Below are 227647 nucleotides of genomic sequence, written 5' to 3'. Positions count from 1 at the left end.
GCCGACCACCTGCAGCCCGGCGGCCTGTGCGGTCTTGACGCAAGCCGCGCCGAGCGCTTCGGCATCGAGCAGCCAGTGCATTTCGCAGCGGCAATCGTGGAGGTCGGCGGTCAGGTGCAGGCCATGCATGGGCGGGACTCTAGCAGTCCCGCGCGGCCCTCGGCCGGGGGCCGCGCCCCCGGCCGTTAAAATCCCGGGTTCCCCCTAACCTGCTCCCAGAGAAAGCCACAAATGGCCAACCAAGCCTTGATGGCCAACGCGATTCGCGCGCTGGCAATGGATGCCGTTCAACTCGCCAACTCAGGGCATCCTGGCGCACCGATGGGCATGGCCGACATGGCCGTGGCGCTGTGGAGCGAACACCTGCGCTACAACCCCGCCAATCCGCACTGGTTCGACCGCGATCGCTTCGTGCTGTCCAACGGCCATGCATCGATGATGCTGTACGCGGTGCTGCACCTCACCGGTTACGACCTGCCGATGGACGAGCTCAAGCGCTTTCGCCAGCTCGGCAGCAAGACCCCGGGGCACCCCGAAGTCGACCTCACGCCCGGCGTCGAAACCACCACCGGCCCGCTGGGCCAGGGCATCACCAACGCCGTCGGCTTCGCGCTGGCCGAGAAGCTGCTGGCGGCCGAGTTCAACCGCAAGGGCCACGAGATCGTCGACCATCACACCTACGCCTTCCTCGGCGACGGCTGCATGATGGAAGGCATCAGCCACGAGGCGGCCGCGCTGGCCGGTGCGTGGCGGCTGGGCAAGCTGATCGCGCTCTACGACAGCAACGGCATCAGCATCGACGGCCAGGTCAAGCCCTGGTTCATCGAAGACACCGAGAAGCGTTTCGAAGCCTACGGCTGGCACGTCATCGGCCCGATCGACGGCAACGACGAGAAGGACGTTTCCAAGGCCATCGAGAAGGCCAAGAAGCACACCGACAAGCCCTCGCTCATCATCTGCAAGACGACCATCGGCAAGGGCAGCCCGAACCGCGCCGGCACCGCCAAGGCGCACGGCGAGACGCTCGGCGTCGAAGAGGTCGCGCTCACGCGCGCCGCCATCGGCTGGCCCTACCCGCCATTCGAGATCCCGCAGGCCGTGTACGACGACTGGAACCACAAGGAAGCCGGCGCCAAGGTCGAGGCCGAATGGGACGGACGCTTCGCGGCCTACACCGCTGCCTATCCGGAACTCGCTGCCGAATTCACGCGCCGCATGAAGGGCGAGCTGCCGAAGGACTTCAACCAGGTCGCCTTCGACACCGTGGTTGCCGCCCACGCCAAGGCCGAGACGGTGGCCAGCCGCAAGGCGAGCCAGCTGGCGCTCGAAGCCTTCACCGCGGCCCTGCCCGAGATGCTCGGCGGCAGCGCCGACCTGACGGGCTCCAACCTCACCAACACCAAGAGCACGCCGCCGCTGCGCTTCGATCCGAAGACCGGTGCCGTGATCCTGGGCGCCATCGAACAGTCCAAGCCGGGCGCCGAAGACGAGGCCAAGCCGAGCAGCACCGCCGACAACGCCGAGCCGCCGCACATCATCGGCCGCCACATCAACTACGGTGTGCGCGAGTTCGGCATGGCGGCGATCATGAACGGCATCGCGCTGCATGGCGGCTACATCCCGTACGGCGGCACCTTCCTCACCTTCAGCGACTACAGCCGCAACGCGGTCCGCATGGCCGCGCTCATGAAGCACCGCGTGATCCACGTCTTCACGCACGACTCGATCGGCCTCGGCGAAGACGGCCCGACGCACCAGTCGATCGAGCATGCCTGGTCGCTGCGCCTGATCCCGAACCTCGACGTCTGGCGTCCGGGCGACACGGCCGAAACCGCGGTGGCCTGGGCCGTCGCGCTGCAGAACGCCAGGCATCCGACGGCGCTGCTGCTGTCGCGCCAGAACATCGCCTACGCACCGAAGAAGGACCTGAGCGACATCAGCAAGGGCGCCTACGTGCTGGCCGAACCGATCGGCGGCAAGAAGACGCGCGCGGTCCTCATCGCCACCGGCTCCGAGGTGCAGCTCGCGCTCAAGGCGCAGGAACTGCTGGCGGCGAAGAACATCGGCGTGCGCGTCGTGTCCATGCCCTCGACCACCACCTTCGACCGCCAGAGCATCGCCTACAAGAAGAGCGTGCTGCCCGCGGGCACGCCGCGCATTGCGGTCGAGATGGGCGTCACCGCCGGCTGGTGGAAATACGGTGTCGCCGCCGTCGTCGGCATCGACACCTATGGCGAATCGGCGCCCGCGCCCGCGCTCTTCAAGCATTTCGGTTTCACGGCAGAGAACGTCGCTGCCACCGTCGAAGCAGCGCTCGCGCGCTGAACTCGATCGACCCCGTTTTCAAACCATCCAGGAGCAGACACATGGCTATCAAACTCGGCATCAACGGCTTCGGTCGCATCGGTCGCAACGTCTTGCGCGCAGCGGTGCAGAACTTCAAGAACGACATCGAGATCGTCGCCATCAACGACCTGCTCGAGCCCGACTACCTGGCCTACATGCTGCAGTACGACTCGGTGCATGGCCGCTTCCAGGGCGAGATCACGGTCGACGGCAACACCCTCGTCGTCAACGGCAAGAAGATCCGCCTCACGCAGGAGCGCGATCCGGCCAACCTCAAGTGGAACGAGGTCGGCGCCGACATCGTGCTCGAATCCACCGGCCTGTTCCTCACCAAGGAAACCTGCCAGAAGCACGTCGATGCCGGCGCGAAGAAGGTCATCATGTCCGCGCCCAGCAAGGACGACACGCCCATGTTCGTCTATGGCGTGAACGACAAGACCTACGACGGCCAGGCCATCATCAGCAACGCCAGCTGCACCACCAACTGCCTCGCGCCGCTGGCCAAGGTGGTGAACGACAAGTGGGGCATCAAGCGCGGCCTGATGACCACCGTGCACGCCACCACCGCGACGCAGAAGACCGTCGACGGCCCGAGCAACAAGGACTGGCGCGGCGGCCGCGGCATCCTCGAGAACATCATCCCTTCGAGCACCGGCGCGGCCAAGGCCGTGGGCGTGGTCATCCCCGAGCTCAACAAGAAGCTCACCGGCATGAGCTTCCGCGTGCCGACCTCCGACGTGTCGGTGGTCGACCTCACCGTCGAGCTGGTCAAGGAAGCGAGCTACAAGGAGATCTGCGCCGAGATGAAGGCGCAGAGCGAAGGTGCGCTCAAGGGCGTGCTCGGCTACACCGAGGACAAGGTGGTCGCCACCGACTTCCGCGGCGACCCGCGCACCTCGATCTTCGATGCCGATGCCGGCATTGCCCTCGATGGCACGTTCGTCAAGCTCGTGAGCTGGTACGACAACGAATGGGGCTATTCGAACAAGTGCCTGGAGATGGTGCGCGTCGTCGCCAGGTAAGCGCCTCTTTCGCCGGCTGGGCCGATGGGAGGCTCAGACCGGCGACAGCACATGGATCACGCGGCCGGCAATGAAGTCCTTGTTCTTCGCGCCGTAGGCGACCATGTGCGGCGACACCGCATGCGCGTTGAGCGCATCCAGCGTTTCCCACTTCTCGATCACGACGAAGGTGTCCGCGCCGAAGGTGCCCGGCGACGTCGGCATGCCTTCGGCATCCAAGGTGGCGACGTACTCGATGCATCCCTGTTCGGCCAGCACGGCAGGCCGGTTGGCGTGGAAGGCTTCCAGGATCCGGGCGCGTTGACCGGGCTTGGCCGTGATGACGGCGACGACATGAATCATCTGCAGAATCTCCTTGGGCTGAGGCCGCGAATTTAAGCCGTATTGGTGTTTCGCGCGGGCCGGGCCGTGCGCCATCTGCGCGCAGGCATGCCATGCCCGTGATAAAGGCTCGCGCCGCGGGTGGCGAAGGTCAGCGCGCCGCGGCGCGCCAGCGCGTCCGCCACCACCCGTTCCGCGCCTTGCGGCGCATCGCGGCTCACCGAGACGAAGGCGGTCTTGGTGTAGCAGCGCTCCTCCTTCGCCACGCGCACCCCGACGATGCGGTCCAGCACCTCGGTCGACACGTTGCCGGGATGGCCATGGTTGGGCACCTGCAGGAAGCGCAGCCTCGACGGCAGATGGATGCCCAGGCGTTCGGCGTAGTGCGCCGCTGCCGAGAGCGCCCCGATCCCGGCCGTGCCGGTCAGCAGCACCCCGTTGCCGCCGAAGCTGGCATAGAGCACGGCACTGGCATCGTTCTTCGCGCTGGTGACCGCATCGTTCGGCAGCGCCTCGAAGCGCCAGGGGCCGCCGGCCCATTCCTTCATCTTCAGAAAGAACGCGCCGGGATCGGCAGGCCGGGAGGCCGCGGCGCGCCTCGGCGATTGACCGAAGCCCGGCAGCAGCCCATCGACGTAGTGCTGCTCGTTTGGCGACAGCACCACGAACGGACCGATGCGCGCGCCCTTGAACGGCTCATGGACCGGGATGTTGCCGCGGCCGGCCAGTTCTTCCAGGCGGAAGGCGCTGCGCAGCTTGTCGCGCAGCGCCGCCGAACGCGTCCAGGGCCGATGCATCCACAACGCGCCGACCTGCAGCCGGCGCAGCACCACCGCCAGCCCGGCCGTGTGCTCGCTGTCGGGATGGGAACTCACGACATAGTCCACCCGCGAGCTCAGATAGTTGGATTCGATGTGCGCGACCAGGCGCTCGCCCGATTCCGCCGTGCCGCCGTCGTAGACCAGCACCTTGTAATTTCCCGGCAGGCCCCATCGCACGCAAAGCGCGCCGCCGCCGCTTGCGGACGACAGCAGGTCCACTTCATAGCCCATCGCGAATCCTCCTTTTTTGTGCATCACATCGTTTGATGCTATTTATTCGCAATCTGAGTTTGCGTGAAGCGCTGCCACTTTGCAAGTTAGCATGTGCATCATGTTCGTTCATGCATTTGAAATTTCGCTGGGTGCGGCCGCGTTCGTGCATGCGGGCTACCCCTTCCGCGGGCCCATCGACGAAGTGCAGGACGGACCCGTGCGGGCCGTTCAGATGAAGGACATGGATCCGCTCGATGGCGTCCACTGGGACCGCGTCACCCGCACGCGGCTCGGCGGCCGCGGCAAGGCCGACTGGCTGCTGCCGGACGATGTGCTGTTCGTCTCGCGCGGCACGCGCTTCTATGCCATCTGCCTCGATGCGCCGCCGCAGGGCGCCGTCTGCGGACCGCACCTGTTCCACCTTCGCATGAAGCCGGGCAGCGCGCTGCTGGCGGGCTTTCTCGCCTGGCAGATCAACCGGGCGCCCTTCCAGCGCGCGCTCAGGCGCGCCGCGGAGGGTTCGAGCCAGCTGAGCGTGCGCCGGCCGGTGCTCGAGGCGCTGCGCGTCAGCGTGCCCCCGCTCGCCGACCAGGCGCGCGTCGTCGAGCTGGCCCGTCTCGCCCGGAGCGAACAGCGCCTCTACGAGCGCTTGATCCGCAACCGCGACAGCATGTTCGAATCCATGGCCGAAGCGCTGGTCAGCGCTTCGGGCCATTCATAAGACCTCAGGGAAATTCATGAATCAGACCCGCATCAGCCAGGAAAGCATCAACGCCGCCGTCTGGGCCGCCTGCGACACCTTCCGCGGCACCGTCGACTCGAGCATCTACAAGGACTACGTCCTCACCATGCTCTTCCTCAAGTACGTGTCGGACGTCTGGCAGGACCACTACGACAGCTACAAGAAGGAATACGCCCACGCCGAGCCCGGCCTCATCGAGGAACTGCTCAAGACCGAGCGCTTCGTGCTGCCGCCACGCGCCAGCTTCTATGCGCTGTACAAGGCGCGCTTCGAACCCGGCAGCGGCGAGCGCATCGACAAGGCCTTGCACGCCATCGAAGACGCCAACATCGCCAAGCTGCGCGACGTCTTCCAGGACATCAGCTTCAACGCCAACAAGCTCGGCGACGAACAACAGAAGAACGACATCCTGCGCCACCTGCTCGAGGACTTCGCCAAGCCCGAACTCGACCTCAGCCCGAGCCGCGTCGGCACGCTCGACGTCATCGGCAATGCCTACGAATACCTCATCAAGAACTTCGCGTCGACGAGCGGCAAGAAGGCCGGCGAGTTCTACACGCCGCCGGAAGTCTCGGAGCTGATGGCGCGGCTCATGGATCCGAAAGAGGGCGAAGAAATCTGCGACCCGACCTGCGGCTCCGGCTCCCTGCTGCTGAAATGCGGCCGCCTGATCCGCGAGCGTACCGGCTCGCGCCGCTATGCGCTCTACGGGCAGGAAGCCATCGGCAGCACCTGGGCGCTGGCCAAGATGAACATGTTCCTGCACGGCGAGGACAACCATCGCGTGGAGTGGGGCGACACCATCCGCAATCCCAAGCTGCTGGCGAGCGACACCAGCCTGCGGCACTTCGACATCGTGGTCGCGAATCCGCCGTTCAGTCTGGAGAAGTGGGGCCATGAAAGCGCGGAGACCGACAGGTTCAGCCGCTTCCGTCGCGGCGTGCCGCCGCGCACCAAAGGCGATTTCGCCTTCATCCTGCACATGATCGAGACCATGAAGGCGGGCAGCGGGCGCATGGCGGTCGTGGTGCCCCACGGCGTGTTGTTTCGCGGTGGCGCGGAAGGGCGGATTCGCCAGAAGCTCATTGAAGAAAACCTGGTCGATGCGGTCATCGGCATTCCCGAAAAGCTCTTCTACGGGACGAGCATTCCGGCCGCGGTGCTGGTCTTTCGCAAGAACAAGCCGGATGACAGCGTACTTTTCATCGATGCGAGTCGCAGCTTCCAGCCGGGCAAGAACCAGAACGCGCTGCGCGAGGAAGATTTGCAGCGAATGCTGACTACCTATGCTGCACGTCTGCCAGTAGAAAAGTACGCGACGCTGGTGGCGCTGGAGACGATCGCAGGACACGAGTTCAATCTCAATATCTCTCGCTATGTCGATAGTGCCGCGTCAGCAATGAGCGTCGACATGTCCGAAGTGCGGCGCGAGAGAGTGGAGCTCAAGAAAGAATGGGTCGGGATCGAGGAAGAGATGGCCGTCTACTTGAAGGAACTTGGCTATGAGTAGGAATCGATCGTCATGAAGGACCGCCGCTCGAACTCGAAGGGTCGCGATACCTTGCCAACGACGAAAGGCCAGGCGGCGCTTCCAGTTGGCTGGCAATGCAAGCCGTTGGGTGAATGCGCCGGCTTCATGTCGGGCAGCACGCCGAGCCTGAACAACGCAGCATTCTGGTCCGGCGAGTTTCCATGGGTGACCGCGCGAGACATGAAAGCGCTTCGAATCGACAGCACTGCGCGTCGCATCAGCGAACTGGGCAAGGCTGTCGCAGCCGTGGCGCCGGCACAATCCGTCCTGGTTCTGACGCGTGGGATGACCTTGTTCAAAGACCTGCCCGTTTGCATCGCAGAACGGGAGATGGCCTTCAACCAGGATGTCAAAGCGCTGATTCCCGCATCGGATCTGGACGCGTCGTTTCTTGCGTACCAATTGCTCGCGAACAAGCGCGAGATCCTGCAGATGGTCGACACGGCTGGCCATGGAACTGGACGCCTCGACACCCAGCTTCTGAAGGACCTTCCCTTTGCTTTTCCGCCGCTGCCCGAACAGCGCCGGATCGCAAGAATTCTTGCGACCTGGGATCGCGCACTCGTCAATACCGAGCGCTTGATCGACAAGCTTCATGCCGAGAAGAACGCACTGATGGCGGATCTGCTGACTGGAACGCGCCGCGTTTCCGTAAGACACAAAGAACCCATGGACGCAGCATGAGCGCAATGCCGCCCGCCCACGAGCAATGCAGCGCCCGGATTTCAGCGCTGCACATGCTCTGCAACCTGGGGTGGCGCTACCTGAGTGCGGCCGAGTGCCTCGCGATGCGAGACGGCACGCGCGAAGTGCTGATCAGGCCGCGCCTGGTCGAAGTCCTGCACACGCGCCGCTTCGACTACAAGGGCAAGTCGTATCCGCTGTCCCCGAGCGCCATCGAACAGATCCTGCGCGAGTTGTCCACGCTCGGCCTGGGCGATGGCTTGCTGGCGGCCAATGAGCGCCTCTACGCCAGGCTCGCGTTCGGCATCACGGTCACCGAGTTCATGCCCGACGGCAAGAAGCATCAGCCCACGGTGCCGATCATCGACTGGGCCGACGCCACGCGCAATCGCTTCGACATCACCGAAGAACTGCGCGTGCTGTCCAGCCAGGGCACGCACCATCGCGCGCCCGACATCGTCGGCTACGTCAACGGCATCCCGCTGGTGGTGATCGAGGCCAAGCAGCCCCACGGTCCGCGGCGCAGCGGCGATGCGATGATGCTCGAAGGCATCAGCCAGCATCTGCGCAACCAGCGCGACGACGAGGTGCCGCATCTGTTTGCCTATGCGCAACTGCTGCTGTCGATCAGCCAGACCGAGGGCCGCTACGGCACCACGCGCACGCCGGCCAAGTTCTGGGCGCGCTGGAACAAGGAAGAGGAATTCGACGACGCGCAGGTGCGTGCGCTCAAGAACGCGCCGCTGTCCGCGGCCACGCATGCCGCCCTGTTCGAAGGAAAGCCCGTGGCCTTGCGCGAGTGGTTCGAGTCGCTCTGGTCGCTGCCCATGCCGCCCAACGCGCAGGACCGATTGCTGGTGAGCCTGCTCACGCCGTCGCGGCTGCTCGAACTGTTGCGCGGCTTCATTCTGTTCGACCGCCACGTGGGCAAGATCGTCGCACGCCACCCGCAGTTCTTCGGCGTGCGTTCGCTGCTCGAGCGGCTCGCTTCCTTGCGGCCCGGCGGTGCGCGCGAAGGCGGCGTGATCTGGCACACCACGGGTTCGGGCAAGAGCTTCACCATGGTCTTTCTCTCCAAGGCGCTGTTGCTGCACGAAGAACTGAAGGCCTGCCGCGTGATCGTGGTCACCGACCGACTCGATCTCGAACAGCAGCTGGCGCGCAACTTCGTGACCAGCGGCGCCTTCGGTTCGACCGTCGCGACGCAGAAGGAAGGCGAGCGCAGCAAGGCCGTCACGGGACGCGACCTGGCGCGGCGCATCGGGCAGGGCACCGAGCGCATCAGCTTCGCGCTGGTCCAGAAGTTCAACACGGCGTCGAAGCTGGCCGAGTGCCGCAACGACGCTGCCGACATCATCGTGCTGGTGGACGAAGGCCATCGCAGCCATGGCGGCGAAACGCACGAGCGCATGAAGAAGGCATTGCCGCGCGCGGCCTGCGTGGCCTTCACCGGCACGCCGCTGCTGAAGGATGACAAGACCGCGAACAAGTTCGGTCCCATCGTGCACGCCTACACGATGCAGCGCGCGGTGGAGGACCAGTCGGTCGCGCCCTTGCTCTACGAGGAGCGCGTTCCCGAACTGGTCATCAACTCGGAAGCCGTCGACCGCTGGTTCGACAGGATCACGGCCGGGCTCACGGCGGCGCAGCGCGCCGACCTGAAGGGCAAATACGCGAGTCGCGGTGCCATCTATGGCGCAGCGAATCGCATCGAGTTGATCGCGTGGGACATCGCCACGCATTTCAACGCCAATTTCAAGAAGATCAAGCCGGGCCTGAAAGGTCAGGTCGCCACCGCGAGCAAGCGTGACGCCATCCGCTACAAGAAGGCGCTCGACGCCACCGGCCTCGTCAGCAGCAGGGTGGTGATTTCGCCACCCGACACGCGCGAAGGCAACACCGAAGTCGACGAAGACGCGATGCCCGAGGTGCAGAAGTGGTGGAAGCAGAATGTCTTGAACGGCGGCGAGGACGCAACCCAGTACGAGCGCCGTGCGCTGGAGGCATTCGCTTCGGCCGGTGACCCCGATCTGCTGATCGTGGTCGATCGCCTGCTCACGGGTTTCGACGAGCCGCGCAACGCGGTGCTCTACATCGACAAGCCGCTCAAAGGGCACAACCTGATCCAGGCGGTGGCGCGTGTGAACCGGCTGCACGATGCCAAGTGCCATGGCCTGTTGGTCGACTACCGGGGCATTCTGAAAGAACTGGACACGGCGATCCGCGCCTACCAGGATCTCGAGGCGCGTACCCAAGGCGGCTTCGACGCCGCCGACCTCGAAGGCCTTTATCGCGAGGTCAGCACCGAATACAAGCGATTGCCGGCACTGCACGAGGCCATGTGGGCCTTCTTCAAGGACGTGGCGAACCGCGACGACCCCGAGCAACTCCGGCAAGCATTGAGCCCGCGCATCGCAGCCGACGCGCCGGGCGGACCGTACGACGCGCGCCAGAAGCTGCGCGATGATTTCTCGGCGGCGGTCACGGCCTTCGGCCTGTGCCTGCAGACTGCGTTGTCATCGCACAGCTTCTTCGAAGACCGGAGTTTTTCGGAAGCGCTGATCGCGCGCTACAAGCAGGATCTGCGTTTTCTGGTCGACGTGCGGCAGACCGCGCGGCGCGATGCAATGGAGACGGTCGACTACAGCGCGTACGAAGCGCAGATCGCCAAGCTGGTCGACACGCAGGTGCTCGGCGTCGAGGTGCGCGAACCCCTCGGCGTGTTCGCGATCCACAGTCTCGGCGATGTACCGGCCGGTGATGGATGGTCCGACGAGAAGACGCGCAACGAGGCCGATCTCATCAAGACTCGCCTGCGCATGACCATCGAGCAGGATCTGGCCGACGACCCCTATGCGCAGAAGGTGTTCTCGGAGTTGCTGAGCGACGCGATCGCCCAGGCCGAGGCCATGTTCGACTGTCCGCGCAAGCAGTACGCGCTGTTCAGCGAGTTCGAGCGCCTGGTGGAGGAGCGCGCCACGCCGGGCCTGCCCGAGGCGCTGGCGACGAACCCGCAGGCGCGCGCCTATTTCGGCGCGATCCTGATGGCACTGGGCGACAGCGCATCGAACGGCTTGAGTGCCGCAGAGCGTGGCCTGTACGTCGACCATGCCTTGGCCATCGGCCAGGCCGTGCAGCGCGCGGTGGCCGAGCATTCGCTGAGCGCGCAGAGCATCGAGGCCGCCATTCGCAAGAGCTTGCTGACGCTGCTCTACGGCACGCTCGGGCTCGAGAAGGCGGGCGAGGTGGTGACGCAAGTGCTGCACATCACGCGGGTCGGCCTGAGCCGGCGCGGATGAACGCGCCGTCCTCGCGCAGCTTTCGCTACGGCGACGAGCTGATCCGCTTTCGCGTCCGCACGCAGCCCGCGCGCAAGGCGCGGCGCATCGCGATCCATGTCGAGCCCGATGGCAGCGTGGTCGTCGATGCGCCGCAGGATGCCGACGACACGGCCGTCATCGCCGCGGTGCGGCAGCGTGCGGCCTGGATCAGTCAGCGCGTGGCAGACATCCGGCAACGCCTGGACAGCGCCCCGGCGCGCGAGCATGTCAGCGGCGAATCCTTGCTCTACCTGGGCCGGCGCTATCAGCTCAAGGTCGTGGCCGATGCGCCGCGCCACGGCAGCGTGCGCATGCGCGGCGCCCACATCGAGGTCGCCGCGGCACGGCCCGATGCGGCGCAGGTGCATGCGATGCTCGATGCCTGGTATGCGCTGCGTGCCCGCGAGGTGATGGCCTCGCGCCTGGCGGCCGTCGCCGCGCCGTTGCGCTGGGTGCACGCACTGCCGGCGGTTCGTCTTCGGGCCATGCGGCGGCAGTGGGGCAATTGCTCGCCCGCCGGCCGCCTGACGCTGAATCCGCACCTGGTGAAGGCGCCGCGCGAATGCATCGACTACGTGATCCTTCACGAGCTGTGCCACTTGAAGGAGCACCACCACGGACCGCGTTTCCATCGGCTGCTCGATGCCTGCATGCCGGGCTGGCGCGAAGTGAAGAAGCGGCTGGACGGCCTGGTCGATCAGCTCATGCCCTTGCGCTGAGACCAGCGCGCGACCTGGTCGGCGAGCCAGGGTCCATCGTCGAGCGCGAGGTCATGACCGGCGGAGGGATGTTCGACGAAGTCGGCGTGCCACTGCCGCGCCAGCCGTTGCGAGCAGCGCGCATCGACCAGCGCATCGCGCCGGCTCGCGAGCACCAGCAGGGGCACGGCCGGCGCCCGCGCCGGCGCGCGATAGCGCATGGCCGCAAGCAGCTGGCGCAGCGCGTTGGCGCGCGACACGGGCCGCGCATCGCGCAACGCCGTCCACGCATCGACGACGGCCGCGCCGGTCTGCGCATCCAGGTGCCGGCTGGTCAGTCGCAGGATGGTTTGCTCGCGGGGGCGGCTCGCCTGGGGCACGAACGCGAGTCCGAGCAGCGCCGCATAGTTGGCCGGCCGCAGGCGCTGGTACCAGGGATTGAAGGGACGCAGGCTGGTGTTGATCAGCACGCAGCCGGCCAGCTCGCCGGGCCACCGCACGGCCCAGTCCGCCGCCGCCATCGCGCCCAGCGACATGGCCAGCAGATGGAAGGGCGGCTCGACCGCCAGCGCCGCCAGCTGCTGGCGGCAGTGCTGCGTCGTGGCCTCGATGTCCGCCGGGCTGCGCAGACGATGGAGCCCGCCGGCGCCGGGCAGGTCGAGCGTCAGCACGCGCGCGTCGGCGAGCCGCGCGCGCAGCGTCTCGGCAAAGGCGCCCCAATGGCCGCTCTCGCGCGTCAGGCCGCGCAGCAGGATCCAGGTGGTCATCGGTGCACCCCGCGGTACCACCGCGCCATCGCCAGTTCGCGCTGATGCGCGCGTTGCGCGTCCGCGGGCAGCCAGCGTTCGTGGCTGCCCGCGGCGCGCGTGATGAAGTCGAGCCAGCCGAGGTGCGTGCGCAGCACGCGCTGCTGCCGGTGCTGGATCATGGGGTTGAAGATGCCATGGCGCGAGAAGATCTGGCGCGGGTTCTTCTTGATCCACAGCCACGAGCCCATCTCCAGCGTGAGCGGCAGGAACACGCCCTGCGCCTCGCGGCAGGCGCGCAGGTACAGGTGGTCCCAGAGGTCGCCGTGCGCGAGGTACTGGCGGCTCTGCGGCTCTAGCACGTAGCGGTGGTGCAGCAGGGTCCCGTCGAGGATCTCGCACAGCGCGTGCATCTCGGGCAGATGCGCCATCGGCCGCGCCGTGTGGGCGAAGGGAAACCAGATCCGATCGCTGAGGCCGAAGCCGGAATGGCAGTCCACCGCGATGCCGAGCGGCCGGCCCAGCAGCTCGGCCTCGACGAAGGCGCACAGCGCGGCGCTCTCGGGTTCCATCGGCGCGCCATGGGCGCCGCGATACCACGGCAGCGCGGCGCTGATGCGCTGGCCGCCGACGAGGTACGGCACGCGTTCGCGCGATTCGACCGGTGCGTTGCGCATCAGGTCGACGCCGTTGGGATTGGCGCGCGTGCCCAGCCACAGACCGCCCGGGTTGACCAGCGGCATGAACACCAGCCGGATGGTCTCCAGCTGCCGGTGCAGCGTGTCGTCCCACTGCAGGCGCATCACCAGGCTGCGCAGGTAGGCAATGGTCACCTCGGCGCCGATGCGCTCCAGCCCGTGGACGCCGCCGAAGAAGCCGACCGCCGGCACGTCCGGCTTCGCGCTGCCGAGCAGGAACGCGAGCACCGGAAAGCGCTGTCCGCCGGCTTCGACTTCGCACAGCACGCGCTGCTCCATGAGGGGCCCTGCGAGTTGGGCGAGGCCCTGCAGTTCCAGCAGTTCGGGCAGGTCCGTGGCGGTCACTCGGCGATCATGGAGTCGGGTCGGCCAGCATAGCGGCAAGGACTGCCATCAAGCCGTCACACGCGGCGGCTAGCGTGGCCCCATGCCTTCCACTTTCCTGCCACCGACACGCCATCTCCTGCGCGGGCTCGGCAGCGCCTTGCTGTGGGGCGCGGTCGAATTCGTCGCGCTCACGCGTTCGCGCTGGGCCGCGCGCCTGCACGCGCGGCATTGAGGCGCGGCGCGCTCAGGGCTTGGCGGCGTCCGGCTCCGCCATCACCATCCACGACACGCCGAAGCGGTCGGCCACCATGCCGAAGGCCGGCGAGAAGAAGGTCTTGGTCATCGGCATCTGCACCTGCCCGCCGTCGCTGAGGCCGTCGTACAGGCGCTTCGCTTCGGCCTCGGTGGATGCGGACAGCGCCAGCGAGATGCCCTGGAACGACGGCTTGCCCGAGCAGCGGCCGTCCGAGGCCATCACTTGCGTGTTCCCGATGGTGAAAGAGCAATGCATGATCTTCTCCTCGGAGCCGGGCGGGCACATCTCGGGGTTCGGCGGCTCGGGGCTTTCCTTCATGCGCATCAGCATCACCTGCTGCGCGCCGAGCTTGGTGCGGTAGAAGTCGAGCGCTTCCTCGCAGCGGCCTTCGAAGAACAGATAGGGCTGAAGGTTCATGGAATCTCCTTGAGGGTTGAGTGAGGGCGCTGTATTGTGTACAACGTACACAAACCATAGCAGAGACAATGAACGCTGTCCACATGACAACGACAATGGCCACCCGCACCCGAACCCCTTCTGCCCGCAGCACCCATCCGCCCGTGCGCAGCACCTACCGCCACGGCGATCTGCGGCGCGCGCTGCTGGAGGCCGGCGTCGAGCTGGCGCGCAGCGGCGGGCCCGACGCGGTCGTGCTGCGCGAGGCCACGCGGCGCGCGGGCGTGGTGCCCAATGCCGCCTACCGCCACTTCGCGAGCCGGCAGGCGCTGCTGGGTGCCGTGCGCGCGGCGGCGCTGTGGGCAGTGGCCGCGGCGATGGAGACCGAGCTCGCGGCCTTGCGTCCCGGCCGCAGGCGCGCCGATTTCGCACGTGCCAGCGTGCGCGCGGTGGGCACCGGCTACCTGCATTTCGCGCAGGCCGAGACCGGGCTGTTCCGCACCGCGTTCGGCGCGCCGGTCGACGTCGAAGGCGCGCCCGAAGAGGCCAAGGGCGGCCAGAGCGGACTCAATCCCTTCGAGCTGCTCGGCGCGGCGCTCGACCGCCTCGTCGAGGCCGGCGTGATGCCGCCCGAGCGCCGCCCCGGCGCCGAGTACCTGGCCTGGTCGGCGGTGCACGGCCTCGCGCTGCTCGTCATCGACGGCCCCTTGCGCGGCATGCCGCGCGCGCAGACCGAGGCGCTCGGGCAGCGGCTGCTCGACATGGTCGAGAAGGGGCTGTAGCGCCGCGCCGTTCATCCACCTGACATGCGGTCGTCACAGCCGCTGCCTACAGTCCGTCCGGCCAAACAACCCACGTCCGGACACCATGCCAACAAATCCCAAGAACGTCCTTCTCACGTCGCTCACGGCCCTCGCTGCATCGATCCTCGCCGCCTGTGGCGGCGGTAGCGGCAACGGCGGCTTCATTCCGCCGGTCACCACGCCGAAGGTGACCCTCGGCGGCGTCGTCACCGCCACGCAGTTCACGCCCGGCAGCAGCACCGATCCGACCATCGCGCCGGCCTACTATGTCGGCGCCAAGGTGTGCGTCGATGCCAACAGCAACGGCCACTGCGAGTCGTCGGAGAACCCGGTCGTGACCGATGCCAAGGGCCACTTCACGCTGACCGTGCCCGCCAACGCGGCACTCACCGCCGACATCGGCACCGACGCGATCCAAAGCGTGAGCGGCGCGAAGGTCGCCAGCCGCGACCTGCTGCGCGTCTCGCTCGACCAGGTCAACGAGCAGGCGGCCGGCACCATCGTGATCAGCCCGCTGTCGTCCGAGATCCTGCGCCAGACCGAAGCCAACGGCACCGACTACGCCACCGAGAAGCAGAACCTCGCGGCACGCCTGGGCGTCACGGCCGCCAACCTGGTCGCCGACGTCAACACCGTGACCGGTGCCGACCAGACCGCGATGCTCGCCGAGTCCAAGCCGCTCGACAACCGCTTCACCTACGCCATCACCAAGTTCGACCGCGGCGACCTCTATCCCGACGCGCTCGCGCAGCCCGGCGGCGACCCGACGCTCGGCAAGCTCGCCGGCGTCACGCCGAACGCCGCGTCGACCGGCGCCGATCCGCGCAAGCCCATCACCTTCGCGCAGGCCCAGCAGGCCGCGTTCAACGTCGAAGGCATCCCGCGCTACGACAGCGTGTTCGTCGTGATGCTCGAGAACAAGGCGACCTCGTCGATCGTCAACTCGGCCTTCGCGCCCAAGATCAACGCGCTGCTGAAGGCCGGCAACCAGCTGACCGCCTACTACGCGACCGGCAACCCGAGCGAACCCAACTACACCGCGCTCGGTGGCGCCGACGACTTCGGCATCACCGACGACAGCCAGTGGAACTGCGACGCCACCGGCGCGAATGCGGTGCAGGATCTGCCGGTGCCCGACAAGAACGCGCCCGGCCTCGCCAGCTCGCCCTTCGCCACCACCTGCACGCAGGCGGCGGCGGTGAACCACAACATCGTCGGCAAGCCCAACCTCTTCAACGCGCTCGCCGCGGCCGGCCTGACCTGGCGCACCTACAACGAGTCGCTGAACCCGGGCCAGGACTTCCGCACCGACAGCGTGGCCGATCCGGCCGTGATCGCGCAGGACCACGTCTACGCACCCGGCACGCTGGCCGGCAACACCACCGCCATCGGCACCGTGGGCCTGAACCTGCCGCTGCCGGCCGGCCTCTACAAGACCAAGCACCATCCGGGCATGGCCTACCAGAACGTGCGCAGCGCACCGGAATGGAAGTACAGCAACCGCACCATGGGCGGCGGCCAGTGGGACGACGTGCTGAAGGTCAACTCGACCAAGTACGCGATCCCCGCGAGCTACGACATGGACCAGCTCGGCACCGACCTCGCGAGCGGCAAGGTCGGCACGCTGAACTTCGTCGTGCCCGACCAGTGCGACGACATGCACGGCATTACCCTCACCGGCACGGTGGGCGGCAACCCGGCCGCCGTCACCGCGAGCGACTGCAGCAGCGTGGCCAACAACGTGCCGGTCGCCACCGGCGGCGCGATCATCACGCGCGGCGACAACTACGTCGACGCGCTGGTGAAGAAGATCGAGGCCTCGCCGCTGTGGGCCAACCGCCAGAAGCGCGTAGCGATCGTGCTGATGTTCGACGAAGGCAATGCCACCGCCGGCTTCAACTCCTGCTGCGGCTGGAACGTCTCGAACAGCACCGTCGCCAAGCCGCTGGTGCAGAACGCCGACGGCAGCTTCTCGCCGGACGCGTCGGTCAACAACTACACCAAGGGCAACCGCGGCCACGGCCAGAGCATCTTCGGCATCCTGACCAACCAGCCCAATGCGCCCAAGGGCGTGGCCGACGGCGACGTCTACAGCCACTTCGCGCTGGTGCGCACCTTCCAGGACATGTTCCAGCTGGCCGATCCGGCGGTCGACGGCTCGTACATGAACCGCTCGAAGTACACCGAGCGCTTCATCGCGCAGAACATCCTGAACCTGCCCGAGTACGCCGGCAGCGCCGACACCCACTTCGACTCGGTGCGTCCGATCAACCACGCCTGGGTCGCAGCGGCGGGCTACACCCAGAAGCAATCGGCGGACGTGGCGGTGCCGCCGCAGGTCGGCCCGGATGCGAGCCAGACCAACGTCTGGGCGCTGAAGTAGCCAGCGTGCCGGCCGGCCGCGGTGCCACGCGCGCCGCCTTCTTCATTCCTGCCGTCGTCCTCTGCAGTGCGCTGACCGCCTGCGGCGGCGGCAGCGGCGGCGGCGCTTCGGTGCCCGTCGCCGCGCTGCCGCCTGCGGCCGGCAGCTCCGCATCGACCGGCACGCCCGCATCGCCGAGCACCCCGCTGAGCCTGGCCGCGCAGGTCGGTGCCCGGATGTTCGTCGACCAGACCCTGTCGGACTCCGGCAAGATGTCCTGCGCCACCTGCCACGATCCGAACTCGGCCTACGGCCCGCCGAACGATCTGTCGGTGCAGCTCGGCGGCACCCGGCTCAACCGCAGCGGCACACGCGCCGTGCCTTCGCTGCGCTACAAGGACGTGACACCGCCCTATGCCGATCTGCTCGACAACCCCGACGGCATCAGCGTGCCCGGCCCCGGCGGCGGCTTCACCTGGGACGGCCGCGCGCCGACGCTGGCCGCGCAGGCGCAGATCCCGTTGCTCGACCCCAACGAGATGGCGAACGCGAGCGCGGCCGACGTGGTCGCCAGGCTGCAGGCCGGGCCGTACGCGGGCCTCTTCAAGCAGGCCTTCGGCGCCGACGCCTTCGCCGACACGAATGCGGCATTCCAGAACGCGCGCAACGCGCTGCAGGCCTATCAGCTCGAAGACCCGAGCTTCCATCCCTACTCGAGCAAGTTCGATCTCTATGCCGGCAACAAGATCGGCGGCAACCTCACCGTGGCCGAGGCGCGCGGGCTCAAGGTGTTCGCCAATCCGAACACCGGCAACTGTGCCTCCTGCCATTACCAGGGCGCGGGACTGAACGGCAGCTCGGCGCTGTTCACCGACTTCTCCTACGAAGCCATCGGCGTGCCGCGCAACACGGCGATCCCCGCGAATGCCGACCCGAGCCACTTCGACATCGGCATCTGCGGTCCGCTGCGCACCGACCATCCGCCGGTGCCGGGCAACACCTTCTGCGGCATGTTCAAGGCGCCGACGCTGCGCAACGTGGCGCTGCGCCAGAGCTTCTTCCACAACGGCGTGATGCATTCGCTCGAGCAGGTGATCCGCTTCTACAACACGCGCGACACGATGCCCGAGCTCTGGTATCCCACCGTCGGCGGCACGCCCAAGGCCACGCCCGATGCGGGCTTCCCGGCCTATGGCCTGATCACCACGCAATACACCGGCGGCACGGTGAAGAAGTACGACGACCTGCCGCCGTCCTTCGTGGGCAACATCGACACGCAGCTGCCGATGGACGGCCGCGCGGCGCACAGCACGCCGCCGATGTCGGAACAGGACATCACCGACCTGATCTGCTTTCTCAAGACGCTGACCGATGGCTACAAGCCGCCGGCCACAGCACCGACTTCAGATGCATGCATCCAGTGACGAGCACCAGCTTTCCATTCCGAAGCACCATGACCCTCGAACCCTTTCGCATGCCGCCGATCCTCCGCGCCGTCCTCACGCTGGCCGGTGCTCTCGGCCTCGCCGCCTGCAGCAAGCCGACCGATGCCAGCGCCGAGAACTTCACCGCGGCGATGAACACCTACCTCGCGCAGCGCGGCGACCTCTGCCTCGGCAAGAGCCAGTGGCCGATCGACGTGACCGAGCGCGAGATCGAATCCGGCGCGCGCAACGCCGTGCAGATGCCGGTGCTCGAGAAGCTCGGGCTCGTCGCCGCCTCGGTGGCCGAGATCGATCTGAAGGACGACGACGGCATCTCGCACCACATGAAGGTGCGCCGCTACGCGCTCACCGATGCGGGGCACAAGTTCTACCGCGTGCGCGACACCGTGCAGGCCGACGGCAGGAAAGCACCGCAGGGCAATTTCTGCGCCGCGCGTCTGAGCCTCGACAAGGTGCTGCGCTGGAATGCCGCACCCGGCGCCCATCAGATGGTCGTGACCTACACCTACAAGGCCGAGCCCGCGTCCTGGATGCAGGACGCCGACGCGCAGAAGGTGTTCCCGGTGGTGGCCAACGTGGTGCGCGGCGCCGGCAGCGCCGAGCTCACCGAGACCTTCCGCCTGACCGATGCCGGCTGGGTGGCCGCGGACCTCTGAGGGCATGCGCAGCATCGTCCGCTTCACGCCCGAGCTGGGCCTGTGGATCCAGCAGCATCTGGATGCCGGCCATGCGCCGGCCGGCCTGCTGGAGGAAATGCAGCGCCAGCGCATGGCGCCCGAGGCAGCGCGCGCGATCGTCGATGCCTTCGTGCAGGCGCGTGCGCGAGGCCTGCCGGTGCCGCGCGACAGCGTCGAGCTGGCGACATCTGCCGACACGACACTGCCCGCTTACCGGCACGAGGCGCCGAGGCTGCGGCCCGGCACCGCGATCGCGACCTCGGACCGCATCGTGCGCGTCGCCGCGCGGGCCGCCCAGCCGATGCTCGCGGTGCTGAACAACGTGCTCGATGCCGACGAATGCGCCGAGCTGATCGAGATGGCGCGCCCGCGCCTGCAGCCCTCGACCCTGGTCGATCCGCAGACCGGGCACGACGTGGTGACCGGCCTGCGCAGCAGCCTCGGCATGTTCTTCCGGCCGCTCGAAAACGCGCTCGTCGCCCGGCTCGACCGCCGCATCGCCGAGCTGATGAACCTGCCGCCTGCGCATGGCGAGGGGCTGCAGATCCTGCATTACCCGCGCGGCGCGGGCAGCGCGCCGCACTACGACTTCCTGTTGCGCTCGAACCCCGCGAACCAGGCCTCCATCGCGCGCAGCGGCCAGCGCGTCAGCACCATGGTCTGCTACCTGAACGACGTGCCCGAAGGCGGCGAGACGGTGTTCCCCGAGGCCGGCTGGGCGGTCTCGCCGCAGCGCGGCCACGCGGTCTACTTCGAGTACTGCAACAGCCTCGATCAGCTCGATCATGCGTCGCTGCATGGCAGCAGCGCGGTCGTGCGCGGCGAGAAATGGGTGGCGACCAAGTGGATGCGGCAGCGTCCCTTCGTGTCGGCGGCGCAGGCGCAGGCCCGCGCGGCGACAGCCGGCGCGGCCTGAAGCGGCGACTTGCGGGACACTGCTTCGTCTTTGGACGAAGCCATCGGACCGCAGCCATGCATCGCAAGCCCCCAGTTCCCGCCGCGCTCGCGGGCGTCGATTTCAACGCGCCCTCGCAGGAGGTCGCTCGCCGACTGATCGGCGTCACGGTGCTGGTCGACGGCGTGGGCGGGCGCATCGTCGAGACCGAGGCCTACGACCGCGAGGATCCGGCCTCGCACACCTTCGGCGGTCCGACCGCGCGCAACGCGGCGATGTTCGGGCCGCCGGGGCACGTCTATGTCTATCGCTCCTACGGCATCCACTGGTGCCTCAACTTCGTCTGCCGCGAGGAGGGGCATGGCGCCGGCGTGCTGATCCGCGCGCTGATGCCGACCGCGGGCCTCGACCGCATGCGCGAGCGGCGCGGGGTCGAGGACATCCGGCTTTTGTGTTCGGGGCCGGGGCGCCTGGGGCAGGCGCTCGGCATCGATGCCGGCTTCTACGGATTGCCGCTCGACGCGCCGCCCTTCGAGCTGCAGGCAGCGCCCGGCGATCATCCGGCCGTGAGGGTCGAGGCCGGGCCGCGCATCGGCCTCACGAAGGCGATCGACGTGCCCTGGCGTTTCGGCGAGCAGGGCTCGCGCTTTCTCAGCCGGCCGTTTCGCGCCGCCGCGCTTCCAGGTTCTCCGCGTGCGCGATCTGCTGCAGGCTCTCGAAGATGAGCCGGTTCGGCGCCACCTTCCAGTCCAGCAGCGCCTCGATGGCCGTCACCGCGCGCATCGCCAGCAGCGAATGGCCGCCGAGGTCGAAGAAGTTGTCGTTGCGTCCCACCTGTTCGAGGCCCAGCAGTTCCGACCAGATGCCCGCGATCACCTGCTCGCTGTGCGTGACCGGTGCGAGGTAGCTGCGGCCGTCGGCCAGCAGGCTCTCGACGGCCGGCGCCGGCAGCGCGCTGCGGTCGACCTTGCCGTTGGGCAGCTGCGGCATCTCGGCCAGCACCACGAAGTGCTGCGGGATCATGTACTGCGGCAGCCGTGACCGCAGGTGCTCGCGCAGCGCCGCGGGACTCGGCGGCGCATCGCCGTGCGCGACCACGTAGGCGATCAGCCGCACGTCCTCCTCGCTCTGTGCGCGCGTCACGGCCACGCAATGCGCGATCTGCGGATGGTCGAGCAGTGCGGATTCGATCTCGCCCATCTCGATGCGGTAGCCGCGCAGCTTGACCTGATGGTCCGCGCGGCCGAGGTGTTCGAGCAGGCCGTCGTGCCGCCAGCGTCCGAGGTCGCCGGTGCGGTAGAGGCGGGCGCCGGTCTCGCCGCTGAAGGGATCGGCGATGAAGCGATCGGCCGTCAGCTCGTCGCGGCGGTAGTAGCCCGGCGTGACGCCCGCGCCGCCGATGCAGAGCTCGCCGGGCACGCCGATCGGGCAGGCATGGCCGTGTTCGTCGAGCACCCAGACCGTGGTGTTGTCGATCGGCCGTCCGATGGCGATGCCGTGGCGCGGCGACTCGACCTTCCAGGCGGTGGTCCAGACCGTGGTCTCGGTAGGACCGTAGATGTTCCAGAGCTCGACGCTGCGCTCCATCAGGCGCTCGGCCAGGATCGGCGGCAGCGCCTCGCCGCCGATCAGCGCGCGGAAGCTGGGCGTGCCGGTCCAGCCGGCATCGATCAAGAGCCGCCATGCGGAGGGCGTGGCCTGCAGCAGCGTTGCGCCATGGCGTTCGAGCAGCGCACGCAGCGCGGCCGGATCGTGCGCCTGCGCATGCGAGGCGATGACGACCTTCGCGCCCACGGCCAGCGGCAGCAGCAGGTCGAGCACCGAGGGGTCGAAGGAGGGGCTGGTGATCGCCATCACGCAATCCTCGGCCGCCAGGCCCGGCATCTTCACCATGCCGGCGAGGAAGTTGACCACGCCGCGGTGCGGCACGCGCACGCCCTTGGGCTGGCCGGTCGAGCCCGAGGTGTAGATCACATAGGCCTCGTCGTCCGGCGTCGCGTCCAGCGCCGGGTTCGGTGCGAGGGGCAGCGGCGACTGGCCGTGCACCAGCTGCGCGTCTTCCAGCGCCAGCATCGGCAGTTCGAGTCCTTCGAGGATCTCGCCCGCGCTGCGGTGCATCAGCACGGCCGAGAGGTCGGCATCGACGGCCATGTAGCGCAGGCGATCGCGCGGATAGCCCGGGTCCAGCGGCACATAGGCCGCGCCCGCCTTCATCACCGCGAGCTGCGCGATCAGCATGTCGGGGCTGCGCTGGATGCAGAGGCCGACGCGCTGCCCGCGCCCGATGCCGCGCGCGCGCAGCGCATGCGCGAGCCGGTTCGAGCGCGCCTCGATGTCGCCGTAGCTCGATGCTTCGCCCTCGGCGTCGATCACGGCCACGCGCGCCTGCCGCTCGGGCGCAGCGAGATCGAGATAGCGGTGCACCAGCGGCTGCGCGGGCAGCGGCGCGCGCGCGCCGTTCCAGCCGTGGCGCAGCAGGTTCATCTGCGCCGGCGACAGCATCTCGAACTCGGACAGCCGGCGCTCGGGTTGCGCGAGCAGCCGCTCGACCAGCGCGAGGTAGTTCTCCAGCATGCGCGCGGCCGTGACGGGCGCGTACAGGTCGGTCGCATATTCGAGGTGGATGCGCTGCGCGAACTCGGTGTCGATGTGGACCGAGAGATCGAACTGCGCGGCGCTGCGTTCGAAGTCGAACTCCTCGACTTCGAGCCCGAAGAAATCGAGCTGGCCGACCGGCGCGTTCAGCACGTTGAAGAGCACGCGCACCGGCCCTTGCGGGCGCAGCGTGCGGTCGTGGCCGAGCGCGTCGATCAGCTCGTCGAAAGGCGCATCCTGGTGCGCATGCGCCTCGAGCGCGTTGCGGCGCACGCGGTTCACCAGCTGCGCGAAGCTCGGGTCGCCCGACAGGTCGGTGCGCATCACCAGCGTGTTCACCAGCGTGCCGACGAGCTGCTCGGACGCGAAGCGATGCCGGTTCGCGATCGGCGTGCCGATGGGCACGTCCTCGCTCTTCGCCTCGCGCCCGAGCATCAGCGCGAGGGCCGAGAGGAAGACGACGAAAGGCGTCACCGCCTCGCGGCTGCCGAAGGCGTGCACGGCCTCGCGCAGCCGCGGCGGCAGATCGGCCGACGCGCGCGCGCCCTTGAAGCTGGCCTTCGCGGGGCGCGGGAAATCGGTCGGCAGGTCGAGATCGGGCAGCTCGCGCAGCCGTTCGGTCCAGTAGTGCAGATGGGGCCGCCGGGCCGCCGCGGCCTCGGGGCTGCGCTGCCAGGCCGCATAGTCGGCATAGCCGATGGCCGGCGGGGCCGACACCGGCGCGCGGCCCGCGGCCAGCGCACCATAGGCGGCCAGCGCCTCGCGCATCAGCAGCGCGCCGGCCCAGTTGTCGGTGATCGCGTGGTGCAGCAGCCAGAACAGCACATGCTCGCGCTCGCCGAGGCGCAGCAGCATCGGATGGTGCAGCGGCGCCTTCGACAGGTCGAAGGGCTGCGCGAGCCGCTGCGCAAGCAGGGTGCGCGCATGCGCGTTGCGCTCCGAGGCCGGCAGGTGGCGCAGGTCGACGTGCTCGATCGGCACCGGCAGATGCGGCTCGATCCATTGCATCGGCTCGTGCTCGCCCATCACGAAGCAGGTGCGCAGGCCTTCGTGGCGCCGCACCATCGCATCGAAGGCCCGCTGGCACAAGACAGGATCGAGCGCGCCGCGCAGGCGGATCGCGATCGGCACGTTGTAGGCGGTCGAGGCCGGATCGAAATGCTGGATCACCCACATGCGGCGCTGCGACAGCGAAGCCGGCAGCGCCACGCCGCGCGCGACGCGCACGATGCCGGCCTGCGGGACGGGCGTGCCGTTGCGATGCTGCGCGACCTGCGCCGCCATCGCGGCCACGCTCGCATGCTCGAAGAGTTCGATCAACGGCAACTCGATGTCGAAGCGGGCATTGATGCGCGACAGCACCTGCGTCATGCGCAGCGAACCGCCGCCGAGCTCGAAGAAGCTTTCGTGGATGCCGAAGGCGCGCGTGCCGAGCACCTCGCACCAGATCGCGTGGACCGCGCGCTCGTCGTCGTTGCGCGGCATCGTGCGGCGCGTGGCGGCTTCGGGGCCGGCGGCGGGCGCGTCTTCGTCGAGGCCGGCGATCCGCGGCGCGTCGTCGTCTGTCTCGTCGATGCTCGATGCGACCGCCGTCAGCTCGCCTGCGAGGAACGCGCTGCGGCAATGCTGGCGCCGGATCTTGCCGCTCGAGGTGCGCGGCAGGCTGCCCGGGCGCAGCAGCACGATCGCGTGCACGCCCAGGCCATGCTCCACCGCGATGGCGCGCCGCACCTCGCGAAAGATGGCCTCGGCATGGGGCGCGAAAGCACGCAGTTCGAGTTCGAGCGCCAGCACCAGCGCCTCGCCGCCGGGCGTGTCGACCGCGAAGGCGGCGGCATGGCCGCGGCGCAGGTCCGGGTGCGCGCGCTCGGCGCTCCATTCCAGATCCTGCGGGTAGTGGTTCTCGCCGTGGACGATGACGAGGTCCTTCAGGCGGCCGGTGACGAACAGTTCGCCCTGGTCCAGAAAGCCGAGGTCGCCGGTGCGCAGGAAGGGGCCGTCGCCGTGGGCGAGGTGGGCGCCGAAGGCCGCTTCGCTGGCCTCCGGCTGCATCCAGTAGCCGCTGCCGACGCCGGGCGAACGCACCCAGATCTCGCCGATGCCGCCGTCGGCGCGCGCGCGCAGCGTGTCGGTGTCGACGATCACGATCTCGGTGTGCGCCATCGCCGGGCCGCAGCCGACCAGGCGGCGCGCCTGCGGCGCATCGTGCGCGACCGGCTCGAAGCGATGGGCCAGCAAGGCGCCCGCATCCGCCGCGACGATGTGCGGCTCGGCATGGAGTGCGACCGATGTCACGCCGAGCACGGCCTCGGCGAGTCCGTACGATGGCTTGAACGCCTGCGGACGCAGCCCCGACGGCGCGAAGGCGGCGAGCATGTGTTCGACGGTATCGGCATGGATCGGCTCGGCGCCGCAGCTCATCGACACCAGGCTGTCGAGCCGGCCGTCGAAAGGTTTGCGCCCGAGCGCCAGCAGCGAGGCCGCGTAGGCGGAATTCGGCGCGCCGGTGTGCGTGATCCGCAAGGCCGAGATCGCTTCCAGCCACAGCAGCGGCTTGCGCAGGAAGCTGACGGGTGACATCAGGAAGCTGCTGGCACCGGTGATCACCGGCGTCAGCACGCCGCAGACCAGGCCGTAGTCGTGAAAGTGCGGCAGCCAGCTGAGGCCGCGGCTGCCCGCATCGCCGCCGCTGGCGTCGAGCACCGCGCGCGCGTTCGCGAGCACGCTCGCATGGCTCAGGCGCACGCCGCGCGGCGACGAGGTCGAGCCGGAGGTGTATTGCAGGTAGGCGAGGGTGGACGCTTCGAGCGGCGGCGGCGCGAAGGCCCGTGCGTCGGCCGCATCGCGCGCGAGATCGGGCAGCGCCAGCCAGCGCGTCATCGCGAAGGTGGCCGGGTCGAGCACGGCGGCCGCGGCATCGAGCAGCTTGCCGGTGGTCAGCATGACGGCCGCGCGCGAATCGGCGATCACGCTGCGCAGCCGCGGTGCCGCGTGGTGCATGCGGATCAGGTCGGGTGCCGGCACCGGCACGGCGACACGGCCGGTCAGCATGCAGGCCCAGAACGCACGCACGAAGTCCAGCCCCGGCGCGAAGGCGAGCAGCACGCGGTCGCCTGCCAGGGTGCAGGTCGTGAGCCATGATGCGAGGGCGTGGACGTCGCGGCGCAGCTGTGCGTAGCTCGTCTGTTCGGCGAGGCCCAGGTCGCTGGCGAGGAAGCCGTAGGCCAGCTTGTCCCCACGGGCCGCGCATTGCGCCTCGAACACCGAGGCGAGCGTCTGTGGCGAAGCGGCGAGGGGAGGTGCCTGTCGGGCAAGCTCGGACGAAGGGGGTTGGAACATGGACCAGGCAAGCCGCGTCGCGCTGGAAAGCCCGACGGGAGTTAAAGCGAAAGCGCTCTTGATTATGTTGTAGCTGAATGCCGGCTGACACATCCCTCGACCGAGGGAGATGTGACAAAAAATAAGATCTCGCAATCGGTTCAAGCTCGCTGCAGCCTTTCAGTGCAGGCCGAGCCGTCCGCGCTGCGGCCCAGCACGCCGAACAGATTCTTCGGATCGGCCATCTGCGGCACCAGCTGCAGGCGTTCGCCGATGCCGAATTCCTCGGCCGCGTCGCGCAGGAAGCACAGCGCCGAATAGTCCTCGAGCGCGAAGCCGACCGAGTCGAACACCGTCACCTGCGCTGCATCGGCGCGGCCCGGACGCTGGCCGCTCAGCACTCGCCACAGCTCGGTGACCGGGAAGTCGGCCGGCATCTGCTGCAGATCGCCTTCGATGCGCGTCTGCGGCGCGTACTCGACGAACACGGCCGCGCGCCGGAGCACCTCGGGGTGCAGCTCGGTCTTGCCGGGGCAGTCGCCGCCGACCGCGTTCAGGTGCATGCCCGGCTCGATCATGTCCGGCGTGAGGATGGTCGCGAGTGTCTTGTCGGCGGTGATCGTGGTCACGATGTCCGCGCCGCGCACCGCGTCGGCGGCGCTGGCGCAGGGCAGCAGCGCGAGTCCCTGGCCGTGCAGGTTGCGCATGAGCTTGTCGGTGGCGCGCGCATCGGTGTCGAACAGGCGCAGCGTGGTGATGCCCAGCAGGTCGCGGAAGGCGAGTGCCTGGAACTCGCTCTGCGCGCCGTTGCCGATCAGCGCCATGGTGCGGCTGTCCGGGCGCGCCAATGCGCGCGCGGCCACGGCCGACATGGCGGCGGTGCGGATGGCGGTCGCCAGCGTCAGCTCGGCCAGCAGCAGCGGCGCGCCGGTGGCGACCTCGGCCAGCACGCCGAAGGCCATCACGGTGGGCAGGCCGGCGATCGGGTTCTTCGGATGGCCGTTGACGTACTTGAAGGCGTACAACGCGTCATCGGCCACCGGCATCAGCTCGATGACGCCGTCCTTCGAATGGCTGGCGACGCGGGCCGACTTGTCGAAGGCCGGCCAGCGAAGAAAGTCCTGTCCGATGCGCGCGGCCACGCCGGCCAGACAGGCGGACAGTCCCTTGCGGGCGACGATGCGCGCCACGTCGGGTGCGCCGAGGTAAAGGGTGGAGATATCTTGCAGCTTGGACATGATGAGCCAGTCTCCCGCGTCCCGGCGGCAGAAAGAAGCGTCAAGATTGCACCATTCGCATGGCTGGCTGACGAAACGACAGGACGCATTGACCAAATGGACATCGACGAACTCGATCACCGACTGATCGCGCTGCTGCGCCACGATGCGCGCCTGCCCGTCGCCACGCTGGCCCACAGGCTCGGCGTCTCGCGCGGCACGGTGAACAACCGCCTGCGCAAGCTGGAGGACGGCGGCGTGATCGTCGGCTATGCGGTGCAGCTGCGGCCCGAGATGCGGTCCGACGAGATCCGCGCCTGGATGGGCATCCTGGTCGAGGGCAACCAGACGCGGCAGGTCATCGCCAGCCTGCTCGGCGAGCCCGGCGTGGCCGCGCTGCACGACACCAATGGCCGCTGGGATCTGCTGGCCGATCTGCGCGCCGCATCGATGGCGGAGCTGTCGCAGGTGCTGGAGCGCATCCGGCTGCTGAAGGGCATCCGCAGCACCGAAACCAGCATCCATCTCGCGACCTACCGCTAGGCAGGCCTCAGAAGCGCGCCTTCAAGGCGACCGTGGGCCCGTGCAGGCGCACGCGCAGCCGCTCGGCGAGGTAGCCGTTGCGCTGCAGATCGATGTTCGTCAGGTTGTACGACGCCACGACGCCCACGTTCTTCAGCGGGAACCACTCCACCCCCAGTGCGGCGTTGTAGATGTTGCCGCTGAACTTGCCGCCGAACTTGCGGATGCCCGAGGCGTCCGCGAACAGGCGCAGGTCGGGCGTGATGGCATGGCGCACGCCCGCTTCCAGCAGCGGGGCGATCGCGTCGTCGCTGTCTTGCTGGCTGAAGGCGGCCGTGAGTCCGTTCAGGCCGGCCACCGCATTGGTGCGCAGGGTGGCCTTGTAGTAAGCGGCGCCGGCGCCGAGGCCCAGCACCGTGTTGCCCGAGCCGATCCACCATCTGTAGGCCAGCTGGCCGAAGTCGAGCTTGAAGTCGACGTTGGCATTGCCGATGGTGGTCACCGTGCCCGGGCCGATCGCGAAGTTGCTGGCCAGCGCCCCCGTGTAGCCGCGGCTGTATTGGAAATAGTCAAGCGACAGGCCTTGCGAATCGCCGATCAGCAGGTCGGCCGAGATGCGCGGCATCGTCACGCGGCCGCGCTGGATGTCGCCGGAGTTCAGCGCGCCATACGGCGTGAGCACGGTGGCATTGATCGTCGGGTCCGCGCCATAGGCGCCGACCGAGAAGCTGAAGCGGTCGAGCGCCGGCGACGGGTCGGCCAATGCCGGTGTCGAGGCCAGAAGACCGGAACCCGCGAGCGCCGCAAGAGTGCACAAGCACGTGGCCCGGCGCGCGCGACGGGCGGAACGAATCGATGACATCCAAAACCTCCACACAAGATGGCAGGACACTGCGCGCGGCTTGGCCGGCACCGGCCTTGTTCCGTCTGTCGCCACGCTCCCTTGGGCGCTGCCACCCTAGACGCGGTGGCATGCGGGACCAAGGCGGCCCGGGCGACTGTGGCTGTAGGACTTCTTCCCGCGTGTCGGCCTCAGGCCTGGCTGCGCGGTGCCTCGGCATCGGCGACCTGCTTGCGCCGCCCCTCGCCCTGCCGCTCGAGCATCCAGCCGGGGTATTCCGAAGGCAGGCGGCTGGCCTGGTCGAGCTGCTGGAGCTCGGCCGCGCTCAATGCGACCTGGGTGGCCGCGATGTTGTCGGCGAGCTGCTCGGGCCGCTTGGCGCCGACGATCACGCTCGTGACCTGCGGCTGGTGCAGCAGCCAGGCGAGCGCGATCTGTGCCACCGACACGCCGTGTGCCGCGGCGATGGGGCGCATGGCGTCGATGCAGTCGTAGGCCCGCTCCTTGTCGACCGGCGGGAAGTCGAAGCTGACGCGCCGGCTGCCTTCCTCGCCCTGCTGGCCGCGTCCGTACTTGCCGCTCAAGAGGCCGCCGGCCAGCGGGCTCCACACCATCAGGCCGAGGCCTTCGCTCTTCAGCATCGGGATCAGCTCGCGTTCGAGATCGCGCCCGGCGACGGTGTAATAGGCCTGCAGCGACTCGAAGCGCGCAAGGCCCAGGCGCTCGGCCACGCCCAGGGCCTTGACGATCTGCCATGCCGCCCAGTTGGAGACGCCGACGTAGCGCACGTGGCCGTGCCGCACCAGTTGATCGAGCGCGCGCACGGTCTCTTCGATCGGCGTCGCCGGATCGAAGCCGTGGATCTGGTAGAGGTCGATGTGATCGAGCTGCAGCCGCTTCAGGCTGGCCTTGACGCCGTCCATGATGTGGCCGCGCGATGCGCCGCGCGCGTTCGGCCCGGGGCCGGTTTCGCCGAGCACCTTGGTCGCGACGATGACCTGGTCGCGCGCCACGCCGAGGTTCTTGAGCGCCTGCCCGGTGATCTGCTCGGACAGGCCGCCCGAGTAGACGTCGGCGGTGTCGATGAAGTTGATGCCGGCATCGAGCGCCTGGCCGATCAGCCGCTCGGCATCCGTCTGCTGCAGCGCGCCGATCTTGCCCCAGATGCCTTCGCCGCCGCCGAAGGTCATGGTGCCGAGGCACAGTTCCGATACGAAGAGGCCGGTGCGGCCGAGGGGGTGGTGACGCATGGTGAAGTACTCCGTGGGAATCGCCGAAAGGCCGGGCTCGCGGCCCGGAAAAAGCCGATCAGCATAGGCGCTCGCGGCGATTTCTGCAGGCGCGCCCGCGCGAAGTCAATGCCCGATGTCCAGCGCGACCAGGAAGCGCGACACCACCCTGTTGCAGGCCGCCACGATCATCAGGCAGCGACCGGCTGCGTGCCCGTCAACGGCACGGTCCACGCGTCATAGCCGTAGAGCCAGTCGGGATTGGTGCTGTTGCGCATCCAGGTGTTGGCACTGGAACCGGCCTGGACCTGTGACGTGCGCGGCTTGCGGCTCGCTTCGAAGACCGCGAAGACCTGGTCAGGCCTGGCAAGCCCGACCTCCTGCACGCAACGCGAGAGCACGGCCGCGTCCTCGAGCGCCATCGCCGCGCCCGATGCCATGTAGGGCGTCATCGGGTGGCAGGCATCGCCAAGCAGGGTCACGCGGCCGCGGTGCCAGATCGACATCGGATCCCGCTCGAAGATCCCCCACTTGTGGACCTTGGGCGCGGACGCGAGCACCGCCCGGACATCCGGATGGAAACGCGCGAACGACCCGCGCAGCTCGTCCACGTCGCCCTCGGCCGACCAGGATTCCTTCGTCATCCAGTCGGCCTTCTCGGGCTGGCTGGTCACGAAATACACCTCATCGCGCTGCGCGGTCACGTAGTAGATGACGATGTGCCGGTCCTCACCCCACCATTTGGTACGCGACTCTCCGATGTCCACGCCCTTGAGAAGCCGTGCCGGGAAGGTCGTCCGGTAAGCGACGCGGCCCGTGAAGCGCGGCGGCTGCGCATCGCGCGCGACATGCTCGCGCACCATCGAATGAACGCCGTCGGCTGCGATCACGGCATGCGCCTGGATCTGTTCCCCGTTGGCGAACCGAAGATGCACGGCCCGTTCGTCCTGATCGATGCCGACCAGTTTGTGCCCGAGCCGCACACAGTGCTCGGGCACGATGGATGCCAGTGCTGCGTGGAGATCGGCCCGGTGCAGCGCGAGGAAGGGCGCGCCATAGCGCGACTCGATCGGTTTTCCGAGCGGGTACTCGTTGGTGGTGTCGCCGCTGTAGGCATCGCGATTGAGCGAGGTCCGCGGGTTGAATGCGAGCTCGCGGATGTGCTGCTCGAGCCCGAGGCCGCGCAGCACCTTCATGGCATTGGGGCTTTGCTGGATGCCCGCGCCGACGCGCGCGAAGCGCGCCGCCTGTTCGTACACGATCACCTCGGTACCCACCCGGCGCAGGGCGGCGGCCGCGGCCAGGCCGCCGATGCCGGCACCGAGCACGACCACGGGAAGCTTGTTCATCGATCGGTCCTCATTCAAAAACGATGTGGGCGTCCACGACCACCTTGCGCCATTTGTCGGTGTCGGTGCGCACGAGATCCGCCATCGCCTGCGGCGACGAGGGCGTGATTTCGGCATCGCCGATCGATCTGACCAATGCCGGGTCTTTCAGCGCCTCCTGCAGCCCGCTCGCCAGCCTGGCGACCACGGCGGGCGGCGTGCCGGCCGGCGCGGCGAGGCCGAACCAGACGCTGGCATCGAAACCCGGCACGCCCGCTTCGGCGATCGTCGGAACCTCCGGTGCGCCGTGCGTGCGCTGGCGGCTGGCGACCGCCAGTGCGCGCAACTGCCCGTGCCGCGCGTGCTCGATGCCAGCGCCTTCGAACATCAGGTCGACCTCGCCGCCGATCACGCCGACGATCGCCGGACCGGCGCCCTTGTAGGGCACATGCAGCATCCGGATGCCCGTCTGCTGCATGAACAGCTCACCGGCCAGATGGTTGGTCGAGCCGCTGCCGCCGGACGCGAAGGTCAGCTTGCCGGGGTGGGCCTTGGCGTAGGCGATCAACTCCTTGACCGACTTCACGGGCAGGCGGGGGTTCACCAGCAGATAGAGCGGTGAGGTGAAGCAGACGCCGATCGGCGCGAAATCCTTTTGCGGGTCGTAGCCGAGCCGGGTCTGCGCGATGGTGTTGATCGCCATGTTGGTGGTGCTGGCCCACAGCAGCGTATAGCCGTCGTTCTCGGCGCGCGCCACGAACTGCGTCCCCATCATCTGGCTGGCCCCGGGCCGGTTCTCGACCAGCACGCGCTGGCCCAGACGCGGGCTCAGCACCACGCTGAGCGCTCTGGGCAGCGTGTCGCCCAGACCTCCGGCCGTATAGGGCGAGATGATCCGGATCGGCTTGTTCGGAAAGTCCTGCTGCGCACCGGCCGGGACGGCCGCGAGGGCGATCGCCGCCGTCAGGAAGCTGCGCCGATCGACGGCCGACATGCGTTTCGTCAACTTCTCCATTGCCATTGCTTGTCCATCGGATCCTTGGGGACGCAAGTGTCCGGGTTGCGCCGGTCCGGGACAAGTCACGCGCAAGCGCTGAACCGTGAGATTTCCTCACAGGGTCCTGCGTGCAAGAATCGCGGAATGCCGAGTCCTCCTGCAGCCGTGTCACTCAATGCGCTGCGAGCCTTCGCGGCGGTGGCGCGCGATCTGAGCGTGTCGCAGGCGGCCAGGGACCTCGGGGTGACGCACGGGGCCGTCAGTCGCCAGATCAGCGGGCTCGAGGACGAGCTCGGGGTCACGCTGTTCGACCGGCACCGCAACCGCCTCGCGCTCTCGGACGCGGGTCGCGCGCTGTTCGCGGACGTGGCACCTGCCATCGAGCGCCTGCAAACGGCCGTGCATCAGGTGCGCGGCCATGCCAGTCCCGCGACCTTGCTGATCAACGTGCCGCCGACTTTCGCGATGCGCTGGCTGATCCCGCGGCTGTCGTCGTTTCAGCGCCGCCGGCCCGAGGTGGAAATCCGGCTGACCACCGGCAAGTCGCCGCTCGGTGACCTGCCGCCCAGCGGCGTGGACATCATCATTCGCCGCCTGCAGCAGCGGTCGCCGAAGCACGCCGCGGTGCCGTTCCTGAGCGCGAGCCTCGTGCCGGTGTGCGCGCCCGAACTCCTCGAGCAGCAGCCGATTCGCTCTCCGTCAGACTTGCAAGGGCATGTGCTGCTGCATTCGAAGGCGGACGAGTGGTCCGACTGGTTCGCCAAGGCAGGCGTCACCGGTCTGCGGCCGCGTTCGGAGCTGGTCTTCGAGGAAATCTACTTCGCGATGCAGGCCGCGCTCGATGGCCTGGGCGTCGCGCTCGTGCCTTCGCCGCTGGTGACCGACGACGTGGCGGCCGGCCGCCTGTGCATGCCGCTCGATCTGCAGGATGTGGACACCAGGGACTATCACTACCTGGCCTCTCCCTTCTCGCGCCGCAAGGATCTCGTGCACGCGTTCTGCCAGTGGTTGAGCACCGAAGGCAAGGACTCGAATCGGCTCGCGGACGAGTTGATCACGACCCTTTTTCCGGCGTCGGCAACCGGCTGAACGCGTGGGGCGCGTGGCGTCTCGCAGCCAGCCCTCAGCCCCTCATTCCACCGTCGCGCCCGACCGCTTGACGACTTCGGACCACTTGACTCGTTCGGACTGGATGTACTTCGTGAGTTCCTCCGGCGTGGAGCCGATCGGCTTGACGCCGTCCGAGGCGAAGCGCTCGCGCAGATCCTTCGATTGAAGCGCGGCCACCGAGCCGTCATGCAGGCGCTTGACGATGTCAGGTGGCGTGCCGCGAGGGGCAAGCAGGGCATACCAGACTCCGGACTCATAGCCTGGGACGCCCGCCTCCGCGATCGTCGGAACATCCGGCAGTGCCGGCGAGCGCTGCGTCGACGACACGGCGAGAACGCGGATCTTGCCCGCCTTGATCTGCGCGCCGCCGGTCCCGTAGCTGACGAACATCGCCTGCACATTGCCCGAAAGAAGGTCGGTCAGTGCCGCGCCGCCGCCCTTGTAAGGCACGTGCACGAGATCGATGCCGGCCATCGACTTGAGCAACTCCATCGACAGGTGCAGGCCGCTGCCGTTGCCGGTCGATGCATAGGACATGGCCCCTGGCTTCTCCTTCGCGAGCTTGATGAACTCGGGCAGGGTCTTCACCGGCACAGACGCGTTGACCGCGAGGAAATACGGCGCCGAGCCGAGCAGCGTGATCGGCACGAAATCCTTCAGCGCGTCATAGGGCAGCTTGGGATACAGCGCCTGGTTGATGGCCAGTTGCGAGGTGAGGGCCAGCACGATCGAAGAGCCGTCCGCCGGCGACTTCGCCACGTTCTCCATGCCGATGTTGCCGCCTGCGCCGCCGCGGTTGTCGATGATGAACGAGCCGCCCAGCTGCTTGCCCAGTTCCTGCGAGAGCGGACGCCCGACCACGTCGCCGCCGCCGCCCGGCGAATAGGGAACGACGATGCGCACCGGCCGGTCGGGATAGGGCGCCGCCGTGGTCGACAAGGACAGCGCCAGGGCTGCCAGCAGCAAGAGAAGTTTTTTCATGAAGTTGTCTCGAAGGTCGAATGGAAGGTCGTTGAAGAGGTCATGCCGTTGGCCGCGATCTCCGTGATCGCGGCGTCCAGTTGCATGTCGGCATCGGACAGGCGAGCCCGCCGCGCCTGCGTCCACGCGCGATCGGTCTCGAGATCCGCGTGATGGCAAGCCAGCATGTGCTCCACCGCGGCAATCTGCGGACCCCCGGCGCCCTTGCGCCCGAAGACCATGTATTCAGGGCTCGATACCTCGGCGAAGTCGCTCTCGTCCAGCGGGAACGTCTGCGAGCTCATGGCCTCGTAGATCCGTGCCGCCTCGCGGTAGGGGATCTCGCGCATGGCGAGCTTCCGGGCGCGGCCGAAGTCCGTCAGTGCAGACGCGAATTGATGGCCGATCCGGAATGGCACGTCCGCGCGCTGCATCAGGGCATCCGCGATCTCGGTGGCCGTCGAATAGTCGGCCTGGACCTCGGCCAGCGCGCGCTCCTTGTCGACCACGAGGCCATCGAGAACTTTGCGCAGGAGCTCGAACACCGCCAGGGCGCGGGCACTCGGCACAGGGTCGTAGGACCGATAGTCGAACATGCCGGAGCGCACGTTGTGCGCCATCAGCGCCACGGCCTGCATGTCCCCGAGCAGCATGCTGCTTTGCACGCGCAACTGCTCCAGTGCGGCAGGGTTGCGCTTCTGCGGCATGATGCTGCTGACCCCCACGAGCTCGCCCTGCTGCAAGGTCATCCAGGCCGCCGGCGCTGCATATTGCGCATGAAGATCCTGGGCGAACTGGCCGATCTGGACGGCCGCGATGCCAAATGCCGCCGCAAGCTCCAGGCTGGTGTCGACCGGCGCGAAATGGTTGGCGTCGTACGCGTTCTCGACCAGGGCGTCGAACCCGAGGAGGGATGCGAGGCGGTGCCGGTCGAGCCCGAAGCTCGATGTCGTCAGGGCCGCCGAACCCAGGGGCCCCTGGTTGACGTGGGTGTATGCCGCCCGCAGGCGGGCCGCACTTCGCGCCAGCGCGCCCGCCATGCCCAGCAGGTAGTGCGCCAAGGTCGTCGGCTGTGCCTGGACGCCATGCGTGTAGGCGGGCACGATGGTGCGCTTGTGCTGCGCCGCAAGAGAGAGAAGGGCGTGTCGGGCACGGACCAGGGCCTCGAATCCGTCCAGCAGGCCGGCGCGAAGATTCATTCGCGCGATGGTCGCCGAGATGTCCTGTCGACTGCGTCCGCAATGAAGGCGAGAGCCGTCGGGACCCACGGCAGCGAGCAGCTTGGGTTCGTAGTCGAGGTAGTCCGCCGACCACTGCCGGGGCCGGCTTTGTTCGTCCCTGATCAGCGTCAGGATGCCGGCCGCGATGCGGCTGGCGACATCGGCCGACACCGTTCGCGCTTCGGCCAGCGCGACGATGGAGGCCTTGTTGATCTGATCGAGATATTCGACGGAGCGACCGCCGCCTCGAAAGCTCGCGTTGACGTCATGGGGCTGGGCGGACTCCTGCACGGATTTCATCTCGGGAATGGTGGGATCGACAGCGATTCTTCGCTTCGGCGACCATTGTGTGAAATGAATATTTAGGCCGCTATCATTCCTTCAGTCGAATATCCTGAAGGAACCGTGCCCATCACCTTTCAGCAGCTGCGGTGCGTGCGCCAGGTCGTCGCAAGCGGCTTCAACGTTTCGCGCGCGGCCGAATCGCTGCACACGACGCAGCCCGGCGTCAGCAAGATGGTTCGCGCGCTGGAAAAGGAAATCGGCATCGAGATCTTCGTGCGCTCAGGCAACCGGCTCACAGCATTGACCGAACCGGGCAAAGAAGCGCTCTCGCTGTGCGGGCGGGTGTTGCAGGACGCCCAGGCGCTGACGCGGCTGAAGCGGGAAGTGCCGGGCGACAGTGAAGGCACGTTGCGCGTGGGAACCACACATGTCCATGCGCGGTATTCGCTGATCGAAGTGACCAAGCGATTCGTTTCCGCCTATCCGCGGGTGAAGCTCGAGTTCACGGTGGGCCCGCCGGCGCAGGTCCTGGCGGGCGTGACCGCGGGAACGATCGATGTCGGCCTGTGCTCGTTGCCGGATCCGATGCCCAAAGGCGTCGTTTCGGTGAAGGCCTATGACATCGACCGCTGCCTGATCGTGCCGCCACGGCATCCCTTGCTGAGGATGGGGCGGCTGACGATGGAACACATCGCGCGATGGCCGCTGATCACCTACGACAACAGCTACACATCCGGCTCGGTCGTCCAGCACGAGTTTCAAAGGCATGGGATCACCCCGTGGGTCGTGATGCGCGCCATGGACGCCAGCATCATCAAGGCCTACGTCGCCGCCGGCGTCGGCGTCGCGGTACTCCAGAAGATGGCGTTCAACGTCGCGGTGGACAAGGACCTGCGCTGCGTGCCCGTCGGCCACCTGTTTCCTTCCTCGAGCGCCATGATCAGCCTGCGAAAGGATCACTTGCTGAAATCGTTCGCGTTCGACTTCATCCAGATGGTCGCTCCCGAATGGTCGCGTGAGGCCATGGCATCGAAACTTCGCTGATGAACGCGTCCTGGCTGCCGATCGCGAACGAGGCGCAGACGCCGCCTCAGGTCGCCGGCAGCATCGATCGCCGACGAAATTCCGTGCTGTAGAACAACAGCGCGGCGACCGCGAACGCGGCGCCCAGCAGGCTCAGGCCGCCCCAGCCATGGAAGGTGTAGATCGCCGCCGCGAGCCCCGAGGCCGCGGCCGCGCACAGGAAGATCAGCGTCATGAACAGGCCGTTGATGCGGCCCCGCAGTTCGGGCGCCAGCATGAAGAGAGTGCGCAGGCTCAGCACCTGGCACAGCTGCACCGCGCCGTCGAGCAGCACCGCGGCCAGCACCAGCCCGGCCAGCGAATGGAAGTTCACCGACACCGCGCCGACGATGAACGACAGCAGCGCAGCGAGCATGGCCGCGCCGGTGGCCGGCCGGGTCAGCCCGCGATCCGCGAGCCGGCCCGCCCAGGGCGCCGCCAGGGCGCCCGCCGCGCCGGCCAGCGCGAACAGCGCGATGCCGCCCTGGCCCATGCCGAATTCGCGCGCCAGCAGAAGCGGCACCGCCGTCCAGAAGGCCTGGAAGGCCGCGAACATCATGCCCTGGTAGAAAGCGCGGCGGCGCAGTTGCGGCGTGCGCCGGATGATGCCGGGCAGCGAGGCCATGGTGCGCGCATAGCCGCCGGCACCGTGCGGCCGGCGCTGGGGCAGGGCGCGCCACAGCACCAGCGCCACCAGGGCCATCAGCGCGGCCGAGATCCAGAACACGGCGCGCCAGCCGAAGGCCGCCGCGACCATGCTCGAGAAGGGCCGCGCCAGCATGATCCCGCCGAGCAGTCCGGCCATGATGTTGCCCACCACCTTGCCGCGCGTCGCTTCGGGCGCGAGGTGCGAGGCCAGCGGCACCAGCACCTGGGCCGCCACCGCGCAGCCGCCGACGATGAAGGACGCCGCCAGGAAGCTCGCCGCCGAGTCGGACAGCGCGATGCCGGCCAGCCCGATGACCGCGCCGCCCATGGCGAGCACGATGAGGCGCCGGTTCTCCATCACGTCCGCCAGCGGCACCAGCAACAGCAGGCCCGCGCCATAGCCGAGCTGGGTCAGCGTCATGATCAGGCCGGCCAGCCCGGCCGGCAGTTGCAGCGCGGCGGCGATCGGCCCGAGCAGCGGCTGGGCGAAGTAGATGTTGGCGACACACAGGCCGCAGGCCACGGCGAACAGCAGCATCTGGCCGCTCGACAGCCCGGGCGGCGCAGCGGCGGAGGAAGGCCCGGTGGGCACGGGGGCTTGTGGAAGAGGCACGTGGGGGATCTCTGGGAAGGTATCCGGGTAAACCCTGGCGGGCGCGCCACCTTAGCACGGGTGCCGGCGTGTTGCCGGCGGCGGCTGCAGTGTCCTTCGGGGCGCGAACGGCGGTGGCACGCCCAGCGTGCAGTAGGTCGCGGATCCGGCGACTTTCGCGCCCCGATGCTGTCCGACTCGACCTCCGTCGCATTTGCCGATGCCGAAGGCCGGTGCAAGCTGGCGCTGGTCCGCGCAGGGCGGCTTCGACACAACAGGAACAATCAATGGAACCAATGCATTGGCAATACATGGGAGCGCTCGGCGGCGTGATCGGGATCGGATGGCTTGTCGTGGTGCCGATGTACCGCGGATGGACCTCGCTGAACACGCGCATGATGGCGCGCGTCAGGGCTTCGAGCACGCTGCTGGCCGAGTGCGACGGCGCGCGGCCCGCGACGCACGGGCCGACCCTGCGCTGAGGGCATCGCGTAGGACGGCGCGACATCTTGTGTCTATGCGTGGCACCGAACAGACGCCGTGTGTCTGCGCCGATCAGAGTGGACTGCGTGGCCATCTTGGCTGCCTACCACTCAAAGGAAACGCCATGAAATATGCCATCCCCTCCCTCCTGCTGCTCGCGACATTCGGACTGGGCGCATGCACCGGCCCCATGGGCCCGCAGGGAAGCCAAGGCAACACGGGCTACACGGGCGCCAAGGGCGCAACGGGCAACCAGGGCAACACCGGCAACACCGGCTACACCGGCGCACAGGGCGAGACCGGCAATCAAGGAGACACGGGCGCGACGGGGAATCAGGGCAATACCGGCTACACCGGCGCACAGGGCGAGACCGGGAACCAGGGCAACACCGGCGCGACGGGTGCCAGGGGCAATACCGGCAGCACGGGCAACACCGGCCGCATGGGTTCGGGCGGCAGCACTGTGGTGGTCGTGCCGCCCACGCGCTGAGTCATCGATGTCGCATCCACCGTTCTTTCATGAAGCGTCGGGCTCCGTGCGTTTCTGGGTGCTGGTCGATGGACAGTTCCTGGGCGCGAGCATCGCCCAGGAAACCCTGCACCACTGCTTCCGGCCAGGCGTGGTCGGCGACCAGCCGCTGGAGACCTACACCAGCCACGCACCGGATATCGATGCCGCCGTGCGGCGGCGCGTTGCCCAGGGCTCGGCCGAGCCGGTGATGCTGCGCGAGTTCGACCTGCACGAGCCGATCGGCAAGGGCATCGAATAGCGCGTGCGCCTCATCCCATCAGTCGGGCGTAGGTGTCCAGATTGGCCCGATAGCAGCCGCAGGCCAGAGCCTCCAGCCCCGCGCGGTCGATGACCGTGATGACGCCGCGCCGATAGTCGATCAGGCGCCGCAACTGCAAGGCGGTCGCCGCATTGGTGATGCCGACCCTGCGCACGCCCAGCATGTGCGCCAGGAAGACATGCGTGAACGCCAGGTGCGGCGAGTGCGCGCAATCCTCGGCCGTCAGCAGCCAGCGCGCCAGGCGTTCCTCGACCCGGTGCAGGCGGCTGCAGGCACCGGAGCGGCCGGACTGCAGGAGAAGCACGCACACATAGCGGTTCAGCACGCGCTTCAACGCCGCGCTCTGCCTGAGCTCCTGCTGCAGCGACTTCGCCGTCAGGCGCCATGCCATGCCGGCGCCCTGCACCAGCGTTCGAAGCCGGGCCTGGCTCACGTCGAACGCCAACTCGTAGCCGAAGGCGCCTTCGTTGCCGATCATCTCGGTCTGAAGGCCCTCGTGACCGTCCACGGTGGCGACCTGCGACACGAAAGCGCTGGTCGGGAAGTGGATGTGACGCAGGGCATCGCCGGGTTCGCAGAGAACCTGCGACACGGCCAGCGAGACGTTCTCGCATCGGCCGAGCAGGCGCTCCCTGTCCCTGGCCGGCAATGCTTCGAGCAGGCGGTTGAAAGCGGGACCGATCGGTTCTGAAATCACCCAGTCGCCTTCTCGAGGATCAGGCGCGGGAATGCGCTTGCACGGCAGTCTTGCCCACTGCGCGGTCTGCGTCTGTGCGCGGGCGCACGAAGGTGCTCCTGGGCGTCAAAAGGAACCGGCTCAGGTGGCGGTTTCGGGCGGCAGCAGGCGATCGGTTTCGCGCTTCACCACTTCATAGCACTCGCAGACCTGCCGTTCGAGGCCCGGCCGATCGAGCACGGTAATGTGGCCGCGCGCGTACCGGATCAGGTCCAGCCGCTGCAGCTTGCCGGCTGCTTCCGTCACGCCTTCACGGCGCACGCCGAGCATGTTGGCGATGAGCTCCTGCGTCATGACCAGTTCATTGCCGGGCAGTCGGTCGAGGCTCAGCAGCAGCCAGCGGCAGAGTTGCTGCTCCAGCGAATGGTGACGGTTGCAGACGGCCGTCTGCGACATCTGCGTGATCAGCGTCTGCGTATAGCGCAGCAGCAGATGGAGCAACGGTCCTCCCCGTTCGACCAGCTCCTTGATCTGACCGGCGCTCAGGCGAAACGCGTGCCCCGCGCTTTGCACCACCGCACGGTTCGGCGTGCTGCCGCCGCCCATCAGCAGCGACACGCCGACCATTCCCTCGAAGCCCACGACCGCGATCTCGGCCGATTGGCCGTTCTCGAGCACGTACAACAGCGACACGATGCAATCGGTCGGGAAGAACACGTACTCCTGGATCACACCCGATTCGTAGAGCACCTCGCCCAACTTCAGCGGAACCAGCTCGAGCATCGGCGTCAGGCCGGTGCGCACTTCGGAAGGCATGACCGCCAGCAGGCCGTTGTGCCTCGAAGCGGAGCGCAGGGAAGAAGGGCGTGGAGTCGATGCCATGGGAGCAGGGAGTCGGGAAGTGCCGATTGTCGCCAGCGACTGTAGTCGCGTCTGTGCGTTGCCGTACCAACCGGCGCGCCGAAATTCGCCGCTGTCGGTGTGCTACCGCACGGTGAAAGCCGGGTGCGGGCGGTACCGTTGCAGTTCATCTTCAACCGAACGGAGTCGCACCATGACCCTCGCAATGACTCCATCCGAACTCGCCGCGGACGCGCTGGTCCGCGCCTACCTGGACGGACGCACCATGATGCCGATCCTGCATGGCGCGGTCGTGTCGGTGGTCGCAGCGCGGCTGGACAGCGGCAAGCTGCCGATGCTCGACGAGATCCTGCGCGCGGACATCGACCATCAGGCCTCCGCGTCGCGGAGCGAGTTCGCCCTCGGCATGACGGTTGCGGGCGCCGAGGCTTCGAGGGCGATCTGAGCGGACCGGCGCTGCGGCAGCGGTCCGTCCGCCCCTCAGCGTGCCGGATCTGCCAGCGGCTTTTCCTCGCGCCCGTCCGGATGCCGCGCGAAGCGCGCCGGGTCTCGGCCATGCACCGGTGCGTGGTCGGGCCACGGCCAGCCGCCGAACTCGGTGCGGCGGTAGTCGGCCATGGTCTGCGCGATCTCGGCCTGCGTGTTCATCACGAAGGGGCCGTACTGCGCCACCGGCTCGCCGATCGGCCGGCCCTGCAGCACCAGGAATTCGCTCGCCTCGTCGCCGTTGACCAGTTCGACCGCGGCATCCGCGCGCAACTCGATGGCGGCATGGCCGTCCACCGCCTGGCCGGCCACCGACACCGAGCGGCCCTTGAAGAAGTAGAGGCTGCGGCGCGTGCCCTCGCCGGTCGCGGGCGGCAGGGTCCAGCGCGCGCCGGCTTCCATCCGGATCGTCCAGATCGCGAGATCGGCGTCGGGCTGCGAGGCCCAGGAATCGGGCGGCGGCGCCAGCGGGCCGCCCTGGCCCGGCTCGCCGTCCACCGGCGCGATCCGCCCCGCGATGCTCGCGACCTCGGTGCGGCGGCCTTCGCCATCCGTCGCGGTGAAGCGCGGGATGTCCTCGGACCAGAACATGGTGAAGTGCGGCTCGGCCATCTTGCTGCGCGCCGGCAGGTTGAGCCAGATCTGGAACAGCTCCAGCGGATTCGGCGCCGCCGCATCGAGCAGCGGGAACATCTCCGAATGGACGATGCCCTTGCCGGCCGTCAGCCACTGCACGTCGCCGCCGCCGAAGCGGGCCGCCGCGCCGAGCGAATCCGAGTGGTCGATCAGGCCCTTGCGCACGATGGTCACGGTCTCGAAGCCGCGGTGCGGATGCCCCGGAAAGCCCGGCACCGGGTTGCCGTGGTACATGCTCCAGCCGTCCTTGCGGCTGAAGTCCTGCCCCAGGTCGCGTCCTGCCAGCGAGGCGTCGGGGCCCATTGCTGCATTGGCCTTCGGGTAGGCGTCGTCGTGGTAGACGCAGAAAAGGAACGGATCGATCGTTTCCCAGGGGAAGCCGAGGGCCTTGATCTGAAGGATGGGGCTGGTGGTGGTCATGGCTCGCAAATGGGGGTGAAAGCGCCGCCCGAAAGAGCGACAGCCGGGACGCACTGGCCTGCGAATGGAACGCTGAAGGCCGACATCGCCGCGGGCTGAGTGCATGCCGCCGCCGACGGGCTGGCATGCGAGTTGCATCATTCGTAGAACTACCGATTGTCGATTGTTCGACAATTCGTACACTCCCCGACTCATGACCGACGCCGATCCCGTCCTCCGCATCCAGGCCCTGCACAAGCGCTTCGGCGACCACCACGTGCTGCGCGGCATCGACCTCGATGTCCAGCGCGGCGACCGCATCGCCATCATCGGGTCGAGCGGCTCCGGCAAGAGCACGCTGCTGCGCTGCCTCAATTTCATGGAGATGCCGAGCGCGGGCCAGATCATCCTCAAGGGGCAGCCGATCGGCCGGCCGGCCGGGCGCGACGGCGAGATGCGCTATGGCCGTTCGGAACTGAGCGACGTGCGCAGGCAGGTCGGCATGGTGTTCCAGCAGTTCAACCTGTTCCCGCACATGACGGTGCTGCAGAACGTGATGGAAGGGCTCGTCACCGTCAAGCACATCGCCGCGCCACTGGCGCGCGAGCAGGCCCTCAGGCAGCTCGGCAAGGTCGGCCTCTCGGACAAGGCGGATGCCTACCCGGGCCATCTCTCCGGCGGCCAGCAGCAGCGGGTCGCGATCGCCCGCGCGCTCGCGATGGAACCCGAGATGCTGCTGTTCGACGAGCCGACTTCTTCGCTCGACCCCGAGCTGGTGGGCGAAGTGCTCGCCACCATCCGCGACCTCGCCGAGGAAGGGCGGACCATGCTGCTGGTCACGCACGAGCTCGGCTTCGCCTACCACTTCGCCAACAAGGTGGTGTTCCTCGCCGACGGCCTGCTGCACGAAAGCGGCACGCCCGACGAGGTGCTCAAGCACCCGAAAGAGGAGCGCACGCAGCGCTTCCTCGAGCGCTTCACCGCCTTCCGCTTCTGAATCCCGATCCGACCGATACAGCCCAGGAACCCCATGCAAGCCGCCAGCACCCCTTCGACCACCAGCTCCCAGGCCTACACGCCCGACGCGCGCAACGACGCGGTGCGGGTCTATCTCAACGGCGAGTTCGTGCCGCGCAACGAGGCCACCGTGTCGATCTTCGATGCCGGCTACGTGTGCGGCGACGGCGTCTGGGAAGGCGTGCGGCTGGTCGACGGCCGCGTCGTGTCCTTCGACGCCCACATCGAGCGCCTGTTCGACGGCGCGCGTTCCATCGCGCTCGACATCGGCAAGACCCGCGCCGAGGTCAAGCAGCTGGTGATCGACACCTTCGTCCGAAACGGCATGCGCGACGGCGCGCACGCGCGGCTCATGATCACGCGCGGCGTGAAGAAGACGCCCAACCAGGACCCGCGCTTCATCATCGGCGGCGCCACCATCGTCTGCGTGGCCGAGCACAAGGTGGTCACGGCCGAGGCCAAGCAGCGCGGGCTCCGGCTCTTCACCTCGACGATGCGCTGCAGCGCGCCCGACGTGTTCGACCTCAGGCTCAACTCGCACAGCCGGCTCAACCTGATCCAGGCGCTGATCCAGGCGATCCAGGCCGGGGCCGACGAGGCACTGATGCTGGATCCGCACGGCTTCGTGTCGAGCTGCAATTCCACCAACTTCTTCGTGGTGCGCCGCGGTGCGCTGTGGACCTCCTCGGGCCGCTACTGCTTCAACGGCATCACGCGCGCGACCCTGGTGCGCCTCGCGCGCGAAGCGGGCATCGAGGTGCACGAAGGCGACTTCACGCTGGCCGAGGTCTACGCGGCCGACGAGGCCTTCGTCACCGGCACGCTGGCCGGCCTCACGCCCGTGGCCTCGGTCGACGGGCGCGCACTGCCGCCGGGGCCCGTGATCCAGCGGCTCGATGCGCTGTATCGCCAATACATCGCGCGCGCCGACGACGTCCACTGGCCGCTGGACCGGCCCGCCTGAGCGCGCGAGCGTGTGCGCGCATTCTTTCAACCCGCTCCCTCCACCACAGGAAACCCCATGAACGCCAAGACCTCTTTCCAGCGCCAGCGTCGTGCCCTGACCCTTGCGCTCGGCGCATCGCTTTCTCTCGCGAGCCTCGGCGCCGCTGCGCAGACCGCCACGTTGCAGAAGGTCAAGCAGTCCGGCGAGCTGCGCATCGGCGTCGCGCCCGGCGATCCGTGGTACTACCGCGATCCCTCGTCCGGCCAGTGGACCGGTCTCGGCGTGCTGCTCGGCGAGCAGGTCGCCAAGGACATGGGCGTGAAGATGACGCCGGTCGAAACCACCTGGGGCAACTGCGTGGCCGCGCTGCAGGCGGGCCAGATCGATGCGATGTTCGTGCTCGACGCCACCGACGAGCGCAAGAAGGCGGTCGACTTTCCGAGCAACCCGCTGCTCTGGTACGCACAGGGCGTGCTCGCGAAGGACGGCCTCGTCGCCAGGAACTGGTCCGACCTCGACAAGCCCGAAGTCCGCATCGGCGTCGCACTCGGCACCGCGACCGACCGCGACCTCACCAAGCGCCTGCCGAACGCCAAGATCGAGCGCTTCACCAACACCGACGAAACGGTGGCCGCCTTCATGACCGGCCGCGTCGATGCCATCGGCTTCTATCACCCGGCGCTGGTGATCGCCTACTCGAAGATCCGCAAGGGCCGCGTCCAGGTGCCGCAGCCCGTGGTCGCACTGCCCACCAGCGTGGGCATTCGGCGCGAGGCCGACCCGGGCTTTCGCAACCAGCTCGACACCATCATCGGCAAGCTCTACGCGTCGGGCCAGACGCAGGCGCTCTATGGCCAGTACCTCAAGACCAAGGGCATCGACCCGGCGACCGTGCCGGGCGTGATGAAGGAAACCCTGGGCCAGTAGCGGCACGAGAGCGGGTGCGACGGCATGAACTACCAGTGGGATTTCAGCGGCGTCTGGTCGCACCGCGACATGCTGCTGGCCGGGTTCGCCGGCACGCTGAAGATCGCCGCGGTCGCGATCGTGCTCGGCGTGGTGTTCGGCGCGCTGCTCGCAGCGCTGCGCCTGTCGGGCCGGGCGTGGCTTGCGAAGCCGGCGCTGTGGATCATCGAGTTCTACCGCAACACGCCGCCGCTGGTGCATTTCTTCTGGGCCTTCTATGCGCTGCCGGTGCTCATCGGTGTGAGCCTCGATCCGTACGTCGCGGCCGTCATCGCGCTGTCGACCCAGTCGGGTGCCTTCTTCGCCGAAGTGTTCCGCGGCGGATTGGTGTCGATCGAGCGCGGCCAGTGGGAGGCTGCGCGCGCCATCGGCATGGCCTCGCACCAGGCGCTGCGGCGCGTGGTGCTACCGCAGGCCCTGGCGCGCATGCTGCCGCCTTTCATGGAGCGCTCGTTCGAGCTCATCAAGACCACCGCGCTCGCCTCGACGCTCGCCTATTCCGACCTGCTCTACCAGGCGATGCAGGTCAACTCGATCACCTTCCGCCCGCTGGAGGTCTACACCGTGGTGGCTGCGATCTTCTTCCTCACGCTGCTGGCGCTGAGCGTGGGCGCGCGCCTGCTCGAACACCGGCTCGCCGTCTCGACGCGGCCGATGGGGAGCTGAGGCATGGAATTCACCTGGGACTTCTCGGCCGTCCTGCAGAACTGGCCCGTGCTGCTCAAGGGCATCGGCGTCACCGCGGGGCTGTGGGTGGTGGCGTTTCCGTCGGCGATGCTCATCGGCCTGGTCGTCGCGCTCGGCGCGCTGTCGAAGAACCGCGCGCTGGGCGCGGCCACGCGCGGGTACATGGAGTTGTTCCGCAACGTCCCGGTGCTGATCCAGCTCGTGTGGTTCTTCTATGCGTTCCCGATCGTCACCGGCTGGCAGCTGAGCCCCTTCGTCGCGGCGCTGCTGGCGCTGATGCTCAATGCCTCGGCCTATTGTTCCGAGATCTTCCGCGGCGGCATTGCCTCGCTGCCGCGCGGCCAGTGGGAGGGCGCGCGCGCGATCGGCATGCAGCCGGCGCAGGTGCTGCGCCGCGTGGTGCTGCCGCAGGTGTTCAAGCGCATGCTGCCTGCCTTCACCAACCGCGGCATCGAGCTGGCGAAGAACACCTCGATCGCATCGGTGATCGCCGTGCACGAGCTGATGTACCAGGGCCGCGCGCTCAGCGCCGCCTTCTACCGGCCGCTCGAGATCCTCACGGCGGTAGCTGTGGTGTACTTCGTCCTCATCTATCCGGGTGCCTACCTTGCGAGCCGGATAGAAAAGCGCCTCGCCCTGCGCGGGAATTAGATGATTCATCCCCAGGCTTGCCCACTTCGTGTGGCCGCTCACCCCCTCTCCGGGGGCAACACCAGCGGCCCGGCAAAGCCGGTTCCGCGGTGTTCCAGGCTTGGGCCTCGCGTTTCACGTGTCGCGCGTCGTGCGAACCTGGTTGAACTCTCGATATGAAAACTCTCCCCGACTTCGCACCCGCGCCCTCTGCCACGCGGCGGGACTACGTGGCCCAGACGCTGCGCAGCGCCATCCTCACCGGCAAGATCGCGCCCGGCACGCAGCTGATCGAAAGCCACTTCGCGACCCAGTTCGGCGTCAGCCGCGGGCTGCTGCGCGAAGCCATCCGCGAGCTCATCGAAACCGGGCTGCTGGTCAACCGTCCCTATGCCGGCACCTATGTGACCGACATCGACGAACAGGCCATGAGCGATGTCTACGAAGTGCGCCGCATCATGGAAAAGCAGGCCTTCATCCGCCTCTGGCCGCAGCGCGACGACGCGTTCCGCAGCGAGATGGCCGCGCGCTATGAGGTACTGGCCGATGCAGCGAGAAGCAACGATCTGCAGCGCGAGAGCGCCGCCGAGGCGCACTTCCATGGCCTGGTCTACGAGCGCTGCGGCAACAAGCTGCTGCTCGACGTGTGGGGGCAGCTGACGCAGAAGATCCAGCTCGGCTTCACGATCTGCCAGCTCACGCACGCGCCCAAGCCCGACTTCGCGGAGAACCATCGTCTGTTCATGACCCTGGCCACGGGCGACGACCTCGATGCGATGCTCGAGGAACTGGACCGGCACCTGCTGCGCGGGCTGGCGACCATCCGTCACGCGCTGCGCGACCTGCCGCAGCGCGCCTGAGGCGCCGCCGCACCGGCCGGTCGGCCGGCGATCAGGCCTGCGTGTCGTCGTGTCTTCCGATGGCTATCGGCAGGCGCGGGAAAAATGAAGGGCGGCTCGCGCTGGATGGCGCGCAGGGTCAGTGATGGTGCCCGTGATCCCCATGCACATGCCGGTGCGCGATCTCCTCCTCGGTCGCGGCGCGCACGCCGGTCACCGTCATGCTGAACTTGAGCGCCTTGCCCGCGAGCGGGTGGTTGCCGTCGAGGATCACCTGCGGGCCCTTGATCTTCATCACGGTGAAGACCTGCGGCTCGCCTTGATCGTTGCGGCCCTCGAGCTGGCCGCCGACCTTCACGCCGGGCGGGAAGTCGGCCTTCGAGATGGTCCGCACCAGGGATTCGTCGCGCGGGCCGAAGGCGTCTTCGGGCTGCAGTGCGAGGGTGGCCTGGAAGCCGGGCTCCTGGCCTTCCAGTGCGGCCTCGATCTTCGGGAAGGTGTTGTCGTAGCCGCCGTGCAGATAGACCATGGGGTCGCTGCCCTGCTCGATGAGTTTGCCGGTGCCGAGGTCGGCGACCTTGTAGCGGAGGGTGACGGCGGTGTCTTTCAGGATTTTCATGGGCTGTTCGGGTGGAAGACGCAAAGGCCGCCATTTTCCGTCGAAGCGCGAACGCGCCCCGGCCATCGCCGCCTTCCGATGCCTGTAGGCGCGCATGACGAGCGCACGGCGGATGAAAGCGGACAGCGTCTGCGTCCAACGGACCACGCCGTTCCGGGCCAACGCCCGCTGGCCGCCGCGCGCATCCGCGCCTACAACTCAAGGCCATAGGAGAGCCGCATCATGGACAACATCAACTCGGTTCCTGCCGGCAACGTGCGTGGCTTCGAATGCTTCGGCCCCAACGGCAGCGTCGTTTTCTGCACCGCGCAGGGCGAAGCCCTCTTCTGGCATTCGCTGGGGTACGTGGTGCTGCACGTGTGCCACTCGGGCTTGTAGGCCGGTATGCGCATCCCGATCCGCACCGTGCCGCCGACGCAGGATCCCGGCATCGTCATCGAATGCATCCGCGCCTGCGTCTGGGCAACGGTCGAAGGCCGGCCCTTCTGCGCGCTGCGCGCCGGGCCTTCGACGGCGCCGCCGTTCCCGCGCATCGGTGACATGGTGCCCGTGCCTTAGCCCTGTTGGAGCCCGCGCGGCCGGGCAGACTCGACGAAGTCCCACAAGGCTGCGCGGTGCGCACCGATGGCCCGGGCCGGCCGCGCAGGCGAAGGTCCGTACGCGATTGAACGGAGTCTTCGTGAACCATCCGCCCCTGCCCGCGACGCCCGACATCGCGGTCCCCGCCGCCCGCCAACGCTGGTGGACCCAGCTCGGGCCGGGCCTGATCACCGGCGCGGCGGACGACGACCCGAGCGGCATCGCGACCTACTCGCAGGCCGGCGCGCAACTCGGCTACGGCGTCGGCTGGACGCTGCTGCTCGCCTATCCGCTGATGATGGGCATCCAGCTCGCCAGCGCGCGCATCGGCCGCGTGACCGGCAAGGGTCTCACCGAAACCTTCGCGCGCTTCTGTCCGCGCTGGCTGGTGGCCTCGCTGGTGATGCTGCTGCTGGTCGCCAACGTGATCAACCTTGGCGCCGACCTGAGCGCGATGGGCGACTCGGCCGCGATGGTGGCGTCCGGGCCGGCGGGCGCATACGCGCTGGGCTTCGGCGCGCTGTCGCTGGTGCTGCAGGTGTTCCTGCCCTACGAGCGCTATGTGCGCATCCTGAAGTGGCTGACGCTCTCGCTGTTCGCCTATGTGGGCGTGGTGTTCTCGGTGCACGTGGACTGGGCGGCCGCGATGAAGGGCACCTTCACGCCGTCCTTTCAATGGAACAGGGACTACGTCACCACCATCGTCGCCATCCTCGGCACCACCATCAGTCCCTACCTCTTCTTCTGGCAGGCCTCGCAGGAGGTGGAGGAGATCAACCGCGTGCCGGAAGACCATCCGCTGCGCATCGCGCCGGAGCAGGCGCGGCGCCAGTTCCGGCGCCTCAGGCTGGACACGGCGATCGGCATGGGCTTCTCGAACCTGATCGCCTTCTTCATGATCACCGCGACCGCCGCCACGCTGCACGCGCACGGCCTGACCCACATCGAGACCACGAAGCAGGCGGCCGAGGCGCTGCGCCCGATCGCCGGTGACGCCGCCTTCGTGCTGTTCGCGCTCGGCATCCTCGGCACCGGCATGCTGGCGCTGCCGGTGCTGGCCGGCTCGGCGGCGAATGCGGTGGCCAGCTACTTCCACTGGCGCAAGGGGCTCGACCTGCCGCTGGCGAAGGCGCGCAGCTTCTACGGCATCCTCGCGTTGGCGATGGTCGTCGGGCTCGCCATCAGTGTCTCGGGGTTGAATCCGATCTCGGCGCTCTACTGGGCGGCGGTGATCAACGCGGTGATCTCGGTGCCGGTGATGGTGGCGGTGATGATCGCCGCCACCAGCACCCAGGTCATGGGCAAGATGGTGCTGCCCGCCAAATGGCGGGTCGCGGGTTGGCTGGCCACGGCGGCGATGGCGGCCGCGTCGGTGTCGCTGTTGATCGTGTCGATCGCCTGAGGCGCGCGATGAACAGGGCATGGACCGGTTTCCCGCGACGCCATCCGGTCTGGACCGGCGTCGCGGTCGCGCTCGTGCTGCTCGTGCTGCTGTTCGACTGGAACTGGTTCCGGCATCCGCTGGAGCGCTACGTCTCGCAGAAGACCGAGCGCACCTTCCGCATCTCCGACCTGCACGTCACGCTTGGCTGGACGCTGACGCCGACCATCCGCATGCACGACGTCTACTTCGGCAACGCGGCCTGGTCGAAGGAGAAGGCGATGGCACGGATCGAGACGCTGGAGTTCTCGGTCTCGCTGCGCGACCTGCCCGGCAAGGTGCTGATCCCGCGCGTCGCGCTCACCCATCCCGAGCTCGTGTTCGAACGGCAGCCGGACGACCGCAAGAACTGGATCCTCTCCGACCCTTCCGACAAGTCGCCGAGCAAGCTGCGCATCAGCACGCTGTCGGTGGACCAGGGCCGTCTGCGCTACATCGACTACGGCATGCCCTTCTCGATCGACGTCCAGGTCGGCACCTTCGACCCGGCCAGCCAGGCGCGGGTGAAGGACGCCAAGGCCAAGCCGATCAACGACCGCTACACCACGCAATACGACTTCAAAGGCAAATACCACGACGCCGCCTTCTCGGGCACGGCGCTCACCGGCGAGGTGCTCAGCTTCCAGGAATCGGGCGTGCCCTTTCCGCTCAAGGGCAGCCTGGTCGCGGGCACGACGCGCGTCGATGTCGAAGGCACGATCGCCGACGCCGACAACATCTCGGCCATCGACACGCAGCTGCGCATCCGGGGCCGCACGCTGGCCAACCTCTATCCCTTCCTCTTGCTGCCGCTGCCGGCCTCGCCGCCGTACGAACTGCAGGGCCACCTGATCCTCAAGGGCAAGACCTACACCATGGACGACCTGGCCGGCAAGATCGGCGCGACCGACGTCACCGGCCATGGCACCTATGTCGACAAGACGCCGCGTCCGCTGCTCACGGCCGACCTGCACAGCAAGCTGCTCAAGCTCGCCGACCTCGGCCCGCTGATCGGCGTGCAGACCAGGGAGAGCGGCGGCAAGCCCGTCGCCTCGCAGGCCCAGACCCGCAATCGTCCCGCGGCCAAGGCGACCGAGCAGGCCACCGACCCCGATCACCTGCTGCCCGCGGGCAGCTTCGACGGCAGCCGGCTGCAGAAGATCGATGCCGACGTCGGTCTCGACGCGGCCCGGCTCGAGATGCCCAACGCGCTGCCGCTGGAAAGCATCCACGCCTCGCTGCATCTGCACGATTCGATCCTCAAGCTGACGCCGCTGGACTTCGGCTTCGCCGGCGGCACCATCGCCTCGCAGGTGCTGCTCGATGCGCGCGAGCCGACGCTCAAGTCCGAGCTGCAGGCGAACTTCCGCGGCATTCGCGTCGACCGGCTGGTGCCCGACAAGGAAGCCATCGCGCAGGGCGCAGGCACGGTCGGCGCGACGATCGAGCTCAAGGGCACGGGCAATTCGATCGCCGACGCGGCCGCGAAATCCAATGGCCGTATCGCCGCCGCGATCGCCGGCGGACGCATCTCCAACCTGCTCGACGCGGCGAGCTCGCTCAATGGCGGCAAGGTGCTCGAGCTGCTGGTCGGCGGCGACAAGACGATCGAGGTCAACTGCGGCGGCATGGCCTTCGACATCAAGGACGGCCAGGGCACGTCGTCGCTGTTCCTGATCGACACCGAGCAGACCCAGATCCTGGGCAGCGGCAACTTCGACCTGGCGCGCGAGCGCTTCGACTTCACCATCGCGCCGAAGCCCAAGCGCATGGGCATCCTCTCGCTGCGCACGCCGGTGCGGCTCTACGGCAGCTTCCGAAAGCCGGACTTCCAGATCGAGAAAGGCCCGCTGCTCGCGCGGGCCGGCGGGGCGCTCGCACTGGCGGCCGCGGCGCCCTTCGCCGCGCTGTTGCCGCTGATCGAGACCGGTCCCGGCGTCAACACCAACTGCGCCGCCGTCGAGCGGCAGGTCGGCGGCGCGCAGAAGCAGGCGAGGGCGCCCGTGAAGGAAAAGAAATAGCCGCCGCTATTCCTTGACCGAGCCGGTCAGTCCCGAGACGTAATATTCGACGAAGAAGGAATAGATGAAGGCCACCGGCAGCGAGCCCAGCAGCGCGCCGGCCATCAGCGGTCCCCACTGGTAGACGTCGCCCTGCACGAGCTCGGTCACCACGCCCACCGGCAGCGTCTTGATCTCCGAAGACGAGATGAAGGTCAGTGCATAGATGAACTCGTTCCACGACAGCGTGAAGGCGAAGATGCCGGCCGAGATCAGCCCCGGCACGGCCAGCGGCAGCACGATCTTCACCAGCACCTGCCAGCGGCTCGCGCCGTCGATCAGCGCGCACTCCTCGAGCTCGGCCGGGATCGAGCGGAAGTAGCCCATCAGGAGCCAGGTCGAGAACGGGATCAGGAAGGTCGGGTAGGTCAGGATCAGCGCCCAGCGCGTGTCGAACAGGCCGAGGTTGAACACCACGTTGGCCAGCGGAATGAACAGGATCGACGGCGGCACCAGATAGGCCAGGAAGATCGCAAGGCCCACCTGCCGCGAGCCGTTGAAGCGCAGCCGCTCGATCGCATAGGCCGCCAGCACCGAGGCCGCGAGCGAGAAGAAGGTCGACACCACCGACACCAGCACCGTGTTCCAGAGCCACTGCGGGTACTCGGTCTCGAACAGCAGCTTGTGGAAGTGCGCGAGCGTCGGGCCGATGACCCAGAACGGATTGCCTTCGCGCGAGAGCAGCTCCGCATCCGGCTTCACCGAGGTGATCGCCATCCAGTAGAACGGGAACAGCAGCACGATCAGGAACACCAGCAGGGGCAGGTAGACCGTCACCGCCTTGCGCGGCACCGAGTCGAGGTAGCTCATCCCGACGACATCGATCTGGCCGGGCTTGCTCATTTATCGGATCCCCCCTGTTGCCATGCGCGGCGCTGCAAGCCGAAGAAACTGAACATCACGCAGGCCAGCAGGAAGGGCACCATCGCGATCGCGATCGCCGCGCCTTCGCCGAGCGCGCCGCCCGAGATCGCGCGCTGGAAGGACAGCGTCGCCATCAGGTGCGTCGCATTGAGCGGGCCGCCGCGGGTGATGACGTAGATCAGCTGGAAGTCGGTGAAGGTGAACAGCACCGAGAAGGTCATCACCACCGCGATGATCGGCGTCAGCAATGGCAGCGTGACGTGGCGGAACTGCTGCCAGGGCGACGCGCCGTCGATGGCCGAGGCCTCGTAGTAGCTCGGCGAGATCGTCTGCAGCCCGGCCAGAAGCGTGATCGCGACGAAGGGCACGCCGCGCCACACGTTGGCCGCGATGACGGCGAAGCGCGCGTTCCACGGATTGCCGAGGAAGTCGATGTACTGGTCGATCAGGCCCATCTTCACCAGCGCCCAGCTGATGATCGAGAACTGCGAGTCGTAGATCCACCAGAAGGCGATCGCCGACAGCGCGGTCGGCACGATGTAGGGCAGCAGGATGACGGCGCGAAAGAAGGTCTTGAAGCGGATGTTCTTGTTCAGCAGCACCGCCAGCCAGAGGCCGAGCAGGAACTTGAACACGCTCGCCACCGCCGTGTAGAAGAGCGTGTTGAAGAGCGCCAGCCGCGTGACCGCATCGCCCCACAGGTACTCGTAGTTCTCGAGGCCGATCCACTCGCCGCTGCGCCCGACCTTGGTATCGGTGAAGCCGAGCCAGGTGCCCAGGCCGAGCGGATAGGTCAGGAACAGCAGCAGCAGCGCCGCGGCCGGCAGCATGAACAGGAAGCTGAGGCCGCCGCGGCTGTTCTGCAGCCGGGTGAGTCGCGTGGTCATCGATGCGGGGCTGCGGCCTCAGACCTTGTAGTAGCGCTCGGCGCGCTTCTGCGCGCGTTCCGCGGCTTCCTTCGGCGTCTTGGCGCCGCTCGCCGCCTCGGCCACCATGTTGGGAATGATGAAGTCCGCCGCCGCGCCGGCCGATGCGTAGCCGAGCTTGCCGTCGTAGCCGCCCGGGCGCAGGTTCTTGACCGAATCGCGGTACGGCGTGTTCTTCGGATCGGCGGTCCAGACCGGATTGGCCTCGTAGGCGCGCAGCGGCTGCGCGACGTAGCCGCCGCCGCCTTCGAGCCAGGCGTCGAACTGCGGCTTCTCCATCATGAAGCGCAGGAACTCCTTCGAGGCCTGCGGGTACTTGGTGTACTTCATGATCATCTGGTTGAAGAACAGATGCGATTCGGTCGGCACGCCCACCGGCCCGATCGGGAACACCGCGTGGTTGATGTCGGCGGCCATTTCCTTGAGCTTGGGGTCGGGCGAGTTCTTGGCCGCGTAGTAGATCGAGATGCCGTTGTTGGTCACGCTGATCTGGCCGTCGAGAAAAGCCTTGTTGTTGTTCGGATCGAGCCACGACAGCGTGCCCGGAATGAAGTTGGCATACAGCTCCTTGCCGTACTCCAGCGCCTTCAGCGTCTCGGGGCTGTCGATCACCACCTTGTTGCTCTTGTCCACCAGCTTGCCGCCGAAGGCCCAGATCAGCCAGTTGGTCCAGGTGCTGTCGCCGGTCGCGTTGCCGAGCGCCATGCCGCCCGGCGTGCCCTTGTCCTTCAATGCCTTGTAGAGCTTGAGGAAGTCGTCGGTGTTCTTCGGAAAGGTGTCGAAGCCCGCGGCCTTGACCATGCTTTCGCGGTACACGATCAGCGAGCCCGAGGCGCCGAGCGGCAGGCCGATCCACTTCTTGCCGTCGGGCCGCATGAAGGCTTCGCCGGCCGGGTACCAGCCGCCGTATTTCTTGCCGAGGTAGTCGGCCAGGTCGGTGACGTCGAGCAGCTTGTCGGGGTACAGGTCGGCGTCGTCGTTGGTCGACAGGATGATGTCGGGCCCGGCGCCGGTGTTGGCCGCCACGGCCGCCTTGGGCCGCACGTCTTCCCAGCCTTCGTTGTCGACGCGCACCTCGATGCCGGTGGTCTCGCTGAACTTCTTGACGTTCGCCATGTAGGCATCGATGTCGCCCTGCACGAAGCGGCTCCAGCGCAGTACGCGCAGCTTGGCGCCCTTCTCGGGTTTGAAGCTCATCGTCTGCGCGTTCGCGAGCGGCGAGAACACCATGCTGCCGACGCCGAGCGAGGCCGCCGCCGCGCCGGCCGTGGCCTTGAGGATGCTGCGGCGGTTGTTGCTGAAGTCACTCATTCATGTCTCCTTGTTGTTGACGGGACCAGGGTGAAACTCAAGCCACCAGAAGCTGACCAGTGCTGGCGTCGAAAAGATGCGCTCTCTGAAGATCGGGTTGCAGATGGATCGTGGTGCCGGGCGCGAAGTCGTGGCGTTCGCGGAACACGGCCGAGAGCTCGGTGCCTTCATGGCGGCAGGCGACGAAGGTGTCCATGCCGGTCGGCTCCATCACCACCACCTGCGACGCAATGCCGCCGCCGTCGGCGAGCGTCAGATGCTCGGGCCGCGTGCCGTAGACGACAGGCTGCCCATCGGCGCCGCCGGCCGCGAGCGGCGCATCGAGCTGCGTGCCGTCGGGCAGCTCCACGCGCGCCGCGCCCGCGCCGCGCCGCAGGATGCCGGGCAGGAAGTTCATCGCCGGCGAGCCGATGAAGCCGGCCACGAACTGGTTGGCCGGATGGTCGTAGAGCTCCAGCGGACTGCCGGTCTGCTCGATGCGGCCGTCGCGCATGACGACGATCTTGTCGCCCATGGTCATGGCCTCGATCTGGTCGTGCGTGACGTAGATCGAGGTGGTCTTCAGCCGCTGGTGCAGCTCCTTGATCTCGCTGCGCATCGCCACGCGCAGCTTGGCGTCGAGGTTGGACAGCGGCTCGTCGAACAGGAAGACCTGCGGATCGCGCACGATCGCGCGCCCCATCGCGACGCGCTGGCGCTGGCCGCCCGAGAGCTGGCGCGGATAGCGGTCGAGCAGCGGCATCAGCGCCAGGATCTCGGCCGCCTGCTTGACCTTGGCATCGATGGCCGTCTTGTCCATCTTCGCCAGCGCGAGCGCGAAGGCCATGTTGTCGCGCACGGTCATGTGCGGATAGAGCGCGTAGTTCTGGAACACCATCGCGATGTCGCGCTCCTTCGGCGGCAGGTCGTTGACGCGCTTGTCGCCGATGCGGATCTCGCCGCCGTTGATCTGCTCCAGCCCCGCGATCATGCGCAGCAGCGTCGACTTGCCGCAGCCCGACGGCCCAACCAGCACGGTGAAGGAGCCGTCGCGGATGTCGATGTCCACGCCATGGAGGATCGGGACATTACCGAAGTTCTTCTTGACTGCCTGGATCGTGACACTGGCCATGCACTGGAGTCCTGAAAGTTCGCGCGTCGGCGCCGCGGTGCGGAGGAACCCGCATCGCCAGCGCGCAGTATTGGCACGGCAATCCGAGCGCGCATCAGGGCAAACCGTTAGGGACCGGTCCCTGCAAATTGGTACGATAACCTGATAACCGCCCTCGCTTTTCCCCCCGCCGCGCCGAGAACCACCCCCTCCCAGCCCCTCAAGCTGATCGTCGATCGGCTGTCGGACCGGCTGGCAGCCCACTGGTGCGCGCAAATCGAATCGGGCGCGCTCGCGCCCGGCGACCGCCTGCCGACCGAGCGCGAGCTGGCGCTGGCGCACGGCGTCTCGCGCACCGTGGTGCGCGAGGCGGTGCACCAGCTCAAGTCGAAGGCGCTGGTGCAGTCGCGCCAGGGTTCGGGCGTGTTCGTGGCCGAGCCGCCGGCCCATCAGGCGCTGGCCTTCGATCCGGCGGTGCTGTCCTCGGTGCAGGCGGTGGTCCATGTGGTCGAGGTGCGCCGCGTGCTGGAAGGCGAGATCGCCGCGCTGGCGGCCGAGCGCGCGAGCCGCGTGCAGATCGCGGCACTGCGGCGCGCGCTCAAGGCCATCGATGCCGCCGCCGCGGCCGGCCAGGACGGCGTGGCCGAGGACCTGGCCTTCCACCGCGTGATCGGCGAGGCCACCGGCAATCCGCAGTTCCGGCTCTTGCTCGGCTTCCTGGAGCAGTACCTGCGCGAGGGCATGCGCATCACGCGCGGCAACGAAGCGCGGCGGCGCGACTTCATGGAAGCCGTGCAGTCCGAGCACCGCGCCATCTTCGAGGCCATCGCCGCGCGCGATCCGGCGGCCGCGCGGCGGCGCGCCACCGAACACCTGATCCGCGGCGAACAGCGGCTGGTCGAAGGCGGCATCATCGACGGCCGGCGCCGCAAGGCGGCGGTCCGGGCCCAGCGCGCTGGCGTGCCCTTGCCCTCTTTGCGAAAGACAACGAAAGCCACGAAGGAATCTCCATGAAACTGATGATCACGGGCGGCGGCGGTTTCCTCGGCGCGCGCCTCGCGCGCACGCTGCTGCGCCGCGGCACCCTGGACGGTCAGCGCATCGAGCGCATGGTGCTGACGGACATCGCGCCGCCGCCGGCCGATCTCGTGGCCGACGCCCGGGTCGAAGCCCGCACCGGTCCGCTGCTGATGCAGACGGATGCCCTGCGCGCCGAATCCTTCGACGGCGTGTTCCATCTCGCCGCCGCCGTCTCGGGCGAATGCGAGGCCGACTTCAATCTCGGCCTGCGCTCCAACCTGGACAGCACGCGCGCACTGCTCGACGCGCTGCGCGCCCACGTGAACGCCGGCGGCCCGGTGGCGCGGCTGGTGTTCTCGAGCTCGGTGGCGGTGTTCGGGCCCGACCCGGCCGTGCCGATGCCGGCGCTGGTGGCCGACGACACGCTGCCGGCACCGCAGACGTCCTACGGCGTGCAGAAGCTGATCTGCGAACACCTGATCGCCGACTACACGCGCAAGGGCTACATCGACGGCCGCGCCGCGCGGCTGATGACGGTCACGGTGCGGCCCGGCAAGCCGAACGGCGCGGCGTCCTCCTTCTTCAGCGGCATCATCCGCGAGCCGCTGGCCGGGGTCGAATCGATCTGCCCGGTATCGGCCGACGTCTCGCATCCGATGACTTCGCCCTCGCACACGGTCGATGGCCTGATCGCCGTCTACGAAGCCAGCCGCGAGGCCTTCGGCGGCCGGCTGGCGCTCAACCTGCCGGCGCTCAACGTGCGCATCAGCGACATGCTCGACGCGCTGGAGGAAGTGGCCGGCCCGGCCGTGCGCGCCCGCGTGCGCTTCGAGCGCGACGAGCGCATTGCCGGCATCGTCGCCAACTGGCCGCGCGGCGCCACCGCCGAGCGCGCCGCGCGCCTGGGTCTGCGGCCGCACGACAATTTCGCCGACATCGTGCGCCAGTACATCGACGACTGCGCCGCGCTGCCGAACGCGAACGAGACCCTCCAGGGCATGAACCGCTGAACACCATGAAATCCACCCCACCGACCCCATCGAAAAAGAAGAAGTTCGCGCTGCGCTCCCAAGCCTGGTTCGACAACCCGGCCAATGCCGACATGACGGCGCTCTACCTCGAGCGCACGATGAACTTCGGCCTCGGCTTCGACGAGCTGCAGTCCGGCCGGCCGATGATCGGCATTGCGCAGACGGGTTCGGACATCGCACCCTGCAACCGCCATCACCTGGTGCTGGCCGAGCGCGTGCGCGAAGGCATCCGCGATGCGGGCGGCATCGCCTTCGAGTTCCCGATCCATCCGATCCAGGAAACCTGCAAGCGGCCGACCGCCTCGCTCGATCGCAACCTGCAATACCTGTCGCTGGTCGAGGTGCTGTACGGCTATCCGATCGACGGCGTGGTGCTGACCACCGGCTGCGACAAGACCACGCCGGCCCAGCTGATGGCCGCGGCCACGGTCGACATCCCGGCCATCGCGCTCAATGCGGGGCCGATGCTCAATGGCTGGCACCAGGGCGAGCGCACCGGCTCCGGCACCATCGTCTGGAAGGCGCGCGAAATGATGGCGGCCGGCGAGATCGACGAGAAGGGCTTCCTCAAGCTGGTCGCCTCGTCCGCGCCGTCGACCGGGCATTGCAACACCATGGGCACGGCCTCGACCATGAACTCGCTGGCCGAGGCGCTGGGCATGACGCTGCCGGGCAGCGCCGCGATCCCGGCGCCCTACCGCGACCGCCAGGAGATGGCCTACATGACGGGCAGGCGCATTGTCGAAATGGTGCGCGAGAACCTCAAGCCCTCGGACATCCTCACGCGCGCCGCGTTCGAGAACGCGATCGTCGTCAACTCGGCGCTCGGCGGCTCGACCAATGCGCCGGTGCACCTGAACGCGATCGCGCGCCACATCGGCGTCGAACTCACGACCGCCGATTGGGAAAAGCACGGCTACAAGATCCCGCTGATCGTCAACCTGCAGCCGGCCGGCGAGTACCTCGGCGAGGACTACTACCGCGCCGGCGGCGTGCCCGCCGTGGTGGCCGAGCTGATCGCGCAGGGCAAGATCCAGCCCGCGCTGACCGCCAACGGCAAGACCCTGATCGAGAACTGCGAAGGCCGCTTCACCAGCGACCGCCAGGTGATCTTCCCCTACGCGAAGCCGATGAAGAAGAACGCGGGCTTCCTCAACCTCAAGGGCAACCTGTTCGACTCCGCGATCATGAAGACCAGCGTCATCACGCCGGAATTCCATGCGCGCTATCTCGAGAACCCGGCCGACCCGATGGCCTTCGAAGGCACGGCCATCGTGTTCGACGGCCCCGAGGACTACCACCGGCGCATCGACGATCCGAAGATGAAGATCGATGCCCACAGCATCCTGTGCATGCGCGGTGTCGGGCCGGTGGGCTATCCGGGCGCGGCCGAGGTGGTCAACATGCGCGCGCCCGACTACCTGCTCAAGAAGGGCATCACCGCGCTGCCCTGCATCGGCGACGGCCGGCAGTCGGGTACTTCGGGCTCGCCCTCGATCCTCAACGCCTCACCCGAAGCGGCGACCGGTGGCGGCCTGGCGTTGCTGCGCACCGGCGACCGCGTGCGCATCGACCTGAAGAAGCGCACGGCGAACATGCTGGTGTCCGACGAGGAACTTGCCAAGCGCCGTGCGAAGCTGGAGGCGGCGGGCGGTTATGCATATCCGCCGAGCCAGACGCCATGGCAGGAGATTCAGCGCGGGATCGTCGACGAGCTGTCGGGGGGGATGGTGCTCAAGCCGGCGGTGAAATACCAGAAGGTGCATGCGACCTTCGGCATTCCGCGCGACAACCACTAGGGCGCGCGCCGGCCTGCAAGGGCGGGCGCCTGTGCGGCGCGGCGTCCGCATCGCGCAGCGCGGCCGAGCGCTCGGCCTCGGCGATGAAGGCCGCGGCCACGCGCAAGCGCAACGCCGAGCGGGCGCGCTGAGCGCATGCCCGGCGGCGATCAGGCGATCAGGCGACCGCGGACTCGCTGGGTTCGGGGGTCGCGCCGGATCCGCTCTGGCGCTTGGCGAGACCGGCCATCTGCAGCTCGATGCGGAACAGGCGCTCGTTCAGGATCGCGGTCTGAAGCCGAAGCGCCTCGATGATTGCGCGCGTCTGTGGATCGGGCGCGTTGTTCGACAGTTCCTGCAACTCGTGCAGTTTGTTGCGCAGCTCATTGCTCATGGTGGCACTCCGGCAGGTCGTGAGATGCCATCCTAGGCCGAGCGGCCCGATCGGGCCAGTCATTGCGCGAAGACGGGCGGGCTGGTTCAGAATCGGTCTTCATGAACATCGCCGATTCCTTCGCGGACGTGAGCCGCTTCGTCGACATCCGTCGCGACATCCATGCGCATCCCGAACTGGGCTTCGAAGAACACCGAACCTCCGAGAAGGTCGCCAGGCTGCTGGCCGAGTGGGGCATCGAGGTGCACCGCGGCATCGCCGGCACCGGGGTGGTCGGCGTGCTGCGCCGCGGCACGGGCACGCGCAGCATCGGCCTGCGCGCCGACATGGACGCGCTGCCGCTGGACGAAGCCAACCAGTTCGCGCACCGGTCGACGAATGCCGGCCGCATGCATGCCTGCGGCCATGACGGCCACACCACCATGCTGCTGGCCGCGGCCTGGCACCTCGCGCAGAAGGGCGCGCGCTTCGACGGCACGGTCAATTTCATCTTCCAGCCGGCCGAGGAGATGGGCAAGGCCGGCGCGAAGAAGATGATCCAGGACGGCCTGTTCGACCGCTTCCCGTGCGACGCGGTGTTCGCGCTGCACAACTTCCCGGTCGGCGACGTCGGCCGCTTCGCGCTCAACGAAGGCGCGCTCATGGCCTCGAGCAACACCTACCGGATTACGCTGCGCGGCCGCGGCACGCACGCGTCGATGCCGCACACCGGCATCGATCCGGTGGCTGCCGTGATCGCGCTGGCGCAGGCGCTGCAGACCATCGTGCCGCGCACCATCGCGAGCACCGAGCGCGCGCTGCTCGCAGTGACGCAGCTGCAGGGCTCGGACGCGCCCAACGTGATCCCCGACACGGCGACGGTCGGCGGCACGGTGCGCACCTTCTCGATCGCGGCGCTGGACCGCATCGAGGAACGGCTGCGCATGCTGGCCCAGGGCATCGCCGACGCGCACGAATGCACGGCCGAGGTGAGCTTCGTGCGCGCCTCGCCGCCGGTGGTCAACCACGCGGCCGAGGCGCGTTTCGCGGCGGCTGTGATGCGTGAGGTCGTGGGCGAGGACATGGTCACCGACGACTTCCCGGCCGTGATGGGCGCGGAGGACTTCGCCCACATGCTGCTGGCGCGGCCGGGCTGCTATGCCTTCCTCGGCAACGGCGACGGCGATCACCGGCTGGACGGCCACGGACCCGGGCCGTGCATCATCCACAACACCTCCTTCGACTTCAACGACGAGATCATTCCGATCGGCGCCAGCTACTTCGTGAAGCTGGTCGAGCGCTGGCTGCCGGCCGGCGGCTGAGAGGTCGACGGGTTCCGCGCCGCGCCGCCGCGGCTTTCTTCTCCCCCCGACGTGAAAGCGATCCCGACGATGTCCTGCCTCCTCTCTCGACGTTCCCTGGCCCTCGGCGCGCTGTCCGGCATGGCGCTCGGCATGGCCGGCGCTGTGCATGCACAGCAACGCGTGATCCGCATCGTCGTGCCCTTCGGCACCGGCGCCGTGCAGGACACGGTGGCGCGCGCCTTCAACGGCGAACTCGGCGCGGCGCTGAATGCCTCGGTGATCGTCGAGAACCGGGCCGGCGCCGGCGGCACGGTGGGTGCGGCGCTGGTGGCCAAGGCGGCGCCCGATGGCAACACGCTGCTGCTGGCGGCGGCCAGCCATCACATCGCGGGCTACCTCTACAGCAAGCTCGCCTACGACCCGCTGAAGGATTTCGTCGGCGTCGCCAACCTCGGCAACGCGGGCTACGTGGTGGTGGCGTCGAGCGCACTCAACGTGTCCAACATCGCCGAGTTCATCCGCGAGGTGAAGGCGCATCCGGGCAAGTACAACTACGCATCGGCCGGCAACGGCAGCGCCACGCACCTGGCGATGGCCTCGTTCCTCGCCCAGGCCGGGCTCGAGATGACGCACATCCCGACCAAGTCGACCGGCGAGGCGATCACCGAATTGCTGGCCGGCCGCGTGCAGGCGGTGACCTCGTCGAGCATCGGCGTGATGGGTCTGCAGAACGATGCCCGCATCAAGCCGCTGGCCTCGACCGGCAAGCTGCGCAGCCCCTTTCTGCCGAACCTGCCGACGGTGGCCGAGAGCGGCCTGCCGGGCTACGAATTCGATTCGTGGATCGGCCTGCTCGCGCCCGCAGGCACACCGAAGGCGGAGGTCGATCGGCTCAACGCCGCGGTCGACAAGGTGCTGGCCGATCCGGCGATGAAGGACCGCTTCCTGCGCCTGGGCATCGAGCCGCGCAGCTCCGATGCGCCCGCGTTCCAGCAACTGCTGGCAGCCGACTGGCGCGCGATGGGCGCGGTGGTCAAGGCCTCGGGCGCGAAGATCGATTGAGGCCCGGCGCTCAGCCCGGCTTGCTCGGCGCGAGGCTCTTCAGGTAGAGGTGGAGCGCGCGCACGTCGGTGTCGTTCATCTCGCGCAGCGAGCCGAAGGGCATCACCTGCACCGCGCTGCCGTCCGGCCGCAGGCCGGTCTTGAAAAGACGCGCGAAGGTGTCGGCATCGGCGTAGCGCGCCATCACGCTGCCTTCGCCGGGCGAGAGCCTGGCGGCCGGCGGCCAGTCGGGCGGGCCGCCGGGGATCTTGCCGCCTTCGAGCCTGGGGCCATGGCAGCCGAGGCACATGTTGGCGACGTAGGCGCCATGGGCCACGCTGATGCCGTCGGCCACGGGCTGCTCGGGCGGGCGCGTGTGGTCGATCTTGGCGGCGGCGTCCTTGATCACGCCGAAGCCATAGAGGGCACGCACGGGCAGGGGCAGGTCGATCACCGCAGGGCCGCCCTCGGCCGGCGCGAGGTGGCGCAGGTAGGCGACCAGCGAAGCGAGGTCGTCATCGGTGAGGCGGTTGTAGTCCTCGCTCGGCATCACCATCAGCGCCCGGCCTTGCGGGGTCACGCCGTGGCGGATGGTGCGCTCCCAGTCCGCTGGGCCATAGGCGGCGACCGCGCTGCCGGGGCCGGGGCCGGGACTGATGTTGGGTCCCGCGATGCGCATGCCCTTGCCGTCGTCGAGAAACAGGCGGCCGTTGCCCTGCGCACCATGACAGTCGACGCAGCCGCGCGAGGCAAAGAGATAGTGGCCGCGTTCGAGCGCCGCGGCGTCGTCGCGGAAGGCGACCGCCGTCACCGGGACCTCGACCTTGCGCTGCATTCTGTGGCGCGCCAGCTGGTCGCCGGCGAAGAGGGCCAACGCTGCGAGCGCGATCAGCAGCGCGAGCCCGATCACGGTGCGCCGCAGCCAGCGGCGGGAACTTGTGGTTGTCATGCGGTCTCCTTCTCCGGCGAATTTGCCGCATTGAATCACTTTCGGGCCCGCGCGGGGAGTGCACGCGGCGGCGCCGGCGTCCGGCCGTGACTAGGGCGTGTCGGGCTCGGGGGAATCGCCGAGCAGCGGACAGTTCCAGTTCAGCAGCTCGGCCAGCCGCCGCACGATCCATTCGGCCTCGCCCGCCGGGACGCCCGCGTCGGGCATGCAGAGGCCGGCGTGGATGCGCCGCAGGATCTCGTCTTCCGAGGGCACCTCGACGTGATGCAGCAACTGCGCCTGCTGCACCAGGTGACTGGCAAGGTCCTCGCACACCTCGTAGCGCGCGCGCACGACGGCGATCGGTTCGGCGAGGCGCTGCCTCGCGTTGGTGTAGACCGCGAAGAACGAAGGCGGGATGTCGATCTGGTAGTCGTCGGACATGGGGTGGCGTGAGCTTCCAATGAAAAACGCGCCCGGGGGCGCGTTTTCGGAGTCGGCGGTGCGCCGCGAAAGGCGCAGTCCGCTCAACCGCCCTTCTTGGCCCGCTTGCCGGGGTTCTTCTTGCTGCGGGTCGCGGTGCCACGCTCCAGGCTGACCTTCTGGCCGCCGCCCGACTTGGGGACGTTGTAGCCAGGTTGCGGAACGGGCTTGGGGGTGGCCAGGCGATCGGCCTCGGTGCGGATTTTCTTGGGCATGGGACGCTCGGATAAAAAGAAATCGAAGGACGTGATTAGGCCACATCGTCGAGCAGCCGTACCTTCACGGTCTTGCCCTTGACGCGGCCGGTGGAAAGTTTGTGCGCGGCCTCGCGCGCGATGCGCCGGTCGACCGCCACGTAGGTGGAGAACTCGTTGACGTTGATCTTGCCGACCTGTTCCTTGGCGAAGCCGGCCTCGCCGGTGAGCGCGCCCAGCACGTCGCCGGCGCGGATCTTCTCCTTGCGGCCGCCAACGATCTGCAGCGTGGCCATCGGTGGCCGCAGCGGGCCTTGGGCATCGGCGGTGAGTTCGGCCAGCGGATGCCATTCGGACTCGCGGCCCTGCAGCTGCTCGATCTTTCCGACGCTGCCCATCTCGTCCATGCCGGCGAGGCTCAATGCCAGGCCTTCTGCATCGCCGCGTCCGGTGCGGCCGATGCGGTGGATGTGGATCTCGGCATCGGGCGTCACGTCGACGTTGATCACCGCTTCGAGCTGCGCGATGTCGAGGCCGCGCGCTGCGACGTCGGTGGCGACCAGCACCGAACAGCTGCGATTGGCGAACTGCACCAGCACCTGGTCGCGCTCGCGCTGCTCCAGTTCGCCGAACAGCGCCAGCGCGCTGAAGCCCTGGGCCTGCAGCACCTGGACCAGGTCGCGGCACTGCTGCTTGGTGTTGCAGAAGGCCAGCGTGCTGGCCGGGCGAAAGTGGTTGAGCAGCAGGCTCACGGCGTGCAGCCGTTCGCTGTCCTTCACCTCGTACCAGCGCTGGCGGATCTTGCCTTCCTCGTGCTGCACCTGCACCGTGATCTGCTGCGGGCTCTTCATGAACTGCGCGCTGAGCTTGGCGATGCCTTCGGGGTAGGTGGCCGAGAACAGCAGCGTCTGGCGTTCCTTCGGGCACTGGCGGGCGACCTTGGCGATGTCGTCGAAGAAGCCCATGTCGAGCATGCGGTCGGCTTCGTCGAGCACCAGCGTGTTGAGGGCTTCGAGTTTCAGGCTGCCGCGTTCGAGGTGGTCCATGATGCGGCCCGGCGTGCCGACCACGACATGGGCGCCGTGCTCGAGGCTCGCGAGCTGCCCGCGCAAGGCGACGCCGCCGCAAAGCGTGACCACCTTGATGTTTTCTTCGGCGCGGGCCAGGCGGCGGATTTCCGCCGTCACCTGGTCGGCCAGTTCGCGCGTCGGGCACAGCACCATCGACTGGATGGCGAAGCGGCGCGGGTTGAGGTTGGCGAGCAGCGCCAGCGCGAAAGCGGCGGTCTTGCCGCTGCCGGTCTTGGCCTGCGCGATCAGGTCACGGCCGAGCAGCGCCACCGGCAGGCTGGCCGCCTGGATCGGCGTCATCTGCAGATAGCCGAGCTGCGTCAGGTTCGCCAGCGTCTGCGGCGTGAGCGGCAGCGAAGCGAAGTCGGCGGCGGATCCTGTGGGGGTCACGCGGGCGTCGATCAGCGGCGCGGCGCGTTGTTGTTGGAGTTGACCGGCGGTGGGCCGCGGCGTTCCAGGTGACGGAAGGTGATGCGGCCCTTGGTCAGGTCATAGGGCGACAGCTCCAGCGACACCTTGTCGCCGGCCAGGATGCGGATGTGGTGCTTGCGCATCTTGCCGCCGCTGTAGGCGATGAGCTGGTGACCGTTGTCCAGGGTCACGCGGTAGCGGGAGTCGGGCAGCACTTCGGTCACTGCGCCGTTCATTTCGATCAGTTCTTCCTTGGGCATGTGGTCCTCTGAATGATGGTCGTGATGGGTTGAAACTGCGGGGCCGCTTCAGCAGGCCGCGCAGGGGATCGCCGTGCCGCGGGGCAGGGTGCGTTCGCGCACCCAGGCCAGTCCCTGGTCGAGGGCGTAGCGGATGGCGGCGGCCTGGTTGGCGAAGCGCGGCGTGAAGCGCATCACGCGATCGTGCGTGCCGCTGCCGTGCCCGGAGCGGATCGAGACCGAAGCCGCGAAGCGGCCGTCGTCCAGATCCTTGACGAGCGGCGAGACAAGGTACTTGCCCACCGCGATGCTGTGTTGAATGATGTCCATGAAAGCCTTGCGTGCCGCGACGCCGCGACAGCGCTGAAGATAATTGAAAAAACAAAAGCGCAGGCCGGCCGGAAATGGCGCCCACCGGAGCGGACAGCGCGCTGTTCGCTTCAACAAGTACGAAGGCAGTGGTGGCAATCATGGGCGCCCGGTCTGGCGCACCAACACACTGTGAGGGCCGGCTTGTGAGTGAAGGCCTGGAGATTCCAGGTCAGCCGGCGCGATGACGAAACGTGCTTCGTCGTGATATCGAAACGAACCCTGCATTCTAGCCGATCTGGCACGAGTGTTGCTGTTTATGGTGCGCGGCACGGGCTTGCGAGCCGCTCGCTCGCGGCGCACCATGGCGGCACCATCGTTCCCAGGAGCGCTGCCATGGAAATTCACGGATCGCCGGTTCGGTTCATGCCGCCGTCCGGGCCTGTGGCCCTGCGCGCCGCACGATGGGGGGCCCGGTTGCTGATCGCCGGCGTCCTGCTGTTCTTCGCCTTCCCGGGCCTGCTGGCCGCCACCCTCGTCTCCCGGTCCGATGGCCGACCCGGCAGCGCGCAAGTCCAGGCGCTCCAGCGCGCCGGCGATGCGGTCGTGGCGCTGCGCGTGGCCGCGATCGACGGCGCGAAGTCCGCCGACAGCCTGGGCCGGGAGCGCGTCGGATCGGGTGTGGTGATCGGGCCCGACGGACTGATCCTCACCATCGGCTACCTGCTGCTCGAGGCCGAGACGATCGAGATCGTCACGCAGGACGACCATGTCCTGCCGGCACGCGAGGTCGCCTACGACCTCGCCACCGGCTTCGGCCTCGTGCGGCCGCTGGTGCCGCTGCGCGGCATCGAGCCGGTGCCGTTCGCCGGCGTCGCCTCGGTGAAGGCCGGCGAGCCGCTCCTGGTCGCGACCGGCAGCAGCAGCGGCACCGAGGTCGCGTTCACGCGGCTGGTCGCGACGCGGCCCTTCTCCGGTTACTGGGAGTACTACATCGACACTGCGCTCTTCACCAGCCCGCCGGTGATCAACCACAGCGGCGCGGCGCTCTTCAATCGCAATGGCGAACTGCTCGGCATCGGCAGCCTGTTCGTGATGGAGACGGGCGGCCCCGATCATGGGCCGCCGGGCAACATGTTCGTGCCGGTGCAGTTGCTGCGTCCGGTGCTCGCCGAGCTGCAGGCCACGGGCACGACGCGCGCGAGCGTGCGGCCGTGGCTCGGCATCTCTTCATCGGAACACGACGGGCAGGTCGAGATCGTGCGTGTCGATCGCTCGGGCCCCGCGCTGGCGGCCGGCCTGCAGCCCGGTGACGTGGTGCTGGAGATCGACGGTGTCGAGGTCCGCACCCTCGAGGCCTTCTACAAGCAGCTGTGGAAGCGGGCGGCGCCCGAGAGCGAGGTGGTGCTCACGGTGCGCCAGGGCTCGGAGGTTCGCAAGGTCAAGGTCCACGCGATCGACCGCATGCAGACGCTGCGAAAGCCTGAAAGCATTTAGGGCTCGCCCCCAGGCTGCGCGCACTTCGTGTCGCTTCGCCAACCCCCTGCCGGGGGCAACACCGGCGGACCGGCGGAGCCGGATCCGCGGTGTTCCTGGCTCGCGCCGGGGTGGGGTTATCCGATGCCCAGCATCTTTCGATTGGCGGCGGCGTCGGCGTTGCCGCCCGCGAAGTCGTCGAAGGCGCGGTCGGCCACGCGGATGATGTGCCGCGCGATGAATTCGGCGCCCTCGCGCGCACCGTCCTCCGGATGCTTCAGGCAGCATTCCCACTCGAGCACCGCCCAGCCGGGAAAATCATAGGCGGCCAGCTTCGAGAAGATGGCGCCGAAGTCGACCTGCCCGTCGCCGAGCGAGCGGAAGCGCCCGGCCCGGTCGAGCCATGGCTGGAAGCCGCCGTACACGCCCTGCTTGCCGGTCGGATTGAACTCCGCGTCCTTCACGTGGAAGATCTTGATGCGCTCGTGGTAGTGGTCGATGTAGTCGAGGTAGTTGAGCTGCTGCAGCACGAAATGGCTCGGGTCATACAGCAGGCAAGCGCGCGGATGCTGGCCCACGCGCTCGAGGAACATCTCGTAGGTCACGCCGTCGTGCAGGTCTTCGCCCGGATGGATCTCGTAGCAGACGTCGACGCCGGCCTCGTCGAAGGCGTCGAGGATCGGTTTCCATCGGCGCGCGAGCTCGTCGAAGGCTTCCTCGATCAGGCCCGGCGGACGCGGCGGCCACGAATAGAGATAGGGCCAGGCCAGCGCACCCGAGAAGGTCGCGTGCGCCGTGAGGCCGAGATGCGCCGAAGCCTGCGCCGCGAAATGCAGCTGCTCGACCGCCCATTGCTGTCGCCGGACCGGATCGTTGCGGACCTCGGGCGCGGCAAAGCCGTCGAAGCCCGCGTCGTAGGCCGGATGCACGGCGACGAGCTGGCCCTGCAGATGGGTCGACAGCTCGGTGATCTCGAGCCCGTGCTGCGCCAGCGTGCCTTTCACTTCGTCGCAATAGGTCTTGCTCGCGGCGGCCTTCTTCAGGTCGAACAGGCGCGTGTCCCAGCTCGGTAGCTGCACGCCCTTGTAGCCGAGCTTCGAAGCCCATCCCGCGATCGCGTCGAGCGAATCGAAGGGTGCGGCGTCGCCCACGAACTGGGCCAGAAAGATGGCCGGACCCTGGATGGTCTTCATGTGTCGTCTCCTCGGTGAAAGCGTTGCCGGTACGGCGGCTTCCAAAATCATAGTCACGTACGGCACCGTCCGACGTGCCGTCGGGTGCCTCGGGGCCTGCGGGGGCTATCGGAACGCAGCACAATGATTGTTCCGTCAACCAAGGGCTGCGTGCCGCACGCGGCGCTGAATGCGATGTCACAAACCGTTTCCGGTCGTCTGAAGATCGGGCTGTCCGCCTGCTTCTCCCATGCCGACCCCGCGCGTTCGCTGTTCACCAACAAGACCTTGCAGTACGTCGAGCAGTCGATCACGCACTGGCTGATGTCGGCCGGCGCGATGGTGGTGATGGTGCCCTGCCCGACCGGCGAAACGGCGCGCGGCGACACCAAGCTGTCGCACTACGCGGAGTGGCTCGACGGCGTGGTGATGCACGGCGGCGCCGACGTCTGGCCCGGCAGCTACGGCGAGGTGCCGCTGAAGGACGCGTGGGTCGGCGACCGCATCCGCGACCTCTACGACCTCGCGCTGGTCGAGGCCTTCGAGCAGGCAGGCAAGCCCATCTTCGGCGTCTGCCGCGGGCTGCAGCTCATCAACGTGGCCTTCGGCGGCACGCTCTACCAGGACATCGAGGCACAGCATCCGGACGGGCTGCGGCACCGCGATCCGGTGACCTACGACCAGAACTTCCACGAAGTCGGCATCACGCCCGGCTCGCGCCTGTCCAAACTCTATCCCGGCATCGACACGGCGCGCGTCAACAGCATCCATCACCAGGGTGTGAAGGACCTGGCGCCCGGCTTCGAGGTCGAGGCCTGGAGCCTGCCCGACCGCGTGCCCGAGGCGATCCGCCGCAGGCCCGAGCGCGGCCGCAGCTACATCGCGGCGACGCAATGGCATCCGGAGTTCCACAAGTTCGGCAGCACCGACACCGTCGACGACACGGCGATCCTGCAGGATTTCCTGTGGGCCTGCGCGACCGCGAAGGTCAGTCCCAGGTCGACCTTGCGCAGCGCGCCCGGCCGCATCCGCAACCGCGCGGCGCGGATGCTCAAGCAGGCGCTGCTGATGCGCTGATCAGCGGTTGCGCGTCCCGCTGACCGCCGCATCCACCGTGCCGAACACGGTGATGCCGCTGCCACCGGTCGTCGTGGCGGCGCGGTCGCCGTCGCTGGCGCCGCGCGATGCGCAGCCGGCGAGCGCGCAAAGCGTCGTCGCGAACAACAGTGCAATGAGCGTCTTCATGGAATGTCCCTTGTTCAACCGAGATGCTTGCCCACGATACCCGCGAGCTCGAACATCGTCACCTGGTCCTTGCCGAAGACCGGCCTGAGCTTGGCGTCGGCATTGATGGCACGTTTGTTCACCTTATCCTGAAGTCCGTGGGTCTTGATGTAGTCCCACAGCTTCTTGATGACCTCGGTGCGCGCCACGGGTTCGGCGCCGATCACCGCGGCCAGTGCGTCGCTCGGCTTCAGGCCGGCGCCGGGCTTGCGGGGCGCCTTGGGCGCAGCGGCTTTCTTGGCCGCGGCCTTCTTCGCCGGTGCGGCTTTCGCAGCCTTGGCGGCGGGCGCTGCAGTCTTCTTCGCGGCAGCCGTGGGCGCTGCCTTGGTGAAGGTCTTGCGCGGCGGGAACTTGCTGGTGCGGGGCTCGAATTCGAAAGTCACCTTGCCCTCGTCCTTGTTCCAGGCGAGGAAGGCCTTGAACGCGCGGCGCGTGCGCATCGAGACGAACTTGTCGAGCAGGTCGGTCTTGCCGGTGGCGAGCAGCTTCTCGACCTGTGCGCGTTCCACCGGCTGCTGCAGGATGATCTTGCCGGTCTTGAAATCGCAGCTCGGCGTCGGCTGTTCGACCGTCGGCACCGACTTCTCGCAGACGTAGTTGCTGCCGTATTCGAAGACGCGCGCGCCGCACTTGGGGCACGGCCCCAGCGATTGCTGGCCGCTGAAGTCCACGATCTCGCCGGTCTCGGCATTCTTGTCGTCGCCGAAATCGAACTCGAGCTTCCAGTTCTTCGCCTCCTCGTCGAACTTGAGGATGATCTCGGACGTGAAGGGCCAGCCCGCCTTCGAGCGAAAGCCTTCGAGCGGGCCGATGTGCTTGTCGCGCAGCAACGCTTCGGCCTCGGCCACTTCGAAGGTGCGGCCGGCGGGCGACTTGCCGAAGGAAAAGCCGCACGGCTCCTGGCCTGGCTTGCCGGTGCAGGTGTAGCGGCGGTAGTTCTCCTTCACCACGCCGCCGCAGTTGGGGCAGGGCGTCGACAGCGTCGCGTAGTCGCCCGGCACGGTGTCGCGGTCGTACTCCTTGGCCTTCTTGACGATGTGCTGCGTCATCTCGGCGATCTCGCGCATGAAGGCGTCGCGGCTGAGCTTGCCGTGTTCCATCTGCGCCAGCTTGTATTCCCATTCGCCGGTGAGCTCGGCCTTGGAGAGCTCCTCGACGCCGAGGCCGCGCAGCAGGGTCATGAGCTGGAAGGCCTTGGCGGTCGGGATCAGCTCGCGGCCTTCGCGCAGCATGTATTTCTCGGCGATCAGCCCTTCGATCGTGGCGGCGCGCGTGGCTGGGGTGCCGAGGCCCTTCTCCTGCATCGCCTCGCGCAATTCGTCGTCGTCGATGGTCTTGCCTGCCCCTTCCATCGCGCCCAGCAGCGTGGCTTCGGAATAGCGCGCGGGCGGGCGGGTCTTCAGGCCCTTGGGCTCGACCGATTCGACCTTCACCATTTCGCCGGGCTTGACCGGTACCAGGCGCTTGCCGTCCTTGTCGTCTTCCTTCTCGTCGTCCTGGGCTTCCTTGCCGTAGATTGCGAGCCAGCCCGGCTTGACCAGCACCTTGCCGTCGGTGCGGAACGGGTACTTCCTGCCGGCATGCTCGACCGTGCTGATGCGCGTCGTGACCTGGTATTCGGCGCTCGGAAAGAACACCGACAGGAAGCGGCGCACCACGAAGTCGTAGAGCCGCTGCTCGGCATCCGAGAGGCCGCTCGGCGCCTGCAGCGTCGGGATGATCGCAAAGTGATCGCTGACCTTGGCGTTGTCGAAGATGCGCTTGGACGGCTTGACGTAGTTGCCGTCGATCGCCTGCTGCGCAAAGGGCGCGAGATGCTTCATGCCGCTGTGGGCCAGCATGCCCATCGTGTCCTTGACGACCGGCAGATAGTCCTCGGGCAGCGCGCGCGAGTCGGTGCGCGGATAGGTCAGCGCCTTGTGGCGTTCGTACAGGCTCTGCGTCAGCGCGAGCGTGGTCTTGGCGCTGAAGCCGAAGCGGCCGTTGGCTTCGCGCTGCAGCGAGGTCAGGTCGAACAGCAGCGGCGAGGCCTGCGTGGTGGGCTTGCTTTCCTCGGTGACGCTGGCCAGCTTGCCGCGCGCGGCCTCGGCGATCGCGAGCGCCTCGCGCTGGTTCCAGACGCGGTCGGCGCGCTGCTCGGGATCGGGCACGCCGTCGGGGCCGGGCGGCGGCTTCTTCCAGGCCGGATCGAACCATTTGCCGGGGTATTCGCCGGCCTCGGCCAGGAAGCTGCCATGTACTTCCCAGTAGTCGCGGCTGACGAACTTGCGGATCTTCTCCTCGCGCTCGACCACCACCGACAGCGTCGGCGTCTGGACGCGGCCGACGGTGGTGAGGAAAAAACCGCCGTCGCGCGAGTTGAACGCCGTCATGGCGCGCGTGCCGTTGATGCCGACCAGCCAGTCGGCCTCGGAACGCGAACGGGCGGCGTCGGCCAGACCCTGCATCTGCTGCTCGGTGCGCAGCTGGTCGAAGCCGTCGCGGATCGCCTGCGGCGTCATCGACTGCAGCCAGAGCCGCTTGACCGGCTTGCCCAGCGGCGCCTTGCCGCCGGCGTACTGCTCGATCAGGCGGAAGATCAGCTCACCCTCGCGGCCCGCGTCGCAGGCGTTGACGAGCTGGGTCACGTCCTTGCGCTTGGCCTGCTTCACCACCGCATTGAGGCGGGTCTTGGTCTTGTCGACCGGCTTCAGGTCGAAGCGCGGCGGAATCACCGGCAGGTTGGCAAAGCTCCACTTGCCGCGCTTGACGTCGAATTCCTCGGGCGCCTGGATCTCGACCAGGTGGCCGACCGCGCTCGTGACGACGTAGCGGTCGTTCTCGAAATGCTCCTCGTGCTTGTCGAACTTGCCGGCCACGGGCGTGAGCGCGCGGACGATGTCCTGGGCCACCGACGGCTTCTCTGCAATTACCAAAGTCTTCATCAACAAGTCATCCTTACAATCTGGCGCTTCTCGCGTGCGTGCGCGCACGCGCATGCGTACATATTCAAACTAACAGACTTCGGCGATGCCTTCCAAATCTCTCGTTTCCGGCGGTCGCCGCATCCAGACGCGGCGCTCGGCCGTCCACGGCAACGGCGTGTTCGCCGTGCAGGATATTGCGGAGGGCGAGACGCTGATCGAATACAAGGGCGAGATCATCACGTGGAAGGAGGCCTTGCGCCGCCATCCGCACGATCCTTCGCAGCCCAACCATACGTTCTACTTCCACATCGATGACGGGCGCGTGATCGATGCTGTCGTCAACGGCAATGCGGCGCGCTGGATCAATCATTCCTGCGAACCCAACTGCGAAGCCGACGAGACGGACGGCCGCGTCTTCATCAAGGCGCTGCGCAACATCCCGGCCGGCGAAGAGCTCAGCTACGACTACGGCCTGATCATCGACGAGCCCTACACCAAGAAGCTCAAGGCCGAATTCCCCTGCTGGTGCGGATCAAAGCTTTGCCGCGGCACGCTGCTGGCGCCCAAGTCCGACGACAAGAAGAAGAGCAAGAAGAAAAAGGACAAGGCCAAGGCCGGAAAGAACGGCAAGGGCGGCGACGCGAAGAAGAACAAGGGCGCGAAAGCCGGCAAGGACTGAACATGGCCGACGCCTGGTTCGAGGACGAGATCGCCGAAGCGCTGGCGCCGCTGCTGCCCGGCCTCGCAGTCGAGGTCGTTCCCGAGATCGATTCCACCAGCACCGAGCTGATGCGCCGCGTGCGCGCCGGGCGTTTTGCGCCGGTGCTGCTGGTGGCCGAGCGGCAGACCGCCGGCCGCGGCCGCCTGGGCCGTACCTGGCACAGCGCGCAGGACGCGCGCGCGCCCGCATCGCTGACCTTTTCCCTCGGGCTGCCGCTGGCACCGCGGGACTGGTCGGGACTTTCGCTGGCGGTCGGCGTCAGCGTCGCCGAAAGCCTCGATGCCTCCGATACGGCGGGCGTCAGGCTCAAGTGGCCGAACGACCTGTGGGTCGAGGACCGCAAGCTCGGCGGCATCCTGATCGAGACGGCGCTGCTGCAGCCCGACGCGGCCGAGCGCTATCTGGTGATCGGCATCGGCCTCAATGTCGGTGCGCGCGAAGCCGCGGGCCTGTCCACCGAGCCTGCCTGGATCCGGCAATGGCGTCCGCTCGCCACGGCGCCCGAGCTGCTGCGCGAAGTCGTGCTGCCGCTGGTGCGCAATGTGCAGCTGTTCGCGGCGCAGGGCTTCGCGGCCTTCGCCGAGCGCTTCGCCGCGCGCGACACCCTGCGTGGCCGCGAGGTGACGCTCAGCGACGGCACCGAGGGCCATTGCGAAGGCGTGGGCTGGGGCGGCGAGCTGCTGGTGCGCACCGCATCGGGCATGAAGACGGTCAGCAGCTCCGAAGTCAGCGTGCGGCCGCGCCGTACGCAGCCCTGACGATGCTGCGCGTCGTTGCCGTTCTTCTGCTGCTCGCGAACCTGGGGTACTACGCCTGGACCCACGGTGCGCTCGCCATGTTCGGGATGGAGCCGGCGCGCTTCAGCGAGCGGGAGCCGCAGCGCCTGCTGCAGCAGATCCGGCCGGAGGTGCTGCGAATCGACAAGGATGCACCTGCGGCGCCGGGGAGGCCCGCGTCGGCACCCGGGTCCTAGCTGGTGCCAATGCTGCGGCGATCGCCGGTGCCCGCATCGAAGCGCAGGCTGAAGCGCGTGCCGGGCGGCCGCTGGCCGGGATGCGCATCCTCCAGGCTCACCGTCGCGCCGTGCTGCCGCGCGATCTCGCGCACGATCGGCAGCCCCAGCCCCGAGCCATCGGCCTCGTTGCCGAGCACGCGGTAGAAGGGCTCGAACACCAGCTCGCGCTCGCTCTCGGAAATACCGGGACCGTTGTCCTCGACCTGCAGCACGATGATGCGGCCGAAGGGGTCGGCCAGCACCCGTGCGGTGATCACGCCGGGCCGCTCGGGCACGCAAGGCGTGTAGTTGAGCGCGTTGTCGACCAAGTTGCGCACCAGCTCCTTCAGCAGCGTCGGATTGCCTTCGAGCAGGACGCCGGGGGCGCCCGCTTCGGCACCGTCATAGCCGATGTCGATGCGCTTCTCGATCGCACGCGGCACCGCTTCGCGCACCACCTCGATCGTCAGGCGCGCAAGATCGCAAGGCTGCCGTCCGATGCTGGCGCCGCTGCCCTCCGCGCGCGCCAGCGACAGCAGCTGGTTCACCGTGTGCGTGGCGCGCACGCTGGCGCGGCCGATCTGTTTGAGCGACTGCTTGAGCTCGTCGGCATTCGCGCCTTCGCGCTGCGCGAGGTCGGCCTGCATGCGCAGCCCTGCGAGCGGGGTCTTGAGCTGGTGCGCCGCATCGGCCAGGAAGCGCTTCTGCGTGCCGATCGAGTCCTTGAGCTTGCCCAGCAGCTCGTTGACCGACAGCACCAACGGCACGACCTCGAGCGGCACGGACGATTCGTCGAGCGGGCTCAGGTCGTCGGGCCGGCGCTCGCGGATGCGAGCCTCGACCACCGACAGCGGCTTGATGCCGCGCACCAGCGCCAGCCAGATCAGCAGCACCGCCAGCGGCAGGATCGCGAACTGCGGCAGCAGCACGCCCTTGATGATTTCCATCGCCAGCACGGATTGCTTCTGCCGCGTTTCGGCCACCTGCAGCAGCACGGTCGGCGTGTCGGGCGAAGCGCCCACCACCCAGAGCGAGGCCACGCGCACCGGCTTGCCGCGCATCTCGCCATCCCGCAGGTACACCGTGCCCGGCACGGGCGGATCGTCGGAGTTGGGACGCGGGACATCGCGCTCGCCGCTGAGCAGCTGGCCTTGCTCGTCGAGCACCTGGTAGTACACGCGGTCGGTGCCGTCGGCCCGCAGGATCTCGCGCATCGGCTGCGGCAGCACGAAGTCCACGCCGTTCGGCCGTACCTTCACGAGGCGCGCCAGCGTCTGGGCGTTGTATTCCAGCGCCCGGTCGTACGGTGCGTTGGCGATGCCCTGCGCCACCAGCCAGGTGACCCCGATGCTGACCGGCACCAGCAGCAGGAGCGGCGTGAGCATCCAATCGAGGATCTCGCCGAAGAGCGAGCGCTGCGCGCGCTGGAAAAGCTTCAAGCGATTTTTTCGAGGCAGTAGCCGAGCCCGCGCACGGTGGCGATGCGCACCGGCCCTTTTTCGATCTTCTTGCGCAGGCGGTGGATGTAGACCTCGATCGCGTTCAGGCTCACTTCCTCGCCCCATTCGCACAGGCGCTCGACCAGCTGGTCCTTGCTCACCAGGCGGCCGGCGCGCTGCAGCAGGACTTCGAGCAGGCCGAGCTCGCGCGCCGACAGCTCGATCATCTTGCCGTCGATGGTCGCGACGCGGCCGGCCTGGTCGTACACCAGCGGCCCGTGCTTGATGGCGTTGCTGGTGGTGCCCATGCCGCGCCGTGTCAGGGCCCGCACGCGGGCCTCGAGCTCCTGCAGCGAGAAGGGCTTGGCCATGTAGTCGTCGGCGCCGTAGTCGAGGCCCTTGACGCGCTCCTCGACGCTGTCGGCGGCCGTCAGCACCAGCACCGGCAGCTGCGAGCCGCGGGCGCGCAGCCGCTTGAGGATTTCAAGGCCGTGCAGGTTGGGCAGGCCCAGGTCGAGGATCAGCAGATCGAATTCGCTGTTGGTCATCAGCGCGGCGTCGGCCTGCGAGCCGCTGGCCACGTGGTCGACCGCGGCGCCGGCATTGCGCAGGCTGCGCAGCAGCGCATCGGCCAGGACCTGGTCGTCTTCGGCAATCAGGATTCGCATGCGAGTCTCCACATGTCGCGGCCTTTGGAAGGCCGTCTGACCACATTCCCCGTCCGAATTCTAGGCCGCTGCATAGGCTTCGAGGCCGAGGGTGACCACGGTCGCGATCTCGTCGCCGACGCTGGCGCGAAACTCCTGTTCGGCTTGCGCCACCGCGTGGCGGAAGGCTTGGAGCCAGGCCAGGCCGTCGGCCGTGAACAGCACGCGCCGCGCCCGCGCATCGCGCGGATCGGGGCCGCGCGTCACCAGGCCCCAGGCCTCGCACTGGTCGACCAGTGCGCCCATGGCCTGCTTGGTCATGCCGGCGCGCTCGGCCAGCACGGTGAGCCGCGAGCCTTCGCGCGCGAGGTGGCGGGTGATGTGAACGTGCGCCGCGCTCACCTGCGCGCGTGCGGCGAGGTTCGACAGCGCGAGCGGCACATCGGCATCGTGCGCCATCAACGCCAGTACGCGCTCGTCGAAGCGGCGCATCGCATGGCCCAGCAAGCGGCCCAGATGTGTCTGGCGCCAGGTGTCGGGGTCGGCGGGAAAGGCAGGATCGGCCATTCGCAAATAGTAAAGCAAACTGACCAAAAAATCAGTTTTTCCCGATCTATCCACCCCTACACTACTGTTCAAGCATCCAGGCTGTAATTAAAAGCAGAAAGCGGATGCCCTCCACACAACCCATTGATATTCAAGGAGCTTTCCAATGGACGCAGTCGTCAAGGGCGCAAGCATCTCGGTCGCCAACAGCGAAAAGGCCAAGGCCCTCCAGGCCGCGCTGGCCCAGATCGAAAAGCAGTTCGGCAAGGGCACGATCATGCGGCTGGGCGAGGGCGAGGCGCTGGAAGACATCCAGGTGGTTTCCACCGGCTCCCTGGGCCTTGACATCGCGCTCGGCGTCGGCGGCCTGCCGCGCGGCCGCGTCATCGAGATCTACGGACCGGAATCCTCGGGCAAGACCACCCTCACGCTGCAGGTCATCGCCGAGATGCAGCGCCAGGCCGGTACCTGTGCCTTCGTCGATGCCGAACACGCGCTCGACGTGCAGTACGCGCAGAAGCTCGGCGTCAACCTGTCCGACCTGCTCATCAGCCAGCCCGACACGGGCGAGCAGGCCCTCGAGATCGTCGATTCGCTGGTGCGCTCCGGCGCGGTCGACCTGATCGTGATCGACTCGGTCGCCGCGCTCACGCCCAAGGCCGAAATCGAAGGCGAGATGGGCGACTCGCTGCCCGGCCTGCAGGCCCGCCTGATGAGCCAGGCGCTGCGCAAGCTCACGGCCACCATCAAGAAGACCAACTGCATGGTCATCTTCATCAACCAGATCCGCATGAAGATCGGCGTGATGTTCGGCTCGCCCGAAACCACCACCGGCGGCAACGCGCTGAAGTTCTACGCCTCGGTGCGGCTGGACATCCGCCGCATCGGCACCATCAAGAAGGGCGACGAGGCCATCGGCAACGAGACCAAGGTCAAGGTGGTGAAGAACAAGGTGTCGCCGCCCTTCAAGACGGCCGAGTTCGACATCCTGTTCGGCGAGGGCATCAGCCGCGAAGGCGAGATCATCGACATGGGCGTGACCGCCAAGATCGTCGACAAGTCGGGCGCCTGGTACGCCTACAACGGCGAGAAGATCGGCCAGGGCCGTGACAACGCGCGCGAGTTCCTGCGCGAGAACCCGTCGCTGTCGCGCGAGATCGAGAACAAGGTGCGCGAATCGCTGGGCATTCCGCTGCTGGCCGAAGCGGCCGACGGCACTGCGGACAAGCCCGAGAAATCCGAGAAATCAGAAAAGTAAGAGGCGCAGGTGGCATTCGCTGCGCCCTCGCTCAAGGGGCGTGCGTTGCGCCTCCTGAGCCAGCGCGAGTATTCGCGCGCCGAGCTCGAGCGCAAGCTCGCCAAATACGAGGAAGAACCCGGCACGCTGGCGCGCGCGCTCGACGAATTGGCGGCTAAGGATTTCATCAGCGAACCGCGTGTCGTCGCCTCGGTCATCCATCAGCGCGCACCGAAGCTCGGCGCGCTGCGGGTGCGGCAGGAACTGCAGGCCAAGGGCATCGCGCCCGAGGCCATCGTCGAGGCGGTGGCCGGTCTGCAGGCCAGCGAAGTGGAGCGGGCCACGGTGCTGTGGCGACGCCGCTTCGATGCGCCGCCGGCGGACGCGAAAGAGCGCGCCAGACAAACCCGCTTCCTGCTGGCGCGCGGCTTCTCGGGTTCGGTGGTGGCCAAGGTACTGAGAACGGACTTCGATGACTGACACACCGGATTCATTCGCGTCGCGCGTCATCACGCCGCGCGTGGCCTGCGCCTGGCAGCGTGCCTGTGCGCTCGCGGCCGACCCGCTGCGGCTGCCGGACTGGGCCAGCGGCCTGAGCGCGCCAGCGGCCAGGGCGAAGGCCCGGGTCAGAGGCCCAGCATCAGCTTGAGGTTCTGCACCGCGGCGCCGCTGGCACCCTTGCCCAGGTTGTCCAGCCGCGCGATCACCACCGCATGGCGATGGTCCTCGTTCGGGAACACGCGGATCTCGAGCTGGTTGGTGTCGTTGAGCGCCAGCGCATCGATCTTGCCGTCCGCACTTGGCGGCAGCACCTTCACGAACTGCTCCGGCGTGTTGCTCTTCGCATAGTGCGCAGCCAGCGCATCGTGCAGGTCGCTCGACTTCGGGCGGCCGGGCAGGTCGTCCAGATGCAGCGGCAACTGCACCAGCATCCCCTGCCTGAAGTTGCCCACCGAGGGAATGAAGACCGGCCGGCGGCTGAGGCCGGTGTATTTCATGATCTCGGGGATGTGCTTGTGCTTGAGCCCCAGCGCATAGGTCTCGAACAGCGGCGCCTCGCCCTTTTCGTAGGCTTCGATCATGGTGCGGCCGCCGCCGGAGTAGCCGCTGACCGAAGGCAGCGCGATCGGATGATCGGCCGGCAGCAGGCCGGCATCGACCAGCGGACGCACAATGGCGATCGCGCCGGTCGCGTAGCAGCCGGGGTTGGCCACCCGCTCGGCCTGGGCGACCGCCGCGCTCTGGCCGGCGACCAGTTCGGGAAAGCCGAACACCCAGCCGGACGCGGTGCGATGCGCGGTCGATGCGTCGATGATCTTGGGACGGCGGCCCTCAATGCGGTCGATCAGGGCCACCGATTCACGGGCCGCGTCGTCGTGCAGGCAGAGCACGACCAGATCGACGCCGGCCATTAGCGCGGCCTTGGCGCCTGCGTCCTTTCGCAGCTCGGGCGCGATGCTCGCGAGTTCGATCTGCGGCATCGTCTGGAGCCGCTCGCGAATCTGGAGGCCGGTGGTGCCGGCTTCGCCGTCGATGAAGACCTTGAGCATGGTGGGGGCCTTGGAATTGCCTCTGTGGAAACCGGATGTGACTGCTGGAACGGATCCGCACGTTGGTGCGGCGCACCATGATACAGTTCCTGGTTGTTCGCCGCCCCCGCCACCCGGGCGTCGTGGCCCGCGGACAACAGCCAACAACTCTCCCGTTCTCAACCTCGTTCCGAGAGACACCCTCATGAAGATTCACGAGTACCAAGGCAAGGAAATTCTTGCCAAGTTCGGCGTGCCTGTGCCGCGCGGCATTCCGGCGTACACGGTGCAGGAGGCGGTCGAAGCCGCCCAGAAACTCGGCGGCCCCGTGTGGGTGGTCAAGGCCCAGATCCACGCCGGCGGCCGCGGCAAGGGCGGCGGCGTGAAGCTCGCGCGCTCCATCGACGAGGTCAAGAAACTCGCCGGCGAAATCCTCGGCATGCAGCTCAAGACGCACCAGACCGGCTCCGAAGGCCAGAAGGTCCGTCGCCTGCTCATCGAGGACGGCGCCGACATCAAGAAAGAGTACTACGTCTCCGCCGTCACCGACCGCGCGACGCAGAAGGTCGCGTTCATCGTCTCCAGCGAAGGCGGCATGGACATCGAGGAAGTGGCCCACTCCACGCCCGAGAAGATCATCACCGACTACGTCGATCCGGCGGTCGGCCTGACCGACGCGCAAGGCCGCAAGCTCGCTGCCGGCATCGGCATCCCCGAGGCTTCGCAGGCCCAGGCGGTCGACGTGCTCCAGAAGCTCTACAAGATCTACATGGAGACCGATGCCTCCCTGGTCGAGATCAACCCGCTGATCCTCGAAGGCAACGGCAACATCAAGGCGCTCGACGCCAAGTTCAACTTCGACGCCAACGCGCTGTTCCGCCATCCCGAGATCGTGGCCTACCGCGACCTCGACGAAGAGGACGCGGCCGAAGTCGAAGCCAGCAAGTTCGACCTCGCCTACATCAGCCTCGACGGCAACATCGGCTGCCTGGTCAATGGCGCCGGCCTCGCGATGGCGACCATGGACACCATCAAGCTCTTCGGCGGCGAGCCGGCCAACTTCCTCGACGTGGGCGGCGGCGCCACCCCCGAGAAGGTGACCGAAGCCTTCAAGATCATGCTGAAGAACAAGAACGTGAAGGCCATCCTGGTCAACATCTTCGGCGGCATCATGAAGTGCGACACCATCGCCACCGGCGTGATCGCGGCCTGCAAGGCGGTCAACCTGCAAGTGCCGCTGGTGGTGCGCATGAAGGGCACCAACGAAGTCGAAGGCAAGAAGCTGCTGGCCGACTCCGGCCTGCCGATCATCAGCGCCGACACCATGGCGGAAGCGGCCCAGAAGGTCGTGGCAGCGGTCAAAGCCTAAGGAACAAGTCATGTCGATCTACATCAACAAAGACACCAAAGTCATCACCCAGGGCATCACCGGCAAGACCGGCCAGTTCCATACGGAAAAGTGCCAGGAATACGCGAACGGCAAGAACTGCTTCGTGGCCGGCGTGAACCCGAAGAAGGCCGGCGAGTCGATCTTCAATATCCCGATCTACGCCTCCGTCAAGGAAGCGGCCAAGCAGACCGGTGCCACCGTGTCGGTGATCTACGTGCCGCCGGCCGGCGCTGCCGCCGCGATCTGGGAAGCGGTCGAAGCCGACCTCGACATGACGATCTGCATCACCGAAGGCATCCCGGTGCGCGACATGCTCGAGGTGCGCAACAAGATGAAGGCCAAGGTCGCTGCCGGCGGCAAGGAAACGCTGCTGCTCGGCCCGAACTGCCCCGGCCTCATCACGCCCGACGAGATCAAGATCGGCATCATGCCCGGCCACATCCACCGCAAGGGCCGCATCGGCGTGGTCAGCCGCTCGGGCACGCTCACCTATGAAGCCGTGGCCCAGCTCACCGAAATCGGCCTCGGCCAGTCGAGCGCCGTGGGCATCGGCGGCGACCCGATCAACGGCCTCAAGCACATCGACGTGATGAAGGCCTTCAACGACGACCCCGACACCGATGCCGTCATCATGATCGGCGAGATCGGCGGCCCCGACGAAGCCGAAGCCGCGCGCTGGTGCAAGGCCCACATGAAGAAGCCGATCGTCGGCTTCATCGCCGGCGTCACCGCGCCTCCCGGCAAGCGCATGGGCCACGCCGGCGCGCTGATTTCCGGCGGCGCCGACACGGCGGACGCCAAGCTCGCCATCATGGAAGAATCGGGTTTCACCGTCACGCGCAACTTCTCGGAATTGGCCAAGCGCCTGAAGGCGCTGCTCTGAGATGCTGACCGTCTGATTCACCGAGGCAGGACAAAGCGCTCGCAATTCATGTTGCGGGCGCTTTTTCAATACATGGAGCGGTACCGAGGAGACACATGGACTATTTGCAAACCGCCGACTTCTGGATCGGTCTCGTCAAGATCATCTGGATCAACATCATTCTTTCGGGCGACAACGCGGTCGTGATCGCAATGGCCGCCCGCGCGCTGCCGCCGCATCAACAGCGCAAGGCGGTGTTGCTGGGCTCGGGCGCCGCGGTGGTGCTGCGGATCGTGCTCACCGTGGTGGCCGCCAAGCTGCTGGCCTTGCCGTACCTACAGATCGTCGGCGGCCTGCTGCTGCTGTGGATCGGCGTGCAGCTGCTCGGTGAAGAGGAAGAGGACGAGGGCGAGGAAAAGCGCTACGGCAGCATGCTGGCGGCCGTGCGCACCATCCTGCTGGCCGATCTGATCATGAGCCTGGACAACGTGATCGCCGTGGCCGCGGCGGCGCAGGGCAGCATGGTCCTTCTGGTCCTCGGCCTGGCGATCAGCATTCCGCTCGTGATCTTCGGCAGCACGCTGATGATCAAGCTCATGGAGCGCTTTCCCATCATCGTCATGCTGGGTGCCGCGCTCATCGGGTGGGTCGCGGGCGAGACGATCGTGAGCGACGTGTCGCTGCACGATTCGCTGGAAGACAATCCGTGGCTGCATTACGCTGCGGCCGCGGTGGGTGCGGTTTTCGTCGTGCTCACCGGTCGCTGGCTGCGCACACGCTCGAGCCATGCGGCGGCCGCCTGACCTGACTTTCTACCCGACTCCATCCATGGCGATCACTGGCGCTCCCGCTTCTCCCGGCACCGGCGCGCTGGCCTGGGACTTCGCCGCACTCACCGATCCGGGCCGGGTGCGCACCAACAACGAAGACACCATCGCCTTCGACGCCTCGCTGGGCCTGGTGCTGCTGGCCGACGGCATGGGCGGCTACAACGGCGGCGAAGTGGCCAGCGGCATGGCGATCGCGCTGCTGCAAGCCAGCTTCGGCCGCTGGCTGGCGCATGCCGGGCCGATGGTCCACGCCCGCGCCTTGCGCCGTGCCCTGCAGGCCGGCACCGACGAAGCCAATTCGGCCATCCTCGAGGCCGGCGTCGCCAATGTGCAGCTCCAGGGCATGGGCACCACGCTCGTGCTGGCCGCCTTCGGTCCGCAGCGTGCCATCGTCGGGCACATCGGCGACTCGCGCTGCTACCGGCTGCGCAATCGGAAGCTGGAGCTGCTCACCCGTGATCACTCGCTGCTGCAGGAGCAGCTCGACGCCGGCGCCATCACCCCCGAACAGGCCCTTCAGTCGCCGCACCGCAACCTGGTGACGCGCGCGCTCGGCATCGAGCGCCAGGTCAATCTCGAAATGCATGAACACGATGTGCAGGCCGGCGACCTTTTCCTGCTATGTTCAGATGGTTTGAGTGAGATGGTGTCCGACGCGCAGCTTTTCACACTTCTGTTACAAGATATCGGGCTGTCGGAGAAAGCAACACTTTTGGTTGCGACGGCAAACGAGAATGGCGGCAGGGACAATATTTCGGTTGTCCTCGCCCGAGCCGCCAGAAGCGAAGCGCCGGCATCCAGTTAGCAATTTCCAGGAGCTGCCTGCCGCAAGGGCCCTTGAAGTGAACAAGAAACCGAGATCCAGGAGTCGGCCATGCCGAAAATGATCGTTTCGATCGACGGCGTCGTCATCAAGGAGGTGACGCTCGCCAAGGACCGCACCACGCTGGGACGGCGGCCTTACAACGACATCGTGATCGACAATCTGGCGATCAGCGGTGAGCACGCCGTGCTGCACATGATCGGCGGCGATGTCTACCTGGAAGATCTCAACAGCACCAACGGCACCTACGTCAATGGACGCGCCGTCAAGAAGCAGGCCCTCGAGGACAACGACACCATCGAGGTCGGCAAGTACAAGATCCGCTACCTGGTCGGCGGCCCAGCCTCCGAAGGCGCTGCCGTGGGCCGCGCCAGCATCGCCACATCCTCCGGCCCGATGCCCCTTTCGTCCGCACCCACGGTCTCTGCGTCGCTCGGCGCGCCCGGCGTCGCGGTCATCCGCGTCCTCTCCGGCAGCGGCGCGGGGCGCGAGGTCAGCCTGCAGAAAGTCGTCACCACGATCGGCAAGCCCGGCGTCGCCGTCGCCGCGGTCACGCGGCGCCTGCACGGTTACGTCGTGGCCCCCATCGATGGCGGCACCGCGCTCAACGGCGAGCCGCTCGGCAACGAAGCCGTGGCCTTGCAGGACGGCGACGTGCTCGAACTCGGCGGCACCCGCATGCAGTTCGTCGCCGGCTGAGGCGCCAGCTGCAACAGTCTGTATCGGCCTCGCGCAGGTGGCGCGAGATGCCAAATAAGTCCTTTCCGGTGCTGCGCACTGCGTATAGCCTCGCTGTCGTTGCTGCCCGAAGGCTACGGCGGGAAATGGCGCAACCCGGTCCGTAACGAAGTCGCAGCCAGGCGCTGTCAGAAAACGAGGTTGTCGCAAGATGCAGGTGCGTGTGTTGGGGTGCTCGGGCGCCATCGCCAAGAACTGCCGCACGACCTCTTTCCTGGTCGACAGCGATCTGCTGGTCGACGCCGGCACCGGCGTCGGCGACCTCACCCTCGAGGAGATGGCGGCCATCGACGACGTGGTGCTCACCCACTCGCACCTCGACCACATTGCGGCCCTGCCCTTGATGCTCGACGCCGTGGCCAGCCGCCGCGAGAAGCCGCTGCGCGTGCATGCGCTGCGCGCCACCATCGAGGCGCTGCGCGCCTATGTCTTCAACAACGTCATCTGGCCCGACTTCGCGAGCATCCCGAGCCGCGAGGCGCCCTTCGTGAGCTTTCACGACATCGCGATCGGCCAGCAATTGCAACTGGGCACGCGCGACCTCAAGCAGGTCGAGGTGCTGCCGGCGGTCCACACGGTGCCGGCCTGCGGCTTTGCCGTTCGCCCGGCGCAGGGGGGGCCGAACTGGGTCTTCAGCGGCGACACCGAACGCAACGCGCCCTTCTGGGACCGCGTGAACGAACTCGACGTCGCCATGCTCGTGATCGAGACGGCCTTCAGCAACCGCGAGCAGGCCCTGGCCGAGCGCGCCCTGCATCTCTCGCCCGCCACCCTGGCGGACGAACTGAACCGAATCGCGCCCGGGAAGAGTTACCCCATCTACATCACCCACACCAAGCCGGCGGAGACGGAAGAGATCATGAGCCAGATCGACGCCTTCGCGACCGGATGGGAAATGCAGGGGCAGCAGGCACGGGACATTCGCTGGCTGCAGGCGGACGGCGTGCTGTTCATCTGACGCGATTGGTTGCGTGGCCCGACAAAATTGTCAGGCCCTGTGCGCGGCGTACAACAATTCCTGTCACGCGTTGTAACGCGTTCGTGAACAAATGCGCAGCCGGAGGCGGTTCGCAGGGTGTCCCAGGGCATGGCACAGATGCTGCGGATAGAAGGGCGCACCGGGGGCATCCTCGGGCCTCTGCTGTCAACCAACCTGGAGTTTGTGAATGAACCGTCGTTCCATCGCACGCAATGTGCAAAAGGGTTTCACCCTTATCGAGTTGATGATCGTTGTGGCGATCATTGGTATTTTGGCCGCTGTGGCGCTGCCGGCTTATCAGGACTACACCAAGCGGGCGAAGGTGACTGAAATTATTCTGGCGGCATCTTCTTGCCGTACCAGCATTTCCGAGGTCTATCAAACGGGCACGGCCTCGGTGATGACTGCCGACAACTGGGGCTGTGAATCGGCCAGCCAAACCTCCAAATATGTGATGGCCGTCCATACGGATCTGAATGGTGCTATCAAGGTCACCGCAGCAACTGGGATCGACACGAATGGTGTTGATGGCAAGTTCCTCACGCTTGTCCCCACGGATTCTAGTGGTGCGCCGCTGACCTACGGGGGTACCTCGCAACAGGTTGGTAGCTGGCGGTGTGGTTCTGCTGGTGATGGTACGACCATCGTGCAGAAGTACTTGCCTGGCTCTTGCCGCGGCTAAGTGATATTGGGGTAGCCTAAAAAGGCAGCTTCGGCTGCCTTTTCTTTTGCCCTTATGAGTCTTAGATTGACGGAGTTCCTTGTCGCCCTGACTGCCGCCGCATGGCTGGTACCCAATCACTACTTGCCGTGGCCCGCGGCGTGGGGCGATGCATTGGCGATCATCGGATTGCTGTTGACATTGCTGGTGGTTCGTCCGGCGGTTGGTTCAGTCGCTGGTAGCCGCATGTCCTGGCAACTGTCAGGTGTGGCAGTCGTCTGTGGCATGGTGATTTTTGTTCAGTTCATGACTGGCAAGCTGCTCTTTGCCGGTGACGCTGTAATGGCCGTGCTCTATGTCTGGCTATGGGTAGCCGCCGTGCTGGCCGGTGGCGCAATGGTCGCTTCTTCCAATCGAAGCGATGGGTTAATCACTCTGACAGGGGCTTGGCTTTTTGCGGCGTTGTTGTCCGTCGGCATTGCGCTTGTGCAGTGGACTGGTGCTTTGAACCTGGGCATTTATGCGGTCGATTTGCCGCCCGGCGGTCGGCCATTCGCCAACGTTGCTCAACCCAATCTCTTCTGTACTGTGTGCTTTCTGGGGCTGTGCGGCTTGCTCTGGCTGCACCAGCGTCAAAAAGTGCACGATGCCGGTTTCTGGCCGAGTGCCGTCTTTTTGTTGCTGGGCATGGTGATGTCTCAGTCGCGTACAGGCTGGCTGCAAATTGGCTTGCTTGTCATCTGGGGGCTCGTCCTTCGGGAACGCGCAGGCCTGCGCGCCACGCGCGCGCAATTGTTGGCGCTGGGTGCGCTGTTTGTTGCAGGTGCGCTGCTATGGCCGAAGGTCTGTGATGCACTGCTGTTGCCGGCCGGGCGTGCCCTGAACGATCAGATGCGAACTGGACAGCGGTTGCCATATTGGCACGCGATGCTTGATGCGATTGGGCGAGAACCGCTGTGGGGCTACGGCTGGCAGCAGGTGGGCGCGGCCCAACAGCGCGTGGCGCAGGATCACCCGATCATCGGCGAGTATTTCGAGCACAGCCACAATTTGATCCTGGATCTGTTGTTGTGGAACGGCGTACCTTTTGGCGGCCTCATCATCGGGGTGCTGGTCTGGTGGTTTGCCACCCGCATACGTGCCTGCCAAGATGCGCGGGCCGCGTGGTTGCTGGCAGCGGCGGGAGGAGTCATTACTCACGGGATGCTCGAATATCCGTTGGACTACGCCAGCTTCTTGATTCCGGTTGGATTGGCAATGGGAGCCGTCGACGGGCTATCGCCATCGAAGGGGGCATCGTTGTGGATACCCCTCCGGGCCAAGTTACTCTTCACGCTGATGGTCAGCGCTGTCTTTGTGGCGGTTTCTGTGGACTACTTGAAGGCCGAAGGCAACTATCGCATATTGCGGCTAGAGTCGGCACGCATTGGCACAGACCGCATCGTGACACCAGCAGTTCAATTACCTGTGCTTACCCAATTGGGAGCCTTCCTGAAATTTGCTCGCACGGAGGCCACGCCCGGCATGCAGGCCGACCAGTTGGAGCGGATGCGCAAGGTGGCCGAGCGATTCGGCTATCCACCTGTTCTGTTTCGTTATGCGTTGGCGCTGGCTTTGAACGGACAGCCAGTAGAAGCAGCGCACCAAATCCAGATATTGAGGCATATATGGGGCGATGAAATGTATGTGCAATTGAAGGAGCAGGTTGCGGGGCTCGCAGCCACCAAATACCCTGAGTTGAAGCGCCTAAGCTTGCCGTGAACGCTTGGATGAATGTGGTTTGGGATGGGCTTTTCCTAGAGACTGGTTCACAAATAAAGCGCTTCGTGCGTGACTACTCAAGTCTGTCATGGCCACGGATGCTCCATTGAAATCCAAACTCGTCGAGTCCATATTCTTCAACTACTTCGGAACCATCGCCGCCGCGCTGGGACCGCTGCTGGCGCTCCCTGTCTACCTGGGCGTGCTCGGCAAGGCCCAGTGGGGAATGATGAGCGTGGTGATGACCATCATGGCGCTCCTGATCATGGTGGATGGCGGTCTTAGTCAGGTCCTTGTGCGAGAGTTCGCACTCCGGTCGCGTGAGCATGGCCAGCAGTCGCAGCCGGTTCGATCCTTGTTGGCAAGCTGCCAGGCTCTGTACGGCGCGCTCGCCGTGGCATTGGCACTCGCATTGGCGATGTCCAGCGGTTGGATTGCCAGGCACTGGCTCAATCTGACTGCCGACGTGCATTCCCAGGAGGCCACGCAACTGCTGATGACGAGCGCACTGCTAGTCGGGACACAGCTCTTCGCCGCATTGCCTCGCAGTTTGCTTCTCGCTGTGGATCTGCATCGTCCTCTCAATGTCTCGATCGCAATTGGACATGTGTTTCGCTATGGCGTGGGCGCGGGGGTCGTCTGGTTGTGGCATTCGCTGCAATGGCTGTTGGTTTGGTATGTGATCGTCGCGGTGGCCGAGGGTGCGGTGCGCTATGCCATGGCATGGCGTGCTGTCGGCACGCACGGCTGGCGAGGCAGCGCTTCCTGGCCGGAGATCAGATACCTGCTGCCCGGCGCGGTGAAGATGTCGCTGGCGGTGGTCCTTTCGGGCCTCACGACGCAAATGGACAAGCTGATCCTCACCAAGATGGTGACCCTGGACCAGGTCGGCATCTACGCGATCGCATCAAGCGCGGCCCTGGGGCTGCTGTCTTTGACATACCCTATGATTCAGGCGATCTTTCCGACACTGCTTGCTGTCCATGGCAACAAATCACAGATACGCAAGATCTTTCTGACTTGGTTGACGCTGGGGGTGGCGGGCGCCGCATTGACGATGGCCCTCTACATTTGGCTGGGTCATGCAGTGCTGAATCTGTGGTTGCGCAACGACGAAATTGCAGTTGCCGTCTATCCTGTATTGCTGGTGTTGTTGATAGGAACTCTGCTCAATGTCATCTACCAGGTCGGCTATGTCGGATGGATGCTGGAGGCAAACTACAGGATGCCGTTGATCATCAGCATTTGCTCCGTGGTGCTCACTGCATTGCTGACCCCCGTGCTGGTGAGGCATGAGGGAATCATGGGAGCCGCCGCGGGATGGTTGTTGATCAACGCGCTCGGCTTGCTGTTGAGCCTGAGTTGGTTTCGCAAGATTGTTTGATCCCCATGTTCTTTCCGCAACGCATCTGCTCCATTCCGAACGGCGCCAAGGTTCTGGAGATTGGCCCGGGATCGACTCCGTTTGCCGGCGCCACCCACTACCTGGAGCTCAGCATGGCGACAGAGGAAGAGCGGGTGCGCCAGCGCGGTGATGTGGTCGCAGCGCCTGAATTCCGGGGCAAGCCAGTCTCGTTCTACGATGGTGGTCGATTCCCCTTTGCCGATGATGCGTTCGGCTACGTCATTGCCTCTCACGTGATCGAGCACGTGCCGTCGCCCGAGCTTTTCATGCAAGAGATTTTTCGCGTGGGCTCAGGGCGGGGCTATCTGGAGTTTCCCCAGATGACCTACGAGTACATGTTCGACTTCGATGTTCATCGCCATGTTGTCGGCTATGAACCCCGGACGCGGCTTCTTTCCTACATTCCGAAGGCCGATCTTCCGTTCAAGGCCTTCGAACCCGTGACAGCCAGGTTGCGCCCGATGCTGGAAAACAATTGGATGGATGTGATCAAGCTGAATCCGGACTACTTCTTTCAAGGATTCGAGTTCGATGCGCCATTCGAGGTACGACGGGCGAGTTCGGTCGACGCCTTGATGAGTCCTGAAGAAAAACTCTCGCGGCGATCCCGCTGGGCCGGCGCCATCAGCCAGATACTCACCAGGCTCATTTGAGATGCCCTTGTCCCCTTTGTCGAGCATCAGGTCGTACGTTCCATCCGGATTGAGAGCGTGGCTGGGTCAACTTCGCTTGTATGCGAAAGGCTGGATCCTGCGCGACCAGCAGGCACGAGACGTCGTGCGTTGGAGACGGGATCGAGGCGACCAGACCTTGCGACTGAGCTACCCGCTGGGGAGCGCGGACATGGTGTTCGATCTTGGCGGATTCGTCGGAGACTTCAGCGCGGCGATCCACGAGAAGTACAGTTGCACGGTCTATCTGTTCGAGCCTGTTCTAAGCTTCTTTGCCAAGTGCCAGGCGAGATTCGCAAGCGATGAAAAAATCCATTGCTTCAACTATGGCCTGTCTTCATCGCCGCAGACGCTGTGCATTTCGCTGGATGGTGATGCATCCTCGATTGCGCGCGACACCACGGGTCAACTGGAGACCATCCGCCTGGAGCAGTTCGACGAGTTTCTGGATCGATTCAATATTCAGGAAGTTGCGCTTCTGAAGCTCAACATCGAAGGCGGCGAGTTCGATGTACTGGAACACCTGATCGAAACAGGAAAGATCGCGCGGGTACGCCATCTGCAAGTCCAATTTCACGACTTTGCCCGGGATGCCATTGCGCGGCGTAATCGGATTCGGGCAGCATTGGCCCGTACGCACCGCCAAGACTGGTGCTATCACTTTGTGTGGGAATCATGGACGCGCTTGTGACGAATGCTCTCTGGAGTAGGCGAAGCGCATGATCATCAGTCGGCTCAACGGCGGACTGGGCAACCAGTTGTTCCAATACGCATGCGGCCGCGCCTTTTCCCTGGCATCGGGCGCAGAGCTGGTGCTCGATCTCTCGGCCCTGGAATCCACCAGCAGGCGAGTCACACGCCGACACTATGAGTTGAGCGCGTACGCTATTCACGCGCGTCCTGCGACACGGGCCGAAGCGCTGAAGTGCCGGCGTGCCATGCGTTGGGGCAGACCCGGCGCATGGATGACGCGGCTCGACGTATTGACCGAGTCCCCAGCGCTCTATCCGAACCTGCTTCGAGAGACGCGAGGCGACACCTTGCTCGCAGGCTTCTGGCAAAGCGAAACCTGCTTTGCCAGGTATGCGACGGAAATCAGTCAGGATCTGGTGCCACTGCGCGCGCTGTCTTCGCAAAGCCAGAAGCTGGGCGAAGCCGTAGCGTCCAGGCCTTCCGCGGCCATCCATGTGCGGCGCGGCGACTATGTCAATCTGCCATCTGCTGCGCGATTTCATGGCACCTTGCCGATGGCCTACTACCAGGAAGCTGCACGGCGCATCGAGGATCGCCACGGCCCGCCTCTGTGGGTCGTGTTCTCCGATGACATCGCATGGTGCCGTGGTGCGCTGAACTTCCTGCACGGCGAGATCGTGTTCGTCGACCACAACCAGGGCCTCGACGCCTGGCAGGATCTGCAGCTGATGTCGCTGTGCCGGCATCACATCATTGCGAACAGCTCGTTCAGCTGGTGGGGCGCATGGCTGTCCGAACGGCGCGGTCGGGCCGAGCAGATGATCTGCGCGCCGTCCGCCTGGTTCGTCCACGACGATCCCTATGCCCAATACCGGATTCCGAAGCGATGGACGAGAGTCTGATTCGCTCTGCTGCTCCATGACAGCCGCCGCCGGGTTCGATGTCCTCCTGTGCACGCACCAGTTGAATGCCGAGCTGCGACGCGCGCTGGCTTCCTGCTTCGACCAGACCCTGAAACCAGGCAGCCTCGTGCTGGTCGTGAACGGCCTGCAGATCGGCGACGCGGAGCAGGCCTATCTGGACGATCTCGTGCGCACATGGCCCGCATTGCGCGTGCTGACGACGCCGGTCCGCGGCCTGATCTTCAGTCTCAATCTGGGCCTTCATGCGTGCCGGGCGCCGCTGGTGGCGCGCATGGACGCCGACGATCTGGCACTGCCGCATCGCTTCGAGCGACAGGTCGCATGGATGCAATCGCACCCGGAAACCACGATCCTGGGGACCTGGTACGACCATGTCGATGCGCGCGGGCAAGTGACGCGAAGCCTGCAGCTGCCGATCGAAGACGCGCGGATTCGCCGCGCGCTGTTCTGGGGCAACCCGCTGTGCCATCCCAGCGTGATGTACCGCCGCCAGGCCATTCTGGATCTGGGCGGCTACCACGGAGGACTGCACGCCGAGGACTACGACCTGTGGCTGCGCGCCAGCCGCCGGCTCGATTGCGGCTTCGCCAATCTGCCGGAGGTCTGTTTGCACTACAACGCGGCTTCGACGGGCGACGCGCGCGGGTCTCGCCAGGCCTATGCCTCGGTGCTGGCCAGTCAGGCGCGACAGTTGGTCACGGGCGGTGGCTTGCTGTGGGCGCCGGCGCTTCTGTGGACCTTGGCGAAGCTGCTGTTTCGCTCAGCGTGACCCAAACCCCGTGAGCACGATCCTGGTGGTCTTGAAATAGATCAGCAGATCCATCGCCAACGAGTAATGCGTGACGTAGTAAAGGTCATAGCTGAGCTTGATCGCGGTCTCTTCCTCGTTGCCCGCATAGCCCTGTTGCACTTGCGCCCATCCCGTCAGGCCAGGCCGCACCAGGTGGCGATAGGGATAGCAGGGAATCCGCTGTGCGAATTCGCGCACGAAGCGCTCCTGTTCCGGGCGCGGGCCGATCAGGCTCATGTGGCCGCGCAGCACGTTCCACAGTTGCGGCAACTCGTCCAGGCGTGCGCGCCGGATGAAGCGACCCAGGCGCGTGATGCGCTCGTCATCGACCACGGCAAAACGAGCACTGGCGTCGAGCGCCTCGTGCCGCATGCTGCGAAGCTTCCAGATCCTGAATTGCCGCCCATGCAAGCCGACGCGCATCTGGCTGAACAGCGCAGCGCCCGGCGAATCGATCTTCACGGCCAATGCCACCAACGCGGTCAACGGCACCCACAGCGGAGCAAAAAGGAGGACCAGGGCGACGTCGATCGCGCGCTTGGCCACGTCGTAGGCCGGGTTGCCATCGATCTGCCACAGGTCGTCTTCCTCGCCCTCGGGCAGCATCTTCCGGCCGCTCAGGAGTTCGGCCACCGCCTCCACGCTGTAGAGCCGCACGTGATGGAGCTTGAGGCTGCTCAGCAGCTGGCTGCGTCCATCGCTGGGCGGCACATGGCGCTCGAGGACCACGCCGTCGCCGGCCGGCATCGGCCCGGATGCCGAGGCGTCGCTGGGCCACGGTTCCAGGCGAATGGACGGATTGCGCGAAAGCTCCTTGCCGATCAGACGCTGCAGTCGCGCGGGCACTCCGGCATCCAGGTAGAGCAGCCGTTGTGCGTGACGCCGCCGATGCAGCCAATCACCCAGCACGAACCAGGCCGTGGACAGCACATAGACCAGCATCACCGCACCGCGCGAATAAGGCCGCTGCAGCAGCGCGAAGCCGAGCGGCGTCAACAGGAAGGGGATGGCCGTGGTGACCACCAGCAGGCTGCTGCGCTCGGCGGCCGGCAGGCCGGAGCCGCGATAGAGCCAATGCGCGGCCAGCATGTAAGGCAGGGCGCACCACAGCACGGTCTGCGGGAACTGGTATGTGACCAGAGCGGCCTTGTGCAGCCCGACCGCGATCAGGTAGCTCAGCAGCAGCGTCGAGATGCCGGCGAGCGACCAGCCGAGCTGCGCACCTTGCCGCCGCGCCGTCGACGACGCGAGGGTGCCTTGTTGCTGCTCAACGCGCGGGGTCGCTGGCTGGCTCATGGCGGCCGATTTGACCATAGAGCGTTTCCACTGCGCGGGCCATGGGCGCGGGCGTGAAACGGGCTTCGTAGCGCTGGCGCGCCGCATGGCCGAGGCGGGCGCGCAGTGCGGGCGCGGCGGTCAGCGCAAGAAGTGCTTCGGCCAGCGCGCCGGCCTCGTTGGCCACCAGCAGCCCATGCGTGCCGTCGTCGATCAGTTCTCGCATGCCGGGGAGATCGCTGGCCACGATCGCAAGTCCGGCGCGCATGGCTTCAATGACCGAGATGGGCAGGCCTTCATGGTCGGACATCAGGACGAAGACACCGTGCTGCGCCAGCCGCTTCGGCACGTCGTCGGCATCGCCGGTGAAGTCCACCGCCTGCAGCTTCAGTTGCCGGGCCAGGGCGCGATGGGCCGCCATGTCCGGTCCGCTGCCGATCAGGCTTGCCGGCACCTCGTGGCCGAGCCGGGCGCGCAGCAAGGCCAGCGCGTGCAGCAGCAGGTCGGGCCGCTTGGGCCGCGCCAGGCGCGCGACCATCACGATGCATGCCGGCGCGTGGTCCGGTTGCGCACGCTCGGGCGTATCCGCCACGGCATTGGGAATGACGCTGAGACGGCCTCGCGCAATCGGCAGGCGGCGGGCCAGTTGCATCTCGTGGCTCGAGACACAGACCATGTGCGCTGTCAGTCGCGCCAAGGTCCATTCGGCCATCCAGGCAGCCCAGCGCTGCAGCCGCGGAATCTCGGGCTTGAAGCCGAAGCCGTGCACCGTATAGATGACCGGGATGCCGGCGATGCGCCCCGCGATGCGCGCCACCACGCCGGCCACCGAGCTGTGCGCGTGGAGGATGTCGGGCCGGTGCTCGCGCACCAGACACAGCAGCGCGCGCACCGCCGCCAGCGTGCGCAGCGGCGACAGCGAATTGCCGAGCTGCGGCACGGCGCATACCGGAATGCCCAGCGTCTGCAATTCATCGCCCAACATCGAGCGTGGTGACGCGCCGCCGATCGCGGCCACGAAGTGCACGCGCGGCGCCAGCGCCAGGCAGAGCGCGAGCAGGTGCGTCTGCGCGCCGCCGCTTTCGCCCTTGGTGATGACCTGCATCACCTTCAAAGGATGGGAGGCGCGTTCCAATTAGTTCGTGTAGCCCGTGGGATTCATCGACTGCCAGCGCCACGCGTCCTCGCACATGCGGGCGATGTCGTGCTCGGCCTGCCAGCCCAGCGTGGCGCGTGCCAGCGTGGTGTCCGCATAGCAGACCGCGACGTCGCCGGCACGGCGGGCGACATAGCGATGGGCAATGGGCCGCCCAGTCACCCGCGCAAAGGTCTCGACGAGCTGCTTGACGCTGATGCCGGCGCCGGTGCCCAGGTTCACGGTGATGGATTGCTGCCGCTTCGCCAACTGCTCCAGTGCGGCCAGATGGCCCCGCGCCAGATCCATCACATGGATGTAGTCGCGCACGCCGGTGCCGTCGGGCGTGGGGTAGTCGTCGCCGAAAATATTCAGGCAGTCGCGCTGGCCCACGGCGACCTGGGCGATGTAGGGCATCAGGTTGTTGGGCGCACCGCTGGGCGCTTCGCCGATGAGTCCGCTCGGATGTGCACCGACCGGATTGAAGTAGCGCAGCATCGCGATCTTCCAGCGCGGATCGGCGCGCTGCAGGTCGCGCAGCATGTCTTCGCAGACGAGCTTGGTCCGGCCGTAGGGGTTGGTGGCCTTCAGCGGTGCGGTTTCGGGAATCGGCACCTGCTCGGGGTCGCCGTAGACCGTGGCCGATGAGCTGAACACCATGTGCCGCACATCCGCGCGCTCCATCGCCTGCAGCAGGCTGAAGGTGCCGCCGACGTTGTTGTCGAAGTAGCGCAAGGGTTGGGCCACCGATTCGCCCACCGCCTTCAGGCCGGCGAAGTGGATGACGCTGTTCACCGCATGCCGCGCCAGGACACGGTCGAGCAGCGCGGCATCACGCACGTCGCCTTGTTCGAACTCGAAGGCGTTGCCGGCCAGCCGGCGCAACCGGTCGAGCACGCGCGCATCGCTGTTGCACAGGTTGTCGAGGATGACCACCTTGTGGCCGGCCTCCATGAGCGCCACCGCGGTGTGCGAGCCGATGTAGCCGGCGCCGCCGGTGATGAGGATGGAAGGTGTCATGACTCGCGCTTTCGAGCTCGAATTTATCTTGAATGGATCGCTCGATCCAAAAAATCGAAGTCAGCGCGGCTCAGGAACCGATCTTTTGCTCAAAAAGAGCGCGCATCTCACCGACCCGCCAGCGGCGTATTGTCGAACACCACCTCCACGCGCTGCCGCGACTTGACGGCCCGTCCATCGATCTGCCCCGGCGCAAACCGCGCAGCCATGAAGGCTTCTCGCGCAGCCTGCTCGAACGCGGCAGGCAGGTCGGGCTTGTCGGCGATGACGTCCTGCACCTTGCCTTGCTCGTCGATGAAGAGCGACAGGATGCCCACGTAGCGGGCGAGGGCCGTCTCGCCCGGCGGCGCCGCGAGGAGGACCGGCGTCATGGCAACGGGCGGAACCGACAACAACGGGCGCGGCACATAGTCGTCGTGGTCGGCGGTGGCCACGGCCGAGGAGGCGATGGCGATCGGCGCTGCGGCCTCCGCGCCCGCAGCCGGCGGCGTCGTTGCAACCGGTGGTGCGGGCGTCTCGGCGATGGGTACTGCTTCGACCCGCTGCGCTGGACGCGCGGCGGGCGTCGCTGCAACGGCCGGCTCTGCGACAGCCGGCCGCTGCGGCGCGATCGGGGTCACGGAAGGCGCGGCGGTCGGCGCAGGCTGCAGACGCACCTGGAGGGCCCGCGGACTGCCGCCCGCGCCGTGTGCCGCCTGCCTCGGCGCGACATGGACGGCAAGCAGCGACGCATGCAATGCCAGCGAGCAGATGGCGCAGACCGGCAGCACCCAGCGCCCGGCCTGGAGCCGCCTCGCCGCGAATCCCGGCCCTGGCAGCGTCGTCGATGCCAGGGCCGTCATCGGCGAATCAGTCCGACAACTCGCGCCATGAGGTCCGGTGCGCACTGCCGCTGCCCGTGATCGGGGGGATCGGCGGGGTGTCGGGTTTGAGGTCGCCGTTGCTGCCCTGCGTAATGATGCGTATGTTGCCGTTGCTGTCCTTGACCCAGGTCAAGCCGACGATCAGCGAGTTGCTGCTCCACTGCTCGCCCGTGGGGTTGGTGGTGATCACCCCGCCGTTGGTCACGTCGAGGTAGTAGCGCCAGGACGAGCCGCCCGACGCGCAGGCATCGCCGTTCGGGATGGCGGTCGCGATCGCCAGCGTGTTGAATTGCAGGGTCAGGTTGGTGTTCACGCGTTCCCCCGCGTGCGGCAGGTCGACCCACCAGCCGGCCTTGGTCGTCCAGTCGACCGTGAGATTCGTGACGGAAGCGGAAGGGGGGGTGGTCGTGTTGTCCACCGTGAAGGTCTGCTGGACGAAGTCGGCAGTATCCGCGCGCACGTCGCCCCAGCCGGTGGCTGTCAGCGGGTCCTTGATGGCGTAGATGCTCTGCTGCGTCATGTCCGTGATGTCGGAGACGCCCAGGTAGCGTCCCGTCGCGACCAGGACCACGGGCTTGCCGGAGACTTGCGCCAACTCGGGCTTGGTCGTGATCGGCTGCGGTGTCGTCGTGTTGATCTGGAACTTGGCGAGCTGCATCGCGGCCTGGTTCGGCGCCACCAGTTTGTCGACGTCGAAGCGCCAGAGGTTGCCCTTCAGGTCGCCGCCGTAGAAGCGCTTGCCGGTGTTGTCGGCCGGGTTGTCGATCCAGGTGTTGATCTTCGCCAGGCCGCTCGGGTCGGTGCTGCTGCCAACGCCGGTCGAGATGTCGAGCAGCTTGGTGCCGCTGTCGGCGTTCAGCACATACAGATGGCCTTGGCCGTCGCCCGAGGTGTTGTTGTAGCCCGAAGCGAACGCGACCACCCAGGTGCCGTCGGCGCGCTTGGTCACCACGGGATTGCCGAAGCTCAGGCCCAGGTTGGCATCGGTGAATTCCCAGAGCGCCTTCGGGTTCGACGGGTCGGTGATGTCGAGCGCGTAGTAGCTGCTCCCGCCTTCGTTGAGGCCGCCGACCAGAATGGTCTTCCAGGTGCCGCCGACCTGGATGTCGGCCATCACCGGCGCGCCGTCCACATAGTACTGGTGCTTCGATGCATAGCTTGCATCGGCCAGCTTGTAGAGATTGGGCATCACGGCGGTGGGCACGTAGGCCCAGAGTTCGGTGCCGCCGTCGGAAGGATCGGCCGAGAAGGCATGCAGCATGCCGTCGTTCGCGGCGACGTAGACCACGTTCTTGCGCAGGCTCTGCGCCGTCACGAAGTCGGCATAGCCGGCATCGCCGTAGGTGAAGGGCGGTTTGCCTACGTGGACCGGCGCGCCGTTGATGATGTCGCCCAGCACATGGTCGCGCGCGCGGTAGAGCGCGGAACTGGTGGTGCTGATGTCGGTGGATGCGGTCGCCACGGCCGTCTCGTAGCTGCGCACGCCGCTCAGGTAGTTGACGAGATTGGCGCCGGTGTTGGCGAGCGTCTTGTCGGCGGTCGTGAGCGTCGCGCACTGCGTGGCCACCGAGGCCTGGGAGCAGAAATTGTTGAAGTACGCCTGCTGCGCGGTGCTCAGGTTGCCGTAGGTGAAGGTCTGCAGCCCGCTCGTGCCATTGAAATAGATCTTGCGGCTCGTGGCTGGCGTGGTGTCGAGGATCGTCTGTGCGGACCAGCTCGGTGTCGCGGCGATGCTGGCATCCGCCGCATTGAGCGTGAAGGCCTGCAGGTCGCCGGTCCAGGTCCCGGTGGTGTAGCTGGCCCGGTAGACCTGGTTGTTGTTGCCCGCCACCAGTTCGAGCGAACTGGTCGATGCCGCCGAGGCCGAGCCCGCGACCTGCTGGACGGAAGAGACGACGCCGTTGATGGCTTCGGCCAGCAAGCCGGCGTTGAGCGCCGAATAGTATTGGCCGCGGCCATTGACGGCGGCATGCCAGAGATCGTCGACGTTGGTGGCATTGCCGCCACTGTCTGTCTCCGCCGGGGTCGGCCAGTTCAGGGTGCCATTGGTGAGGCTCACATAGGTGCCCGCGGTCTGGGTCAGGTAGTTCTTGTCGTAGGGCAGCGTGCCGCTCACCCCGAGGCCGATGGTGAAGGTGTTCATGTGCTGCTTGACGTTCGGGTCGCCGCCCACCGGCCGCACGATGTCGGCGCAGACGTCCTGGCTGCTGCCGGAACTGGACGACGTGCAATTGTTGAGCGAGCTGTTGCGCAGGTCGTTCACGTAGTAGAAGTCCGCGACGTCGGCCAGCGTGTTGGGCGAGCCGCCTGTTGTGGAAGGCGTCAGGGTCGCGGTGCCGGCAACGTATGTACCCACTGTGCCATTGGCGGACGGCGTATAGGTGGTGACGATCGATGACCAACTGCTCCAGGCGGCGGAGCTTGTCGAGGTTGAGTTGCTGCCGGCACTCCCTTGGCAATTCGAGTTGGTGTTGCCACCCGAGAAAGTGGGGGTGCCGCTGTCGGTGCTGAAGGGGACTGCCACGCCGCTGTTGACCCACGTGGAATAGGTGGTCGCGCTATTGGTCGGGCCCGAGGTCTGAACACCATCGGTGGTGACAACGGTCTGGTTGAACGAAGCCGTGCTGGTTTGCGGCGTCGAGAATCCCTGGGTTCGCGTTTCGTTGGCGGTCTGCGTCGTCGTGGTGACGAGAAACTTGCTGGTGCTGCAGCCGTTCCCGTTCCTGCCAGTTCCTGTCCCGGGGGTCGAGGTACTGATGATATTGGTCCACTTCTGAGTGCTTGTCTGCGTCGTGACCAATGTTCGGCTCGCCGGTGCGCTGTAGGGCGTCACGGTGGTCACCACAGCGTGCGTATCGTCCTTCATCGGTCGTGGTTCAATGCCGTCCGGGTTGCCGACCTTGGTTGATCTGTCGAATTGGAACGGGCCGAAACTGCTGGTTTCCAGTCCTGTATTCCAGTAGCCGTCGGTCGACAACAGCGCGTAGTTGCGCTGGCAGGCGTACTGCATCGGGTCGTAGGTCTGGCGCGAGGCCTTGTTGGCAAAGTACTGTCCGGCCTTGGCCAGGGCGCCGCGAAGCGGTGTGTTGCCGCTGGGTGACGCGGCATAGAGGCTGCTGTAGAAGTTGGCCTTCTGCGTGGCGTCGAAGTCCTTGACGTCGCGGAAGTTGTTGGTGCCATCGATAGCCGTTGTGTCGCTGATCGTGCTGAAGCCGACCCGGTAGCTGGCATCGAGGGTGGAGATGGCCAGGCCCATGGCCGTGCGCATCAGCAGATAGCGCTTGCGGTAGTACGAATACCAGTTGGCGTAGTTCTGCGCGTCGGCCGATGCGCTGGTCATCGTGACCTTGCCGGAAGAGGGGAAGACGCTGCTGCTGCTCCCGGTGCTGGTCATGCACTCGTTGTAGAAGGTGTTCTGGACGACGCCGCTGCTGGTGTAAGTCCAGCCCATCTTCGGCTGACTGCCGGCGTACTTGTAGTAGACGTTGTAGCCGTTGGATGCGCTGAAGATGTTCGTCTTGCTGCCCGAGGTGTTGTAGCCGTCGTCCAGCGTGTTGGTGAGGGAGGCGTTGCCGTAGGACGTGCCGGTGGAGCTGATGGGCGGCGTGTAGGTCAGCGTCGGGTCGTAGGCCAGGCCATTGCATTGCGTCGACCAATAGCCGTACTTGCCGGAGTTGCTCATGTCATCGGGCATGTAGGCCGAACCCATGCTCCCGGAGTTGTCCAGAATGAACAGCAGATTCGGCTTGGCCTGGACGGTCGGGCGCGTGGCCAGGGGCTGGTCCGAGAGGTCGGTCGTGCCGGCCCTGGCCGGCGGCGCGAGCGCCGCGATCGTCAGGGCGCAGACCAGCAGCGACAAGCGCGCGCAGCGGGCGGCGCGCCCATGAGGCTCCAGGGCGAAGGCGGCAATGGCTTTGTTCTTCATGGCGTTGGATTCCTCTGCTGGCGCCGATGGCGCCCCCTCATCAGAAATGCACGATGGTCTCGGTGAAACTGGCGGTATTGCGCGCGCCGAGCACGCGCACGACGATGCGGTAGTAGGTGCTGGACGTGGCGCAGGGGAGCGGGGCTCCGCCGCCGTAGTCAAGCGCGCCCTTGGACCCGCACGCGGGGGCGCTGGTCGCAAGCTGGGCGCAAGTGATGCTTGTGTCGGTCGTGAAGTCGCCGGGTTTGGAGCAGAGCCTGAATACGATATAGCTCGCCTGGTTGCCGTTGATGGCGGCGGCGATGCTCGCCGGCAGCAGGGTGCAACCGGTGTACGAGCCGCTGGCTGCGGCCTTGCAATTGTTGGCGTCCCAGTCGACCAGCTGGCGATTGGCCGTGCCGGCCAGCATCTGGCCGGTGACATCGACCGGCGGCTTGATGGTGACGCCGTCCGCCGCGAGTTCCTGCGTGCTCGCGTAATAGCCGCTCGTGGCGAGGTCGGTGTTGAGGCTGGCGTTGTTGAGCGTGAGCCAGTCGATGGCCTGGCGCGCAGCCTGGTCGGCCGCCGCGGTGGCATCCTGCTTGAAGCCGATGTTGCCCAGCAGCAGGCTGCCGGTGTCGACAGATCGAACCAGCGCCAGCGTTCCGAGCGACAACGCGACCAGCGCGAGAAGAGCGAACAGGAGCGAGATCCCGCGCTGGGCGGACCCGCGCGAACGAGCGATGGATGCGTGCATGTGCATGGTGGTGACTCAGGAATTCCAGAGCACGTTGCGCAGCGGCACGATCGTGTCGTAGACCTTGTAGCGGTAGTGCTTCCATTGGTCCAGCCCGTCGACCTTGAGCGTGATGCACTTGCTGGTGCCGTTGCACGTGGTCGTGGCGGGACCGGTGATGGTGGCCGAGGTGCCGACGTCCCACAGCGGGTTGGCCTGCGTGACCTCATCCTTCTCGAACTGGTTGCTGCGCGCCACCAAGGCAATCCGGATGGCGACCACGCGCTGCCAGTCTGCGTTGGTGAGCGGCGTGATGTTGTCGTAGGTATCGACCGCGATGTTGCCGCTGGCATCCAGCGTGCCTTTGCCGTACAGCGCCTGCAGGTTGATGATCTGCGGATAGAGATCCTGCGAAGCGTTGACGCCGGTGACGGGCGAAAGCTCGCTGACCTGGAGGTTGTTCGCGTTGTTGACCGTGTTGATGGAGTAGGTGCGAAGAACCATCGAGCCCATGTTCAGCAGATAGTCGTCCTTGACGTAGCCGCTCGGCGGAAAGACGCTGTTCTGGTTCCATTTGCCGCTGGCGCCGGCGACATGCGGCACGACCGTCGGCGACAGGGTGGTCGCGGGGGAGGCGGTGTCCGAGGTCACGTTGAACAGGCTGCACCAGTTGTTGGCGCCCTGCAGCTTCGGCACGGCGATCATCATGTTGTTGACCACCGCGCCGAACGACGAGACCACCGTGAAATGGTTGTCCGTCGCGGTATGGGCGCCCGACAGGGCCATGGGTGCCGAGAAGCCCGAGGTTCGCCCGCGCAGGACGGTGATCGAGTCGGGCGCATCGCCGCCGCCGTCGTTGATGACGACCGGCGCCAGCGTGAAGGTGAACGGCGAGCCGATCGCGTCGAACTTCGCCTTCACCGGGCAGCCCAGCGCGTCCAGGCTCGAGGTTGCGCCGTAGCCCGACATCTCGATGTCGCGCTGAAGGGTGTAGAGCGACATCGCGCCGTTGACCTGCGCGTCGCTGCCCATCGCGACCGATCGCTTCTTGCCTTCGGCCAGTGCGAGGACCTGCGAGATCACCAGCACGGTCAGCATGCCCAGCAGCAGGCCGATCATGAGTTCGATCAGCGTGAACCCGCCTTGCCTGGCTCGTTGGGTGATTTTCATCCTAGCTCCCGGATTTCGCGACCGTCGTGTGCGTGACGTACTGATGGGCGTCGCCGTTCGGCATGGTCCAGTTGATGGTGATCGCCACGTCGCCGGTGGTCGCGGTGACCGCCACAGTGCCGGTCCCTCTCGGCAGATCGTTGGCCACCTTGGTCTGCCACTCCTTGCATCGCGCCTGCGAGGCACAGCCGGTGCCGTCGTAGCTCGCCATGTTGGCGAGGTCGGACCACATGCGGCCGACCACGTCGCTGGCCAGGAAGGCCGCGTCGGCACGCACCTTGGAATCGGTCTGTGCGCGCGTCATCGCGCCCTGCAGGCCGACCAGGCCGAGCACGCCGAGCATGAACAGCAGCATCGCCACCATCACTTCGATCAGGACAACACCCCGGACGCGGCGGGGCGCGGCGGCCCGCGGTCGTTGGAGGAATTTCTTTGGTGCTTGCATTTCCGTTACGGGCTTGGGGGGACGCAGAGGCGCGGGTCTTTGGTGTCGGTCACGCGCGGATCGCACATGCGCACCAGCCCTCCCGGCGAGACCACGATGCTCAGGTTGACGCTGCCGGTCGCACCGGTCACGTTGATAAACCCGATCGTGCCCGCGCCCGCGGTCGGAGCGATCCGTCCGAAACCATCGAAGGTGACGGCCATGCCGGCGGTAGCGTTGTCGGCCTGAAAGGCAGCGACCGTGATGCCGCCACCGGATGCCCGGCCCGTGACGAGCATCGGCGAGGAAGTGGTCGAAGGGGCGTCGGCACAATGGCCCACCGGCGAGTTGATGCTCACCACCCAGGAGCCGCTGGTGCTGGAGAGGGTGCAATCGTTGCTCAGGGTCGTGGGATCACCGACCGCGACCAGCCAGAAGGACATGCGCTGGTTGCGCCGGACCGCCTCGGCGCGTGCGATCTGCAGGCCGTTCTGAAGCGAATCGGCGACGTTCCGGATGCGTGTGTTGCCGGTCCAGTTGGCGACGGTGGGCATGGCCATCGCGAGGATCATCGCCAGCACCGTGATGGTGACGATCAGCTCGACGAGCGTGAAGCCGCGTTGACGCATGGTTCTGCTCCGCGGGTCAGCAGGTGGGATCTTTCGAGAGCCAGCAGGTCACGTTGACGGTAGCGCCCTTGAACATCGTCGTGCCGCGATCGCCGCTCTGGTTGATCGTGTAGACATGGCCGATCGCCCGACCTGCGCTGCCCGTGGCGGTGATGATGTAGCTCTGCTGCGTGGAGTCGCCGGCAGCGGTGTCGGCTTTGCATCCGAAGGTGAAATACTTGGCGCTGCTCGGCGCGAAGTTGTTCCAGCCGTTGGCGGTCGGGTCCGATGCGCAAGCCGTGGCGGCGGTGCCGTAGTTGCGGTTGTCCTGGTAGTACTGCTCCATCTTCGTCCGGAAATCGGAGAGGAAGCCGAAGGCCTCCTGGATCTGACCGCGGCGGATGTAGTCGATGTAGGAGGGAACGGCGATCGAAGCCAGGATCGCTACGATCGCGATCGTGATCATCACTTCGATCAGCGTGAACCCCGATGCCCGAAGGCGGCGAGGTGCTGCGCCACGGTTGAAAGGGCCAGGGGCCATCGATGGTGAGTGGCAGGCAGTTTGCACTGTGGTGACTTTCAATCGAATGTCTTAATGGCGGTCACCAATTGTCACAAACGAGGCTTTCATGGCGTTGCCGTCCATCTGCCGGCAAGCGCCTTTTGTCAATTCATGGTGTTGAAAGCGTGAACTTTTGAATGAACTAGAGCCCAGCTTCGAATTGCCGAACGGCATGGCAGACACCGCGCAGGCAGCACATCCCATGGCCGGACACACCGCTGCCGAAAGGACAGGAACATCGCGACCCTGATCGATCCGAAGCCGCCGGGCCAGGCGCTCCTCATGCCACAGCAGTTGGCCAGAGCATGGATCTGCGCACTGCTCATCGCGCTGCCCTTTCTTTGTCCATGGGCCGCAGGCCCATCGGTCAACACGTGGCAATTGCTGGCGGCCTGGAGTTGCTCGGCGCTGCTCGTGATCGTGGGACCGGCCGCAGCGCTCGCGCCTCGTCTGGCCGCCTGGCTGGCATTCGGCGCAGCGTGGGTGCTGTTCGGGCGAGGACCCGGTACGGTTCCCGGTCTGTCAGCCGCCGCGGCAGTCGGCGTCGTGGGCCTCGCCGCGTGCGTCGGCGCGGGGCTGGCGCGCTCGCCGAAGTGGCTGGCCGGGGCCTTCGGCTGGGGCCTGCTCATCGCAGGCCTCGTCAGCGCCATCCTCGGCCTGCTGCAGTATTACGGGATGGCCGATGCGCTGGCGCCCTGGACCACGGCACCCAAGCTCGGCGAGGCCTACGGCAACCTGCGCCAGCGCAACCAGTTCGCCACGCTGATCAGCATGGCGCTGATCGCGGCGCTGTGGCTGTACGCGATCCATGGGCGCGGCGTGCGCGCGGCGCTGTGGCCGGCGGGGATTCTGCTCATTGCAGCGGCTGCCGCATCGACATCGCGCACCGGGCTGATCCAGGTCGTGTCGATCAGCATCATCTCGGCCTTTTTGGCATGGCGCGAGCGCCAGCCTTTGCGTACGGGCAAGAGCGATTTTCGGCTGCCGTCGCCCTGGCTTCTGCTGACGATCATCGCCGTGTACTTCTTCTTCGCGTGGCTGCTGCCGACGCTGGCCGGCCCGGAAGTCGAAGGCATCTTCGGCCGCCTGCGCGAGGGCGAATCCGATGCTCACGGCCGCGCCGTGCTGTGGCACAACGTGCTGGCGCTGATCGCCCGGCATCCGTGGCGCGGCTGGGGCTGGGGCGAGCTGAGTTACGCGCACTACGCGACCTTCTACAGCGGCCCGCGCTTCATGCTGATCCTGGACAACGCGCACAACCTGCCGCTGCACCTCGCGGTCGAGCTCGGCGTGCCGGCTGCCGTGCTGATCTGCGGCAGCTTCGGCTGGATGATGTTCGCCGCGCGTCCGTGGCGCGAAACCGATCCGACGCGGCTCATGGCCTGGGGCATGCTCGCGGCGATCCTGCTGCACAGCATGCTGGAATATCCGCTCTGGTACGGACCGTTCCAGCTGGTGTTCGGGCTTTGTCTCGGGCTGCTGTGGCCGGCGGCGGAAAAGCCGAGACCGGCATGGCGTGCGATCCCTGTGTTGTCGAGGAGCGCCGCGGTCCTCCTGCTGGCGGTCGTCGGCTACGCGGGCTGGGACTACAACCGCATCAGTCAGATCTATCTCGCGCGCGACGAACGCCTGCCCGCCTACCGCGACGACACGCTGGCCAAGCTGCAGGGCTCGCGGCTCTTTGCGAGGCAGGTGCAATTCGCCGAGCTGACGCTGACTCCGGTGGACAAGGCCAACGCCGCCAGGATGCATGCGCTGGCGTTGCAGATGCTTCATTTCTCGCCCGAGCCGCGCGTCATCACCAAGCTGATCGAAAGCGCCACGCTGCTCGGACGGGACGACGAGGCCTTCGCGCAGGCAGCGCGCTTCAAGGACGCGTTTCCGAACGACTACGCGCGCTGGCTCGCCGGCAAGCCGCTGGAAGAACCGCCCGATTGATCGGCAGCGACGTAGCTCCCCGACTTGCCCCCATGCTTCTCGAGCACATGCACATCGGTGATGCGCATGCCGCGATCCACCGCCTTGCACATGTCGTAGATGGTGAGCAGCGCGACCTGCACCGCGGTCAGGGCTTCCATCTCGACGCCGGTCGGCCCGACCGTCTCGACGGTGGCGGTACAAGCCACCTGCGGAACCTCGCCGCCCGCCACCGCGAAGGCCACTGCCACGCGCGTCAGCGCCAGCGGATGGCACAGAGGAATCAGGTCGCTGGTCTTCTTGGCGGCCTGGATGCCCGCGATGCGCGCGACACCCAGCACGTCGCCCTTCTTCGCGCTGCCCGATTCGATCAGTGCCAGCGTCGAGGCCTGCATCTCGATGCGGCCCGTCGCCACGGCCACGCGATGGGTTGCGGGCTTGGCGGCCACGTCGACCATATGGGCCTGGCCCTGGGCGTCAAAATGGGTGAGAGAACTCATGTGAACGTTCGGCAGAGTGCCGCATCATACGAGGCCGAGCCATAGACGAGGAATGCCACGCGTGACTCCTTTTCCCCTTGATTTCTTCCGCACCCTGTGCGCGATGCTGTTGATCGCCTCGCAGCTCGCGCTGCCTGCGCCGGCCCGCGCCCAGTTACTGCCGGGCCTGGGCGACGGCGGCGAGATGACCGCCAGCGCCGAGCGCCATCTCGGCGACCAGATCGCCCGCGAGATCTACCGCGATCCCGACTACCTCGACGACCCCGTCCTGCTCGAGTACGTGGACGGCATCTGGCAGCGGCTGCTCGCAGCGGCACGCACCCGCGGCGAGCTCACGCCCGAACTCGACGAGCGATTCGCCTGGACCATCCTGCTGGACCGTGACCGCGACATCAATGCGTTCGCACTGCCGGGCGGCTACATGGGCCTCAACCTCGGCCTGATCGCGGTGGTCGGCAGCCCGGACGAACTCGCGACCGTGCTCGGCCACGAGATGTCGCACATCACGCAGCGCCACATCTCGCGCATCATGGCGCGGCAGAGCAAGCAGACGCCGCTGGTGCTGGCCGGCATGGTGCTCGGCATGATCGCTGCGGCCAAGAGCCGCAATCCGGATGCCGGCCAGGCCGTGCTGGTCGGCAGCCAGGCGCTGTTCGCGCAGAACCAGCTTGCGTTCTCGCGTGACATGGAACGCGAGGCCGACCGCATCGGCTTCGGCGTGATGACGCAGGCCGGCTTCGCGCCGCAGGGCGCGGCCGCGATGTTCGAGAAGCTGCAATACGCCGCGCGCCTCAACGACAACGGCTCCTATCCGTACCTGCGCAGCCATCCGCTCACCAGCGAGCGGATGGCGGACATGCAGGCGCGCTTCCAGTTCAAGGCCGGCAACGCCGCCGCCGCGATCCCGCTGACGATGGACCACGCGATGATCTCGGCCCGGGCGCGCGTGCTGGCGCGGCCCGGCGTCGACATGCTGCGGCTCTGGGTCGACACGGCATCGAGCGGCGAGTTCGCGCGCAGCGCGCCCGCCCAACAGGCCGGCATGCTCTACGCGGCGGCGCTGTCGGCCAACGCGCTGCGCGATTTCAGGGCGGCGCGCGCGCAGGCACAGCGGCTCGTCACGCTGACGGCCGGTGATGCGGCGGGCTCGCGCCTGGCCCGCCTGCTGTCCGCCGAAATCGAACTCGCGGCGGGCGCGGCGCCCAAGGCAGCGGCGCTGCTCGATCCCAAGGCCAAAGACCGGCCCGAGATGCTGCTGGCCGCTCAGGCTGCGGTCGCCACGCACAACCCGACGCCGATGGTGGCGCCGCTGCGCGACTGGGTGGCGGTTCATCCGCGCGACGCGACCACTTGGCGCACGCTGTCCAGTCTCTACAACGCGCAGAACGACACGCTGCGCGCGGTGCGCGCCGACGCCGAGGCCAACGTGGCGATCCTCGATTACCCGGGCGCGCGCGACCGTCTCAAGGCCGCCCAGGAACTGGTGCGCAAGAGCGAGGAAAAACCGGGCGGCACGCCGATCGACCACTACGAGGCGTCGATCATCGACACCCGCGAGCGCGCGGTCGAAGCGCTGGTGAAGGAGCAGGCGGCCGAACCCCCGCTCAAATAGGGCGCTGCCGCATGGAAATCCTGGTCGTCGTCGGCACGCTGTCCGGCCTTGGTGGCATCGAGACCTGCGTGCGAATGCTCGCCGAGGAAGCCGAAGCCGTCGGCGACCGAGTGCGCATTCTTGCGCTCAGCCCGAGCGTTCTGGATGCGCACTGGCACGATGGGCTGCTCTATACCGAGGTCGCGAACGGACCGAGGTCGCTCAAGTGGCAGATGATCCCCGGCCTGCCCGCGATCGTCGGCGCCTGCAGGACCCGTCGGCCCGACGTCGTGATCGCGATCTATGGCTCCAGCATTCCGCTGCTGAGGTTGAGCCTGTTCCTGGCGCGCCTGCGGCGGCCGGTCATGGCGTGGCTGCATTTTTCGACGGCGCACAAACAGCGCACCAGCCTTCTTCGCTTTGCCCATGGCCACCTCTGCATCAGCTCGCAGATCGCCACGGCGGTGAAGGAGACCGCCGGCGTCGATGCCGACAGGGTGCACCTCGTCTACAACGGTGTGCGCATCGATTCAGCGGCACGGCTTGCCCGCTCGACCGGCGGGCCGCTGCGGCTGCTGCATGCAGGGCGTCTCATGGTCGGAAGACAGAAGCGCACCGACGATCTCCTGCGCGCGCTTGCACGCGTGACGGGCGATTGGCAATTGGTTCTCGTCGGCAAGGGAGAGTCCGAAGACGATGTCTTCCAGCTGCAGGCCTTGGCCGAGCGGCTCGGCATCGCCGATCGCCTGCACTGGCTGGGATGGCAGTCCGATCCCTGGCATGCGGTCGGGACGGCGGACCTGCTTGTCATGTGTTCTGCCTTCGAGGGTTTTCCGATGGTGTTGATCGAAGCCATGGCGCACGGCATTCCTTGCCTCAGCAGCGACTGTCCCTCGGGCCCGACCGAAATCATCCAGCCGGATTGCAACGGTTGGCTTTATCCGGTCGGCGACGAGGATGCGCTCGCGCGCCGTATCCAGGCCCTGGTCGATGATCGTTCCCTGCTTCCCGTCGCCGACGCGGTTCGTGCATCGGTGGCCAGATTCAGCAGCCGCAAGATGTATGAACGGATACGGCAGGCGATCGACATCACGATCGAGCGTCAGGGGCGTGGCCGTGCCGCCTGAGGTCGGGCCGCGCGGCGGCCCGTGCCATGCCGGATGGCCGGCCAGCGATCAACGCTTCGAGAACAGCCCGCCGAGTGCGGCCTCGATGATGAGGCCGATCACCGAATAGAGCAGCGAGCCGATCAAGGCCGAGACGAAGCCGTTGACATGGAAGCCAGCGAGCAGGCCCGACGCGGCCCAGAACAGCAGCGCGTTGATGACGAACAGGAACAGGCCCAGCGTGACGATGGTGACCGGCAGCGTGAGCACCACCAGCACCGGCCGCAGGACCATGTTGAGCAGCCCGATCACTGCCGCGGCGATCAGCGCCGAACTGAAGTTCGTCACCTGCACGCCGCTGTAGACGTACGTCACCGCGAGCAGCGCCAATGCGCTGAGCAGCCATTTGATGAGAAGTCGCATAGCGGCGCAGGATACACCGGGCATGGCGCCGCAAACCTGACGCCCCGTGCACCGGATGCAGCAGCCTATTCCGCGAGCTCGTTGGCCAGCACCAGCAGCGCGCCCATGCCCAGCATCGCGCCCGGCAGCACCCAGCCCGAATGGCTCGCGGGCGGCTGACCCGGCGCGACCGGTTCGAGCTCGGCCCCGATCTTCGGGCGGCGCGCATCGACCACCCGCGCGGCGCCGTGTTCCTGCTTCAGCCGCTGCGTGAGCTCGGTGAGCGGGCCCTTGGCCACGAGCGCGGTGACCTGGTCGCCTTCGCATTGCAGCAGCGGCACCAACTGGTCCTGCACCTTGGCGAACCACTTGGCGCGCCAGTTTTCTCGCGCGCTGTGGCTTACCCACTTGCTGATGCGATGCGTCATGCGCGGCGCGCAGGCCACCAGCACCCAGTGGTGCGGGCCTCTGGCATGGGCCGCCTGGGTCGCATCGGCCGCCAGGCCGGCGATGAACTCGCGCGCGTAGGCCGCGTCGTCGACGTAGAGGATGATCTTTTCCATGGGTGCTCCTTCTTTCGTGGCTGAGAGTGAGAGAGGCATCGGCCGCGGATCAGGCGGTGACCGTGTTCGCCGACTTCGGGTTGCGCGCGGCGATCCATTTGCCGATCGCCAGCACGAGCAGCGCACCGGCCGTGCCGGCCAGGTACTTCGCGGCGTCGGTCGGCGGCACCTTGGGCACCCAGGTCCATTGCGCCGTGTCGACCAGCGCGGGATCGGACACCGCCATGGTGCCGGCGATCCAGCCGAGCAGCATGCCGCCGAGCGTGATGATCACGGGGAAGCGGTCCATCAGCCTGATGACCAGCTGGCTGCCCCAGACGATGATCGGGATGCTGACCAGCAGGCCGAAGATCACCAATGGCATCTGGTGGCCGTCGCTCGCGCCCTGCGCGGCGCCGGCGATGGCGATCACGTTGTCCACGCTCATCACCAGGTCGGCCACGATCACGGTCTTGACCGCCGCCCACACCTTGTCGCTGGCGGTGATGCTGCCGTGCGGATCGTCGGCGTCGGGTACCAGCAGCTTGATGCCGATCCATACCAGCAGGATGGCGCCGGCCAGTTTCAGGAACGGGATTGCCAGCAGCGTGAGCGCAAAGAAGATCAGTACCACGCGCAGCACGATGGCGCCCGCGGTGCCCCACAGGATGCCCTGCGTGCGTTGTGCCGGCGGCAGCTTGCGGCAAGCCAGCGCGATCACCACCGCGTTGTCGCCGCCCAGCAGGATGTCGATCATGATGATCTGGCCGACGGCGACCCAGAATTCGGGGGTCAGAAACTGTTCCATGAAGTCCTCTGTTCGTTCGATCCATTCCGGGCAGATCGGATGAAGCGGCTGAAATGAGGACCGGGGGCTCCGGGACTTGCAATCGCTTCGATCAAACCTGCGCAGGTTCAAATCGAAGGTCTTGCTCGGCAGCGTGGGCTGCCCGACAGGCCGGAAGTTTTTGATGCTTCGTATTGACGACCTGGCGATACCCGCTCTGGTGAAAAGCGGACGGGAGCTACTCCCCTTCGTGTGCCGGAATTAGAGCAGCCGGGCGTCCGCGTGGCAACGCATTTTTTCGAGGGCTTAAGAAAAATGAATCTACAAGGCGCGTCCACTGGGCGTTTGTTGCTATTGTTTTGGTAGCATCCATAACCTTCGGTGGTCGCGGGCCTTTGCCGGTCTATGATGCCCGCTCGCCTTTCCAGACCGTCCATGGCCGCCATTCATATCACCGACATCGAGGCCGCCATCAACCACTGGCGCGAGCTCAAGCCATCGCCCGATGGCATCACTCTGGCGCCTGAATTGCGCGCGCTGGCGGAGGTCTACGCGCTCATGGTGTTCCACCATGAAGATGAGGTCGACGAGGTCGGCTTCCCGTCCGAAGCCTGGGCCGCGTGGCTGGCCTGGTACCAGACCACGCCCGACACGCCCTGCATTGCCATCTGCTCCACCAGTCAGGGCGACGACGAATGCAAGGGTTGCGGGCGCAGCTTCGACGAAGTCCAGCACTGGCCCGCCATGACGCCGGGCGAGAAGCGCGCCACCTGGCGCCGCATCACCATGCAGGACACGGCCTGGCGCTTCAACAAGTACGCCGAGCGGGCGCGCGAGGCCGAGCACGTGTGGCCCGATGACGCGATCGCCGAAGCGCCGCCCGAGGGCGCGGGCTGAGTCCTCATGCGCCGCCTCGCCCAAGCTCCCAATCTGGCGATCGCGACGCTCTGGGCGCATGCGCTGCGCGAGGATGGCGTCGCCGTGTCGGTCCAGCGCGAATACCTCGGCGGCGCAGCGGGCCAGCTGCCGCCCGATCAGTGCCTGCCGGAAATCTGGGTCGAGGACGAGGCCCAGTTCGCTCTTGCCGAACGTCTTCTGCGTGAGTTGCAACACCGTCCGCAGCGGCGCTGGCAATGCAGCTGCGGCGAGCTGGTCGAGGGCGGCTTCGAGCAGTGCTGGCGTTGCGGGAAAATGATGTAATCCCCAGTCTCCGCGCACTTCGTGTCGCTTCGCCAACCCCTTGCAGGGGGCAACACCAGCGGCCCGGCAAAGCCGGATCCGCAGCGTTTCTGGAAGGGGCGGGAACGGGGACGCGCCGGCGGCGTTACTTCAGTCGCACGAGCTCGATATCGATGCTGTGCGTGCCATCACCCAGCATCAGCGCGCCTTCCTGCACCGTGGCCTGCAATTGCATCGAGCGCTGCGCGAGCGCGGCGAGGGATTGCGATGCGAGCGTGGGTACGCGGAACACGCTCAGGTTCTGCGGCCGGGTGAGCTTGTTCTCGATGCCGCGCCACCAGATCTCGGCCGCATGATTGAAGCAATAGACGATGACCTCGTCGGCCCTGCCGCAGGCCTTGATGATGGGCTTGTCCTCGGGCTGGCCGACCTCGATCCACAGCTTGATCTCGCCGGTGAAGTCGCGCAGCCAGAGGTCGGGCTCGTCGGGATTCGACAGGCCGGCGCCGAAGGCCAGCGTGCCGTCGCCGTGGCAGACGTCCTGCAGCTTGTACGCATTGAGGGCCAGCGCGACGAGGCGGATCATCATCCGCTCGTCGGTCTCGCTGGGATGCCGCGCCAGGGTCAGCGCGTGGTCCGCGTAGTAATTGTGGTCGATGTCGGCGACGGCGAGGTTCGCCTTGAAGATCGTGGACTTGAGGGCCATCAGGCCCGCCGCGCGAGCTCGGCCGCCTTGCCCGTGTAGCTGGCCGGCGTCATCGCCAGCAGCCGCTCTTTCTCGACCTCGGGGATCTCGAGCGATCGGATCAACCCATGCAGTGCCTCGGCCGTGACGCTCTTGCCGCGCGTGACTTCCTTCAGCCGCTCGTAGGCGCCCTGCACGCCGAAGCGCCGCATCACGGTCTGGATCGGCTCGGCCAGCACTTCCCACGAAGCGTCGAGGTCGGCGGCCAGCGCCTCCTCGTTGAGCTCGAGCTTGCCGAGGCCGGTCGCGAGGCTCGCGTAGGCCAGCACGGCATAGCCGAAGGCGACGCCGACGTTGCGCAGCACGGTGCTGTCGGACAGGTCGCGCTGCCAGCGGCTGATCGGCAGCTTCTCGCTCAGATGCCGCAGCAAGGCGTTCGCGAGGCCGAGATTGCCCTCGGCATTCTCGAAATCGATCGGGTTGACCTTGTGCGGCATCGTCGACGAACCGATCTCGCCCTGCTTCAGTCGCTGCTTGAAATAGCCCAGGCCCACGTAGCCCCAGACGTCGCGCGAGAAATCGATCAGGATCGTGTTGGCGCGCGCCACTGCATCGAACAGCTCGGCCATGTAGTCGTGCGGCTCGATCTGGATGCTGTAGGGCTGGAAGCTGAGGCCGAGGCCGAGCGGCGCCGGCGTCTCGACGACCTTGCGGCTGAACGCCTCCCAGTCGAATTCGGGCCAGGCCGCGAGGTGCGCGTTGTAGTTGCCGACCGCACCGTTCATCTTGCCCAGCAACTGCACCGACGCGATCTGCGCGCGCGCCTTCGCCAGGCGCACGGCGACGTTGGCGAGTTCCTTGCCGACGGTGGTCGGGCTGGCCGTCTGGCCGTGCGTGCGCGAGAGCATCGGCACGGCGGCGAACTTGCCGGCCATCTCGCGCAGCGTCGCGATCAGGCCGTCGATCGCCGGCAGCATGACCTTCTCGCGCGCGGCCTGGATCTGCAGCGCGTGGCTGGTGTTGTTGATGTCCTCGCTGGTACAGGCGAAGTGCACGAACTCGGAGGCCGAGAGCAGTTCGGGCCGCGCCTCGAACTTCGACTTGATCCAGTATTCGACGGCCTTCACGTCGTGGTTGGTGGTCTTCTCGATCTGCTTGATCGCGACCGCATCGGCCTCGGAGAAATTCGTGACCAGGCCGAGCAGGTACTTGCGTGCGCCGCCGGTGAGCGGCTTGAATTCGGGAAAGCCGCAGTCCGACAGCGCGATGAACCAGGCGACTTCGACCTGCACCCGCCGGTGCATGTAGCCCTGTTCGCTCATCAGCGGCCGCAATGCCGAGAGCTTGGCCGCATAGCGACCGTCGAGGGGGGAAAGGGCGGAGACAGTGGAGAAGCTCATGGCCGAATTTTAGGTGGCGTCCCGGGGGAAGCAATTTCGTCCCTCGCGGCGGCGCCGGCCCTCGGCAAAGGCACGATTCCGCGGCGTGCGCCTTCACCTAGAATCGAAATGCCACAACGACGACCCCCGAGGGGGAGAGAGCCCGCATGAAACTGATCGGATCCGCAGCCAGCCCCTACGTGCGCAAGGTGCGCGTGGTCATGGCCGAGAAGCGGCTCGACTACCAGTTCGTGATCGAAGACGTCTGGTCCGAGGACACCTCGATCGCGAGTTCCAATCCGCTGGGCAAGGTTCCCTGCCTGATCATGGACGGCAGCGAGGCCATGTTCGATTCACGCGTGATCGTCGAATACCTCGATACCCTGTCGCCGGTCGGCAAGCTGATCCCGCAGCAAGGCCGCGAGCGCGCCGAGGTCAAGACCTGGGAAGCGCTGGCCGACGGCGTGGTCGATGCCGGTGTGCTCTGGCGCCTCGAGGCGACCTGGGCGAAACGCAGTGATGGCGAGCGCAGCCAGGCCTGGATCGATCGCCAGCGCGCGAAGGTCGAAAGCGGGATCGCCGCGATGGCCAAGGGATTGGCCGAGAAGCCTTTTTGCAGCGGCATTCACCTGAGTCTGTCGGACATCGCGGTCGGCTGCGCGCTCGGCTGGATCGGGTTTCGCTTTCCGGAAGTCGACTGGCGTGCCGACCATCCCAACCTCGTGCGTCTCTATGACAAGCTGATGCTGCGACCCAGCTTCGCCGACACCCAGCCCTGATGATGAAGAAGGCGCCGCAAGGCGCCTTCTTTTTTGAACTCCGGCGGAATACAAAAATGTTGCGAGGCGCCCCGACGCGAAAGAGGGAGGGAGGGAGGAGGAGGAGAATCGCCCCGGGATTTCGACCGGGCGGCAGGCGCCCGGAAGACCTCGCAACATGAAAAAAGTCCGGGCCAGGAAGACCCGGAACCGTTATGAGCGAAGCCCCCCGGTGGGGTTCCCGCGGCATTGGTAAGCATTTGTGACAAACTGCCCCATGACGGCGAAACCGTTCCGTGTCAGTTCGGGCCGAGTTGCTTTTCCAGCTCGCTGACGAAGCGGCGGTCTTCCGGCGAAGTCAGGCTCGAATAGGAATCGACGACCTTGCCGTCACGATCGATCAGGTATTTGTAGAAATTCCATTTGGGCGTGGTCCCGGAGATCTGCGCCAATTGCTTGAACAGGGGATTGGCGTCCGCGCCGCGCACGGAGGACTTGGCGAACATCGGAAATTTCACGCCGAAGGTGTTCTCGCAGAAGTCGGCAATTTCCTTGTTGGAGCCGGATTCCTGCGCAAAATCGTTGGACGGAAAGCCGAGCACCACGAAGCCGCGCGCGCGGTATTTGCTGTCGAGCGCTTCCAGCCCCTTGTATTGCGGCGTGAAACTGCAGAAGCTCGCCGTATTGACGACCAGCACGACCTTGCCGGCGTACTGGCACAGCGCCTGGGGCTTTTCGTCCTGCAAGCGCAAAAAGGTGTGCTGCAGGATGGCCGGACAGCTCGCCGCTGCCTGTGTCTGGGCGCTGGCGCCGGTCGGAAGCAGGCAAGCCGCACACAGGGCTGCCGCAGAAAGAGTCATTGACGGCCGGAGGGAGATTCGCATGGCGGGTTTCCTCGGTGAAAGGAGCATGGATCCGCGCCCACCCCGGCGCGCGTATTCGCATCATCGCGCGCTTGTCACCGACGCGCCAAACCCCCCGACTAAAATCCGTCGGCCAAAGAAAGACATTGATGCTCTACCCGGAACTCTTCAGACAACTCGAATCCGTCCGATGGGACATGGACAAGGATATTCCGTGGCAGTCTTTCGATGCAGGCAAGCTCTCCGACGAGCAGGCCACCACCATCAAGATGAATGCCATCACCGAATGGGCGGCATTGCCGGCCACCGAGATGTTCCTGCGCGACAACCGGCACGACAGCGACTTCTCGGCCTTCATGTCGATCTGGTTCTTCGAGGAGCAGAAGCATTCGCTGGTACTGATGGAATATCTCAAGCGCTTCAGCCCGAAGCACGCGCCGACCGAACAGGAGCTGCACGATGTGCGCTTCGACTTCGACCCCGCGCCGCCGCTCGAGACGCTCATGCTGCATTTCTGCGGCGAGATCCGCCTCAACCACTGGTATCGCCGCGCGGCCGAGTGGCATACCGAGCCGGTCATCAAGCACATCTACACCACGCTGAGCCAGGACGAAGCGCGCCATGGCGGCGCCTATCTGCGCTACATGAGGCGCGCGCTGGAAAAGTTCGGTGACGAGGCGCGTTCGGCCTTCACCAAGGTCGGCGTCCTGATGGCCAGCGCGCGCCGGACCGCGCAGGCGCTGCACCCGACCAACCTGCACGTCAACCGGGCGCTGTTCCCCAACGACACCATTCAGAGCCGCGTGCCCGATCCGGACTGGCTCGAGCACTGGCTCGACAAGCAGATCAAGTTCGATGCCGTGTGGGAAAACAAGGTCGGCGAACGCATCCTGCACAACCTGAGCCTGCTCATGAACCGCAGCTTCAAGACCGTGCAGGAACTCAATCGCTACCGCAAGGAGCTCGCGGCTTCGCTGGGTCCGAGGCCCGAATACCAAGGCGCTTGAAGATCGCCCCCGGCCTGAGCGCCGCGGCGGCGGGCCTCGATGGTCAGCGGTGCTCGACGATCATCGGTGCGAGCTGCAGGCCGTTGCGCACCTGCTCCGCCGTATCGCGCGCCAGCTCGCGCGAGGCATAGGGCCCGGCCTGCAGCCGGTGCGTGCCGCGTTCGCTGAAGATGTTGAGCGAGGCCGCCAGCGACGGCAGGCCGTGGGCCACCTGCGCCTGCAAGCGCAGGGCGCCGTCATTCTGGCTGAACGCGCCCAGTTGCACCCAGAAGCCCGGCGGCGCCGAGGCGGGAGCCGCCCGCGGCGATGACGAGGATGGCGGGGGCGGCGCTGCGGCCGGCATCGCCTCCGGCGCCAGCGGCGGCAGGGCCGCGAGCGCCGTCGGCTCGGCCTGCGGCGGCGCGACCACCGGGCTCGTGAACACCGCGGGCACGGCGACGCTGTCCGGTGCGGGTACGGACGAAGACGACAGCGAAGGCGGCGTGGCGGCCGGCGCGCGCTGCGCCAGTGCCGCCGCGTCCGTGTTGTCGCGCCGCCAGGCGCCGGTGCGGATGTCCTCGTTCGTGATGCGCTCGATCTCCACCGGCGCCACGCCGCGCAGCAGGTCGAGCTTGAGCGCCGCGGTATAGCTCAGGTCGATGATCCGGTCCTCGTGAAAAGGGCCGCGGTCGTTCACCCGCACGATCACCTCGCGCCCGTTGGCCGGATTGCGCACGCGCACATAGCTCGGCAGCGGCAGCGTCTTGTGCGCGGCCGTCATCGCATACATGTCGTAGGGCTCGCCGCTGGCGGTGGACTGGCTGTGGAACTTGCGGCCATACCACGAGGCGAGGCCGGTCTCGTGGAACGGCCGGTCGTCGACGATCGGCACATAGGTCTGGCCGAGCACGGCATAGGGCTTGCTGGTGCTGCCGCTGGCACGGATGGGCTCGATGCGCGGCTCGGCGTCGGGCACCTGTGTCAGACCCGCCGGCGGATGGGCGTCGGCACCGTCGCGGCCGATGCTCGAGCCGCCGCGCGGCCCGCTCGCGCAGCCTGCGAGCAACGCGAGCGTGGCGGCGGCGATCCACGCCCCCGCGGAGGGTCGCCGCAAGCCCTTAGCCAAACACCACCTTCCACAAGGCCAGCATGGCCCCGCGTTCGGTCGCGAGCGAGTCCATCGGCACCTGCGTCGGCTCTTCGTTGAGCCGCGCCCGGTGCTGCACGCGCCGCAGTTCGCGGTAGGCGGCGGCCGCGTTGCGGCCGATGCCTTCGGGCAGCAGCCCGGCGTTCTCGGCGCGCAGCAAGAGCGCGATGTTGCCGAGGTTGGGCACCAGTTCGGGATGCTCGCGCGCGGCGGACAGCACGAGGAACTGCACCGCGAATTCCGCATCGACCATGCCGCCCGCGCTGTGCTTGACGTCGAAGCGATCGGCCTTGACCGGCCGCCCCGCGCGCACCTTGTCGCGCATCGCGACGATCTCGGCCTTGAGCGCCTCGCGGTCGCGCGGTGCGGTGATGACGGCCTCGCGCACGCGGTCGAAACGCGCGCCGAAGGCCATGCCGTCCTCGCCGTCCTGCGCGGCGGTCATGGGAATGCAGCGCGCGCGCGTCATGGCCTGATGCTCCCAGGTCCATGCGGTGTTGCTGCCGCGGCCCAGCTGGTATTTCTCGTAGGCCTCGAAGCTCGTCGTCAAGAGGCCCGAGTTGCCGTTGGGGCGCAGCGCGGTGTCGATCTCGAACAGGTCGCCCTCGCGGGTCTGCACCGTGAGCCAGTTGATCAGCTTGCGCACATAGGCCGGGTAGACCTCGCTGGCGCGCTCGTCGTCGTCGTCGTAGACGAACACGATGTCGAGGTCGCTGCCGTAGCCGAGTTCCTTGCCGCCCAGCTTGCCGTAGCCGATGATCGCGAACTGCGGCGTCGCGCGGTGCGGGTTGCGCACATGCGGCCAGCACCAGCGCGCGGTGGTGCGCAGCACCGTGTCGGCCAGCGCGCTCAGATCGTCGGCCACCTGCTCGACGGTGATGCGGCCATCGACGTCGCGCGCCAGCGTACGGAACAGCTCCGCATGGTGCGCATGGCGCAGCAGGTTGAGCAGGCGCTCCTCGTCGGCCTCGCCGGTCCGGGTCAGCGCCTGGTGGCGGTCTTCCAGCTCGCGCTCGAATTCGGCGGCCACGAAGCGCCCGGCCAGCATCTCGTCGCTGGCGAGTTCGTCGATCACGCCGGGATGCTGCATCAGGTAGCGCGCCGGCCACCTGGCGGAGCCCAGCAGGCGCAACAGCCGCTCCTGCACCGCGGGCCGCTCCACCAGCAGCGCGATGTAGCTCTCGCGCCGCATCAGCGGCTCGATCCAGTCGGCCCAGCGCAGCGCCGCGTCCACATGGTGGCTGATGTGTCCCGCGGCCTCGCTGTCGGGCTCGCGCAGCCATTGCGCGGTGCGCTGGATCAGCTGACGCAGGCGCGCGCGCGTGTCGTCGCGCAGCGCCAGCACGCGCGGGTTGTCGCGCCAGGCCTGGATGCGTTCGGCGAAGGCCGGCGGCAGCTGCTCGATCAGGTCGGTCAGGTCGGCCGGCGTCGTGGTCGAATTGCCGCCGTTGCAGCGCGTGCAGGGCTTCTTCTCGCCCAGCAGCTTGTCGAATTCCTGGGCGACGAACTCGCGGTGCGTGTCGAGCTGCGCGAGGAAGGGGCCGCAGTCGGCATAGCCCATCGATTGCGCGATCCAGCGCAGATCGTCGTCGTTCACCGGCAGCGCATGCGTCTGCTGGTCGTCGAGGTACTGGATTCGGTGCTCGACCCGGCGCAGGAACTCGTAGGCCGCGGCGAGCGCATCGGCGGTTTCCTGCGGCATCAGGTTGGCGCGCGCCACGCGCTGCAGCGCATCGAGCGTGGGCCGTGTGCGCAGTTCGGGGAACTGGCCGCCGCGCACCACCTGCAGCAGCTGAACCGTGAACTCGATCTCGCGAATGCCGCCGCGCGAGAGCTTGACGTCGTTCGCCCGTTCGGGCCGGCCGGCGCTGCGGCGCGCGGCCTGTTCGCGGATCTGCCGGTGCAGCGTGCGCAAGGCATCGAACACGCTGTAATCGAGGTAGCGGCGGAATACGAAGGGCAGCACCACGCCGCGCAGCGCCTGGGCCGAACCGTCCACCACCACCGAACGCGGCGCGACCACGCGGCTCTTCATCCAGGCGAAGCGCTCCCATTCGCGGCCCTGTACCTGGAAATATTCCTCGAGCGCGTCGAGCGACACCACGCTGGGGCCGGAGTTGCCGTTGGGTCGCAGCGCGAGGTCGACGCGGAACACGAAGCCATGCTCGGTGATGTCGCCGACCAGCGCGTAGATGCGCTTGACCGCGCGCGCGAAGTACTCCTGGTTCGACAGCCGCGCGCGGCCTTCTGCATTGCCCGCGGTTTCGCCGTCGTGGTCGTAGAGATAGATCAGGTCGATGTCGCTCGACACGTTGAGCTCGCGCGCGCCGAGCTTGCCCATGCCCACGACCCAGAGCTGCGCCCGCCGCCCCTCGGGGCCGAGGGGCGCGCCATGCACCGCGTCGAGTTCGGCGCAGGCCTCGCGGCAGGCGACGTCCAGTGCGAACTCGGCCAGTTGCGTGACCGCGGCGGTGACCACCGCGAGTGGCGCCTGCGCGTCGCAGTCCAGCGTGACGAGCCGCTCCATCACCAGCTGCCGCACGGTGCGCAGCGCATCGGCGGTGCTGTCGCCGCGCTCTCGCAAGGCATCGAAGGCCGCGGCCATGTGCGCGTGCACCGGCTCGCCCGGCGGCAGCAGCGCGAGCTCGCCGGCATAGCGGCGCCGCAACCGCTGCACGAAGCGCGAGTAGTCGGACAGCGTCGGTGAATTCGGCCGACGCGCGGTGGCGTCGGTTTCGGTGGAACCGGGCTTGGAACTGGCGGTCATAATTCCTGGCACAGCGCGATCCTCAATGAACGACACGACGTCTTCCCCTTCACGTCTGCTCAAGATCACCGCTGTCACGGCGCGCTGGCTTCTGGGTTTGCTGATCGGTGCATGGCTGCTGCTTGCGCTGTCAGTCGTTGTCCTACACAGCTGGATTGTGCCGCGAATCGGCGATTACCGTGGTGCGCTGGAGGCGCAAGCCAGCCGGGCCATCGGGGTACCCGTGCGCATCGGGTCGATCAGCGCCAGTTCGAGCGGCCTGTTTCCTTCCTTCGAGTTGCGCGACGTGGTATTGCAGGATGCGCAGCACCGCGATGCGCTGCGCCTCGCGCGGGTGGTCGCGAGCGTGTCGCCGCGCTCTCTGTGGCGGCTGAATTTCGAGCAGCTCTACATCGAGCAGCCGCAGCTGGACGTGCGCCGCGACGCCGCAGGCCGGCTCCACGTGGCGGGGCTGGACATGTCGACCGAGACGAACAGCGGCAACGGCGACGCCGCCGACTGGTTCTTCGCACAGCGCGAGTTCGTCATCCGGGGCGGCATCGTGCGCTGGACCGACGAACGGCGCGGCGCCGATCCGATCCTGCTGACCGACGTGCAGTTCATCGCCCGCAACGGCAGCCGGCGTCATGCGTTGCGGCTCGACGCCACGCCGCCCGCCGGCTGGGGCGATCGCTTCACCTTTCGCGGCCAGTTCCGCCAGCCCCTGCTGTCCATGCGCAGCGGCAATTGGCAGAGCTGGAGCGGCGAAGCCTACGCGGAGCTTCCGCATTTCAATGTCACGCGTCTCGGCAGTTACGTCGATCTCGATGCGCGGATCCACGAAGGCGAGGGCGCGGTGCGCCTGTGGGCCGACATCCGCGACGGCGAGATCGCGGGCGGCGCCGTCGACCTGGCGCTGGCGCGCATCGACACCTCGCTCGGCAAGGGTCTGCAGCCGCTGGTGCTGCGCGACGTCAGCGGCCGTCTTGCGGGCCGGCTGACCGACGACACGCTCGAGTTCTCCACCACCGACCTGCAGTTCGACACCGCCGACGGCATGCGCTGGCCCGGCGGCAATCTCTGGTTCCAGCACACGCCCGCGAAGGGCCATGCCGCGGAACGCGGCGCGCTGCGCGCCGACCGGCTCGACCTCGCGGCGCTGGCCATGATCGCCGACCGGCTGCCGCTCGGCGAAGCCACGCGCAAGCTGATCGAGGACTACGGCCCGCGCGGACTGGTCGAGCGCATCGACGCCAGCTGGCAGGGCTCGCTCGGCGCGCCCGACAAGTACCAGGCGCGCGGCCGGATGAGCGCGTTCAGCATCGCGTCCCAGCCTGCCGCGGCCGCGACGCCCGCAGTGCCGGCGGCCAGCGCCGCGTCGGCGACGGCGGACGCCTCACCGCAGGCCGGCACGCCCGGTGTGCGCGGCGCGACGATCGAATTCGACGCCACCCAGGCCGGCGGCAGCGCCACGGTCTCGATCGCCAACGGTGCGCTCGACCTGCCCGGCGTGTTCGAGGAGCCGATGGTCCCGGTCGACCAGCTCTCCACCCAGCTGCAGTGGAAGTTCGATCGCGGCAACGCGCAACTCCAGGTTGCCGGCCTGCGCTTCGCCAATGCCGATGCCGAGGGCGAGGCCCAGGCCACTTGGCGCACCAGCGATCCGGCGCAGTCGCGCGGCGGCTCGCGCTTTCCCGGCGTGCTCGACCTGCAGGGCAAGCTGACACGCGCCGACGGCACCCGCGTGTTCCGCTACTTGCCGCTGCACATCCCGAAGCACACGCGCGACTACGTGCGCGACGCGGTCGTCAAGGGCACGGCCAGCAGCGTCGACTTCAAGGTCAAGGGCGACCTGCACGACATGCCCTTCATGGATCCGCGGCAAGGCGAGTTCCGCATCGCCGCGCGCGTGGCGGACGTGACCTATGCCTACGTGCCACCGGCGCCGGGCTCGGCCAAGTCCTGGCCCGCGCTCAACGGCCTCGCCGGCGAGCTGGTCTTCGAACGCGCCGGCATGCAGGTGCGCAATGCGCACGGACGCATCGCCGGCGCGCCCGGCATCGAGGTCGCCAAGGCCGACGCGCAGATCGCCGACATGTCGCACCGCGCGCCCTTGCTGCGCCTCGATGCGCAGGCCAAGGGCCCGCTCGCCGAGCTGCTGCGCGTGGGCACGCCGCTGGCCGGCGAGACCGGCGCCGCGCTGGCGCGCGCCCGCGCCACCGGCAGCGCCGACTACCGGCTGCATCTCGAACTGCCGCTCGCCAGCCTCGACAAGCCGAAGGTCCAGGCCAGCATCACCCTGGCCGACAACGATCTCCAGCTGGTGCCCGAGGCGCCGGCCTTCAGCCAGGTGCGCGGCACGCTGAACTTCACCGAGAGCGGCTTCTCGCTGGCGGACGTGCGGGCCCGGGCCGTGGGCGGCGCGGTGCGCGTGGATGGCGGCGGCCGCTACGGCGCCACCCAGGAACTGAACCTGCGCGCGCAAGGCACCGCGAGTGCTGAGGGCCTGCGCGCGGCCGGCGAGGTCGACTGGCTGGCACGTCTGGCCAAGCATGCCGGCGGCAGCACGGCCTACGCTGCGGCTTTCTCGGCGCGCGACGGCGCCTCCGAGTTCTCGCTGACCAGCAACCTGCAGGGGCTGTCGCTGCAATTGCCCGCGCCGCTGGTCAAGGCGGCCGACGAGCAGATGTCACTTCGCATCGAGAAGAAGATCGTGCAGCGCGACGCCCGCGCCGCTGGCGCTTCGGCGCCGGTGCGCGACCAGATCAGCGTCGAACTCGGCCGCGTCGGATCGGCCTCCTATGTGCGCGACATCTCGGGCAGCCAGGCTCGCGTGCTGCGCGGCAGCATCGCCGTCGGCCTCGCGTCCGACGAATCCGCCGCCCTGCCGGAGCGCGGCGTGGCCGCCAACATCCAGCTCGCGCGGCTCGACGTGCCGGCGTGGCAGGCGCTCTTCGGCGAGGCCACCGGCAAGGCGCCCGAGGCGGCCGAGAACACGGGCGCGGCCGACGATGCCTCGTCCTACGTGCCGAACACGCTCGCCGTGCGCGCGCGGGAACTCGTGGTCGGCGGACGCACGCTGCACGACGTGGTGCTCGGCGCCACGCGCGACGGCGCGCTCTGGCGCGGCAACATCGATGCCACCGAACTCAGCGGCTATGCGGAATACCGCCCGGCGCAGGCCGGACGCCTCTACGCCCGGCTCGCGCGGCTCAAGATCGCGCCGAGCGAGGCCACCGCGGTCGAGTCGCTGCTCGACGAGCAGCCCAGCACGCTGCCCGCCCTCGACATCGTGGTCGACGATTTCGAACTGCTCGGCCGGCGCCTCGGCCGCGCCGAGATCGACGCCGTCAACCGCGGCGGCGCAGACCGCGAATGGCGGCTCAACAAGCTGGCCTTCACCACGCCCGATGCCACCTTCTCCGCACAGGGCAGCTGGGTGGCGCCACCGGGCGCGGCGCCTGTCGGCGGCCACATCGAGCCGCGCCGCACCACCATGGACTTCAAGCTCGAGATCAGCGATGCCGGTGCGCTGCTCAACCGCTTCGGCATGAAGGACGTGGTGCGGCGCGGCCGCGGCCGGCTCGACGGCCAGCTGCAATGGGTCGGCTCGCCCTTCTCGCTCGACTATCCGAGCCTGGGCGGGCAGTTGCAGGTCAACGTCGAGTCCGGCCAGTTCCTCAAGGCCGAGCCCGGCATCGCCAAGCTGCTCGGCGTGCTCAGCCTGCAGGCCTTGCCGCGCCGCTTGACGCTCGACTTCCGCGACATCTTCAGCCAGGGCTTCGCCTTCGATTTCCTGCGCGGCGATGCCAAGGTCGCGCGCGGCGTCGCCACCACCAACAACCTGCAGATGAAGGGCGTCAATGCCGCCGTGCTGATGGACGGCTCGGCCGACATCGCGCACGAGACACAGGAGCTGCGCGTGGTCGTGGTGCCCGAGATCAATGCCGGCACCGCGGCGCTGGTGGCGACCGCGATCAATCCCGCCATCGGTCTGGGCACCTTCCTCGCGCAGATGGTGCTGAGCAAGCCGCTGATCGCGGCGACGACGCAGGAATTCCATATCGACGGCACCTGGACCGACCCCAAAATCACGAAGGTGCCGCGCCGCCTGCTGCCCGAAGCCCTGAGCGCGCCGCCCGCCCGATAGAAGAACCACGAACGGAGACACGAGCCATGAAAGTCGCAGCGATTCAGATGGTGTCCGCCATCGCCCGCGAGGCCAACCTGGCCCGTGCGCACGGCCTGCTCGGCGAGGCCGCTGCCGCCGGCGCCGAACTCGCCGTGCTGCCCGAGTATTTCTGCATGATGGGTGCGCGCGACACCGACAAGCTCGACCTGCGCGAGACCGCCGGCGCCGGCACCGTGCAGGGCTTCCTGGCGGATGCCGCGCGCGAGTTCGGCCTGTGGATCGTCGGCGGCACGCTGCCGCTGGAATCCAGCGACCGCAACCATGTCTTCAACAGCTCGCTGGCCTATGCGCCGGACGGCAGCTGCGTGGCGCGCTACGACAAGATCCATCTGTTCTTCTTCGACAACGGCCGCGAGCGCTACGACGAGCGCCGCGTGATCGCGCCCGGCACCCAGCCCGTGACCTTCGAGCTGCCTTCGCGCGACGGCCACGGCTGGCGGGTGGGCCTGAGCGTGTGCTACGACCTGCGTTTTCCGGAGCTCTACCGCGAGCTCGCGCGCCAGGGGGCCGATCTGCTGCTGGTGCCCAGCGCGTTCACCCACACCACCGGCGCCGCGCACTGGGAGGTGCTGCTGCGCGCCCGCGCGATCGAGAACCTCGCCTGGGTGGTCGCGCCCGCGCAGGGCGGGACGCACGAGAACGGCCGCCGGACCTGGGGCCAGTCGATGGTGGTCGATCCGTGGGGCATGGTGACGGCTCAGCAGGCCAGCGGCGAGGGCGTGGTCCTGTTCGATATCGACGCCGGGCGCGTGGACAGCGCGCGCGTGCAACTGCCTGTGCTCTCGCACCGGGTGCTCTGACGCCGTGTCCTCGCTCGCGCTGCCCGCCGCCGCCCGCACGCTCGGCCTCGCCTTCTCGGGCCTGCGGTCGCTGTGGCAGCGATGGTTCCTGTGGGCGCTGCTGGCCGTGCTCGTGTTCGCGCTGCTGGTCACCGTCGTGTGGCTGGCCGGCCGCCATGAAGTCAGCCAGGTCCAGGCGACGCTCGACCGCGACACGGCCGACGCGGTGGCGGACCTGCGCAGCGGACTGCAGCGCAATGCGCAGAACCTGCGCGCCACCCAGGCCGGCGCACCCAGCCGCGAGCATTGGCTGGACCAGGCGGCGGCCCTGCTGCGCGAGCATCGCGAATGGCTGCGCATCGAGTGGCGCGATGCGGCGCTGGCGCCGGTCGGCGCGGCCGACACGCCCTATCGCCGCAGCATGTTCGACCCGCCGAGCCGCGGGGCGGACCAGTCCGACATCGCACTCGCCTGCACCGCCGCACGCAAGCTCGGTTCGCTGGCCTATTCGCCGAGCCACTACGTCTCGCTCGCGCAGGGCAATGGCCTCGAGGTGATGGAGCTGTGCCTGCCGATCGACGCCGGCGGCTACCTGGTGGCCACCTACTCGCTGCGCGACCTGCTGGTCGAACTGGTCGCGCCGACGCTCAGCCGCGGGCAGGAAGTCGCGTTCACCGAGGCCGACGGCACCCGGCTGGTGGCCATCGGCGTGCCGCGTCGCGTCGGCACGCGCGTGTTCACCTCGCAGCAGCTGGTCGACCTGCCCGGCGCCACCCTGATGCTGCGCGTCGACGGCTGGCGCGCCGCGCCCGATCTGTTCCCGAACCTGCTGACCGCGCTGGTGACGGCCATCTCGATCGCGCTGGTGTCGGTGTTGGTGCTGCTCGCACGCGACACGCGCATGCGCCTGCGCGCCGAAGGCCACCTGGCCGATGCGCTCGCGTTCCGCAAAGCGATGGAAGACTCGGTCATCACCGGCCTGCGCGCGCGCGACCTGATGGGGCGCATCACCTACGTCAATCCGGCCTTCTGCGAGATGGTCGGCTTCAGCGTCGACGAACTGATGCGAAGCGGCGGCGAGGCACCCTACTGGCCCACCGAGCTGGCGCACGAATACCAGCAGCGCCAGGCGATGCGGCTGGCCGGCGGCGTGCCGCCGCGCGAAGGCTTCGAATCGGTCTTCATGCGCAAGGACGGCAGCCGTTTCCCGGTGCTGATCTTCGAGGCACCACTGCGCAACGCGCAGCGCGCGCAGACCGGCTGGATGAGCGCCTTCATCGACATCAGCGAACAGCGCCGCATCGAGGAGCTCTCGCGCGCCAGCCAGGAGCGGCTACAGGCCAGCGCGCGCCTGGCCACCGTCGGCGAGATGGCCTCGCTGCTGAGCCACGAACTCACGCAGCCGCTGGCCGCCATCGCCAGCTATGCGAGCGGCTCGCTCAACCTGCTGGAAGGCAGCGGCCACGACGAGGTGGCGATGGCGGTGCGCCGCATCGCCGAGCAGGCCGACCGTGCCGGCCAGGTGATCCGCAGCGTGCACGACTTCGTGCGCCGGCGCGACCGCACGCGTGAGGCGGTCGCGCCGCAGGTGCTGCTCGATGCGGTGCTGCCGCTGGTCGGCCTGCAGGCGCGCAAGCTGGGGGTCGCCATCGAGGTCGTGCTCGACGATGGGTTGCCGCGGGTGGTGTGCGACCGCACGCTGGTCGAGCAGGTGCTGCTGAACCTGGCGCGCAACGCGATGCAGGCGATGGACATGCCCGAACTCGTCGACCGCGTGCTGCGGCTGCGCGTGGCGCGCGCGCGCGCCATCGGCACCGCGGCCGCGGCACCCGATGCGCGCCGCTGGCTCGAGTTCTCGGTGGCCGATCTCGGCAGCGGCATCAGCGACGAGGTGGCGGCGCGCCTTTTCACCCCGTTCTTCACCACGCGCTCCGATGGCATGGGCCTGGGCTTGAGCCTGTGCCGCACCGTGGTCGAGCAGCACGGCGGCGCGCTGATGTTCGAGCCGAATCGCCCGCGCGGCACCGTTTTTCGCTTTACCTTGCCGATAGCATGAGCGCGCACCCGGCCGAATCCACGTACATCACTTCATGCAACCTCTGATCGATGCCCTGATCTTCATCGTCGACGACGACGCCAGCGTGCGCGAGGCGCTGGCCTGGCTGCTGCGCTCGCGCCGGCTGTCCAGCGAGCATTTCGCGAGCGCGGAGGAATTCGAAGCGCGCCTGGCCGGCGAGCCGCTGTCCGATCAGCCGCACTGCCTGCTGCTGGACGTGCGCATGCCGGGGACCAGCGGGCTCGTGCTGTTCGACCGGCTCGCGGAGCGCGGGCTGCTGGACATCATGCCGGTGATCTTCCTGACGGGGCATGCCGACGTGCCGACCGCCGTCGATGCGGTCAAGCGCGGCGCCTTCGATTTCTGCGAGAAGCCGTTCTCGGACAACGCATTGGTCGATCGCATCGAAGGTGCGCTCGGCACCTCGCTGCGCGCCGTCGAGGCGCAACGCGCCCGGCGCCGGCTGATGCACCGCGTCGAAGAGCTGACCGACCGCGAGCGCGACGTGATGCGGCTGGTGGTCGAGGGCCTGCCCAACAAGCTGATCGCCGATCAGCTCTCGATCAGCGTGCGCACGGTGGAAGTCCACCGCGCGCGCGTGTTCGAGAAGATGGAAGTCAAGTCGGCGGTGGAACTCGCGAACGTACTCCGCGGCCTTCAGCCCTGAGGGCGTTCGCCGACGTAGATCTCGACGCGGCGGTTCTGGGCGCGGCCGGCATCGGTGCCGTTGTCGGCGATCGGCTCGCGCGAGCCGCGACCCTCGATGCGGAACGTGGTGGCCGGCACGCCGCGTGCAACCAGGTAGTCGCGCGTGCTGGCAGCGCGCTCGACCGACAGCGGGTTGTTGATCGCGTCGGTGCCGGTGCTGTCGGTGTGGCCGATGATGCGCACCTCGGCGTTCGGATTGCCGCGCAGGCCGCTCGCGAACTGGTCGAGCACCGGCGCGAAGTTGGGCTTGATCGCGGCGCGGCCGACGTCGAACGAGACATCGCTCGGGATCGCCAGCTTGAGCTCGTTGTTGGCGGTCTGCGTCACCGTCACGCCGGTGCCCTGCGTGGCCGCTTCCATCTGGCGCTTCTGCGCTTCCATGCGCTGCGACCACAGGTAGCCGCCGGCCGCGCCGGCCAGCGCGCCCACCACCGCGCCGGTGCCGATCGCGCCGCGATTGCCGCCGGTCGCGGATCCGATGGCTGCGCCCGCGAGCGCACCGGCGCCGGCGCCGATGCCGGTGTTGCGCTGCGTGTCGCTCATGCCGGCGCAGCCCGACAGCACGAGTGCCGCGGCGGTCGTGGCGAGTACGAATTTTTTCATCTCGGTCCCTTTCGATGGTTTGGATTCTGGGTCGCAATGATTATTGCGAGTGAATTGGCAGCGATCGCGGCGGACGGTGGTTTCCGCATGTAACGCCATGTGGATCGCGCTCAGTCGCGCGGCGGTGGTGATGGTGGTGCGTCGTCATCGTCGTCGTGCAGTTCACCGCGCTTGCGGCCCGAGAACATGGTCCACCACACGATGAGAATGAACACGACGCCGGCTGCAAGCGCCTCAAGCAAAATCAGACCCATGAAAAATGGACTCCAGTGGCTGGTTGGGCTCGCGATCGTAGCAATGCTGGCCGGCTGTTCCTTCAGCACGCGGCCGCCCGCGCCCTTTCCGGAGCCGGCACCCGGCGTCAGCCCGCCGCGCGAACTGGGGCCGCTCACCGGCTCGCTCGCACATCCCAAGAGCCGCTGGGTGCCGGTTCCCTGGTCCGAGCTGCCCGGCTTCAACGATGACGCGCTGTACGAAGGCTGGGTCGCGATGGTCGCCAACTGCGGACGTCCGAACGCCGCCTTCGCGCCGCTGTGCCGCGACGTGCGGCAGCTCGCGCTGGCCGGCGCCGACGAGCAGCGCGACTGGATGATGCAGAAGCTGCAGCCCTACCGCATCGAATCGCTCGGCGGCCAGAGCGAAGGCAAGCTCACCAGCTACTACGAGCCGCTGTTCGAGGCTTCGCGGCGCCAGACTGCCAAGTACAACGTGCCGCTCTACCAGGCGCCGGCCGGCCTGGTCGCGCGCCGGCCCTGGTACACGCGGCAGGAGATCGACACGCTGCCCGAGGCGCAGGCAGCGCTGCGCGGTCGCGAAATCGCGTGGCTGGCCGATCCCATCGATGTGCTGATGCTGCACATCCAGGGCTCGGGGCGGCTGCGCATCACCGAGGTCGATGGCTCGCAGCACACGGTGCGCGTGGCTTTCGCCGCCACCAACGAGCAGCCCTACCGCAGCGTGCAGCAGTGGCTCACGAGCCAGGGCGCGGGCAAGGTCAGCCTGTGGCCCGACGACACCAAGCAATGGGTCGCGCAGAACCCGCAGCGCCTGTCGCAGCTGCTGTGGAGCAATCCGCGCTATGTGTTCTTTCGCGAGGAGGCGCTGAACGAGGTCGATGCGTCGTCCGGGCCGGTGGGCGCACAGGGCGTGCCGCTCACGCCGGGCCGCTCGATCGCGGTCGACCGCGACAGCATTCCCTACGGCACGCCGGTCTGGCTCGCCTCGCCCGGGCCGGCCGTGCCCTTGGCGAAGCTGGTGGTGGCGCAGGACACGGGCACCGCGATCGTCGGTGCGGTACGGGCCGACTACTTTGCCGGCACCGGTGCCGAGGCCGGGCGGCTCGCGGCGCGGATGAACCAGCCCTTGCGTCTCTGGGCCCTGTGGCCGAAGTAGCCGCGCCTTCTTTTCTTTCCTTCCTGCTGTTTCTCGACCCGGGCGCGCGCTAGGCAGCGCCCGCAGGCGGGGCGCCTTGGCGTTCTCGGCCGCCCAGATGGTCGTGCCTTTTTAGGCCCGGTCCGTTCGGGTCGGGCATCGAGAGCGCGAAGTCACGCCGCTGTCATCGACATTCCACGCCGGCGTCACGGAGGGCCTCTAAGTTTGGCTTCCTGACCAGAAGCTGACTTTTGGTCGAAACCCTCTCTTCCTTCCCCGACCTGAAAATCCCCATGCCCGATTCCAAAGCCCCCCACGCCTCCCGCCGCCAGGCGCTGAAGCTCCTGAGCGCCGCACCCATGCTCCCGCTGGGCGGCATCGCCTTCCTGACCGCCTGTGGCGGTGGTGGCGGCGGCAGCGCCGGCTTTCCGCCCATTGCGCCGGCACCTGTTCCGGCGCCCGCGCCGGCTCCCGGCTACGTCTCGGCCGAATTCACCGGCATGGCGGCGCCGTCGCTGAGCAAGCCCGAGGCGATAGCCACCACGACCGTGGGGTCGACGCTGAAGATCGCCTTCGACGACGGCAGCGCGCAGGAATTCAGGCTCGCCTACCAGCCCTTCTTCATCACCGGCGATGCCGTGCCGACGGCAAGGGCGGCACGATCCTGAGCGGCGGCTACTACGACATCCAGAACCAGCCGATCATCGACCGCTCGGTGGCGGGCAAGGAGCGGCAGTTCTTTTCCGATGCGCCGGACGGCACCTCGCTGCTCGTGCTGCCCGACGCCAAGGTCCCGGGCGTCAAGGGCAACACCGTGTTCGCGGTGGTCCAGTTCGAATACACGACGCGCGACCAGAGCGGCGCCAGCACCTACGGCGTGCTGCCCTCGCCGATCGCCGTGCTCACGCTCGACCAGGACCCGGCCACCGGCAAGCTCAGCCTCGTGAAGTACCACAACGTCGACATGTCGGGCGCACACGGCCTGTGGATCACCTGCGGCGCCAGCCTGTCGCCGTGGGGCACGCACCTGTCGAGCGAAGAGTACGAGCCCGACGCGACCACCATCGCCGCCAACGCCCAGTTCAAGGCCTACAGCACGAACGTGTTCGGCGACCCGACGAAGGCCAACCCCTACCACTACGGCCATCTGCCCGAGGTCACCGTGAACCCCGATGGCACCGGCAGCGTCAAGAAGCACTATTGCCTCGGCCGCATCTCGCACGAGCTGATCCAGGTCATGCCGGACATGCGCACCACGATCATGGGCGACGACTTCACCAACGGCGGCTTCTTCATGTTCGTCGCCGACAAGGCGATGGACCTGTCGGCCGGCACGCTGTACGTCGCGCGCTACGACGCCGGCTACTCGATCGACCCGGCGGCCGCGGCCACCAAGCTCTCGTGGATCAAGCTCGGCCACGCCACCAGCGCCGAAGTCGAGGCCCTGGCCGACTCGCTCACGGCCGCCGACATCGTGGACTCGGTGTTCGCGGTGCAGGATGCCAGCAAGAACGACGTCATTCCGCTGGCCCCGGTCACGCCGGTCGACGGCAGCTACACGCTGGTCTTCATGGACGGCAAGGCCAACTGGATCAAGCTCAAGCCCGGCATGGAGAAGGCCGCCGCCTTCCTGGAGACGCACCGCTACGCCAACCTGAAAGGCGCCAGCATGGCCTTCACCAAGATGGGGGGCACGACGGTCAACATCAAGGACAAGGTCGCCTACTCGGCGCTGCAGAACATCCAGGACTCGATGGTCAAGAACGGCAAGGGCTGGACGGTCGATACCAACGTGGCGCTGGCCAAGAAGCTTTCGGCGGGCGGCGTGATGGCGCACGACCTGGCCGGCGGCCAGAAGGACAGCGATGGCGCGGCGATCGACAGCGACTGGGTCCCGACGCAGACGCGCGCGCTGATCGTCGGCGAGGACATCACGGCCGACGCGCTCGGCAACACCTCCAACCCCGACAGGATCGGCAACCCGGACAACCTCAAGTTCTCCGAGAAGATGCGCACGCTGTTCATCGGCGAGGACAGCGGCAGCCACATCAACAACTTCCTCTGGGCCTACAACATCGACACGAAGAAGCTCTCGCGCCTGCTGTCGGTCCCCGCCGGCGGCGAGTCGACCGGCCTGCATGCGGTCGACGAGCTCAACGGCTGGACCTACATCATGAGCAACTTCCAGCACGCGGGCGACTGGAGCGCCCTCCACGCGAAGGTGCAGCCCACGCTCGATCCGCTGGTGCGCGCGAACTACAAGGACCGCTTCGGCGCCGCGGTCGGCTACCTCACGGCCGATCCGATGCAGCCGCGCCTGTCGAAGAAGGCCTGACCTGCGGCTTCAGGATGGCGTGGCCGGCAAGGGCAGCGCGGTCTTGTAGCGCACCTGCTTGAGCGCGAAGCTGGAGCGGATCTTCTCGATGCCGGCAATCGGGGTGAGCTGCTCGAGGATGAATTTCTCAAGCGCCGCGATGTCGGCGACGGCGACGCGGATCAGGTAGTCGCTGTCGCCGGTCATGAGGTAGCACTCCATCACCTCGTCGTGCTCCGCGATGCGCTGCTCGAACTCGGCCAGCGACTGCTTGCTCTGGGTCTTCAGGCTGATCGAGATGAACACGTTGAGCCCGAGCCCGAGCGCGGCCGCGCTCGCGAGCGCCACGTAGCGCTGGATCACGCCCGCGGTCTCGAGCGCCTTCACGCGCGCCAGACACGGCGAGGGCGAGAGGTGGACGCGGCGCGCGAGCGCGACGTTGGAGAGCGCGCCGTCGCGCTGCAGTTCATCCAGAATGCGGATGTCGATCGCGTCGAGCTGCATGGGATGCTTGGGTACCTTCACTCTGCGGAATTTTATGCTGCGCAAAGGTGCATGATGCCGGGTGAACAGCAGCTCATTCCATCGGCCGCGGCTTAAATTGCGGGAATGAACGCCCCGATCTCCTCCGACCAACTGCGCGCCCTGCTCGAGATGCCACCGCACGACTCCGATCCGCAAGAAACCGCCGAGTGGCGCGATGCTTTCGTCGCGCTGGCCGAGGCGCAAGGCCCGCAGCGCGCGCGCCGGATGCTCGACGAGCTCGCGCAGCTGGCCCGCGCCCGGCGCATCGGCTGGCAGCCCGAGCTGTCCACGCCCTATGTCAACACCATCGCGGTCGAGGCGCAGCCTGCCTTCCCGGGCGACCTCGCGATCGAGGAGCGCCTGGCTTCGCTGATGCGCTGGAATGCGCTTGCGATGGTGGTGCGTGCCAACCATTCGTACGGCGAGCTGGGCGGCCACATCGCCAGCTACGCCAGCGCGGCGGACCTCTTCGAGGCCGGCTTCAATCACTTCTTTCACGCACGAAGCGAGAGTCACCGCGGCGACCTCGTGTTCTTCCAGCCGCACAGCGCGCCGGGCGTGTATGCGCGCGCCTTCCTCGAAGGGCGGCTCAGCGAGGACGATCTGCTGCACTACCGCCAGGAACTCAGCGCGCCCGCCTTCACGCAGGGCGAGGGCGCGCGCGGCCTCTCCAGCTATCCGCATCCCTACCTGATGCCCGACTTCTGGCAGTTCCCGACCGGCTCGATGGGCATCGGTCCGATCAGCTCGATCTACCACGCGCGCTTCATGCGCTACCTCACGCACCGGCAACTGCTCGATGGCGAAGGCCGAAAAGTGTGGGGCGTGTTCGGCGACGGCGAGATGGACGAGCCCGAATCGATGAGCGCCTTGACGCTCGCCGCGCGCGAGAGGCTCGACAACCTCGTGTGGGTCGTCAACTGCAACCTGCAGCGCCTCGACGGCCCGGTGCGCGGCAACGGCCGCATCATCGACGAGCTCGAGAAGCTCTTCGCGGGCGCGGGATGGAACGTGATCAAGCTCGTGTGGGGCAGCGACTGGGACGGCCTGTTCGCGCGCGATGCGCAGGGTGCCCTGGCGCGCGCCTTCGCCGACACCGTCGACGGCCAGATGCAGACCTTCGCCGCCAAGGACGGCCGCTACAACCGCGACACCTTCTTCGGCCAGAACGAGGAACTCGCGCGCCTCGCGCAAGGCATGACCGACGAGCAGATCGACCGTCTCAAGCGCGGCGGCCACGACCTCGTGAAGATCCACGCCGCCTACGCCGCGGCCGCCGCGCACCGCGGCCAGCCGACCGTCATCCTGGCCCACACCAAGAAGGGCTACGGCATGGGTGCCGGCCAGGGCCGCATGACCACCCATTCGCACAAGAAGTTCGAGAGCGCCGACCTGATCGGATTCCGCAACCGCTTCGACCTGCCGCTGACCGACGAACAGGCGACCTCGCTGTCTTTCTACAAGCCGGCCGAGGACAGCGTCGAGATGCGCTACCTGAAGGCGCACCGCGCGGCGCTCGGCGGCTCGATGCCGCGGCGCGAGACCGCGTGCGAGATCGTGCCCAAGCCCGAACTCGCGGCCTATGCGAAGTTCGCGATCGAGGCCGCGGGCAAGGACATGAGCACCACCATGGCCTTCGTGCGCATGCTCGGCGCGCTGCTCAAGGACAAGGCGCTCGGCCCGCGCGTGGTGCCCATCGTGGCCGACGAGGCGCGCACCTTCGGCATGGCCAACCTGTTCAAGCAGGTCGGCATCTACTCGAGCGTGGGCCAGCGCTATGCGCCCGAAGACATCGACTCGATCCTGAGCTACCGCGAAGCGACCGACGGCCAGATCCTCGAGGAAGGCATCAGCGAGGCCGGCGCCATCGCGAGCTGGACCGCGGCGGCCACCAGCTACAGCGTGCACGGCCTCGCGATGCTGCCCTTCTACATCTACTACTCGATGTTCGGCTTCCAGCGCGTGGGTGACCAGATCTGGGCCGCGGCCGACCAGCGCGCGCGCGGCTTCCTGCTCGGCGCGACCTCGGGCCGCACCACGCTCGGCGGCGAAGGGCTGCAGCACCAGGACGGCACCAGCCACCTCATGGCCGCGACCATTCCGAACTGCAAGGCCTACGACCCGGCCTTCGCCGGCGAGATGGCCGTCATCGTCGATGCCGGCATCCGCGAGATGATGGTCGAGCAGAAGGACGTGTTCTATTACGTCACGCTGATGAACGAGAACTACGCGCAGCCCAGCCTGCCGGCCGAGGCGCATGCCGACGTGCTGCGCGGCTGCCATCGCTTCGGCCGCTATCCGGCGGACAGCGCGACGCCCCGGGTCACGCTGCTCGGGTCGGGCGCGATCCTCACCGAGGTCATCAAGGCCGCCGAGGCGCTGGCCGCGGAGGGCATCGCCTGCGAGGTGTTCAGCGTCACCAGCTGGAGCGAGCTCGCACGCGACGGCCGCGCCTGCGAGGAACGCGCCTTGGGCGGCGAGGCCGCAGCGGGCACGCCCTTCATCGCGCAGCAGCTGGGCCAGGCCAGCGGCCCGGTCATCGCCGCGACCGACTACGTGCGCGCCGTGCCCGAGAGCGTGCGCGCCTTCCTGCCCGCAGGCCGGCGCTACCTCACGCTCGGCACCGATGGGTTCGGGCGCAGCGACACGCGCGCGGCGCTGCGCAGCTTCTTCGGCGTCGATGCACAGAGCATCGCGCACGCGGCACGCCACGCGCTCGCGGCCGGCTGAGCGCGCGCCGCGCCCTCCGCGGGCAACTCCTCTTGCCGGGCGGGACGGTGCTTTTCTATGATGCCCGTCCCTTCCTCGAGGAAATCCAGATGGCAAGAGCAGGACTCATCGGCCTTGGTGCCATGGGCGCAGGCATCGCTTCGACCTTGCGCGGCAAAGACTACGAGGTGCACGTGTGCGACGCGCGCCCCGGCGCGGCCGTCGTCTTCGCCGAACAGGGCGGTGTCGCCTGGGCCACGCCGGCGCAGGTGGCCGCCCACTGCGACGTCGTCGTCTCGGTCGTGGTCAATGCAGCGCAGACCGAGGCCGTGCTGTTCGGCGAGGGCGGCGCGGCCGCCGCGATGAAACCCGGCAGCGTGTTCGTGATGTGCTCGACAGTCGATCCGCAGGCATCGATCGCGTTCGAGCAACGCCTGAACGCCGCCGGCATCCACTATGTCGATGCGCCGATCTCCGGCGGCGCGGCCAAGGCGGCGAGCGGCCAGATGACCGTCATGAGCGCGGCGCGGCCCGAGGCCTATGCCAAGGCCGATGCTGTGCTCGATGCGATGGCCGGCAAGGTCTATCGCCTGGGCGATCGCGCCGGCGCGGGCAGCAAGGTGAAGATCATCAACCAATTGCTGGCCGGCGTGCACATCGCGGCCGCGGCCGAGGCCATGGCGCTGGGCCTGCGCGAAGGCGTCGATGCGCACGCGCTCTACGAAGTCATCACGCACAGCGCGGGCAACAGCTGGATGTTCGAGAACCGCATGGCCCATGTGCTGGCGGGCGACTACAGGCCGCTGTCGGCGGTCGACATCTTCGTCAAGGACCTCGGCCTCGTGCTGGACACCGCGCGCGCGAGCAAGTTTCCGCTGCCGCTCGCTTCCACCGCGCACCAGATGTTCATGCAGGCCTCGAGCGCCGGCTTCGCGAAGGAGGACGACAGCGCGGTGATCAAGATCTTCCCGGGCATCACGTTGCCGTCGTCCTCTGCGTCCTCGACAGAATCCTCGACCTCTTCATGAAGCTTCTTCTCGGCTGCATCGCCGACGACTTCACCGGCGCCACCGACCTCGCCAACAACCTCGTGCGCGCCGGCATGCGCGTGGTGCAGACCGTCGGCGTGCCGGCCGCGCCGCCGGCTGCCGAGGTCGATGCGGTGGTGGTCGCGCTCAAGTCGCGCACCATCGCGCCGGCCGATGCGGTGGCGCAGTCGCTGGCCGCGCTGCACTGGCTTCGCGCACAGGGCGCGCGGCAGATCTACTTCAAGTACTGCTCCACCTTCGACAGCACCGCCCGGGGCAACATCGGCCCGGTGGCCGAGGCACTGATGGATGCGCTCGGCTGCGACTTCACCATTGCCGCGCCCGCCTTCCCGGACAACCAGCGCACCGTGTTCAAGGGCTATCTGTTCGTCGGTGACGTGCTGCTCGACGAGAGCGGCATGCAGAACCATCCGCTCACGCCCATGACCGACCCCAACCTCGTGCGCGTGCTGCAGGCGCAGACGCGGCGCAAGGTCGGTCTGATCGACCACCGCAGCGTGGCGCAGGGCGCCGCCGCGGTGCGCGAGCGCATCGCGCACTTGCGCAACGAAGGCGTGGGCATCGCGATCGTCGATGCGGTCTCCAACGACGACCTGCTGCGGCTCGGCCCGGCGCTGGCCGACATGCCGCTGGTCACGGCCGGCTCGGGCGTGGCGATCGGCCTTGCTGCCAACTTCGGACTCGCGCCCTCGTCCACCGCGGGCACGCTGCCGCCGGCGGCTGGGCAGCGTGCGGTGGTCTCGGGCAGCTGCTCGCTCGCCACCCACCGGCAGGTGCAGCACTTCATTGCAGCGGGCGGTGCGGCGTTCGCGGTCGATCCGCTGCAGATCGCGGCCGGCGTCGACGTCGTCGCGCAGGCGCTGGCGTGGGCCGCGCCGCGGCTCGACCGAGGGCCGGTGCTGGTCTACTCGACCGCCGATCCCGTCGCGGTGAAAACGGTGCAGGCCCGGCTCGGCGTGGAAGAAGCCGGCGCGATGGTGGAGCACGCCATCGCCGCCATCGCGCGCGGACTGGTCGAGCGCGGCGTGCGCCAGCTCATCGTGGCGGGCGGCGAGACCTCGGGCGCCTGCGTGCAGTCGCTCGGCATCGCGCAGCTGCAGATCGGCGCCCAGATCGATCCCGGCGTGCCGTGGTGCCACGCGCGCGCCGAGGCTGCGAGCGGCGTGGATCTCCACGTTGCGCTCAAGTCCGGAAACTTCGGCGCCGACGACTTCTTCTCGAAAGCCTTTAAAGTCCTGGGATGAGGTCGGGCAGGCAGGCCGACCCCCTGGGCCCCGCCCGGAGTCGATGAACTGCGCCGTCTTGCCGGCGCTCGCTGGTCAGAGAGAGATTGCCGTCATGCCCCGTTTCGCCGCCAACCTGTCGATGCTCTATGCGGAGCTGGATTTCCTCGACCGCTTCGAGGCCGCCGCCAGGGATGGCTTCCATGCCGTCGAATACCTGTTCCCCTATGCCCACGACCCGCGCGAGCTTGCTGCGCGCCTGGCGGCCAATGGCCTGCGGCAAGTGCTCTTCAACGGACCGCCGGGTGATTGGGAGCGCGATGATCGCGGCCTCGCCTGCCTGCCCGGGCGCGAGGCCGAATTCCGCGAGGGCGTGCACAAGGCGTTGGACTATGCCGCGGCGCTCGACTGCCCGCGCATTCACTTCATGGCCGGCCTGGTTCCGCAGGGCACCGAGCGCGAGACAGTGCAGCCGGTCTACATCGAGAACCTGCGCTGGGCCGCGGCCGAAGCGGCCAAGGCAGGGCGCGAGGTGCTGATCGAGCCGATCAACACGCGCGACATCCCGCGCTTCTTTCTCAACCGGCAGGACCATGCGCACGAGATCATCGAGCGGGTCGGCGCGCCCAACCTCAAGGTGCAGATGGACCTCTATCACTGCCAGATCGTCGAGGGCGACGTGGCGATGAAGATCCGCAAGTACCTGCCGACCGGCCGCGTCTCGCACTTCCAGATCGCCGGCGTGCCCGAGCGGCACGAGCCCGATCTCGGCGAGCTGAACCATCCCTATCTCTTTGACGTCATCGACGAGGTCTCGGCGCAATGCGGCTGGGACGGCTGGATCGGCTGCGAATACCGGCCGCGCCGCGGCGCGGTCGCGAACGGCACCTCCGACGGCCTGGCATGGATGCGCGCGCTGCCCCGCACGCCGCGCCCATGAAGCTCGAAGCCGTGCGCATCCCGCCGCGCCTGCGCGGCTTCACGGCGGGCGATGCGAATGTGTTCGACGTCACGCTGGCCGGCGCGCAGGTCGCCAGCATCGTGCCGAGCCCGCATCCGGCGCGCGGCACATTGCTCAGCGCCACGGTCGATGCCCATGCGCACATCGACAAGAACTTCACGGTGCAGGAGACCGGTGCGGCCGAGGGCCATCTGTTCACGGCCATCGAGCGCATGGCCGCCCATCGCGTGCACTGGACCGCCGATGCGCTGCGCTCGCGCATGCTGCGCGCTTTGCACGAAGCCTGGGCCGCCGGCACGCGCGCGCTGCGCACCCACCTCGACTGGCAGGGCGCCGAACCGCCGGTGTCGCTCGCGGTCTTCGAGCAGTTGCGCGAGCAATGGCATGGCCGCGTCGAGCTGCAGTTCGTCGCGCTCACGCCGCTCGACGTGTTCGCCGATGCCGAGGTGGGCCGGCGCATCGCGCAGTCGGTGCAGCGCGCCGGCGGCGTGCTCGGCGCCTTCGTCTACCGCAACCCGGGCATCGTGCACAAGCTCGGCCGCGTGTTCGACCTGGCGCAGGAGCACCAGCTCGCGCTCGACTTCCATGTCGACGAAGGGCTCGACCCCGAGGCCACGGGGCTGCGCACCATCGCCCACCTGGTGATCGCACGCGGACTGCACGGCCACGTGGTGTGCGGCCATGCCTGTTCGCTGTCCGCGCAGGACGACGCGGCGGCCACCGACACGCTGCGCCTGTGCGCCGAGGCCGGCATCCACCTGATCGCGCTGCCGACCACCAACCTCTACCTGCAGGGCGCGTGGGACCGCACGCCCGTGCCGCGCGGCATCACCCGCATCCGCGAGGCCGCGGCGCAGGGCGTGCGCGCGAGCCTCGCGACCGACAACGTGCAGGATGCCTTCTATCCCTATGGCGGCTACGATCTGCTGGAGACCTTCGGCCTCGGCGTGCAGATGGCGCATCTCGCGCCGGCCGCCGACTGGCTCGATGCGATCACCGTGAGCCCCGCGCGCGCGATGCGGCTGGCCTGGGACGGCCGCATCGCGCAGGGCTGCCCCGCCGACCTCGTGCTGCTGGCCGCGAGCGACGAGCACGAGCTGCTGGACCCGCACGGCCGGCGGCGCACCGTCATCCGCGCGGGGCGGGCTCTCGAGCACACCGAATAGGCGTCGCAGCTTTTTGGCGGCGATGCTGCGGCGACCTCAACGACACGACCATGCGCATCGCCTGCCTTCACACCGCCGACAGCAACATCGCGATCTTCGAGACCGCCGCGGCCGAGTTCGGCCTGGCACAGGACGCGCTTCGCCATGTCGTGCGGCCCGAACTCCTGCTCGATGCCGAGAAGGCCGGCGGTCTGACGCCGGCGATCGCCGAGGCCACCGGTGCGCTGCTTCTTTCGCTGGGCGAGGACGCGGATGCCGTGCTGCTCACCTGCTCCACACTGGGGCCTTCGATCGACGCTGCGATGGCACGTTCGCGCGTACCGATGCTGCGCGCGGATGCGGCGCTGGCCGATGCCGCGGTCGACGCGGGCGGCAAGGTCGTCGTGCTGTGCGCGGCCGGGACGACCGTGGCGCCGACGACGGCGCTGTTCGAGCAAGCGGCGCAGCGCACCGGCGCGAGGGTGGACGTGCGGCTCGTCGCGGGCGCGTGGGCGCTCTTCGGGCAGGGCGACGCGCAGCGCTACGCCACATCGATCGCCGACGCGGCGACGGCCGCCTATGCCGCGGGTGCGGACAGCGTGGCGCTGGCCCAGGCGTCCATGGCGCCTGCGGCCCGGCTGGGCGCGGGCCGCCGCCCGTTCACCAGCCCCGTGGCCGGGCTGCGTGCCGCACTGGCCGCGATGTCCGGCCGCGCGAACGTGCTGCGGTAACGCGGCGGGCGCGCGTGGCCTGATGCAGGCCATCCGCCCGCCTCAGGATCCCGGCGCGCTCGCTGCCAGGCGAAAGCCGTTGCCGCCTTCCCGCTTGGCGCGGTACATCGCTTCGTCGGCATGGCGGATCAGGCGCGTCGGATCGTCGCCGTGCTCGGGCCACAGCGCGACGCCGATGCTCGGCGAGACCGACACCACCTCGCCGCCGAGGTCGAAGGGCCGGCCGAGCGCGGCAAGGATGCGCTCGGCCATCTCGAGCGCCTGCTGCGGTGCGGCCGGCGAATCGAGCAGCACCAGGAACTCGTCGCCGCCGACCCGCCCGACGGTGTCGGATCCGCGCATGCAGGCTTCGAGGCGGCGCGCGGTCTGCTGCAGCAGCAGGTCGCCCGCCGCATGGCCCAGGCGGTCGTTGACCTGCTTGAACATGTCGAGGTCGAGGTAGAGCAGCGCGAACGGCGCGGCGTGTCCGCGCGGGCCGTCCAGCGCCGCGCGCATCCGCTCCTGCAGCCGCTCCCGGTTGGGCAGACCGGTCAGCGCGTCGTGCTGGGAGGCGTGCAGCAGCCAGGCCTCGATCTGCTTGCGCTCGATCGCCGCGGCGACCTGGGCGCAGACGAACTCGAGCAGTTCCACGTCGCGCTCGGCGTAGTGCACCTCGGGCGAATAGCTCTGCACGACCAGCGCGCCGATGACGCCCTTCTTCTGCGTCTTGAGCGGCACGCCGAGCCAGGCGAGCGAGTCCGGTCCGACGTCGAGCTGCACGCGCGCCGGCAGCGCGGCCTCGGCGTCGGAGGTGCGAAGCAGGGCGCGCCCGGTGCGGATCACCTCGGCGCTGAGCGTGTCCGAGTCCAGCGGGCGCGGCGCCAGCACCTTGAAGCCGTCGTCGGCGTGGTAGGGGAAACTCAGCTCGGCCGTCGTTTCGTCATAGAGCGCGACGAAGAAATTCGCGGCCGGCAGCAGCTCGCCGATGATGTGGTGCACGCGCTGGAACAAGGCCACCAGGTCCCTGGCGGCGAAGGCGGCCTCGGAGACCGCGTGCAGCGCCGCCCGCATCGACTCGGCGCGCTTGCGCTCGGTCACGTCGCGCGCGACGGCGACCCGCATCTGGCGCACCGGGGACCATTGGGCCGACCACATGATGTGCACGATCTGCCCGTCCTTGCGCAGATAGCGGTTCTCGAAATGGGGCTTGTGTGTGCCGGCGACGATCTCGTCGACCGCGTTCAGCGTGCGGGGGCGGTCGGCGGGGAACACGAAGTCGATCATCGGCTGGCCGATCATCTCGTCGGCCGCGTAGCCGAACACGCGCTCGCAGGCGCCGCTGACGAAGACGAAGCGTCCCGCGGTGTTGACGACGCAGACGACGTCGAGCAGCAGGTCGAGGACGTCGGTGAGAAACGCGCTGTCGTTCGTATTCATGCAGGAGGACGAGGGGGATGGTAACGGATGCGTGCGCTTCGTCCGGGGCTTGTGCTCAGCGCCGCGATCGCCATTGCCGGAACAGCGCGATCACCAGCGTGATCACCAGCGCGGCCAGGATGATCTGATGCTCATACGGACGCAGGCGTCCGACCGAGGCATGGATCCAGCCCGTGAGCGTGACGCCGAACAGGCTCACCACCGTGGCCCAGACCACCGACGCGATGGCGGTGAGCGCCGCATAGGTGGGCGCGCGCATGCGGCCCATGCCGAGCGCGGCCGGCAGCACGACGCGAAAGCCCCAGGCGAAGCGCATCAGGAAGATCGTCGCCACCGGATGGCGGGCGACGAAGCCGTTGACGCGCTCGATGTGGGCGCGCAGCTTCGGGCGGCGCACCAGCAGCTCCGCGCCCTTGCGGCGGCCGAGATGGAAGTAGAACTGGTCGATCAGGAAGGCTGCCGCCGCGCCGCACGCGACCAGCGGCCACAGCGACAGATAGCCTTCGTGGACGGCGTAGGCGCCGAGCATCAGCATGGTCTCGCCCTCGAACAGGCCGGCGATGAAGACGGCGAGGTAGCCGTAGTGCTCGAGCAGATGGGACAGATGCAGGTCCATACGCCCGATCATGCCGTCAAGCAAGCTCGTTGCCCAACGCCCGGCGTGCGCTGTCTCATTCCGGCGCCGCGCCGCATGCGCGGCGCGTTTGCTCTGTAAACTTTGCCCGTGCCGTGAAGAACAACACTTTCAAGGAAATCAGCACATGTGGATCCTGCTCCTGCTGCCCTTCGTCGGCTTGCTGTGGCTGCCTTTCTACAACAGTGAGCTGCCGGCGCTCCTCGGCTTTCCCTTCTTCTACTGGTACCAGCTGCTGTGGGTGCCGATCACGGCCCTGCTGATCTGGATCGTGTACCGCCATCACTACGAACAGGGAGACGAGTGATGGACGGCCAGATCAACTGGACCGCGCTGGTGGTCTTCGTCTTCTTCTTCGTGCTGGTCACCGTGATGGGCTTCGCGGCCTCGCGCTGGCAGACCGGCGGCACCGCGTCCAAGGGCGCGCACCTCGACGAGTGGGGCCTGGGCGGGCGCAACTTCGGCACCTGGATCACCTGGTTCCTGGTCGGCGGCGATTTCTACACCGCCTACACGGTGATCGCCGTGCCGGCGCTGGTCTATGCGGTCGGCGCCTACGGCTTCTTCGCGCTGCCCTACACGATCCTCGTCTACCCGATCGTCTTCGTGATCATGCCGAAGCTCTGGCATGCGGCGCACCGCGCCGGCCACGTGACGGCGGCCGACGTGGTCTATGGCCGCTACGGTTCGCGCGCGCTCGAACTCGCGATCGCGATCACCGGCGTCGTTGCGACCATGCCCTACATCGCGCTGCAACTCGTCGGCATGGAGGTCGTCATCAAGGCGCTCGGCCTCACCGGCGAGCTGCCGCTGGCGGCGGCCTTCGTGATCCTCGCGCTCTACACCTATTCGGCGGGGCTGCGCGCGCCGGCACTGATCGCCTTCGTCAAGGACCTGATGATCTACATCGTGGTGCTGGTGGCGGTGGTGCTGGTGCCGATCAAGCTCGGCGGCTACGCGAGCGTGTTCCATGCGGCCGGCGATGCCTTCGCGGCCAAGGGCGGCGCGACCGGCCTCACGCTCAAGCCGGCGCAGTACCTGCCCTTCGCGAGCCTGGCGCTGGGCTCGGCGCTGGCGGCCTTCATGTACCCGCACACGCTGACCGGCATCTTCGCCGCGAAGAGCGCCAACACGATCCGCAAGAACGCGGTCTTCCTGCCGGCCTACACGGTGCTGCTGGGCCTGATCGCGCTGCTGGGCTACATGGCCTATGCGGCCAAGCTCAGTGTGAAGAGCAACAACGACGTGGTGCCGGCGCTCTTCAACGCGCTCTTCCCGTCGTGGTTCAGCGGCTTCGCGTTCGCGGCCATCGCGATCGGCGCGCTGGTGCCGGCGGCGGTGATGTCGATCGGCGCGGCCAACCTGTTCACGCGCAATTTCTGGAAGGCCTATGTGCAGCCCGACGTGACGCCGGCCGGCGAGGCGAAGGTCGCGAAGATCGTCTCGCTGGTGGTCAAGCTCGGCGCGCTGGTGTTCATCCTGCTCCTGCCGACGCAGTTCGCGCTCGATCTCCAGTTGCTCGGCGGCGTCTGGATTCTGCAGACCTTTCCGGCGGTGGTGTTCGGCCTGTTCTTCGGCTGGTTCCGCGCGCCGGCGCTGCTGGCCGGCTGGGTGGTCGGCCTTGTCGGCGGCAGCTGGCTCGCGTTCACGGACGGCATCAAGCCGGTCCATACCTTCGTGGTCGGCGGCGGCAGCTTCGCGCTCTACACCGGGTTGAGCGCGCTGGTGCTCAACATCGTGGTGGCGGCGGCGGTGCAGCTGGTGATCAAGGGCGGCCCGTTGCGCGAGACGGCGCCGGTGCCGGCCCGGTAGGGCGAGGCTGCGAATGAAGCACGCGTTCGACGCCATCGTGATCGGCGCCGGACAGGCCGGCCCTTCGCTGGCCGGCCGCTTCGTCGCGGCGGGAATGACGGTGGCGATCGTCGAGCGCAAGCTGTTCGGCGGCACCTGCGTCAACACCGGCTGCATGCCGACCAAGGCGCTGGTCGCGAGCGCGTACGCCGCGCACCTGGCGCGCCGCGCGCGCGACTTCGGCGTGACCATCGACGCGCCGGTGGGTATCGACATGCCAGCCGTCAAGGCGCGCAAGGACAAGGTGTCGAGCGACGCGCGCCACGGCGTCGAAAAGTGGCTCCGGCAGATGAAGGGCTGCACCGTCTTCGAAGGCCACGCGCGCTTCGTGTCGGCGACCGAGCTGCGCGTCGGCGACGACACGCTGGGCGCGCCGCGCGTCTTCATCAACGTGGGCGGGCGCGCGGCCGTGCCGCCGCTGCCGGGTGTCGAGGACGTGGCCTTCCTCACCAACACCTCTATCCTCGAACTCGATCGCGTGCCGCGCCATCTGGTGGTGATCGGCGGCAGCTACATCGGCCTCGAGTTCGCGCAGATGTACCGCCGCTTCGGCGCCGAAGTGACGATCGTCGAGAAGGGCCCGCGCCTCGTCGCGCGCGAGGACGCGGATGTCTCGCGTGCGATCCGCGAGATCCTCGAAGGCGAAGGCATCGCGGTGCGGCTCGATGCCGAGTGCATCCGCTTGCGGCCCGACGGCGAGGCCATCGCGGTCGGCGTCGATTGCCAGTCCGGCGAACCCGAGGTGAGCGGTTCCCATGTGCTGCTGGCCGTCGGCCGGCGGCCGAACACCGACGACCTCGGCCTCGAACACGCGGGCGTCGAGACCGATGCGCACGGCTACATCCGCGTCGACGACGAACTCAGGACCTCCACGCCCGGCATCTGGGCGCTGGGCGACTGCAACGGGCGCGGCGCCTTCACGCACACCGCCTACAACGACTTCGAGATCGTCGCCGCCAATCTGCTGGACAAAGACAGGCGCCGCGTGAGCGACCGCATCCCGGCCTACGCGCTGTACATCGATCCGCCGCTCGGCCGCGTCGGCCTCACCGAGGCCCAGGCGCGTGCCTCGGGCCGGCGCATCGAGGTCGGGCAGCGCCCGATGACCCGCGTCGGCCGTGCCGTGGAAAAGGGCGAGACGGCCGGCTTCATGAAGGTGGTGGTCGATGCCGACACGCGCGCCATCCTCGGCGCGGCGATCCTGGGCGTCGGCGGCGACGAAGCCATCCACGGCATCCTCGACACCATGGCGGCCGGCGCGACGGGCGATGCGCTGCGGCGCACGATGCACATCCATCCGACGGTGTCGGAACTCATCCCGACGGTCCTCGGCGAATTGAAGCCCTGAGCGAGGCGCGCCGGCCGAGGGATCAGCTCCGGGTCTGCAAGCGCAGGCGCCGTGCGGCCTCCTCGGCACGCGCATCGCCGACCTCGCGCAGGACGCCTTCGAGGTCGACCGCGCCGGCCTGGCGCGCGAACACGCCGGTCAGCGCCGAGCCCGGGCGCAGGGCGCCCTGCTCGTACAGTTGCCAGATCTCCTCGCCGTAGTGGGTGGCCAGCAGCTCGGGCGCGAACTGGCCGAAGAAGCCGCGCAGGTTGGCGACGTCGCGCAGCAGCATGCGTCTGGCGTGGTTGTTGCCTGCGGCGTCCACGGCCTGCGGCAGGTCGATGATGACCGGGCCGTCGGCCGCCAGCAGCACGTTGAACTCCGACAGGTCGCCGTGCACGACACCGGCACACAGCATGCGCACCACCTCCGTCAGCAGGGTTGCGTGGTGCGTGCGCGCCTGCTCGGGCGCGAAGGCGACGTCGTTGAGCCGCGGCGCCGCATCGCCCTCGGCATCGGTCACGAGCTCCATCAGCAGCACGCCGTCCCAGAAGTTGTGCGGCACCGGCACGCGCACGCCGGCGGAGGCCAGCCGATAGAGTGCGTCGACCTCGGCGCTCTGCCACGCCGCCTCGGTGACCTCGCGTCCGAACTTCGTGCCCTTGGCCATCGCGCGCGCCTGCCGCGTATTCTTGACCTTGCGGTTCTCGGTGTAGTCGACGGCCTGCCGGAAGCTGCGCTGCGTCGCTTCCTTGTAGATCTTCGCGCACAGCGTCTCGTCGCCGCGGCGCACGACGTAGACCATCGCCTCCTTGCCGCTCATCAGCTGCCGCACCACGGTGTCGATGAGGCCTTCGTCGATCAACGACTGCAGCCGTGCGGGCGTCTTCATCGGCGCATGCGCGTCGGCCGCCCTGCTGCAGGGACCTGGCGCCATACCTTCTTCAACATGCGGAATTCCTGAACGAACCCGAAAGCGGGATGGACGCATCATGCCTTCCCGTCGCGCAGTGCCGACAGCAGCGTGGCTGAATGGTGACGCACTTCTTCCTGACGCCGCCCGCCATGCCGGACAATCGCCGCATGGATGCACAGCAATCTTCGGAGCCCTCGGCGTCCGCACCGCTCGACGAAGCGCGGCGGTTGCTCGAGGGCGGCGAGGTCGAGGCGGCGCGCAGCCTTGCGGTGTCGGTGCTGAAGACGGCCGAGGATCTGGGCGACCGGTCGATGCAGGCGCGGGCGCTGATGGCGCTGGCGCAGTACGACCGCGTGCTCGGGCAGTTTCGCCGTGCCATCGCGACGGCGCAGCGGGCCGTGCAGCTGTCGCAGCTCGATGGCGACATCTCCAGCGAGGCCTCGGCGCTGTCCCTGTTCGCGCATGCCAGCAGCATCCTGGGGCGCGATGCCGAGGCGGTCGAGGCGGCGCTGCTCAGCGTGAAGCTGGGCGAACTGCTGTCGCCGGGGCCGCACCAGGTCAACCTGCACAACTACCTCGGCGTCACCTACCTCTGGAGCAAGAGCTTCACGAAGGCCGAGGCCTCGCTGCGCGAGTCCGAGCGCCTTGCGCTGCTCTACGCGCCCGTGAGCAATGTATTGCTGCCGCGCACCAACCTGGCCTGGCTGGAAGTCATGCGGCTGTCCAGCGAGCGCTACTTCACCGGCGTGATGCCCAGCACCGCCACCCTGCGCCAGCGCCTGGCCGATTGCAGCGATCTGTTCGAGGAGGGCTCGCCGTTTCCGATGCTGCCCGGCGTGCGTTCCGTCCTGCAGCGCTTCGCGCGCTCCAGCCTGGCGCTGTGCCTGTGCTGGGAAGGCCGCCTCGATGCCGCGGAGCAGGAATGGATCGCCGCCGAGGACCGCGCCCAGCCGGCCAAGTACGCGCAGGTGGCCAACGTCATCAGCCACTGGGTGCGCGCCGAGCTGCACTGGGGCCGGCAGGACATGGAAGGCGCCCAGCGCGAGGCCGCCGTCCTGATCGAGCTGGCGGGCGATGCCGAATTCGAGCAGATGGCCAATGTGGGCCACCTGCTGCTGACCCAGATCTTCAAGGCGCAGGGCCAGTACGCCCGTGCGCTCGAGGAAGAGGGCGCGCACCGCCGGCGCGAGTTGCGCGTGCGCAGCGAGATCCTCGACAGCCGCCACGGCGTCGTGCAGACCCATCTGGACATCCGCACCAGCGAGCAGCACCTGCGCCTGCTGGCCCAGCATTCGCAGGAGCTGGAGCGGCTGTCCTTCGAGGATTCGCTGACCGGGATTCCGAATCGCCGCAGCTTCGACGTTGCGCTGGCCCAGGCGCTGAAGAACGAATCGAATTCGAAGCAGCCGCTGTGCCTGGCGCTGATCGATCTCAACGACTTCAAGTGCGTCAACGACACCTACTCCCATGCGGCGGGCGACGACGTGCTCAAGACCGTCGCCGATGCCATCCGGGCTTCGGTGCGGCAGACCGACCTGCCCGCCCGGCTGGGCGGCGACGAATTCGTCGTGCTGTTCCCGCACACGACCGTGGAGGCGGCGCAGTCGCTGTGCCGGCAGATCCATTCGAAGATGGCCGCCCTGCGCTGGGACCATTGGTCGCCCGAACTCCGGGTCACCGTGAGCATCGGCGTCGCGCTGGCCGAAGCCGAGGACACCCCGGAGATGCTGTTCCGCCGCAGCGACCGCAAGATGTTCGAGGCCAAGGCGGCGCTCGAAGCCTGAGCCCGCCGTGCGGCCTGGGACTCGCCGCGCAGCTCTTCCCGTCCCACAAGCCCCGGCGCCTGCGGGCCGCACACTGGCAGCGCAGCAGCGCCGTCCTGGCGTTGCGAAAAGGAGCGCCTCTCATGAAATCCGCCGTTCATTCCACCCTGGCTCTCGTCCTTGCGGCGGGCGGTCTTCTTCTCGCCGGCGCCGCCTCGGCCGCGGACCCCGCGGGGGGCGGCACGACGCTGCAGCGCGAGCGCGCCACCTGCGATGGCGTCCAGCAGGACCGCGCCGCCTGCCTGCGCGAAGCGGGCGCAGCGCGTCAGGAAGCCGCGCGCAACGGACTCACCAGCCCGCCGCCGAGGGTGGAAGAACAGAACGCGACGGCACGCTGCAGCGAGCAGCCGGCTTCCGCGCGCGCCGAGTGCGAGGCCCGCATGCGCGGCACCGGCCGGACCACGGTGGAAGGCAGCGTGATGGGCGGCGGCATCATCCGCGAAACCGTGACGCCGATTCCCGCGAAGCCCTGAGCGCCTGCGCCCTTGAGCGCCCGGCCCCGTGGAGGCCGATACTGCGCGCATGAATCCGACCGAACTCGTCGCGCTGAGCGCGACCGCGCTGTCCACTGCGATCCACGCGCGCAGCGTGTCGTGCCGCGAGGTGATGCGGGCCTACCTCGCGCAGATCGCGCGCTTCAATCCGCAGGTCAATGCGCTGGTGTCGCTGCAGGATCCCGAGCGTCTGTTGGCAGAGGCCGATCGGTACGACGAGGCGTTGCGGCGCGGCGAGTCGATGGGCTGGATGCATGGCTTTCCGCAGGCGCCCAAGGACCTCGCGGCGACCGCGGGCATCCCGACCACGATGGGCTTTCGCGCGCTCGCGCAGCACGTGCCGCCGCACGACGCGTGGGTGGTGGAGCGGATGCGCCGCGCCGGCGCGATCTTCGTCGGCAAGAGCAACACGCCCGAGTTCGGCCTGGGCTCGCACACCTACAACGGCGTCTTCGGCGCCACGCGCAATGCCTGGGACCCGGCGCGCTCGGCCGGCGGCAGCAGTGGCGGCGCCGCGGCGGCGCTGGCGCTGCGGATGCTGCCGGTCGCCGACGGCAGCGACATGATGGGGTCGCTGCGCAACCCGGCCGGCTGGCAGCACATCTACGGCATGCGGCCCTCGATGGGCCTCGTTCCGCACGGGCCGGCGGACGAGCTGTTCTTCCAGCAGCTGGGCACCGAGGGCCCGATGGGCCGCACGCCGCAGGACGTGGCGATGCTGCTGTCGGTCCAGGCCGGCCCCGACCCGCGTGCGCCGCTGTCGCAGAACGGCGATCCGGCGCGCTTCGCCGCACCGCTGGCACGCGACTTCGCCGGCACGCGCATCGGCTGGCTCGGCGACTATGGCGGCCGGCTGCCGATGGAGGCGGGCGTGCTGTCGCTGTGCCAAGCATCGCTGCGCCACTTCGAGGACATCGGCTGCACGGTCGAGGACGCCCGCCCGGACTTCGACATGGAACGCCTGTGGCGCAGCTGGCTCACGCTGCGCAGCTTCCTGGTGGCCGGCCGGCTGCGGCCGGTGCACGCGGATGCGCGCCAGCGCGCGCTGCTCAAGCCGGAGGCGATCTGGGAAATCGAGCAGGGCCGGCATCTCGATGCGCAGGCGGTCTACCGCGCCACCTGCGATCGTTCGGCCTGGTACGGCGCACTCGGCCGGCTGTTCGAGCGCTACGACTACCTGGTGCTGCCGAGTGCGCAGGTCTTCCCCTTCGACGTCGGCATCGCATGGCCGAAGGACGTCGGCGGGTGCGCGATGGACACTTACCACCGCTGGATGGAGGTGGTCATCGGCGGCACGCTGGCCGGCTTGCCGGTGATCGCAGTGCCGGCCGGCTTCAATGCCGAGGGCCTGCCGATGGGGCTGCAGATCATGGGCCGGCCGCGTGCCGATCTGGAGGTGCTGCAGATCGCCGATGCGTGGCATCGGGCCGTGCCGTTCGCCGACCGGCGCCCGCCGATGCTGGACGCGCACGGCATGCATACTGGCGGCTCCAAGGACCCTGCATGACCGATCTCACTGCCTTCCCCATCACCCGCAAATGGCCCGCGCGCCATCCCGATCGCATCCAGCTCTATTCGCTGCCGACGCCCAACGGCGTCAAGGTCTCGATCATGCTGGAGGAGACCGGCCTGCCCTACGAGCCGCATCTGGTGGCCTTCGACCACCACGACCAGCTGTCGCCGGAGTTCCGCTCGCTCAACCCCAACAACAAGATCCCGGCGATCCTCGATCCGAACGGTCCGGACGGGCAGCCGCTGGGGCTGTTCGAATCGGGCGCGATCCTGGTCTACCTGGCCGGCAAGTCGGGCCAGCTCATGCCGAAGGACGACGCGGGCCGCTACCAGACCCTGCAGTGGCTGATGTTCCAGATGGGCGGCATCGGTCCGATGTTCGGCCAGGTCGGTTTCTTCAACAAGTTCGCCGGCAAGGCCTACGAGGACAAGCGCCCGCGCGATCGCTATGTCGCGGAGGCCAGGCGCCTGCTCGGCGTGCTCGAAGAGCGGCTCGCGGGCCGGGCCTGGATCATGGGCGATGCGTACACCATCGCCGACATCGCGACCTTCCCCTGGGTGCGCAACCTGATCGGCTTCTACGAGGCTGGCGAGCTGGTGGGGATCCAGGACTATCCGCAGGTCACGCGGGTGCTCGAAGCCTTCGTTGCGCGGCCCGCGGTGGTCCGCGGCCTGGGCATCCCCGCGCAGGGCTGAGCCGGGCCGCTACGTCTTCGCGCCGCGGCGGGCGGCCTTCACGGGCCGGGCCGGCTTCGGCGCCAGATGGCCCAGCGGGAGCGCATGGCTGGCCTTGACCTCGCCGAGCGAGAAGCTGGTGTGCAGGTCTTTCACGTTGGGCAGGTGCATCAAGCTGTTGAGCGCGAAGCGCGAGAAGCCGTCAAGGTCCTCGGCCACCACCTGCAATTCGAACATGCCCGAGCCGCTGATGTAGTGGCAGGTAATCACCTCCGGCAGCTTGCGGATCGCGTCCTCGAGCTTGCGCGTCACGTCGCCGGTCGCGCGGTCGGTGTCCAGGCGCACGAAGGCCAGCACGCCCAGCCCGATCTTCTGGCGGTTGATCTCGGCGTGGTAGCCGCGGATATAGCCGGCCTTCTCGAGTGCGCGCACCCGGCGCCAGCAGGGCGCGGCCGAGAGGCCCACGCGCTGGGCGAGTTCGGCGTTGGTGAGGCGGGCGTCGGCCTGCAGTTCTTGCAGGATCGCGAGGTCGAACTTGTCAATGCTTTCCATGGAACGGCATCTTAAGCAAGATCCTTTCAAGACAGCGGCTTGGCGAGGCAAAGAACGCAAACACCTATCACAGCCGCAGGCATACACTTTGCGTCGAATGGAGACACCACGATGAACGCACCGCTGCCCGAGCACATCCGCCGCGCCCTCGAAACCGTCACGCTCGACGACAAGTATTCGCTGGACTACGGCCGCGCCTTCATGTCCGGCGTCCAGGCGCTGGTCAAGCTGCCGATGCTGCAGCGCCTGCGCGACCAGCAGGCCGGCAAGAACACGGCCGGCTTCATCAGCGGCTACCGCGGCTCGCCGCTCGGCGGCTACGACCAGGCACTCTGGAAGGCCAGCAAGTTCCTGAAGGAACAGAACATCGTCTTCCAGCCGGGCGTGAACGAAGAGCTCGCTGCGACCGCGCTCTGGGGCACCCAGCAGCTCGGCTTCTCGCCGGCCGGCACCAACCGCTTCGACGGCGTGTTCGGCATCTGGTACGGCAAGGGCCCCGGCGTGGACCGCTGCTCGGACGTCTTCAAGCATGCCAACATGGCCGGCACCACGGAGTTCGGCGGCGTGATCGCGGTGGCCGGCGACGACCACATCTCCAAGAGCTCGACCGCCGCGCACCAGAGCGACCACATCTTCAAGGCCTGCGGCACGCCGGTGTTCTTTCCGGCCAACGTGCAGGAGATCCTCGACCTCGGCATCCATGCCTTCGCGCTGAGCCGCTTCGCCGGCATCTGGTCGGGCATGAAGACGATCCAGGAGATCGTCGAATCGAGCGCCACCGCGATGATCGATCCGGAGCGCGTGCAGATCGTGCTGCCGACCGATTTCCAGATGCCGCCCGGCGGGCTGCACATCCGCTGGCCCGACCATGCGCTGGAGCAGGAAGCGCGGCTGATGCACTACAAGTGGTACGCCGCGCTGGCCTACATCCGCGCCAACCGCCTCAACCACAACGTCATCGAAGGCCCGCACGACCGCTTCGGCATCATGGCCAGCGGCAAGGCCTTCAACGACACGCGCCAGGCGCTGATCGATCTCGGCCTGGACGATGCGGCCTGCCGGCAGCTCGGCATCCGGCTGCACAAGGTGGGCGTGGTGTGGCCGCTCGAAGCGCAGCTGACGCGCGCGTTCGCGACCGGCCTGCAGGAAATCCTGGTGGTGGAGGAAAAGCGTCAGGTCATCGAGTACCAGCTCAAGGAAGAGCTCTACAACTGGCGTGCCGACGTGCGGCCCAACGTGGTCGGCAAGTTCGACGAAGGCGAGGTGCACCAGGCCGAGGGCTACGCCGGCGGCGAATGGTCGATGCCCAATCCGACCGCGCACACGCTGCTGCGCGCCAATGCCGATCTGAATCCCGCGCTGATCGCCAAGGCGATCGCGCAGCGCCTGCGCAAGACCGGCCTCCTGGCCGCGGCCGGCGCCGACATGGCGGCGCGCATCGATGCCCAGCTGGCGATTCTCGAAGCCAAGGAGCGGGCGATGGCGGCGCCATCGGCCAGCGGCGTGTCGGACGCCGGCCGCCAGCCCTGGTTCTGCTCGGGCTGCCCGCACAACACCAGCACCGTCGTGCCCGAGGGCTCGCGTGCGCTGGCCGGCATCGGCTGCCACTTCATGGCGACCTGGATGGACCGTTCGACCATCGGCTTCACGCAGATGGGCGGCGAGGGCGTGCCATGGGTCGGCCAGCAGCCCTTCACCACCGACCAGCACATCTTCGCCAACCTGGGCGACGGCACGTATTTCCACAGCGGCCTGCTCGCGATCCGCCAGAGCATCGCGGCCGGCGTGAACATCACCTACAAGATCCTCTACAACGATGCGGTCGCGATGACCGGCGGCCAGCCGGTCGGCGAGCGGCCCGAAGGCCACTCGGTGCTGCAGATCGCCGAGAGCCTGCATGCGGAAGGCGCCATCAAGGTCGTGGTCGTGACCGACGAGCCCGAGAAATACGAGGGCGTGCGCGTGCCCGGCGACAACGTCAGGGTGCGGCATCGCGACGAGCTCGACGAGGTCCAGCGCGAGTTCCGCCAGATCGCCGGCACCACCGCCATCATCTACGACCAGACCTGCGCGACCGAGAAGCGCCGCCGCCGCAAGCGCGGCACGGCCGTCGATCCGGCCAAGCGGGTGGTCATCAACGAACTGGTGTGCGAGGGCTGCGGCGACTGCAGCGTGCAGAGCAACTGCCTGTCGGTCGAGCCGCTGGAGACCGAGTTCGGCCGCAAGCGCACCATCAACCAGAGCAGCTGCAACAAGGACATGAGTTGCCTCAAGGGTTTCTGCCCGAGCTTCGTCACGGTGGAGGGCGGCCAGCTGAAGAAGAAGGCGAAGGACAAGGCGTCGATGCCGGCCGAACTCGGCGCGCTCGACGAACCCGTGCTGCCGGTGCTCGAAGGCGGCAAGGTCTGGGGCGTGGTGGTGGCGGGCGTCGGCGGCACCGGCGTCATCACCATCGGCCAGCTGCTGGGCATGGCGGCGCACATCGAGGGCAAGGGCATCGTCACGCAGGACGCGGCGGGCCTGGCGCAGAAGGGCGGCGCCACCTGGAGCCATGTGCTGATCGGCCCCACGCAGGACGACATCCGCACCACGCGCGTCGGCACCGCCGCGGCCGACCTGATCCTGGCCTGCGATCCGCTGGTCAGCGTCAACGCCGAGACGATGGCGCGCATGCGCGAAGGGCGCACGCACGTGGCGCTCAACAGCCACAGCGCGCCGACGGCCGCCTTCGTGCGCAACATCGCCTGGCAGAACCCGCAGGACGCCTGCGCGGCGGAAATCGCCCGCGCGGTCGGCGTGGATGGCGTCGGTGCCTTCGATGCCGATGCGGCCGCAACTTCGCTGATGGGCGACAGCCTCTACGTCAACCCGATGCTGCTGGGCTATGCGTGGCAGAAGGGCTGGATTCCGCTCGAACATGCCTCGCTGATCCGCGCGATCGAGCTCAACGGGGTGGCGGTCGAGAACAACAAGACGGCCTTCGCGTGGGGCCGGCAGGCGGCGCAGCGCCCCGACGAACTGCAAAAGCGCGTGCAGCCGGGCCAGATCATCGCGTTCAAGAAGCGCGAAACGGCCGAGGCCCTGGTGGCGCGTCGCGCGGAATTCCTCACGGGCTACCAGAACGCGGCCTATGCCGCGCAGTACACGGCCTTCGTCGGCCGGGTGCAGCAGGCCGAAGCGGCGCTCGGCAAGACCGGCCTGACCGAGACCGTCGCGCGTTACCTGTTCAAGCTGATGGCCTACAAGGACGAGTACGAAGTCGCGCGGCTGCACACCGACCGCAGCTTCCTCGACCGCGTCGCAGGCATGTTCGAGGGCGACTTCAAGCTCCACTACCACCTCGCGCCGCCGATCATCGCGAAGAAGAACGCCAAGGGCGAGTTGCAGAAGCAGAAGTTCGGCCCCGCCATGCTGACCGGATTCAAGGCATTGGCCCGGCTCAAGGGACTGCGCGGCACGGCATTCGACATCTTCGGCCGCACCGAGGAACGCAAGACCGAGCGCGCCCTGATCGGTGAATACCGCGCCAGCATCGAGGAAGTCCTGGCCGGCCTCAACGCCGCCAACCACGCGACCGCCCTCGAAATCGCAAGCCTGCCCGAGCAGATCCGCGGCTACGGCCACGTCAAGGAGCGCAACCTCGCCGCGGCGCGCGTGCGCTGGGCCGAGCTGATGGCGCGCTGGCGCAATCCCCCAGCGACCCGCGCCGCGGCCTAGTGCCGACGCCGATCACGACCACTGGGTGCCCAAGCAGCATGTGGGCGGCGCGATGGACCTGTGCATTGAATACTGGAATCTTCTCAGCGCAATTGGCGATCCTTCTGATTTTGTTGCTCGATCTGTTCGCGCGCATTCCGCCAATCAGCATCTGACCATTCGCGCAATTCGAAGAAATTGCCGCCGTTGGCCAGGGCGCCAGCGCCGTCGAGCATGATGCTCTGACCGGTGAGCCAGTCGCATCGGCCAGGGGCCATCAGAAAGGTCGCGAGGTTCTGCAGTTCGTCCATGTCGCCGACGCGCGCCATGGGATTGCTGGCGCGTGTGCGCGCGCCAGGTTCTTCTCCCGGATACAGGCGCTTGCTCATGCCCTCGGTCGGAATTTCGCCGGGGCCGACGGCATTGAGCCGGATTCCGTAGCGCGCCCATTCGACCGCCAGCGACTTGGTCATCACCTCGATACCGGCCTTGCTCATCGCGGAAGGCACCACGTACGGGCTGCCGTTGTCGACCCAGGTGGTGATGACGCTCATGATGTTGCGGCAGGGCTGACCGGGCTGCCAGGCGCCGGATCTGGCTTTCGAGACCCAGCGCTTGCCGACAGCGTGCGTCACGTAGAAGGTGCCATGGAAGACGATGTTGGCGATGGCATCGAAGGCGCGCGGCGACAGGCTCTCGGTCGGAGCGACGAAGTTGCCGGCTGCATTGTTCACCAGGCCCGTCAGGCCGCCGTCGTCGAACAGGCGCTCGACCATCTCGTCGACCGCCTGCGCGTCGCGCAGGTCGACGCCGAAGGCATCGATGCGCCGTCCGGGGAACCGGGTCCGCCAGGCCGCGGCGGTTTCGTCGCACACGGCCTTGCGCCGGCCGCAGATGACGATGTCGGCCTCGAGCGCGAGAAAGCGCTCGGCCATGGCGCGGCCGAGGCCGGTGCCGCCGCCGGTCACGAGAATCCGCTGGCCGGACATGAGGGAGGTCTGGAACATGGGTTGCGTCTCCGATGGCGCCATCTGCAAGCGGACGGCGATGCCGCGATGGTAGGCAGTGCGGCTTTGCAATCGAATCGTCCGTTTCGACGATGCCCGCGGCCACGCACGAATTTAGTCTCCCCCTTGCTCGCAGGCGTCTGCGGGCTATCGATCACCCAAGAGACATTGGAGTACCCGATGAACGCTCCCGACAAGTCCATCCTCCGACCGGACGCGAAAGCCCTTTCGCTGGAGCGGTCCAAGGCGATCAACGTGCTTCCGATGAAGCCGCCGGTGTTCTCGACGATCCGTGAGGAAAGGCTGCATCGCAAGCAGCGCCTGGCCGCGACCTTCCGCCTGTTCTCCAAATTCGGCTTCGACAACGGGGTCGCCGGCCACGTGACGGCGCGCGATCCTCAGTATCCGGAAACCTTCTGGGTCAACCCCTTCGGCGTCCACTACAGCCAGGTCAAGGTGTCCAACCTGATCCGGGTCGATCACCACGGCGACGTGGTCGAGGGCGACCTGGACGTCAATCGCGCGGCCTTCGTGATTCACGCACGCGTCCATCAGGCGCGTCCGGACGTCATCGCGGCGGCGCACACGCATTCAACCTGGGGCCTGATCTGGTCGGCGCTGGGCCGCAAGCTCGACCCCATCACCATCGACTCGTGCGCTTTCTACAAAGACCACGTGGTCTACGAGGATTTCGGCGGCGTCGTGCTGGAACTCGACGAAGGTCAGCGGATCGCCGAGGCGCTCGGCCCCCACAAGGCTGCGATCCTCCAGAACCACGGCCTGATGACGGTCGGCGGCACGGTGGACGAATGCGCCTGGTGGTACATCGCGATGGACCGTGCCTGCCAGGTCCAGACCCATGCCGAGGCGGCCTCCGCGCGAACGGGCGGCCCCAGGCTGGTCGGACCTGAGATTGCCGAGCACACGGCAGGCCTGGCGGGCGCGCCCGAGGCGGGCTACTTCCAGTTCCAGCCGTTGTACGCGCGGATCGTGGCCGAGCAGCCCGACCTGCTCGACTGATTGCGACGGGCGGCGCGCTGCCACGGCGGCGGACGCGACCGCTCACCCCGACGGGCCGAAGAAAAACCTGAGGAGACAAGCCTTGCAAAATCAAATCACGCGGCCCGACGGTCGTATCGACCGACGTTCGCTGCTCGGCCTGGCCGGCGGCCTGGCGATGGGCACCGGCCTGGGTGCCGCGGGACTGGCGCGCGCGGCCGACCCGTTCAAGATCGGTTGGGTGCGCCCGACCACGGGCCGCTTCGCATCGAGCTTTGCGCCGCTCTACGTGCCGGGGCTGATGGCGATCGACGAGATCAACGCGGCCGGCGGCATCCTCGGCCGCGCCATCGAGCGCATCGAGGTCGACGACGAAGCGGCGCCCGCCAAGCAGCCGGGCGTGATGAAAAAGATCCAGGGCGACGGCGTTCAGTACGTGGTCGGCCCGACCGGCGATGCGCAGTGCCTTGCCTCCCTGCCGACTTCGACGGCGGCGAACACGGTGCAGGCCTGCTTCACCAACGGCACCAAGCCGATGGATGGCGTGACCTTTCCTTACAGCTACGTGCTGTTCCACTCGGTGCAGATGATCGCGGACCTGTGCATCGATCACTTCCACGCCAAGGGCGCGCGCAAGTTCGGCGTGTTGGTCGAGAACACCAGCGCCGGAGAAGCCGCCATCGCGGCCTGCAAGCCCTCGCTGGCCCGTTACCAGCTGGAGCCGACGACGGTCCAGGTCTTTCCGCTGAACTCCGGCACGGTCGGGCCGTACATCGCGAATCTGCGCAAGGCCGGGACGGAAGTCATCGTCAGCTTCATCGGCAGCACGCCGCCCGCGGCATTGGTGCTCAACGCGATGGCCGAGCAGCAGTGGTTCCCGCCGATCACCGGCCATGCGGGCCTGATGTACGAGGCACTCTTCGACCTCGTGCCCAAGGAGGCGCTGCAGAATGCGAGCGCGGTGATCTTCAAGGGCCTGTCGTGGACCGCATCCGAGCCGCCGGGCAAGCGCCAGCAGGACTTCGCGAAGAAGATGCTGACCTATCCCGACGTCAACGCGCCGTACAACGTCGCCTCGGGTCCGTTCTACGACTTCATCTACCTGCTCAAGAGCGTCATCGAGCAGGAGAAGACCTTCGACACGCGCAAGGTCAAGGCGGCGCTCGATCGGGTCAAGGGCTTCCAAGGCGTGCGCTGCAAGCTCAGCTTCACGCCCGACAATCACTGTGGCGTCACATCCGACGAGATCGTCCTGGCCAGCGTCATGTCGGCCAAGGATCCGCGCTCCGGCAACAGCGTGTTCCGCGAGCGCCTGGTCTGAGATCATCCTCCGCTTCCTCCTGAAAGAGTCTTGATGGATCCCAGTTACGTCATCCAGGGGCTCACGATCGGCAGCATCTACGCGCTCGTGGGCGTGAGCATCAATATCGTCTACCGGCCCACCAACACCTTCAACGTGGCGCAGGGCAACCTCGTGATGGTGGGCGCGGTGCTCTGCGCGACGCTCCTGGCCAAGTTCGGCGTGGCCTGGTATCTGGCAGCGGGCATTTCCCTGGCCGTGATTGCGCTGGTGTCCTGGGTCATCCACTGGCAGGCGGTGGCGCCGGTCCTGCGGCAGCGCGGCGGCGGGGCGCACGGGTGGATCGTCAGCACGCTCGCCGCGTCGATGATCATCGAGGACATCGTCGGCAAGCTGGTCGGTCCCGATCCGCGGCCGCTGCCGGCACCGCCGCTGCTGTCGACCGCCTCCATGCTGAAGAACGGCGTGCTGGTCAGCAGCTACCAGGTGGCACTGATCATTCTCGTGCTGATCCTGGTGATCGCGGCGGAGCAGTTCTATCGCACGCGAACCGGCAAGGCGATCCTCGCGATCGCCGAAGACCGCGACGCCAGCCTCTTGCGCGGCATCGACCCGGGCCGGCTGGCCGCGGTGTCCTTCGCGCTGAGCGGGCTGGTCGCTGCGGCGGCCGGCGTGCTCGCGGGCCCGATCGTCTTCGCATCGGTCTCGATCGGCGCCGTGATGCTGATCAAGGGATTCGAGGCCGCTGCGCTCGGCGGCATCGGCAACAACTACGGTTCCGTGGTCGGCGGCTACATGCTCGGCATGGTCGAGGTGTTCGCCTCGGCCGCGCTGTCGCCCGGCTACCAGGATGCCGCCAGCCTCGCCATGTTTCTGCTGGTGCTCCTGATCAGGCCGCAAGGGCTGTTCGGCAGGCAGGTGCTCAGGACGGTGTGACCATGGGACGTTCTCCGCTTTCCGGCACAAGGCTCGAGTCCCGGCTCGTCGGTGCGTTCTTCATCGCGCTGGCGTTGATGCCGATCTTCGTGCGCGACGACTACGTGCTCTTCATCGGAACGCAGCTGTGGGTCTATTTCGCGGTCGCGCTGGGGCTCAATTTCCTCACCGGCTTCGGCGGCCAGACCTCGATCGGCCACGGCGCACTGGTGGCGATCGGCGCCTACATCACGGCGCTCGGCATGGTGGACTATCACTTGTCGTTCTGGACGGTCCTGCCGCTGGCCGTGGTCGGCACCGCGCTCGGCGGTGCGCTGATGGCGATTCCGGCCTTCCGCGTGTCGACCTGGTACTTCGCGCTGATCACCCTGGCATTCGCGACCGTGCTGCAGGGCCTGCTGGTCGAGTGGCAAGGCTTGACCCACGGCTTTGCGGGCGTCACCGGCATCCCGATGCCCAGGATCGGCGCTTACGAATTCACTTCCCGCGATCTGTACTGGCTGGTGCTCGGGTTCTGCGCGCTCGGCCTGTTCCTCATGCACAACCTCGTGCACTCGCGCTACGGCCGGGCCTTGCAGGCCTTGCGCGACAACCCGCTGGCCGCGTTGGGCAATGGCGTGTCGCTCGTGCGGCTGAAGCTCTTCGCCTTCGTCTGGAGCGCGCTGATGGCCGGCGCGGCGGGCGCGTTCTTCGCGGTGCAGAAGACGGTCATCACGCCCGAGGATTTCTCCGGCGACATGTCGATGTTCTTCCTGCTCGTGATCGTTCTCGGTGGGCTTGGCCGCCTGCACGGCGCGCTGCTGGGCACGATCGCCTTCTTCCTGCTGCCGGAACTGCTCCAGAGCCTGCAGAGCTGGCGCATGCTGATCTACGGCGCGGCGCTGCTCGTGCTGATCCGCTTCATGCCGGAGGGCATCGCGGGTGGTCTCGCGCGCTTCTGGAAAAAGGCATCCGCGGTGACCTTGCCTGTGGTGGCGCAAGAGCCGATCCCACGGTTGAAGGGCGCGCATCTCCAGGTGCGGAACGTCAAGAAGCGTTTCGGCGGCGTCTTCGCCTTGCGCGACGTGTCGATCGACGTGCCTGCGGGTCACATCCATGCCATCGTGGGTCCGAACGGCTCCGGCAAGACGACGCTCCTGAATGTCATCACGCGCTTCTATCCGGCCGACGGCGGATCGGTGCGGGTCGATGGCGCCGATGTCGGCCGCCTCGCGCCGGAACGGCTGGCGCGCAGCGGCATCCGCAGGACCTTCCAGACGCCCAAGCTGGTGCCGGGCCTGTCGGTGATCGAGAACGTCATGCTCGGCGCCTACGCCAGCCAGTCCACCAATCTCGCGCAGGTGGCACTGGACCTGCCTTCGGCCCGCAGGGAGCGCGAGCAACTGACGGCCGAGGCGCTGCGCTACCTGAGCTTCGTCGGCCTGCGCGATGTCGCCGGCACCGAGGCCGGCGAGGTGCCGCACGGCCAGCAGCGCCTGGCCGAAATCGCGCGGGCGCTGGTCGGCCGGCCACAGCTGCTTTTGCTCGACGAGCCCGCGGCGGGCCTGTCGATGACCGAACTCGATGGCCTGTGCCGCCTGATCGAGGCGATCTCGAAGTCGGGCACCACGGTGCTCATCGTCGAACACCATCTCGATCTGGTCGCCAAGCTGGCGACGGCCGTGACGGTGCTCGACCAAGGCGCCGTCCTGGCGGAGGGACCGCCGGACGTCGTCTTCAAGAACAAGCAGGTCCTGTCGGCGTACATGGGTGGGCGCGCGGTCGATGTCGAACCGGAGAAGAAGATTGCCTGAAGTCCGAACCCTGAACAAGGCGGCCGGCGAGCCGGCGACGCTGCTGTCGGTGTCGGGCATCGACGTCGGCTACGGGCGTGTCGGCGTGCTGCAGGATGTGTCGCTCGACGTCGTCGAAGGCCAGATCTGCGCCATCGTCGGCAGCAACGGCGCCGGCAAGAGCACCTTGCTCAAGGCGATATCGGGCCTGCTTGCGCCCACCAAGGGCGAGATCGGCTACCAGGGCGAATCGATCGGCGGCCTGTCTCCCGCACGCATCGTGCAGAAGGGCCTGCTGCACGTGGCCGAGGGCAGGCGCCTGTTTCGCCACCAGTCGGTGCGCAGCAACCTCGACCTCGGCCTCTACGGTGCCGGGCTGACGCGCGAGGACGAGCGCGCCCGGCTGACGGAAGTGCTCGGGATGTTTCCGGTGCTGTCCGAAAAGCTCGACCTCGCGGCCGGCGGCCTGTCGGGCGGGCAGCAGCAAATGCTCGCGATCGGCCAGGCGCTGATGCGATCGCCGCGGCTCCTGATGCTCGACGAGCCCTCGCTGGGACTCGCGCCCGTGGTGGTGGATCAGGTGCTCGAGACCTTGCAGAAGCTGCGCTCCCAAGGCTGCACCGTGATCCTCGTCGAGCAGCTGGTCGAACGCGCGCTCGAGATCTGCGATGCCTGCGTCGTGATGCAGCATGGCCGCGTCATCGGCCGTGGCACGGCCGATGAGGTCACGGCGAGCGGCCTGATCGAACATGCCTACGGCGCCGTCTGACATCCGCGAACGCGCCGCCTGAAGGTCGAACGATGCCCGCATGGTCCGGCTGGTCGCCCCCCACGCAGCGGCGTCTGTCGACTTGCACGGTGTCCGACCTTCGCAGCGTCGCGCGCCGGCGCCTGCCGCGTTTCGCCTTCGACTATCTCGATGGCGCAGCTGGCGAAGAGCTGACCGACGCGGACAACCGCCACGCGCTGGCACGGCTCAAGTTCAAGCCCCGCGTGATGACCGATGTCAGCCGCGTCGATGCGTCGGTGATCGTGCTCGGCGAGCGCCTGTCGCTGCCTTGCGTGATCGGTCCGACCGGCATGAACGGCGTGTACTGGCCGCGCGCGGAAGAGCATCTCGCGGCCGCCGCCAGCCGGGCCGGGGTGCCGTTCGCGTTGTCGACGGCCTCCACCTCGCTGATAGAGGACGTGCGGGCGGCAAGCGCCGGACCGCTCTGGATGCAACTCTACGTCCAGCAGGACCGCCGCATCAGCGAAGACATCATGCGGCGGGCGCGCGACGCCGGATTCAAGGTGCTGGTGCTGACGGTCGATGTGCCGGTCACCGGCCATCGCGAGCGCGACCGGCGCAACGGATTGAGCTTGCCGATACGCATCACGCCATCGCTCCTGGGCGATGTCTTCCTGCGGCCGGCATGGGCCTGGCGCATGGCGATGCACGGCAGGCCGGCGCTGGTCAACATGGTGGCGCGCCAGGGCGCGGCGGGCTTCGGATCCGCGGCCATCGGCGCGCCGGCAATCCCGGCGATCGATCCGTCCGTGGTCTGGTCCGACCTGGCCTGGCTGCGCAAGCACTGGCACGGCCCGATCGTGCTGAAGGGCATCCAGTGCGTCGAGGATGCGCGCCTGGCGGTTGCGCATGGCGTGGATGGCATCGTGGTCTCCAACCACGGCGGCCGCCAGCTCGACGGCGTGCCCGCGACCGCGACGCTGCTCGAAGCCATCGTGCAGGCGGTGGGCGGCACGACGGAGGTGCTGGTCGATGGCGGGTTCCGCACCGGGGCCGACATCGCCAGGGCATTGGCGCTCGGCGCGCGCGCCGTGCTGCTCGGCCGCGCGCCGCTGTACGGGCTCGGCGCGGCGGGGCCGGCCGGCGTCGTGCATGTCATGCGGCTGCTGCAGGCGCAGTTCGAGACGACGCTGCGCCTCCTGGGCTGCACCAGCGCGGCGTCGCTCGGAAGACGGCACCTGGTCGAAGGCTGAACCCTCATGCGCATCGCCGTGTCGTCCCCCGTCGCCCGATCGAGCCTGGAATCGGGCATCGGCCGGCTCGGCGTCGAGCTCGTCTGGGCCGATGACGACGAACTGCCCGCGCTGAGCGCCGAGGTCGACGGCATCGTCATGCTCGGCTCGAGCTATGGACCTCGCATGGCCGAAGCACTGCGCGCGCAGGGCAACCGGTGCACCTGGCTGCAGTTGCTTTCGACCGGCTACGAGCAATTGCTGCTGCACGGCGTGCCGCCCGGCATCGAGGTCAGCAATGCCGGCGCGGCGTGGTCGCCGATCGTCGCCGAACATGCGATGGCCTTGCTGATGGCCTGGGTGCGCCGCGTGCCGCAGCTGGTGGCGTCACAGGCGCAAGGGCGATGGGACGAGTCGGTCCGCGCCGGTATGGGCATGCTGTTCGGCGGCCGCATGACGATCGTCGGCATGGGCCGCATCGGGGCCGAATTGTCGACGCGCGCCAGGGCATTCGGAATGACGGTGGTCGGCGTGACGCGCAGCGGAAAGCCGCACCCGGCCGCGGACGAGATGTTCCCCGTCGCGCGGCTGCACGAGGCACTTGCCGGGGCGGATGTCGTGATCGTCGTGGTGCCCTTGTCGGACGCGACGCGGCAGCTCATCGACGCGGCCGCGCTGGCGGCGTGTTCGCGCAGCGCGGTGATCGTCAACATCGCGCGCGGACCGGTCGTCGATCAGGCGGCACTCGTTCGCGCCTTGTCTTTGGGCGCCATCGCCGGCGCGGTGCTCGACGTGACCGATCCGGAGCCCTTGCCGGCGGATCACCCTCTGTGGCGCATGCCGAACGTCATCGTGTCGCCGCACATCGGCGGCGCGGCGCCGGCGCGCTACAACCAGCGGATCGCCGACCTGGTGATCGCCAACGTGGGCGCGCGCCTGCGAGGCGAGCCGGTGTCGGACCGGGTCGATGTGCACGGCCCCGCCGTCGCGGACGCCGCGCGATGAAGCGTGACGGCCTATCGGCGCGGTGGCTTCGACGCCTTCGGGGTCGATGGCCGCGGCGTCTCCTCGGCGAGCAGATGCAGCACGTCGCGCAGGTAGGTGGCATGGGTCTTCGATTCCGCCTTGCCGACGGCAACGACATTCACCGACAGGAGGATGCGGGCCCGGAGCAGGGCATCGGCCTCGGCGAAGCCCATCTCGCAGAAGGCCTGGCGAAGAAAGGCGAGCACGAGGGTTTCGGCCTTGCGCAGTGTCTTCTCGGCGCGCGGGTCGATGGTCGCCCACACGCGCATCGCGCGGTCGAGTTCGAAGGTGCCCAGCTGGTTGCTGACGGTGCGCAGGCGCTGGATGCGGTCGAGCGGCGAAAGATCGCCCGCGCTGGCCAGTTCGAGTTCGTGGCGCACGCGCTCGACGCTGTAGTTGTCGGCCAGCTCGCCCAGATAGTGCTCGAAGCTCGTGAAGTGGTGATAGAAGCTGCCGATCGACACGCCGAGCCGCTCGGTCAGGGTCGCGAGCTTGACGCCGGTGATGCCGGACTCGCACAGCACCGCTTCGCCCGCGTCGATCCAGTGCGCTCGGCTGAGTCTGCCGCCCGCATTGCTTTCCGGCGATTCGGCCGACCGCCGCGCCGTGGCGGACTTGGCCGGCACGGCGCGCTGGGCCGCGGGCTTCCTCGGCGAAACCGGCTGGAGGGATTGGTCTTTCCGGACGACGCCGCGCATAGGCCCTTTGGTCTGATGAGAGAAGTGAAGCGGATCAAAGCATAACTCAACTTATGTTCGATCCGGCATTGCGCTGTTCCATAACATACCTTATGCTATTCCCACAAAACATCGAAAGGACGGAGACATGCAACCCAGCAACCTTCCCACCCATCTGCAGAGCCGGCGTCGCGTGTTGCGCGCGGCCGGCGGTGCCGCGGTGGCCATCGCGGCGTCATCGCTGGCGCCCTTGCGCGCGTTCGCGCAGGCGGATGAATTCCGCATCGGCTGGATTCGCCCGACCACCGGCAAGCTCGCCAGCTCGTTCGCGCCGCTCTATGCCGGCGGCCTGATCGCCATCGACGAGATCAACGCGGCCGGCGGCATCATGGGCCGCAAGCTCACCATCGTCGAGGAAGACGACGAGGCCTCGCCGGCGAAGGAGCCGGCCGTCATGCGCAAGCTCAAGTCGGCGGGCATCGACTATGTCGTGGGGCCGACGGGCTCGGCGCAGTCGCTCTCGGCGCTGGCCACCGGCACCCAGTCCAGGATGATCCAGACCTGCATCTCGAACGGCGAGGACATGGCCAACGGCACCAAGTATCCCTATCACTTCCTGTGCGTCTACACCACGGCGCAGGAAGGGCAGGTCGCGGCGCAGTACATGGTCAACCAGCTCAAGATCCGCAAGATCGGTATCCTGAGCGAGGTGACGCCCTTCGGCGAATCGGCCGCGGCCGCGTCGCAGCGCAAGATCAAGGAACTCACGGGCGTCGATGCGGTGTCCGCGCAGACCTACCTGATGAGCGCGACCGACCTCACGACGCAGGTGCAGGCGCTGCAGAAGGCGGGCTGCGAAGGCGTGATCGTCTGGATGTCCAGCAACGTGCACATCAGCATGGCCTTCTCGGCGATGGCGAAGATGAGCTGGATCCCGCCGATCCTCGGCCACGTCAACCTGTTCAACGACTCGCTGTTCGACCTGGTGCCGGAACAGAGCCTGCGCTCGGTCTACGGCGTCTACTACCGCAACTGGACCTACAGCGACAGCGCGCCCGCCTCGGACAGGAACATCGCGCTGGCCAAGAAGCTGCAGGCGGCGTCCGGCGTGAAGGGCATCGAGGCCTACGTGGCTGGCACGCCGCACTACGACTTCCTGCATCTGCTCAAGCAGGTGATCGAGCAGGAAAAGAGTTTCGACGTCGACGTGGTGCGCAAGGCCTTCAACGCGACGCGCGGCTACAAGGGCGCGATCGGCACGCTGAGTTTCTCCGAGACCGAGCATGGCGGCCTGTCGCTGAACGACATCACCGTCTCCAGCGTGGCCTCGAGCCGCGACCCGCGATCGAAGGAGCTGGGCGCGCTGCGGCTGCGTGCGCCGGGCGCCTGAGCGTCGCCACATCCAACCGGAGCAAGGGCATGGTCAGGAAACCGTACATCGTCGGCATCGGCGGCACCGGCCGGGACAACTCGTCGACCGAACTCGCGCTGCGCGCCAGCCTGGCGCACGCCCGTCGGCTCGGCGCCCGCACGGAACTGTTCGCAGGTGCCGACCTCGACCTGCCCATGTACACCGGCCAGCCGCCCGGCGAAAAGGCCGGGCGGCTGATCGAGGCGATCCGGCGCAGCGACGGCGTGCTGCTGGCGTCGCCCGGCTATCACGGCTCGATCTCGGGGATGGTGAAGAACGCGCTCGACTACGTCGAGGAACTGCGCGGCGACGAGCGGCCCTATCTGGAGGGCCGTGCCGTCGGCAGCATCGTCTGCGCCTACGGCTCGCAGGCGATCGGCACCACCATCGTCGCGGTGCGCTGCATCGTGCACGCCCTGCGCGGCTGGCCGACGCCCGCCGCGGCCGGCATCAACTCGGTCGACCTCGCGTTCGACGAAGAAGGCCGCTGCACCAACGCCGCCGTTCAGCAGCAGCTCGAACTGGTCGCGCGCCAGGTCTGCGAGTTCGGCGCGATGTACGTCCGCATGGAGCCTTGTGCCGAGATGCTCGGCTAGCTTTCACAAAAAAAGATGGAGACAGGAAGATGGTTGCGAGTGCATCGGAATCGGGGGCGCGTGCCTTCAGTTTCACGCAGGCCTTCCGGCGGGCCTGCCAGACGGTGGGGGACAAGGTCGCCGTCGTCGACGCGTCGGCTTCGCTGACCTGGAACCAGCTCGGCGACCGCAGCCGCCGCCTGGGCGCTGCGCTCCAGTCGCTCGGCATGCGACCGGGCGACCGCGTGGCCATGCTGGCCAACAACTGCCACCAGTACATCGAGTTCTACTTCGGCGTGCCCTGCGCGGGCGGCATCTTCGTGCCGCTGAATTTCCGGCTGGCGCCGACCGAGCTGGCCGCCATCCTGGCCGATTCGGACACCCGCATCCTGATCGTCGACGCCGAGAACCTCCAGCTCGCCAAGCAGGTGCTCGAACTCCGCCCGATGCAGCACGTGCTCTTCATCGGGCCGTCGCCGACGCCGTCCGGCATGCGCGACTACGAGGACGCGATCGCCCGTGCGACGCCGCTCGATCCGGCGCACGATCCGGTCGCCGACAGCGAGGACGTGGTGTGCCTCTTCTACACGAGCGGCAGCACGGGCCGGCCCAAGGGCGTCATGCACACGCATTCCAACCTGCTGTGCAGCTCGCTGGCCTTCGCCGCGCAGATCGGCCTGACCGACCAGTCGATCGCGATGATCATGTCGCCGCTCTTCCACGTGGGTGCCGCCGGGCTGTGCCTGCCGGTGCTGCATGCGCTGGGCTGCATCGTCATGGTGCCGCGCTTCGAGCCGGCCAAGGTGCTGGAATCGATCGAGACCCACGGCATCACGGTCATGACCTGCGTGCCCACCATGCTGCGGATGATGATCGACCATCCCGACATGCGGCGCCGGAAGCTGTCGACCATGAAGACCATCCTCTACGGTTCCTCGCCGATGCCCGAGGCGCTGGTGCTCGAGGCACGCGAATACCTCGCGGATGCGCGCTTCACGCCGTGCTACGGCATGACCGAATCGACCGCCAGCGTCTCGTCGCTGCCGCCTTACTACACGCGGCCGGAGAACTGGGCGCTCGGCAAGGCCAACTCGATCGGCCGTTCGCTCATCGCCTGCGAGATGGCCGTGGTCGACGCCGAAGAGAACAAGCTGCCGCCGGGGCGCACCGGCGAGATCGTGGTCCGCGGACCGCTGGTGATGAAGGGCTACTGGAACAACCCCGAGCTGACCGCGCAGACGCTGCGCAACGGCTGGCTGCACACCGGCGATCTCGGCTACATGGACGAGCTGGGCATCTTCCACATCGTCGACCGCCTGAAGGACATGATCATCGCGGGCGGCGAGAACGTCTACTCGGCCGAGGTCGAAGCCACCATCTACGCCTATCCGGGCATCGCCCAATGCAGCGTGATCGGCGTGCCCGACGAGAAATGGGGCGAGGCGGTGCATGCGGTGATCTGCCCGTCGCCGGGCATCGTGATCGAGGAGGCGGCGCTGCTGGCGCATTGCCAGACGCGCATCGCCAAGTACAAGTGCCCGCGCTCCTTCGACATCCGTACCGAATCGCTGCCGCTTTCCGGCGCCGGAAAAATCGACAAGCCCGCGCTGCGCAAGCCCCACTGGGAAGGGCGCAGCAGCAAGCTGATCTGAAGCCCGGGCCTCGAAGCGCGAGGCCCTGCCAGTCAACCTTCGAAAAACTGAGACCAAAGGAAAACCGAATGCCACTCAAGACGCCTGAGCAATACGTGGAAAGCCTGCGCGACGGCCGCGTCACCTACTGGGACGGCGAGCGCATCGACGACATCACGACCCATCCGCGCTTTAGGATGCCGATCGACTCGGTCAAGGCCGACTACCGCTACGACGATCCGAAGTACGGCGCGCTGCGCCAGTACCAGACCGAGGACGGCGCGGTGGCGCACCGCATCTTCCAGATCCCGCGCGACGAGGCCGATCTCAACACCCGCGTCGAGATGATGAACCACACCTCGATCGGCACGCTGGTCACCGGCGTGTACATGGCGCTGATGAGCGTCAAGGACGCGGTCGAGAAGGTCAACCCGATGTACGGCGCCAACATCGAGCGCATGTACCGCTACTGCCGCGACAACGACCTGCGCGCGGCCGAGGTCATCACCGATCCGAAGGGCGACCGCAAGCGCAGCGCCGCGCAGCAGGACGACCCCGACCTGTACCTGCGCATCGTCGAGCGGCGCAAGGACGGCATCGTGGTGCGCGGCGCCAAGCTGCACATCACGGCCGCCTCGCTGGTGCACGAGCTGGTGGTCATGCCGACCAAGGGCATGAAGGCCGAGGAGACCGACTACGCAGTGTCGTTCTCGATCCCGGTCAACGCGCCCGGCGTCAAGATCATCAATCGCAGCGTCGCCGGGCCGGACCTCAATCCCTTCGACTATCCGGCCAGTTCGCATCACGGCATGCCCGAGGGCTTCGTGGTGTTCGACGACGTCTTCGTGCCCTGGGACCGCGTGTTCCTGGCGGGCGAGGTCGAACTCGCGGGCAAGCTGGCGCAGTCGCTCGGCCTGTGGGAACGAACCGGCGGCATGGTCGAGGCGGTGCGGCTGTCGGAACTCTTCGTCGGCCTGGCGCAGCTGGTCAACGAGATGCAGGGCAAGGACTCGGATCCGGTCACGCAGAACTCGGTCGCCGAACTCATCGCCTATGCCGAGATGCTGCGCATGTCGCTGGACTTTGCCTGCCGGCACTACGAGAAGACGCCCTCGGGCATGGTGTTTCCCAATACGCTGGCCATCAACGCCGCCAAGTACTACTACGCGGCCAACTACCACCAGACGGTGCGCTATCTGCACGACCTCGGCGGCGGGCTCGTGCTCACGCTGCCGCTCGAAGCCGACCTGCGCAACGAGGAGTCGGGCAAGTACATCCGCAAGTACCTCTACACCAAGGCCGGCGTGAACGTGGAGACGCGCATGCGCGTCTACAACCTGATCCGCGACCTTACCGCCGACGCCTATGGCGGCTGGCAGTTCGTCGTGGCGCTGCAGGCGGGCGGCGGATTGCCGGCGCAGCGCGTCATGATGCGCCGCTCGTACAACATGGACCAGGCCAAGAAGCGGGCACTGAGCGCGGCCGGCGCGGATGTCCCGGAGTGAGCGGCAGGCCGACCTGAGCGCACGGAGCCACGCCGGTTTCGTGGCCGGGATCCGGGCCTATCTCGGTGAACACCTGCCGCCCGACATGGCCGCGCGGGGCCGGCGCGACGTGCATCCCTCGCGCGAGGACATGCTGGGCATCACCGCGATCCTGTCGCGTGCGGGCTGGTCGGTGCCGCATTGGCCCGAGGCGCATGGCGGGCCCGGATGGTCCGGCATGCAGCGCTACCTGTTCGAGGAAGAACTGATGCTGGCGGGCGCGCCGCCCAACAACATCCAGGGCGTGTCGCTGGTCGGGCCGGTGATCTACACCTTCGGCACCCAGGCGCAACAGGCGCGCTACCTGGCGCCGATCCGGGAGGGCCGCGAGTTCTGGGCGCAGGGCTTCTCGGAGCCCGGCTCGGGCTCCGATCTCGCGTCGCTGCGCACGCGCGCCGTGCGCGAGGGCGAGGGCGAGGGCGCCGTCTACGTGGTCAACGGCCAGAAGATCTGGACCTCGCAGGCCTTCATGGCCGACATGCTGTTCTGCCTGGTGCGCACCGACACCCAGGCCAAGGCGCAGCTCGGCATCTCCTTCCTGCTGATCCCGATGCGATCGCCCGGCGTGCGGGTGCGCCCCATCCAGTCGATCGACGAGGGCGAGAGCCTGTGCGAGGTCTTCCTCGACGACGTCCGCGTGCCGGTGCAGAACCTGGTCGGCGAGGAAGGGCGCGGCTGGGACTATGCCAAGTTCCTGCTCGGCAACGAACGGGTGACCACCGCCGACGTGCCGCGCAACAAGCGCTACCTCGCCGCGTTGAAGGCGATGGCGAAGAACGCGCCTTCGCCTTCGAGGCACGGTGTGCGCCTGTACGACGAGCCCGTGTTCCGGCAGCGGATGGCGCGCCTGGAGATCGATCTGATCGCATTGGAGTCGGCCGCGGTCGGCACCATCGAACTCGACGACCACAGCCCGCTCACGCCCTCGGCGCTGAAGATCCACGGCACCGAACTCATTCAGGGCCTGCTCGAACTGCAAGTCGAATCGCTGGGCGCCCATGGTGCGGCCTTCTTCCCGCACGAAAGCGTGGGCGAGGCCGGCGAGCGCTGGCTGCGTGGCCTGGGGGACGCGCCGGATGCGCCGGGGGTACTCGCCGAATACCTGTTCCGGCGCGCCGCGACCATCTACGGCGGCTCGACCGAGATCCAGAAGAACATCATCGCCAAGCTGCTGTTCGGCGGCAGGCAGGCCATCGCCAGCCCGGTCTCCGAGGACCAGGCGCAGATGCAGCAGAGCGCCGAGCGCTTTGCTGCCCAATGGCGCGAAACGCCGTGGCGCGACTTCGAGAAGGGCGATGCGAGCCTGGCGCGGCGGCGCTGGCTGCAACTGGCGGACACCGGCTTCCTCGGGCTCGGCATCGACGAAGCCGTGGGCGGGCAGGGCGGTTCGCTCGACGATCTTGCGGTGGTCATGGCCGCGCTGGGGCGTGGCGGCGTGGCGGAACCGCTCGGTTCGTGCTGCGTATCCGTTGCTCATTTGCTTGCAACGGCCGAGTGGCCGTCGGAGCGCCGCCGCGAAGCGCTGGAGCGCCTGGTGTCGGGCGCGCAGGTTTTTGCTTTCGCGCACCTCGAGGCCGAGGACGGCGGCGCGCCGGGCGCACGCAGCGTCGCGACCCGGGCCGCTGCGATGCGTGACGGCTTCGTTCTCGACGGCGCCAAATGCGCGGTCATGGGCGGCGCGATGGCAGATTTCTTCATCGTGCCGGCGAGGTCGATCACGGGCGCGGCCGACGCCGCCGCGCCGGTCGCGCTCTTCCTGGTCCCCGCCGGCGTGCCCGGCCTGAAGGCGCGCCACTATCGCAGCGTCGACGGGCAGGTGGTCGCCGATCTGAGCTTCGAGCGCGTCGAACTTGCAAGCGATGCGCTGATCGCGTCCGGCGATGCTGCCGCGTTGCACATCGACGAGGCGATCCTGCGCGCCATCGTGATGGCCTGCGCCCAGGCCGTCGGCACCATGGAGACGCTCTTCGGATCGACGCTCGACTACCTGCAGACGCGACGGCAGTTCGGTGCGCCGCTCGCCAGCTTCCAGGCGCTGCAGCATCGCATGGCGGAGATGTACGGCGAGCTGGCCTTGTCGCGCGCGATGCTGCGGCGCGCGGTCGCGGCGCTCGAAAGCCGCGAGCCCGCCATGCCCTCGCGCGAGCGCATCGTGTCCGCCGCCAAGTCGCGCATCGGCCGCGCGGCCTTCTTCGTGCGCAGCCAGTCGGTCCAGCTGCACGGCGGCATCGGCATGACGCAGGAGTGCGAGATCGGCCGCCTCTTCAAGCGGCTGCACGCCTTCGAGGTCGAATGGGGCAACGCCCATCACCACGCGGCGCGCTTTGCGGACACGAACGATGACTGAATCCGACACATCGGCCGTGCTTTGCGAACGCCTGCCGGGGCATGTCGCGCTCGTCACGCTCAATCGGCCGGCCGCGCGCAACGCCATCAACGGCGCGGTCGTGGCCGCGCTCGGCCGCGCGGTGACTGCGCTCGATGCAGACGACGACGTGCGGGCCGTCGTGCTGACCGGTGCCGGCAGTGTGTTCAGCGCCGGTGCCGACCTGAAGGAAGTCGCCGCCGGCCGGGCCTCGCAGCTGCGCGACGGCAACGGCTTCGCCGGCTTCGTCCACGCGCCGCGGCGCAAGCCCTGGATCGCCGCGCTCAACGGCAGGGCGCTGGCAGGCGGCTGCGAGATCGCGCTGGCCTGCGACCTGATCGTGGCCGAGGAAGGCGCGGCGCTCGGCCTGCCGGAGGTCACGCGCGGACTCGCGGCGGCCGGCGGCGGGCTCTATCGGCTGGTCCAGTCGCTGCCTGCGCGCGTGGCCATCGAACTGATCCTCACCGGCAGCGAGATCGATGCGCGCAGGGCCTTCGAGCTCGGCCTGCTGAACGCGCTCGCGCCGGCCGGGCAGGCCATCGCGCGGGCCCTGGAACTGGCGCGCCGCATCGCGGCCAACGCGCCGCTCGCGGTGCGCGAAAGCCTGCGCGTGGCGCGGCTGGCGATGGAGACGGATGCCGACGCGATGCGCGGCCTGTCCGCGGAACTGTGGGATCGCATCGGCGCCAGCGCGGATGCGATCGAGGGCTCGCGCGCCTTCGTGGAAAAACGTCCGCCCCGCTGGACCGGCCGATGAACGGCCGCATCAACGTTTCATGCTGAAAGAACATTCTCGATGTACCAAGGCCACAACCTGAAGGCGGATCTGCGGGACGACGGCATCGTCCACCTGTGCTTCGACCGCGGCGGCGAGTCGATCAACAAGTTCGACGCCCGGACCGTGCGCGAGCTGCGCGAGGCCATCGCCGCCATCGCCGCGGCGCCCGGCGTGCGCGGCGTGCTGATCACGAGCGCGAAGGACGTGTTCATCGTCGGCGCCGACATCACCGAATTCACCGACACCTTCCGCATGGCGCAGGACGCGCTGGTCGCGCACATCGAGCGTTCCAACGAGGTCTTCGTGGCGCTCGAAGACCTCGGCGTGCCCACGCTGGCCGAGATCAACGGCTACGCCTTCGGCGGCGGCCTGGAGCTGCCGCTGGCCGCGCAGCTGCGGGTCATGTCGACCACCGCGCAGGTCGGCGTGCCCGAGGTCAAGCTGGGCCTGTTCCCCGGTTTCGGCGGCACGGTGCGGCTGCCGCGCGTGGCCGGTGCGGCGGCCGCGGCCGAATGGGTGTCCAGCGGTGCGGCGTTCGACGCCGAGGCCGCGCTGCGCGACGGCGTGGTCGACGCGATCGCAGCGCCCGGGTCACTGCGAGACGCGTCGACCGCCCTGCTGCGCCAGGCGATCGCGGGCGAGGTCGACTGGCGCGCCAGGCGCCAGCGCAAGCTCGATGCGCTCGCGGATCTTCCGGCCGCTCGGGCGGCCTACGACCAGGCCGCTGTGCGGGCCGAAGCGATCTCTGGCAAGCATCAGCCCGCGCGCCTGGCGGCGGTCGAACTGATGAAAGCGGCCGCGCCGCTGGACCGCGCGGGTGCGCTGGCCGCGGAGGCACGCGCCTTCGCGCACATCGCCCTCACGCAGGCCGCAGGCTCGCTGGTCCGGACCTTCCTCGACGACCAGGCCTTGAAGAAGGGCTTCAGGAAACATGCCGCCGGCGCGCTGCCGGTACGCAAGGCCGCGGTGCTCGGCGCCGGCATCATGGGCGGCGGCATCGCGTATGCGACGGCGCTTGCCGGCGTGGCCGTGCGGATGAAGGACGTGAGCGCAGCGCAGCTCGAACGCGGGATGGACGAATTCCGCAAGCAGCTCGCGCGCTGGATGAAGCGGGGCAAGTCGCAGGCCGACGCCGACCGCGTGGCGTCGCTGTGCGTGCCGCAGCTCGGCACCGAAGGCTTCGGCGAGGTCGACCTCGTGATCGAGGCCGTGCCCGAAAAGCTCGCGCTGAAGCTGCAGGTGCTCGCGGACACGGAGAAGCAGGTGGGCGCGCACGCGATCATCGCGTCGAACACGTCGAGCCTGCGCATCGACGACCTGGCGCGCGGTCTCGCGCGGCCCGCGAATTTCGTCGGCATGCATTTCTTCAATCCGGTGCCGGTGATGCGGCTGGTCGAGGTGATCCGCGGGTCCCGCACCTCGGACGCGGCGGTGTCGACCGCGGTCGCCCATGCGGTGGCGATGGGCAAGTCGCCGGTGGTCGTGAAGGACTGCCCGGGCTTCCTGATCAACCGCATCCTCACGCACTACACGTGCGCGTTTTTGCAAGTGGTCGCGGACGGCGCCGATTTCGTCCAGGTCGATCGCGCGCTGGAAGCCTTCGGCTGGCCGATGGGGCCGGCCCTGCTGCAGGACGTGGTCGGCATGGACACGGGCGCCCATGTGGTCGACGTGATCTCCGCCGGCTATCCGGACCGGATGCCGCCGCTCGCGCACAACGCGCTGAAGCTCATGGTGTCGCGCGGCCGTCTCGGCCAGAAGAGCGGCCTGGGCTTCTACCGCTATGAGACCGATCCGGCCGGCAAGCCGCGCAAGCGGCTGGCCGAGGACAGCCACGCGCTGCTGGCCGAGGTCCAGCCGCAGGGCACGCGCCACTTCGACGACGCCGAACTGGTCGAGCGCCTGATGCTGCCGCTGGTGCTCGAAGCGGGGAGGGCGCTGGAAGACGGCATCGTCGGCAGCGCCGCCGAACTGGACATGGCGCTGCTGCTGGGCGTAGGGTTTCCGGCGTACCTGGGCGGTGCGCTGCACTATGCGGATTGGCTCGGCATGCCGGCCGTGATCGCGCAGAGCGACAAGTACGCCCATCTCGGCCCGGCCTACCGGGCTACCGACAGGATGCGCCGCATGGCGGCCGAAGGAGAGACCTACCATGGCTGAAGAAGGCAATCTGATCCAGTACGCGGTCGAGGACGGCATCGCGCGCATCGTGCTCGCGGATGCGGCACGCCTGAACGCGTTGAGCATCGACCTGCAGCGCGAACTGCTTGCCGCGCTGGGCAAGGTGCGGGCCGACGTGTCGGTGCGGGCCGTGCTGATGTCGGCGGCCGGCAAGGCCTTCTGCGTCGGCGCCGACCTCGGCTCGCTCGGCACGGCCGCGCCGGGCGAGACCGTCGGCGGCCAGACCGAACGCATGATGAGGGAGTTGACCAACCCCATCGTCCAGCAGATCCACGAGCTCCCGGTGCCGGTGGTCTGCGCGGTGCAGGGGGCGGTCGCGGGCGCCGGCGTGGGCCTGGCGCTGGCGGCGGATGTCGTGGTCGCGGCGCGCTCCGCCTACTTCTATCTTCCCTTCATGCCCAAGCTGGGCCTGGTGCCGGACGCCGGCAGCACCTGGTTCACCTCGCGCCTGCTGGGCCGGGCGCGCGCCACCGCGCTGGCGCTGCTCGGCGATCGGCTGGGCGCCGAGCAGGCCGAGGCGTGGGGCCTGATCGCCTGCTGCGTGGCCGACGACCAGCTGGCCGACAAGGCGCTCGACATGGCCCGCCGGCTGGCCGCGCTGCCGGCGCTGGGCGTGCAGGAAATCCGCCGTGCGTTCGATGCCGCGCAGAACAACGATCTCGCGGCGCAGCTCGACCACGAGGCGCGGCGGCAGCACGAATTGATCGACCGCGACACCTTCCAGGAAGGCGTGAAAGCCTTCTTCGAGAAACGTCCGCCGCGATTCCCGAGCCGATGAATCCGCGCCTCGACGCCGAGCTGTTGCGTGCCTTGCCGGTGCAGGTGGTCTCGCATCGCTATGAGGCGCGCGACTGCATGCTCTACGCGCTCGGCGTCGGCGTCGGTGCCGGGGCGAACGAGGTCGACGCCGCTGCGCTGCGCTACGTCTACGAGAAGCAGCTCCGGGTCCTGCCGACCATGGCCATCATCCTCGGTGTCGAGGGCAGCGATTTCCTGCGCGACCCGCGGACCGGCATCGATCTGGCCCGCGTGCTGCACGGCGAAGTCGCGATCGAGATGCATGGCGCACTGCCGCCGGGCGGCGTCGTCAGGGCCGAGACGCGCATCTGCGACCTGCTCGATCGCGGGCCGCAGACCGGCGCCGTGCTGAAGTACGAACGCCGGCTGCTGCATGCCGAGGACGGCAGGCTCATTTCCGTCGAGCGCGGTTCCTATGTGCTGCGCGGCAACGGTGGCTTTTCAGGCACGGTCGAGCCCGCTGCGGCCCGGTCGGCGTCCCCGGCCGCAACGCCGGCGCTGGAACGGGATCCCGACTGGCGCTTCGTGACGCGGCTGTCGCGCCGCGCCGCGCTGATCTATCGGCTCAGCGGGGATTTCAATCCACTGCATCTCGATCCCGAATTCGCGCGCCGCATGGGCTACGCGCGCCCCATCCTGCATGGCGCCTGCACCTTCGGCAGCATCGGGCTCGACCTGATCCGCCATGTGTGCGGCGACGACCCGGCACGGCTGCTTCGGCTGGGCGTTCGCTTCAGCGCGGCGGTCGAGCCGGGCGCGGTGCTCGAAACCCGCGTCTGGCGCCGGGCGGCGGGCGAAGCCGTCTTCGAGACCCGCGAACTCGATGCCGGCCAGCTCGTGCTGAGCCGCGGCGTCCTGGGTTTCGCCGAGATGACCTGAGGGTCGACGAGCTTCCTTTTCGTCGAAATCGTCCGATTCGACGAAGCCCGTGCGGCCTTCGATCCCAACAATCGATGCGAATCGAATCGAACACGGGAATCTCACCATGTCAGAAGCTTTCATCGTCGCGGCCGCGCGCACGGCCGGGGGGCGCCGCAACGGCAGGCTCGCCGGCTGGCACCCGGCCGATCTGGCGGCCCAGGTGCTCGATGCCTTGATCGAGCGGACGGGCATCGATCCCGCCGCCGTCGACGACGTCATCATGGGTTGCGTGGATCAGGCCGGAGAGCAGGCCATCAACATCGCCCGCAACGCCGTCCTTTCCTCGCGCCTGCCCGAGAGCGTGCCCGGCACCTCGATCGACCGGCAATGCGGCTCCTCGCAGCAGGCGCTGCATTTCGCGGCGCAGGCCGTCATGTCGGGAACGATGGACGTGGTGATCGCGTCCGGCGTCGAAAGCATGACGCGCGTGCCCATGGGCATGCCCTCGACCCTGCCGCTGAAGAACGGCATGGGCTTCTACGTCGGGCCGGCGATGGCGCGCCGCTATCCGGACATCGAGTTCAGCCAGTTCACCGGCGCGGAGATGATCGCGAAGAACTACGGCCTGTCGAAGCTGCAACTCGACGAGTTCGCCCTGCAGAGCCACCGGCGCGCCATCGAGGCGACGAAGGCGGGGCGCTTCACGGACGAGATCGTGCCCGTGGCCGTGCGCCAGGCCGATGGCGCGGAGACCGGCGACATGCATCTTGCCGACGAGGGCATCCGCTACGAAGCGACGCTCGAAAGCATCGCCTCCGTCAAGCTGATCGCCGAGGGCGGACGCGTCACCGCCGCCACCGCCAGCCAGATCTGCGACGGCGCCAGCGGCGTGATGGTCGTCAACGAGCGCGGCCTGAGGACGCTGGGCCTGAAGCCGCTGGCCCGCATCCATCACATGAGCGTCATGGGGCACGATCCGGTGATCATGCTGGAGGCGCCGATCCCCGCGACGCAGCGCGCCCTGCAGAAGGCCGGCATGAAGATCGACGACATCGACCTGTACGAGGTCAACGAGGCCTTCGCGCCCGTGCCGCTGGCCTGGCTCCAGGCGACCGGTGCCGACCCGTCGCGGCTGAACGTGAACGGCGGCGCGATCGCGCTCGGTCATCCGCTGGGCGCCTCCGGCACCAAGCTGATGACCACGCTGCTGAACGCCCTGCGGCAGCGCGGCAAGCGCTTCGGGCTTCAGACGATGTGCGAAGGCGGCGGCATGGCGAACGTGACCATCGTCGAGCGTCTCTGAGGAAGCCGCCATGCGCATCGATGCCGACATCGCCGCCATCGTCACCGGTGGCGCGTCCGGTCTGGGCGCCGCGACTGCGCACCTGCTCGCGGGCAAGGGGGCGAAGGTCTCGATCTTCGACATGAACGCCGAACTCGGCGAGTCGCTGGCGCGCGAGATCGGCGGCGTCTTCTGCCGGGTCGACGTGACGCAGGACGAACAGGTCGATGCCGCCTTCGGCCGGGCGCGTGCGGCCCACGGGCAGGAGCGCATCTTCGTCAACTGCGCCGGCATCGGCAACGCGTTCAAGACCGCGAGCATCGATCGCGCGACCGGCGCGCCGAAGCATTTCCCGATCGCGGAATTCGATCGGCTGATCCAGATCAACCTGGTGGGCACCTTCCGCTGCACGGCCAAGGCTGCGGCGGGCATGCTGACGCTGGCGCCGCTGGAAGACGGCGAGCGCGGCGTGATCGTCAACACCGCCTCCGTGGCCGCCCAGGACGGCCAGGTCGGGCAGGCCGCCTATGCCGCCTCGAAGGCCGGCATCGTCGGCCTGACGCTGACGGTGGCCCGCGACCTGATGAACGACGGCATCCGTGTGAACACCATCCTGCCGGGCATCTTCGCCACGCCGCTGATGATGGCGGCGCCGGAGAACGTCAAGGCGACGCTGGCGGCATCGGTGCCCTTTCCAAAACGTTTCGGAAAGCCGGAAGAATTTGCGGCGGTGGTGGACATGATCGTGTCCACCGTCTACCTGAACGGCGAATCGATACGGCTCGACGGCGCGATCCGAATGCCGCCGCGCTAGGCGCCTTCGTCAGGAGGCGCCGATCTTCTGGAGGCCGGCCAGGTCGAGCACGGAAACCTTGCCGTATTGCAACGCGATCAATCCGAGGTCACGGAGTTCATGGAGCACCTTGCTTGCGGTCGGACGCGACACACCCGCCAGGGCTGCCACGGCCTCATGGGTGAGCTTGGGCTGGCCGCGCGGGTCGTCGGCATGGCGGCTGAAGGTCGCCACCAGGATGCTGGCGATCTGCGCCTTCGGCGGCGCGCTGTGCGATTCGACCAGCATCCCGAGTGTGGTGTGCAGGTTGGCGCAGATGAGCGCGACGAAGGCCTCGCGCGCCTGCGCATTCTTGCGATACAGGTCCTGCAGCGCCTCGTGCGGCAACTGCATCACGCTGGTGTCGCCCCACGAGCGCGCGTCGCTGAAGCGCGGGGATTTGTCGAGTTCGGACAAGAGGCCGAAGCCGTCGCCCGGGCGCAGCGATTGGTAGAAGGCGATCTTGCCGCTCTTTGCATAGTGTTCGAGCCGGACCTCGCCGCGCAGCACGATGTGGTAGCCGTTGGGCGCCGAGCCCGTGGCGTAGATCAGGGTTCCGAGCGCGTAGTGGCGCGTGACGCTGCGATGGATGAACTCGGATTGGAGTTCCGCGCCGAGTCGCGTGAACCATTCGTTGCGCTGAACACTGGCTGGCACTTTCATGGAAGGAGGAGCCTAGGACAAGCCCGCAAATTGTCAACTCTTTACATTTCCCGCGCCGCCGTTCGGGCAACCTTCGCATGCATGAGGCGATGGGCGCGCACGACGCAATCAAGCCGCCTACACAAATCAAAAGGAGACAGACATGAATTTTGAGCAGACATCCTCTTTTTCGACTTCCTCGACTTCCTCGACTTCCTCGACTTCCTCGGGCGTCAACCGGCGCACGGTCCTGGCCTCCGCGCTCGGCGGCCTCGTCAGCGGCACGTCGCTGCTGCCGCTGCACGCGTCGGCGCAGACCGACGACGTGAAGATCGGATGGATCAAGCCGGTCACCGGGCCGCTCGCGAGCAGCTTCGGGCCGCTCTACCTCGCCGGGCAGATCGCGATGGACGAGATCAACGCCGCGGGCGGTATCCTGGGACGCAAGCTGGTCAAGGTCGAGGTCGACGACCAGGCGAATCCATCGCAATCGCCGATCGCGACGCGCAAGCTGGTCGATCAGGGCGTGAAGATCATCGTCGGGCCGATCGGCAGTTCGCAGACGCTGGCCTCGCTCGAGGTGTCGACGTCGGCCAAGGTCATCCAGGCCGCCTACGCAACCGCGACCGAAATGGGCGACGGCACGCGCTTTCCCTACCACTACCAGTTCAACTTCACCGCGGCGGCGCAGGTCTACCGGCACGCGGAGCTGCTGCAAAAGCGCGGCATCAAGAAGGTGGGCCTCCTGATCGAGGATTCGGCCGCCGGCGTCTCGATGAAGGACGCGATGATGAAGGAGCTGCCCGCGCGCGGCATGCAGATCGTCTCGGAGCAGATTTTCCCGATCAAGGTCGCTGACATGACGCCCTTCCTGCGCAAGCTGCGCAGCGACGGCGCCGAGGCGATCGACGCCCAGGTGTCGAACAACGTCGACATCACGCAGATGCTGGTCGGCCTGTCGCGCATGAACTGGAAGCCCCTGATCGTCGGGCACACGGGGCTGCTGTTCGCCGGCACGCCGGGCGCGATTCCGGACAGCGCGCGCTACAACGACGTCTATGCGGCCACCTTCCGCTCGCTGACCTACACCGACACCGAGCAGCCGCCGGAACGCGTGAAGGCCTTCTGCAAGAAGTTGCTGGCCAACGACGTGTCCGAGGCCTTGCTCGGCCCCGCCGCCACGACGCCGTTCTACGACTACCTGTATGCGCTCAAGTACGCCGTCGAGAAGGCGAAGTCCTGGGATAGCGACCAGATCAAGAATGCGCTCGACAGCGCGAGCGCGATCGACGGGCTCTACGGCAAGATGAGCTTCTCGAAGGAGCGCCACTCGGCCTACGACCAGAGCGTGGTGGCGATGGCGGTGTCCAACTCGATGGAGGAGCCGCTCAGCAAGGAGTACCACGGACTGTTCCGTCGCCGCGCAGCCGGGGTCTGAGATGCTGCTCGAGGATCTGCTCGCGCTGTTGACCACGGGCCTGACGATGGGCGCCATCTACGCGATGGTCGCGGTCAGCTTCAACATCGCCTACAAGCCGACCAACGTGTTCAACATGGCCCAGGGCGAGCTGGTGATGCTGGGCTCGATGTTCGCGTGGGCGCTGATGACGCAAAAGCACATCCCCTGGGCGCTGGCGATCATCGGCGTGATGGCGGTGGTGGCCGCGATCGGCCTGTTCGAGGAACGCGTGGCGGTGGCCACGCTCATTCGGCGGCCCTCGCATCACCACGGCTGGATCATCAGCACGCTGGCTTTCTCGATCATCGTCATCAACGTCGGCGACCATGTCTGGGGCTCCGACGCGCAGGTGGTGCCGCCGGTGCCGGGCGCGACCCTCGACACCGTGCAATGGGGCTCGCTCACCTTCTCCACCCAGCAGGTGGCGGTGATCCTCATCGCCGCCGCGAGCATCGCGCTGGTCGAATGGGTCTACCGCCACACGCTGGCCGGCAAGGCGGTGCTGGCCGTGGCCGAGGACCGCGACGCCGCGCGCCTCAACGGCATCAGCCCATCGCGCCTGACCATGACCTCCTTCGCCCTCGCGGCCGCCTATGCGGCGCTGACCGGCGTGGTCGCCGCGCCGCTGCTGCTGGCGAGCACCACGATCGGCCTCGGCCTGCTGGTGAAGGGCTTCATGGTGCTGGCGATCGGCGGCGTGGGCAGCAACTGGGGCGCGCTGGCCGCCGGGCTGATGCTCGGCTGCGTGGAGAGCATCAGCTCGGTCCAGCTCACGCCGGGCTATCGCCAACTGCTCTTGCTGGGCGTGGTGCTGGTGGTGTTGCTGGTGCGTCCGTTCGGCCTCTTCGGCCGCCGCGGGCTGCGCGAGGTCTGAGGCGATGGATTCAAGCATCGCCTCCGCTTCGCCGCGCCCGGTCAGCCAGTTCCCGCTGCCGCCGTGGATCATGGTCATCTCGGCGCTGCTCGTGCTGGCCGGCATCGGCGCGGCGCTCTGGAATTCCTACTACCTGCTGTTGATGACCTTCGCCGCGATCTACGTGCTGGCGGCGGTCGGACTCAACCTGCTCACCGGCTACGCGGGCATCGTGTCGATCGCCCATGGCGCGCTGGTGTGCGTGGGCACCTATGCGACCGCCATCGCGACCGTGCACTACGGCTGGAACTTCTGGCCCGCGATGCTGCTGTCGGCCGCGGTGGGCCTGGTCTTCAGCACGCTGCTGGCATTGCCTGCGCTCCGCCTGTCGTCCTGGTACTTCGTGCTGATCACCATCGCCTTTTCGCTGGCCGTGACCGCGATGCTGAACGACCTGCGTTCGTTCACCGGCGGCTACGGCGGCATCGTCGGCGTGGCCAAGCCCTCGGTGCTGGGCCTCAAGCTGGACGGCTTCGGCCTGTTCGCGCTGGTGCTCGCGGCCGTGGCGCTGTTGTGCTGGGTCACGCACAACATCATCGACTCGCGGCTCGGATGGGCCCTGCGTTCGATCCGCGAGGGCGACGTGCGGGCCCGGGCCAACGGCGTTTCGACCGCGCGGCTGCGGCTGTTCGCGTTTGCGATGTCGGGCGCCATCGCCGGGTTGGCCGGCGCTTTCTATGCCAGCGCCAAGGGCGTGGTGACGCCGGAAGATTTCAGCTTCGACTTCTCGATCTTCTTTCTGTTCGTCGTCGTTCTCGGAGGACCCGCCCGGCTGGCCGGACCCCTGCTCGGCGTGGCCGCCTTCTACGTGCTTCCCGAAATGCTGGGCAGCCTGAAGGAGTACCGGATGATCGCCTACGGCGTCGGGCTGCTGGTGTTCTCGGTCTTCCTGCCGGAAGGCCTGGCAGGTGCGATCGCCGCGCTCGACGAACGACGTGCCGCCAGGCGCGCGGCGGCCCGGGTCGGCCAGCGTTGCGCCGGCCCGAGCGCTGCGACAACGCCGCGCGACCCGGTGGCGGCGCCCGCCGAACGGGTCACCGGTGTCGGGATCGAGGTGCGTGACCTGGTCAAGCAGTTCGAAGGCGTGCGCGCGCTCGATGGCGTGTCGCTCGACGTGCGGCCCGGCAGCATCCACGTGATCGTCGGCCCCAACGGCTCGGGCAAGACCACGTTGCTGAACATGATCTCGGGCTTCTACCCGTGCACCAGCGGCTCGATCCGCCTCGACGGCACCGAAATCACCGGCCGCGGCCCGACCTCCATCGCGCGCATGCGCGTGCAGCGCACTTTCCAGACACCCAAGCTGCTGGGCGAACTGACGTTGCTCGAGAACGTGCGTTTCGGCGGCTACGTGCGGGAGCAGTCCACCGGGCTGGAGCTCGCCCTGCGCCTGCCGCGCGCGCGGCGCGAGGCTGCGAATCTTGATGCCGAGGCGCTGCGCTGGCTGGCCCTGGTCGGCCTCGCCGATCGTGCGCACGAGCGCGCCGCCGGCCTGCCGCACGGGCAGCAGCGCCTGGTGGAGATCGCACGCGCGTTGATCGGCCAGCCGATGCTGCTGCTGCTCGACGAGCCGGCCGCCGGACTGTCGATGAACGAGCTCGACGAACTCGGCGACCTGATGCGCGCGATCCGGCAGATGGGCACGACCCTGATCATGGTCGAGCACCACATCGAGCTGGTGGCCGACGTCGCCGATTCGGTGACCGTGCTCGACCAGGGTCGCATCCTCGCGGAAGGCACGGCCGAGGAAGTGTTCAACAGCGCCGAGGTGGTGCGCGCCTATACCGGAGCGAAGAAATGAGCCGGCCCGAGGCGATCCTGCGCGCCGAGAAGCTTTCCGTGGGCTATGGCATCGTCCCGGTCGTGCAGAACGCGACGATGCAGGTCGGCCGCGGCGAGGCGGTCGCGCTGCTCGGGGCCAACGGCGCCGGCAAGTCGACGCTGCTCAAGGGCCTGTCGGGGCTCCTGAAGCCGAGCGCCGGACGCGCGTTCTTCGGCGACGTCGACATCCTCGCCAGCAGTGCCGAGGCCCTGGTGCCGAAGGGCCTCGCGCACGTGGCCGAAGGGCGCCGCATCTTCCGCCGCGAGACGGTGATGGACAACCTGCTCCTGGGCATGTACCGCTCGCGCGTCTCCAAGGGCGAAGCCCAGGCGCGCATCGACGAGGTGTTCCAGCTCTTCCCGGTGCTGCGGCAGAAGAGCGAACTCACGGCAGGCGGCCTGAGCGGCGGCCAGCAGCAGATGCTGGCGATCGCGCAGGCGCTCGTGCGCCGGCCCTCGCTGGTGATGCTTGACGAACCTTCGCTGGGCCTCGCGCCCAACCTGGTGGACGAGGTGCTGCAGACGCTGGCGACCATCCGTGCGCGCGGCGTCGCGGTGCTGCTGGTGGAGCAGGTGGTCGAGAAGGCGCTGGCCTTCGTCGACCATGCCTACGTGCTGCAGAGCGGCCGGCTCATCGCGCACGGCAGTCCGGCGGAGCTGGCCGCGACCGACGTGGTTCGCAACGCCTACCTCGGCCACGCCGTGCCGGAGGCCGCGCCTTGAACGATGCGCCGCTGGTGCTCGGGCTGCCGCTGCTGCATGCCGCCGGCCGCGATCTGCTCTCGGCGCGCTATCGCGTGGTCGAACTCGAGGACCCGGCGCAGATCGACGAGCGCCTGCCCGAGGCGGATGCGCTCTATTGCTATCCGCCGTTGACCGTGAGCGCGCGCATGATCGAGCGGGCCGGTCGCCTCAAGGTCATCGCGGCCGCCGGATCCGGCGTCGACCACATCGACCTTCAGGCCGCAGCCGACGCCGGCATCGCGGTCACGCATGCGGTCGGTGCGGGCGCGCTGTCGGTGGCGGAGCATGCGATCGGCCATATGCTGTGCCTGGCCAAGCGGCTGGTCGAGATCGACCGCGCGCTGCGCGAAGGACGATTCGGTCCCAGGGAGGCCGAGGCCTACGAGGAACTCTCCGGCCGCACGCTCGCGATCGTCGGCTTCGGCGCCATCGGCCGCGCGCTGGCCCGCATCGCCGCGCGCGGCTTCGAGATGGACGTGATCGCGGTGACCCGCAGCGGCGCGCCGGTCGACGACCCGAACGTGCGGCGCACCCTGCCCTTGCGCGATGCGCTCGCGGCCGCGGACGTGGTGTCGGTCCACGTGCCGCTGATGCCGTCGACCCGCGGCCTCATCGGCCGCGGCGAACTGTGCCGCATGAAGCCGACCGCATGGCTGATCGACACCTCGCGCGGCGGCGTGGTCGACAGCGCGGCGCTGCACGACATGCTCGTGGAGGGCCGGCTCGCCGGCGCCGGCCTCGACGTCTTCGAGCCCGAGCCGCCGCCCGCGGATGCGCCTCTCCTCGCGCTGCCCAACGTCGTCGTGTCGCCGCATTGCGCCGGCATCACGCGTGCCGCCTACCGGCGGCTCTCGCTTTCTGCTGCCAACGACATCGACCAGGTGCTGCGCGGGATGCGCCCCGCCGGCCTGGTCGTTCCACCACCGCGGTCGCCATCGATCGCTCACCTAGGAGAAGTCCCATGAAGATCACGAGTGTCAAGGCCCACATCCTGAAGCCCAACGAGCGCAAGTTCCGCTGGAAGGAGGAATGGTCGCCCATGACCATCCACCACGTGCTGCTGCGCATCGGCAGTGACGAAGGGCACGAGGGGCAATTCATTTCCTGGCTGATGGACCCGGGCCTGGTCGAGACCGCGTTGCCCGGCCTGCGCGACCTGCTGATCGGCCGCGACCCGCACGACGTGGAGCAGATCTCGTACAAGCTGACCGATTCGCTGCGTTCACCGGGCGCAGTCGCCAGCGCGGTCGACATCTGCCTCTGGGACCTGCTGGGCAAGCACCACGGAGAACCCATCTACCGCCTGCTCGGCGCCGCGCGCAACAGCATGCGCGCCTATGCGAGCACGATCATGTACGACACCGTGCCCGAGTACGTGAAGATCGCCGAGGAGTGCTACGAGCAGGGCTTTCGCGCTTTCAAGCTCCATGCCTTCGGCGTGCCGGACAAGGACATCGAGGTCTGCCGCGCCGTCCACAAGGCCTTCGGCGGCAAGATGGACCTGATGCTCGACCCGGTCAATGCCTATGACCGGCTCGGCGCCTTCAAGGTCGGCAAGGTGCTGGAGGAACTCGACTTCTACTGGTTCGAGGCGCCGATCGCCGATTCGGACCTGCTCGGCCTGGCCGATCTCACGCGCAGCTTCAAGATGCCGATCACCGCGACCGAGAGCGTGCTCGAAGGCCTGCGCGGCTATCCCAAATACCTCACGGGCCATGTGTGCGACAGCATCCGCTCGGTCGGCGACTGGATCGGCGGCATCTCGGCGATGCGCAAGTCCGCGGCGCTGTGCGAGGCCTTCAACGCGAAGTACGAGCCTCACAGCTACGGCACCACGCTGGTCCAGGCGGCGCACCTGCACGTCATGCTGGCGATCCACAACTGCGACCTCTTCGAGCTTCCCGTGCCGCAGGGCATCCTGGACGTCGGCATGAAGGACACCATCCGCGTGACTAAGGACGGCATGGTGGAAGCGCCGACCAAGCCCGGCCTCGGCTATGACATCGACTGGGACGCCATCAAGAAGCTGACCGTCAAGGAGATCTGAGTCGCCTTGCGGGATTCACATCCGACCCCATCCAGAGAAAGACCTGCACCATGAAGATCAAAGATGTCCGGCTGGTTTCGTTCAGGCCGCCGATTCCGGAAGGCTTCCAGACGCCCACGCTCTACGGCGGGCAGTCGATCGGCGCCTACGTCACCGATTTCCTGGCCGTGCAGATCACGACCGACGAGGGCCTGACCGGCGAGGTGGTCAGCGCCTACGGCGGCCTGAGCCTGGCGCATTCGATCGCCGACCGGCTGCGGCCGCTGCTGATCGGCAAGGACCCGGCCTACCGCGAGGCCATCTGGCAGGACATGTGGCGCCGCGACCGGCTGCTCTATACGACGCAGTTCGCCATCGGCACGGTCGACGTGGCGTTGTGGGATCTCTATGCCAAGAGCCTGAATGCGCCGCTCTACCAGCTGCTGGGCGGTGTGCGCGACAAGGTGCCTGTGTATGCAAGCTCGATGGAGCACGCCAGCACGCAGCTTTACGTCGAGGAAGCGCTGAAGTACAAGGAAGCGGGCTACCAGGGCTACAAGCTGCACGTCTGGGGGGAGGCGCGCCGCGACGTCGACCTGTGCATCGCCGTGCGCGAGGCCGTGGGTGCCGAATGGCCGCTGATGGTCGACGTCGCCGGCAACTACAACCATGCCCAGGCCCTGATGGTCGGCAAAGTGCTCGAAGATCTCAAGTACCACTGGTACGAGGAGCCGCTGCGCGACTTCGACCTGCACGGCTACCGCATGCTGGCCGAGAAGCTCGACATTCCGATCGCCGGCGTGGAGGTGGTCGGCGGCTCGCTCTACACGACGCCCGAATACATCACGACGCGGGCCGTCGACATCGTGCGCGCCGATGTATCGTTCAAGGGCGGCATCGGTCCGGTGAAGAAAATCGCCGGGCTGTGCGAGGCATTCGGGATGAACCTCGAAATCCACACCAATGCGAACACCATCATCGACGCGGCCAATCTCCATGTCATTGCGTCCATCGCCAACAGCGAATTCTTCGAGCAGCTCGTGCCCGAGTCGCTCTTCACGCTCGGCGGCGTCGAGAAGATCCACATCGACAAGGAAGGCTTCGCCCACGTGCCGCCGGGGCCGGGCATCGGCGCGCGCATCGATTGGGATCTTGTCGAGCGCTACAAGGTCGCGGAGATCTGACTCCGGCAGCGCCGCGATCGCGCGGGGATCGCGGTGAAAGGGGCATCGGCATCGCGCAGCCTGCTCGGCGCGAAGCTCACGCCGCCCGCCGCGCTGCAGCGGCACGTCTTTCGCCAGCAGGTGGTGGACGAAGTCTGCGCGGCGACCGGCGTCAAGCTGGTGCTGCTGCGCGCACCGGCCGGCTTCGGCAAGAGCACGGCCCTGCTGCAGTGCCGGGAGCGCCTGCAGTCGATGTCGGTCGCCACGGCCTGGCTCACGCTCGACCGCGCCGACAACGACGCCTCGCGCTTCCTGGCCGGGCTCGAGGCGGTGGTGGCCGCGATCACCGAGGACGCCGACATCGAGGAGCCGGGCGTCGATCTGCCCGAAGGCTCCACGGTCGGCGATCTGGCGCTGCGCCTGTTCTCGCGGATCGCCAGGCAGACCGGCGCCTTCGCGCTGTTCCTCGACGACGTCGAGTCGATCCAGGAAGCCGGCGTTCTCGGCTTGCTGCGCGAGTTGATCGATCACCTGCCGCCGAATGGCCGCCTCGTCATCGCATCGCGCAGCCTGCCCGATCTGCGGCTCGGGCGGATGCGGGCGCGCGGCCAGCTGCTTGAGATCGACGCGGCCCGGCTGCGCTTCTCGATCGAGGAGGCGGCCGCCTTCTTCACCATCCGGCGTGCCGCGCCGCTCGCCTTCGAGGATCTGTCGCGCCTGCACCGAAAGACCGAGGGCTGGATCGCGGCGCTCTGGCTTGCCTCGGTGTCGCTGGAGCGCAGCGAATCGCCAGGAGACTTCATCGACCGCTTCTCGGGCACCGAGCAGTCGGTCGCTGACTACCTGGCCGAAGACGTGCTCGCGCGGCAGGCGCCGCAGGTGCGGGACTTCCTGCTGCGCACCAGCGTGCTCAAGCACCTGGAGCCCTCGCTCTGCGACGCGCTCGTGCCGGGGGTGGACAGCAGCCGCATCCTGCACGAGCTGGAGAGCGCCGACGTGCTGCTGGTGCGGCTCGGGGACAGCGCCATCGCCTACCGCTACCACAGCCTCTTCGCCAAGTTCCTGCAGGACCAGCTGTCGCGCGAGATGCCCGGCGAGGCACGGCGGCTGCATTCTGCGGCGGCCGAGTGGTACGAGCTGCAGGGCCGGCCCGTACCGGCCATCGACCATGCCATCGAGGGCATGCAGAACGCCCATGCGATCGCGTTGCTGCGGGCGCATGCGGGCGAGCTGCTCGCGCAGGGCCGCATGCGCCTGTTGGCGCGATGGTTCTCGGCCCTGCCGGCGGATGCGCTGGCCGAGCATCCCGAACTGCAGCTGGTGCACATCTGGTCCGTCTGCTTCACGCGCGGCGCGCCGGAGGCGATGGACATGCTCGAACGCAGCGGGTTGTCGACTTCGACCGCGCCCGCGCTGGCGCCGCACGTGCGGGCCCTGAAGCCCTGCCTCCTGGCCATGATGGACCGCTACGAGGAGGCCTATCCGGTCGGCCGCCGGAGCCTCCAGTTTCTGCCGAGCGTCGTGCCGTTCGCGGACAACGTGCTCGCGAACGCGATGGCGACCATCGTCTCGGTGATGGGCGAACACGACCAGGCGCGCCGCCTCATCGACTCCGCGCGGCGCGGGCAGGGCGTCAACGCGAGCGAATTCAACCTGATGTATTCGGAGGCGGCGGAAGGCCTGATCGACCTCCAGGAGGCTCGGCTGCGGCAGGCCACAGCGCGCTTCCGGCTCGCCGTCACCGCCGTTCCGGGACGCGCCTACAGCCATACCAGCGGCAATGCCTGGGCGGGTGTGCCCTATGCGGCGGCGCTCTACGAGAACGACCAGATCGACCAGGCGGCGCACCTTCTGCAGGTCTACCTGCCGCTGGCGCGCGACGTCGGGCTGCCCGATCTGGTGATCCAGGGCTACACGACGCTGTCGCGCATCGCGTTCTGGCGCGGCGACGTCGACCACGGCCTGCAACTGCTCACCGAACTCGAGTACGTCGGGCACAAGGGCCAGCTGCCGCGCGTCGTGGCCGGCGCGAAGCTGGAGCGCGCGCGCGTGCAGTTGCTGCAGGGGCATCACCGCGCGGCGCGCGATGAACTCGACCGGGCCGGCGACCCGGCGCTCTGGGAGCGTGTCGGGCGGCTGCGATTTCTGGCCAACGACCTCGACACCATGGAGATCGCGCGCATGCGCTGGCTGCTGCATACCGGCGATGCCAGGCTCGCCGCGCGGCAGCTGGAGGAGGCCGCCAAGTTCGCGCGGGCCGATGCGCGGCACCGCCGCGCGCTCAAGCTGCAACTGCTGCATGCCGCGGCGCTGTACCGCGCCGGCGATACGGTGGCCGCCATGCAGCCCTTGCGCGAGGCACTCGCCGCGGCTTGCGCCGAAGGCTTTGTCCGGCTGGTGCTCGACGAAGGCGACATCCTGCGCGCGCCGATCCACGCGCTGGCGGCGCAGCAGCACTCGGTCGCCAAGCTGAGCGGCGATCCGGTGCTGACCGACTATGTCAGGCGGCTCGCGCAGGCGCTCGGACCGACCGCGCCGGCGACGCCGGCGGGCGCATCGCCGCTGGGCAACGGGCCGATGCCCGACCCGCTCACGCGCAAGGAGATCCGCGTGCTCCAACTGCTTGCGGAGGGCTATTCGAATAGCGCGATGGCGGAGAAGCTGTTCGTGTCGGACAGCACCATCCGCACGCACCTGCGCAACATCAATTCGAAGCTCGATGCGCACAACCGCACGCAGGCGGTGGCCATGGCACGCCGGCTTGGCGTCATTCCCTGAGGCCCGGCGGCGGGCCGGCTTGGGTGCGGCCCCGATCGGCGATCTGCTGCCGCCGGCGTTCGATGTCGGTGCGGTCGATGGTCGACGCCCAGGCGCGCGAGCGCTGCCGCTCCAGGGCCAGCCCTTCGGCGAGCGTGCCACCCAGTCCATCGTCGATGAGCCGCTTGAAGGCCTGCAGCGTCCCCGGCACGGTCGAGAGCATGTCGGCCGCGAACCCGAGCGCCTGAGGCAGCAGATCCTCGGGCGGCACCACGCGATTCACCAGGCCCCAGGCGGCCGCGGTCGACGCGTCGATGAAATTGCCGGTGAACGACATCTCTTTCGCGCGGCCGGCGCCGATCAGGCGCGGCAGGCGCTGCGACAGTCCCCAGCCCGGCATGACGCCCACGCGCGCATGGGTGTCGGCGAAGGTGGCTGCGGTGGACGCCACGATGAGGTCGCAGGCCAGCGCGAGTTCGAAGCCGCCGGTGATGGCCGGCCCGTTGATCGCGCCGATGATCGGTCCCTCGAAGCGCGCCATCGCGCTCACCGGATCGATGTCGGCCGTGGGCGCGAGCGACGCGCCGGTGTCGGGCGACGAACCCAGTTCCTTGAGATCGAGTCCGGCGCAGAAGGCGCGGCCGGCGCCGGTGAGGACGACCACGCGCGTGTCCTGGTCCGCGGCGAGCGCTTCGAAGGCGCTCGCCAGCTGGCGCCGCAAGGCGATGGAGAGCGCGTTCATCGCGCCCGGGCGGTCGAGCGTGAGCAGGGCGCAGCCGGCCAGCGGGCGCTCGACGCGCAGCAGCACCGGTTCAGCGTCGGCCATAGTCGGGTTCGCGCTTGTCGAGGAAGGCGGCAATGCCTTCGGCGAAGTGTTCGCCCTGCGTGCACAGCACCTGGTTGCGGTCCTCCAGGCCGATCACCGCATCGATCGAGCCGGCGTCGACCGCCAGCCCCAGCGCATCCTTGGTCAGGCGCAGGCCGAGCGGCGTGGCGCGCAGCATGTCGCGCGCCATGGCGAGCGCTTCGGTCTCCAGCTCCGCCAGCGGGCCGACGCGGCTGACCAGGCCCAGCGCGTAGGCGCGCGGCGGATCCATGAAGCGGCCGGTCAGCAGGTATTCGGCGGCGACCGAGGAGCCGACCATGCGTGGCAGGAAGTAGCTGACGCCGACGTCGCAGGCGCTCAGGCCGATGCGGATGAAGGAGGCGTTCATGCGTCCCTCGGGCGTCGCGAGGCGAACGTCGGAGGCCAGCGCCAGCGCGAAGCCGCCGCCGCTGGCGACGCCGTTGACCACGCTGATGATCGGCTGCGGGCAGCGCCGCATCGCCAGCATGATGTCGCGCAGGCCGCGCTGCGTCTCCAGCATGTCCTCGACGCCGCGGCGCGCGCCGCTGGGCTGCATGTCCTTCAGGTCGAGGCCGGCGCAGAAGGCGCGGCCGGCGCCGGTCAGGATCACGACGCGCTCCGGCGAGCGTGCCGTCAGGCCGCCGAAGAAGTGCGTGAGTTCCTCGACCATGCGCGGATCGAGCGCATTCAGGCGATCCGGCCGGTTCAGCGTGAGGCGCGCGACGGCGCCATCGGTGGAGATCAGGAGTGTCCGGTACTGCATGGTGGTCATAGGGCGCGCGAAATCACTTCTTTCATGATCTCATTGGTTCCGCCGTAGATGCGCTGGATGCGTGCGTCGACGTACATGCGGCCCACGAGGTATTCGTTCATGTAGCCGTAGCCGCCGTGCAGCTGCACGCATTCGTCGATCACCTTGCCCTGCGCCTCGGAGGTCCACATCTTCACCATCGATGCGGTGGCGGTGTCGAGCGTGCCGGCGACCAGTTCGGCCACGCAGCGGTCGACGAAGGTGCGCGCCACCTTGATCGTCGTGGCGATCTCGGCCAGCTTGAACTTGGTGTTCTGGAACTCCGCGATCGGCTGGCCGAAGGCCTGGCGCTGGCGCACGTAGTCGAGCGTGGCCTCGTAGGCGCCTTCCATCGCCGCCACCGCGAGCACGCCGATGATGGTGCGCTCGTAGGGCAGGTCGGACATCAGCTGGTAGAAGCCCTGGCCTTCCTTGCCGCCCAGCAGCTTGTCGGCCGGCACGGTCACGTCGTCGAAGAAGAGTTCGGAGGTGTCCTGCGCCTTGAGCCCGATCTTGTCGAGCACGCGGCCGACCCGGAAGCCTTCGACCTCCTTCGTCTCGACGATCAGGATCGAGGTGCCGCTCGCGCGCTGGGACGGATCGGTCTTCGCCACCACAAGAATCACGCCTGCGAGAAAGCCGTTGGTGATGAAGGTCTTGGAGCCGTTGATGACGTAGCTGTCACCGCGCCGCTCGGCGCGCGTGCGGATGCCTTGCAGGTCGGAGCCGGTGCCGGGTTCGGTCATGGCGATGGCGCCGACCAGCTCGCCGCGCGCCATGCGCGGCAGGTAGTGCTGCTTCTGCTGCTCGGTGCCGTGGTTGAGGAAGTAGTGGGCGACGATGCTATGCACGGACGGACTCATGCCGGTCAGTCCGCGCCGGGACATCGCATCGTAGAAAGCGGCCTCGTGGCGGAAGTCCCCGCCGCCGCCGCCGTAGGCCTCCGGAATGTCCGAGCAGAGCAGCCCCAGCTCGCCGGCGCGGCGCCACAGCGCGTGCCCGACGTGGCCTTGTTCGCGCGCTGCCGCGTCCTGCGGAAGCATCTCGGAATCGACGAAGCGCGTCACCGTGTCGTGGTACGTGGCGAGATCGTCGTTGATCCATGCCGGGTGGAAATCGATGGGCATGTGCAGGTCCTGCTCGGTTCGGGTTCTGTTCAGTGGGTGGCGATGCCGGCGGCGCCGCGCGCGGCTGGCGCAGGGTCTTCGGCGCGCCAGCTTCGGAGGATGTCCGTCAGGTCGGTCTCGGGCGATGGCGCCACCGTCGGCACCGAGGAGGGCGTCCGGCTGAAGCGCGGCGCAGGTGCTGGCTGTACGACCCGGTCGACCTCGATGAAGGTCTTGCGCGCCTGGTTGTGGGGATGGCGCGGGGCCTCGTCCCAATCGAGCACCGGCGCGAAGCAGGCATCGCTGCCTTCGAGCAGCGCGCACCACGCGTCGCGCGTGCGGGTTCTGAAGACATCCGCGAGCCGGTGCTTGAGCATCGGCCACGCCCGCGGGTCCATCTGCTGGTCGAAGAGTGGATCGTCGATGCCGCAGATCTCGCACAGCTTGGCGTAGAACTGCGGCTCCAGCGCGCCGACGGACACGTACTTGCCGTCGGCGCAGGCGTAGGTGTCGTAGAAATGCGAGCCGCCGTCCAGGAAGTTCTCGCCGCGCATGGCGTTCCATTTGCCTGCCGCGGCGAGTCCGTAGAAGCAGCTTCCGAGCAGCGCGGCGCCGTCGGTCATGGCGGCGTCGACGACCTGTCCCTTGCCCGAGGATCGCGCTTCATGGACGGCGCACATCACGCCGAAGGCGAGCAGCATGCCGCCGCCGCCGAAATCGCCGACGTAGTTGAGGGGTATCACGGGGGCCTCGCCCGAGCGGCCGATGGCATGCAGCGCGCCGCTCAGCGCGATGAAGTTGATGTCGTGGCCGGGCGCATTCGCGAGCGGCCCGTCCTGGCCCCATCCCGTCAGGCGGCCGAAGACCAGCCGCGGATTGCGCTGCAGGCAGACCTCCGGCCCGAGGCCGAGGCGCTCCATGACGCCCGGACGATAGCCTTCGATCAGCACGTCGGCACGGGCGACGAGTTCGAGCACGCTGCGCACCGACTCGGGTTGCCGCAGGTCGAGCACGAACGCGCGGCGGCCGCGCGCCATGACGTCGAAGCGGCGTTCCAGGTCGTCCCCCTGGCCGGGCCGCAGGATGCGGATGACTTCCGCACCGAGGTCGGCCAGCATCATGGCGGCGAAGGGACCGGGTCCGATCCCCGCCATCTCGACCACTTTCAATCCATGCAACGGTCCGGGCATTCCACTCTCCTCCTCTTCGGCTCTGCGATTCAGGCGGCCTTCAATGATGGCTCGGCGGCCGTGGCATCCACGGCGAGTTTCGAAATCTCGGCACCGGGCGCGACCTGGATGCCCAGCTGGCGCTGGAGCTGGGCAACACGCGGCAGATAGCGCGTCACGAGGCTCTCGCGCTTGACGTCCTCGTAACCCCGGATCAGGTCGGGTGCCTCCGCCAGTTCGACCAGCAGGTCGAGGTCGGCATCGGGCAGGGCGCATGCCGCTTCGAGCTGGGCGATGTAGTAGGCGGGCAGCGCCCGCTCGATCCTGCGCAGGCGCGCCGTACCCAGCAGGTCCAGCCGCGTGCCGCGCAGCTTCTTCATCGCGCGCAGCATCGCCAGCACCGGACGGAACCAAGCGCCGAGGCGCAGCTTCTTGCGGACGCCGAGCGCGCGCAGGAAGGTCGGATGGAAATGCCAGTACATCCGCGCACCGTCGCCGTACTCGCGGCTGAGAGCGGCGCGCGATTCGGCCAGCAGGTGCAGCCGCGCGACCTCGTACTCGTCCTTGTAGGCCATGAGCTTGTAGAGGTTGCGGGCCACCGCCATCGCGAGGCGCGGGTCGCGGCGCGCGGACAGGATGCGCGCGAGCTCGTCGAGATAGCGCTGCGCATAGGCTTCGTCCTGGAACTCGATGAGCTCGGCGACCCGGCGCTTCAGGGTCTCGGCCAGCTCGCCGGTTGCGCCGGTGGCGGCCACGCGGCGCACCACGGGGTCGGCGAAGGTCCGCGCGGGTTCGGCATCCACGCGCACGATGGCCTGCTGCACGCGTTCCGGCTCGGCGACCTGCAGCCGGCCCCAGCGGAAGGCGTTCAGGTTGGATTCGACCGCCGTGCCGTTGAGCCGGATGGCCGCCTCGATCGAGGCCGCCCGGATCGGCAGCGCGCCGAGCTGGAATGCGGCGCCGACCATCAGCAGGTTGTTCGCCATGTGGTCGCCCAGGAGCGACTCGGCCAGGCCCTGGGCGTCGAAGAACAGGCCGCGGTCGCTGCGCGTTCTCTGCGCGATCCGCTGCGTGATGTCCGATTGCGCGGGATAGCTGCGCTGCACGTTCGACACCATCTCGCCGGTCGGCACCTTGCTGGTGGAGACGACGGCGATGGTGCGCTCGGGCGAGGTCATCGCGAGGTTGGTCGCGGTCACTGCGCCAAGCGCGTCGAAGGCCAGGTAGAGGTCGGCTGCCCCTGCGGAAACCGTCGGCGACACCACCTCGCCGCGCTCGAAGATCTTCAGGTGCGACACCACCGGGCCCGCCTTCTGGCTCGAACCGGTGTGGTCGTAGCACTGCACGTCGCTGCCGTCCAGGAAGGCGGCCATGCCGAGGATCTGGTTGACCGTGACCACGCCGGTCCCGCCGATGCCGATCAGGCCGGCAGCGAAGTGCCCCTGGCGCGCCACGCTTTCCGGCTCGGGCAGCTGCACATCCTGCGGAAAGGGCACGGCCTTCTTCTTCGCCGGCTTCGGCAGCGTGCCGTCGGTGCTTTCGATCGTCACGAAGGACGGGCAGTCGCCTTCGAGGCAGGAGAAATCCTGATTGCAGGAGGACTGGTGGATCTTCGTCTTGCGGCCGAACTCGGTGGCGAGCGGCTGCACGCTGAGGCAGTTCGATTTGCGGCCGCAGTCGCCGCAGCCTTCGCAGACGCGCTCGTTGATGACGGCGACCTTGGGCTGGTAGGCCAGCTTGCCGCGCTTGCGCAGGCGCCGCTTCTCGGCGGCGCATTGCTGGTCGTTGATCAGCACCGTCACGCCCGGGATCGCGGCAAGCTCGGCTTCCGCCTCGACCAGGCGGTCCCGATGCCAGACTTCCGCGCTGCCCGCCTTGCGCCCGGGGTATTTGCCGGGGTCGTCGGTGGTGACGATGATCTTCTTGACGCCCTCGGCCTTCAGCAGGTCGACCATCGCCGGCACGCCCAGCGCGCCGGTGACGTCCTGCCCGCCGGTCATCGCGACGGCGCGGTTGTAGAGGATCTTGTAGGTGAGGTTGGTGCCGGCGGAGACCGCGAAACGGATCGCCAGGCTGCCCGAATGGTGGAAGGTGCCGTCGCCCAGGTTCTGGAAGAAATGGCGCTGCTCGGTGAAGGGCGCGAGGCCCACCCATTGCGCGCCTTCGCCGCCCATTTGCGTGTAGCCCGTGACCTCGCCGTACACCGGGCCCATCCAGAGCGCCATGACATGGCAGCCGATGCCGGCGCCGACCACGGAACCTTCCGGCACCCGCAGGCTGCGGTTGTGCGGGCAGCCCGAGCAGAAGTAGGGCGTGCGCGAAGGCAGCACAGGCAATACGGCCAGCGGCTGCATCGGGACCAGGGCCTTCACGGCGCCGCCATCGGGCGTCGAAGCCGGCGCTGCGGCGATCAGGCCGCGGCGCGCGAAGCGTTTCGCCAATGCCGTCGCGATCCGGTCGGCCGACAGCTCGCCGTGGGCCGGAAGCAGGTCGCCGCCCGCTTCGTCCTGCTTGCCGACCACCACCGGACGGTCGGGCAGCGCGTAGAGCAGGTCCTTCAGGAACAGCTCCAGCATCGGGCGCTTGTCCTCGACCACGACGATCTCGTCGAGGCCCCGCGCGAACGCTTTCAGCAGGGTCGGCTCGACGGGATAGAGCAGCCCCATCGTCATGATCCGGATGCCCTTGGCATGCAGGTCCTGCTCGCTCAGGCCGAGGTTCGTGAGGGCCTGTCGCACGTCGACGTAGGTCTTGCCGCAGGTCAGGATGCCGATGCGCGCCTCGGGCGGATCGCAGGCGATGCGGTTGAGCCCGTTGAGCCGCGCGTATTCGCGCACGACTTCGAGCTGGCCGTAGTAGATCTGGCGCTCCGCTTCCAGCAGCGGGGGACCGGCCTCGTTGATGCGGATCTTGGGGCGGACCGGCGCGCCGTCGAGCATGACCTCGGGCAGGACGGGCCGCACGCGCTCATGGCCCACGAGCGCGCTCGCGCAGCTGTCGGCGACGTCGGTGACCAGCTTGAACCCGACCCAGAGGCCGGAGGCGCGCGACATCGCGAAACCGTGCAGGCCGAAATCGAGCACTTCCTGGATGTTCGCCGGCGCGAGGATCGGCATGTAGCTGCCGGCCATGAGCCAGTTGGAATCGCTCGGGTAGATGGTCGAGCGCGCATGGGGGTCGTCGCCCGCGACCACGAGCACGCCGCCGTTGCGGCCGACGCCTCTGAAATTCGCGTGGTGCAGTGCGTCGGCGGCCCGATCGACGCCGGGCGATTTCCCGTACCACATGCCGAAGACGCCGTCGTACCTGGCGCCCGGCAGCGCATGCAGCGTTTGCGTGCCGAAGACCGCTGTCGCGGCGAGTTCCTCGTTGAGTCCGGGCTGGAAGACGATGTGGTTGCTGGCCAGGCGATCACGGTTGTCGACCATCACGTCGTCCACCCCGCCCACGGGAGATCCCGGATAGCCGCTGACGAAGCCGGCCGTCTGCAGGCCATTGCGCAGGTCGGTGCGCCGCTGGTCCAGCATCACCCGCAGCAAGGCCTGCATCCCGTTCAGGAAGATGCGGCCCTCTTCGACGTCGTAGCGATCGTCGAGAGTGGTCAGATAGAGGGCGTCTGTGGTGGAGTTCATCCTCTGATCGTGCTCGTCAACGCGGGTTTGGGTTCGGACACATGTTAGGCGGCGCGGGCCGATGCGGGAATCGTCCGAAGCGACGAGGTCGCCGCGGCCGGTCGGACTCACGATCTCGGGCATGCCATCGACCCCCGCACCCGTCACGCTTTCCCGCCGCGGCCACATCGCCGTGATGACCATCGACAACCCGCCCGTCAATGCGATTTCGCCCGCCGTGGTGGCTGGCCTATCGACGGCGCTCGACGCTTTCGAATCCGACCGGACACTCGGCGCCCTGCTCGTGCATTGCGAGGGCCGTACCTTCGTCGCGGGCGGCGACATCGGCAGCTTCGACCAGCCGGGCTTCTCGGCCTTGCCCTTCAACCGGGTGCTCGCGCGCCTCGAGGGCCTCGACCGGCCGGTGGTCGGCGCGCTGCATGGAACCGTGCTCGGTGGCGGCCTCGAGCTGGCGCTTGCCTGTCATTGGCGCACGGCGTCGCCGGGCACGCGGCTCGGCATGCCGGAAGTCAAGCTCGGCCTGCTGCCGGGCTCGCTCGGCACCCAGCGCCTGCCGAGGCTCGCGGGCATCGAACTGGCGCTCGACCTGATCTCGTCGGGCCGCATGATCGGCGCCGACGCCGCGCAGGCGGCCGGCATCGTCGACGAGGTGCGCGATGCGCAGTCGCCGCTCCAACTCGGGCTCGACTATGCGAAAGAGATCGTCGCGAGGAATGCTGGGCCGCGCCGCATCAGTGAAACACAGGTCGCACGCGATGCGCTGCCGGCCGACTTCTTCGCGAAGGCGCTGGCCGACGCGGTGCGCAAGAAGCCTTCTTATCCATCGGCGCGGGCCATCGTTGAAGCGGTGCAGGCCTCGGCCTTGCCCTTCGCCGAGGGCGAAGCGATCGAGGCCCGGCTTTTCGAAGCGCTGATCCGCTCGCCGCAATCGAAGGCGCTGCGCCACCTGTTCTTCGCCGAACGCGAGGCGGCCCGGATTCCCGGCCTTTCGAAGGGCGTGCAGTTGCGTGCCATCCGCAAGGTCGGCATCGTCGGGGCCGGCACGATGGGCGGCGGCATCGCGATGAACTTCGCCAACGCGGGCATCCCGACAGTGCTGGTCGAGAGCACGCAGGCTGCGCTCGATCGCGGACTCGGCATCGTGCAAGCCAACTACGAAGCCACTGCGGCCAAGGGACGACTCACTGCCGAACAGGTGCGCGAACGCATGGCGCTGCTCTCGGGCTCGCTCGACTACGCGCGGCTGTCCGATTGCGATCTGGTGATCGAGGCCGTGTTCGAGAACATGGACCTGAAGAAGGAAGTTTGCATGCGGCTCGGCGCGGTCTGCAAGCGCGGCGCCATCATCGCCACCAACACCTCCACGCTCGACGTGAACGCACTGGCGGCCGCGACCGGTCGGGACCAGGACGTGGTCGGCATGCATTTCTTCAGCCCCGCCAACGTGATGCGGCTGCTCGAAGTCGTGCGCGGCGCGCACACCGCGCCCGATGTGCTCGCCACCGTGATGCAGCTCGCGCGCCGCATCGGCAAGGTCGCGGTCGTCTCCGGCGTGTGCTATGGCTTCATCGGCAATCGCATGGCCGAGGTCTACATGCGCGAGGCCGAGTTCTTGATGATGGAGGGCGCGAGCCCGTCGCAGATCGACGGCGCCGTCGAGGCGCTGGGGATGGCGATGGGCCCCTGCCGCATGCTCGACATGGCCGGCATCGACGTGGGTGCCAAGACGGTCATCGAATACGGCAAGGCGGGTGGACTGCCGCCGGACGACAGCTACCGCGCGGTCGTGCGCCGGTTGTTCGAACTGGGCCGCTTCGGGCAGAAGACCGGCAGCGGCTACTACCGGTACGAGGGCCGCAGGCCCGTCGACGATCCGGAAACCGCGAAGATCGCGCGCGCGATGGCCGATGCCCATGGGATCGCGCAGCGCGGCGAGATCGCGCGTCAGGAAATCGTCGAGCGCCTGCTCTACCCGCTCATCAACGAGGGCTTCAGGATCCTCGAGGAGGGCATGGCCTACCGGCCCGGCGACATCGACATCGTGTGGACCGCCGGCTACGGTTTTCCCGACCACCAGGGCGGCCCGATGTTCATGGCCGATGCGATCGGTCTGCCGAAGATCGTCGAACGCATGGCGCACTACGCTGCCACGCGCGGGAACGCGTTCGGCTATTGGGCGGTCTCGCCGCTGCTCGCCTCGCGTGCCGCGCGCGATCGGCGCGTCTCCGATCTCGGCGAAACAGGCCGTTAACTCAGCGTGAAGGCAGACATGCGCGGCAGCGTCCGTTCCCCGGTCTTCCGGATGTGCCGGCGCGCCCGCGCTTCGGCCTTCGCCGGGTCGCCTTCGAGGATGGCGGCGGTGATGCCGCGGTACTCCGCCACCATGGCTCGCAGGTCCGCCGTGGTCATCACGCCGTGAAACTGGGCGCGGAACAGATGCGCGCGCGTGTGCGGCATGACCCGCGACAGCTCGGCGTTGTCCGCGATGTCGAACATCACGCGGTAGTAATTGGCCCTCTCGTCCAGGATGCGTTCCAACTGCGCGGGCGTCTCTGCCTCGATGAGCTTGCGTGCCGCCGCCTCGAAGCGCTTCGCGTTGGTGCCGATGCCGATGTTGGCCGCGGCCAGGCGCGCCGACAGACCCGTGAGCACCTCCAGCACCCCCAGCAGGCCCTCTGCGTCCGATCGCGTCAACGACCGGATCACCGCGCCGCGGTGCGGTGTCAGCTCGACCACCCCGCTCGACGCGAGGATGCGGAAGGCTTCCCTTACCGTGCTGCGGCTCACGCCCAGGTCGCGCGTGAGGTCGGCCTCGATCAGCCGCTGTCCGACCGTGAAGCGCCGCGTGAGGATCGCCCGGCCGATGGCGTCGGCGACACGATCGGGCGTGCTGGGCGGGTGCGCCGAAGGGGTACTTCTTTGCACTGGAGATGGGGGGGGCGTGCGAGGGGACGTCATCCGAAGATTCTGGCAGAGCGCCGTTTCGCGGTGTTGATTGTCTGGCAATATCGGCTGACAATCATGCGCAACGCAGCGGGTGCGACGCCGCAACGCAGAAGAGACAAGGCATGACTTCAACGCTTCACGACGGATCCTCGCCGCACTCGATGCCACCGCTCGAGGCGCGCACGCTCGGCGCGGCGTTCGAAGCCCGCTTGCGTGCCTCTCCCGACAAGCTGGCGGTGCGCGACACCGAGCGAGGCATGAGCTATGCGCAGCTCCACGAGGAATCGCTCGCGTTCTCCTCGGGCTTCAGCCGGCTGGGCCTGGCGCGGCAGGGGTTCGCGCTGCTGATGCTCGACAACCACCTCGACTACGTGATCGCCTGGTACGCGCTGTCGCTCAGCGGCCGGGTCGAAGTCCCGGTGAACACGGCGTACAAGGGTTCCATCCTGGCCCATGTGATCAACAACTCGGGCGCGAAGCTGATCGTCATCGAGGCGCACTACCTGTCCCTTCTCGCCGACGTGGCCGACCGGCTGGAGAAGATCGAGCACGTGGTGGTGCGCGGCGACGCGTCGGCGCATGCGGCCACGCTGCCGCCGCGCTTCAGGGTCCTGCCGTGGGAGGCCCTGCGCGGGCCGCGCGAGGTGCCCGTGCATGTGGATCCGTGGGACCTCCTGGGCATCCTGTACACCTCCGGCACAACCGGGCCGTCCAAAGGCGTGCGCGTGACGCACGCCCATGCCTACGGCTACGCGTCGCCGACGGTGCTGGGCCTGGTGGGCGCGGACGACGTGCAGCTGTGCACGCTGCCGCTCTTCCACATCGGCGGGCAGTGGGCGGCCATCTACGGCAGCCTGATCGGCGGCGGCAGTGCGGTGCTGCTCCCGCGCTTCTCGGCCACCACATTCTGGGACGATGTGCGCAAGTACGGATGCACCTGCACCATGCTGCTGGGCGCGATGGCCAACTTCCTGTACCGCCAGCCGCCGCGCGCCGACGATGCCGACCATCCGCTGCGCGGCGTCGTGATGGTGCCGGTCATGGCGCAGCTGGAAGAGTTCATCAAGCGCTTCGGCATCGAGGCCGTGTGCACGGGCTACGGACTGACCGAAGGCTCGACGGTGCTGCGCGCGCCCATCGGCATGGCGGAGCCCGGCAAGGTCGGCTGGCCGCGGCCCGATTTCGAGGTCGCGCTGGTCGATGAACACGACCGCCCCGTGCCCGATGGCACGAGCGGCGAACTGGTCCTGCGCACGCACGAACCCTGGATGGTGATGGACGGCTATCACGACATGCCCGTCGCCACCGCCGCCGCGTGGCGCAACCAGTGGCTGCACACCGGCGATGCCTTCCGCCGCGATCTCGACGGGCAGTACGTATTCATCGATCGCATCAAGGACGCGATGCGCAGGCGTGGCGAGAACGTGTCGAGTTTCGAGGTCGAGAAGGAGATCAGCGAGCATCCGGCTGTGCTCGAATGTGCCGTGATCGCGGTCCCGAGCGATGCGACCGAGGACGACATCAAGGCCTGCGTCGTGCTGCGAAAAGACGCGCAGGTGGAGGCGGGTGCGCTGCTCGCGTTTCTCGACGACCGGCTGCCTTACTTCATGGTGCCGCGCTATGTGGAGTTCATGGCGGAGCTGCCCAAGACGCCCACGGCCAAGATCCGCAAGCAGCAGCTGCGCGAATGGGGCCTCACTGCCGCTACCTACGACCGTGCCAGCGATCCCGCGGCGCCGAAGAGCAGGCGATGAGCGACGAATCCACGGGCGCGACCCGGTGGGCCTTCGAGCAGTTCACGCACAAGCGCGACGGCCTGGGCGACGGCGCGCGCGCGACGGCCATTGCGCGGCAGCACGAACTCGGCAAGCTGTCGGCGCGCGAGCGCATTGCGCTGCTGCTCGACCACGGGAGCTTTCATGAGGTCGGCGGCCTGGTCGAGCCCAAGCGCGACACCTTCGACACCGGGCATCTGCAAGCGCCGATGGACGGTGTGCTGACCGGCTATGGCTACGTCGACGGCCGGCCCGTGTGCGTCTGCGCCTTCGACTTCACGGTGCTCGGCGGCTCGAACGGGCGCATCGGCGAGACCAAGGTCGAGCGCATGGCCACGCATGCGCTGGAGCACGGCTGCCCGATGGTGCTGCTGCTGGACGGCGGCGGCCACCGCATCCAGGAAGGACTGGACAGCCGGCACTTCGCGCAGGGCTCGCGCTACTTCCAGACCGCGGTCGCGCTGTCGGGCTGGGTGCCGACGGTGGCGGTGATCATGGGCCCGGGCTTCGCGGGTCCGTCGAATTTCGCGGCCCTGTGCGACTTCGTGGTGATGGTGCGCGGCACCTCGACCATGGGCATCGCCGGGCCTGCGCTGGTGGCAGCGGCGACCGGCGAGGTCACCCACAAGAACAGCCTGGGCGGCGCGCACGTGCAGACGGATGCGAACGGCCTGGCCGACATCGCGGCCGGTGACGACGCCGAGGCGCTCGCCTGCGTGCGCGACTACCTCGCCTACCTGCCGTCGAATTCGCGCCTGCCCGCGCCTTCGGTCGAAGCGCGCGACACGGAGGCGGGCTTCGAAGCGGCCCTGCTCGATCGGATGCCCGACAACCCGCGCAAGGCCTACGACGTGTGCGACGTGGTGCGTGGCATCGTCGACGAAGCCTCGCTCTTCCAGATCAAGCCGGGCTTTGCGCCCAACCTCGTCACGGGCTTCGCGCGCATCCAGGGCAGGGCGGTCGGCATCGTGGCCAACCAGCCGCTGCACCTGGGCGGCACGCTCGATGCGAAGGCCTGCGAGAAGGGGGCACATTTCGTCTCGTTGTGCGACGGATTCGGCCTGCCGCTGGTCTACCTGGTGGACGTGCCGGGCTTTCTGGTGGGCAGCCAGGCGGAGGACACCGCGCTGGCCCGGCGCAGCGCGCGCCTGCTGTTCGAACTGGGGCAGGCGACGGTGCCGCGCGTATCGGTGGTGCTGCGCAAGGGCTACGGCCTGGGCTACATCGCGATGTGCGGCGGGCGCAGTTTCGATGCCGACCTGTGCGTCGCCTGGCCGACGGCGGAGATCTGCGCCATGTCGGTGGAAGGCGCGGTGGACGTGGCCTACCAGAAGCAGGTGAAGACGGCCGCCGACCCGGCGGCCAAGCGCGCCGAGCTGATCGGGCGCTTCAAGGAACAGCTGGGCGCGCTGCACGCGGCCGAGCATTTCGGCATCGACGACGTGATCGACCCGAGGGACACGCGCTGGGTCGTGCACGCCGCCCTCGAACGATGCCTGCCGCGCAAGCGGCACCGGGCCTGCCCCGACAAGCCGCACGGCATTTCCCCGATCTGAACGAGCCACCGATGAACGACACGAACGAACGCCTGGAAGCCTGGATGCACGCGAACGTGGAGGGCTTCGAAGGGCCGCTGGAGCGCGAGCCTTTCGAGGGCGGCCAATCCAACCCCACCTTTCTGCTCACCGGCGCGAAGGGCACGCGCTACGTGCTGCGCAAGAAGCCGGATGGCGTGTTGCTGCCCTCGGCCCATGCGGTCGACCGCGAATTCCGCGCGATCAGCGCCTTGCGCGATACGCAGGTCCCGGTCGCGCCGGCGCTGGGGTTCTGCGGCAACGCGGAGGTCATCGGCACGCCGTTCTACGTCATGGCCTTCGTCGACGGCCGCATCTTCTGGGACCCGACCCTGCCGGGGCTCTCGAACCCCGAGCGCGCTGCCATCTACGACGACATGAACCGCGTGGTCGCCGAGCTGCATCGCGTCGACCATCGGGCCGTCGGCCTGGCGGACTACGGCCGCCCTGGCAACTTCTTCGATCGCCAGATCGGACGCTGGACCCGGCAATACCACGAGGCAGTGTCGCCCGGGGCGCCCGCAATCCCGGCGATGGAGCGGCTCATCGAATGGCTGCCCCGGCACGTGCCGTTCGACGACAGCACCTGCATCTTCCACGGCGACCTGCGGATCGACAACATGATCTTCCATCCGACCGAACCGCGCGTGCTGGCGGTGCTCGATTGGGAGCTGTCGACCCTGGGCCATCCGCTGGCCGACTTCGCCTACCACGCGCTGCCGTGGCGGCTCACCGCGTCGCAGTTCCGCGGCATGGCCGGCACCGACTACGCGGCGCTCGGCATCCCCGACGAGCAGGTCTACCTGCAGACCTATTGCCGCCGCACCGGCCGCGCGCCCATCGATCCCGCGCACTGGGAGTTCTATCTGGCCTACAGCATGTTCAGGCTGGCCGCGATCCTGCACGGCATCCTGAAGCGGGCGGCCGACGGCACGGCATCCAGCAGCCAGGCGCGCGAGACCGGCGCGCGCGCAAGGCCGATCGCCGAGGCGGCCTGGAAGCAGGTCGAGGCGCACTTTCCCGCATCCCAGCGCTAGCGCGCACATCAGCAAGCAAGAGGCATCACGTGTTCGATTTCTCCCCCAAGGTCCAGGATCTCCAGAAGCGGCTCGCGGCTTTCATGGAAGAGCACATCTATCCCAACGAGAAGCGCTACTACAAGGAGACCGAGGCGCTCGGGCCGTGGAAGGTGGCGCCGGTCCTCGACGAGCTCAAGCCGAAGGCGCGCGCGGCCGGGCTGTGGAATCTCTTCCTGCCCGCGTCGGAGCATGGCGCGGGCCTGAGCAACTTCGAGTACGCGCCGCTGTGCGAGATCATGGGCCGTTCGCACCTGGCGCCCGAGGTGTTCAACTGCTCGGCGCCCGACACCGGCAACATGGAGGTGCTGGCGCGCTACGGATCGCCCGAGCATCAGGAGCGCTGGCTCAAGCCGCTCCTGGCCGGCGAGATCCGGTCCTGCTTCGCCATGACCGAGCCGGCGGTCGCGTCGAGCGATGCGACCAACATCGCGTCGAGCATCGTGCGCGACGGCGACGAATACGTCATCAACGGCCACAAGTGGTACACCACCAACGCGACCGATCCGCGCTGCAAGATCGCGATCTTCATGGGCAAGTCCGACCCCGGCAACGCCGATCGGCACAAGCAGCAGTCGATGATCCTCGTGCCGCTCGACACGCCGGGCGTGACGGTGGTGCGGCCGATCGCGGTGTTCGGCTTCTACGGCGTGCCCGACCGTGCGTCCGAGGTCACTTTCAAGGACGTGCGGGTGGCCGCGTCAAACATGCTGCTGGGCGAGGGCAGGGGTTTCGAGATCGCGCAGGGCCGGCTCGGGCCGGGCCGCATCCATCACTGCATGCGGCTGGTCGGGCTGGCGGAACGCATGCTGGAGCTGATGTGCAGGCGCAGCCTGTCGCGGGTGGCCTTCGGCAAGCCGATCGCCCAGCAGGGCGTGACGGTCGAGCGCATCGCGCAGTCGCGCATCCTGATCGAGCAGGCGCGCCTGCTCACGCTGAACGCGGCACACCGCATGGACACGGTCGGCAACAAGGTGGCCAAGGCCGAGATCGCGATGATCAAGGTGGCCGCGCCGCAGATGGCCTGCCAGGTGATCGACTGGACCATCCAGGCCTTCGGCGGCGGCGGCACCAACAACGACGTCGGCATCGCATCCGCTTACGCGACCGCGCGGCTGTTGCGGCTGGCCGATGGCCCGGACGAGGTGCACCAGGCGCAGATTGGCAAAATGGAACTCGCAAAGTACCGTTGAGGCGGCGATCCCGAAGAGAGACCCGGACGGAACATGGAACAGTTCAAGACTCCGCCTGCAGCGGCCGTCGCACGGCGCTGGCAAGCCATGATGTGGCTCGATGCCGACCGTGTGCTCTATGTCGGGCTGCTCGGCGAGCCTTCGGTGCGCAACCTGGGTGCGTGGTCGATCTATCTCTCGCTGTCGGCCTCGCGTCCGCATCGTGTTTCTCTCGAACCCGGGCGCGGGACCGCCTGGCAACAGGCGACGCTGTCGGTCGTGCCGCCGGGCGTGCCGCATCGGATCGTTGCCGGCGAAAGAATGATCCTCAGCATCCTCATCGAAGCAGAGACGATCGCGCGCGATTCGCTGCCGCCATGCTTTCGCGGCGCGAACGGTGCGGTGCGCTCTGAGGCGGATGAAAGCCGGCTGCGCGCCGCGCTGGAGCGCGTCCAGTTCGACGGCGGCGGGGTCTGCGGGAGCACGGCCGATTTCGACCGCGCGTTCTTCGGCGCTGCGCTGGCGCCGCGCGCGATCGATCGCCGCATCCGCACCGCGCTCGACGGTATCAAGCGCGACCCGAACAGGCACACCTCGGCCGAGGAATGCGCGCTCGCCGCACACCTGTCGGTGTCGCGCTTCCTGCATCTTTTCAAGGACGAGGTGGGTTCGTCCTTTCGCAACTTCCGTTCCTGGCAGCGCGCCCGCAGCGTGCTCTACCACGTGAAGCAGAACGACAGCCTCGCGAACGTCGCGCTCGATGTGGGCTACCCCGATTCGACGCACTTCAGCCATTCGGTGCGGCAGGTGTTCGGCCTCACGCCGAAGTCGATCTTCGCCGGCTGCCGCCGGCTCGCGCTGTACGGCAGCGGCGATGCGGCCCGGCCGCGCTGCGGCCTCGCGGCCTGATCAGGACAGCTTCTGCCTCCGCAGCCGGATGCCGGCGGCCTCGCGGTCCCAGGTATCGGCCGTCACGCCGTCGCCGCGCAGCACGTGCTTTTGCACCTTCTGCGTCGGCGTCTTCGGCAGGGCTTCGATCGCGCGGAAGTAGCGCGGCACCATGTAGTGCGGCATGCGCGGCACGAGGTGCGCCACGAGCAGCGCCCAGTCGATGGCAGCGCCCGACTGCGCGACCACCGCCACCAGCACTTCGTCTTCGCCATGCTCGCTGGGCACCGCCACCGCAGCGGCCTCCTGCACGCCGGGAAAGGTCGATACCTCGGCCTCGACTTCGAAGGACGAGATGTTCTCGCCGCGGCGGCGGATCGCGTCCTTCATGCGGTCGACAAAGTGGTAGTTGCCCTCGGCATCGATGCGAAAGGCGTCCCCCGTGTGGAACCAGCCGTTGCGCCAGGCCTCGACGGTGGCTTCGGCGTTGCGGTAGTAGCCATGGTTGAGCGCCCACGGCCGGTCGGTGCGGACGATCAACTCGCCGACCTCGCCGCGCGCGACTTCGCAGTCGTTGCCGTCGACGATGCGCACCTCGACGCCGTCGCGCGGCCGGCCGCAACTGCCGAGCACCTTCGGCTGCGCACCGGACATGAGCGGCGACGAGATCTCGGTCATGTTGTAGGCGGTGTAGATCGTGCAGCCGAAGCGTGCCTTGAACTGCTCCGTGTCCACCGACAGCGGGATCATCAGCGCATGGCGCATGCCGTGTTCACGGTCCTTCGGCGACGGCGGCGCCTTGGTCAGGAGCGTGACCATGCTGGCGAGCAGGACTGTGAACGTGCTGCCGGTGGCGGCCACCATCTCCCAGAAGCCGCCGACCTTGAAGCCACTGGTCACCGCGATCGATCCGCCACGCAGCAGCATCGAATACACCGGCACGGTGCCGCCGACATGGAAGAGCGGCAGGGCGATAAGGTAGCGATCGGTGTCGTCCAGATACGGAACCGGATCCCAAGACGCCGAGTAGAGGTGCAGGTAGCTGGAACGCACGCCTTTCGACGGACCGGTGGTGCCCGAGGTGTAGATGATCGACTGGTCGTGCCAGGGTTCGATAGTCTCGGCCGGCGGCGGCTGGCTGCCGTCGCGCGCGAGCAGGCCGGCCTCGTGAACCTTCAGCGGGCCCAGGCCGACCCCGCTGCCTGCGACCACCACGGCGTCGGTCAACGTGCCGAGATCGATGCCGTCGAGGCGCGGCGCGAGCTCCGCATGCAGCACGATGACCCGGGCCTGCGCGTTGCCGATGACGTGCTCGAGCAGCCGGCCGCGGTAGGAGGTGTTGATCGGCACGTACACCGCGCCCAGATGGTTAATGCCGAACCAGACGCGCAGCGCATCGCGCCCGTTCGGCAGCCACGACATCACGTTGTCGCCGGCCTCGACGCCGATCGAGGCCAGGCCGGCCGCGGCCTCGCGCGCGACCTTGAGCGTCTGCGCATAGGTCCACTCGCCGCCATCCTCGAACCGTGCGAACACTTGGTCGGGACGATCCGCCGCCCAGCGTTCGAGCACCGACCGCAGCACGCAGCGGTCGGCTGGCGGCACGCGGGGGTCGGACCATGGCGTGGAAACTATCGATGGCATCACTTGATTGTCTGGCAATCTTGGCGGACACTTTGCCCACCCGCATTGGGTTCAACCCTAGATCGTGCGCCAGCGAGAATTCATCCGATGAACAAATCAAGCGCCGGCACGCCCTGCGCGCGGCCCGACCTTCAGGCCGTGATCGACGCGCAGGCCGCGCGGCTCGACGCGGCGCGGCCCGACGCGGTCGCGCGCCAGCGCAAGCGCGGGCGCCGCACCGTGCGCGAGGTGGTCGACCTGCTGGCCGATCCCGACACCTTCGTCGAATACGGCGGCCTCGCACGGCCCGCCGTCGCCGCAATGGAGGGCGCGGCCGACGGGCTGGTCATGGGCACCGCGCAGATAGGAGGGCGGCCGGTCGACCTGCTGCTCTACGACTTCACCGTGCATGCCGGCACGCAGAGCGCCATCAATCATCAGAAGATGACGCGCATGTTCGAGCATGCGCTGAAGTTCCGGCTGCCGGTGTTGATGTGGCTCGACGGCGGCGGCGCGCGACCGCACGACATGCTGATCCCGGCGCGCGGCAAGACACCGACCTTCGTCGTCTTCGCGAGGCTGTCGGGCTGGGTGCCGACCGTCGGCGTGGTGCCCGGCCGATCGTTCGCGGGCCAGGCCAATCTGGCCGGCATGTGCGATCTGCTGATCGGGCTGCGCGGCGCGGCGCTGGGCATGGCCGGCCCTCCGCTGGTCGAAGCCGCACTGGGCATCCGCTACACGCCGGAGGAAATCGGTTCGATGGAGGTGCACCAGGCATCGGGCGTGGTCGATCTCGTCGTCGACGACGAGGCACAGGCGGCCGAGGTCGCGCGGCGCTATCTCGGCTACTTCGGCCCCGCGCAGGCGCCCGGCGCCGCCGCCGATCAGTTGCCGATGCGGGAGCTGGTGCCCGAGAACCCCAAGCGGTCCTACGACGTGCGAAGCGTGATCGACACGCTGGCCGACATCGACAGCGTGCTGGAGATCAAGCCTCTCTTCGGCGCCTGCGTGGTGACCGCCTTCATCCGCCTGAACGGCCGTGCGGTGGGCGTGGTCGCGAACCAGCCGACGCAACTGGCCGGCGCGATCGACAGCGACGGTTCGGTGAAGGCGGCGCGCTTCGTGCAGATCTGCGACGCCTTCGACATTCCGCTGCTGCTGCTGTGCGACACGCCCGGCCTCATGGTGGGGCCGGATGCCGAACGCACCGGCCTGGTCCGCCACAGCGCGCGGCTGCTGGCCGCGATCGCCAACGCCACGGTGCCGCTGATGACGGTGGTGCTGCGCAAGGCCTACGGGCTCGGCTACTACATCATGGGTTCGCAGCCGCTCGATCCCGCGGTCCTGCTCGCATGGCCGACCGCGGAATACGGCGGCATGGGCCTCGAAGGCGCGGTCAACATCATCCACGGGAAGGAACTCGATGCGATCGAGGATCCCGCCGAGCGCGCTGCGCTGCATGCGCGGCTCACGCAGGCGCTGAAGGACGAGCACACCGCCGTGGCGGCCGCGAGCCACTTCGGCTACGACGACGTGATCGATCCCGCGGACACGCGCGAGCTGCTGCTGCGTACGCTCGATACCTTGCCGCCCGCGGCGCCGCGCTCGGAACGCAAGCGCTTCATCGAGCCGTTCTGAAGGTCCGCGCGCGCGGGATCCGCGGTCAACGGCCGGCGAGCTTTGCGATGGAATCCGGCACCTGCAGACGGATGTCGAGCAGCATCTGCGCCATGCCCTTTCCCAGCGGATCCATCCGCATCGACGAAGGGCCTCCGCCGTCCAGCGCGTCATGCAGCAGCAGATTCATCGAATGCGTGCCGGGCAGGTAGAAGCGCTCGACCTTGCCGCGCACCAGGTGGCTGAAGTAGCCTTGCACGAGATCCGGCGTGAGGCGCGACCAGAGCAATGGCAGCCACTCGGGTCGGCGCGCGACGATCCCGATGTTCGACAGATTGCCCTTGTCGCCGCTTCGCGCATAAGCCAGGTCGATCAGCCGCAACTCGCGCAAAGGCTCGTCCGGATCGATCCAGGCCGGAGCTTCGGGCAGCGCCGTTGCGCGCCCGTCGCCATCGCCTGAGAGGACCGGAACGGCCTGCCGCTTTCCGTCCAGATCGAACGCAATGGGCAACTCGGCCTTGTCGAGCAGGAAGGAGAAGGGCTTGATCAGCGGCGACACCGGCGGACGCCCGCCGCCCGGCGAGGTCGTGCCTGGCGCCCACGAGGTGCCCGAGGGCGAGATCTCGCGCGCGAAGATCTCGAGTGCCGCCTTGATGGGATGGTTGGCGACCACGCGCATCATGACTTCGCGCACGTTGCGCGTGCGCGAGTGCGGCCCGTACAGCGACTCGGAACCGATCGTTTCGATGTAGGTCGACGTGAAGGGCGGTAGGCCCTGTGCCCGCAGGATGTCGCTCGTGCGCTCGATGATTGCTTCGGCCGTGCGGCGCGCCTTTCTGTCCGCATCGATCCCCACCAGCACCATGCTGCCGGCGCAGCGATAGCCGTCGAGCTGCGTCGCGGACACCTTGTAGAAGGGCGTCGAGGCCCGTCCCTTGGCCGCACCGACCCGCACGCGGTTCTCGCCGATCTGCTCGATCGTCACATGCCTGAAATCGCAGCACACGTCGGGCAGCAGGTAGGCACCCGGGTCGCCGATCTCGTAGAGCATCTGTTCGCAGACGTTGGCGGCGCTCACCTTGCCGCCCGTGCCCTCGGGTTTGGTGACGACGAAGCTCCCGTCGGCATGGCATTCGATGACGGGGTAGCCCATGTGGGCCCAGTCGGGTACCTCTTCCCAATCGGTGTGCAGCCCGCCCGTGGCCTGGCAGCCGCACTCGATGATGTGACCCGCGAGGCTGCCCGAGGCGAGCAGATCGAAGTCGGTGGCGCGCCAGCCGAACTCGTGCATCAGCGGGCCGAGCGTGACGGCGCAGTCGACGCAGCGCCCGGTGATGACGACCTCGGCGCCGGCCGCGAGTGCCGCGGCGATGGGGGTCGCGCCGAGGTAGGCATTGGCGCTCAGCACCTGCGCCGGCAGCGGCTCGCCGGTGAACATGTCGTGCACGCCTCGGGCGCGCAGTCCGGGCATTCGCTCGGCGACGTCATCGCCTTCCACGACGGCGATCCTGAGCGCGATGCCCTGCGTGGCGGCGAGCGACTGCAAGGCCGCGGCGCAGCCACGCGGGTTGATGCCGCCGGCATTGCTCACGACCTTGATGCCCCGGCGCTTGATCTCCGCCAGCACGGACTTCATCGCGATGTCGACGAAGTCGGTCGCGTACCCCATCTCGGGTTTGCGCTGGCGCGCCGAAGCCAGGATCGACATCGTTGTCTCGGCCAGGTAGTCGAAGACGAGATAGTCGATCCTGCCCCCCTGCACGAGCTGCGGCGCCGCCACCATGCTGTCGCCCCAGAAGCCTGATGCGCCGCCGATGCGGATGACCCGTTCTGTCTCGCTCTTCTTCACCTGCGCGTCCTTTTTCCTTGCCCGGCCTGCCCACTCTATCGAGGTCGTGCCCGCCGGTCTTGCGCCGACTCGTCATTCGCTGGCCGGATCTGCCCGCGGCTCGGCACGGCCGGGCGCTTCGCCGCTTCTTCGCGCACAATGAACTCGCGCGCCACGTCGGCGCGCTGCCATGGGCGAGCGAGACAACCAGCACGATGAAGCAAGGCACTGACGATCTCCGCGCGGAATACCGCGAACTCGCCGATCTCGTTCGCAGCCTGAGCCCGGCGCAGTGGCGGCTGAAGAGCGATTTCTACGGCTGGACCCCCTGGGACGAGATCGCGCACCTGTGTTTCTTCGACCAGACTTCGCTGCTCTCCGCCACCGACGCCGAGGCGTTCGCGCGCGACACGGCCACGCTCGATTCGTTGCTTGCGACCGGCAAGGAAATCAGCGCCATCGCACGCGAGAAGTACGGACATCTCGATGGTGCCGCGCTGCTCGCGCATTGGGAGCCGTTGTCCGGCAGGCTCGTGGACCTGCTCGCCGAACTCGACCCGAAGGCGCGGCTGCCGTGGTACGGCCCGACGATGAGCGCGCGCTCCTTCGCGACCGCGAGGCTGATGGAGACCTGGGCTCACGGGCAGGACGTGTGGGATGTCGTGCGCCGGCGCAGGCCGGCCACGCACCGGCTGCGGCACATCGCGCACATCGGCTTCACCACCTTCGGCTGGAGCTTCGTCAATCGCGGCCTGCCGGTGCCCGGGCCCATTCCCTTCGTCTCGCTCGCCGCGCCGGGCGGCGGTGCATGGACCTGGGGCGATCCGGCGTCGGGTGAATTCGTCCGGGGTCCGGCCGAGGATTTCTGCCTGCTCGTCACCCAGCGCCGCAACCTGGCCGACACTGCGCTCGAATACAGCGCAGGCTCGGCGCACGCATGGCTGTCGATCGCGCAGTGTTTTGCGGGGCCGCCAGCCGACGCGCCGCCGCCCGGCGCGCGCAAGCCGGCGTTCGCGGCTTGACCGGGCAGCCGATCCGGCTTGAGCTGCAGCCGCGCATCGAAGCGGCGCTCGCGGCCTTGCGCGAGGGCACGGGCGAGCACTGTCTCTCGGACTGGAGCTTTTCGAATCTCTATCTGTTTCGCGACGTGCATCGCTACCGCTTCATCGATGGCGAATGGCCCGGTGTCTCGGGCCTTGCCTATGACGGCGCGACGCATTTCTTCCCGCTCTTCGATCCGGGGCGGGCGCCGATCGCGGTGCTGCACGCGCTGGTCCAGGCACACGGCTGCCTGTACCCGGCATCACCATCGAGCGCGGCTGCGCTGCCCGGCGATGCATTCAGGATCTCGGCATCCCGCGACGATGCCGACTATCTCTACGCAGCCTCGGCCTTCGCTCGCTACGAAGGTCGAGTCCTGGCCAAGAAGCGCAATCTGCTGCGCCAGTTTCTCTCGGCGCATTCCCCGTCGTGCATGGCTTTCGGCGAGCGAACCGCCGATGCGGCGCGCGAAGTGCTGCAAGGCTGGATGGCGCAGAAGTCCAAGGCAGCAGGCGAGGCCGACCAGCAGCCCTGTCTCGAGGCCATCGCGCACGCCGGCCGTTTCGACCTGCAGGGGCAGGTCTTCCTGGCCGAGGGGCGGCCGATCGGCTTCCTGCTGGCGCAGGCGCTTCAGCCCGGCGTGCAGGCCATCCGCTTCGCCAAGGGCCTGCACAGCCACGACGGCATCTATCCCTACATGTTCCAGCACTTCGCGCGCAGCTTCGGCGCGCAGTCGGGCCGGCCGGTCGAATGGCTGAACTTCGAGCAGGACATGGGCATCGCGGGTTTCCGGCGCTCCAAGATGTCCTATGCGCCGCATGCCCTGCTGCCCAAGCTGCGCGTCCACAGCGCCTCGGCACAAGACCTGAAGGCGCGCACCGCCTAAGCTGCCGCGCATGGCCATCATCGAGTCGACAGTTTCTCCCGACAGCGATTCCTTCGTCGCCAACCGCAGCGGCATGCTGGCCCTGATCGAACGCGTGCGCGCCTATGCGCAGCGCAGCATCGAGGCCTCCGCCCGGTCGCGCGAGCGCTTCGAGAAAAGAGGCCAGCTGCTGCCGCGCGAGCGGCTGTCGCTGCTGCTCGACCCCGGTACGTCCTTCCTCGAAATCGGCTCGCTGGCCGGCCTTGGGCTGGACGATCCCGATCTTGAAAAAAGCGTGCCCGGCGGCGGCGTCATCGGCGGCATCGGCTGGGTGTCGGGCGTGCGCGTGATGATCAATGCGTCCGATTCCGGTATCGATGCCGGTGCACTGCAGCCGATGGGCATTCCGAAGCAGCTGCGCATGCAGGAGCTGGCACTGGAGAACAAGCTGCCCTACGTGCAATTGGTCGAGAGCGCGGGCGCCAACCTGATGACCTACAAGGTCGAAGAGTTCGTGACCGGCGGCAACCTGTTCCGCAACATCGCGCGCATCTCGGCGGCCGGCCTGCCGGTTGTGACCGTGACGCACGGATCGTCGACGGCCGGCGGTGCCTACCAGACCGGGCTTTCGGACTACATCGTGATGGTGCGCGGACGCTCGCGCGCCTTTCTCGCGGGCCCGCCGCTGCTCAAGGCTGCCACGGGCGAGATCGCGACCGAGGAGGAGCTGGGCGGGGCGTTGATGCACACATCGATCTCGGGCCTCGGCGACTATCTGGCCGAGGACGACCGCGATGCCATCCGCATCGCCCGGGAGATCCTCGCCAGCATCGAATGGGACCGCGAACCGAAAGCACCGGTGCGCGCCTTCAAGCCGCCGCGCCACGACGCCGAGGAGCTGCTCGGCATCATGCCGATGGACCACAAGCGCCCGGTCGACATGAAGCAGGTCATCGCCCGCATCGCCGACGACTCCGATTTCCTCGAGTTCGGCGAGAACTACGGCAGCGCGACGGTGGTCGGACACATCAGGATCGAAGGCATGCCGGTCGGCGTGATCACCAACAACGGCCCGATCGATCCGGCCGGCGCCAGCAAGGCCACGCACTTCATCCAGGCCTGCTGCCAGTCGAACACGCCGTTGCTCTACCTCAACAACACGACCGGATTCATGGTCGGGAAGGCCTACGAGGAAGCGGGCATCGTCAAGCACGGTTCCAAGATGATTCAGGCGGTGACCAATGCGACGGTGCCGCAGATCACGATCTACTGCGGTGCGTCCTTCGGGGCGGGCAACTACGGCATGTGCGGCCGCGGTTTTCATCCGCGCTTCTGCTTTTCCTGGCCCAACGCCAAGACGGCGGTGATGGGCGGCGAGCAGGCGGCGCGGACCATGGCCATCGTGACGGAGGCGGCAATGAAGCGAAAGGGGGAGGTCGACCAGGCCAGGCTCGATGCCATGCAGAAACGCATCATCGATCACTTCGACAGCCAGATGAGCGTCTTCACCACGAGCGCCCGCATGCTCGACGATGCGGTCATCGACCCGCGCGACACGCGCGAAGTCCTGGTCAAGGTGCTGTCGATCTGCCGCGACGCCGAGGCGCGGGAGCCCCGGAAGATGCAGTTCTCGGTCGCACGGCCCTGATCGACCTGAAAGCTCCGCCGTTCGCAGCGCATCCACCCGGACTCATCCCATGACATCGTCATTCGCCACCCCGTTCCGCAAGATCCTCGTCGCCAATCGCGGCGAGATCGCGCTGCGCATCATCCGCACGGCGCGCGCGCTAGGTTTCCGTACCGTCGCGGTCTACTCGACGGCCGATGCCGACGCGCGGCACGTGCGCGAGGCCGACCAGGCCGTGTGCATCGGCGAGCCACTGCCAACGCAGTCGTACCTGCGCATTCCGGCGATCGTCGAGGCGGCGAAGCTGAGCGGCGCCGACGCGGTGCATCCGGGCTACGGTTTCCTGGCGGAGAACGAGGACTTCGCGCAAACCTGCAAGGATGCGGGACTGGTCTTCATCGGCCCCTCGCCGGAAGCGATCGTTTCCATGGGGAACAAGGCCGGTGCGAAGGCGCTGATGACGGCCGCCGGCGTGCCGTGCATCCCCGGCTACCAGGGCGAAGACCAGAGCGAGGATCGGCTCGCGAAGGAAGCGGCGCATATCGGCTTCCCGCTGATGATCAAGGCGACGGCCGGCGGGGGCGGTCGCGGGATGCGCCTCGTGTCCTCGGCCAAGGAGTTCGCCGAATTGCTGCGCAGTGCGCGTTCGGAGGCGCAAAGTGCCTTCGGCAATCCAGAGGTGATCCTCGAACGCGCCATCGTCGAGCCGCGGCACATCGAGATCCAGGTGTTCGCCGATCGCCACGGTCATGCGATTCATCTCGGCGAGCGCGACTGCTCCGTCCAGCGCCGACATCAGAAAGTGATCGAGGAAGCGCCCTCGCCGGCGGTCGACGAGGCACTGCGGGCGCGCATGGGCGAGGTGGCGGTCCGGGCAGTCAAGGCGATCCGCTACGAAGGCGCCGGCACGCTCGAATTCCTTCTCGATCGCGAAGGCAGCTTCTATTTCATGGAAATGAACACCCGGCTCCAGGTCGAACATCCGGTGACCGAAGCGATCACCGGCCTCGACCTCGTCGCACTGCAGCTGCGTGTCGCCAGCGGTGAACCCCTCCCGATGAGGCAGGAAGACGTGAAGTTCAACGGTCACGCGATCGAGGTCCGCCTGTGCGCCGAAGACGCGGCCAGGGGCTTCATCCCGCAGAGCGGCACGATGGCGCTCTGGCACATGCCACCGCAGCTGCGCGTCGAGCACGCCATGCGCGCGGGCGCCCGGATCCCGCCTTTCTATGACTCCATGATCGCCAAGATGATCAGCCATGGCGAAGACCGCGACGTTGCGCGCCGCAAGCTGCTGGCGGGCCTCGAGGACGCGGTGGCGCTGGGCGTGACCACCAACCAGGCATTCCTGCAGCGCTGTCTCGGACACGAGGTGTTTGCGGCGGGTGGCGCCACCACGGCCTTCGTCGGCCAGCATCAGGACGCGTTGCTGGCACCCGATGCCGTGCTGCAGCGGCGGGCCGCTGCGATCGCCGCGGTGCTGCTCTACGAGACGCTGGGCGACCGGCCGCGGCCCCTGGGCCGGCGCATGACGCACAGCCTGCCGGTCTCGCTGCGCTTCGAACAGGACGGGCAGCCGCGGATCGCCGGCATCGTGCTGACCGGGCAGAATCATTTCGAGGTCGACCTTCAGGGCTCGAACGTCGTGATCGAACTCGACGGCATCGTCGGCCACACCGCGTATTTCATCTGCGACGGGCTGTTCGAGCGCGCGGCCTTGCATCGCGACGGCAACCTGCTGCTGCTGCACTATCGCGGCGTGCCGATGCGCATAGAGGACAAGACCCGCACGGCATCGGCTCGGCAGAGCGACGCGGGCGGCGACGGCAAGCTGCGCGCCTCGATGAACGGCCGCGTCGTCGCCGTTCTGGCGGCCGTCGGCGACACAGTCGAGGTCGGGCAGCCGGTCGTTACGCTGGAGGCGATGAAGATGGAACACATCCACGCCGCGCCGCTCGCGGGCCGGATCGCCGCGCTGCACGTCAAAACCGGCGACCAAGTGGCCGCCAGCCGCGTGGTGGCCGAGATCGAATCCGCCGTCAAGCAGGAGCTTGCCTTATGAGCGCTGTGCTGACTGAGAAGCGCGGTCACGCGCTGTGGATCACGATCAACCGGCCCGACAAGCGTAATGCGCTCAACAAGGAGGTGATCGCCGGCATCCGCGCGGGCTGGCGCGAGGCGCATGCGGACCGCGACATGCGCGTGGTGGTGCTGACTGCGGCGGGGGAGAAGTCGTTCTGCGCTGGCGGCGACCTGCAGCCCGGCGCGGGCTTCGCCTTCGACCTCTCGCAGCCCAACATCGACTACGCCGACATGCTGCGCGAAGTGCAGGCCTCGACCCTGCCGAGCATCGCGCGCATCAACGGCGCGTGCATGGCGGGCGGCATCGGCCTGGCCTGCATGACCGACATGGCGATCGCGGCCGACCACGCGAACTTCGGCCTGCCAGAAGTGAAGATCGGCCTCTTTCCGATGCAGGTCTTGAGCCTGCTGCAGTCGATCGTGCCGCGTCGCATCGTGCGAGAGTGGTGCCTCACCGGCGAACCCTTCGGGGCGAACGAGGCGCTTCACGCCGGCCTGCTCAATCACGTGGTGGCAGCCGGCGAACTCGACGCCAAGACGCAGGGGCTCGTCGATCGGCTCGTCGACAAGTCCCCGACCGCCTTGCGCCGAGGCAAGTATGCGATGCGCACTTTGTCGTCAATGTCTTTCGAGGAAGGCATTGCCTACGCTGAGGGTCAGATCGCATTGCTTGCGATGACCGAAGACGCAAAGGAAGGCTTGGCCTCCTTCAATCAAAAGAGGAAGCCCGTGTGGACGGGCCGTTGAACCCAAGCCAGTGCTATCGCGCAGTAGTGCCACGCTCGAGGCCATGGCCGCAAGCCACCTGCCCCGCGAGCCGCAACGGATGATGCTGCTTGCCGAGACGTTGCGGGAATGGCTGGATCAAGAACCTCCTGGGGTTCAGGCAGTTCAGCCTGCGCGGGCCTCACCGGCAAGCCTTCTCAAAGGCTTCTGCCGCCCAGACTCCTAGGTCCTCCGTCGGCCGGCAAAGCAAGGCCTGTTCGTGGAACATCGCGAAACCGGCTTCGCCGGGCCGCAGGTGTTGCCCCCGGTAGGGGTGCCCGAGCACACGAAGTGAGCGAGGCTGGGGGGGAGCAATACAATACTTGGCTGTGCGCGGCTCTGTCCCGCGCTGCGTGGCCGCGTCAGGCGTTCGCGAACCGCGGAACCCTTGTGGGGCGCCGCGCTCTTATTTCTTCCCTTTGCTGGAGACACCCTTGTTCATTTCTACTGCTTTCGCCCAGACCGCGCCCGCTGCTGCAGGGGGCGGTGATATGTTGTCCTCCCTCGGCAGCATGCTGCCGCTGGTGCTGATGTTCGTGGTGCTCTACTTCGTGATGATCCGCCCGCAGATGAAGCGCCAGAAGGAAGCCCGCGCGATGATCGAGGCGCTGGCCAAGGGCGACGAAGTCGCGACCTCCGGCGGCCTGCTCGGCAAGATCACCCAGATGGGCGAGCAGTACCTCACCATCGAGATCTCCAAGGGCGTCGAAGTGCAAGTCCAGCGCAGCGCCGTGGTCCAAGTCCTCCCCAAGGGCGCGATCAAGTAATGCCCCCCAGCCTCGTTCACTTCGTGTGCTCGGGCACCCCCCTGCGGGGGGCAACACCGGCGGCCCGGCGAAGCCGGTTCCGCGGTGTTTCACCAACGGGCCTGGCTTCGCCGGCCGAAATCAATGACCAGTGATCTTTTATCCGAGCGGCCGTGCGCGGCGCGCCGCGTTCGTGGGCTGCCGTGGAACCGGCTCTGCCGGGCCACAGGCAGCGCCCCCGGTAGGGGGGTGGCGGCTACACGAAGTGAGCAAGCCTGGGGGGGAGCCAAGTGAACCGTTATCCGGTGTGGAAGTACACGGTCATCGTGATCGTGCTGCTCGTGGGGCTGATCTATGCCCTGCCCAATTTCTTCGGCGAGGCGCCCGCTGTGCAGGTGCTGGCGGCCAAGTCGACCGTCAAGGTCGATGCCGCGATGGAGGATCGCGTCCGGGAAGCATTGAAGACGGCCGACCTGGCGCCCGACCTGCTGACGCGCGATGCAACCACGCTGCGCGCGCGCTTCACGAACACCGACGATCAGTTGAAGGCGCGCGACGTGCTGCAGCACGCGCTGGTGCCGGATGCGAGCGACCCGGGCTACGTGGTGGCGCTCAACCTGGTGTCGCGCTCGCCGACCTGGCTCACGGCGCTGCATGCCTACCCGATGTACCTCGGCCTCGATCTGCGCGGCGGCGTGGACTTCCTGCTGCAGGTCGACATGAAGGGCGCCATCGACAAGAAGGCCGAATCCTTCGCGAGTGATATCCGCACCGGCCTGCGTGACAAGGGCGTGCGCGGCAGCGCGGTCAACCGCAACGGCCAGGTCATCGAACTGAGCTTCCGCGACGCCGCCGGCCGCGACGCGGCGAAGGGCCTGATCCAGGATCAGCTGCCCGACCTCACGACGATCGAGAGCCAGGACGGCACCGACTGGAAGCTCACGGCCTCGATCAAGCCCGAGGCGGCGCGTCGCCTGCAGGACGCGGCGCTGAAGCAGAACATCACGACGCTGCACAACCGCATCAACGAGCTCGGCGTGGCCGAGCCGGTGATCCAGCAGCAGGGGCTGGACCGCATCGTGGTGCAGCTGCCCGGCGTGCAGGACACCGCCAAGGCCAAGGACATCCTCGGGCGCACGGCCACGCTCGAGATGCGCATGGTCGACGAAAGCACCGAGGGCCGCGCGGCCGAGCTGGGCACCGGGCCGGTGCCTTTCGGCTCGGAGAAATTCCTCGAGCGCAATGGCCGTCCCGTGATCGTCAAGAAGCAGGTGCTGGTGACCGGCGAGAACCTCACCGACGCGCAGCCCGGCTTCGATTCGCAGACGCAGCAGCCCAAGGTCGATCTCACGATGGACGCCAAGGGCGGCCGCATCATGCGCGACGTGAGCCGCGAGAACTACCACAAGCGCATGGCGATCCTGATCTTCGAGAAGGGCAAGGGCGAAGTGCTGACCGCGCCGTCGATCAACGGCGAGCTGGGCAACCGCTTCCAGATCTCGGGTGCGATGACCGTGGTCGAGGCCAACGACCTCGCGCTGCTGCTGCGCGCCGGCTCGCTGGCGGCGCCGATGGAAATCATCCAGGAGCGCACGATCGGCCCCAGCCTGGGTGCCGACAACATCAAGAAGGGCTTCGACAGCGTGATGTACGGCTTCGCCGGGATCATGGTGTTCATGTGCCTCTACTACGCGCTGTTCGGCGTCTTCTCGTCGATCGCACTGGCGGTCAACCTGCTGCTGCTGGTGGCGGTGCTGTCGATGCTGCAGGCCACGCTCACGCTGCCCGGCATCGCGGCCATGGCGCTGGCGATCGGCGTGGCCATCGACTCCAATGTGCTGATCAACGAGCGCGTGCGCGAGGAGCTGCGCAACGGCGCCTCGCCGCAGGCGGCCATCCATGCGGGCTACGACCGCGCCTGGGGCACCATCCTCGACTCCAACGTGACCACGCTGATCGCGGGCATCGCGCTGCTGGCATTCGGCTCCGGCCCTGTGCGCGGCTTTGCGGTGGTGCACTGCATCGGCATCGTCACGTCGATGTTCTCCGCCGTGTTCTTCTCGCGCGGCCTGGTCAATTTCTGGTACGGCAGCAAGAAGAAGCTCAAGACGGTGTCGATCGGCACCGTCTGGCGGCCGGACGCCAAGGCCGTGGCCGAAGCGAAATAAGGGAACAGCAAGATGGAGTTCTTCCGCATCCACCGGACCATTCCGTTCATGCGCCACGCGCTGGTGCTGAACGCCGTGTCCTTCATTACCTTCGCGTTCGCGGTCTTCTTCCTGCTCCATCGCGGGCTCCACCTCTCGGTCGAGTTCACCGGCGGCACGGTGATGGAGGTCGCCTACCAGCAGTCCGCCGACACCGGCAAGGTGCGCGAGACCATCTCGAAGCTCGGCTACGCGGACGTGCAGGTGCAGAACTTCGGCACCTCGCGCGACGTGCAGATCCGCCTGCCGGTGCAGAAGGGGCAGACCTCGGCGCAGCAAAGCGCCCAGGTGATCGACGCGCTGAAGGCGGTCGATCCGTCGGCGACGCTGCGCGGCAACGAGTTCGTCGGCCCGCAGGTCGGCGAGGAGCTCACCACCAACGGGCTCAAGGCGCTCGGCATGGTGGTGGCGGGCATCATGATCTACCTGGCCTTCCGCTTCGAATGGAAGTTCGCGCTCGCCACCGTGCTGGCCAACCTGCACGACGTGGTGATCATCCTGGGCTTCTTCGCCTTCTTCCAGTGGGAGTTCTCACTGGCGGTGCTGGCGGCGGTGCTGGCGGTGCTGGGTTATTCGGTCAACGAATCCGTCGTCATCTTCGACCGGGTGCGCGAGAACTTCCGGCGCTACCGCAAGCTGAGCACGCGCGAGGTGATCGACAACGCGATCACGTCCACCATCAGCCGCACCATCATCACGCACGGCTCCACGCAGCTGGTGGTCCTGTCGATGTTCTTCTTCGGCGGCCCGACGCTGCACTATTTTGCGTTGGCGCTCACCATCGGCATCCTGTTCGGCATCTACTCGTCGGCCTTCGTGGCTGCGGCGCTTGCGATGTGGCTGGGCGTCAAGCGCGAGGACCTGATCAAGGCACCGATCAAGCGCGAGGGTGACCCGGATGATCCGAACGCCGGCGCGGTGGTGTGAAGAAAGTGGCTGCGTCCGGGAGACGCGGCGCGGGGTCTTGGGGTTGCCGAGCATGAGCCGAGGCGCGCGTGCGGTTACGCTTGGCAATGCGGGTTTACGCTCCTCGAATCGTTTAAATTGCCCTGACCTTCCATGACCACGCGGTCCCACGCCTCTTCCCTGCAGCTCGCACGCGAAACCCGTGAGCGTTTCGTCGCCGCCACCGAAGGGGTGATCGCACCGGTCGCACGCGCCATCCGCGAACGGCTGACGGCGCTGGCGAGCCAGACCGGCAATGCGCGGGAGATGCAGGAGAATCGCGACGGCTTCCTGTTGTTCGAATCCCATGCGACGAACTGGGCTTCCCTCTCGCAAACAGCCTGGCGCAAGGCGCTGGCCAACAGCGCCGTCGACGATGTGCCGACCAACTCGCTGTCGCGCCTCGAGCTGATCGGCGACGAAGTGGTGGAGACCGGTATCCTGTCGTCCCGATTGGCGCAGGTGATCCAGGACAAGGCCAGCTTCGAGCTCAACGACCTGCGCCTGCGCATCCAGCACCTGGAAAACACTTCCGAGCTCGGCGCCAAGGACATCCTCAAGCCGGAAGCGCTCGCCAAGGTGCTGGTCGACCAGTGGCTGGCGGCCGGCCTGAGCCGCGGTCTCTGGACCAAGGTCCAGGATTCGGTGCAGCTTCACATGGTCGAGGTGGTGGTTGCCGCCTACAAGGACGCGAATGCGTTCCTGATCTAGAAGGGCGTGATGCCCGAGATCGACCTCAAGAGTTTCGTCAAGCGCACCGGCGGCAACGTGTCGAGTCCGATGCCGCTCGGCGGCAGCTTCGCAGGCGGCCCGGGCAGCGCATCGATGGGCATGGGCGCGGCGGCGCCTCACCAGGGTGGGCGTGGCGGCTTCAATGCGCCGCCCGGCAGCTTCGCGCCGGCGGCGATCGGCGTCGGCATGGGGCGCGGGTCGTCCGGCATGGGCGGCTCCGGTGTGACCGGTGCCGACGCGACCGGCGGCTCGCCGCTGGTGATCGCGCGCCAGCGGGCGCAAGGCGTGCTGCTCAACCTCAAGCGCTTCGTGACGGCGCGCATCGGCGGCGACATCACCCAGCCGCGCGTGCCGGGGGCGGGCGGCTTCGGCGAAGGCGCCATGGGCGGTGGTGCGGGTGGCGGTGTGGGTGGCGGTGTGGGTGGCGCCGGCATGGGCGCGGCGGCGGGTGCGCCCGCTTTCGCCGCGGCGATCGCCGATGCGGAGGCGGCCTACCAGATGATGGCTTCGCGGTACGTGGTCGGCGACGAGGCCACGGCGCTGCATCAGACTGCCGCCGAACTGCGCCGGCGCACCAGCGAACTCAAGCGCAAGGCGCCGACCACCGCGGACAAGGCCACGGTGGAGATCGTGGCCCTGATGTTCCAGGCCATCCTGGCCGAGGAACGCATTCCCTTCTCGGCGCGCGTGTGGTTCGCGCGCCTGCAGATGCCGGTGCTGCGCGTCGCGATCGCGGAGCCCGAATTCTTCGGCACGCTGCAGCATCCCGCACGCATGCTGATCGACCGCATGGGCTCCTGCGTGATGGGCTTCGATGCGGCGGCCATCTCGGGCAGCGCGCTCGAGGGCGAGATCCGCCGCGTCGTGCAGGTCATCGAGCAGTATCCGGAAACCGGCCAGCGCGTGTTCAAGCTGGTGTTCGACGAATTCGTCGTCTTCCTCAACAAGTACCTGACGCAGAGCGACTCGACCCAGCGGGTCATGAGCGTGGCGCAGCAGGTCGAGCAGAAGGAAACGATGGCGATCCAGTACACCATCGAGTTGCGCAAGATGCTCAACGACATGCCGGTGCGCGAGGAGATCCGCGAATTCCTGTTCAAGGTCTGGGCCGAGGTGCTGGCGATCGCGGCCCTGCGCTACGGCGGGCAGGACGAGCAGACGGTGACGCTCAAGCGCGCCGCATCCGATCTGGTGTGGGCCGCCAGCGCCAAGCCCAATCGCAACGACCGCACCCGCGTGATCCAGGATCTGCCCAAGCTGCTGCAGCGCTTGCGCCAGGGCATGAGCTTGCTGGGCATCGTGGGCGATCCGCAGGAGGCGCACATCAAGACCATCGGCGCCACCCTGTCCGATGCCTTCCTGTCCAAGACCGAGTCGATCCCGCCGGCCCAGATCGAGGCGATGGCCAAGCGCCTGGCCAACCTCGAGGATTTCGTGACCGACGAAGGCGCTACCGACCTGCCGCTGGATGCCGCGAGCATCGAACTGCTGCTGGGTGTCGACGCGGCCTCGATCGAGGTCGTGCCCGACACCGGCACCAAGGTCGGCGAGGACATGCTCGCCTGGGCGCACGATCTCCAGGTGGGAACGTGGTTCATGCTCGACCACAACGACCGCGTGAACCAGGTCCAGTTCGTCTGGCGCAGCGAGCGCAAGCAGCTGCACCTGTTCGCCTCCAGCGACGGCCGCAGCTTCCTGATCCAGGTCGGCCGATTGGCGTCCTATCTGCAAGCGGGCCTGCTGGTGCCGGCCGAGGAAGAAACGCTGACGGTCCGGGCGACGCGCGAGGCCTTGGCCAAGCTGGACGCAAATCCAGAACGGCTATTGAACTAGCCCCGGCCGGCGCGGCCAGGCCCCTTCGTGAAACACCGCGGATCCGGCTCCGCCGGTCCGCCGGTGTTGCCCCCGGCAGGGGGTAGGCGGCCCCACGAAGTGGGCAAGCCTGGGGTCGAGCAACTAGTGCGGAAGGCGGTCGGTGGTGTCGTCGCAGAGTTCATCGAGCACCAGCGCATCGGGCTCGATGCCGGTGCTCCAGTGCACCATCAGCAGGATGATCTTGAGTTCGTCGAGCGCCAACGGGTCGCCCGGCGTGGCCATCGCGCGCTCGATCACGATCTCCCGCATGCCGGCCGGCAGCACGCCGGACGATTCGAGAAAGCGGATGAAGCCCAGGCATTCGGCGCCCAGATGGTCCTGCTCGGCCATCGAATAGACGCGCATCGAATCCGGTGATTGCGGCAGGACGGCGTCGCCGATGCCATGCAAGGTGACCGTGGCGGTGGCCTCGTCGGCATGGCGTGCCAGTTGAACGCCTTGCGTGGCGAGGCTCAGGCCGTCGAGCCATCGCAAGGCATCGCGGATCTCTTCTGCATCGAAGCCTTGTGCACTGAGCTTGCGGCCCAGTTGCTCGGGTT

At 67.8% G+C, this 227647-nt stretch carries 200 protein-coding genes and 1 pseudogene (2 of these 201 running past the window's edge); 126 read left to right on the top strand and 75 right to left on the bottom strand.

Annotated features, from left to right (window positions below; translation table 11 throughout):
- Window positions 1–129: the 5' end (the start) of an S-adenosylmethionine decarboxylase family protein gene (locus WDLP6_RS27245; RefSeq protein WP_162594882.1), read on the bottom strand. The gene continues 261 nt to the left of window position 1, outside the view; 129 of the gene's 390 nt are visible here — the first part of the coding sequence; its start codon is at window positions 127–129; its stop codon lies beyond the left edge, outside the window.
- A gap of 102 nt (window positions 130–231) precedes the next feature.
- Between WDLP6_RS27245 and WDLP6_RS27240 the strand changes: the two genes are divergently transcribed.
- The gene (locus WDLP6_RS27240) at window positions 232–2325 is read left to right on the top strand and encodes a transketolase family protein (RefSeq protein WP_162594881.1); all 2094 of its coding nucleotides are present in this window, start codon (window positions 232–234) and stop codon (window positions 2323–2325) included.
- Window positions 2326–2366: 41 nt separating this feature from the next.
- Window positions 2367–3368 carry a type I glyceraldehyde-3-phosphate dehydrogenase gene (gap, locus tag WDLP6_RS27235; protein WP_162570246.1) on the top strand — a complete coding sequence of 334 codons (1002 nt, stop codon included), beginning with the start codon at window positions 2367–2369 and terminating at the stop codon, window positions 3366–3368.
- A gap of 33 nt (window positions 3369–3401) precedes the next feature.
- Here gap and WDLP6_RS27230 read toward each other — a convergent pair whose 3' ends face one another.
- On the bottom strand, window positions 3402–3710 hold the full coding sequence (locus WDLP6_RS27230) for a putative quinol monooxygenase (RefSeq protein ID WP_162570245.1): 309 nt from the start codon (window positions 3708–3710) through the stop codon (window positions 3402–3404).
- 32 nt (window positions 3711–3742) lie between these two features.
- Complete coding sequence (locus WDLP6_RS27225; RefSeq protein WP_162594880.1) at window positions 3743–4741, bottom strand: hypothetical protein; 999 nt, start codon at window positions 4739–4741, stop codon at window positions 3743–3745.
- A gap of 100 nt (window positions 4742–4841) precedes the next feature.
- Between WDLP6_RS27225 and WDLP6_RS27220 the strand changes: the two genes are divergently transcribed.
- The 5 genes from WDLP6_RS27220 to WDLP6_RS27200 are packed head-to-tail and all read left to right on the top strand — an operon-like array spanning window position 4842 to window position 11719.
- Window positions 4842–5444, top strand: a complete 603-nt coding sequence (locus WDLP6_RS27220; RefSeq protein ID WP_162594879.1) for a restriction endonuclease subunit S — start codon at window positions 4842–4844, stop codon at window positions 5442–5444.
- A gap of 16 nt (window positions 5445–5460) precedes the next feature.
- On the top strand, window positions 5461–6975 hold the full coding sequence (locus WDLP6_RS27215) for a type I restriction-modification system subunit M (protein ID WP_162594878.1): 1515 nt from the start codon (window positions 5461–5463) through the stop codon (window positions 6973–6975).
- 12 nt (window positions 6976–6987) lie between these two features.
- The gene (locus tag WDLP6_RS27210) at window positions 6988–7680 is read left to right on the top strand and encodes a restriction endonuclease subunit S (protein ID WP_162594877.1); all 693 of its coding nucleotides are present in this window, start codon (window positions 6988–6990) and stop codon (window positions 7678–7680) included.
- A complete protein-coding gene (locus tag WDLP6_RS27205) occupies window positions 7677–10979 on the top strand; it encodes a type I restriction endonuclease subunit R (protein ID WP_162594876.1) in 3303 nt (1100 codons plus the stop codon). The genes WDLP6_RS27210 and WDLP6_RS27205 overlap by 4 nt, the downstream gene beginning before the upstream one ends.
- Window positions 10976–11719, top strand: coding sequence for a M48 family metallopeptidase (locus tag WDLP6_RS27200; protein ID WP_162594875.1), 744 nt, complete (start codon window positions 10976–10978; stop codon window positions 11717–11719). The genes WDLP6_RS27205 and WDLP6_RS27200 overlap by 4 nt, the downstream gene beginning before the upstream one ends.
- Here WDLP6_RS27200 and WDLP6_RS27195 read toward each other — a convergent pair.
- The gene (locus tag WDLP6_RS27195) at window positions 11698–12465 is read right to left on the bottom strand and encodes an alpha/beta fold hydrolase (RefSeq protein WP_162594874.1); all 768 of its coding nucleotides are present in this window, start codon (window positions 12463–12465) and stop codon (window positions 11698–11700) included. The two genes, WDLP6_RS27200 and WDLP6_RS27195, sit on opposite strands and share 22 nt — an antisense overlap.
- A complete protein-coding gene (locus WDLP6_RS27190) occupies window positions 12462–13487 on the bottom strand; it encodes a M14 family zinc carboxypeptidase (RefSeq protein ID WP_232077366.1) in 1026 nt (341 codons plus the stop codon). Before WDLP6_RS27190 ends, WDLP6_RS27195 begins: the two co-directional genes overlap by 4 nt.
- Window positions 13488–13569: 82 nt before the next feature.
- Between WDLP6_RS27190 and WDLP6_RS35405 the strand changes: the two genes are divergently transcribed.
- A complete protein-coding gene (locus tag WDLP6_RS35405) occupies window positions 13570–13701 on the top strand; it encodes a hypothetical protein (RefSeq protein ID WP_269475592.1) in 132 nt (43 codons plus the stop codon).
- A gap of 12 nt (window positions 13702–13713) precedes the next feature.
- Here the strand turns inward: WDLP6_RS35405 and WDLP6_RS27185 are convergent, their stop codons facing one another.
- Window positions 13714–14142: a VOC family protein gene (locus WDLP6_RS27185; RefSeq protein WP_162594873.1), complete on the bottom strand. Its 429-nt coding sequence runs from the start codon at window positions 14140–14142 to the stop codon at window positions 13714–13716.
- 95 nt (window positions 14143–14237) lie between these two features.
- On the opposite strand from WDLP6_RS27185, the gene WDLP6_RS27180 reads away from it, so the two are divergent.
- From WDLP6_RS27180 to WDLP6_RS27155, 6 genes are all read left to right on the top strand, one after another.
- Entirely contained in the window at window positions 14238–14903 is a 666-nt protein-coding gene (locus WDLP6_RS27180; RefSeq protein ID WP_232077359.1) for a TetR/AcrR family transcriptional regulator, read from the top strand.
- An 85-nt stretch (window positions 14904–14988) separates the two neighbouring features.
- Complete coding sequence (locus WDLP6_RS27175) at window positions 14989–17307, top strand: phosphoesterase (RefSeq protein WP_162594871.1); 2319 nt, start codon at window positions 14989–14991, stop codon at window positions 17305–17307.
- A 5-nt stretch (window positions 17308–17312) separates the two neighbouring features.
- Window positions 17313–18710, top strand: a complete 1398-nt coding sequence (locus WDLP6_RS27170) for a cytochrome-c peroxidase (RefSeq protein ID WP_232077358.1) — start codon at window positions 17313–17315, stop codon at window positions 18708–18710.
- Between the two features lie 29 nt (window positions 18711–18739).
- Entirely contained in the window at window positions 18740–19387 is a 648-nt protein-coding gene (locus WDLP6_RS27165; RefSeq protein ID WP_232077356.1) for a hypothetical protein, read from the top strand.
- A gap of 4 nt (window positions 19388–19391) precedes the next feature.
- Entirely contained in the window at window positions 19392–20324 is a 933-nt protein-coding gene (locus WDLP6_RS27160; protein WP_162594870.1) for a 2OG-Fe(II) oxygenase, read from the top strand.
- Between the two features lie 56 nt (window positions 20325–20380).
- Window positions 20381–21028 carry a DNA-3-methyladenine glycosylase gene (locus WDLP6_RS27155; RefSeq protein WP_162594869.1) on the top strand — a complete coding sequence of 216 codons (648 nt, stop codon included), beginning with the start codon at window positions 20381–20383 and terminating at the stop codon, window positions 21026–21028.
- Here WDLP6_RS27155 and WDLP6_RS27150 read toward each other — a convergent pair.
- Both WDLP6_RS27150 and WDLP6_RS27145 read right to left on the bottom strand, forming a co-directional pair.
- Complete coding sequence (locus WDLP6_RS27150) at window positions 20955–26237, bottom strand: non-ribosomal peptide synthetase (RefSeq protein ID WP_162594868.1); 5283 nt, start codon at window positions 26235–26237, stop codon at window positions 20955–20957. The two genes, WDLP6_RS27155 and WDLP6_RS27150, sit on opposite strands and share 74 nt — an antisense overlap.
- Before the next feature lie 140 nt (window positions 26238–26377).
- On the bottom strand, window positions 26378–27454 hold the full coding sequence (locus WDLP6_RS27145; RefSeq protein WP_162594867.1) for an ornithine cyclodeaminase: 1077 nt from the start codon (window positions 27452–27454) through the stop codon (window positions 26378–26380).
- A gap of 96 nt (window positions 27455–27550) precedes the next feature.
- On the opposite strand from WDLP6_RS27145, the gene WDLP6_RS27140 reads away from it, so the two are divergent.
- Entirely contained in the window at window positions 27551–27976 is a 426-nt protein-coding gene (locus WDLP6_RS27140; protein WP_443083436.1) for an Lrp/AsnC family transcriptional regulator, read from the top strand.
- Window positions 27977–27983: 7 nt separating this feature from the next.
- Here WDLP6_RS27140 and WDLP6_RS27135 read toward each other — a convergent pair whose 3' ends face one another.
- The 4 genes from WDLP6_RS27135 to WDLP6_RS27120 form a co-directional block, all read right to left on the bottom strand.
- On the bottom strand, window positions 27984–28817 hold the full coding sequence (locus WDLP6_RS27135; protein ID WP_162594866.1) for a hypothetical protein: 834 nt from the start codon (window positions 28815–28817) through the stop codon (window positions 27984–27986).
- A gap of 170 nt (window positions 28818–28987) precedes the next feature.
- Window positions 28988–30046, bottom strand: a complete 1059-nt coding sequence (locus WDLP6_RS27130; protein WP_162594865.1) for an aldo/keto reductase — start codon at window positions 30044–30046, stop codon at window positions 28988–28990.
- Between the two features lie 170 nt (window positions 30047–30216).
- Entirely contained in the window at window positions 30217–31374 is a 1158-nt protein-coding gene (locus WDLP6_RS27125; protein ID WP_162594864.1) for an FAD-dependent monooxygenase, read from the bottom strand.
- Between the two features lie 10 nt (window positions 31375–31384).
- Window positions 31385–32368: a Bug family tripartite tricarboxylate transporter substrate binding protein gene (locus WDLP6_RS27120; RefSeq protein ID WP_162594863.1), complete on the bottom strand. Its 984-nt coding sequence runs from the start codon at window positions 32366–32368 to the stop codon at window positions 31385–31387.
- Between the two features lie 126 nt (window positions 32369–32494).
- Here WDLP6_RS27120 and WDLP6_RS27115 point away from each other — a divergent pair, with 126 nt between their 5' ends.
- Window positions 32495–33439 carry a LysR substrate-binding domain-containing protein gene (locus tag WDLP6_RS27115; protein WP_162594862.1) on the top strand — a complete coding sequence of 315 codons (945 nt, stop codon included), beginning with the start codon at window positions 32495–32497 and terminating at the stop codon, window positions 33437–33439.
- Between the two features lie 42 nt (window positions 33440–33481).
- Here WDLP6_RS27115 and WDLP6_RS27110 read toward each other — a convergent pair whose 3' ends face one another.
- Both WDLP6_RS27110 and WDLP6_RS27105 read right to left on the bottom strand, forming a co-directional pair.
- Window positions 33482–34441 (bottom strand): Bug family tripartite tricarboxylate transporter substrate binding protein, encoded by a 960-nt coding sequence (locus WDLP6_RS27110; RefSeq protein WP_162570225.1) that lies wholly within the window; start codon window positions 34439–34441, stop codon window positions 33482–33484.
- On the bottom strand, window positions 34438–35940 hold the full coding sequence (locus WDLP6_RS27105) for a lyase family protein (protein ID WP_162594861.1): 1503 nt from the start codon (window positions 35938–35940) through the stop codon (window positions 34438–34440). Before WDLP6_RS27105 ends, WDLP6_RS27110 begins: the two co-directional genes overlap by 4 nt.
- A gap of 105 nt (window positions 35941–36045) precedes the next feature.
- Between WDLP6_RS27105 and WDLP6_RS27100 the strand changes: the two genes are divergently transcribed.
- Window positions 36046–36969 (top strand): LysR substrate-binding domain-containing protein, encoded by a 924-nt coding sequence (locus WDLP6_RS27100; protein ID WP_269475591.1) that lies wholly within the window; start codon window positions 36046–36048, stop codon window positions 36967–36969.
- 46 nt (window positions 36970–37015) lie between these two features.
- Here WDLP6_RS27100 and WDLP6_RS27095 read toward each other — a convergent pair whose 3' ends face one another.
- On the bottom strand, window positions 37016–38248 hold the full coding sequence (locus WDLP6_RS27095) for an MFS transporter (RefSeq protein ID WP_232077352.1): 1233 nt from the start codon (window positions 38246–38248) through the stop codon (window positions 37016–37018).
- 266 nt (window positions 38249–38514) lie between these two features.
- On the opposite strand from WDLP6_RS27095, the gene WDLP6_RS27090 reads away from it, so the two are divergent.
- From WDLP6_RS27090 to WDLP6_RS27080, 3 genes are all read left to right on the top strand, one after another.
- Window positions 38515–38709: a hypothetical protein gene (locus tag WDLP6_RS27090; protein WP_162594860.1), complete on the top strand. Its 195-nt coding sequence runs from the start codon at window positions 38515–38517 to the stop codon at window positions 38707–38709.
- A 125-nt stretch (window positions 38710–38834) separates the two neighbouring features.
- On the top strand, window positions 38835–39200 hold the full coding sequence (locus tag WDLP6_RS27085; RefSeq protein ID WP_162594859.1) for a collagen-like protein: 366 nt from the start codon (window positions 38835–38837) through the stop codon (window positions 39198–39200).
- Between the two features lie 7 nt (window positions 39201–39207).
- A complete protein-coding gene (locus tag WDLP6_RS27080) occupies window positions 39208–39480 on the top strand; it encodes a DUF1488 family protein (protein WP_162594858.1) in 273 nt (90 codons plus the stop codon).
- A 10-nt stretch (window positions 39481–39490) separates the two neighbouring features.
- Here the strand turns inward: WDLP6_RS27080 and WDLP6_RS27075 are convergent, their stop codons facing one another.
- Both WDLP6_RS27075 and WDLP6_RS27070 read right to left on the bottom strand, forming a co-directional pair.
- A complete protein-coding gene (locus WDLP6_RS27075) occupies window positions 39491–40198 on the bottom strand; it encodes a Crp/Fnr family transcriptional regulator (protein WP_232077351.1) in 708 nt (235 codons plus the stop codon).
- 120 nt (window positions 40199–40318) lie between these two features.
- Window positions 40319–41059 (bottom strand): Crp/Fnr family transcriptional regulator, encoded by a 741-nt coding sequence (locus tag WDLP6_RS27070; RefSeq protein ID WP_162594857.1) that lies wholly within the window; start codon window positions 41057–41059, stop codon window positions 40319–40321.
- A gap of 172 nt (window positions 41060–41231) precedes the next feature.
- On the opposite strand from WDLP6_RS27070, the gene WDLP6_RS27065 reads away from it, so the two are divergent.
- Window positions 41232–41483, top strand: coding sequence for a hypothetical protein (locus WDLP6_RS27065; protein ID WP_162594856.1), 252 nt, complete (start codon window positions 41232–41234; stop codon window positions 41481–41483).
- Between the two features lie 35 nt (window positions 41484–41518).
- Here the strand turns inward: WDLP6_RS27065 and WDLP6_RS27060 are convergent, their stop codons facing one another.
- Window positions 41519–42580, bottom strand: a complete 1062-nt coding sequence (locus WDLP6_RS27060; RefSeq protein WP_162594855.1) for a pirin family protein — start codon at window positions 42578–42580, stop codon at window positions 41519–41521.
- Between the two features lie 193 nt (window positions 42581–42773).
- On the opposite strand from WDLP6_RS27060, the gene WDLP6_RS27055 reads away from it, so the two are divergent.
- The 6 genes from WDLP6_RS27055 to WDLP6_RS27030 all read left to right on the top strand — a co-directional run bounded on the left by WDLP6_RS27055 (window position 42774) and on the right by WDLP6_RS27030 (window position 47665).
- Window positions 42774–43556, top strand: a complete 783-nt coding sequence (locus WDLP6_RS27055) for an amino acid ABC transporter ATP-binding protein (RefSeq protein ID WP_162594854.1) — start codon at window positions 42774–42776, stop codon at window positions 43554–43556.
- A gap of 33 nt (window positions 43557–43589) precedes the next feature.
- Window positions 43590–44540, top strand: a complete 951-nt coding sequence (locus tag WDLP6_RS27050; RefSeq protein ID WP_162570217.1) for an aminotransferase class IV — start codon at window positions 43590–43592, stop codon at window positions 44538–44540.
- A gap of 57 nt (window positions 44541–44597) precedes the next feature.
- Window positions 44598–45449 (top strand): transporter substrate-binding domain-containing protein, encoded by an 852-nt coding sequence (locus tag WDLP6_RS27045; RefSeq protein WP_162570216.1) that lies wholly within the window; start codon window positions 44598–44600, stop codon window positions 45447–45449.
- Between the two features lie 24 nt (window positions 45450–45473).
- On the top strand, window positions 45474–46154 hold the full coding sequence (locus tag WDLP6_RS27040; RefSeq protein ID WP_162570215.1) for an amino acid ABC transporter permease: 681 nt from the start codon (window positions 45474–45476) through the stop codon (window positions 46152–46154).
- A 3-nt stretch (window positions 46155–46157) separates the two neighbouring features.
- Window positions 46158–46826: an amino acid ABC transporter permease gene (locus tag WDLP6_RS27035; RefSeq protein WP_162594853.1), complete on the top strand. Its 669-nt coding sequence runs from the start codon at window positions 46158–46160 to the stop codon at window positions 46824–46826.
- Between the two features lie 155 nt (window positions 46827–46981).
- Window positions 46982–47665, top strand: coding sequence for a GntR family transcriptional regulator (locus WDLP6_RS27030; protein WP_162594852.1), 684 nt, complete (start codon window positions 46982–46984; stop codon window positions 47663–47665).
- Between the two features lie 118 nt (window positions 47666–47783).
- Here the strand turns inward: WDLP6_RS27030 and WDLP6_RS27025 are convergent, their stop codons facing one another.
- Complete coding sequence (locus tag WDLP6_RS27025) at window positions 47784–48263, bottom strand: FKBP-type peptidyl-prolyl cis-trans isomerase (protein ID WP_162570212.1); 480 nt, start codon at window positions 48261–48263, stop codon at window positions 47784–47786.
- A gap of 222 nt (window positions 48264–48485) precedes the next feature.
- Here WDLP6_RS27025 and WDLP6_RS35220 point away from each other — a divergent pair, with 222 nt between their 5' ends.
- From WDLP6_RS35220 to WDLP6_RS27015, 4 genes are all read left to right on the top strand, one after another.
- Window positions 48486–48641, top strand: coding sequence for a hypothetical protein (locus WDLP6_RS35220; protein ID WP_232077349.1), 156 nt, complete (start codon window positions 48486–48488; stop codon window positions 48639–48641).
- 6 nt (window positions 48642–48647) lie between these two features.
- Window positions 48648–48821, top strand: coding sequence for a hypothetical protein (locus tag WDLP6_RS35215; RefSeq protein WP_232077347.1), 174 nt, complete (start codon window positions 48648–48650; stop codon window positions 48819–48821).
- Between the two features lie 121 nt (window positions 48822–48942).
- Window positions 48943–50244: an Nramp family divalent metal transporter gene (locus WDLP6_RS27020; protein WP_232077346.1), complete on the top strand. Its 1302-nt coding sequence runs from the start codon at window positions 48943–48945 to the stop codon at window positions 50242–50244.
- Window positions 50245–50252: 8 nt separating this feature from the next.
- Window positions 50253–52283: an AsmA family protein gene (locus tag WDLP6_RS27015; RefSeq protein WP_162594850.1), complete on the top strand. Its 2031-nt coding sequence runs from the start codon at window positions 50253–50255 to the stop codon at window positions 52281–52283.
- 6 nt (window positions 52284–52289) lie between these two features.
- On the opposite strand, the gene WDLP6_RS27010 is transcribed toward WDLP6_RS27015, so the two are convergent.
- Genes WDLP6_RS27010 through WDLP6_RS26995 form a run of 4 tightly spaced genes read right to left on the bottom strand, consistent with a single transcriptional unit; the run spans window position 52290 to window position 56534 of the window.
- Complete coding sequence (locus WDLP6_RS27010) at window positions 52290–53165, bottom strand: carbohydrate ABC transporter permease (RefSeq protein ID WP_162570210.1); 876 nt, start codon at window positions 53163–53165, stop codon at window positions 52290–52292.
- Window positions 53162–54073, bottom strand: coding sequence for a carbohydrate ABC transporter permease (locus WDLP6_RS27005; RefSeq protein WP_162594849.1), 912 nt, complete (start codon window positions 54071–54073; stop codon window positions 53162–53164). Before WDLP6_RS27005 ends, WDLP6_RS27010 begins: the two co-directional genes overlap by 4 nt.
- An 18-nt stretch (window positions 54074–54091) precedes the next feature.
- Entirely contained in the window at window positions 54092–55423 is a 1332-nt protein-coding gene (locus WDLP6_RS27000; protein WP_162594848.1) for an ABC transporter substrate-binding protein, read from the bottom strand.
- A 37-nt stretch (window positions 55424–55460) separates the two neighbouring features.
- Window positions 55461–56534 (bottom strand): ABC transporter ATP-binding protein, encoded by a 1074-nt coding sequence (locus WDLP6_RS26995; protein ID WP_162594847.1) that lies wholly within the window; start codon window positions 56532–56534, stop codon window positions 55461–55463.
- 141 nt (window positions 56535–56675) lie between these two features.
- On the opposite strand from WDLP6_RS26995, the gene WDLP6_RS26990 reads away from it, so the two are divergent.
- From WDLP6_RS26990 to WDLP6_RS26980, 3 genes are read left to right on the top strand one after another with little or no spacing between them, the layout of a single operon-like run.
- The gene (locus WDLP6_RS26990) at window positions 56676–57527 is read left to right on the top strand and encodes a FadR/GntR family transcriptional regulator (protein ID WP_332105700.1); all 852 of its coding nucleotides are present in this window, start codon (window positions 56676–56678) and stop codon (window positions 57525–57527) included.
- The gene (gene denD, locus WDLP6_RS26985; protein WP_162594846.1) at window positions 57524–58543 is read left to right on the top strand and encodes a D-erythronate dehydrogenase; all 1020 of its coding nucleotides are present in this window, start codon (window positions 57524–57526) and stop codon (window positions 58541–58543) included. The genes WDLP6_RS26990 and denD overlap by 4 nt, the downstream gene beginning before the upstream one ends.
- 5 nt (window positions 58544–58548) lie before the next feature.
- Window positions 58549–60363 carry an IlvD/Edd family dehydratase gene (locus WDLP6_RS26980; RefSeq protein ID WP_162594845.1) on the top strand — a complete coding sequence of 605 codons (1815 nt, stop codon included), beginning with the start codon at window positions 58549–58551 and terminating at the stop codon, window positions 60361–60363.
- 157 nt (window positions 60364–60520) lie between these two features.
- On the opposite strand, the gene WDLP6_RS26975 is transcribed toward WDLP6_RS26980, so the two are convergent.
- The gene (locus tag WDLP6_RS26975; RefSeq protein WP_162594844.1) at window positions 60521–60736 is read right to left on the bottom strand and encodes a hypothetical protein; all 216 of its coding nucleotides are present in this window, start codon (window positions 60734–60736) and stop codon (window positions 60521–60523) included.
- 101 nt (window positions 60737–60837) lie between these two features.
- On the opposite strand from WDLP6_RS26975, the gene WDLP6_RS26970 reads away from it, so the two are divergent.
- Window positions 60838–62037, top strand: coding sequence for a M20 aminoacylase family protein (locus WDLP6_RS26970; protein ID WP_162594843.1), 1200 nt, complete (start codon window positions 60838–60840; stop codon window positions 62035–62037).
- A gap of 69 nt (window positions 62038–62106) precedes the next feature.
- Entirely contained in the window at window positions 62107–63081 is a 975-nt protein-coding gene (locus tag WDLP6_RS26965; protein WP_162595273.1) for a tripartite tricarboxylate transporter substrate-binding protein, read from the top strand.
- Window positions 63082–63091: 10 nt separating this feature from the next.
- On the opposite strand, the gene WDLP6_RS26960 is transcribed toward WDLP6_RS26965, so the two are convergent.
- The 6 genes from WDLP6_RS26960 to WDLP6_RS26935 all read right to left on the bottom strand — a co-directional run bounded on the left by WDLP6_RS26960 (window position 63092) and on the right by WDLP6_RS26935 (window position 66715).
- Window positions 63092–64009 (bottom strand): c-type cytochrome, encoded by a 918-nt coding sequence (locus WDLP6_RS26960; protein WP_162594842.1) that lies wholly within the window; start codon window positions 64007–64009, stop codon window positions 63092–63094.
- A gap of 90 nt (window positions 64010–64099) precedes the next feature.
- Window positions 64100–64432 (bottom strand): hypothetical protein, encoded by a 333-nt coding sequence (locus WDLP6_RS26955; RefSeq protein ID WP_162594841.1) that lies wholly within the window; start codon window positions 64430–64432, stop codon window positions 64100–64102.
- A gap of 83 nt (window positions 64433–64515) precedes the next feature.
- Window positions 64516–64686 carry a hypothetical protein gene (locus tag WDLP6_RS26950; protein WP_174259910.1) on the bottom strand — a complete coding sequence of 57 codons (171 nt, stop codon included), beginning with the start codon at window positions 64684–64686 and terminating at the stop codon, window positions 64516–64518.
- Between the two features lie 35 nt (window positions 64687–64721).
- Complete coding sequence (dbpA, locus tag WDLP6_RS26945) at window positions 64722–66125, bottom strand: ATP-dependent RNA helicase DbpA (protein WP_162594840.1); 1404 nt, start codon at window positions 66123–66125, stop codon at window positions 64722–64724.
- Window positions 66126–66136: 11 nt separating this feature from the next.
- The gene (infA, locus tag WDLP6_RS26940; protein WP_162570197.1) at window positions 66137–66406 is read right to left on the bottom strand and encodes a translation initiation factor IF-1; all 270 of its coding nucleotides are present in this window, start codon (window positions 66404–66406) and stop codon (window positions 66137–66139) included.
- 48 nt (window positions 66407–66454) lie between these two features.
- Window positions 66455–66715: a hypothetical protein gene (locus WDLP6_RS26935; protein WP_162570196.1), complete on the bottom strand. Its 261-nt coding sequence runs from the start codon at window positions 66713–66715 to the stop codon at window positions 66455–66457.
- A 375-nt stretch (window positions 66716–67090) separates the two neighbouring features.
- On the opposite strand from WDLP6_RS26935, the gene WDLP6_RS26930 reads away from it, so the two are divergent.
- Window positions 67091–68191 (top strand): S1C family serine protease, encoded by a 1101-nt coding sequence (locus tag WDLP6_RS26930; protein ID WP_232077344.1) that lies wholly within the window; start codon window positions 67091–67093, stop codon window positions 68189–68191.
- 116 nt (window positions 68192–68307) lie between these two features.
- Here the strand turns inward: WDLP6_RS26930 and WDLP6_RS26925 are convergent, their stop codons facing one another.
- Window positions 68308–69363 (bottom strand): sugar phosphate isomerase/epimerase family protein, encoded by a 1056-nt coding sequence (locus WDLP6_RS26925; RefSeq protein ID WP_162594839.1) that lies wholly within the window; start codon window positions 69361–69363, stop codon window positions 68308–68310.
- Between the two features lie 174 nt (window positions 69364–69537).
- Between WDLP6_RS26925 and WDLP6_RS26920 the strand changes: the two genes are divergently transcribed.
- A complete protein-coding gene (locus WDLP6_RS26920) occupies window positions 69538–70419 on the top strand; it encodes a gamma-glutamyl-gamma-aminobutyrate hydrolase family protein (protein ID WP_162595271.1) in 882 nt (293 codons plus the stop codon).
- On the opposite strand, the gene WDLP6_RS26915 is transcribed toward WDLP6_RS26920, so the two are convergent.
- On the bottom strand, window positions 70420–70587 hold the full coding sequence (locus WDLP6_RS26915) for a hypothetical protein (protein WP_174259909.1): 168 nt from the start codon (window positions 70585–70587) through the stop codon (window positions 70420–70422). It abuts the gene before it with no gap.
- Window positions 70588–70601: 14 nt separating this feature from the next.
- Entirely contained in the window at window positions 70602–73550 is a 2949-nt protein-coding gene (locus tag WDLP6_RS26910) for a DNA topoisomerase III (RefSeq protein ID WP_162594838.1), read from the bottom strand.
- Window positions 73551–73635: 85 nt separating this feature from the next.
- Here WDLP6_RS26910 and WDLP6_RS26905 point away from each other — a divergent pair, with 85 nt between their 5' ends.
- Genes WDLP6_RS26905 through WDLP6_RS26895 form a run of 3 tightly spaced genes read left to right on the top strand, consistent with a single transcriptional unit; the run spans window position 73636 to window position 75226 of the window.
- The gene (locus tag WDLP6_RS26905) at window positions 73636–74211 is read left to right on the top strand and encodes an SET domain-containing protein (RefSeq protein WP_162594837.1); all 576 of its coding nucleotides are present in this window, start codon (window positions 73636–73638) and stop codon (window positions 74209–74211) included.
- Between the two features lie 2 nt (window positions 74212–74213).
- Window positions 74214–75011, top strand: coding sequence for a biotin--[acetyl-CoA-carboxylase] ligase (locus WDLP6_RS26900; protein ID WP_162594836.1), 798 nt, complete (start codon window positions 74214–74216; stop codon window positions 75009–75011).
- A 2-nt stretch (window positions 75012–75013) separates the two neighbouring features.
- Window positions 75014–75226 (top strand): sporulation protein, encoded by a 213-nt coding sequence (locus WDLP6_RS26895; RefSeq protein ID WP_162594835.1) that lies wholly within the window; start codon window positions 75014–75016, stop codon window positions 75224–75226.
- On the opposite strand, the gene WDLP6_RS26890 is transcribed toward WDLP6_RS26895, so the two are convergent.
- The 3 genes from WDLP6_RS26890 to WDLP6_RS26880 are packed head-to-tail and all read right to left on the bottom strand — an operon-like array spanning window position 75223 to window position 77900.
- Complete coding sequence (locus WDLP6_RS26890) at window positions 75223–76686, bottom strand: sensor histidine kinase (protein WP_162594834.1); 1464 nt, start codon at window positions 76684–76686, stop codon at window positions 75223–75225. The two genes, WDLP6_RS26895 and WDLP6_RS26890, sit on opposite strands and share 4 nt — an antisense overlap.
- A complete protein-coding gene (locus WDLP6_RS26885; protein WP_162570189.1) occupies window positions 76683–77354 on the bottom strand; it encodes a response regulator in 672 nt (223 codons plus the stop codon). Before WDLP6_RS26885 ends, WDLP6_RS26890 begins: the two co-directional genes overlap by 4 nt.
- A gap of 60 nt (window positions 77355–77414) precedes the next feature.
- A complete protein-coding gene (locus tag WDLP6_RS26880; protein ID WP_162570188.1) occupies window positions 77415–77900 on the bottom strand; it encodes a MarR family winged helix-turn-helix transcriptional regulator in 486 nt (161 codons plus the stop codon).
- A gap of 145 nt (window positions 77901–78045) precedes the next feature.
- Here WDLP6_RS26880 and recA point away from each other — a divergent pair, with 145 nt between their 5' ends.
- Window positions 78046–79137, top strand: coding sequence for a recombinase RecA (gene recA / locus WDLP6_RS26875; RefSeq protein WP_162594833.1), 1092 nt, complete (start codon window positions 78046–78048; stop codon window positions 79135–79137).
- 9 nt (window positions 79138–79146) lie between these two features.
- On the top strand, window positions 79147–79596 hold the full coding sequence (gene recX / locus WDLP6_RS26870) for a recombination regulator RecX (protein WP_162594832.1): 450 nt from the start codon (window positions 79147–79149) through the stop codon (window positions 79594–79596).
- 146 nt (window positions 79597–79742) lie between these two features.
- Here recX and argC read toward each other — a convergent pair whose 3' ends face one another.
- Window positions 79743–80666: an N-acetyl-gamma-glutamyl-phosphate reductase gene (gene argC / locus WDLP6_RS26865; RefSeq protein WP_162594831.1), complete on the bottom strand. Its 924-nt coding sequence runs from the start codon at window positions 80664–80666 to the stop codon at window positions 79743–79745.
- A 184-nt stretch (window positions 80667–80850) separates the two neighbouring features.
- Here argC and sucC point away from each other — a divergent pair, with 184 nt between their 5' ends.
- The 13 genes from sucC to WDLP6_RS26800 all read left to right on the top strand — a co-directional run bounded on the left by sucC (window position 80851) and on the right by WDLP6_RS26800 (window position 93150).
- Complete coding sequence (gene sucC / locus WDLP6_RS26860) at window positions 80851–82014, top strand: ADP-forming succinate--CoA ligase subunit beta (protein WP_162594830.1); 1164 nt, start codon at window positions 80851–80853, stop codon at window positions 82012–82014.
- Between the two features lie 10 nt (window positions 82015–82024).
- On the top strand, window positions 82025–82918 hold the full coding sequence (sucD, locus tag WDLP6_RS26855) for a succinate--CoA ligase subunit alpha (protein ID WP_162570183.1): 894 nt from the start codon (window positions 82025–82027) through the stop codon (window positions 82916–82918).
- Between the two features lie 95 nt (window positions 82919–83013).
- Entirely contained in the window at window positions 83014–83700 is a 687-nt protein-coding gene (locus WDLP6_RS26850) for a TerC family protein (protein ID WP_162570182.1), read from the top strand.
- Between the two features lie 25 nt (window positions 83701–83725).
- Window positions 83726–84532 carry a Stp1/IreP family PP2C-type Ser/Thr phosphatase gene (locus WDLP6_RS26845; protein ID WP_162594829.1) on the top strand — a complete coding sequence of 269 codons (807 nt, stop codon included), beginning with the start codon at window positions 83726–83728 and terminating at the stop codon, window positions 84530–84532.
- Between the two features lie 69 nt (window positions 84533–84601).
- Window positions 84602–85249 carry an FHA domain-containing protein gene (locus tag WDLP6_RS26840; RefSeq protein ID WP_162570180.1) on the top strand — a complete coding sequence of 216 codons (648 nt, stop codon included), beginning with the start codon at window positions 84602–84604 and terminating at the stop codon, window positions 85247–85249.
- A 190-nt stretch (window positions 85250–85439) separates the two neighbouring features.
- On the top strand, window positions 85440–86246 hold the full coding sequence (locus WDLP6_RS26835) for a 3',5'-cyclic-nucleotide phosphodiesterase (protein ID WP_162570179.1): 807 nt from the start codon (window positions 85440–85442) through the stop codon (window positions 86244–86246).
- A 208-nt stretch (window positions 86247–86454) separates the two neighbouring features.
- Window positions 86455–86949, top strand: a complete 495-nt coding sequence (locus tag WDLP6_RS26830; protein ID WP_162594828.1) for a pilin — start codon at window positions 86455–86457, stop codon at window positions 86947–86949.
- A 66-nt stretch (window positions 86950–87015) separates the two neighbouring features.
- Window positions 87016–88689 (top strand): PglL family O-oligosaccharyltransferase, encoded by a 1674-nt coding sequence (locus WDLP6_RS26825; RefSeq protein WP_162594827.1) that lies wholly within the window; start codon window positions 87016–87018, stop codon window positions 88687–88689.
- A gap of 106 nt (window positions 88690–88795) precedes the next feature.
- The gene (locus WDLP6_RS26820; RefSeq protein ID WP_162594826.1) at window positions 88796–90073 is read left to right on the top strand and encodes a lipopolysaccharide biosynthesis protein; all 1278 of its coding nucleotides are present in this window, start codon (window positions 88796–88798) and stop codon (window positions 90071–90073) included.
- A 5-nt stretch (window positions 90074–90078) separates the two neighbouring features.
- On the top strand, window positions 90079–90747 hold the full coding sequence (locus WDLP6_RS26815; protein WP_162594825.1) for a class I SAM-dependent methyltransferase: 669 nt from the start codon (window positions 90079–90081) through the stop codon (window positions 90745–90747).
- Between the two features lie 157 nt (window positions 90748–90904).
- Window positions 90905–91456 carry an FkbM family methyltransferase gene (locus WDLP6_RS26810; RefSeq protein ID WP_162594824.1) on the top strand — a complete coding sequence of 184 codons (552 nt, stop codon included), beginning with the start codon at window positions 90905–90907 and terminating at the stop codon, window positions 91454–91456.
- 121 nt (window positions 91457–91577) lie between these two features.
- A complete protein-coding gene (locus WDLP6_RS26805; RefSeq protein ID WP_162594823.1) occupies window positions 91578–92360 on the top strand; it encodes an alpha-1,2-fucosyltransferase in 783 nt (260 codons plus the stop codon).
- A gap of 16 nt (window positions 92361–92376) precedes the next feature.
- Entirely contained in the window at window positions 92377–93150 is a 774-nt protein-coding gene (locus WDLP6_RS26800; RefSeq protein WP_232077342.1) for a glycosyltransferase, read from the top strand.
- On the opposite strand, the gene WDLP6_RS26795 is transcribed toward WDLP6_RS26800, so the two are convergent.
- The 10 genes from WDLP6_RS26795 to WDLP6_RS26750 form a co-directional block, all read right to left on the bottom strand.
- Window positions 93142–94467 (bottom strand): sugar transferase, encoded by a 1326-nt coding sequence (locus WDLP6_RS26795; RefSeq protein WP_232077340.1) that lies wholly within the window; start codon window positions 94465–94467, stop codon window positions 93142–93144. The two genes, WDLP6_RS26800 and WDLP6_RS26795, sit on opposite strands and share 9 nt — an antisense overlap.
- Window positions 94439–95581, bottom strand: coding sequence for a glycosyltransferase (locus tag WDLP6_RS26790; RefSeq protein WP_232077339.1), 1143 nt, complete (start codon window positions 95579–95581; stop codon window positions 94439–94441). Before WDLP6_RS26790 ends, WDLP6_RS26795 begins: the two co-directional genes overlap by 29 nt.
- Window positions 95582–96601, bottom strand: a complete 1020-nt coding sequence (galE, locus tag WDLP6_RS26785) for a UDP-glucose 4-epimerase GalE (protein ID WP_162594820.1) — start codon at window positions 96599–96601, stop codon at window positions 95582–95584.
- Window positions 96602–96708: 107 nt separating this feature from the next.
- On the bottom strand, window positions 96709–97443 hold the full coding sequence (locus WDLP6_RS26780) for an energy transducer TonB (protein ID WP_162594819.1): 735 nt from the start codon (window positions 97441–97443) through the stop codon (window positions 96709–96711).
- A gap of 7 nt (window positions 97444–97450) precedes the next feature.
- Window positions 97451–101389: a pilus assembly protein gene (locus tag WDLP6_RS26775; RefSeq protein WP_162594818.1), complete on the bottom strand. Its 3939-nt coding sequence runs from the start codon at window positions 101387–101389 to the stop codon at window positions 97451–97453.
- A 40-nt stretch (window positions 101390–101429) separates the two neighbouring features.
- Window positions 101430–102131 (bottom strand): pilus assembly protein PilX, encoded by a 702-nt coding sequence (locus tag WDLP6_RS26770; protein ID WP_162594817.1) that lies wholly within the window; start codon window positions 102129–102131, stop codon window positions 101430–101432.
- A gap of 9 nt (window positions 102132–102140) precedes the next feature.
- Window positions 102141–103274, bottom strand: coding sequence for a PilW family protein (locus tag WDLP6_RS26765; protein WP_162595269.1), 1134 nt, complete (start codon window positions 103272–103274; stop codon window positions 102141–102143).
- Window position 103275: 1 nt separating this feature from the next.
- Window positions 103276–103719, bottom strand: coding sequence for a type IV pilus modification PilV family protein (locus WDLP6_RS26760; protein ID WP_197910204.1), 444 nt, complete (start codon window positions 103717–103719; stop codon window positions 103276–103278).
- Window positions 103720–103724: 5 nt separating this feature from the next.
- Window positions 103725–104327, bottom strand: a complete 603-nt coding sequence (locus WDLP6_RS26755) for a GspH/FimT family pseudopilin (protein ID WP_162595268.1) — start codon at window positions 104325–104327, stop codon at window positions 103725–103727.
- Between the two features lie 16 nt (window positions 104328–104343).
- Window positions 104344–104847: a type IV pilin protein gene (locus WDLP6_RS26750; protein WP_162594816.1), complete on the bottom strand. Its 504-nt coding sequence runs from the start codon at window positions 104845–104847 to the stop codon at window positions 104344–104346.
- Window positions 104848–105150: 303 nt separating this feature from the next.
- Here WDLP6_RS26750 and WDLP6_RS26745 point away from each other — a divergent pair, with 303 nt between their 5' ends.
- Window positions 105151–106806: a PglL family O-oligosaccharyltransferase gene (locus WDLP6_RS26745; protein ID WP_162594815.1), complete on the top strand. Its 1656-nt coding sequence runs from the start codon at window positions 105151–105153 to the stop codon at window positions 106804–106806.
- Here WDLP6_RS26745 and moaC read toward each other — a convergent pair.
- Window positions 106758–107285 carry a cyclic pyranopterin monophosphate synthase MoaC gene (gene moaC / locus WDLP6_RS26740; RefSeq protein WP_162594814.1) on the bottom strand — a complete coding sequence of 176 codons (528 nt, stop codon included), beginning with the start codon at window positions 107283–107285 and terminating at the stop codon, window positions 106758–106760. The two genes, WDLP6_RS26745 and moaC, sit on opposite strands and share 49 nt — an antisense overlap.
- A gap of 52 nt (window positions 107286–107337) precedes the next feature.
- On the opposite strand from moaC, the gene WDLP6_RS26735 reads away from it, so the two are divergent.
- Window positions 107338–108897 (top strand): M48 family metalloprotease, encoded by a 1560-nt coding sequence (locus tag WDLP6_RS26735; RefSeq protein ID WP_162570163.1) that lies wholly within the window; start codon window positions 107338–107340, stop codon window positions 108895–108897.
- Window positions 108898–108908: 11 nt separating this feature from the next.
- On the top strand, window positions 108909–110003 hold the full coding sequence (locus WDLP6_RS26730; RefSeq protein WP_162594813.1) for a glycosyltransferase: 1095 nt from the start codon (window positions 108909–108911) through the stop codon (window positions 110001–110003).
- 48 nt (window positions 110004–110051) lie between these two features.
- Here WDLP6_RS26730 and WDLP6_RS26725 read toward each other — a convergent pair whose 3' ends face one another.
- The 3 genes from WDLP6_RS26725 to WDLP6_RS26715 form a co-directional block, all read right to left on the bottom strand.
- A complete protein-coding gene (locus WDLP6_RS26725) occupies window positions 110052–110405 on the bottom strand; it encodes a phage holin family protein (RefSeq protein ID WP_162570161.1) in 354 nt (117 codons plus the stop codon).
- A 65-nt stretch (window positions 110406–110470) separates the two neighbouring features.
- Entirely contained in the window at window positions 110471–110947 is a 477-nt protein-coding gene (locus tag WDLP6_RS26720; protein ID WP_162594812.1) for a hypothetical protein, read from the bottom strand.
- 49 nt (window positions 110948–110996) lie between these two features.
- On the bottom strand, window positions 110997–111734 hold the full coding sequence (locus tag WDLP6_RS26715) for a TerC family protein (RefSeq protein ID WP_162570159.1): 738 nt from the start codon (window positions 111732–111734) through the stop codon (window positions 110997–110999).
- 414 nt (window positions 111735–112148) lie between these two features.
- Here WDLP6_RS26715 and WDLP6_RS26710 point away from each other — a divergent pair, with 414 nt between their 5' ends.
- Window positions 112149–112610, top strand: coding sequence for a DUF3717 domain-containing protein (locus WDLP6_RS26710; protein WP_162594811.1), 462 nt, complete (start codon window positions 112149–112151; stop codon window positions 112608–112610).
- Between the two features lie 6 nt (window positions 112611–112616).
- Window positions 112617–112913 (top strand): putative signal transducing protein, encoded by a 297-nt coding sequence (locus WDLP6_RS26705; RefSeq protein ID WP_162570157.1) that lies wholly within the window; start codon window positions 112617–112619, stop codon window positions 112911–112913.
- 124 nt (window positions 112914–113037) lie between these two features.
- Here WDLP6_RS26705 and WDLP6_RS26700 read toward each other — a convergent pair whose 3' ends face one another.
- Entirely contained in the window at window positions 113038–113598 is a 561-nt protein-coding gene (locus tag WDLP6_RS26700; RefSeq protein WP_162594810.1) for a YaeQ family protein, read from the bottom strand.
- On the bottom strand, window positions 113598–114977 hold the full coding sequence (purB, locus tag WDLP6_RS26695) for an adenylosuccinate lyase (RefSeq protein ID WP_162594809.1): 1380 nt from the start codon (window positions 114975–114977) through the stop codon (window positions 113598–113600). Before purB ends, WDLP6_RS26700 begins: the two co-directional genes overlap by 1 nt.
- 146 nt (window positions 114978–115123) lie before the next feature.
- Here purB and WDLP6_RS26690 point away from each other — a divergent pair, with 146 nt between their 5' ends.
- Entirely contained in the window at window positions 115124–115735 is a 612-nt protein-coding gene (locus WDLP6_RS26690; RefSeq protein WP_162594808.1) for a glutathione S-transferase N-terminal domain-containing protein, read from the top strand.
- A gap of 278 nt (window positions 115736–116013) precedes the next feature.
- On the opposite strand, the gene WDLP6_RS26685 is transcribed toward WDLP6_RS26690, so the two are convergent.
- Complete coding sequence (locus WDLP6_RS26685; RefSeq protein ID WP_174259908.1) at window positions 116014–116598, bottom strand: glutathione peroxidase; 585 nt, start codon at window positions 116596–116598, stop codon at window positions 116014–116016.
- A 128-nt stretch (window positions 116599–116726) separates the two neighbouring features.
- Between WDLP6_RS26685 and WDLP6_RS26680 the strand changes: the two genes are divergently transcribed.
- Window positions 116727–117584 (top strand): ferritin-like domain-containing protein, encoded by an 858-nt coding sequence (locus WDLP6_RS26680; protein WP_162594807.1) that lies wholly within the window; start codon window positions 116727–116729, stop codon window positions 117582–117584.
- A gap of 43 nt (window positions 117585–117627) precedes the next feature.
- Here WDLP6_RS26680 and WDLP6_RS26675 read toward each other — a convergent pair whose 3' ends face one another.
- Both WDLP6_RS26675 and glnE read right to left on the bottom strand, forming a co-directional pair.
- Window positions 117628–118677 (bottom strand): septal ring lytic transglycosylase RlpA family protein, encoded by a 1050-nt coding sequence (locus WDLP6_RS26675; protein WP_232077337.1) that lies wholly within the window; start codon window positions 118675–118677, stop codon window positions 117628–117630.
- Between the two features lie 4 nt (window positions 118678–118681).
- Complete coding sequence (gene glnE / locus WDLP6_RS26670; protein WP_162594805.1) at window positions 118682–121477, bottom strand: bifunctional [glutamate--ammonia ligase]-adenylyl-L-tyrosine phosphorylase/[glutamate--ammonia-ligase] adenylyltransferase; 2796 nt, start codon at window positions 121475–121477, stop codon at window positions 118682–118684.
- 25 nt (window positions 121478–121502) lie between these two features.
- On the opposite strand from glnE, the gene WDLP6_RS26665 reads away from it, so the two are divergent.
- Genes WDLP6_RS26665 through WDLP6_RS26650 form a run of 4 tightly spaced genes read left to right on the top strand, consistent with a single transcriptional unit; the run spans window position 121503 to window position 129150 of the window.
- Entirely contained in the window at window positions 121503–125606 is a 4104-nt protein-coding gene (locus WDLP6_RS26665; protein ID WP_162594804.1) for a YhdP family protein, read from the top strand.
- Window positions 125607–125632: 26 nt separating this feature from the next.
- Complete coding sequence (locus WDLP6_RS26660) at window positions 125633–126448, top strand: carbon-nitrogen hydrolase family protein (RefSeq protein ID WP_162594803.1); 816 nt, start codon at window positions 125633–125635, stop codon at window positions 126446–126448.
- Window positions 126449–126452: 4 nt separating this feature from the next.
- Window positions 126453–128483 carry a sensor histidine kinase gene (locus tag WDLP6_RS26655; protein WP_162594802.1) on the top strand — a complete coding sequence of 677 codons (2031 nt, stop codon included), beginning with the start codon at window positions 126453–126455 and terminating at the stop codon, window positions 128481–128483.
- Window positions 128484–128517: 34 nt separating this feature from the next.
- Complete coding sequence (locus tag WDLP6_RS26650; RefSeq protein WP_162594801.1) at window positions 128518–129150, top strand: response regulator transcription factor; 633 nt, start codon at window positions 128518–128520, stop codon at window positions 129148–129150.
- Here the strand turns inward: WDLP6_RS26650 and WDLP6_RS26645 are convergent.
- Window positions 129141–129794 carry an OmpA family protein gene (locus WDLP6_RS26645; protein ID WP_162594800.1) on the bottom strand — a complete coding sequence of 218 codons (654 nt, stop codon included), beginning with the start codon at window positions 129792–129794 and terminating at the stop codon, window positions 129141–129143. The genes WDLP6_RS26650 and WDLP6_RS26645 overlap by 10 nt on opposite strands.
- Window positions 129795–129904: 110 nt before the next feature.
- A complete protein-coding gene (locus tag WDLP6_RS26640; protein WP_174259907.1) occupies window positions 129905–130048 on the bottom strand; it encodes a hypothetical protein in 144 nt (47 codons plus the stop codon).
- Here WDLP6_RS26640 and mltA point away from each other — a divergent pair.
- A complete protein-coding gene (gene mltA, locus WDLP6_RS26635) occupies window positions 130047–131186 on the top strand; it encodes a murein transglycosylase A (RefSeq protein ID WP_162594799.1) in 1140 nt (379 codons plus the stop codon). The genes WDLP6_RS26640 and mltA overlap by 2 nt on opposite strands.
- Before the next feature lie 272 nt (window positions 131187–131458).
- Window positions 131459–133500, top strand: a pseudogene (locus tag WDLP6_RS26630) (PhoX family protein).
- Window positions 133501–133509: 9 nt separating this feature from the next.
- Here WDLP6_RS26630 and WDLP6_RS26625 read toward each other — a convergent pair.
- Window positions 133510–133983: an Lrp/AsnC family transcriptional regulator gene (locus WDLP6_RS26625; protein WP_162595267.1), complete on the bottom strand. Its 474-nt coding sequence runs from the start codon at window positions 133981–133983 to the stop codon at window positions 133510–133512.
- Window positions 133984–134088: 105 nt separating this feature from the next.
- Between WDLP6_RS26625 and mdeB the strand changes: the two genes are divergently transcribed.
- The 6 genes from mdeB to WDLP6_RS26595 all read left to right on the top strand — a co-directional run bounded on the left by mdeB (window position 134089) and on the right by WDLP6_RS26595 (window position 141822).
- A complete protein-coding gene (gene mdeB / locus WDLP6_RS26620) occupies window positions 134089–136734 on the top strand; it encodes an alpha-ketoglutarate dehydrogenase (RefSeq protein WP_162594798.1) in 2646 nt (881 codons plus the stop codon).
- Between the two features lie 47 nt (window positions 136735–136781).
- Entirely contained in the window at window positions 136782–137741 is a 960-nt protein-coding gene (gene ltnD / locus WDLP6_RS26615; protein ID WP_332105596.1) for an L-threonate dehydrogenase, read from the top strand.
- Window positions 137738–139006 carry a 3-oxo-tetronate kinase gene (gene otnK / locus WDLP6_RS26610; RefSeq protein WP_162594796.1) on the top strand — a complete coding sequence of 423 codons (1269 nt, stop codon included), beginning with the start codon at window positions 137738–137740 and terminating at the stop codon, window positions 139004–139006. Before ltnD ends, otnK begins: the two co-directional genes overlap by 4 nt.
- Window positions 139007–139100: 94 nt before the next feature.
- The gene (gene otnI / locus WDLP6_RS26605) at window positions 139101–139925 is read left to right on the top strand and encodes a 2-oxo-tetronate isomerase (RefSeq protein WP_162594795.1); all 825 of its coding nucleotides are present in this window, start codon (window positions 139101–139103) and stop codon (window positions 139923–139925) included.
- Window positions 139922–141112: an amidohydrolase family protein gene (locus tag WDLP6_RS26600; RefSeq protein ID WP_162594794.1), complete on the top strand. Its 1191-nt coding sequence runs from the start codon at window positions 139922–139924 to the stop codon at window positions 141110–141112. Before otnI ends, WDLP6_RS26600 begins: the two co-directional genes overlap by 4 nt.
- Window positions 141113–141162: 50 nt before the next feature.
- The gene (locus WDLP6_RS26595) at window positions 141163–141822 is read left to right on the top strand and encodes an aspartate/glutamate racemase family protein (RefSeq protein WP_162594793.1); all 660 of its coding nucleotides are present in this window, start codon (window positions 141163–141165) and stop codon (window positions 141820–141822) included.
- Window positions 141823–141864: 42 nt separating this feature from the next.
- On the opposite strand, the gene WDLP6_RS26590 is transcribed toward WDLP6_RS26595, so the two are convergent.
- A complete protein-coding gene (locus tag WDLP6_RS26590) occupies window positions 141865–143238 on the bottom strand; it encodes a diguanylate cyclase domain-containing protein (RefSeq protein ID WP_162594792.1) in 1374 nt (457 codons plus the stop codon).
- 55 nt (window positions 143239–143293) lie between these two features.
- Window positions 143294–143854 (bottom strand): DedA family protein, encoded by a 561-nt coding sequence (locus WDLP6_RS26585; RefSeq protein WP_162594791.1) that lies wholly within the window; start codon window positions 143852–143854, stop codon window positions 143294–143296.
- 145 nt (window positions 143855–143999) lie between these two features.
- On the opposite strand from WDLP6_RS26585, the gene WDLP6_RS26580 reads away from it, so the two are divergent.
- The 3 genes from WDLP6_RS26580 to WDLP6_RS26570 are packed head-to-tail and all read left to right on the top strand — an operon-like array spanning window position 144000 to window position 147071.
- Complete coding sequence (locus tag WDLP6_RS26580) at window positions 144000–144179, top strand: DUF3311 domain-containing protein (protein WP_162594790.1); 180 nt, start codon at window positions 144000–144002, stop codon at window positions 144177–144179.
- Window positions 144179–145684: a monocarboxylate uptake permease MctP gene (mctP, locus tag WDLP6_RS26575; RefSeq protein ID WP_162594789.1), complete on the top strand. Its 1506-nt coding sequence runs from the start codon at window positions 144179–144181 to the stop codon at window positions 145682–145684. Before WDLP6_RS26580 ends, mctP begins: the two co-directional genes overlap by 1 nt.
- A 13-nt stretch (window positions 145685–145697) precedes the next feature.
- Window positions 145698–147071 (top strand): FAD-containing oxidoreductase, encoded by a 1374-nt coding sequence (locus tag WDLP6_RS26570; RefSeq protein WP_162594788.1) that lies wholly within the window; start codon window positions 145698–145700, stop codon window positions 147069–147071.
- A 22-nt stretch (window positions 147072–147093) separates the two neighbouring features.
- Here the strand turns inward: WDLP6_RS26570 and WDLP6_RS26565 are convergent, their stop codons facing one another.
- Window positions 147094–147942 carry a PA4780 family RIO1-like protein kinase gene (locus WDLP6_RS26565; RefSeq protein ID WP_162594787.1) on the bottom strand — a complete coding sequence of 283 codons (849 nt, stop codon included), beginning with the start codon at window positions 147940–147942 and terminating at the stop codon, window positions 147094–147096.
- 191 nt (window positions 147943–148133) lie between these two features.
- On the opposite strand from WDLP6_RS26565, the gene WDLP6_RS26560 reads away from it, so the two are divergent.
- From WDLP6_RS26560 to WDLP6_RS26545, 4 genes are all read left to right on the top strand, one after another.
- The gene (locus WDLP6_RS26560; RefSeq protein WP_162594786.1) at window positions 148134–149750 is read left to right on the top strand and encodes a tetratricopeptide repeat-containing diguanylate cyclase; all 1617 of its coding nucleotides are present in this window, start codon (window positions 148134–148136) and stop codon (window positions 149748–149750) included.
- A 122-nt stretch (window positions 149751–149872) separates the two neighbouring features.
- Window positions 149873–150262: a hypothetical protein gene (locus WDLP6_RS26555; protein ID WP_162594785.1), complete on the top strand. Its 390-nt coding sequence runs from the start codon at window positions 149873–149875 to the stop codon at window positions 150260–150262.
- Window positions 150263–150311: 49 nt separating this feature from the next.
- Complete coding sequence (locus WDLP6_RS26550; protein ID WP_162594784.1) at window positions 150312–151790, top strand: amidase; 1479 nt, start codon at window positions 150312–150314, stop codon at window positions 151788–151790.
- Window positions 151787–152491, top strand: coding sequence for a glutathione binding-like protein (locus WDLP6_RS26545; protein WP_162594783.1), 705 nt, complete (start codon window positions 151787–151789; stop codon window positions 152489–152491). Before WDLP6_RS26550 ends, WDLP6_RS26545 begins: the two co-directional genes overlap by 4 nt.
- Window positions 152492–152500: 9 nt before the next feature.
- Here WDLP6_RS26545 and WDLP6_RS26540 read toward each other — a convergent pair whose 3' ends face one another.
- Window positions 152501–153022 (bottom strand): Lrp/AsnC family transcriptional regulator, encoded by a 522-nt coding sequence (locus WDLP6_RS26540; protein WP_162594782.1) that lies wholly within the window; start codon window positions 153020–153022, stop codon window positions 152501–152503.
- 111 nt (window positions 153023–153133) lie between these two features.
- On the opposite strand from WDLP6_RS26540, the gene WDLP6_RS26535 reads away from it, so the two are divergent.
- Entirely contained in the window at window positions 153134–156739 is a 3606-nt protein-coding gene (locus WDLP6_RS26535) for an indolepyruvate ferredoxin oxidoreductase family protein (protein WP_162594781.1), read from the top strand.
- 83 nt (window positions 156740–156822) lie between these two features.
- Here WDLP6_RS26535 and WDLP6_RS26530 read toward each other — a convergent pair whose 3' ends face one another.
- The gene (locus WDLP6_RS26530; RefSeq protein ID WP_162594780.1) at window positions 156823–157725 is read right to left on the bottom strand and encodes an SDR family NAD(P)-dependent oxidoreductase; all 903 of its coding nucleotides are present in this window, start codon (window positions 157723–157725) and stop codon (window positions 156823–156825) included.
- A 180-nt stretch (window positions 157726–157905) separates the two neighbouring features.
- Here WDLP6_RS26530 and WDLP6_RS26525 point away from each other — a divergent pair, with 180 nt between their 5' ends.
- From WDLP6_RS26525 to WDLP6_RS26495, 7 genes are all read left to right on the top strand, one after another.
- Window positions 157906–158745, top strand: coding sequence for a class II aldolase/adducin family protein (locus WDLP6_RS26525; protein ID WP_162594779.1), 840 nt, complete (start codon window positions 157906–157908; stop codon window positions 158743–158745).
- A gap of 82 nt (window positions 158746–158827) precedes the next feature.
- A complete protein-coding gene (locus tag WDLP6_RS26520; RefSeq protein WP_162594778.1) occupies window positions 158828–160045 on the top strand; it encodes an ABC transporter substrate-binding protein in 1218 nt (405 codons plus the stop codon).
- Window positions 160046–160078: 33 nt separating this feature from the next.
- Window positions 160079–160960, top strand: a complete 882-nt coding sequence (locus tag WDLP6_RS26515) for a branched-chain amino acid ABC transporter permease (protein ID WP_162570120.1) — start codon at window positions 160079–160081, stop codon at window positions 160958–160960.
- Between the two features lie 2 nt (window positions 160961–160962).
- Window positions 160963–162753, top strand: coding sequence for a branched-chain amino acid ABC transporter ATP-binding protein/permease (locus WDLP6_RS26510; RefSeq protein WP_162594777.1), 1791 nt, complete (start codon window positions 160963–160965; stop codon window positions 162751–162753).
- Window positions 162746–163501: an ABC transporter ATP-binding protein gene (locus tag WDLP6_RS26505; RefSeq protein WP_197910203.1), complete on the top strand. Its 756-nt coding sequence runs from the start codon at window positions 162746–162748 to the stop codon at window positions 163499–163501. Before WDLP6_RS26510 ends, WDLP6_RS26505 begins: the two co-directional genes overlap by 8 nt.
- Before the next feature lie 32 nt (window positions 163502–163533).
- Entirely contained in the window at window positions 163534–164715 is a 1182-nt protein-coding gene (locus WDLP6_RS26500) for an alpha-hydroxy acid oxidase (protein WP_162594776.1), read from the top strand.
- A gap of 6 nt (window positions 164716–164721) precedes the next feature.
- Window positions 164722–165699, top strand: a complete 978-nt coding sequence (locus tag WDLP6_RS26495; RefSeq protein WP_162594775.1) for a D-2-hydroxyacid dehydrogenase — start codon at window positions 164722–164724, stop codon at window positions 165697–165699.
- A gap of 11 nt (window positions 165700–165710) precedes the next feature.
- Here WDLP6_RS26495 and WDLP6_RS26490 read toward each other — a convergent pair whose 3' ends face one another.
- Window positions 165711–166418 carry a TetR/AcrR family transcriptional regulator gene (locus WDLP6_RS26490; RefSeq protein WP_232077333.1) on the bottom strand — a complete coding sequence of 236 codons (708 nt, stop codon included), beginning with the start codon at window positions 166416–166418 and terminating at the stop codon, window positions 165711–165713.
- Window positions 166419–166545: 127 nt separating this feature from the next.
- On the opposite strand from WDLP6_RS26490, the gene WDLP6_RS26485 reads away from it, so the two are divergent.
- The 11 genes from WDLP6_RS26485 to WDLP6_RS26435 all read left to right on the top strand — a co-directional run bounded on the left by WDLP6_RS26485 (window position 166546) and on the right by WDLP6_RS26435 (window position 180637).
- The gene (locus tag WDLP6_RS26485) at window positions 166546–167787 is read left to right on the top strand and encodes an ABC transporter substrate-binding protein (RefSeq protein ID WP_162594773.1); all 1242 of its coding nucleotides are present in this window, start codon (window positions 166546–166548) and stop codon (window positions 167785–167787) included.
- 29 nt (window positions 167788–167816) lie between these two features.
- Window positions 167817–168404: an NADPH-dependent FMN reductase gene (locus WDLP6_RS26480; RefSeq protein WP_162594772.1), complete on the top strand. Its 588-nt coding sequence runs from the start codon at window positions 167817–167819 to the stop codon at window positions 168402–168404.
- Between the two features lie 29 nt (window positions 168405–168433).
- Complete coding sequence (locus tag WDLP6_RS26475) at window positions 168434–170035, top strand: class I adenylate-forming enzyme family protein (protein ID WP_162594771.1); 1602 nt, start codon at window positions 168434–168436, stop codon at window positions 170033–170035.
- 68 nt (window positions 170036–170103) lie between these two features.
- Entirely contained in the window at window positions 170104–171519 is a 1416-nt protein-coding gene (locus WDLP6_RS26470) for a 4-hydroxyphenylacetate 3-hydroxylase N-terminal domain-containing protein (protein ID WP_162594770.1), read from the top strand.
- Entirely contained in the window at window positions 171506–173905 is a 2400-nt protein-coding gene (locus WDLP6_RS35465) for an acyl-CoA dehydrogenase family protein (RefSeq protein WP_162594769.1), read from the top strand. The genes WDLP6_RS26470 and WDLP6_RS35465 overlap by 14 nt, the downstream gene beginning before the upstream one ends.
- On the top strand, window positions 173898–174680 hold the full coding sequence (locus WDLP6_RS26460) for an enoyl-CoA hydratase-related protein (RefSeq protein ID WP_162594768.1): 783 nt from the start codon (window positions 173898–173900) through the stop codon (window positions 174678–174680). Before WDLP6_RS35465 ends, WDLP6_RS26460 begins: the two co-directional genes overlap by 8 nt.
- A 39-nt stretch (window positions 174681–174719) precedes the next feature.
- On the top strand, window positions 174720–176861 hold the full coding sequence (fadB, locus tag WDLP6_RS26455) for a fatty acid oxidation complex subunit alpha FadB (protein ID WP_162594767.1): 2142 nt from the start codon (window positions 174720–174722) through the stop codon (window positions 176859–176861).
- Window positions 176854–177660 (top strand): enoyl-CoA hydratase-related protein, encoded by an 807-nt coding sequence (locus WDLP6_RS26450; RefSeq protein ID WP_162594766.1) that lies wholly within the window; start codon window positions 176854–176856, stop codon window positions 177658–177660. The genes fadB and WDLP6_RS26450 overlap by 8 nt, the downstream gene beginning before the upstream one ends.
- On the top strand, window positions 177657–178559 hold the full coding sequence (locus tag WDLP6_RS26445) for a MaoC/PaaZ C-terminal domain-containing protein (RefSeq protein WP_162594765.1): 903 nt from the start codon (window positions 177657–177659) through the stop codon (window positions 178557–178559). The genes WDLP6_RS26450 and WDLP6_RS26445 overlap by 4 nt, the downstream gene beginning before the upstream one ends.
- Before the next feature lie 106 nt (window positions 178560–178665).
- Window positions 178666–179844, top strand: coding sequence for an acetyl-CoA C-acetyltransferase (locus WDLP6_RS26440; protein WP_162594764.1), 1179 nt, complete (start codon window positions 178666–178668; stop codon window positions 179842–179844).
- A 10-nt stretch (window positions 179845–179854) separates the two neighbouring features.
- Window positions 179855–180637, top strand: a complete 783-nt coding sequence (locus WDLP6_RS26435) for an SDR family NAD(P)-dependent oxidoreductase (RefSeq protein WP_162594763.1) — start codon at window positions 179855–179857, stop codon at window positions 180635–180637.
- Window positions 180638–180646: 9 nt separating this feature from the next.
- On the opposite strand, the gene WDLP6_RS26430 is transcribed toward WDLP6_RS26435, so the two are convergent.
- Window positions 180647–181318: a Crp/Fnr family transcriptional regulator gene (locus WDLP6_RS26430; RefSeq protein ID WP_162594762.1), complete on the bottom strand. Its 672-nt coding sequence runs from the start codon at window positions 181316–181318 to the stop codon at window positions 180647–180649.
- Between the two features lie 142 nt (window positions 181319–181460).
- On the opposite strand from WDLP6_RS26430, the gene WDLP6_RS26425 reads away from it, so the two are divergent.
- The 8 genes from WDLP6_RS26425 to WDLP6_RS26390 are packed head-to-tail and all read left to right on the top strand — an operon-like array spanning window position 181461 to window position 192201.
- Window positions 181461–182735 (top strand): ABC transporter substrate-binding protein, encoded by a 1275-nt coding sequence (locus WDLP6_RS26425; RefSeq protein ID WP_162594761.1) that lies wholly within the window; start codon window positions 181461–181463, stop codon window positions 182733–182735.
- A 1-nt stretch (window position 182736) separates the two neighbouring features.
- On the top strand, window positions 182737–183630 hold the full coding sequence (locus WDLP6_RS26420) for a branched-chain amino acid ABC transporter permease (protein WP_162594760.1): 894 nt from the start codon (window positions 182737–182739) through the stop codon (window positions 183628–183630).
- A 4-nt stretch (window positions 183631–183634) separates the two neighbouring features.
- Complete coding sequence (locus tag WDLP6_RS26415) at window positions 183635–185470, top strand: branched-chain amino acid ABC transporter ATP-binding protein/permease (RefSeq protein WP_162594759.1); 1836 nt, start codon at window positions 183635–183637, stop codon at window positions 185468–185470.
- Window positions 185467–186213: an ABC transporter ATP-binding protein gene (locus WDLP6_RS26410; protein ID WP_162594758.1), complete on the top strand. Its 747-nt coding sequence runs from the start codon at window positions 185467–185469 to the stop codon at window positions 186211–186213. Before WDLP6_RS26415 ends, WDLP6_RS26410 begins: the two co-directional genes overlap by 4 nt.
- Window positions 186210–187199, top strand: a complete 990-nt coding sequence (locus WDLP6_RS26405) for an NAD(P)-dependent oxidoreductase (RefSeq protein WP_162594757.1) — start codon at window positions 186210–186212, stop codon at window positions 187197–187199. The genes WDLP6_RS26410 and WDLP6_RS26405 overlap by 4 nt, the downstream gene beginning before the upstream one ends.
- On the top strand, window positions 187196–188281 hold the full coding sequence (locus WDLP6_RS26400; protein ID WP_162594756.1) for a mandelate racemase/muconate lactonizing enzyme family protein: 1086 nt from the start codon (window positions 187196–187198) through the stop codon (window positions 188279–188281). The genes WDLP6_RS26405 and WDLP6_RS26400 overlap by 4 nt, the downstream gene beginning before the upstream one ends.
- A gap of 50 nt (window positions 188282–188331) precedes the next feature.
- Window positions 188332–189444 carry an enolase C-terminal domain-like protein gene (locus WDLP6_RS26395; RefSeq protein ID WP_162594755.1) on the top strand — a complete coding sequence of 371 codons (1113 nt, stop codon included), beginning with the start codon at window positions 188332–188334 and terminating at the stop codon, window positions 189442–189444.
- Between the two features lie 33 nt (window positions 189445–189477).
- Window positions 189478–192201 carry a LuxR C-terminal-related transcriptional regulator gene (locus tag WDLP6_RS26390; RefSeq protein ID WP_162594754.1) on the top strand — a complete coding sequence of 908 codons (2724 nt, stop codon included), beginning with the start codon at window positions 189478–189480 and terminating at the stop codon, window positions 192199–192201.
- Here WDLP6_RS26390 and WDLP6_RS26385 read toward each other — a convergent pair.
- Genes WDLP6_RS26385 through WDLP6_RS26365 form a run of 5 tightly spaced genes read right to left on the bottom strand, consistent with a single transcriptional unit; the run spans window position 192191 to window position 199724 of the window.
- The gene (locus WDLP6_RS26385) at window positions 192191–193006 is read right to left on the bottom strand and encodes an enoyl-CoA hydratase (protein WP_162594753.1); all 816 of its coding nucleotides are present in this window, start codon (window positions 193004–193006) and stop codon (window positions 192191–192193) included. The two genes, WDLP6_RS26390 and WDLP6_RS26385, sit on opposite strands and share 11 nt — an antisense overlap.
- Window positions 192993–193799, bottom strand: a complete 807-nt coding sequence (locus WDLP6_RS26380) for an enoyl-CoA hydratase/isomerase family protein (RefSeq protein WP_162594752.1) — start codon at window positions 193797–193799, stop codon at window positions 192993–192995. The genes WDLP6_RS26385 and WDLP6_RS26380 overlap by 14 nt, the downstream gene beginning before the upstream one ends.
- The gene (locus WDLP6_RS26375; RefSeq protein ID WP_162594751.1) at window positions 193796–194944 is read right to left on the bottom strand and encodes an acyl-CoA dehydrogenase family protein; all 1149 of its coding nucleotides are present in this window, start codon (window positions 194942–194944) and stop codon (window positions 193796–193798) included. The genes WDLP6_RS26380 and WDLP6_RS26375 overlap by 4 nt, the downstream gene beginning before the upstream one ends.
- Window positions 194945–194973: 29 nt before the next feature.
- On the bottom strand, window positions 194974–196113 hold the full coding sequence (locus WDLP6_RS26370) for a CaiB/BaiF CoA transferase family protein (protein WP_162594750.1): 1140 nt from the start codon (window positions 196111–196113) through the stop codon (window positions 194974–194976).
- A 29-nt stretch (window positions 196114–196142) separates the two neighbouring features.
- Window positions 196143–199724: an indolepyruvate ferredoxin oxidoreductase family protein gene (locus tag WDLP6_RS26365; protein ID WP_162594749.1), complete on the bottom strand. Its 3582-nt coding sequence runs from the start codon at window positions 199722–199724 to the stop codon at window positions 196143–196145.
- Window positions 199725–199845: 121 nt separating this feature from the next.
- Here WDLP6_RS26365 and WDLP6_RS26360 point away from each other — a divergent pair, with 121 nt between their 5' ends.
- Window positions 199846–201975 carry a 3-hydroxyacyl-CoA dehydrogenase NAD-binding domain-containing protein gene (locus WDLP6_RS26360; RefSeq protein WP_162594748.1) on the top strand — a complete coding sequence of 710 codons (2130 nt, stop codon included), beginning with the start codon at window positions 199846–199848 and terminating at the stop codon, window positions 201973–201975.
- Here the strand turns inward: WDLP6_RS26360 and WDLP6_RS26355 are convergent.
- Entirely contained in the window at window positions 201972–202649 is a 678-nt protein-coding gene (locus WDLP6_RS26355; RefSeq protein ID WP_162594747.1) for a GntR family transcriptional regulator, read from the bottom strand. The two genes, WDLP6_RS26360 and WDLP6_RS26355, sit on opposite strands and share 4 nt — an antisense overlap.
- Before the next feature lie 143 nt (window positions 202650–202792).
- On the opposite strand from WDLP6_RS26355, the gene WDLP6_RS26350 reads away from it, so the two are divergent.
- From WDLP6_RS26350 to WDLP6_RS26330, 5 genes are read left to right on the top strand one after another with little or no spacing between them, the layout of a single operon-like run.
- Complete coding sequence (locus WDLP6_RS26350; protein ID WP_162594746.1) at window positions 202793–204424, top strand: AMP-binding protein; 1632 nt, start codon at window positions 202793–202795, stop codon at window positions 204422–204424.
- Complete coding sequence (locus WDLP6_RS26345; RefSeq protein WP_162594745.1) at window positions 204421–206001, top strand: acyl-CoA carboxylase subunit beta; 1581 nt, start codon at window positions 204421–204423, stop codon at window positions 205999–206001. The genes WDLP6_RS26350 and WDLP6_RS26345 overlap by 4 nt, the downstream gene beginning before the upstream one ends.
- A gap of 11 nt (window positions 206002–206012) precedes the next feature.
- Window positions 206013–207056: a phosphotransferase gene (locus WDLP6_RS26340; RefSeq protein WP_174259906.1), complete on the top strand. Its 1044-nt coding sequence runs from the start codon at window positions 206013–206015 to the stop codon at window positions 207054–207056.
- Window positions 207057–207085: 29 nt separating this feature from the next.
- Complete coding sequence (locus WDLP6_RS26335; RefSeq protein WP_162594743.1) at window positions 207086–208288, top strand: acyl-CoA dehydrogenase family protein; 1203 nt, start codon at window positions 207086–207088, stop codon at window positions 208286–208288.
- Between the two features lie 33 nt (window positions 208289–208321).
- Window positions 208322–209176 carry a helix-turn-helix domain-containing protein gene (locus tag WDLP6_RS26330; RefSeq protein ID WP_162594742.1) on the top strand — a complete coding sequence of 285 codons (855 nt, stop codon included), beginning with the start codon at window positions 208322–208324 and terminating at the stop codon, window positions 209174–209176.
- On the opposite strand, the gene WDLP6_RS26325 is transcribed toward WDLP6_RS26330, so the two are convergent.
- On the bottom strand, window positions 209177–210799 hold the full coding sequence (locus tag WDLP6_RS26325; protein ID WP_174259905.1) for an AMP-binding protein: 1623 nt from the start codon (window positions 210797–210799) through the stop codon (window positions 209177–209179).
- Between the two features lie 87 nt (window positions 210800–210886).
- On the opposite strand from WDLP6_RS26325, the gene WDLP6_RS26320 reads away from it, so the two are divergent.
- A complete protein-coding gene (locus WDLP6_RS26320) occupies window positions 210887–212416 on the top strand; it encodes an acyl-CoA carboxylase subunit beta (protein WP_162594741.1) in 1530 nt (509 codons plus the stop codon).
- A gap of 25 nt (window positions 212417–212441) precedes the next feature.
- Here WDLP6_RS26320 and WDLP6_RS26315 read toward each other — a convergent pair whose 3' ends face one another.
- Window positions 212442–214244, bottom strand: a complete 1803-nt coding sequence (locus tag WDLP6_RS26315) for an acyclic terpene utilization AtuA family protein (protein WP_269475590.1) — start codon at window positions 214242–214244, stop codon at window positions 212442–212444.
- A gap of 194 nt (window positions 214245–214438) precedes the next feature.
- Between WDLP6_RS26315 and WDLP6_RS26310 the strand changes: the two genes are divergently transcribed.
- The 10 genes from WDLP6_RS26310 to WDLP6_RS26270 all read left to right on the top strand — a co-directional run bounded on the left by WDLP6_RS26310 (window position 214439) and on the right by WDLP6_RS26270 (window position 227066).
- Window positions 214439–215245 carry a TIGR03084 family metal-binding protein gene (locus WDLP6_RS26310; RefSeq protein WP_162594740.1) on the top strand — a complete coding sequence of 269 codons (807 nt, stop codon included), beginning with the start codon at window positions 214439–214441 and terminating at the stop codon, window positions 215243–215245.
- On the top strand, window positions 215242–216150 hold the full coding sequence (locus tag WDLP6_RS26305; RefSeq protein ID WP_162594739.1) for a phosphatidylglycerol lysyltransferase domain-containing protein: 909 nt from the start codon (window positions 215242–215244) through the stop codon (window positions 216148–216150). The genes WDLP6_RS26310 and WDLP6_RS26305 overlap by 4 nt, the downstream gene beginning before the upstream one ends.
- A gap of 10 nt (window positions 216151–216160) precedes the next feature.
- Window positions 216161–217777, top strand: coding sequence for an acyl-CoA carboxylase subunit beta (locus tag WDLP6_RS26300; RefSeq protein ID WP_162594738.1), 1617 nt, complete (start codon window positions 216161–216163; stop codon window positions 217775–217777).
- 49 nt (window positions 217778–217826) lie between these two features.
- Window positions 217827–219818, top strand: coding sequence for an acetyl-CoA carboxylase biotin carboxylase subunit (locus tag WDLP6_RS26295; RefSeq protein ID WP_162594737.1), 1992 nt, complete (start codon window positions 217827–217829; stop codon window positions 219816–219818).
- Entirely contained in the window at window positions 219815–220585 is a 771-nt protein-coding gene (locus tag WDLP6_RS26290) for an enoyl-CoA hydratase/isomerase family protein (RefSeq protein ID WP_162594736.1), read from the top strand. Before WDLP6_RS26295 ends, WDLP6_RS26290 begins: the two co-directional genes overlap by 4 nt.
- 452 nt (window positions 220586–221037) lie before the next feature.
- Window positions 221038–221370 (top strand): preprotein translocase subunit YajC, encoded by a 333-nt coding sequence (gene yajC / locus WDLP6_RS26285; protein WP_162594735.1) that lies wholly within the window; start codon window positions 221038–221040, stop codon window positions 221368–221370.
- Between the two features lie 269 nt (window positions 221371–221639).
- Window positions 221640–223517, top strand: a complete 1878-nt coding sequence (gene secD / locus WDLP6_RS26280) for a protein translocase subunit SecD (protein WP_162594734.1) — start codon at window positions 221640–221642, stop codon at window positions 223515–223517.
- A 12-nt stretch (window positions 223518–223529) separates the two neighbouring features.
- Entirely contained in the window at window positions 223530–224483 is a 954-nt protein-coding gene (gene secF, locus WDLP6_RS26275; protein ID WP_162594733.1) for a protein translocase subunit SecF, read from the top strand.
- Between the two features lie 132 nt (window positions 224484–224615).
- The gene (locus WDLP6_RS35550; protein WP_443083435.1) at window positions 224616–225212 is read left to right on the top strand and encodes a DUF1631 family protein; all 597 of its coding nucleotides are present in this window, start codon (window positions 224616–224618) and stop codon (window positions 225210–225212) included.
- Between the two features lie 9 nt (window positions 225213–225221).
- Entirely contained in the window at window positions 225222–227066 is a 1845-nt protein-coding gene (locus tag WDLP6_RS26270; protein WP_443083434.1) for a DUF1631 family protein, read from the top strand.
- A 123-nt stretch (window positions 227067–227189) separates the two neighbouring features.
- Here WDLP6_RS26270 and WDLP6_RS26265 read toward each other — a convergent pair whose 3' ends face one another.
- On the bottom strand, window positions 227190–227647 hold the 3' portion of the coding sequence (locus WDLP6_RS26265) for a DUF494 family protein (RefSeq protein WP_162594732.1). The gene runs 58 nt beyond the window's last position; 458 of the gene's 516 nt are visible here — the last part of the coding sequence; the start codon falls outside the window, past its right edge; it ends in the stop codon at window positions 227190–227192.

This window comes from Variovorax sp. PBL-E5 (assembly GCF_901827185.1).
Classification (GTDB): domain Bacteria; phylum Pseudomonadota; class Gammaproteobacteria; order Burkholderiales; family Burkholderiaceae_C; genus Variovorax.
This window is presented reverse-complemented; position numbering and strand designations above follow the sequence as displayed.

What these genes read in the sequence shown, in the direction of transcription:
- WDLP6_RS27240 (WP_162594881.1), top strand. Translation starts at nt 232, where the DNA reads ATGGCCAACCAAGCCTTGATGGCCAACGCGATTCGCGCGCTGGCAATG.
- gap (WP_162570246.1), top strand. Translation starts at nt 2,367, where the DNA reads ATGGCTATCAAACTCGGCATCAACGGCTTCGGTCGCATCGGTCGCAAC.
- WDLP6_RS27230 (WP_162570245.1), bottom strand. Translation starts at nt 3,710, where the DNA reads ATGATTCATGTCGTCGCCGTCATCACGGCCAAGCCCGGTCAACGCGCC.
- WDLP6_RS27225 (WP_162594880.1), bottom strand. Translation starts at nt 4,741, where the DNA reads ATGGGCTATGAAGTGGACCTGCTGTCGTCCGCAAGCGGCGGCGGCGCG.
- WDLP6_RS27220 (WP_162594879.1), top strand. Translation starts at nt 4,842, where the DNA reads ATGTTCGTTCATGCATTTGAAATTTCGCTGGGTGCGGCCGCGTTCGTG.
- WDLP6_RS27215 (WP_162594878.1), top strand. Translation starts at nt 5,461, where the DNA reads ATGAATCAGACCCGCATCAGCCAGGAAAGCATCAACGCCGCCGTCTGG.
- WDLP6_RS27210 (WP_162594877.1), top strand. Translation starts at nt 6,988, where the DNA reads ATGAAGGACCGCCGCTCGAACTCGAAGGGTCGCGATACCTTGCCAACG.
- WDLP6_RS27205 (WP_162594876.1), top strand. Translation starts at nt 7,677, where the DNA reads ATGAGCGCAATGCCGCCCGCCCACGAGCAATGCAGCGCCCGGATTTCA.
- WDLP6_RS27200 (WP_162594875.1), top strand. Translation starts at nt 10,976, where the DNA reads ATGAACGCGCCGTCCTCGCGCAGCTTTCGCTACGGCGACGAGCTGATC.
- WDLP6_RS27195 (WP_162594874.1), bottom strand. Translation starts at nt 12,465, where the DNA reads ATGACCACCTGGATCCTGCTGCGCGGCCTGACGCGCGAGAGCGGCCAT.
- WDLP6_RS35405 (WP_269475592.1), top strand. Translation starts at nt 13,570, where the DNA reads ATGCCTTCCACTTTCCTGCCACCGACACGCCATCTCCTGCGCGGGCTC.
- WDLP6_RS27185 (WP_162594873.1), bottom strand. Translation starts at nt 14,142, where the DNA reads ATGAACCTTCAGCCCTATCTGTTCTTCGAAGGCCGCTGCGAGGAAGCG.
- WDLP6_RS27180 (WP_232077359.1), top strand. Translation starts at nt 14,238, where the DNA reads ATGGCCACCCGCACCCGAACCCCTTCTGCCCGCAGCACCCATCCGCCC.
- WDLP6_RS27175 (WP_162594871.1), top strand. Translation starts at nt 14,989, where the DNA reads ATGCCAACAAATCCCAAGAACGTCCTTCTCACGTCGCTCACGGCCCTC.
- WDLP6_RS27165 (WP_232077356.1), top strand. Translation starts at nt 18,740, where the DNA reads ATGACCCTCGAACCCTTTCGCATGCCGCCGATCCTCCGCGCCGTCCTC.
- WDLP6_RS27160 (WP_162594870.1), top strand. Translation starts at nt 19,392, where the DNA reads ATGCGCAGCATCGTCCGCTTCACGCCCGAGCTGGGCCTGTGGATCCAG.
- WDLP6_RS27155 (WP_162594869.1), top strand. Translation starts at nt 20,381, where the DNA reads ATGCATCGCAAGCCCCCAGTTCCCGCCGCGCTCGCGGGCGTCGATTTC.
- WDLP6_RS27150 (WP_162594868.1), bottom strand. Translation starts at nt 26,237, where the DNA reads ATGTTCCAACCCCCTTCGTCCGAGCTTGCCCGACAGGCACCTCCCCTC.
- WDLP6_RS27145 (WP_162594867.1), bottom strand. Translation starts at nt 27,454, where the DNA reads ATGTCCAAGCTGCAAGATATCTCCACCCTTTACCTCGGCGCACCCGAC.
- WDLP6_RS27140 (WP_443083436.1), top strand. Translation starts at nt 27,551, where the DNA reads ATGGACATCGACGAACTCGATCACCGACTGATCGCGCTGCTGCGCCAC.
- WDLP6_RS27135 (WP_162594866.1), bottom strand. Translation starts at nt 28,817, where the DNA reads ATGTCATCGATTCGTTCCGCCCGTCGCGCGCGCCGGGCCACGTGCTTG.
- WDLP6_RS27130 (WP_162594865.1), bottom strand. Translation starts at nt 30,046, where the DNA reads ATGCGTCACCACCCCCTCGGCCGCACCGGCCTCTTCGTATCGGAACTG.
- WDLP6_RS27125 (WP_162594864.1), bottom strand. Translation starts at nt 31,374, where the DNA reads ATGAACAAGCTTCCCGTGGTCGTGCTCGGTGCCGGCATCGGCGGCCTG.
- WDLP6_RS27120 (WP_162594863.1), bottom strand. Translation starts at nt 32,368, where the DNA reads ATGGAGAAGTTGACGAAACGCATGTCGGCCGTCGATCGGCGCAGCTTC.
- WDLP6_RS27115 (WP_162594862.1), top strand. Translation starts at nt 32,495, where the DNA reads ATGCCGAGTCCTCCTGCAGCCGTGTCACTCAATGCGCTGCGAGCCTTC.
- WDLP6_RS27110 (WP_162570225.1), bottom strand. Translation starts at nt 34,441, where the DNA reads ATGAAAAAACTTCTCTTGCTGCTGGCAGCCCTGGCGCTGTCCTTGTCG.
- WDLP6_RS27105 (WP_162594861.1), bottom strand. Translation starts at nt 35,940, where the DNA reads ATGAAATCCGTGCAGGAGTCCGCCCAGCCCCATGACGTCAACGCGAGC.
- WDLP6_RS27090 (WP_162594860.1), top strand. Translation starts at nt 38,515, where the DNA reads ATGGAACCAATGCATTGGCAATACATGGGAGCGCTCGGCGGCGTGATC.
- WDLP6_RS27085 (WP_162594859.1), top strand. Translation starts at nt 38,835, where the DNA reads ATGAAATATGCCATCCCCTCCCTCCTGCTGCTCGCGACATTCGGACTG.
- WDLP6_RS27080 (WP_162594858.1), top strand. Translation starts at nt 39,208, where the DNA reads ATGTCGCATCCACCGTTCTTTCATGAAGCGTCGGGCTCCGTGCGTTTC.
- WDLP6_RS27070 (WP_162594857.1), bottom strand. Translation starts at nt 41,059, where the DNA reads ATGGCATCGACTCCACGCCCTTCTTCCCTGCGCTCCGCTTCGAGGCAC.
- WDLP6_RS27065 (WP_162594856.1), top strand. Translation starts at nt 41,232, where the DNA reads ATGACCCTCGCAATGACTCCATCCGAACTCGCCGCGGACGCGCTGGTC.
- WDLP6_RS27060 (WP_162594855.1), bottom strand. Translation starts at nt 42,580, where the DNA reads ATGACCACCACCAGCCCCATCCTTCAGATCAAGGCCCTCGGCTTCCCC.
- WDLP6_RS27055 (WP_162594854.1), top strand. Translation starts at nt 42,774, where the DNA reads ATGACCGACGCCGATCCCGTCCTCCGCATCCAGGCCCTGCACAAGCGC.
- WDLP6_RS27050 (WP_162570217.1), top strand. Translation starts at nt 43,590, where the DNA reads ATGCAAGCCGCCAGCACCCCTTCGACCACCAGCTCCCAGGCCTACACG.
- WDLP6_RS27045 (WP_162570216.1), top strand. Translation starts at nt 44,598, where the DNA reads ATGAACGCCAAGACCTCTTTCCAGCGCCAGCGTCGTGCCCTGACCCTT.
- WDLP6_RS27040 (WP_162570215.1), top strand. Translation starts at nt 45,474, where the DNA reads ATGAACTACCAGTGGGATTTCAGCGGCGTCTGGTCGCACCGCGACATG.
- WDLP6_RS27035 (WP_162594853.1), top strand. Translation starts at nt 46,158, where the DNA reads ATGGAATTCACCTGGGACTTCTCGGCCGTCCTGCAGAACTGGCCCGTG.
- WDLP6_RS27030 (WP_162594852.1), top strand. Translation starts at nt 46,982, where the DNA reads ATGAAAACTCTCCCCGACTTCGCACCCGCGCCCTCTGCCACGCGGCGG.
- WDLP6_RS27025 (WP_162570212.1), bottom strand. Translation starts at nt 48,263, where the DNA reads ATGAAAATCCTGAAAGACACCGCCGTCACCCTCCGCTACAAGGTCGCC.
- WDLP6_RS35220 (WP_232077349.1), top strand. Translation starts at nt 48,486, where the DNA reads ATGGACAACATCAACTCGGTTCCTGCCGGCAACGTGCGTGGCTTCGAA.
- WDLP6_RS35215 (WP_232077347.1), top strand. Translation starts at nt 48,648, where the DNA reads ATGCGCATCCCGATCCGCACCGTGCCGCCGACGCAGGATCCCGGCATC.
- WDLP6_RS27015 (WP_162594850.1), top strand. Translation starts at nt 50,253, where the DNA reads ATGAACAGGGCATGGACCGGTTTCCCGCGACGCCATCCGGTCTGGACC.
- WDLP6_RS27010 (WP_162570210.1), bottom strand. Translation starts at nt 53,165, where the DNA reads ATGAGCAAGCCCGGCCAGATCGATGTCGTCGGGATGAGCTACCTCGAC.
- WDLP6_RS27005 (WP_162594849.1), bottom strand. Translation starts at nt 54,073, where the DNA reads ATGACCACGCGACTCACCCGGCTGCAGAACAGCCGCGGCGGCCTCAGC.
- WDLP6_RS27000 (WP_162594848.1), bottom strand. Translation starts at nt 55,423, where the DNA reads ATGAGTGACTTCAGCAACAACCGCCGCAGCATCCTCAAGGCCACGGCC.
- WDLP6_RS26995 (WP_162594847.1), bottom strand. Translation starts at nt 56,534, where the DNA reads ATGGCCAGTGTCACGATCCAGGCAGTCAAGAAGAACTTCGGTAATGTC.
- denD (WP_162594846.1), top strand. Translation starts at nt 57,524, where the DNA reads ATGAAACTGATGATCACGGGCGGCGGCGGTTTCCTCGGCGCGCGCCTC.
- WDLP6_RS26980 (WP_162594845.1), top strand. Translation starts at nt 58,549, where the DNA reads ATGAAATCCACCCCACCGACCCCATCGAAAAAGAAGAAGTTCGCGCTG.
- WDLP6_RS26975 (WP_162594844.1), bottom strand. Translation starts at nt 60,736, where the DNA reads ATGAGCAATGAGCTGCGCAACAAACTGCACGAGTTGCAGGAACTGTCG.
- WDLP6_RS26970 (WP_162594843.1), top strand. Translation starts at nt 60,838, where the DNA reads ATGAACATCGCCGATTCCTTCGCGGACGTGAGCCGCTTCGTCGACATC.
- WDLP6_RS26965 (WP_162595273.1), top strand. Translation starts at nt 62,107, where the DNA reads ATGTCCTGCCTCCTCTCTCGACGTTCCCTGGCCCTCGGCGCGCTGTCC.
- WDLP6_RS26960 (WP_162594842.1), bottom strand. Translation starts at nt 64,009, where the DNA reads ATGACAACCACAAGTTCCCGCCGCTGGCTGCGGCGCACCGTGATCGGG.
- WDLP6_RS26955 (WP_162594841.1), bottom strand. Translation starts at nt 64,432, where the DNA reads ATGTCCGACGACTACCAGATCGACATCCCGCCTTCGTTCTTCGCGGTC.
- WDLP6_RS26950 (WP_174259910.1), bottom strand. Translation starts at nt 64,686, where the DNA reads ATGCCCAAGAAAATCCGCACCGAGGCCGATCGCCTGGCCACCCCCAAG.
- infA (WP_162570197.1), bottom strand. Translation starts at nt 66,406, where the DNA reads ATGCCCAAGGAAGAACTGATCGAAATGAACGGCGCAGTGACCGAAGTG.
- WDLP6_RS26935 (WP_162570196.1), bottom strand. Translation starts at nt 66,715, where the DNA reads ATGGACATCATTCAACACAGCATCGCGGTGGGCAAGTACCTTGTCTCG.
- WDLP6_RS26930 (WP_232077344.1), top strand. Translation starts at nt 67,091, where the DNA reads ATGGAAATTCACGGATCGCCGGTTCGGTTCATGCCGCCGTCCGGGCCT.
- WDLP6_RS26925 (WP_162594839.1), bottom strand. Translation starts at nt 69,363, where the DNA reads ATGAAGACCATCCAGGGTCCGGCCATCTTTCTGGCCCAGTTCGTGGGC.
- WDLP6_RS26920 (WP_162595271.1), top strand. Translation starts at nt 69,538, where the DNA reads ATGTCACAAACCGTTTCCGGTCGTCTGAAGATCGGGCTGTCCGCCTGC.
- WDLP6_RS26915 (WP_174259909.1), bottom strand. Translation starts at nt 70,587, where the DNA reads ATGAAGACGCTCATTGCACTGTTGTTCGCGACGACGCTTTGCGCGCTC.
- WDLP6_RS26910 (WP_162594838.1), bottom strand. Translation starts at nt 73,550, where the DNA reads ATGAAGACTTTGGTAATTGCAGAGAAGCCGTCGGTGGCCCAGGACATC.
- WDLP6_RS26905 (WP_162594837.1), top strand. Translation starts at nt 73,636, where the DNA reads ATGCCTTCCAAATCTCTCGTTTCCGGCGGTCGCCGCATCCAGACGCGG.
- WDLP6_RS26900 (WP_162594836.1), top strand. Translation starts at nt 74,214, where the DNA reads ATGGCCGACGCCTGGTTCGAGGACGAGATCGCCGAAGCGCTGGCGCCG.
- WDLP6_RS26895 (WP_162594835.1), top strand. Translation starts at nt 75,014, where the DNA reads ATGCTGCGCGTCGTTGCCGTTCTTCTGCTGCTCGCGAACCTGGGGTAC.
- WDLP6_RS26885 (WP_162570189.1), bottom strand. Translation starts at nt 77,354, where the DNA reads ATGCGAATCCTGATTGCCGAAGACGACCAGGTCCTGGCCGATGCGCTG.
- WDLP6_RS26880 (WP_162570188.1), bottom strand. Translation starts at nt 77,900, where the DNA reads ATGGCCGATCCTGCCTTTCCCGCCGACCCCGACACCTGGCGCCAGACA.
- recA (WP_162594833.1), top strand. Translation starts at nt 78,046, where the DNA reads ATGGACGCAGTCGTCAAGGGCGCAAGCATCTCGGTCGCCAACAGCGAA.
- argC (WP_162594831.1), bottom strand. Translation starts at nt 80,666, where the DNA reads ATGCTCAAGGTCTTCATCGACGGCGAAGCCGGCACCACCGGCCTCCAG.
- sucC (WP_162594830.1), top strand. Translation starts at nt 80,851, where the DNA reads ATGAAGATTCACGAGTACCAAGGCAAGGAAATTCTTGCCAAGTTCGGC.
- sucD (WP_162570183.1), top strand. Translation starts at nt 82,025, where the DNA reads ATGTCGATCTACATCAACAAAGACACCAAAGTCATCACCCAGGGCATC.
- WDLP6_RS26850 (WP_162570182.1), top strand. Translation starts at nt 83,014, where the DNA reads ATGGACTATTTGCAAACCGCCGACTTCTGGATCGGTCTCGTCAAGATC.
- WDLP6_RS26845 (WP_162594829.1), top strand. Translation starts at nt 83,726, where the DNA reads ATGGCGATCACTGGCGCTCCCGCTTCTCCCGGCACCGGCGCGCTGGCC.
- WDLP6_RS26840 (WP_162570180.1), top strand. Translation starts at nt 84,602, where the DNA reads ATGCCGAAAATGATCGTTTCGATCGACGGCGTCGTCATCAAGGAGGTG.
- WDLP6_RS26835 (WP_162570179.1), top strand. Translation starts at nt 85,440, where the DNA reads ATGCAGGTGCGTGTGTTGGGGTGCTCGGGCGCCATCGCCAAGAACTGC.
- WDLP6_RS26830 (WP_162594828.1), top strand. Translation starts at nt 86,455, where the DNA reads ATGAACCGTCGTTCCATCGCACGCAATGTGCAAAAGGGTTTCACCCTT.
- WDLP6_RS26815 (WP_162594825.1), top strand. Translation starts at nt 90,079, where the DNA reads ATGTTCTTTCCGCAACGCATCTGCTCCATTCCGAACGGCGCCAAGGTT.
- WDLP6_RS26800 (WP_232077342.1), top strand. Translation starts at nt 92,377, where the DNA reads ATGACAGCCGCCGCCGGGTTCGATGTCCTCCTGTGCACGCACCAGTTG.
- WDLP6_RS26795 (WP_232077340.1), bottom strand. Translation starts at nt 94,467, where the DNA reads ATGAGCCAGCCAGCGACCCCGCGCGTTGAGCAGCAACAAGGCACCCTC.
- galE (WP_162594820.1), bottom strand. Translation starts at nt 96,601, where the DNA reads ATGACACCTTCCATCCTCATCACCGGCGGCGCCGGCTACATCGGCTCG.
- WDLP6_RS26780 (WP_162594819.1), bottom strand. Translation starts at nt 97,443, where the DNA reads ATGACGGCCCTGGCATCGACGACGCTGCCAGGGCCGGGATTCGCGGCG.
- WDLP6_RS26775 (WP_162594818.1), bottom strand. Translation starts at nt 101,389, where the DNA reads ATGAAGAACAAAGCCATTGCCGCCTTCGCCCTGGAGCCTCATGGGCGC.
- WDLP6_RS26770 (WP_162594817.1), bottom strand. Translation starts at nt 102,131, where the DNA reads ATGCACATGCACGCATCCATCGCTCGTTCGCGCGGGTCCGCCCAGCGC.
- WDLP6_RS26765 (WP_162595269.1), bottom strand. Translation starts at nt 103,274, where the DNA reads ATGAAAATCACCCAACGAGCCAGGCAAGGCGGGTTCACGCTGATCGAA.
- WDLP6_RS26760 (WP_197910204.1), bottom strand. Translation starts at nt 103,719, where the DNA reads ATGCAAGCACCAAAGAAATTCCTCCAACGACCGCGGGCCGCCGCGCCC.
- WDLP6_RS26755 (WP_162595268.1), bottom strand. Translation starts at nt 104,327, where the DNA reads ATGCGTCAACGCGGCTTCACGCTCGTCGAGCTGATCGTCACCATCACG.
- WDLP6_RS26750 (WP_162594816.1), bottom strand. Translation starts at nt 104,847, where the DNA reads ATGGCCCCTGGCCCTTTCAACCGTGGCGCAGCACCTCGCCGCCTTCGG.
- WDLP6_RS26745 (WP_162594815.1), top strand. Translation starts at nt 105,151, where the DNA reads ATGCCACAGCAGTTGGCCAGAGCATGGATCTGCGCACTGCTCATCGCG.
- moaC (WP_162594814.1), bottom strand. Translation starts at nt 107,285, where the DNA reads ATGAGTTCTCTCACCCATTTTGACGCCCAGGGCCAGGCCCATATGGTC.
- WDLP6_RS26735 (WP_162570163.1), top strand. Translation starts at nt 107,338, where the DNA reads ATGCCACGCGTGACTCCTTTTCCCCTTGATTTCTTCCGCACCCTGTGC.
- WDLP6_RS26730 (WP_162594813.1), top strand. Translation starts at nt 108,909, where the DNA reads ATGGAAATCCTGGTCGTCGTCGGCACGCTGTCCGGCCTTGGTGGCATC.
- WDLP6_RS26725 (WP_162570161.1), bottom strand. Translation starts at nt 110,405, where the DNA reads ATGCGACTTCTCATCAAATGGCTGCTCAGCGCATTGGCGCTGCTCGCG.
- WDLP6_RS26720 (WP_162594812.1), bottom strand. Translation starts at nt 110,947, where the DNA reads ATGGAAAAGATCATCCTCTACGTCGACGACGCGGCCTACGCGCGCGAG.
- WDLP6_RS26715 (WP_162570159.1), bottom strand. Translation starts at nt 111,734, where the DNA reads ATGGAACAGTTTCTGACCCCCGAATTCTGGGTCGCCGTCGGCCAGATC.
- WDLP6_RS26710 (WP_162594811.1), top strand. Translation starts at nt 112,149, where the DNA reads ATGGCCGCCATTCATATCACCGACATCGAGGCCGCCATCAACCACTGG.
- WDLP6_RS26705 (WP_162570157.1), top strand. Translation starts at nt 112,617, where the DNA reads ATGCGCCGCCTCGCCCAAGCTCCCAATCTGGCGATCGCGACGCTCTGG.
- WDLP6_RS26700 (WP_162594810.1), bottom strand. Translation starts at nt 113,598, where the DNA reads ATGGCCCTCAAGTCCACGATCTTCAAGGCGAACCTCGCCGTCGCCGAC.
- purB (WP_162594809.1), bottom strand. Translation starts at nt 114,977, where the DNA reads ATGAGCTTCTCCACTGTCTCCGCCCTTTCCCCCCTCGACGGTCGCTAT.
- WDLP6_RS26690 (WP_162594808.1), top strand. Translation starts at nt 115,124, where the DNA reads ATGAAACTGATCGGATCCGCAGCCAGCCCCTACGTGCGCAAGGTGCGC.
- WDLP6_RS26685 (WP_174259908.1), bottom strand. Translation starts at nt 116,598, where the DNA reads ATGCGAATCTCCCTCCGGCCGTCAATGACTCTTTCTGCGGCAGCCCTG.
- WDLP6_RS26680 (WP_162594807.1), top strand. Translation starts at nt 116,727, where the DNA reads ATGCTCTACCCGGAACTCTTCAGACAACTCGAATCCGTCCGATGGGAC.
- glnE (WP_162594805.1), bottom strand. Translation starts at nt 121,477, where the DNA reads ATGACCGCCAGTTCCAAGCCCGGTTCCACCGAAACCGACGCCACCGCG.
- WDLP6_RS26665 (WP_162594804.1), top strand. Translation starts at nt 121,503, where the DNA reads ATGAACGACACGACGTCTTCCCCTTCACGTCTGCTCAAGATCACCGCT.
- WDLP6_RS26660 (WP_162594803.1), top strand. Translation starts at nt 125,633, where the DNA reads ATGAAAGTCGCAGCGATTCAGATGGTGTCCGCCATCGCCCGCGAGGCC.
- WDLP6_RS26650 (WP_162594801.1), top strand. Translation starts at nt 128,518, where the DNA reads ATGCAACCTCTGATCGATGCCCTGATCTTCATCGTCGACGACGACGCC.
- WDLP6_RS26645 (WP_162594800.1), bottom strand. Translation starts at nt 129,794, where the DNA reads ATGAAAAAATTCGTACTCGCCACGACCGCCGCGGCACTCGTGCTGTCG.
- mltA (WP_162594799.1), top strand. Translation starts at nt 130,047, where the DNA reads ATGAAAAATGGACTCCAGTGGCTGGTTGGGCTCGCGATCGTAGCAATG.
- WDLP6_RS26640 (WP_174259907.1), bottom strand. Translation starts at nt 130,048, where the DNA reads ATGGGTCTGATTTTGCTTGAGGCGCTTGCAGCCGGCGTCGTGTTCATT.
- WDLP6_RS26625 (WP_162595267.1), bottom strand. Translation starts at nt 133,983, where the DNA reads ATGCAGCTCGACGCGATCGACATCCGCATTCTGGATGAACTGCAGCGC.
- mdeB (WP_162594798.1), top strand. Translation starts at nt 134,089, where the DNA reads ATGAACGCCCCGATCTCCTCCGACCAACTGCGCGCCCTGCTCGAGATG.
- otnK (WP_162594796.1), top strand. Translation starts at nt 137,738, where the DNA reads ATGAAGCTTCTTCTCGGCTGCATCGCCGACGACTTCACCGGCGCCACC.
- otnI (WP_162594795.1), top strand. Translation starts at nt 139,101, where the DNA reads ATGCCCCGTTTCGCCGCCAACCTGTCGATGCTCTATGCGGAGCTGGAT.
- WDLP6_RS26600 (WP_162594794.1), top strand. Translation starts at nt 139,922, where the DNA reads ATGAAGCTCGAAGCCGTGCGCATCCCGCCGCGCCTGCGCGGCTTCACG.
- WDLP6_RS26595 (WP_162594793.1), top strand. Translation starts at nt 141,163, where the DNA reads ATGCGCATCGCCTGCCTTCACACCGCCGACAGCAACATCGCGATCTTC.
- WDLP6_RS26590 (WP_162594792.1), bottom strand. Translation starts at nt 143,238, where the DNA reads ATGAATACGAACGACAGCGCGTTTCTCACCGACGTCCTCGACCTGCTG.
- WDLP6_RS26585 (WP_162594791.1), bottom strand. Translation starts at nt 143,854, where the DNA reads ATGGACCTGCATCTGTCCCATCTGCTCGAGCACTACGGCTACCTCGCC.
- WDLP6_RS26580 (WP_162594790.1), top strand. Translation starts at nt 144,000, where the DNA reads ATGTGGATCCTGCTCCTGCTGCCCTTCGTCGGCTTGCTGTGGCTGCCT.
- mctP (WP_162594789.1), top strand. Translation starts at nt 144,179, where the DNA reads ATGGACGGCCAGATCAACTGGACCGCGCTGGTGGTCTTCGTCTTCTTC.
- WDLP6_RS26570 (WP_162594788.1), top strand. Translation starts at nt 145,698, where the DNA reads ATGAAGCACGCGTTCGACGCCATCGTGATCGGCGCCGGACAGGCCGGC.
- WDLP6_RS26565 (WP_162594787.1), bottom strand. Translation starts at nt 147,942, where the DNA reads ATGAAGACGCCCGCACGGCTGCAGTCGTTGATCGACGAAGGCCTCATC.
- WDLP6_RS26560 (WP_162594786.1), top strand. Translation starts at nt 148,134, where the DNA reads ATGGATGCACAGCAATCTTCGGAGCCCTCGGCGTCCGCACCGCTCGAC.
- WDLP6_RS26555 (WP_162594785.1), top strand. Translation starts at nt 149,873, where the DNA reads ATGAAATCCGCCGTTCATTCCACCCTGGCTCTCGTCCTTGCGGCGGGC.
- WDLP6_RS26550 (WP_162594784.1), top strand. Translation starts at nt 150,312, where the DNA reads ATGAATCCGACCGAACTCGTCGCGCTGAGCGCGACCGCGCTGTCCACT.
- WDLP6_RS26545 (WP_162594783.1), top strand. Translation starts at nt 151,787, where the DNA reads ATGACCGATCTCACTGCCTTCCCCATCACCCGCAAATGGCCCGCGCGC.
- WDLP6_RS26540 (WP_162594782.1), bottom strand. Translation starts at nt 153,022, where the DNA reads ATGGAAAGCATTGACAAGTTCGACCTCGCGATCCTGCAAGAACTGCAG.
- WDLP6_RS26535 (WP_162594781.1), top strand. Translation starts at nt 153,134, where the DNA reads ATGAACGCACCGCTGCCCGAGCACATCCGCCGCGCCCTCGAAACCGTC.
- WDLP6_RS26530 (WP_162594780.1), bottom strand. Translation starts at nt 157,725, where the DNA reads ATGTTCCAGACCTCCCTCATGTCCGGCCAGCGGATTCTCGTGACCGGC.
- WDLP6_RS26525 (WP_162594779.1), top strand. Translation starts at nt 157,906, where the DNA reads ATGAACGCTCCCGACAAGTCCATCCTCCGACCGGACGCGAAAGCCCTT.
- WDLP6_RS26515 (WP_162570120.1), top strand. Translation starts at nt 160,079, where the DNA reads ATGGATCCCAGTTACGTCATCCAGGGGCTCACGATCGGCAGCATCTAC.
- WDLP6_RS26510 (WP_162594777.1), top strand. Translation starts at nt 160,963, where the DNA reads ATGGGACGTTCTCCGCTTTCCGGCACAAGGCTCGAGTCCCGGCTCGTC.
- WDLP6_RS26500 (WP_162594776.1), top strand. Translation starts at nt 163,534, where the DNA reads ATGCCCGCATGGTCCGGCTGGTCGCCCCCCACGCAGCGGCGTCTGTCG.
- WDLP6_RS26495 (WP_162594775.1), top strand. Translation starts at nt 164,722, where the DNA reads ATGCGCATCGCCGTGTCGTCCCCCGTCGCCCGATCGAGCCTGGAATCG.
- WDLP6_RS26490 (WP_232077333.1), bottom strand. Translation starts at nt 166,418, where the DNA reads ATGCGCGGCGTCGTCCGGAAAGACCAATCCCTCCAGCCGGTTTCGCCG.
- WDLP6_RS26485 (WP_162594773.1), top strand. Translation starts at nt 166,546, where the DNA reads ATGCAACCCAGCAACCTTCCCACCCATCTGCAGAGCCGGCGTCGCGTG.
- WDLP6_RS26480 (WP_162594772.1), top strand. Translation starts at nt 167,817, where the DNA reads ATGGTCAGGAAACCGTACATCGTCGGCATCGGCGGCACCGGCCGGGAC.
- WDLP6_RS26475 (WP_162594771.1), top strand. Translation starts at nt 168,434, where the DNA reads ATGGTTGCGAGTGCATCGGAATCGGGGGCGCGTGCCTTCAGTTTCACG.
- WDLP6_RS26470 (WP_162594770.1), top strand. Translation starts at nt 170,104, where the DNA reads ATGCCACTCAAGACGCCTGAGCAATACGTGGAAAGCCTGCGCGACGGC.
- WDLP6_RS35465 (WP_162594769.1), top strand. Translation starts at nt 171,506, where the DNA reads ATGTCCCGGAGTGAGCGGCAGGCCGACCTGAGCGCACGGAGCCACGCC.
- WDLP6_RS26460 (WP_162594768.1), top strand. Translation starts at nt 173,898, where the DNA reads ATGACTGAATCCGACACATCGGCCGTGCTTTGCGAACGCCTGCCGGGG.
- fadB (WP_162594767.1), top strand. Translation starts at nt 174,720, where the DNA reads ATGTACCAAGGCCACAACCTGAAGGCGGATCTGCGGGACGACGGCATC.
- WDLP6_RS26450 (WP_162594766.1), top strand. Translation starts at nt 176,854, where the DNA reads ATGGCTGAAGAAGGCAATCTGATCCAGTACGCGGTCGAGGACGGCATC.
- WDLP6_RS26445 (WP_162594765.1), top strand. Translation starts at nt 177,657, where the DNA reads ATGAATCCGCGCCTCGACGCCGAGCTGTTGCGTGCCTTGCCGGTGCAG.
- WDLP6_RS26440 (WP_162594764.1), top strand. Translation starts at nt 178,666, where the DNA reads ATGTCAGAAGCTTTCATCGTCGCGGCCGCGCGCACGGCCGGGGGGCGC.
- WDLP6_RS26435 (WP_162594763.1), top strand. Translation starts at nt 179,855, where the DNA reads ATGCGCATCGATGCCGACATCGCCGCCATCGTCACCGGTGGCGCGTCC.
- WDLP6_RS26430 (WP_162594762.1), bottom strand. Translation starts at nt 181,318, where the DNA reads ATGAAAGTGCCAGCCAGTGTTCAGCGCAACGAATGGTTCACGCGACTC.
- WDLP6_RS26425 (WP_162594761.1), top strand. Translation starts at nt 181,461, where the DNA reads ATGAATTTTGAGCAGACATCCTCTTTTTCGACTTCCTCGACTTCCTCG.
- WDLP6_RS26420 (WP_162594760.1), top strand. Translation starts at nt 182,737, where the DNA reads ATGCTGCTCGAGGATCTGCTCGCGCTGTTGACCACGGGCCTGACGATG.
- WDLP6_RS26415 (WP_162594759.1), top strand. Translation starts at nt 183,635, where the DNA reads ATGGATTCAAGCATCGCCTCCGCTTCGCCGCGCCCGGTCAGCCAGTTC.
- WDLP6_RS26410 (WP_162594758.1), top strand. Translation starts at nt 185,467, where the DNA reads ATGAGCCGGCCCGAGGCGATCCTGCGCGCCGAGAAGCTTTCCGTGGGC.
- WDLP6_RS26400 (WP_162594756.1), top strand. Translation starts at nt 187,196, where the DNA reads ATGAAGATCACGAGTGTCAAGGCCCACATCCTGAAGCCCAACGAGCGC.
- WDLP6_RS26395 (WP_162594755.1), top strand. Translation starts at nt 188,332, where the DNA reads ATGAAGATCAAAGATGTCCGGCTGGTTTCGTTCAGGCCGCCGATTCCG.
- WDLP6_RS26385 (WP_162594753.1), bottom strand. Translation starts at nt 193,006, where the DNA reads ATGGCCGACGCTGAACCGGTGCTGCTGCGCGTCGAGCGCCCGCTGGCC.
- WDLP6_RS26380 (WP_162594752.1), bottom strand. Translation starts at nt 193,799, where the DNA reads ATGACCACCATGCAGTACCGGACACTCCTGATCTCCACCGATGGCGCC.
- WDLP6_RS26375 (WP_162594751.1), bottom strand. Translation starts at nt 194,944, where the DNA reads ATGCCCATCGATTTCCACCCGGCATGGATCAACGACGATCTCGCCACG.
- WDLP6_RS26370 (WP_162594750.1), bottom strand. Translation starts at nt 196,113, where the DNA reads ATGCCCGGACCGTTGCATGGATTGAAAGTGGTCGAGATGGCGGGGATC.
- WDLP6_RS26365 (WP_162594749.1), bottom strand. Translation starts at nt 199,724, where the DNA reads ATGAACTCCACCACAGACGCCCTCTATCTGACCACTCTCGACGATCGC.
- WDLP6_RS26360 (WP_162594748.1), top strand. Translation starts at nt 199,846, where the DNA reads ATGCCATCGACCCCCGCACCCGTCACGCTTTCCCGCCGCGGCCACATC.
- WDLP6_RS26350 (WP_162594746.1), top strand. Translation starts at nt 202,793, where the DNA reads ATGACTTCAACGCTTCACGACGGATCCTCGCCGCACTCGATGCCACCG.
- WDLP6_RS26345 (WP_162594745.1), top strand. Translation starts at nt 204,421, where the DNA reads ATGAGCGACGAATCCACGGGCGCGACCCGGTGGGCCTTCGAGCAGTTC.
- WDLP6_RS26340 (WP_174259906.1), top strand. Translation starts at nt 206,013, where the DNA reads ATGAACGACACGAACGAACGCCTGGAAGCCTGGATGCACGCGAACGTG.
- WDLP6_RS26330 (WP_162594742.1), top strand. Translation starts at nt 208,322, where the DNA reads ATGGAACAGTTCAAGACTCCGCCTGCAGCGGCCGTCGCACGGCGCTGG.
- WDLP6_RS26325 (WP_174259905.1), bottom strand. Translation starts at nt 210,799, where the DNA reads ATGCCATCGATAGTTTCCACGCCATGGTCCGACCCCCGCGTGCCGCCA.
- WDLP6_RS26320 (WP_162594741.1), top strand. Translation starts at nt 210,887, where the DNA reads ATGAACAAATCAAGCGCCGGCACGCCCTGCGCGCGGCCCGACCTTCAG.
- WDLP6_RS26310 (WP_162594740.1), top strand. Translation starts at nt 214,439, where the DNA reads ATGAAGCAAGGCACTGACGATCTCCGCGCGGAATACCGCGAACTCGCC.
- WDLP6_RS26300 (WP_162594738.1), top strand. Translation starts at nt 216,161, where the DNA reads ATGGCCATCATCGAGTCGACAGTTTCTCCCGACAGCGATTCCTTCGTC.
- WDLP6_RS26295 (WP_162594737.1), top strand. Translation starts at nt 217,827, where the DNA reads ATGACATCGTCATTCGCCACCCCGTTCCGCAAGATCCTCGTCGCCAAT.
- WDLP6_RS26290 (WP_162594736.1), top strand. Translation starts at nt 219,815, where the DNA reads ATGAGCGCTGTGCTGACTGAGAAGCGCGGTCACGCGCTGTGGATCACG.
- secF (WP_162594733.1), top strand. Translation starts at nt 223,530, where the DNA reads ATGGAGTTCTTCCGCATCCACCGGACCATTCCGTTCATGCGCCACGCG.
- WDLP6_RS35550 (WP_443083435.1), top strand. Translation starts at nt 224,616, where the DNA reads ATGACCACGCGGTCCCACGCCTCTTCCCTGCAGCTCGCACGCGAAACC.
- WDLP6_RS26270 (WP_443083434.1), top strand. Translation starts at nt 225,222, where the DNA reads ATGCCCGAGATCGACCTCAAGAGTTTCGTCAAGCGCACCGGCGGCAAC.